201 protein-coding genes (2 of these 201 only partly in view) are annotated in these 230,686 nt (G+C 31.9%); 111 read left to right on the top strand and 90 right to left on the bottom strand.

The features are described from left to right. From OIU83_RS04975 to OIU83_RS04945, 7 genes are all read left to right on the top strand, one after another. A protein-coding gene (locus OIU83_RS04975) for a SusC/RagA family TonB-linked outer membrane protein (RefSeq protein WP_264205164.1) crosses the window boundary here: on the top strand, nucleotides 1-130 show its 3' portion. 2,906 nt of this gene lie to the left of the window's left edge; only the last 130 of its 3,036 coding nucleotides appear in the window; the start codon falls outside the window, past its left edge; the stop codon is at nucleotides 128-130. A gap of 11 nt (nucleotides 131-141) precedes the next feature. Beyond that, nucleotides 142-1,641, top strand: coding sequence for a RagB/SusD family nutrient uptake outer membrane protein (locus OIU83_RS04970; protein WP_264205163.1), 1,500 nt, complete (start codon nucleotides 142-144; stop codon nucleotides 1,639-1,641). Between the two features lie 12 nt (nucleotides 1,642-1,653). Continuing rightward, nucleotides 1,654-3,204: a PKD domain-containing protein gene (locus tag OIU83_RS04965; protein ID WP_264205162.1), complete on the top strand. Its 1,551-nt coding sequence runs from the start codon at nucleotides 1,654-1,656 to the stop codon at nucleotides 3,202-3,204. A gap of 14 nt (nucleotides 3,205-3,218) precedes the next feature. Further along, nucleotides 3,219-4,880, top strand: coding sequence for a family 16 glycosylhydrolase (locus OIU83_RS04960; RefSeq protein ID WP_319005346.1), 1,662 nt, complete (start codon nucleotides 3,219-3,221; stop codon nucleotides 4,878-4,880). 81 nt (nucleotides 4,881-4,961) lie between these two features. Next, on the top strand, nucleotides 4,962-5,720 hold the full coding sequence (locus OIU83_RS04955; RefSeq protein WP_264205161.1) for a glycoside hydrolase family 16 protein: 759 nt from the start codon (nucleotides 4,962-4,964) through the stop codon (nucleotides 5,718-5,720). A 304-nt stretch (nucleotides 5,721-6,024) separates the two neighbouring features. Continuing rightward, nucleotides 6,025-6,609, top strand: a complete 585-nt coding sequence (locus OIU83_RS04950) for an RNA polymerase sigma factor (RefSeq protein ID WP_264205160.1) — start codon at nucleotides 6,025-6,027, stop codon at nucleotides 6,607-6,609. A gap of 50 nt (nucleotides 6,610-6,659) precedes the next feature. Next, on the top strand, nucleotides 6,660-6,803 hold the full coding sequence (locus tag OIU83_RS04945) for a hypothetical protein (RefSeq protein WP_264205159.1): 144 nt from the start codon (nucleotides 6,660-6,662) through the stop codon (nucleotides 6,801-6,803). A gap of 91 nt (nucleotides 6,804-6,894) precedes the next feature. Here OIU83_RS04945 and OIU83_RS04940 read toward each other — a convergent pair whose 3' ends face one another. Beyond that, complete coding sequence (locus OIU83_RS04940; protein ID WP_264205158.1) at nucleotides 6,895-7,572, bottom strand: endonuclease III domain-containing protein; 678 nt, start codon at nucleotides 7,570-7,572, stop codon at nucleotides 6,895-6,897. A 299-nt stretch (nucleotides 7,573-7,871) separates the two neighbouring features. Here OIU83_RS04940 and bcp point away from each other — a divergent pair, with 299 nt between their 5' ends. Continuing rightward, the gene (bcp, locus tag OIU83_RS04935; RefSeq protein ID WP_264205157.1) at nucleotides 7,872-8,324 is read left to right on the top strand and encodes a thioredoxin-dependent thiol peroxidase; all 453 of its coding nucleotides are present in this window, start codon (nucleotides 7,872-7,874) and stop codon (nucleotides 8,322-8,324) included. A gap of 311 nt (nucleotides 8,325-8,635) precedes the next feature. On the opposite strand, the gene OIU83_RS04930 is transcribed toward bcp, so the two are convergent. After that, nucleotides 8,636-10,096, bottom strand: a complete 1,461-nt coding sequence (locus OIU83_RS04930; protein WP_264205156.1) for a TonB-dependent receptor — start codon at nucleotides 10,094-10,096, stop codon at nucleotides 8,636-8,638. Nucleotides 10,097-10,191: 95 nt separating this feature from the next. On the opposite strand from OIU83_RS04930, the gene OIU83_RS04925 reads away from it, so the two are divergent. The 3 genes from OIU83_RS04925 to OIU83_RS04915 are packed head-to-tail and all read left to right on the top strand — an operon-like array spanning nucleotide 10,192 to nucleotide 11,950. Next, the gene (locus tag OIU83_RS04925; protein ID WP_264205155.1) at nucleotides 10,192-10,956 is read left to right on the top strand and encodes an MBL fold metallo-hydrolase; all 765 of its coding nucleotides are present in this window, start codon (nucleotides 10,192-10,194) and stop codon (nucleotides 10,954-10,956) included. A 13-nt stretch (nucleotides 10,957-10,969) separates the two neighbouring features. Next, nucleotides 10,970-11,470, top strand: a complete 501-nt coding sequence (locus tag OIU83_RS04920; RefSeq protein ID WP_264205154.1) for a hypothetical protein — start codon at nucleotides 10,970-10,972, stop codon at nucleotides 11,468-11,470. A gap of 42 nt (nucleotides 11,471-11,512) precedes the next feature. Next, entirely contained in the window at nucleotides 11,513-11,950 is a 438-nt protein-coding gene (locus OIU83_RS04915) for a hypothetical protein (RefSeq protein WP_264205153.1), read from the top strand. Between the two features lie 206 nt (nucleotides 11,951-12,156). Here OIU83_RS04915 and OIU83_RS04910 read toward each other — a convergent pair whose 3' ends face one another. The 8 genes from OIU83_RS04910 to OIU83_RS04875 form a co-directional block, all read right to left on the bottom strand. Next, nucleotides 12,157-12,726 carry a cysteine hydrolase family protein gene (locus OIU83_RS04910; RefSeq protein ID WP_264205152.1) on the bottom strand — a complete coding sequence of 190 codons (570 nt, stop codon included), beginning with the start codon at nucleotides 12,724-12,726 and terminating at the stop codon, nucleotides 12,157-12,159. 24 nt (nucleotides 12,727-12,750) lie between these two features. After that, nucleotides 12,751-13,992, bottom strand: coding sequence for an alpha/beta hydrolase-fold protein (locus OIU83_RS04905; RefSeq protein WP_264205151.1), 1,242 nt, complete (start codon nucleotides 13,990-13,992; stop codon nucleotides 12,751-12,753). A gap of 351 nt (nucleotides 13,993-14,343) precedes the next feature. Then, entirely contained in the window at nucleotides 14,344-14,520 is a 177-nt protein-coding gene (locus OIU83_RS04900) for a hypothetical protein (protein WP_264205150.1), read from the bottom strand. Nucleotides 14,521-14,563: 43 nt separating this feature from the next. Next, nucleotides 14,564-15,208: an alpha/beta hydrolase gene (locus OIU83_RS04895; protein ID WP_264205149.1), complete on the bottom strand. Its 645-nt coding sequence runs from the start codon at nucleotides 15,206-15,208 to the stop codon at nucleotides 14,564-14,566. Between the two features lie 77 nt (nucleotides 15,209-15,285). Then, complete coding sequence (locus OIU83_RS04890) at nucleotides 15,286-15,612, bottom strand: hypothetical protein (protein ID WP_264205148.1); 327 nt, start codon at nucleotides 15,610-15,612, stop codon at nucleotides 15,286-15,288. A 109-nt stretch (nucleotides 15,613-15,721) separates the two neighbouring features. Beyond that, complete coding sequence (locus OIU83_RS04885) at nucleotides 15,722-16,978, bottom strand: dihydroorotase (RefSeq protein ID WP_264205147.1); 1,257 nt, start codon at nucleotides 16,976-16,978, stop codon at nucleotides 15,722-15,724. A gap of 43 nt (nucleotides 16,979-17,021) precedes the next feature. Continuing rightward, nucleotides 17,022-17,927, bottom strand: coding sequence for a tail fiber protein (locus OIU83_RS04880; protein ID WP_264205146.1), 906 nt, complete (start codon nucleotides 17,925-17,927; stop codon nucleotides 17,022-17,024). Nucleotides 17,928-17,967: 40 nt separating this feature from the next. Beyond that, complete coding sequence (locus OIU83_RS04875; RefSeq protein ID WP_264205145.1) at nucleotides 17,968-19,896, bottom strand: vWA domain-containing protein; 1,929 nt, start codon at nucleotides 19,894-19,896, stop codon at nucleotides 17,968-17,970. A 183-nt stretch (nucleotides 19,897-20,079) separates the two neighbouring features. On the opposite strand from OIU83_RS04875, the gene OIU83_RS04870 reads away from it, so the two are divergent. Further along, nucleotides 20,080-21,189: a lactonase family protein gene (locus tag OIU83_RS04870; RefSeq protein ID WP_264205144.1), complete on the top strand. Its 1,110-nt coding sequence runs from the start codon at nucleotides 20,080-20,082 to the stop codon at nucleotides 21,187-21,189. 184 nt (nucleotides 21,190-21,373) lie between these two features. Here OIU83_RS04870 and OIU83_RS04865 read toward each other — a convergent pair whose 3' ends face one another. From OIU83_RS04865 to OIU83_RS04850, 4 genes are all read right to left on the bottom strand, one after another. Then, nucleotides 21,374-22,726 carry a DEAD/DEAH box helicase gene (locus OIU83_RS04865; protein ID WP_264205143.1) on the bottom strand — a complete coding sequence of 451 codons (1,353 nt, stop codon included), beginning with the start codon at nucleotides 22,724-22,726 and terminating at the stop codon, nucleotides 21,374-21,376. A gap of 102 nt (nucleotides 22,727-22,828) precedes the next feature. After that, nucleotides 22,829-23,593, bottom strand: a complete 765-nt coding sequence (locus OIU83_RS04860; RefSeq protein WP_035625023.1) for a TIGR02757 family protein — start codon at nucleotides 23,591-23,593, stop codon at nucleotides 22,829-22,831. Then, nucleotides 23,580-25,280, bottom strand: a complete 1,701-nt coding sequence (locus OIU83_RS04855) for an LIC_10190 family membrane protein (RefSeq protein ID WP_264205142.1) — start codon at nucleotides 25,278-25,280, stop codon at nucleotides 23,580-23,582. The genes OIU83_RS04860 and OIU83_RS04855 overlap by 14 nt, the downstream gene beginning before the upstream one ends. A 1-nt stretch (nucleotide 25,281) precedes the next feature. Next, nucleotides 25,282-25,944, bottom strand: coding sequence for an ABC transporter ATP-binding protein (locus tag OIU83_RS04850; RefSeq protein WP_264205141.1), 663 nt, complete (start codon nucleotides 25,942-25,944; stop codon nucleotides 25,282-25,284). Between the two features lie 280 nt (nucleotides 25,945-26,224). Here OIU83_RS04850 and OIU83_RS04845 point away from each other — a divergent pair, with 280 nt between their 5' ends. Then, on the top strand, nucleotides 26,225-26,539 hold the full coding sequence (locus tag OIU83_RS04845) for a hypothetical protein (protein WP_264205140.1): 315 nt from the start codon (nucleotides 26,225-26,227) through the stop codon (nucleotides 26,537-26,539). Here OIU83_RS04845 and OIU83_RS04840 read toward each other — a convergent pair. From OIU83_RS04840 to OIU83_RS04815, 6 genes are all read right to left on the bottom strand, one after another. Next, nucleotides 26,529-26,831: a DUF6787 family protein gene (locus tag OIU83_RS04840; protein WP_264205139.1), complete on the bottom strand. Its 303-nt coding sequence runs from the start codon at nucleotides 26,829-26,831 to the stop codon at nucleotides 26,529-26,531. The genes OIU83_RS04845 and OIU83_RS04840 overlap by 11 nt on opposite strands. A gap of 32 nt (nucleotides 26,832-26,863) precedes the next feature. Then, nucleotides 26,864-27,295 (bottom strand): DUF6146 family protein, encoded by a 432-nt coding sequence (locus tag OIU83_RS04835; protein ID WP_264205138.1) that lies wholly within the window; start codon nucleotides 27,293-27,295, stop codon nucleotides 26,864-26,866. Nucleotides 27,296-27,652: 357 nt separating this feature from the next. Next, nucleotides 27,653-28,213, bottom strand: coding sequence for a hypothetical protein (locus OIU83_RS04830; RefSeq protein WP_264205137.1), 561 nt, complete (start codon nucleotides 28,211-28,213; stop codon nucleotides 27,653-27,655). 102 nt (nucleotides 28,214-28,315) lie between these two features. Beyond that, complete coding sequence (locus OIU83_RS04825) at nucleotides 28,316-29,266, bottom strand: D-2-hydroxyacid dehydrogenase (protein WP_264205136.1); 951 nt, start codon at nucleotides 29,264-29,266, stop codon at nucleotides 28,316-28,318. 204 nt (nucleotides 29,267-29,470) lie between these two features. Continuing rightward, entirely contained in the window at nucleotides 29,471-30,541 is a 1,071-nt protein-coding gene (serC, locus tag OIU83_RS04820; protein WP_264205135.1) for a 3-phosphoserine/phosphohydroxythreonine transaminase, read from the bottom strand. A 96-nt stretch (nucleotides 30,542-30,637) separates the two neighbouring features. Then, nucleotides 30,638-31,699 (bottom strand): acyl-CoA reductase, encoded by a 1,062-nt coding sequence (locus tag OIU83_RS04815; RefSeq protein WP_264205134.1) that lies wholly within the window; start codon nucleotides 31,697-31,699, stop codon nucleotides 30,638-30,640. A 138-nt stretch (nucleotides 31,700-31,837) separates the two neighbouring features. Here OIU83_RS04815 and OIU83_RS04810 point away from each other — a divergent pair, with 138 nt between their 5' ends. Both OIU83_RS04810 and OIU83_RS04805 read left to right on the top strand, forming a co-directional pair. After that, entirely contained in the window at nucleotides 31,838-32,188 is a 351-nt protein-coding gene (locus OIU83_RS04810) for a 4Fe-4S dicluster domain-containing protein (protein WP_264205133.1), read from the top strand. A 147-nt stretch (nucleotides 32,189-32,335) separates the two neighbouring features. Further along, nucleotides 32,336-33,496: a hypothetical protein gene (locus tag OIU83_RS04805; RefSeq protein ID WP_264205132.1), complete on the top strand. Its 1,161-nt coding sequence runs from the start codon at nucleotides 32,336-32,338 to the stop codon at nucleotides 33,494-33,496. Between the two features lie 69 nt (nucleotides 33,497-33,565). Here the strand turns inward: OIU83_RS04805 and OIU83_RS04800 are convergent, their stop codons facing one another. Next, a complete protein-coding gene (locus tag OIU83_RS04800) occupies nucleotides 33,566-36,241 on the bottom strand; it encodes a TonB-dependent receptor (protein WP_264205131.1) in 2,676 nt (891 codons plus the stop codon). Nucleotides 36,242-36,475: 234 nt separating this feature from the next. On the opposite strand from OIU83_RS04800, the gene ychF reads away from it, so the two are divergent. The 8 genes from ychF to OIU83_RS04760 all read left to right on the top strand — a co-directional run bounded on the left by ychF (nucleotide 36,476) and on the right by OIU83_RS04760 (nucleotide 47,852). Then, nucleotides 36,476-37,570, top strand: a complete 1,095-nt coding sequence (ychF, locus tag OIU83_RS04795) for a redox-regulated ATPase YchF (RefSeq protein ID WP_264205130.1) — start codon at nucleotides 36,476-36,478, stop codon at nucleotides 37,568-37,570. A gap of 697 nt (nucleotides 37,571-38,267) precedes the next feature. Beyond that, a complete protein-coding gene (locus OIU83_RS04790; protein WP_264205129.1) occupies nucleotides 38,268-39,188 on the top strand; it encodes a YihY/virulence factor BrkB family protein in 921 nt (306 codons plus the stop codon). Nucleotides 39,189-39,198: 10 nt separating this feature from the next. Further along, nucleotides 39,199-39,723, top strand: coding sequence for an NADPH-dependent FMN reductase (locus OIU83_RS04785; RefSeq protein ID WP_264205128.1), 525 nt, complete (start codon nucleotides 39,199-39,201; stop codon nucleotides 39,721-39,723). A 54-nt stretch (nucleotides 39,724-39,777) separates the two neighbouring features. Further along, nucleotides 39,778-40,704 carry a transglutaminase domain-containing protein gene (locus OIU83_RS04780; RefSeq protein WP_264205127.1) on the top strand — a complete coding sequence of 309 codons (927 nt, stop codon included), beginning with the start codon at nucleotides 39,778-39,780 and terminating at the stop codon, nucleotides 40,702-40,704. 96 nt (nucleotides 40,705-40,800) lie between these two features. Next, nucleotides 40,801-41,979, top strand: coding sequence for a nicotinate phosphoribosyltransferase (gene pncB / locus OIU83_RS04775; RefSeq protein ID WP_264205126.1), 1,179 nt, complete (start codon nucleotides 40,801-40,803; stop codon nucleotides 41,977-41,979). A 159-nt stretch (nucleotides 41,980-42,138) separates the two neighbouring features. Continuing rightward, nucleotides 42,139-44,010, top strand: a complete 1,872-nt coding sequence (locus tag OIU83_RS04770) for a DNA topoisomerase IV subunit B (RefSeq protein WP_264205125.1) — start codon at nucleotides 42,139-42,141, stop codon at nucleotides 44,008-44,010. A 20-nt stretch (nucleotides 44,011-44,030) separates the two neighbouring features. Further along, nucleotides 44,031-45,098 carry a PDDEXK nuclease domain-containing protein gene (locus tag OIU83_RS04765; RefSeq protein ID WP_264205124.1) on the top strand — a complete coding sequence of 356 codons (1,068 nt, stop codon included), beginning with the start codon at nucleotides 44,031-44,033 and terminating at the stop codon, nucleotides 45,096-45,098. Between the two features lie 30 nt (nucleotides 45,099-45,128). Beyond that, a complete protein-coding gene (locus OIU83_RS04760) occupies nucleotides 45,129-47,852 on the top strand; it encodes a DNA gyrase/topoisomerase IV subunit A (RefSeq protein ID WP_264205123.1) in 2,724 nt (907 codons plus the stop codon). Between the two features lie 246 nt (nucleotides 47,853-48,098). Here OIU83_RS04760 and OIU83_RS04755 read toward each other — a convergent pair whose 3' ends face one another. Together OIU83_RS04755 and OIU83_RS04750 are read right to left on the bottom strand one after the other, a co-directional pair. Next, nucleotides 48,099-50,564: an AAA family ATPase gene (locus tag OIU83_RS04755; protein WP_264205122.1), complete on the bottom strand. Its 2,466-nt coding sequence runs from the start codon at nucleotides 50,562-50,564 to the stop codon at nucleotides 48,099-48,101. Nucleotides 50,565-50,570: 6 nt separating this feature from the next. Next, nucleotides 50,571-51,626 carry a PKD domain-containing protein gene (locus tag OIU83_RS04750; protein WP_264205121.1) on the bottom strand — a complete coding sequence of 352 codons (1,056 nt, stop codon included), beginning with the start codon at nucleotides 51,624-51,626 and terminating at the stop codon, nucleotides 50,571-50,573. A gap of 702 nt (nucleotides 51,627-52,328) precedes the next feature. Here OIU83_RS04750 and OIU83_RS04745 point away from each other — a divergent pair. The 36 genes from OIU83_RS04745 to OIU83_RS04570 all read left to right on the top strand — a co-directional run bounded on the left by OIU83_RS04745 (nucleotide 52,329) and on the right by OIU83_RS04570 (nucleotide 87,690). After that, nucleotides 52,329-52,970 (top strand): C40 family peptidase, encoded by a 642-nt coding sequence (locus tag OIU83_RS04745; protein ID WP_264205120.1) that lies wholly within the window; start codon nucleotides 52,329-52,331, stop codon nucleotides 52,968-52,970. Next, nucleotides 52,954-53,898, top strand: a complete 945-nt coding sequence (locus tag OIU83_RS04740; protein ID WP_264205119.1) for a type VI secretion system baseplate subunit TssG — start codon at nucleotides 52,954-52,956, stop codon at nucleotides 53,896-53,898. Before OIU83_RS04745 ends, OIU83_RS04740 begins: the two co-directional genes overlap by 17 nt. Before the next feature lie 2 nt (nucleotides 53,899-53,900). After that, nucleotides 53,901-54,914 carry a TssN family type VI secretion system protein gene (locus OIU83_RS04735; RefSeq protein ID WP_264205118.1) on the top strand — a complete coding sequence of 338 codons (1,014 nt, stop codon included), beginning with the start codon at nucleotides 53,901-53,903 and terminating at the stop codon, nucleotides 54,912-54,914. A 22-nt stretch (nucleotides 54,915-54,936) separates the two neighbouring features. Beyond that, complete coding sequence (locus OIU83_RS04730; protein ID WP_264205117.1) at nucleotides 54,937-56,100, top strand: LysM peptidoglycan-binding domain-containing protein; 1,164 nt, start codon at nucleotides 54,937-54,939, stop codon at nucleotides 56,098-56,100. A gap of 15 nt (nucleotides 56,101-56,115) precedes the next feature. After that, a complete protein-coding gene (locus OIU83_RS04725; protein WP_264205116.1) occupies nucleotides 56,116-56,601 on the top strand; it encodes a DUF4280 domain-containing protein in 486 nt (161 codons plus the stop codon). Nucleotides 56,602-56,616: 15 nt separating this feature from the next. Next, entirely contained in the window at nucleotides 56,617-59,361 is a 2,745-nt protein-coding gene (locus OIU83_RS04720; RefSeq protein ID WP_264205115.1) for a hypothetical protein, read from the top strand. An 11-nt stretch (nucleotides 59,362-59,372) separates the two neighbouring features. Beyond that, a complete protein-coding gene (locus OIU83_RS04715) occupies nucleotides 59,373-60,071 on the top strand; it encodes a tetratricopeptide repeat protein (RefSeq protein ID WP_264205114.1) in 699 nt (232 codons plus the stop codon). A gap of 12 nt (nucleotides 60,072-60,083) precedes the next feature. Beyond that, nucleotides 60,084-60,695 carry a hypothetical protein gene (locus OIU83_RS04710; RefSeq protein ID WP_264205113.1) on the top strand — a complete coding sequence of 204 codons (612 nt, stop codon included), beginning with the start codon at nucleotides 60,084-60,086 and terminating at the stop codon, nucleotides 60,693-60,695. Nucleotides 60,696-60,834: 139 nt separating this feature from the next. Then, entirely contained in the window at nucleotides 60,835-61,848 is a 1,014-nt protein-coding gene (locus tag OIU83_RS04705; protein WP_264205112.1) for a hypothetical protein, read from the top strand. A gap of 167 nt (nucleotides 61,849-62,015) precedes the next feature. Beyond that, nucleotides 62,016-63,350, top strand: a complete 1,335-nt coding sequence (locus OIU83_RS04700) for an SH3 domain-containing protein (protein ID WP_264205111.1) — start codon at nucleotides 62,016-62,018, stop codon at nucleotides 63,348-63,350. Between the two features lie 214 nt (nucleotides 63,351-63,564). After that, nucleotides 63,565-64,554: a hypothetical protein gene (locus OIU83_RS04695; RefSeq protein WP_264205110.1), complete on the top strand. Its 990-nt coding sequence runs from the start codon at nucleotides 63,565-63,567 to the stop codon at nucleotides 64,552-64,554. A 131-nt stretch (nucleotides 64,555-64,685) separates the two neighbouring features. Next, the gene (locus OIU83_RS04690; protein ID WP_264205109.1) at nucleotides 64,686-65,753 is read left to right on the top strand and encodes an SH3 domain-containing protein; all 1,068 of its coding nucleotides are present in this window, start codon (nucleotides 64,686-64,688) and stop codon (nucleotides 65,751-65,753) included. 193 nt (nucleotides 65,754-65,946) lie between these two features. Further along, nucleotides 65,947-66,900 carry a hypothetical protein gene (locus OIU83_RS04685; RefSeq protein ID WP_264205108.1) on the top strand — a complete coding sequence of 318 codons (954 nt, stop codon included), beginning with the start codon at nucleotides 65,947-65,949 and terminating at the stop codon, nucleotides 66,898-66,900. Nucleotides 66,901-67,153: 253 nt separating this feature from the next. Further along, nucleotides 67,154-68,125 carry a hypothetical protein gene (locus tag OIU83_RS04680; RefSeq protein ID WP_264205107.1) on the top strand — a complete coding sequence of 324 codons (972 nt, stop codon included), beginning with the start codon at nucleotides 67,154-67,156 and terminating at the stop codon, nucleotides 68,123-68,125. A 106-nt stretch (nucleotides 68,126-68,231) separates the two neighbouring features. Then, nucleotides 68,232-68,444, top strand: a complete 213-nt coding sequence (locus OIU83_RS04675; RefSeq protein WP_264205106.1) for a hypothetical protein — start codon at nucleotides 68,232-68,234, stop codon at nucleotides 68,442-68,444. A gap of 223 nt (nucleotides 68,445-68,667) precedes the next feature. Next, entirely contained in the window at nucleotides 68,668-69,633 is a 966-nt protein-coding gene (locus OIU83_RS04670) for a hypothetical protein (RefSeq protein ID WP_264205105.1), read from the top strand. A gap of 45 nt (nucleotides 69,634-69,678) precedes the next feature. Continuing rightward, nucleotides 69,679-70,848, top strand: a complete 1,170-nt coding sequence (locus OIU83_RS04665; protein WP_264205104.1) for a hypothetical protein — start codon at nucleotides 69,679-69,681, stop codon at nucleotides 70,846-70,848. Nucleotides 70,849-70,869: 21 nt separating this feature from the next. After that, complete coding sequence (gene tssO, locus OIU83_RS04660; RefSeq protein WP_264205103.1) at nucleotides 70,870-71,382, top strand: type VI secretion system transmembrane protein TssO; 513 nt, start codon at nucleotides 70,870-70,872, stop codon at nucleotides 71,380-71,382. A gap of 54 nt (nucleotides 71,383-71,436) precedes the next feature. Then, nucleotides 71,437-71,886, top strand: a complete 450-nt coding sequence (locus tag OIU83_RS04655) for a hypothetical protein (protein WP_264205102.1) — start codon at nucleotides 71,437-71,439, stop codon at nucleotides 71,884-71,886. Between the two features lie 23 nt (nucleotides 71,887-71,909). Continuing rightward, nucleotides 71,910-73,286 (top strand): DUF5458 family protein, encoded by a 1,377-nt coding sequence (locus tag OIU83_RS04650; RefSeq protein ID WP_264205101.1) that lies wholly within the window; start codon nucleotides 71,910-71,912, stop codon nucleotides 73,284-73,286. A 100-nt stretch (nucleotides 73,287-73,386) separates the two neighbouring features. Continuing rightward, complete coding sequence (locus tag OIU83_RS04645; RefSeq protein WP_264205100.1) at nucleotides 73,387-73,911, top strand: hypothetical protein; 525 nt, start codon at nucleotides 73,387-73,389, stop codon at nucleotides 73,909-73,911. An 82-nt stretch (nucleotides 73,912-73,993) separates the two neighbouring features. Continuing rightward, on the top strand, nucleotides 73,994-74,707 hold the full coding sequence (locus OIU83_RS04640) for a hypothetical protein (RefSeq protein WP_264205099.1): 714 nt from the start codon (nucleotides 73,994-73,996) through the stop codon (nucleotides 74,705-74,707). An 11-nt stretch (nucleotides 74,708-74,718) separates the two neighbouring features. Next, nucleotides 74,719-75,150, top strand: coding sequence for a GPW/gp25 family protein (locus tag OIU83_RS04635; RefSeq protein WP_264205098.1), 432 nt, complete (start codon nucleotides 74,719-74,721; stop codon nucleotides 75,148-75,150). A gap of 170 nt (nucleotides 75,151-75,320) precedes the next feature. Further along, a complete protein-coding gene (gene tssD / locus OIU83_RS04630; RefSeq protein WP_213298162.1) occupies nucleotides 75,321-75,707 on the top strand; it encodes a type VI secretion system tube protein TssD in 387 nt (128 codons plus the stop codon). Between the two features lie 134 nt (nucleotides 75,708-75,841). Then, nucleotides 75,842-76,237 carry a type VI secretion system tube protein TssD gene (gene tssD, locus OIU83_RS04625; RefSeq protein WP_264205097.1) on the top strand — a complete coding sequence of 132 codons (396 nt, stop codon included), beginning with the start codon at nucleotides 75,842-75,844 and terminating at the stop codon, nucleotides 76,235-76,237. A 35-nt stretch (nucleotides 76,238-76,272) separates the two neighbouring features. Beyond that, nucleotides 76,273-78,081, top strand: a complete 1,809-nt coding sequence (locus tag OIU83_RS04620; RefSeq protein ID WP_264205096.1) for a type VI secretion system Vgr family protein — start codon at nucleotides 76,273-76,275, stop codon at nucleotides 78,079-78,081. 2 nt (nucleotides 78,082-78,083) lie between these two features. Then, a complete protein-coding gene (locus OIU83_RS04615) occupies nucleotides 78,084-79,559 on the top strand; it encodes a hypothetical protein (RefSeq protein ID WP_264205095.1) in 1,476 nt (491 codons plus the stop codon). A gap of 11 nt (nucleotides 79,560-79,570) precedes the next feature. Next, nucleotides 79,571-80,248 carry a hypothetical protein gene (locus OIU83_RS04610; protein WP_264205094.1) on the top strand — a complete coding sequence of 226 codons (678 nt, stop codon included), beginning with the start codon at nucleotides 79,571-79,573 and terminating at the stop codon, nucleotides 80,246-80,248. A 96-nt stretch (nucleotides 80,249-80,344) separates the two neighbouring features. Then, complete coding sequence (locus OIU83_RS04605; RefSeq protein WP_264205093.1) at nucleotides 80,345-81,031, top strand: hypothetical protein; 687 nt, start codon at nucleotides 80,345-80,347, stop codon at nucleotides 81,029-81,031. 192 nt (nucleotides 81,032-81,223) lie between these two features. Continuing rightward, a complete protein-coding gene (locus OIU83_RS04600; RefSeq protein WP_264205092.1) occupies nucleotides 81,224-81,973 on the top strand; it encodes a hypothetical protein in 750 nt (249 codons plus the stop codon). A gap of 74 nt (nucleotides 81,974-82,047) precedes the next feature. Continuing rightward, a complete protein-coding gene (locus OIU83_RS04595) occupies nucleotides 82,048-82,698 on the top strand; it encodes a hypothetical protein (protein WP_264205091.1) in 651 nt (216 codons plus the stop codon). A 180-nt stretch (nucleotides 82,699-82,878) separates the two neighbouring features. Beyond that, nucleotides 82,879-83,205, top strand: a complete 327-nt coding sequence (locus OIU83_RS04590) for a hypothetical protein (RefSeq protein ID WP_264205090.1) — start codon at nucleotides 82,879-82,881, stop codon at nucleotides 83,203-83,205. 60 nt (nucleotides 83,206-83,265) lie between these two features. Next, on the top strand, nucleotides 83,266-83,691 hold the full coding sequence (locus OIU83_RS04585; protein ID WP_264205089.1) for a hypothetical protein: 426 nt from the start codon (nucleotides 83,266-83,268) through the stop codon (nucleotides 83,689-83,691). 367 nt (nucleotides 83,692-84,058) lie between these two features. After that, nucleotides 84,059-84,751 carry a hypothetical protein gene (locus OIU83_RS04580; protein ID WP_264205088.1) on the top strand — a complete coding sequence of 231 codons (693 nt, stop codon included), beginning with the start codon at nucleotides 84,059-84,061 and terminating at the stop codon, nucleotides 84,749-84,751. A 250-nt stretch (nucleotides 84,752-85,001) separates the two neighbouring features. Next, on the top strand, nucleotides 85,002-85,688 hold the full coding sequence (locus OIU83_RS04575; protein WP_264205087.1) for a hypothetical protein: 687 nt from the start codon (nucleotides 85,002-85,004) through the stop codon (nucleotides 85,686-85,688). Between the two features lie 163 nt (nucleotides 85,689-85,851). After that, a complete protein-coding gene (locus OIU83_RS04570; protein ID WP_264205086.1) occupies nucleotides 85,852-87,690 on the top strand; it encodes a type VI secretion system baseplate subunit TssF in 1,839 nt (612 codons plus the stop codon). A gap of 39 nt (nucleotides 87,691-87,729) precedes the next feature. On the opposite strand, the gene OIU83_RS04565 is transcribed toward OIU83_RS04570, so the two are convergent. The 8 genes from OIU83_RS04565 to murQ form a co-directional block, all read right to left on the bottom strand. Next, on the bottom strand, nucleotides 87,730-88,356 hold the full coding sequence (locus OIU83_RS04565) for a 3'-5' exonuclease (protein ID WP_264205201.1): 627 nt from the start codon (nucleotides 88,354-88,356) through the stop codon (nucleotides 87,730-87,732). Between the two features lie 2 nt (nucleotides 88,357-88,358). After that, complete coding sequence (locus OIU83_RS04560; RefSeq protein ID WP_264205085.1) at nucleotides 88,359-90,278, bottom strand: DUF294 nucleotidyltransferase-like domain-containing protein; 1,920 nt, start codon at nucleotides 90,276-90,278, stop codon at nucleotides 88,359-88,361. 134 nt (nucleotides 90,279-90,412) lie between these two features. Beyond that, the gene (locus OIU83_RS04555) at nucleotides 90,413-91,189 is read right to left on the bottom strand and encodes a TerC family protein (protein WP_264205084.1); all 777 of its coding nucleotides are present in this window, start codon (nucleotides 91,187-91,189) and stop codon (nucleotides 90,413-90,415) included. 43 nt (nucleotides 91,190-91,232) lie between these two features. Continuing rightward, complete coding sequence (locus OIU83_RS04550) at nucleotides 91,233-91,604, bottom strand: DNA topoisomerase IV (protein ID WP_264205083.1); 372 nt, start codon at nucleotides 91,602-91,604, stop codon at nucleotides 91,233-91,235. A gap of 130 nt (nucleotides 91,605-91,734) precedes the next feature. Then, the gene (locus OIU83_RS04545) at nucleotides 91,735-92,310 is read right to left on the bottom strand and encodes a DUF1572 domain-containing protein (protein WP_264205082.1); all 576 of its coding nucleotides are present in this window, start codon (nucleotides 92,308-92,310) and stop codon (nucleotides 91,735-91,737) included. A 2-nt stretch (nucleotides 92,311-92,312) separates the two neighbouring features. Continuing rightward, a complete protein-coding gene (locus tag OIU83_RS04540; protein WP_264205081.1) occupies nucleotides 92,313-92,885 on the bottom strand; it encodes a pentapeptide repeat-containing protein in 573 nt (190 codons plus the stop codon). Nucleotides 92,886-92,919: 34 nt separating this feature from the next. Beyond that, the gene (locus OIU83_RS04535; RefSeq protein ID WP_264205080.1) at nucleotides 92,920-93,141 is read right to left on the bottom strand and encodes a DUF6095 family protein; all 222 of its coding nucleotides are present in this window, start codon (nucleotides 93,139-93,141) and stop codon (nucleotides 92,920-92,922) included. Between the two features lie 122 nt (nucleotides 93,142-93,263). Continuing rightward, complete coding sequence (gene murQ, locus OIU83_RS04530; RefSeq protein ID WP_264205079.1) at nucleotides 93,264-94,079, bottom strand: N-acetylmuramic acid 6-phosphate etherase; 816 nt, start codon at nucleotides 94,077-94,079, stop codon at nucleotides 93,264-93,266. Between the two features lie 175 nt (nucleotides 94,080-94,254). Here murQ and OIU83_RS04525 point away from each other — a divergent pair, with 175 nt between their 5' ends. From OIU83_RS04525 to OIU83_RS04515, 3 genes are all read left to right on the top strand, one after another. Next, complete coding sequence (locus OIU83_RS04525; RefSeq protein WP_264205078.1) at nucleotides 94,255-95,400, top strand: helix-turn-helix domain-containing protein; 1,146 nt, start codon at nucleotides 94,255-94,257, stop codon at nucleotides 95,398-95,400. Nucleotides 95,401-95,529: 129 nt separating this feature from the next. Next, nucleotides 95,530-96,678: a helix-turn-helix domain-containing protein gene (locus OIU83_RS04520; protein WP_264205077.1), complete on the top strand. Its 1,149-nt coding sequence runs from the start codon at nucleotides 95,530-95,532 to the stop codon at nucleotides 96,676-96,678. A gap of 153 nt (nucleotides 96,679-96,831) precedes the next feature. Next, a complete protein-coding gene (locus OIU83_RS04515) occupies nucleotides 96,832-99,216 on the top strand; it encodes a TonB-dependent receptor domain-containing protein (RefSeq protein ID WP_264205076.1) in 2,385 nt (794 codons plus the stop codon). Between the two features lie 246 nt (nucleotides 99,217-99,462). On the opposite strand, the gene OIU83_RS04510 is transcribed toward OIU83_RS04515, so the two are convergent. Then, on the bottom strand, nucleotides 99,463-100,131 hold the full coding sequence (locus OIU83_RS04510) for a ZIP family metal transporter (RefSeq protein ID WP_264205075.1): 669 nt from the start codon (nucleotides 100,129-100,131) through the stop codon (nucleotides 99,463-99,465). An 80-nt stretch (nucleotides 100,132-100,211) separates the two neighbouring features. After that, nucleotides 100,212-100,976 (bottom strand): class I SAM-dependent methyltransferase, encoded by a 765-nt coding sequence (locus OIU83_RS04505; protein WP_264205074.1) that lies wholly within the window; start codon nucleotides 100,974-100,976, stop codon nucleotides 100,212-100,214. Between the two features lie 164 nt (nucleotides 100,977-101,140). On the opposite strand from OIU83_RS04505, the gene OIU83_RS04500 reads away from it, so the two are divergent. Then, complete coding sequence (locus tag OIU83_RS04500) at nucleotides 101,141-102,304, top strand: THUMP domain-containing class I SAM-dependent RNA methyltransferase (RefSeq protein WP_264205073.1); 1,164 nt, start codon at nucleotides 101,141-101,143, stop codon at nucleotides 102,302-102,304. 111 nt (nucleotides 102,305-102,415) lie between these two features. Continuing rightward, a complete protein-coding gene (locus tag OIU83_RS04495; RefSeq protein ID WP_264205072.1) occupies nucleotides 102,416-102,652 on the top strand; it encodes a hypothetical protein in 237 nt (78 codons plus the stop codon). A 65-nt stretch (nucleotides 102,653-102,717) separates the two neighbouring features. Here the strand turns inward: OIU83_RS04495 and OIU83_RS04490 are convergent, their stop codons facing one another. Genes OIU83_RS04490 through rlmD form a run of 3 tightly spaced genes read right to left on the bottom strand, consistent with a single transcriptional unit; the run spans nucleotide 102,718 to nucleotide 105,500 of the window. After that, the gene (locus OIU83_RS04490; protein WP_264205071.1) at nucleotides 102,718-103,530 is read right to left on the bottom strand and encodes a DUF6048 family protein; all 813 of its coding nucleotides are present in this window, start codon (nucleotides 103,528-103,530) and stop codon (nucleotides 102,718-102,720) included. Beyond that, on the bottom strand, nucleotides 103,502-104,041 hold the full coding sequence (locus tag OIU83_RS04485) for a DUF6452 family protein (RefSeq protein ID WP_264205070.1): 540 nt from the start codon (nucleotides 104,039-104,041) through the stop codon (nucleotides 103,502-103,504). Before OIU83_RS04485 ends, OIU83_RS04490 begins: the two co-directional genes overlap by 29 nt. A 46-nt stretch (nucleotides 104,042-104,087) precedes the next feature. Beyond that, nucleotides 104,088-105,500, bottom strand: a complete 1,413-nt coding sequence (gene rlmD, locus OIU83_RS04480; RefSeq protein WP_264205069.1) for a 23S rRNA (uracil(1939)-C(5))-methyltransferase RlmD — start codon at nucleotides 105,498-105,500, stop codon at nucleotides 104,088-104,090. A gap of 157 nt (nucleotides 105,501-105,657) precedes the next feature. On the opposite strand from rlmD, the gene OIU83_RS04475 reads away from it, so the two are divergent. Then, a complete protein-coding gene (locus OIU83_RS04475) occupies nucleotides 105,658-106,716 on the top strand; it encodes a sensor histidine kinase (protein WP_264205068.1) in 1,059 nt (352 codons plus the stop codon). A gap of 43 nt (nucleotides 106,717-106,759) precedes the next feature. Here OIU83_RS04475 and OIU83_RS04470 read toward each other — a convergent pair whose 3' ends face one another. The 3 genes from OIU83_RS04470 to epsC all read right to left on the bottom strand — a co-directional run bounded on the left by OIU83_RS04470 (nucleotide 106,760) and on the right by epsC (nucleotide 109,516). Next, nucleotides 106,760-107,746 (bottom strand): aldo/keto reductase, encoded by a 987-nt coding sequence (locus OIU83_RS04470; RefSeq protein ID WP_264205067.1) that lies wholly within the window; start codon nucleotides 107,744-107,746, stop codon nucleotides 106,760-106,762. Between the two features lie 89 nt (nucleotides 107,747-107,835). Continuing rightward, a complete protein-coding gene (gene cysM, locus OIU83_RS04465) occupies nucleotides 107,836-108,723 on the bottom strand; it encodes a cysteine synthase CysM (protein WP_264205066.1) in 888 nt (295 codons plus the stop codon). Nucleotide 108,724: 1 nt separating this feature from the next. Further along, complete coding sequence (gene epsC, locus OIU83_RS04460; RefSeq protein ID WP_264205065.1) at nucleotides 108,725-109,516, bottom strand: serine O-acetyltransferase EpsC; 792 nt, start codon at nucleotides 109,514-109,516, stop codon at nucleotides 108,725-108,727. A gap of 203 nt (nucleotides 109,517-109,719) precedes the next feature. Between epsC and OIU83_RS04455 the strand changes: the two genes are divergently transcribed. Further along, the gene (locus OIU83_RS04455) at nucleotides 109,720-110,421 is read left to right on the top strand and encodes a DUF1003 domain-containing protein (protein WP_264205064.1); all 702 of its coding nucleotides are present in this window, start codon (nucleotides 109,720-109,722) and stop codon (nucleotides 110,419-110,421) included. A gap of 20 nt (nucleotides 110,422-110,441) precedes the next feature. Here OIU83_RS04455 and OIU83_RS04450 read toward each other — a convergent pair whose 3' ends face one another. Further along, on the bottom strand, nucleotides 110,442-110,723 hold the full coding sequence (locus tag OIU83_RS04450) for a DUF2752 domain-containing protein (RefSeq protein ID WP_264205063.1): 282 nt from the start codon (nucleotides 110,721-110,723) through the stop codon (nucleotides 110,442-110,444). 105 nt (nucleotides 110,724-110,828) lie between these two features. Here OIU83_RS04450 and OIU83_RS04445 point away from each other — a divergent pair, with 105 nt between their 5' ends. Continuing rightward, nucleotides 110,829-111,014 carry a hypothetical protein gene (locus tag OIU83_RS04445; protein WP_264205062.1) on the top strand — a complete coding sequence of 62 codons (186 nt, stop codon included), beginning with the start codon at nucleotides 110,829-110,831 and terminating at the stop codon, nucleotides 111,012-111,014. Continuing rightward, nucleotides 111,004-111,555 (top strand): Smr/MutS family protein, encoded by a 552-nt coding sequence (locus OIU83_RS04440; RefSeq protein WP_264205061.1) that lies wholly within the window; start codon nucleotides 111,004-111,006, stop codon nucleotides 111,553-111,555. The genes OIU83_RS04445 and OIU83_RS04440 overlap by 11 nt, the downstream gene beginning before the upstream one ends. A 186-nt stretch (nucleotides 111,556-111,741) precedes the next feature. Here OIU83_RS04440 and OIU83_RS04435 read toward each other — a convergent pair whose 3' ends face one another. After that, a complete protein-coding gene (locus tag OIU83_RS04435; protein ID WP_264205060.1) occupies nucleotides 111,742-112,710 on the bottom strand; it encodes a hypothetical protein in 969 nt (322 codons plus the stop codon). Between the two features lie 86 nt (nucleotides 112,711-112,796). Here OIU83_RS04435 and OIU83_RS04430 point away from each other — a divergent pair, with 86 nt between their 5' ends. Further along, nucleotides 112,797-113,927, top strand: a complete 1,131-nt coding sequence (locus tag OIU83_RS04430) for a cysteine desulfurase family protein (RefSeq protein ID WP_264205059.1) — start codon at nucleotides 112,797-112,799, stop codon at nucleotides 113,925-113,927. Nucleotides 113,928-113,955: 28 nt separating this feature from the next. On the opposite strand, the gene OIU83_RS04425 is transcribed toward OIU83_RS04430, so the two are convergent. Both OIU83_RS04425 and OIU83_RS04420 read right to left on the bottom strand, forming a co-directional pair. Next, the gene (locus tag OIU83_RS04425; protein WP_264205058.1) at nucleotides 113,956-114,528 is read right to left on the bottom strand and encodes an L-threonylcarbamoyladenylate synthase; all 573 of its coding nucleotides are present in this window, start codon (nucleotides 114,526-114,528) and stop codon (nucleotides 113,956-113,958) included. Between the two features lie 55 nt (nucleotides 114,529-114,583). Continuing rightward, the gene (locus tag OIU83_RS04420) at nucleotides 114,584-115,660 is read right to left on the bottom strand and encodes a DegT/DnrJ/EryC1/StrS family aminotransferase (protein WP_264205057.1); all 1,077 of its coding nucleotides are present in this window, start codon (nucleotides 115,658-115,660) and stop codon (nucleotides 114,584-114,586) included. 256 nt (nucleotides 115,661-115,916) lie between these two features. On the opposite strand from OIU83_RS04420, the gene OIU83_RS04415 reads away from it, so the two are divergent. From OIU83_RS04415 to OIU83_RS04385, 7 genes are read left to right on the top strand one after another with little or no spacing between them, the layout of a single operon-like run. Further along, the gene (locus tag OIU83_RS04415) at nucleotides 115,917-116,147 is read left to right on the top strand and encodes a phosphopantetheine-binding protein (RefSeq protein WP_264205056.1); all 231 of its coding nucleotides are present in this window, start codon (nucleotides 115,917-115,919) and stop codon (nucleotides 116,145-116,147) included. A gap of 5 nt (nucleotides 116,148-116,152) precedes the next feature. After that, complete coding sequence (locus OIU83_RS04410) at nucleotides 116,153-117,208, top strand: 3-oxoacyl-ACP synthase III family protein (RefSeq protein ID WP_264205055.1); 1,056 nt, start codon at nucleotides 116,153-116,155, stop codon at nucleotides 117,206-117,208. Between the two features lie 2 nt (nucleotides 117,209-117,210). After that, nucleotides 117,211-117,948 (top strand): SDR family NAD(P)-dependent oxidoreductase, encoded by a 738-nt coding sequence (locus OIU83_RS04405; protein WP_264205054.1) that lies wholly within the window; start codon nucleotides 117,211-117,213, stop codon nucleotides 117,946-117,948. A gap of 7 nt (nucleotides 117,949-117,955) precedes the next feature. Beyond that, nucleotides 117,956-119,044, top strand: coding sequence for an aromatic ring-hydroxylating oxygenase subunit alpha (locus OIU83_RS04400; protein WP_264205053.1), 1,089 nt, complete (start codon nucleotides 117,956-117,958; stop codon nucleotides 119,042-119,044). Then, nucleotides 119,034-120,044 carry a ketoacyl-ACP synthase III gene (locus tag OIU83_RS04395; RefSeq protein ID WP_264205052.1) on the top strand — a complete coding sequence of 337 codons (1,011 nt, stop codon included), beginning with the start codon at nucleotides 119,034-119,036 and terminating at the stop codon, nucleotides 120,042-120,044. Before OIU83_RS04400 ends, OIU83_RS04395 begins: the two co-directional genes overlap by 11 nt. Then, nucleotides 120,044-120,679, top strand: coding sequence for a PglD-related sugar-binding protein (locus tag OIU83_RS04390; RefSeq protein WP_264205051.1), 636 nt, complete (start codon nucleotides 120,044-120,046; stop codon nucleotides 120,677-120,679). Before OIU83_RS04395 ends, OIU83_RS04390 begins: the two co-directional genes overlap by 1 nt. Nucleotides 120,680-120,698: 19 nt before the next feature. Beyond that, on the top strand, nucleotides 120,699-121,877 hold the full coding sequence (locus OIU83_RS04385; protein ID WP_264205050.1) for a glycosyltransferase family 4 protein: 1,179 nt from the start codon (nucleotides 120,699-120,701) through the stop codon (nucleotides 121,875-121,877). A 110-nt stretch (nucleotides 121,878-121,987) separates the two neighbouring features. Here the strand turns inward: OIU83_RS04385 and OIU83_RS04380 are convergent, their stop codons facing one another. Genes OIU83_RS04380 through OIU83_RS04370 form a run of 3 tightly spaced genes read right to left on the bottom strand, consistent with a single transcriptional unit; the run spans nucleotide 121,988 to nucleotide 124,751 of the window. Next, entirely contained in the window at nucleotides 121,988-122,800 is an 813-nt protein-coding gene (locus OIU83_RS04380; protein WP_264205049.1) for a glycosyltransferase, read from the bottom strand. A gap of 1 nt (nucleotide 122,801) precedes the next feature. Continuing rightward, entirely contained in the window at nucleotides 122,802-123,782 is a 981-nt protein-coding gene (locus tag OIU83_RS04375; protein WP_264205048.1) for a hypothetical protein, read from the bottom strand. 9 nt (nucleotides 123,783-123,791) lie between these two features. After that, the gene (locus OIU83_RS04370; protein WP_264205047.1) at nucleotides 123,792-124,751 is read right to left on the bottom strand and encodes a hypothetical protein; all 960 of its coding nucleotides are present in this window, start codon (nucleotides 124,749-124,751) and stop codon (nucleotides 123,792-123,794) included. A 599-nt stretch (nucleotides 124,752-125,350) separates the two neighbouring features. Between OIU83_RS04370 and OIU83_RS04365 the strand changes: the two genes are divergently transcribed. Next, a complete protein-coding gene (locus OIU83_RS04365) occupies nucleotides 125,351-126,133 on the top strand; it encodes a DUF5672 family protein (RefSeq protein ID WP_264205046.1) in 783 nt (260 codons plus the stop codon). 14 nt (nucleotides 126,134-126,147) lie between these two features. Then, nucleotides 126,148-126,924 (top strand): lipopolysaccharide kinase InaA family protein, encoded by a 777-nt coding sequence (locus OIU83_RS04360; RefSeq protein ID WP_264205045.1) that lies wholly within the window; start codon nucleotides 126,148-126,150, stop codon nucleotides 126,922-126,924. A 71-nt stretch (nucleotides 126,925-126,995) separates the two neighbouring features. Here OIU83_RS04360 and OIU83_RS04355 read toward each other — a convergent pair whose 3' ends face one another. Next, the gene (locus OIU83_RS04355; RefSeq protein ID WP_264205044.1) at nucleotides 126,996-128,063 is read right to left on the bottom strand and encodes a glycosyltransferase family 9 protein; all 1,068 of its coding nucleotides are present in this window, start codon (nucleotides 128,061-128,063) and stop codon (nucleotides 126,996-126,998) included. Between the two features lie 72 nt (nucleotides 128,064-128,135). Then, nucleotides 128,136-128,909, bottom strand: a complete 774-nt coding sequence (locus tag OIU83_RS04350; protein WP_264205043.1) for a glycosyltransferase family 2 protein — start codon at nucleotides 128,907-128,909, stop codon at nucleotides 128,136-128,138. Between the two features lie 61 nt (nucleotides 128,910-128,970). Here OIU83_RS04350 and OIU83_RS04345 point away from each other — a divergent pair, with 61 nt between their 5' ends. Next, nucleotides 128,971-129,696 carry a polysaccharide deacetylase family protein gene (locus tag OIU83_RS04345; RefSeq protein ID WP_264205042.1) on the top strand — a complete coding sequence of 242 codons (726 nt, stop codon included), beginning with the start codon at nucleotides 128,971-128,973 and terminating at the stop codon, nucleotides 129,694-129,696. Here OIU83_RS04345 and OIU83_RS04340 read toward each other — a convergent pair. Next, on the bottom strand, nucleotides 129,688-130,425 hold the full coding sequence (locus OIU83_RS04340) for a glycosyltransferase family 2 protein (RefSeq protein ID WP_264205041.1): 738 nt from the start codon (nucleotides 130,423-130,425) through the stop codon (nucleotides 129,688-129,690). The genes OIU83_RS04345 and OIU83_RS04340 overlap by 9 nt on opposite strands. Nucleotides 130,426-130,472: 47 nt before the next feature. Continuing rightward, nucleotides 130,473-131,288, bottom strand: a complete 816-nt coding sequence (locus OIU83_RS04335; RefSeq protein ID WP_264205040.1) for a 2,3,4,5-tetrahydropyridine-2,6-dicarboxylate N-succinyltransferase — start codon at nucleotides 131,286-131,288, stop codon at nucleotides 130,473-130,475. 276 nt (nucleotides 131,289-131,564) lie between these two features. Here OIU83_RS04335 and OIU83_RS04330 point away from each other — a divergent pair, with 276 nt between their 5' ends. The 3 genes from OIU83_RS04330 to OIU83_RS04320 all read left to right on the top strand — a co-directional run bounded on the left by OIU83_RS04330 (nucleotide 131,565) and on the right by OIU83_RS04320 (nucleotide 134,536). Continuing rightward, on the top strand, nucleotides 131,565-132,185 hold the full coding sequence (locus OIU83_RS04330) for a PAS domain-containing protein (protein WP_264205039.1): 621 nt from the start codon (nucleotides 131,565-131,567) through the stop codon (nucleotides 132,183-132,185). Nucleotides 132,186-132,507: 322 nt separating this feature from the next. Further along, the gene (ruvX, locus tag OIU83_RS04325; protein ID WP_039115109.1) at nucleotides 132,508-132,924 is read left to right on the top strand and encodes a Holliday junction resolvase RuvX; all 417 of its coding nucleotides are present in this window, start codon (nucleotides 132,508-132,510) and stop codon (nucleotides 132,922-132,924) included. Between the two features lie 115 nt (nucleotides 132,925-133,039). After that, a complete protein-coding gene (locus OIU83_RS04320) occupies nucleotides 133,040-134,536 on the top strand; it encodes a malate:quinone oxidoreductase (protein WP_264205038.1) in 1,497 nt (498 codons plus the stop codon). 32 nt (nucleotides 134,537-134,568) lie between these two features. Here the strand turns inward: OIU83_RS04320 and OIU83_RS04315 are convergent, their stop codons facing one another. After that, nucleotides 134,569-136,794, bottom strand: a complete 2,226-nt coding sequence (locus OIU83_RS04315) for an FUSC family protein (protein ID WP_264205037.1) — start codon at nucleotides 136,792-136,794, stop codon at nucleotides 134,569-134,571. A 197-nt stretch (nucleotides 136,795-136,991) separates the two neighbouring features. On the opposite strand from OIU83_RS04315, the gene def reads away from it, so the two are divergent. From def to mazG, 3 genes are all read left to right on the top strand, one after another. Continuing rightward, on the top strand, nucleotides 136,992-137,582 hold the full coding sequence (gene def / locus OIU83_RS04310) for a peptide deformylase (protein WP_264205036.1): 591 nt from the start codon (nucleotides 136,992-136,994) through the stop codon (nucleotides 137,580-137,582). 63 nt (nucleotides 137,583-137,645) lie between these two features. Next, nucleotides 137,646-138,128 (top strand): DUF5606 family protein, encoded by a 483-nt coding sequence (locus OIU83_RS04305; protein ID WP_264205035.1) that lies wholly within the window; start codon nucleotides 137,646-137,648, stop codon nucleotides 138,126-138,128. 100 nt (nucleotides 138,129-138,228) lie between these two features. Continuing rightward, entirely contained in the window at nucleotides 138,229-138,999 is a 771-nt protein-coding gene (mazG, locus tag OIU83_RS04300) for a nucleoside triphosphate pyrophosphohydrolase (protein ID WP_264205034.1), read from the top strand. Here the strand turns inward: mazG and OIU83_RS04295 are convergent, their stop codons facing one another. Then, the gene (locus tag OIU83_RS04295) at nucleotides 139,000-139,680 is read right to left on the bottom strand and encodes a Crp/Fnr family transcriptional regulator (protein ID WP_264205033.1); all 681 of its coding nucleotides are present in this window, start codon (nucleotides 139,678-139,680) and stop codon (nucleotides 139,000-139,002) included. It lies immediately after the preceding gene. A 204-nt stretch (nucleotides 139,681-139,884) separates the two neighbouring features. On the opposite strand from OIU83_RS04295, the gene OIU83_RS04290 reads away from it, so the two are divergent. The 8 genes from OIU83_RS04290 (at nucleotide 139,885) to OIU83_RS04255 (ending at nucleotide 148,536) form a co-directional block, all read left to right on the top strand. Continuing rightward, complete coding sequence (locus OIU83_RS04290) at nucleotides 139,885-142,260, top strand: heavy metal translocating P-type ATPase (RefSeq protein WP_264205032.1); 2,376 nt, start codon at nucleotides 139,885-139,887, stop codon at nucleotides 142,258-142,260. A gap of 125 nt (nucleotides 142,261-142,385) precedes the next feature. Continuing rightward, entirely contained in the window at nucleotides 142,386-142,577 is a 192-nt protein-coding gene (ccoS, locus tag OIU83_RS04285) for a cbb3-type cytochrome oxidase assembly protein CcoS (RefSeq protein WP_264205031.1), read from the top strand. 3 nt (nucleotides 142,578-142,580) lie between these two features. Next, a complete protein-coding gene (gene ccoN / locus OIU83_RS04280) occupies nucleotides 142,581-144,767 on the top strand; it encodes a cytochrome-c oxidase, cbb3-type subunit I (RefSeq protein ID WP_264205030.1) in 2,187 nt (728 codons plus the stop codon). Between the two features lie 7 nt (nucleotides 144,768-144,774). Beyond that, nucleotides 144,775-144,945: a cbb3-type cytochrome oxidase subunit 3 gene (locus OIU83_RS04275; RefSeq protein WP_264205029.1), complete on the top strand. Its 171-nt coding sequence runs from the start codon at nucleotides 144,775-144,777 to the stop codon at nucleotides 144,943-144,945. Between the two features lie 26 nt (nucleotides 144,946-144,971). Beyond that, on the top strand, nucleotides 144,972-145,913 hold the full coding sequence (locus OIU83_RS04270; RefSeq protein ID WP_264205028.1) for a cbb3-type cytochrome c oxidase N-terminal domain-containing protein: 942 nt from the start codon (nucleotides 144,972-144,974) through the stop codon (nucleotides 145,911-145,913). A 4-nt stretch (nucleotides 145,914-145,917) separates the two neighbouring features. Then, nucleotides 145,918-147,336 (top strand): cytochrome c oxidase accessory protein CcoG, encoded by a 1,419-nt coding sequence (gene ccoG, locus OIU83_RS04265; RefSeq protein WP_264205027.1) that lies wholly within the window; start codon nucleotides 145,918-145,920, stop codon nucleotides 147,334-147,336. A gap of 15 nt (nucleotides 147,337-147,351) precedes the next feature. Then, nucleotides 147,352-147,801 (top strand): FixH family protein, encoded by a 450-nt coding sequence (locus tag OIU83_RS04260; RefSeq protein ID WP_264205026.1) that lies wholly within the window; start codon nucleotides 147,352-147,354, stop codon nucleotides 147,799-147,801. A 33-nt stretch (nucleotides 147,802-147,834) separates the two neighbouring features. Next, nucleotides 147,835-148,536, top strand: coding sequence for a sulfite exporter TauE/SafE family protein (locus OIU83_RS04255; RefSeq protein ID WP_264205025.1), 702 nt, complete (start codon nucleotides 147,835-147,837; stop codon nucleotides 148,534-148,536). 4 nt (nucleotides 148,537-148,540) lie between these two features. On the opposite strand, the gene hemN is transcribed toward OIU83_RS04255, so the two are convergent. From hemN to lpxD, 6 genes are all read right to left on the bottom strand, one after another. Then, on the bottom strand, nucleotides 148,541-149,905 hold the full coding sequence (hemN, locus tag OIU83_RS04250) for an oxygen-independent coproporphyrinogen III oxidase (RefSeq protein ID WP_264205024.1): 1,365 nt from the start codon (nucleotides 149,903-149,905) through the stop codon (nucleotides 148,541-148,543). A gap of 120 nt (nucleotides 149,906-150,025) precedes the next feature. Continuing rightward, nucleotides 150,026-150,502, bottom strand: coding sequence for a hypothetical protein (locus tag OIU83_RS04245; protein ID WP_264205023.1), 477 nt, complete (start codon nucleotides 150,500-150,502; stop codon nucleotides 150,026-150,028). 113 nt (nucleotides 150,503-150,615) lie between these two features. Continuing rightward, entirely contained in the window at nucleotides 150,616-150,969 is a 354-nt protein-coding gene (locus OIU83_RS04240) for a hypothetical protein (protein ID WP_264205022.1), read from the bottom strand. A gap of 103 nt (nucleotides 150,970-151,072) precedes the next feature. Further along, complete coding sequence (locus OIU83_RS04235; RefSeq protein WP_264205021.1) at nucleotides 151,073-151,495, bottom strand: DoxX family protein; 423 nt, start codon at nucleotides 151,493-151,495, stop codon at nucleotides 151,073-151,075. 114 nt (nucleotides 151,496-151,609) lie between these two features. Continuing rightward, nucleotides 151,610-153,238 carry an acyl-CoA carboxylase subunit beta gene (locus OIU83_RS04230; protein ID WP_264205020.1) on the bottom strand — a complete coding sequence of 543 codons (1,629 nt, stop codon included), beginning with the start codon at nucleotides 153,236-153,238 and terminating at the stop codon, nucleotides 151,610-151,612. A 169-nt stretch (nucleotides 153,239-153,407) separates the two neighbouring features. Beyond that, nucleotides 153,408-154,406 carry a UDP-3-O-(3-hydroxymyristoyl)glucosamine N-acyltransferase gene (gene lpxD, locus OIU83_RS04225; RefSeq protein ID WP_264205019.1) on the bottom strand — a complete coding sequence of 333 codons (999 nt, stop codon included), beginning with the start codon at nucleotides 154,404-154,406 and terminating at the stop codon, nucleotides 153,408-153,410. 341 nt (nucleotides 154,407-154,747) lie between these two features. Between lpxD and OIU83_RS04220 the strand changes: the two genes are divergently transcribed. Continuing rightward, nucleotides 154,748-155,656, top strand: coding sequence for a phospholipase A (locus tag OIU83_RS04220; RefSeq protein ID WP_264205018.1), 909 nt, complete (start codon nucleotides 154,748-154,750; stop codon nucleotides 155,654-155,656). Nucleotides 155,657-155,702: 46 nt separating this feature from the next. Here the strand turns inward: OIU83_RS04220 and prfB are convergent. Next, nucleotides 155,703-156,804, bottom strand: a protein-coding gene (gene prfB, locus OIU83_RS04215; protein ID WP_264205017.1) for a peptide chain release factor 2 whose coding sequence is annotated in 2 segments (ribosomal slippage) — nucleotides 155,703-156,740 and nucleotides 156,742-156,804 — 1,101 coding nt in all. Because the reading frame shifts where the segments join, the coding sequence is not laid out codon by codon here. Nucleotides 156,805-157,377: 573 nt separating this feature from the next. On the opposite strand from prfB, the gene OIU83_RS04210 reads away from it, so the two are divergent. Further along, the gene (locus OIU83_RS04210; protein ID WP_264205016.1) at nucleotides 157,378-158,397 is read left to right on the top strand and encodes a threonine aldolase family protein; all 1,020 of its coding nucleotides are present in this window, start codon (nucleotides 157,378-157,380) and stop codon (nucleotides 158,395-158,397) included. A gap of 140 nt (nucleotides 158,398-158,537) precedes the next feature. Here the strand turns inward: OIU83_RS04210 and OIU83_RS04205 are convergent, their stop codons facing one another. After that, entirely contained in the window at nucleotides 158,538-158,858 is a 321-nt protein-coding gene (locus tag OIU83_RS04205; protein ID WP_039115062.1) for a YbaB/EbfC family nucleoid-associated protein, read from the bottom strand. Nucleotides 158,859-158,995: 137 nt separating this feature from the next. On the opposite strand from OIU83_RS04205, the gene OIU83_RS04200 reads away from it, so the two are divergent. Both OIU83_RS04200 and OIU83_RS04195 read left to right on the top strand, forming a co-directional pair. Continuing rightward, nucleotides 158,996-161,056, top strand: coding sequence for a S9 family peptidase (locus OIU83_RS04200; protein WP_264205015.1), 2,061 nt, complete (start codon nucleotides 158,996-158,998; stop codon nucleotides 161,054-161,056). Nucleotides 161,057-161,127: 71 nt separating this feature from the next. Continuing rightward, nucleotides 161,128-162,168, top strand: a complete 1,041-nt coding sequence (locus OIU83_RS04195) for a PLP-dependent cysteine synthase family protein (protein WP_264205014.1) — start codon at nucleotides 161,128-161,130, stop codon at nucleotides 162,166-162,168. A 269-nt stretch (nucleotides 162,169-162,437) separates the two neighbouring features. On the opposite strand, the gene OIU83_RS04190 is transcribed toward OIU83_RS04195, so the two are convergent. From OIU83_RS04190 to gcvT, 14 genes are all read right to left on the bottom strand, one after another. After that, nucleotides 162,438-162,866, bottom strand: coding sequence for an SMI1/KNR4 family protein (locus OIU83_RS04190; protein ID WP_264205013.1), 429 nt, complete (start codon nucleotides 162,864-162,866; stop codon nucleotides 162,438-162,440). Between the two features lie 3 nt (nucleotides 162,867-162,869). After that, nucleotides 162,870-163,862, bottom strand: a complete 993-nt coding sequence (locus OIU83_RS04185) for an HNH endonuclease (protein ID WP_264205012.1) — start codon at nucleotides 163,860-163,862, stop codon at nucleotides 162,870-162,872. Continuing rightward, the gene (locus tag OIU83_RS04180; protein ID WP_264205011.1) at nucleotides 163,849-164,253 is read right to left on the bottom strand and encodes a hypothetical protein; all 405 of its coding nucleotides are present in this window, start codon (nucleotides 164,251-164,253) and stop codon (nucleotides 163,849-163,851) included. Before OIU83_RS04180 ends, OIU83_RS04185 begins: the two co-directional genes overlap by 14 nt. 6 nt (nucleotides 164,254-164,259) lie before the next feature. Beyond that, entirely contained in the window at nucleotides 164,260-170,613 is a 6,354-nt protein-coding gene (locus OIU83_RS04175) for a fibronectin type III domain-containing protein (RefSeq protein WP_264205010.1), read from the bottom strand. Between the two features lie 47 nt (nucleotides 170,614-170,660). Next, complete coding sequence (locus OIU83_RS04170) at nucleotides 170,661-173,108, bottom strand: hypothetical protein (protein WP_264205009.1); 2,448 nt, start codon at nucleotides 173,106-173,108, stop codon at nucleotides 170,661-170,663. 98 nt (nucleotides 173,109-173,206) lie between these two features. Then, nucleotides 173,207-178,024, bottom strand: a complete 4,818-nt coding sequence (locus OIU83_RS04165) for a T9SS type A sorting domain-containing protein (protein ID WP_264205008.1) — start codon at nucleotides 178,022-178,024, stop codon at nucleotides 173,207-173,209. Between the two features lie 22 nt (nucleotides 178,025-178,046). After that, complete coding sequence (locus OIU83_RS04160; protein WP_264205007.1) at nucleotides 178,047-179,216, bottom strand: SprB repeat-containing protein; 1,170 nt, start codon at nucleotides 179,214-179,216, stop codon at nucleotides 178,047-178,049. An 11-nt stretch (nucleotides 179,217-179,227) separates the two neighbouring features. Then, nucleotides 179,228-180,526: a SprB repeat-containing protein gene (locus OIU83_RS04155; RefSeq protein ID WP_264205006.1), complete on the bottom strand. Its 1,299-nt coding sequence runs from the start codon at nucleotides 180,524-180,526 to the stop codon at nucleotides 179,228-179,230. Next, the gene (locus OIU83_RS04150) at nucleotides 180,498-181,790 is read right to left on the bottom strand and encodes a SprB repeat-containing protein (protein WP_264205005.1); all 1,293 of its coding nucleotides are present in this window, start codon (nucleotides 181,788-181,790) and stop codon (nucleotides 180,498-180,500) included. Before OIU83_RS04150 ends, OIU83_RS04155 begins: the two co-directional genes overlap by 29 nt. A 79-nt stretch (nucleotides 181,791-181,869) precedes the next feature. Further along, complete coding sequence (locus tag OIU83_RS04145; RefSeq protein ID WP_264205004.1) at nucleotides 181,870-183,945, bottom strand: fibronectin type III domain-containing protein; 2,076 nt, start codon at nucleotides 183,943-183,945, stop codon at nucleotides 181,870-181,872. A 1-nt stretch (nucleotide 183,946) separates the two neighbouring features. After that, on the bottom strand, nucleotides 183,947-188,605 hold the full coding sequence (locus OIU83_RS04140) for a hypothetical protein (RefSeq protein ID WP_264205003.1): 4,659 nt from the start codon (nucleotides 188,603-188,605) through the stop codon (nucleotides 183,947-183,949). 439 nt (nucleotides 188,606-189,044) lie between these two features. Then, the gene (locus tag OIU83_RS04135) at nucleotides 189,045-189,758 is read right to left on the bottom strand and encodes a YebC/PmpR family DNA-binding transcriptional regulator (protein ID WP_264205002.1); all 714 of its coding nucleotides are present in this window, start codon (nucleotides 189,756-189,758) and stop codon (nucleotides 189,045-189,047) included. 334 nt (nucleotides 189,759-190,092) lie between these two features. After that, nucleotides 190,093-192,123: a S41 family peptidase gene (locus tag OIU83_RS04130; protein ID WP_264205001.1), complete on the bottom strand. Its 2,031-nt coding sequence runs from the start codon at nucleotides 192,121-192,123 to the stop codon at nucleotides 190,093-190,095. 187 nt (nucleotides 192,124-192,310) lie between these two features. Beyond that, nucleotides 192,311-193,393, bottom strand: coding sequence for a glycine cleavage system aminomethyltransferase GcvT (gcvT, locus tag OIU83_RS04125; RefSeq protein ID WP_264205000.1), 1,083 nt, complete (start codon nucleotides 193,391-193,393; stop codon nucleotides 192,311-192,313). Nucleotides 193,394-193,628: 235 nt separating this feature from the next. Between gcvT and OIU83_RS04120 the strand changes: the two genes are divergently transcribed. The 3 genes from OIU83_RS04120 (at nucleotide 193,629) to OIU83_RS04110 (ending at nucleotide 196,061) form a co-directional block, all read left to right on the top strand. Beyond that, nucleotides 193,629-194,474, top strand: a complete 846-nt coding sequence (locus OIU83_RS04120) for an NAD(P)H-hydrate dehydratase (protein WP_264204999.1) — start codon at nucleotides 193,629-193,631, stop codon at nucleotides 194,472-194,474. Between the two features lie 431 nt (nucleotides 194,475-194,905). Then, nucleotides 194,906-195,688 carry a HipA family kinase gene (locus tag OIU83_RS04115; protein ID WP_264204998.1) on the top strand — a complete coding sequence of 261 codons (783 nt, stop codon included), beginning with the start codon at nucleotides 194,906-194,908 and terminating at the stop codon, nucleotides 195,686-195,688. Beyond that, nucleotides 195,678-196,061, top strand: coding sequence for a DUF3037 domain-containing protein (locus OIU83_RS04110; RefSeq protein ID WP_264204997.1), 384 nt, complete (start codon nucleotides 195,678-195,680; stop codon nucleotides 196,059-196,061). The genes OIU83_RS04115 and OIU83_RS04110 overlap by 11 nt, the downstream gene beginning before the upstream one ends. 233 nt (nucleotides 196,062-196,294) lie before the next feature. On the opposite strand, the gene OIU83_RS04105 is transcribed toward OIU83_RS04110, so the two are convergent. Then, on the bottom strand, nucleotides 196,295-197,401 hold the full coding sequence (locus OIU83_RS04105) for a pectate lyase family protein (protein WP_264204996.1): 1,107 nt from the start codon (nucleotides 197,399-197,401) through the stop codon (nucleotides 196,295-196,297). A 179-nt stretch (nucleotides 197,402-197,580) separates the two neighbouring features. Between OIU83_RS04105 and OIU83_RS04100 the strand changes: the two genes are divergently transcribed. Continuing rightward, nucleotides 197,581-198,150: a Crp/Fnr family transcriptional regulator gene (locus OIU83_RS04100; protein WP_264204995.1), complete on the top strand. Its 570-nt coding sequence runs from the start codon at nucleotides 197,581-197,583 to the stop codon at nucleotides 198,148-198,150. Nucleotides 198,151-198,274: 124 nt separating this feature from the next. Here OIU83_RS04100 and OIU83_RS04095 read toward each other — a convergent pair whose 3' ends face one another. The 9 genes from OIU83_RS04095 to thrA all read right to left on the bottom strand — a co-directional run bounded on the left by OIU83_RS04095 (nucleotide 198,275) and on the right by thrA (nucleotide 208,755). Then, a complete protein-coding gene (locus OIU83_RS04095; protein ID WP_264204994.1) occupies nucleotides 198,275-198,823 on the bottom strand; it encodes a HutD family protein in 549 nt (182 codons plus the stop codon). A gap of 234 nt (nucleotides 198,824-199,057) precedes the next feature. Then, complete coding sequence (locus OIU83_RS04090) at nucleotides 199,058-199,564, bottom strand: GNAT family N-acetyltransferase (protein ID WP_264204993.1); 507 nt, start codon at nucleotides 199,562-199,564, stop codon at nucleotides 199,058-199,060. Between the two features lie 211 nt (nucleotides 199,565-199,775). Next, nucleotides 199,776-200,825, bottom strand: a complete 1,050-nt coding sequence (locus OIU83_RS04085; RefSeq protein WP_264204992.1) for a serine hydrolase domain-containing protein — start codon at nucleotides 200,823-200,825, stop codon at nucleotides 199,776-199,778. Between the two features lie 707 nt (nucleotides 200,826-201,532). After that, nucleotides 201,533-202,534 (bottom strand): transposase, encoded by a 1,002-nt coding sequence (locus OIU83_RS04080; protein WP_264204991.1) that lies wholly within the window; start codon nucleotides 202,532-202,534, stop codon nucleotides 201,533-201,535. A 579-nt stretch (nucleotides 202,535-203,113) separates the two neighbouring features. Further along, on the bottom strand, nucleotides 203,114-203,527 hold the full coding sequence (locus tag OIU83_RS04075; RefSeq protein WP_264204990.1) for a hypothetical protein: 414 nt from the start codon (nucleotides 203,525-203,527) through the stop codon (nucleotides 203,114-203,116). 22 nt (nucleotides 203,528-203,549) lie between these two features. Then, the gene (locus tag OIU83_RS04070) at nucleotides 203,550-203,744 is read right to left on the bottom strand and encodes a hypothetical protein (RefSeq protein WP_264204989.1); all 195 of its coding nucleotides are present in this window, start codon (nucleotides 203,742-203,744) and stop codon (nucleotides 203,550-203,552) included. A 59-nt stretch (nucleotides 203,745-203,803) separates the two neighbouring features. Then, nucleotides 203,804-205,093, bottom strand: a complete 1,290-nt coding sequence (gene thrC / locus OIU83_RS04065; protein WP_264204988.1) for a threonine synthase — start codon at nucleotides 205,091-205,093, stop codon at nucleotides 203,804-203,806. Nucleotides 205,094-205,230: 137 nt separating this feature from the next. Further along, complete coding sequence (locus tag OIU83_RS04060) at nucleotides 205,231-206,151, bottom strand: homoserine kinase (protein WP_264204987.1); 921 nt, start codon at nucleotides 206,149-206,151, stop codon at nucleotides 205,231-205,233. A 156-nt stretch (nucleotides 206,152-206,307) separates the two neighbouring features. Beyond that, complete coding sequence (gene thrA, locus OIU83_RS04055; protein WP_264204986.1) at nucleotides 206,308-208,755, bottom strand: bifunctional aspartate kinase/homoserine dehydrogenase I; 2,448 nt, start codon at nucleotides 208,753-208,755, stop codon at nucleotides 206,308-206,310. Nucleotides 208,756-209,404: 649 nt separating this feature from the next. On the opposite strand from thrA, the gene OIU83_RS04050 reads away from it, so the two are divergent. From OIU83_RS04050 to OIU83_RS04030, 5 genes are all read left to right on the top strand, one after another. Further along, the gene (locus OIU83_RS04050; RefSeq protein WP_264204985.1) at nucleotides 209,405-210,508 is read left to right on the top strand and encodes a hypothetical protein; all 1,104 of its coding nucleotides are present in this window, start codon (nucleotides 209,405-209,407) and stop codon (nucleotides 210,506-210,508) included. Between the two features lie 175 nt (nucleotides 210,509-210,683). Continuing rightward, nucleotides 210,684-212,198, top strand: a complete 1,515-nt coding sequence (gene hutH, locus OIU83_RS04045; RefSeq protein ID WP_264204984.1) for a histidine ammonia-lyase — start codon at nucleotides 210,684-210,686, stop codon at nucleotides 212,196-212,198. A 48-nt stretch (nucleotides 212,199-212,246) separates the two neighbouring features. Beyond that, entirely contained in the window at nucleotides 212,247-212,891 is a 645-nt protein-coding gene (locus OIU83_RS04040; RefSeq protein ID WP_264204983.1) for a DUF47 domain-containing protein, read from the top strand. Between the two features lie 33 nt (nucleotides 212,892-212,924). Next, entirely contained in the window at nucleotides 212,925-214,259 is a 1,335-nt protein-coding gene (locus OIU83_RS04035) for an inorganic phosphate transporter (protein ID WP_264204982.1), read from the top strand. A 141-nt stretch (nucleotides 214,260-214,400) separates the two neighbouring features. After that, on the top strand, nucleotides 214,401-215,816 hold the full coding sequence (locus OIU83_RS04030; RefSeq protein ID WP_264204981.1) for an SMI1/KNR4 family protein: 1,416 nt from the start codon (nucleotides 214,401-214,403) through the stop codon (nucleotides 215,814-215,816). A gap of 91 nt (nucleotides 215,817-215,907) precedes the next feature. Here the strand turns inward: OIU83_RS04030 and OIU83_RS04025 are convergent, their stop codons facing one another. The 3 genes from OIU83_RS04025 to OIU83_RS04015 all read right to left on the bottom strand — a co-directional run bounded on the left by OIU83_RS04025 (nucleotide 215,908) and on the right by OIU83_RS04015 (nucleotide 220,576). Further along, nucleotides 215,908-216,420: a DUF421 domain-containing protein gene (locus tag OIU83_RS04025; RefSeq protein ID WP_264204980.1), complete on the bottom strand. Its 513-nt coding sequence runs from the start codon at nucleotides 216,418-216,420 to the stop codon at nucleotides 215,908-215,910. A gap of 106 nt (nucleotides 216,421-216,526) precedes the next feature. After that, the gene (gene rimK / locus OIU83_RS04020) at nucleotides 216,527-217,897 is read right to left on the bottom strand and encodes a 30S ribosomal protein S6--L-glutamate ligase (RefSeq protein ID WP_264204979.1); all 1,371 of its coding nucleotides are present in this window, start codon (nucleotides 217,895-217,897) and stop codon (nucleotides 216,527-216,529) included. Nucleotides 217,898-218,029: 132 nt separating this feature from the next. Further along, nucleotides 218,030-220,576 carry an ATP-dependent Clp protease ATP-binding subunit gene (locus OIU83_RS04015; RefSeq protein ID WP_264204978.1) on the bottom strand — a complete coding sequence of 849 codons (2,547 nt, stop codon included), beginning with the start codon at nucleotides 220,574-220,576 and terminating at the stop codon, nucleotides 218,030-218,032. Nucleotides 220,577-220,833: 257 nt separating this feature from the next. Here OIU83_RS04015 and gyrA point away from each other — a divergent pair, with 257 nt between their 5' ends. Continuing rightward, complete coding sequence (gene gyrA, locus OIU83_RS04010; RefSeq protein WP_264204977.1) at nucleotides 220,834-223,476, top strand: DNA gyrase subunit A; 2,643 nt, start codon at nucleotides 220,834-220,836, stop codon at nucleotides 223,474-223,476. Nucleotides 223,477-223,523: 47 nt separating this feature from the next. Next, entirely contained in the window at nucleotides 223,524-224,792 is a 1,269-nt protein-coding gene (locus tag OIU83_RS04005; RefSeq protein ID WP_264204976.1) for a tetratricopeptide repeat protein, read from the top strand. Nucleotides 224,793-224,871: 79 nt separating this feature from the next. On the opposite strand, the gene OIU83_RS04000 is transcribed toward OIU83_RS04005, so the two are convergent. Genes OIU83_RS04000 through OIU83_RS03990 form a run of 3 tightly spaced genes read right to left on the bottom strand, consistent with a single transcriptional unit; the run spans nucleotide 224,872 to nucleotide 226,826 of the window. Further along, the gene (locus OIU83_RS04000) at nucleotides 224,872-225,510 is read right to left on the bottom strand and encodes an endonuclease III domain-containing protein (protein ID WP_264204975.1); all 639 of its coding nucleotides are present in this window, start codon (nucleotides 225,508-225,510) and stop codon (nucleotides 224,872-224,874) included. Nucleotides 225,511-225,512: 2 nt separating this feature from the next. Beyond that, entirely contained in the window at nucleotides 225,513-225,905 is a 393-nt protein-coding gene (gene msrB, locus OIU83_RS03995) for a peptide-methionine (R)-S-oxide reductase MsrB (protein ID WP_264204974.1), read from the bottom strand. Nucleotides 225,906-225,959: 54 nt separating this feature from the next. Next, on the bottom strand, nucleotides 225,960-226,826 hold the full coding sequence (locus tag OIU83_RS03990; protein ID WP_264204973.1) for an alpha/beta hydrolase: 867 nt from the start codon (nucleotides 226,824-226,826) through the stop codon (nucleotides 225,960-225,962). 145 nt (nucleotides 226,827-226,971) lie between these two features. Between OIU83_RS03990 and OIU83_RS03985 the strand changes: the two genes are divergently transcribed. The 3 genes from OIU83_RS03985 to glgB all read left to right on the top strand — a co-directional run. Continuing rightward, on the top strand, nucleotides 226,972-228,393 hold the full coding sequence (locus tag OIU83_RS03985; protein WP_264204972.1) for a glycogen synthase: 1,422 nt from the start codon (nucleotides 226,972-226,974) through the stop codon (nucleotides 228,391-228,393). Next, a complete protein-coding gene (locus OIU83_RS03980) occupies nucleotides 228,390-229,670 on the top strand; it encodes a glucose-1-phosphate adenylyltransferase (RefSeq protein ID WP_264204971.1) in 1,281 nt (426 codons plus the stop codon). The genes OIU83_RS03985 and OIU83_RS03980 overlap by 4 nt, the downstream gene beginning before the upstream one ends. A gap of 93 nt (nucleotides 229,671-229,763) precedes the next feature. Next, nucleotides 229,764-230,686: the beginning of a 1,4-alpha-glucan branching protein GlgB gene (glgB, locus tag OIU83_RS03975; RefSeq protein ID WP_264204970.1), read on the top strand. It continues 985 nt past the right edge of the window; the window shows 923 of its 1,908 coding nt (coding positions 1-923); the start codon lies at nucleotides 229,764-229,766; the stop codon falls past the right edge of the window.

Here is a 230,686-nt window from a genome sequence, read left to right as displayed (position 1 = left end):
GTACACATTTACCAAGTACAAAGGTTTTGATCCAGGTGCTTCGAATGGTGCACCAATTGGAGGTGGAATTGATTTTGGATTCTATCCTATCCCAAGAACTTATTTATTGGGCTTAAACATTAATTTTTAATTTCAATTAAAATGAAAAAATATTTTTTTACTACTATAATAGCTATAGCATTGCTTTCGGGCGTGGCAATTTCTTGTTCTGATGATTTTGTAGATCCTACTCCGGCATATTCTATTGACTCCGAGAATTATTTTAATTCCAAAACAGATTATGATAATGCTTTGGTTGCAGCCTATGATTTACTTCAATCCTCTTATGTAAATGTTATATTGGGAGAAATAGCTTCGGATAATACATATGCGGGAGGAGAAAGTCCTACAGATGTGATAGGTTTTCAGCAAATAGACCAAATGATTCACACAGAGGTAAATAGCAATTTAAGAGATATCTGGAATTGGATGTTTGCAGGAGTGCAAAGAGCCAATTATATACTTGAATTTCAAAATAAAACAGATTTTCAAGGAAAAGCACAAGTTATAGCCGAAACACGTTTTCTTAGAGCCTACTACCAATTTGAATTAGTAAAATGGTTTGGAGGCATCCCAATGAAAGGCGATGCGAGGTTTAGAATTGGAGATGAAAAAATAATTCCGCGTTCATCAGTCGAAGAAGTGTATGCTTCTATTGAAGCTGATTTAGTTTATGCGGTTGCTAATTTATCTCCAATTGCTTCTCAAAAAGGAAGAGTTACCAAGGGTGCGGCTCAGGCATTATTAGGAAAAGCTTATCTATATCAAAATAAGTTTACACAAGCAGCAACCACTTTGGAAGGATTAATAAGTACGTCACCATATTCATTAGTAGCAGATTATAATAAAATATTTGAAGCAGATGGAGAAAATGGACCGGAATCTGTTTTTGAAGTACAATATACAGATGTTGAAGGGGCAGGTTTCCCATGTTTGCAATGTAGTGAAGGAAATGTTGCTGTAGGTTTTAGCGGAGTTAGAAATTATACAGGACCGCTTTTTTCTTCAGGATTTAGTTTTAATATTCCTACTAAGGAATCTGCAGCTGCTTTTGAGGTTGGAGACAAGCGTAAAGATGTTACAATATTGGATATCGTGGCTTGGGCAGCAGCAAACACCGCTTTTGATGGTGGAAAAGGAGTTACTTACGGGAAAGGAAATCAGGATACAGGTTTCTTTAATAGAAAATACCTTCCGAGAACAAGAAGTAAAACCGCAGCAGGAGATTTAAACTTAACAAATCCTAATAATTATAGAGCAATACGCTATTCAGATGTTTTATTAATGGCTGCAGAGGCCTACAATAGAGGGGGAATTGATGATGGAAAAGCAAGAGGTTATCTTAACGAAGTAAGACGACGTGCTTTTGGAGATAATAATCATGACATTTCGGCTTCAGGCGCTGCTCTTACCGATTTTATTTTAGCCGAAAGAAGAGTCGAACTTTTTGGAGAGGGACATCGTTTTTTTGATTTGGTAAGAACCGGAAAAGCATTAGGAACAATACCGGGTTTTAAAGCTAATAAAAACGAATTATTTCCGCTTCCAATTGAAGAAATTCAATTTGCCAACGGAAACTGGAAACAAAATCCTGGATATTAAAAAATAGCAATTATGAAAAAAATACATTTTATTATAAGTCTTTTCGTTTTGGCAACATTTATAGGTTGCTCAAATGATAGCAGCGATATTAATTTGGATGGCATAAGTGCACCAAAAAACATATCGGCTCTTACAACAGTAACGCAAGACAATTCGGGTAAGGTAACTTTTTTGCCTAAAGGCGAAGGCGTAACGCAATATCAAATCAATTTTGGTGATGGAACTACTGTATCAGATTATATTTCGGCAGGAGGGACTGTAGCACATACTTACAAAGAAGGTGTTTATCAGGCTAAGATTATTGCAATGGGAATAAGCGGGAAAATCACCGAAGTAACACAAACAGTTACAGTTTCGTTTTTGGCACCAACCAATTTACAGGTAGCATTGGCTCGTGTAGCTGGCGATAATTTATCGGTATCTGTAAGTGCAAAAGCCAATTTCGAAACATTCTTTCAAGTTTATTTTGGAGAAGTCCCAAATGAAGTTCCAGTAGACTTTATGGAGGGCGAAACAATTAAACATACTTATGCAAACATAGGAGCTTATGAAGTGAAAGTTGTCGCTTTAAGCGGAGGAACAGCAACAACTACATATACAGAAACAATCACAATCTCGAATCCGATTCTATTGCCGATTGATTTTGAATCAACTACATTAAATTATGCATTTTCTAATTTTGGCGGGGCATTTACAGCTGTAGCTGATAATCCTAGCGTGGATGCCGGTAATGTAAGTGCAAAAGTGGCTAAATTAACCAAATCGGCAGGTGCAGAAGTTTGGGCAGGTTCTTTATTAGAATTAGGTGCACCGATTGATTTCTCAACATTGAAAAAAATTAGAATCAAAACTTGGTCTCCAAAAGCTGGAATTGTGGTTAAAATGAAATTAGAGAATTTAACCAATCCAGATATTAATATCGAAGTCGATGTTACAAATACAGTTGCAAATAATTGGGAAGAACTTACATTCGACTTTTCGGCTGTTGATAATGTAAATAAATATCAAAAAGTGGTTCTTTTCTTCGACTTTGGTAATACAGGAACTGGTGACGATTATTACTTCGATGACATTCAATTGACTTCGGGAGCAGAATCCTTGGTGCTACCGTTAACATTCGAATCGACGACATTAGATTATTCTTATGGAAATTTTGGTGGTGCAACTTCAGTAGTCATTGCAAATCCGGATAAAACGGGAATAAATACATCATCAAAAGTAAGTGCTTTGACCAAAGGGAATGGAGCCGAAGTTTGGGCAGGTTCATCACTTGCATTAGATACTCCGATAAATTTTTCAACATTTAAAAAAATAAAAATGAAAGTCTGGTCACCACAGGCTGGAATTATTGTGAAGTTTAAATTAGAAAATCTAACGGATCCTAATATAAATAAAGAGATTGATGCTACCACAACAGTTGCAAATGGTTGGGAAGAACTCACATTTGATTTTGCCGGGATTGTAAATACCAATAATTATCAGAGAGTTGTAGTTTTCTTTGATTTTGGAAACAGTGGCACAGGCAAAACATACTATTTTGATGATATTAAACAATCCAATTAAAAATATAAGTAATCATGAGTAAAAAAATAATTATAAATATCGTGTTACTTTTTGCATTGCTGCTAGCGGTAAATTGTCAAAAAGATGATTATGCTTTTGGGGATATAAATTCCCCAACCAATCTTAAGATTACCGCTGAGATTGTTGGTAAAACTACCGATGCTCCAAATGGAGATGGTTCCGGAATGGTAAAATTGGTGGCTACAGCAGATAATACTATTTCATACAAATATGTATTTAGCGACGGAACTTCAGAGAGTTCGGCAACAGGTAAATTTACAAAGCGCTTTACTAAACCTGGTGTAAATACATATACCGTTACAGTAATTGCCACAGGAAAAGGTGGTGTTGCTACAAATGCTAGTATCGATGTTGAGGTCTTAAGTAATTTTAGTGATGCCGAGGCAGTTCAGTTCTTAACAGCGGGCAGTTCTAAAAAATGGTATTGGTCAGCTTCAGAGATTGGACATTTGGGTGTAGGACAAAATGATGCTGATGCGAGTAAAAACTATTATTCAAACCATTATTCGGCAGCAGCTTTTGAGAAAGCAGGTTCGCCAACAAGTAGCTGTTTGTACGATAACGTATTGACATTCTCTCTAGATGGAGATCAGTTAAAATTTCAATTGGATAATGGAGGATCAACCTTCTTTAATGCTGCTTTTGTTAGTGTAGGAGGAGGTAGCTCGACAACCGATGCTTGTTTGGCTTATAATGCAGGTGGAGTAAAAACAGTATCGTTGAGTCCATCAGAATCTGTTGTGACCAAAAATCCAGACCATGCGAAACAAACCAGAGGAACCATGTTGAACATCTCCGATGGTGGTTTTATGGGGTATTATATTGGTCAGAGTTCATACGAAATTCTGTCAATTACAGACAATAGGATGGTTGTAAGAGCAGTCATGGGAGGTAATCCTACATTGGCTTGGTATCATATATTTACCACCAAAAAACCTACTCAGACACCTCCTTCAGATTATACAACTTTAATTTGGTCGGATGATTTTAATACCGATGGAGCACCAGATCCTACAAAATGGGTTAATGAGTTAGGAACAGGAGATAGTGGCTGGGGTAATAATGAAAAACAAAATTATACCAGTAACCCAACGAATATAATTGTTCAGGGTGGAAGTTTAAAAATAACTGCCAAAAAAGAAGCTTCTGGTGGAATGGCTTATTCCTCTGCACGAATAAAGACCGATGGTAAATTTAAATTTACTTATGGAAAAGTTGAGGTTCGGGCCAAATTGCCAGTAGGAGGAGGAACATGGCCGGCAATCTGGATGCTGGGGCAAAATTATGCAACAAATTCATGGCCAGCTTGTGGAGAAATAGATATTATGGAACAAGTAGGTAACAGTCCAAATGTTATTCATAGTACATTACATTACCCAGGACATTCTGGAGGAGACGGAGTTACAGGTTCTACAACTATCCCAACTGCATCTTCGGCATTTCATATTTATAAAACAGTATGGAGCCCGGATTCTATTAAATTTTATGTAGATGATGCTCTGTTTCATTCCTTTGCCAATGATGCCTCAACACCATTTAATAAAGACTTTTTCTTGATTTTAAATTTTGCTATGGGCGGTAACTTTGGAGGAATCATCGATCCGAGCTTCACAGAGTCCACTTTGGAAGTTGATTATGTAAAAGTGTATCAATAAATATAAGTTAAGTTAGTCGAAATAAGGAGGACGGCCCCCTAACCGGCCTTCTTATTTTTTAATAAAAATAAATTCAGAATAATGAAGAAACTTTTAATAATAGTATTAATAGGTAATTTAAGTTTTGCGCAACAAGCAAAAAGGAAGTTGGTTTGGGAAGAAAATTTTAATGGTAAAGCATTAAATGAATCCGTTTGGAATTATGAACTTGGAGATGGTTGTCCCGATTTATGTGGTTGGGGAAACAACGAAAGACAGATTTATACAAAAACAAATCATCAATTAAAGGATGGGAATCTAATTATTCAGGCTAGGAAAGACGGAAACGTCTATTCATCAACAAGAATAACTACCAAAGGAAAAAAAGAGTTTAAATATGGTCGAATTGAGGCTAGAGCCAAATTACCGATTGGACACGGTTTATGGCCGGCATTCTGGATGCTCGGAGCCAATAAAGACCAGGTAAACTGGCCAAAATGTGGAGAAATAGATATCTTGGAATATATAGGTAGAGATCCACACATGGTTTATACAACTTTGCATACACAGGATAGTCATGGGAATACAATTAATACCAAAAAGACAGCGTTTCCCGATATCGAAAAAGGATTTCATGTGTATGCAATCGAATGGACAAAAGATAAAATCGACTTTTTTGTAGACAAAGATTTAGTTTATACGTTTGCACCAAAGGATAAGAATGAAGATGTTTGGCCATTTGATAAGCCTTTTTATATTTTGGTAAATTTAGCCATTGGAGGAAATTTTGGAGGACCAGAAGTTGATGACTCAGTTTTTCCTCAGGATTATATAGTCGATTATATTCGAGTATATCAATAATTAGGGTTGTAAAAAAGAAAGTTAAATTGTAAAAGGTTTATTTTGTGAGATTTAGCTTTCTTTTTTAACAATTGAGCATATTAACTTAATTTATTGTTTTTAATTCTTTTTCTTGAAATTGCTGACTTTATTTTATTGTTTTTAAGATTTTGATGTTAATTATTCTTAATTTTATTTGCTTTTTAAAATATTTATTTGTTAAATTTGAACAGATTATTAACACATTAAAAACCAGTAGCCTATACAATAAAATTACTTTTTAGAGAATTCCTCAAATTTCAAATAAAAACTAAAAGGTAGTATTATGGCTAATCTGCAAATTCCTGACGCTTTATTGGTGAAGAACTATGTTGAGGGTAACGAAAGTGCCTTATCAACATTAATTAAAAGACATGAATCTAAGATTTATGGATTTATATATTCAAAAATAGCTGACAGAGATATATCAAATGACATTTTTCAAGATACATTTATTAAAGTAATAAAAACTTTAAAAAGTAATTCTTATAACGAGGAAGGGAAATTCCTGCCTTGGGTAATGCGTATTTCGCATAATTTAATAGTCGATCATTATCGAAAGACAAAAAAGATGCCTATGTATAGAGAAACCGAAGAGTTTTCGATTTTTTCTATCATGTCTGATGATTCACTGACAATCGAAAATAAAATGATTGTGGATCAGGTTGAGGTTGACTTGAAAAAGTTAATCGAAGAACTTCCTGATGATCAAAAAGAAGTATTGGTAATGCGTATGTATCAGGATATGAGCTTTAAAGAGATATCCGAAATTACAGGAGTAAGTATTAATACAGCATTAGGCAGAATGAGATATGCGCTAATGAATATTAGAAAAATTATAGAAAAACATCAAATTATTTTAACCAATTGATACTAAATCGAGTAATAGAGCGTTGTTATATAAAATAAACATTTATTAGCATGGCAAAAATTTACTCAAAAAAAGTAATAGTTATTAAAGACTTAAAACCCAAAAGAGAAGTTGTTTCTTTTTTATTGAGCTATTCAAAAGCACTTACAGTGGTAAAGATAGACGACAAGAGTTTTGAGATTATAGCTAATTAAACAGCCCACAAAGATTGTCGGATGTTTTGGAAAGTAAATGAATTAATCAAATTGGTCGTTTGATTAAAAAATCACTAAGGGCAATATGCAATTAGTGATTTTTTTGTTTTTTGGAAGCCTGACTTTCATAATAATCATCTATAACCGATTTTCTTCCAATAGTTTTTGTGATGATATCTTTGTCCAGATCCCATCCACGGGCAGGAGAATATTCTCGACCATACCAAATGATTTCAAGATGTAAATCATTCCATACTTCCTCAGGAAAAAGGCGTTTGGCATCTTTCTCAGTTTGAGTTACATTTTTCCCATTAGACAAATTCCATCGATACATTAATCTATGAATATGAGTATCTACCGGAAATGCAGGAACACCAAAAGCTTGAGACATAACAACACTTGCCGTTTTATGACCCACCGCAGGTAACTCCTCCAGATATTCATAACTCTGAGGAACTTCACCACCATGTTTATCAATCAGGATATGCGATAACCCATAAATACCTTTGGCCTTCATAGGGGATAAACCACAAGGACGAATTATATTCTGAATTTCTTCAACAGACATTTTTATCATATCATACGGATTATCTGCTTTTGCAAATAATATCGGAGTAATTTGATTCACACGAACATCTGTACATTGTGCCGACAATAAAACAGCAATTAATAACGTATAAGGATCTTTATGATCGAGCGGGACAGGGATAGTAGGATATAATTCTTTTAACGTATTTATAACAAATGTTACCCGTTCTTGTTTATTCATTTCCGTAAATTTAATCCCGTAAAAATAGCACAAATTTTATCATGAGCCTAATCCAGCTTTCCGTTACAACGCCTCATCGTGGGAGTAACATTTTTAAGTATTCGCAAGAGCTTCCGCTGGTCGCTTTGCCAATACATAAAATGTAAACCACCACAATTCCGGGGTTTTCACTACAATCTGGGCTAACAAATCAGGAATTATAGCAGATGAGTTAGGAATTATAAGTCATGAATTATTTAAATTTACAATCTAAAAATCAAAACGAGTCTAAAACTTTAAGTAGTCAAAAAAAAGAAAAAATGATAACATTACAAATAGGAGATAAAGCCCCAAATTTTTCAGGAGTAGATCAAGATGGAAATACACATAAATTGGTCGATTATGCTGGAAAAAAATTAGTGGTTTTCTTTTATCCAAAAGCAAATACTCCGGGATGCACTGCCGAAGCTTGTGATTTAAGAGATAATTTTGAGCGTTTTCAGGCAAATAACTATGCTCTTTTGGGAGTTAGTGCCGATGCACAAAAAACGCAAGCCAAATTCAAAGAAAAGTATGATTTTCCCTTCCCGTTATTGGCCGATGAAGATAAATCGGTAATTGAAGCTTTTGGAGTATGGGGACCTAAAAAATTCATGGGACGAGAATATGACGGAATCCACAGAACAACATTTGTAATCAATGAAAAAGGAATTATAGAAGATATAATTTCAAAAGTAAAAACCAAAGAACACGCAGGACAGATTCTTAAATAGAGGTTACAGTCTCGGTATTCAGTTTTTAGTTATTGAGGATTGCTAGACTTTATATTTTACTATAATAGCAAGATTGAGAGTATTGAGTAGATACTCTCAATTTTTTTTTTTGAAGTTATTCTTTGCAAACGTGTTTTCCTGACGAAGAAAGACAAGTTTGACGTTGGTTTGTGCATAAACAGGATCTTTGCACCTTAGAGCCTTTCTTAAATAGAAAAAGCATCAGCTATAAACCGATGCTTTTTCTATATTTATGATTTACTTAGAATTTTAGGATTCTAAAAACCTTAGTTCCTAAGAAAATCAGCAACTTAGTTACTTTCTTTCAAAACCTTATTAGGCTCGTAACCAAATAAATGGTGTTCTTTAATGATTTCGGCAATACCTTGTGGAAGCATTGGTTCCCAACCTGGCTTACCTTGACTGATCATTTTTAATACCTCTCTTGAGAATACTTCCAGCGTATGAGGATCGAAATCGTCAACGTCGACTACTTTTCCATTGAATTTAAAGAATTTGTATAATTCTTTCATTCTAGGATGTACTTTCAAATTGGTCGAATTCATGATAGTGCCATCTTCGTCGATCATAGGATACAAGAATACTTTCATGTCGCGGTAGAATAATTTTCCAAATGCTTCAAGGATTCCTCCGCTTAAGTGGCGGTAGTATTTCTCATCGAAGATATCGACTAAATTGTTAACTCCCATTGCCAATCCCATTCGGGCTTTGGTATAATTAGCAAAATATTCGACTACCTTATAATATTCCTGGAAGTTAGAAATCATTACAGTTTGTCCTAACGAACAAAGTAATTCGGCTCTATCCATAAAATCACGCTCATCGATTTCTCCATCAGAACGAAGATTAGATAAGGTAATTTCAAAAACTACAAGCGTATTGTCTTTTTCAACTTTATTTTCTTCGAGAAACATTTTTAATGATTTCTCATACATATCCATATTTACCTTTGTAACAGGACGAAAACTTCCGCGTAAGGCAAGAATATTCTTTTTGTATAAAATGGCAGCAGGAAGGATATTTTTGCCTTCAGGATTGAACATTACAGCATCGGTCATTCCATTTTTTACCAATTGTAAACTAATCAAGCGATTATCTACATCGGCAAAACGCGGACCGGAGAAATTAATAGTATCAATTTCAAGCTGATCTTTGTCTAGATGATCGTATAAATAACGTAATAACCTTTTAGGGTCGTTGTATTTGTAAAATGCTCCGTAAATTAAGTTTACTCCAAGAATACCTAATGTTTCTTGTTGTAATCGGGCATCATTTTCTTTAAAACGAATATGAAGAATAATTTCATTATAAGCTTCGTCAGGCTCAATTTGGTATCGAATTCCAACCCAACCATGCCCTTTAAATTGCTTAGCAAAATCAATGGTTGCAACAGTATTGGCATAGCTAAAGAAAAGTTTTGTAGGATGTTTTTCTCTACTTAACCTTTCTTCAATTATTTTCCCTTCAAGAGTTAACATTTTTTTTAATCTCTCTTCAGTTACGTAGCGACCATCTCTTTCAATTCCATAAATGGCATCACTAAAATCTTTATCGTAAGCAGACATTGCCTTTGCAATTGTTCCAGACGAACCACCAGATCTAAAAAAATGTCTTACGGTTTCTTGTCCTGCACCGATTTCGGCAAAGGTTCCGTAAATATTTTCATTTAGATTTATTCGTAGTGCTTTGTCTTTTATGGATGGAATCTGAGCGATGACTTTGTCGCCTTTAAGTTTTATTTCTATACCCATTTTATTTTAAATATGGCTGATTTGTTACAAAGTTAGTAAATTAGGCTTCTAATGAAAGATAATTAATCCTATTTTTGTAAAAAAATAAAGTACAATTGAAGGTATATTTTTTAGGCACTGGCACATCACAAGGCATTCCAATAATAGGGGTTGATCATCCTGTGTGCAAAAGCACTGATACTAAGGATAAAAGGCTTCGGGTATCAATTTGGATTAGTTGGAGCGATCACTCTTATGTTATCGATTGCGGTCCCGATTTTAGACAACAAATGTTGGCTTGTAATTGTCGGAAATTAGACGCAATATTATTTACACATGAACATGCCGATCATACTGCAGGTCTGGATGACATACGTCCGTTTAATTTTAGACAAGGAGAAATTCCTATTTATGCACATGAACGGGTTATTGGTAACTTAAGAAAACGTTTTGACTACGTTTTTGAGACAGTCAATAAATATCCGGGCGCACCATCTGTAAAAACTATTGAGGTTATTAACGATGAGCCATTTGCTGTAGGCGATAAAATAGCAATCCCGATAAATGCCATGCATGGCGATTTGCAGGTTTTTGGATATCGAATAGATGATTTTGCCTATTTAACCGATGTAAAAACGATTGAGCAAGTCGAAATAGATAAATTAAAAAACTTAAAAGTATTAGTGATAAATGCGTTACGCGTTGAGCCTCACGATACCCATTTTAATTTGCAGGAAGCCTTAGATTTTATAACTTTGGTACAGCCAGAAAAGGCTTATTTAACCCATATTAGTCATGTATTAGGATTCCATGAAGAGGTTCAAAAAAAGCTTCCTGAAAATGTTTTCCTTGCATATGATAATTTAGAAATCACAATTTAATTATATTTTAAAAATGAAAAAATCCCTATTGCTTTACCTTTTTATTCTTGCGATACTTATGAACGTTTTTACCTATATGTTTTATAGTAAAGAAGTAAAGTTTGAACAGGATCGTTATGTTAAAACGACTAAAAAACTTAGAGATAGTTTAAATTTGGTAGAGACTAAACTTAATGAAGCAAATTATTTTTCATTAGAAAATAATCAAAATGCCCAAAATTACTTTGATTCCGAAGATACTTCCAAAACAATTCGATATGAAAAATTAATTCCGATTGTAACCGAAAAATTAATGGATCTTAATGCTAATCCAAAAGGAAATCCATACACAGGACAAGATCAAATAGGAGCAAACAAATTTATTATCAATAAAGTTAAGATTTTAAATCACCGATGGATTATTGCAGATTTTAGCGATGGAGAAATATGGGGAGAAGTCCTGTTAAAATATTTTGTTAATAATGATGAAAGTATTACTTTTGAAGTAAATCAATCATTGTTATGCCAAAAGTAGTGTGAAGCGACAGTATAATAATGTAACTTAAAAATCAAGCATATGAAAAAAGTATTTTTATTTTCGATTATTATTGGTCTCTCATTTTCTTGTGGTAAAAAAGTTTCTCAGGAAAATCAAACTACAACAAAGGAAGAAGTAAAACCCGAGCATATTGTAGGAGGCGACTCGGATGCTCACGGATGCAAAGGTTCGGCAGGTTATACATGGTCATCTCTTAAAAAAGAATGTGTACGAATTTTTGAAGTTGGTACAAAGTTGGAACATGCCGAAGATGGCAAAACCTATTCTACAGTTGCTTATGTGATTTTTGAAAAGGACGGAAATAAAGCCGAACTTTTTCTGGATACACAAAAAGAACCAATCATTCTGGAGCGTAAAACCGAAGGAGAACCTTGGATTAAAGGCGATTTAGAATTAATTCCCTGGAAAGGTTACGTACTTAAAAAAGCAGGAAAGATTATTTATACTGGCGAGTAAAGTTTACAGTATTTAGTCGCAGTTTACAGATTAAAAAATGCGATAAAAGTATTTGCACAAGAATAAATATAAAATATATAACAAAGGCGAGAATCACTTCTCGCCTTTGTTATTATAAGTAAATCTGTTATTTTTTTCTACCAAAGATTAAAATGATTTTATCCCGACGCTTCGGGATTGCGCGCTTTGCGGTTAAATCTACAATTTTAAATATTCTGTTTTATAAATTCGGTTGTAACCACTTGTGCAAATTCTTCATTTAAGCTGGCAAGAGCAGTTTCATGAATTGTCTCGGCACTAAATTCCTGCCCATTCAATCCTTTTTTATTGAAAGTTGCCGTAGCATCTGAAACTAAAAAAGTATTATAACCAAAATTCCCAGCCATTCTTGTAGTTGTCGATACACAATGATCTGTAGTTAGTCCTACAATAACAAGCGTATCGATTTTATCAGTATCAAGTTGTTCTTTTAGGTTTGTGCCAATAAAAGAGCTATTTACGTTCTTTTGGATAATCGTTTCACCTTTAATAGGCTTAACAATATCTTTAATTGCATTCCCAGGATTGGTTTCGTGAAGTATCGAATTAGGATTAGAAGAACAATGCTGAATATGAAAAATAGGTAATTTATTGGCTCTCCAGATTTCCAAAAGTTCACCAGCGTTTTTCTCTGCATCTGGATTATTACGTTCGCTACCCCAATATTCTATATTGTCGAAACCTTTCTGGATATCGATTAGTATTAAAGCGGGATTGTCAAGTTTTGAGATTTTCATTTTTATAGTTTAGTTAGCTGTTGTTTATTTTCCTTTTTCGAGTTCTTCTAATTTTTGTTTCGTTTCGGCACTTTCCTTGTTGATTGATAACGTTTTTTTGTAATTGCTTATTGCATTCGTTTTATCACCTATTTCTTTATAATAATCTCCTAGAGAATCATATACATTAAAGCTTTCTGGATAATTTTTTACGTTTAGTTTGAATAAAAATTCGGCTTGAGCAAAGTTCTTTCTGCCTAATGCCATATATCCAAATTGATTGATAGAATCTTCGGGAGGGACTATTTTATATCCCATTTTTTCGGATACATTTTGGTAATGCTTTACAATCTTTGTTGATAACGCCATCCCAGAATCGAAAAAATCGCTAGAAGTTAAGGTTACTTTATAAAAGCCAAAAATAAAGCGAAGCGCATCATACTCGGCAATTAAAGGGATAGAGCCGTGATCGTCCTTATCGTAATATTTAGATTGAAAATTTAACTGGTTTTGCTTATTCTTTTTTAGAGTATTGGCCAATTCCAAAATAGCACGGATGTGTCTTGTGTTTTGAGTTGTATCTTTTTTTACACTAATGGTATCCATTCCAATTTCCATTGTATTGGCAATACCTAAAAACAAACTCGTATTCTTGAATTTTTTCTGGACAAATGCTTTTTTACTTTCTTCAAGGAATTTTTGTTTATCCCACCACATACTTGGGTCAATGGCTACATAAGAATTAAATAAATTGGTGTGGTTTGCAACTGTATTTATGGCCATTAAACCACCAAAAGAATGCCCGACAAGCATCTTGTATGGTGTAGTTGGGTAGTTGGTTTCAATGTATGGTATTAATTCTTTTTCAATAAAAGCAATGAAATTTTCGTTTCCACCACTGGTTTTACTGCCTTCAGGGCTCATCATTGGTAAATCAGATTCTATATGCGTAGGAGTCAAATCGCGGTTTCTATCGGTATTCAGTATTCCTACTACAATCATTTTTGGGCAAACCGTATTTCCGTTTATAGTACTTAATTGCTCAGTCATACCAACAACCGAAGTAAAATGCGAGTTACCGTCCAATAGATAAAGAACAGGATAATGCTCCTTCTTTTGTTGGCCTTTGATATAGCCATCCGGAACATGTATCCAAACTTGTCTATCTTCATTTAATATCTTGGACTTAATGGTTTCAATCGTGCCAATAGTGATCTTATTATCCGATTGTGCTTTTGCAAGAAATGAAGAGCCAACAAAAAGTAGCGAAAATAATAATTGTTTCATAGTTATATAGTTTACTGAGTTTGTCTCATTCTTGATTATTTGTTACAAGATAATATAACTTAAAGATAATGCGATTTATTATTTAATGCGAAAAGTGAAATTCGAAAAGCGAGATATGAGATGTAAACTGAACACTGAGATTGGTTTGGTTAATATAGATTAAAATTTTTTTAAGAGTTTTTTGAATACAAAAAGGTTTTAAATAAAATATCCAAAACCTTTTATGCTCAAATCTATATTTACATAGTTAAAGTTCTTACTATTTATAGCCTAAAAATATTATGATTTACTCTCATTAATAGAAATTGAGGTATAATAATTGAATTTTAATTGGATATTAAAAATCAATTATTAAAGATAAAATAAAAGAAATATCTTCATTAATAAATTTAGCATTCCTAAAATAAATAATATCTTCCAATATTTTCTTGAAGATTGAAAGTTTGGATTTTTAGTGTTTTTTATAAAAAGACCAAAAGCTATTAGTACAATTGGCAGAATGAAATCCTTTAAATCTTCTATTCCCATTATTATGTTTTTTAAGCTAAAAACTGTGACTGAATTCTGAAAACTATTGCGCTAGCCAATTTTTAAAATCAAAGAAATTTTGCGGAGAAACTCCGTGACCAACCGGGTATTCCTTATAAGTAATCGGAATGTTTAGTTTTTCCAGAAATGCAGGGGTTTTTCTTGCCCACTCTATAGGGATTACCTGATCAACACTTCCGTGCGAAGCAAAGAATTTAAGATTATCTAATTTACTGTCTTCATATCCATCAGCAATGATTTCGTCATTTACGTAGCCACTTATTGCAACCACTCTCTGAACTTTTTCGGGATAAGAAAGTGCAATTGCGTAACTTAAAATAGAACCTTGACTAAAGCCGATTAGTGTTACATTATTTGCGTCAATAGGATAATTGGCAGCTAACTCATCGATAAATTTAGCAATTAAATCACGTGATGTTTTTGCTTGCTCGTTATCAGAAAATTTGTTTTGATTTGCATCAAAATTAATAGCATACCACGCATAACTGCCATATTGTAAATCATAAGGGGCTCTTGCCGAAATGATATAATAATGATCAGGAAGCTCGCTGGCAAAAGAAAATAAGTCTTCTTCGTTACTGCCATATCCATGAAGCAATAGTAATAGTGGGTTTTTGTCTAAGATAACTTTTGGTTCTCTTATTTTATATTCTAAAGATAAATTCATTCTTTTAATGGTAAATTGTGAGTTGTAAATTGAGAAATGCAGTTGCTGATTCTTAATCTATTATCTGAAATTAAAAATTAACTGATGCTTTTAAACCATTTTTGAAAAAGTGCACCTACTAATGGTATCGGTTTTGTTTGTCCTTGTATCGCACTAAAAATTCCGTATGTCCATAAAATTGAGATGCAAATCCACATTGGAAAAGTAATCATGAAACTGTCAAAGTTGCTTATGATTGCACCAAAGGAAATAAAAGTTAGCGACAATCCTAAAGCCTGGCGAATGTGAAACGAGGCAAAACTATTTTTGTTTTCCGAGTTCATCGACATCGCAATTAAAACGCCAATAATTAATATATAACTTGTTATAGCAGGAGTTTTTCCTTCTTCGATTGAGTTGTTCATTCTTGTGTTTTATATTTGTTTTTTGCCATAGATTATTAAGATTAAAATGATTTTTCAATCATCTATAAAATTAGTCTTAATCTCTTAATGGTAAATTTTTAATTCTTTTTTACTTTTCTAATACCAATTGATTCTGATTCACGATTCCGTAAACCGAACCTTTTAATTGAGTTCCTAAAAAGGCTGAATTCTTAGATTTGGATATGATATTTCCTTTTGTGAAAACACTTTCTCCATTAGGATTAAACAAGGTAATATTTGCTTTTGAACCTTCGGTAATTGTGTCGTTTTCGATACCAAAAACAGATCTTCCTAATGTTAGTTTTTCAATTATAATTTCTAGAGGTAATACGGTTAGCAAAGCACCAAAAGCACTTTCTAAACCAATTGTTCCGTTTTTCGCCATATCAAATTCCATTTTTTTGAATTCGATATCAATCGGGTTATGATCAGATGTAATCATATCAATAGTTCCGTCAAGAACGCCCTTAAGCAAAGCTTGTCTGTCGGTTTCTGTTCGTAATGGTGGCGTAACTTTAAATCGGGTATCAAAACCTTCTAGTTTTTCATCGGTTAAAACCAAATGATGTACAGCAACGCTACTAGTTACATTTAGCCCTTTTGCTTTAGCATCTTTAATTAATTGAACCGATTTGGCAGTCGAAATAGTCGGAATGTGAAGTTTTCCTCCTGTATATTCTAATAAAAATAAGTTGCGGACGATTTGCAATTCTTCGGCAAGATCTGGAATTCCTTTTAAACCTAATTTTGTTGAAACGATTCCTTCATTTGCAACACCATTTCCTTTTATATTTTGATCTTGAGAGTAAGCAATTACCAAACCATCAAAATCTTGTACATATTGTAATGCAATCTTTAGTAAGTTGGCATTGTCAAGGCTTTTGTTATAATCACCAAAAGCTACAGCTCCGGTTTTTTTCATGTCAAATAATTCAGCCATGTCTTTTCCTTCGCTTGCTTTGGTTAAAGCTCCGATAGGAAAAAGTTGTGTAGCAAAACCATTGGCTTTATTTTTTACAAAATTTACTTGCGATTGGTTATCAATAATCGGGTAGGAGTTAGGCTGTAGTGCAATGGCAGTAAATCCGCTTTTTGCAGCTACATTTAGTCCATTTGAGATTGTTTCTCGGTCTTCATAACCTGGCTCTCCAAGAGAAACACTACTGTCAAACCATCCTTGCGAAATATGTAAATTGTCGAATTTTATCTCTTCGGCATTTTCAATATTAGGAAGTGAAGTTCCTATTTTTTTGATTAAACCATCTTTAATTAAAATATCTGCAGTCTTATTATGAAACGGACTTTTAGAATCTATAATTTTTGCTTCACGGATGATTATTTTCATTGTCATGCTTTATTAATAATTAATTGTAAGGCTTTGGGCTTTTTTAGCTTTTATCTTTTTTAAGAAATTGGATTTCTTTATTTTGTAATTGAATCTGTTCATTTTGGGCTTTTAATTGTTTGTTCTGTTCAATCATATAAAGCGTTAATTCTTCAATTTTTTGCAATAATTTCATTTCCAGATCAACAACATTTACCCCATTGTTTTTCATTTCTATAGCAGATGGAATTTCAGGAAGATGTTTATTTGTAGCTATGAATTTTTCGAGTATTTCAAGCTTTTCTAAATTATAATTATTTTCAAAGACATAATCGGGACCAGGAACGTTTAAATCGACTACTATTTCCGAACTATGAATTTTATTTGCTGTGATTAATCCCTGTGTTATAATATTCCCAGTTCTACCGTCAAAAACAATCGTTGCTTTTTTTGTATATCCACCACTTCCATTAACATATGGGGATCCAATTCCTAAACCACTATGTAGGCTGAGGAATGTATTATAAGTTGTTAGGCTTGCGCCGTCACCAGTACCTTGTACAAAACAATTTGTTTTATAATTATTAAAAGTTGGAAAAAATAATTTAGACGTGGAAGTGATTGAAGTTGAAGAAATAGAGTCTGATGAAATTAGATTCGATGAAACTGATTTTGATGAAATTAAATTTGCAGTGATACTTCCTAATGAATTTATATCACCAGTTCTACCATCAAAAACTATTGTTGCTTTATTGATATATTCACCATTAGCATTGTACACAAATGGAGATCCAATCCCTAAACCACTGTGTAAACTAAGAAATGCATTATAGGTTGTTAGACTTGCACCATCACCTGTCCCAATTTTAAATTTTGAACTTGCCCAGAAAGAAGGTATTTCCATATCTTGAGCATTACTATTTTGAAATAAAAAAGTAAAAAGAATACATAGGAAAGTAATTTTATTCATGGTGATTTGCTTAATCTGTTTTTTAAATATTTATTTTTGTTTACTTCACGAATCGGATAATTGCCATTTCTAATGCTAAAAATAACAGTGCAAAGATAATAAACCATTTCCAAATTTGATTATCGGTTCGTTCCGTTTGCAAGGTGTTAAAAATAGTCGAAATTGTATCGGCAGTTTTATAATCAGAAACTACATTATCGTTAACCTGACTCAAATCGCTTTCGCTTCGTTTGTAATTAAAACTTACGTTTTCCAGTGCTTCTTTTTTATTGTAAATAGTATAATTACCAGCTTGTTCTGGGTAATCATTAAAAACGATTTTTACTTTGTTACTCAGGATTTGCTGAATTGGTATAAATTGTTCTTCTGTGCCTCTTACTTCTAATATGGCATCTTTGGATAATAATGCATCAACAAAATAAGGCTGATTATTACCAATTGTTATCGCATTTATTCCAGATTTCTGGTTACTTTGTGCCATTTTATAAAAAACAGGAACAATTAAAGGCGATTGCTGAAAGTTAGAGTTTATACTATTTATAGGAGCAGAAAATACTGAAACTGCCGAAACTTGATTTTGTATTGAAGTTAAAAATGCACTTTGGTCTTCATAGGATAAAGCCGAAGAATAGGCACTTGTTATAGGGAAAGAATTCTTCGTCTTTGGATATTGAAAATTTTTGATTTTATTTTCGAAAACACCAGAGAATATTGGATGATCAAAATTGATTTTGGTGATCTGTTTTTCTTTATTTTCAAGAGAACCCATTTGGACTTTACCAAAATTTGATAAAAATGAATTCATATTACTAACAGTCATTTTTTCTGATGGAATGATAATTATATTTCCACCTTTGGATACAAATGATTTTAACGTAGTTTGTAATGCTTGCGGAATTTCATCCAGCTCATTCAATACAATTGCATCTTGTTTGTCTAAACTATTATAATCAAGCGAACGAATATCAAAATTATGATAGTTGAATTCTTCCGGAGTATAAATGCGGGATAAGAAATTGCTCTTTGCAGGTTCTCCAATACTAATAACGTTGGTTTTTTTAGTATCTGAGATGCTAAAATATAATTTATTGTCATATTCTAAACCATTGTCTTCTATAGCAACATAACCATGAAAAGCTTGTTTAGGAATGGTAAAGTTTACTTTCTTCTTTTTGGTATCAAAGTTTACAATGGTTTTAGCGATTAGCTTATCATTGTTGTACAAAGACATCGAAATAGGCTTAAAATCATCGCCATATCCAGATAGATTAATTCCAATATCGTAAAAGTTATCTAAGGTTTGATTGATAAAAACACTATCAATCGCCACATTATTTTTTTGCTCTGCTTTCGGAATTATAAAATACGGAGCATCTTCTGTTTTTATGTTTTTTAGCTGTTTTTCATCCAGTCCAACAGCATCAGTAATGATGATGATGTCTTTTTTAAAGGCCGATTTGCGAGCTTTTACCTTTGCTATTATATTATCCAATTGGAAAGGAGTGGCGCTGTATTTTAGGTTTTGCAATGAGCTACGAACAGATTTTATATCGGTATTCCAATAATTTTCGGTGTTTGTGAATAAAGAAAATTGTGTATTCTCTGGCGTGTTTTCTAATAATTCCTGAACGGCACGTTTTAGTAATTCCCCTTTTTTACCTTTTGCCTGCATACTAAAGGAATTGTCCAGAATGATATACATTTCGTTATTAACATTTTTACTGTCCTTGGCGGTAAAAAACGGTTGAGCAAAAGCAAGAATAAGACAAGTAAGTAATAATAGTCGAGTAGCAAGTAATAGCCATTTCTTGATCTTAGAACTTTTTCGAGTTTGAATAGAGAGTTTTGCCAAAAGTCTAACATTGGTAAAGTAAGACTTTTTGAAACGGCGTAACTGAAATAAATGAACCAAAATAGGAACAATCAATAAGAACAGAAAGTATAAAATTTCGGGATGTTTAAAATGCATTCTAAAGTTTAGTTTACTTCACTGATTTTATTTTCAATGGAGCTCATTGAATTTTTCGTTTGTCAAAAATACAAATTTACAGGCAGTTTTTACTGATGTTGTTATATTTTTTCGAACAGGTAAATAAATCTTAACCATTATAAGGATATTACGTATTTTAGCATTTCAATAAAATTTTTACAAATGAAAAAATCGTATGCTGTTTTGCTTTTTATTTTATTCTTTACAGGAATTCAGGCGCAAAACAAAGTTAATTTATTAGTAGGTACGTATACTACTAGTTGTGATAGCAAAGGAATTTATGTATATGAATTCGATACTAATTCAGGTGACTTTAAATTAAAAAATAGTTCAGAAAGTGTTGTAAGTCCAAGTTATTTATCGGTTTCGGCAGATAATAAATTTATATATGCAGTTAACGAAAGTGGTGCAGAAAGTACCGTAAGTGCTTTTGGATATGTGCCAGAATCTGGAAAGATTACATTTTTGAATAAACAAAAAGCAATGGGAGCCGATCCTTGTTATATTATTAATGATGGCGAAAACGTAATTTCGGCAAACTATTCCGGAGGAAATATTTCGGTATTCAAAAAAACTGCCGATGGAATTTCGGAAGCAAAACAAGTAATTCAGCATACAGGAAAAGGAATAAATAAACAAAGACAAGAAAGTGCTCATGTGCACATGGTTTATTTTTCGCCAGACAAGAAATATGTTTTATCGAATGATTTAGGTCTTGATAAGGTTTTTATTTACAAATACAATCCTAATTCCCAAAAGGAAGTGTTAACATTAAAAGGAAGTGTTGATGTAAAAGCAGGAAGCGGACCAAGGCATTTAACGTTTAGCAAAGACGGGAAATTTGTGTATTTAATCCAGGAATTGGATGCTACTTTAACTACGTTTAGTTATGATAAAAACGGAAGTTTAAAATTGATTGCCGAGACAAGTATTCTTCCTAAAGATTTTAAGGGAGGAACAGGAGCAGCGGCTATAAAGATTTCGCCAGATGGTAAATTTTTATATGTATCCGATCGTGTTGATGCTAATAATATTTCAGTTTATAAAATTCTTAAAAATGGAAATATTGAATTAGTAGAACAATTAAGTACATTAGGAAAAGGGCCAAGGGATTTTTCTATCGATCCTACAGGAAATTTCCTTTTAGTAGGGCATCAATACACAAATAATATTGTTGTTTTTAAAAGAGATAAAGCAACAGGAAAACTTACGGATACTGGAAAGAGAATTGAGTTGTGCTCACCAGTATGCTTGGTTTTTGCAAAAAATTAATTTAAAGGTTCAAAGGTTTCTCTATCTTGTGCGTAAAATATAAAAAAGGCTCAAAGATGTAAAGTTTCAAGTTATTAACTTAATTCTACATCTTTGAGCCTTTTTTGTTTTTTTAACTTAGAATCTCAGCAGCTTAGTAGCTAACCTTTGATCCTTTGTAACTCTGATCCTTTGTGCCTAAATGCTATTTGTTCTTATCTTTTCTCTTCTTATCCCTTGTTTTCAACATGTTTCTGTTAACAGATCCGTGCGTTTTTTTCTTGGTTTTAGAAGGACCTCCCAAGTTGACTTTTTTATTCTTTTTGGCTTTATCATGAAAAGCTCCATCACCGTCTAGTTTTTGTTTTTTCATCAAAAACTTAACTGGTTGTCTGTCTTTCTCAGGCTCAATTAATTTTATAGAAACTTCTACTTCTTCAGGGAAATCAGCTATTTCAAGTTCTCTGTTCATTAAAACTTCTACTTCTACTTTAAATTCTTCTTCACGTGGAGTGATAAAACTTATCGCAGTTCCAGTTGCATCGGCACGACCAGTTCTACCAATTCTGTGCATATACAATTCTGGGAATTCTGGAAGTTCAAAGTTTATAACGTGAGTAATATTGGAAATATCCAAACCTCTCGCCATAATATCGGTAGTTATAAGTCCGCGTAGGTTTCCTTCCTGGAAAGAAGCCATCGTACTCAAACGGTAATTTTGTGATTTATTAGAGTGAATTACACCAAACTGACCTTCAAAATCTTCTTCGATACGGTCATGAAGCATATCCGAAATCTTCTTGTTGTTTACAAAAACCAAAACGCGACTCATGTCTTCGTTGTTTTGTAATAAGTGTTTCAGTAAGTTTACTTTAGTATTAAAATTGGGAACATTATAGGTAATTTGCTCAATGTTCTCTAGCGGTGTTCCAGATGCTGCAAGGGTAACTTCTTCTGGGAAATCAAAAAAGTCATTTAAAACGGCATCAACTTCATCGGTCATCGTTGCAGAAAACAAGATGTTTTGACGTTTGGTTTTCATCATCGCCAAAAGCGCTGTTAATTGTGTACGGAAACCAAGATTAAGCATTTCGTCGAACTCATCGATAACTAATTTTTGAGTTTCATCAAAACGAACGACTGCATCTAGAGCCAAATCCATAGTTCTTCCTGGCGTTCCCACCAAGATATCGATTCCTTCGTAAACAGCTTTCTTTTGTGTATTAATATTTACACCACCAAAAATACCCAACGTTTTAACCGACATGTATTTGGTTAATTTCTCTACTTCTTCTACAACCTGAACTACTAATTCACGTGTTGGAACAAGGATTACAATTTTTGGCGTATTGGTTGGAGTAAACTTATATAGTTTTAATAAAGGCAATAAATAGGCAAATGTTTTACCAGTACCGGTTTGTGCAATTCCCATCATATCACGACCGGACATAATTACAGAAAAAGATTTTTCCTGGATAGGAGTAGGCGTAACGAAGCCTAATTCATCGATTGCTTTTTGTACGGATTTAGGAAGATTGAATGTCTCGAAAGTGCTCATTTGCATTAAATTTTGTGCAAAGGTACATTAAAATCATGGTTAGTTCACTAGATTCTTGGAATCATCTGATGATTTAGTAATATAACAATCTAATTATCAATCTTAAAAGCCTTCAAAAACGCCTAGTCCAAATAATGCAAAATCGTATTTTACCGGGTCAAGTGGATCCATTTTTCGAAGATTTAAATCGAGTTCTGCCAGTGCTTTACCATCGTTTTGCTTTCGCGAAAGCAATTCTAGTTTGCGGGCCACGTTTCCGGAATGTACATCAAGCGGACAAGAAAGTTTTGCAGGTGAAATATTTTTCCAGATTCCTAAATCTACGCCTTTGGTATCTTGGCGAACCATCCATCTTAGGTACATATTAATACGTTTGGCTGCCGAATTGTTTAAGGGATCTGAAATGTGTTTTTGAGTTCTTTGTAAATGATCGATTTCAAAGAATGCTTTTTTAAATTCGTGAATACTTTTTTGCAAACTATCTTTTTCCTGATTTTTAGAGAAGATAGCTTCCAATCCACCATGATTTTTATAAATGTGTTGCAATCCTTTTATAAAGCTGCCAAAGTCTTTTCCATTAAAGGTACGATGTACAAAATTCTCTAATCTTGCTATATCTTCATCGTTGTGGCTCATAATAAAATCGTAGGGCGTGTTTCCCATTAATTCCATCATTTGGTGTGAGTTTTTAATAATCATTTTGCGATTTCCCCAAGCTATTGTAGCGCTCAGGAAACCAGCAATCTCAATGTCTTCTTTTTGAGAAAATAAATGCGGAATTTGTACCGGATCACTTTCTATAAAATCCTGATTGTTATATTGAATGACTTTTTCGTCAAGGAAATCTTTAAGCTCAGTTTGATTCATTTGATATGTTTTTGGCATAAAAGCCATCTTTTAAATTAGTTGTTCGCATTTGAGGTTTTACTTTGTAATAAGTCTCAAAATAGTTAATTTGTTCTCGATTAACACAAGGTATTGCGCCATCTCCGGTTCCCCAGAAAAAAGAATTATCTACAGGAGAATTGTATTGTAAATTACCATTTATGATAGGTGTATAATTTGTATCAAATTTGGAGTTTTTATACGGGAAAACGATGTTGTTTATAGAGAAAGTGCTATTGCTCGTTAAAAAAGTATTTGTTGTAAAAGCTTTTAAATTAATTGGGATGATTACAATAAATGCGAGAATTAATAATGTGATATAAAGGGAAAGAATAATTCTTTTTTGATTATTAAGAATCAGACTAGCTATTAAAAATAAAAATAGCAATATAAAATTCATGAAGAATCTATATTGTGGTGAAGATGATAATAGTACTATTATTTGAAAAATAAATATTCCGTATAAAACCCAAAATGCTTTTTTATTGAAAAATTTATAAATAAAAAAAGGTGTTATAATAACTAGCAATACAATAAGTTTATTGAAAAATCCGTGTAAAGCAGGTCTTGAAATCCATGTTTTAAAGATTTCGAATAGGCTCATATTATCAAATTCATTCTGTGTAATCGAAAATGCTGCCCGCTTAGTTTCGTCATAATAAAAATGAGCCATTGAGGCCGGAATTTGAAAATCAAAATGAAATATATTCGATGTTATGGGGAATATTGGATAACCGCTAATGATGGTGTTTTTTATCAAAAAAAGGAATAAAACCAGTAATCCGATACTTATAGGCTTTATTGTTTTTGGCATTAAGAATTTATGATGTTTTACAAATAATAGCAGCACAATCAAAATAAGTGCAATCGCAGTTGTTTTAATATATATTGCAAAAAGAATAAGAATTGAGATTGTGTTAAACGTTTCAATATTCAGATTCTTATAGCTGTTCAAGAAGTTGAAAAAGATAATTAATGATAAGATATAAATAGGTAAATCGGGCGATGGAGAACTAATAAAAGAAAAGAAAAAAAGATTTGCCAAGGGTAATAATCCGATAATGAGGTAATTTTTTTCTTTGTTTTTAAAATAGGAATTGAGGTGTAAAATGGCATAAATATTCCCTAAAAGAAGGCAAAAACCACTTAAATCATTGAACTTATCATACAAGAATGAAAAATTAAAAGCACTTTGGGTAATATGCCAGCCACTTGTTTGGGCGAGAAAAAGATGTAAATTGGCAATACCTTTTACAAAGCCATATTCATTAATCCATTTTATGGTCTGGATATAATATGACTCATTATCTATTATATAAGGAGTTGATGCACATTGCGCTAGAATTAAAAGTGCAATAATGGCTAATGTTGTTTTTAAGAATTTTTCTAAAGATTGTAATTCCTTGAAAAAAGAGATATAAATAACTTTAATTTCATTTTTTAATCTCAGGAATATTCCAATGTTTAGTATTAAAAGAAAAATATGGAATTCAATATTTATTCTTCCAAAAATGGCCCAAATACTCGCAAGAATAGTTGTTGTAAAAAGACCTAGAATAGAGAGAATTACAAAGTTTGAATTCTTTAATCGCAGAATTTTATCAGTTCCTAAACCAAGATTTATGGTTATGAAAAGAATATAAATCCAGCTTAAAAGAATTAAAATCATTTTAGGATATTATTTGCCCATCAACCATTACTATTTTTCTGTCGGCCATATTGGCAAGTTCTTCGTTGTGGGTTACGATAACAAAAGTTTGCCCGAATTCGTCGCGTAACTGGAAAAATAATTGATGTAAATTCTCTGCAGAATGGGTATCTAAATTTCCAGATGGTTCATCGGCAAAAATTACGTCTGGTTTGTTTATTAATGCTCTTGCAACTGCAACGCGCTGTTGTTCTCCTCCCGAAAGTTCATTGGGTTTGTGATTTATACGATGCGATAACCCTAAATATTCTAATAATTTTTTGGCTTCTGCTTCTGTTTCTGAAGGTTTTTTGCCAGCAATATATGCAGGAATACAAACATTCTCTAAAGCTGTAAATTCAGGTAATAGTTGGTGAAACTGAAAAATAAATCCTAAGTTTAGATTTCTAAATTTAGATAATGTTTTATCACTTAATTTTAGAATATTTTCATTGTTTATGGTCAAAGATGTAGTACTATCAATAGCAGGCTTATCCAGTGTACCTAAGATTTGTAGCAAAGTGGTTTTTCCAGCACCAGAAGCGCCAACTATAGAAACAATTTCTCCTTTTTTAATATGCAGATCGACTCCTTTTAAAACCTCAAGTTGATCGTAGAATTTATGTATATTTTTTGCCTGTATCATTTAGAAACTGTTTTTACAAAGAAACAAAGATTCTACCGATATAAAAATGTGTTGTAACAGAATTTTAGGAACAATTTTTTGCAAAAAATAAATTGAGAAAAGAGAAAATAAAATTCTGAAAATTGAAATGTATAAAATTATCTCTTTTTGATGAAGGAGATTTTAGGAATGGAATTTGATAAAAGGATACGGAATGAATGAGTTAACTTAGAGGAAATAAATTGACTAAGACTTTAAAATGAATTATATTTGAGTAACTCAAATTTTAATAGATATTAAAATGGAAGAAAAAATGCTTGTAAAAGACGAGAAAACGAAGAAACTTTTATTGGGATTGCTTTTTGATGGTATCGGAATGTTATCCTTTACGATTCCCTTTTTAGGGGAGTTTAGTGATGTTGTTTGGGCACCGCTTGCAGGTTTCTTAATGACTTATATGTATAAAGGACGAGTTGGAAAAGTGGCAGGGATTCTAACTTTTGTCGAAGAGATACTTCCGTTTACGGATATTATTCCATCGTTTACCTTAACATGGTTTTATACTTATTTTATCCAAAAGAAGGATAGGAGTATTGATAAAGATATTATTCTTTAAATAAAAAACCTAGCCCCATACTTTTAAGCATTTTTTTCTCGAAGTTCCAGAAAAAACGATATTGACCAAAGATGGTTCCAATTGCGACAAGTAATACTTGATAGATAGGAAAAATGATTATTAAGCGGATAAGTGTAAACCAAAATCCGAAATCTTCTTTTGTAATTCCTAACCAAACACAAAACGGTTTCGATAACCAAGCCGAAGCAGAACCGGTTATAGCAAATACAATAAATATGATTGTGAGTTGAAAATTAGAAGTAATCCCCCAACGTTGTTTTAATTTATTCATTTTTATTTATAATGATTACAAATATAGTAACATTATCTTGAAGGGACATATCCTGCTAGCTTTTGTTTATAAGTATTTTGAAAATAAATCATGTAGTTGTAAATTAGGTAATTTACTTCATATCCGTAATTAATAGTTGGGTTGTAATCAATTCTCATTTCGTATAAATTTGGATTATATCGTTGTGGTTGTGAAACACGATTATTCCATTCGCTTACATATAAGTTATTTTTAGTTTCAAGGTATGATTGAGAATAATAATTTCTAGGTAATGCCATCGAAGCTAGCCATGTACTAAAACCATTGTCTATAATAATTACTTCATATTCAAGTTCTTCATTTGCAATACGAACAGTGTCATTTACTGTAGTTACTGGTTTTTTGTCGACTGCAACACTGGTTTTTGGAGTAGAACACGCAACGATAAGGAGTAGAATAAGAAATATGTAGATACTATTTTTCATGATCTAAAAATTGAAATATAAATTTACGAAAAAATCAGCGAAGCTTTTTTTATTTAACAGTTTTTGAAGAGAGGTACAAAGGTTTCTAGCTGCAAAGGTTTGAAGGGATAAAGGTTTCTTGCAGGAATGATAACATTTTAGGTTCAAAGGTTTTCTGTAGAGACGCACCGCAGTGCGTCTAAAAGCTTCACAAACACATAGGTTTTTGTAATAGGCACACAGCAGTGCATCTTTGTTAGGGATAAAGATTTCGAGAAACATCACAAAAAAAAGCCATTTACATAATGTAAACAGCTTTTGATTATTTTTTAAACTTAGAATCTCTGAACCTTTGCGACTTTGTGCCTTAAAAGAAACCTATTTCCCGAATAGTTTGCCTAATAAACCTCCAATGCCACCACTTTTATTTCCTAATGTCATTGCATCGCTAATATCAACTTTTCCGTCACCATTTTGGTCTAGTCCAAATTGAGTTCCGTATTTAGAAATCGCATCCATAATCCCCGAGGCTTGTCCGCCATTACCAGAAATAGCACTGATAATATCCGAAATTTGAAAGCTGCTATCGTTCGAGTCTTTCGCTTTTCCTACAAGAGATCCTAAGATTTGTGGAATCATACTGCTAGCAACACCGCTAGATGCTTCACTACTTAATCCAAATTTTTCTCCAAGATTTCCAGTCAACTGTTGTGTTATTTGTTGTACAACAGGATTGGAACTGTCAATAGGTGATTTTCCACTAAATAAACTGGCTAGTTGTTCTCCACCACCTTCTGAAGCAATTTTTTGCAATCCTGAAAATATAGAATTACTTGTTTCGCTTATTACAGCTTCATTTTGTTCATTAGGAACAGCGGGATTGTTTACGACAGCACTGCCGCTGTATTGTTGCACTAATTGGGTTAATTGTTCAAACATGACTAAAAGAGTTTAGATTAGAACTCAAAATTACTAAAAAAAAGAAAGGGATTTATTAAACGATGTTAATAAATCCCTTTCAAGTTATTTAATTATAATTAGTTAGCTCAATAATGTAATGATTTGTTGTGCTAATTCTGTACCAATTCTATCTTGAGCTTCTCCAGTTGCAGCACCAATATGTGGAGTTAATGAAATTTTAGTGTGCATTAAAATAGCCATTTCTGGTTTTGGTTCGCTTTCAAAAACGTCTAAACCTGCAAATGATACTTTTCCGCTATCCAATGCTTTTACAAGAGCAACTTCATCGATAACACCACCACGAGCGCAGTTTACGATACCTACACCATCTTTCATTATTTCCAATTCTTTCTCCCCGATGATGTAACCATCTTGAGCAGGAACGTGTAAAGTAATGAAATCTGCTTCTTTAAATAAAGATTCTAATGATTGAGAAACGATAGTTGTAGTTATCGATTGTCCGTCAAAGAATTCTACTTTAATGTCTACTTTAGGGATAAAACTATCTGCAGCGATAACTTTCATACCTAAACCTAAAGCCATTTTTGCAGTAGCTTGACCAATACGACCAATACCAACAATACCAAGAGTTTTTCCTCTTAACTCAGTACCATTTGCGTAAGCTTTTTTCAAACCGTCAAAGTTTGTATCACCTTCAAGAGGCATATTTCTGTTAGAATCGTGTAAAAAACGAACTCCATTAAATAAGTGTCCAAAAACTAATTCAGCCACAGATTCAGATGACGAAGCTGGTGTATTAATTACATGAATTCCTTTGCTTTTTGCATATTCAACATCGATATTGTCCATACCAACACCACCACGACCAATAATTTTTAATCCTGGGCAAGCATCGATAATATCTTTGCGTATTTTGGTTGCACTACGCACCAAAACTACATCTACATTATTTTCGTTTACAAAATTAGCAACTTGTTCCTGTGCTACTTTTGTAGTTATAACTTCAAATCCCCCTTTTTCTAAAGCTAGAATTCCACTTTTAGAAATTCCGTCATTGGCTAATACTTTCATTTTGTGTTTATGTCTTTGCGAGGAACGAAGCAATCTCATCCTCAATATTAATTTTTTCTTTTTTTGTTTAGGAGCTAATCCCGCTATCCGTTTTAATCTTTTTTGTTTTTAAAGAAAAAACAAAAAAGGATTTCCACTTCTATCGGGGCTAGGATCTTGATATTCAATTCCTGTTTTTGGCAAACTGAAAACTGCTACTAAAAACTAAACTTTGCTCTCCAAAGCTTTCATTACATCTACCAATACCTGAACGCTTTCTATAGGCATTGCATTGTATATAGAGGCTCTGTAACCACCCACAGAACGGTGACCTGGTAAACCAGAGATGTTAGCTTCTTTCCACATAGCATCAAATGTTGCTGCGTGATCCGGATTGTTTAATAAGAAAGTTACATTCATGTTCGAACGATCTTCAAGAACTGCTGCACCTTTAAATAAAGGGTTTCTATCAATTTCTGTATAAAGCAAAGCTGCCTTAGCGTCATTTAATTTCTCAACAGCTGCAACGCCACCTTTGCTTTTAATCCATTGTAATGTTAATAATGAAACATAAACAGCAAAAACAGGTGGAGTATTATACATACTTTCCGCTTTAATATGTTTAGCATAATCTAACATACTAGGAATTGTTCTTCCGTTTTTCTCTAAGATATCTTCTTTGATTACTACCAAAGTAGTTCCTGCAGGACCCATATTTTTTTGGGCTCCAGCATAAATTAAATCAAATTTAGAGAAATCTAAATCGCGAGAAAAAATATCAGAACTCATATCGCAAACCACTGGAATATTGGTTGCTGGGAATTCTTTCATTTGAGTTCCAAAAATAGTATTGTTACTAGTACAGTGAAAATAATCAGCATCACTTGGTATTTCGTATCCTTTTGGAATATGGTTATAATTTTGTTCTTTTGAAGAAGCTACAGTAACAGTTTCTCCAAAAAGCTTTGCTTCTTTTATAGCTGCAGTTGCCCAAGTTCCTGAATCTAAATAAGCTGCTTTTCCGTTTTCTTTCATCAAGTTATAAGGAGCCATTAAGAATGCAGTACTTGCACCACCTTGTAAAAATAAGGCTTGATATCCTTTTCCTTGAAGTCCCAATAACTCTAAAGCAAGTGAACGAGCTTCTTCCATAACAGCAACGAAATCTTTACTTCGGTGCGAAATTTCCAGAATAGATAGTCCTGAATCATTAAAATTTAAAATAGCTTTTGATGCTTTCTCAAAAACTTCTTGAGGTAAGATACTTGGTCCTGCGCTGTAGTTGTGTTTTTTCATGGTGTAGTTAAATTCCAATATTTTTTAAAAACGCAAATTTCGGGAATAGGACCCGAAAAATCGTTAAATTATTCGCAATAATTATAAGATTTTAACTTATGTTATTAACAAAAACGATATAGTATCCACATTGTCTGCATAATCCCACAACTCTGGAGACTGTGTTTTTCCAAAAGGGATACTGTTTTCTAGGAGGTTATCGCTCACAATACATTGTATTTGCTCACTTTCTGCTTGTAATCGTTGTTTTAAATCTTCTATGTTTTCATAAGTTTCATAAAAAACACTCGAAATAGGAGAGGCGTGGCTTATATCTTCCTTTAGAGTAAGGAAACCATTGTCCAATAATTTAAAATTACTCATCAGGAAAACTGCTTTATTGTAATCATAATTGTTGGCATATTTCTCATAATGAATAACATCCTGATATTCGAAAATAGCTTCAAAAAACGCATCAAATTTATATCCTTCAGGAACAAAAAGTTTAGATACATTTCGGCACCCTAAACCAAAATATCTAAATATATCTTCGCCCAAAGCTACAAGTTGTTCTTTGGTTTCTTTTCCGTTTAAAACAGCAACAGAGTTTCTGCTTTTTCGAATAATAGAAGGTTTGTCTTTAAAATAATATTCAAAGTAACGTGCTGTATTGTTGCTTCCTGTAGCGATTACAGCATCAAAATTTTCGAGTTTACCTTCTACGAAAGTAATATTATTAGCAAAATCAGGATTGATAGCAATAAGATATTTGGCTAAAAAAGGAAGTAAATGTTGATCGTTGGATGATGTTTTTACCAAAACATTGTGACCTGTAATTAAAACACATAAAAAGTCATGAAACCCAACAAGCGGAATATTTCCGGCTAATATTAGGGCTACATTTTTATTTTTATGAGCAGAGTCAAATGAATAAGCCAAAAGCCATTTGTTTATGTTTTCCTCAGTTAAGGCTTTGGCCCAAGACTGGATAGCAAAAAAAACTTGTTCTGGAGTGTACCAACCATTATGTGATTGAGACAAGTGAATTAGTTTTATGAAATCGTCAAAAAACAAGTCATTACTTAAAACATTATTGTTTTTTTTACAATCATTTTCCGAAAATTGACTCAAAAACTTGCCGAGTTCTATGAAAGATTGTTTTTTTTCGTTTTGTAACATAAGTAATTTGTATATGAATAGTTTTGATTGTAATTTTGCACAAAAATAAGCTATATTAAGTTATAAGACAAAGCAGAATAAAATCTTCGATACTATTATTTCTGAACTTGTAACTTTTAACTCGTAACCAAAAATAAAATGGCAATAATTATAACCGACGAATGTATCAATTGTGGGGCTTGTGAACCAGAATGCCCAAACACAGCAATCTATGAAGGTGCTGATGATTGGAGATACAAAGATGGAACGAAATTAACAGGAAAAGTAATTTTACCAGACGGAACAGAAGTTGATGCTGAAGATGCTCAAACTCCTATTTCTGACGAGGTTTACTACATTGTTCCAGGGAAATGTACTGAGTGTAAAGGTTTTCATGATGAGCCACAATGTGCTGCTGTATGTCCTGTGGATTGTTGTGTGCCAGATGATAATCATGTAGAAGATGAAGAAACATTGTTAAATAGACAAGCGTTTTTACATAACGAATAAATATAAAAATCTTTTTAGATTAAACAAAAAAATCCTGAGTTTAACGCTCAGGATTTTTTTTTACAACTAAAGTTTTTTCGTACTGTATTGGTTTGTAATGTTTTATTTGTAGTTTTATAGGTGTTAATTTGATTTTATTGAATGCCTATGAAGAGAATTATGCTTTTATTTATTGTATTTTTTAATGGAAATGTTTTTGCTCAAAGCACCGAATATTCTATAATCGTAAAAGATATAGAAACACAGTTACCAATAGAAGGAGCAATGGTAGTTGTAATGAAAACCAAGCAAGTTTTATTGAGTAATGAAGAGGGTAAGGTAACTTTTATGTTAACTGGAGCATCTAATATTCAGGTTTCAGAGGAGAATCATGAGAACTTAACGCTTCGCTGGGCAGCTTTAAAAGAGGATCAATTTGTAGTTTATTTAAAAGATAAGGATAATAAATTGGCGGAGATTGTTGTCTCTAATGAGTCTCCGCAGAAAGTACTTAAAAAAATTGTTTCTAATTCGGTAGAAAAACTAACAACGCCTTATCGATTGAAAGTGTATGTAAGAGAGTATTTTATGCTTGATGATAAATATTCTTATTATAATGATGGACTTGTGCATTTTCAGTTTTCAGGAAATAATAAAAAAGCAACAACAACATTGTTAGTAGAACAAAATAGATCTTATGGTTTATTAGAAACAGATGTAAGTACTTATTTAAGAGGATATAATCTGAATGATATCATGGAGAATTATTCTAATTTAAATTATTTTAAGCCTGTTTTAGATTCAAAATCGAAAAAAGAATATGATTTTATTATAAAAGGATATCCTAATAATAAAAACTATTATGTAATGAATATAACTCCGCTGAATAAATCCAAGAAAGAGGTAGAACGTTTTGAAGTTATTTATGATCATGAAAAAAAGGTAATTATCGAATTTACCTGTGTTTTTACTCCTGGAAATTCTAATAAAATAGATGAAAAGCCGACTGCAGGTTCTAAGAATATTACAAGGTCATTTGTAACGGTACAGTACAGGATGGATGGGTCGGATTATTATTTATTGAGTTCGAATGAAGAAATAGCTTTTGATCTTGTGTTGAAAGATAAGGTCAAAAAGATTCAAGTCCGAAATAGTTTTATAACGACCAATTTCAATAAACAAAAATTTACTTATAATGAAAGCGATGTTTTTAAAGAAAAGACACTCTTTAATAAAAAGAATAAAATTCTAACCAATTACTGGAATGTTTCCGGGTTTGCTGCAACCGACAAAGAAAAAGCAATAATAAACTCTTTGGAATTTAAGTAATAGTTTAGGTATTTCATAAAAAAAAATCCTGAGTGTAAGCTCAGGATTTTTGTTGTAATATGTTTTAGGTTAAAATGTAAATCCAAGTCTGGCGTAGTAATATGCTCCGCTGAAACCCATTTGTACAGCATCCCAATATCCACCAGCTTCGGTGTTTCCTTGCTCATCTTGTTTAGTTGGATATCTGTTGAATAAGTTATTACTACCAACGCTTAATTTTAGTTGTTTTGTAAGTTGGTATCCAAGAGTTAAGTCGGTTACGACTCTTGCATAATATACGTCATCTTCATCTCCGTAATCTACTAAAACGACTTTACTGAAATGTGTAAATGCTAAACCAGCATCAAATTTATGTCTGGCATAATTTAAGTTTAAACCAAATTTATTTTTAGGTGCCGAAGCTAATAAAAATGCTCTTTCGCGTCTTCCAAAAAAAGTTTCTTCGGGTAAATTACCGTTTTTTATGTTGTCAATTTTCATATCATTGATATTACCTACCAGAGTTGCACTAAATTGTGATTCTCCAAATTTTTTCTTCCATGCAAGAACTATATCCAATCCTGTGGTTTTGGTATCAACACCGTTTACGAAAAATTGAGCTTCGGCAACGCCAATATTTAAAGCCGTGGCATCAAAATAACCTGTAAGTACAATACGGTTTTTTACTTTTATAAAATACCCGTCAACAGTAGCTGTAAAATCTCCAAAATTTGCGGTGAATCCTAAAGAGGCATTTATCGCTTTTTCTTCATTTAGTTTCTGGATGCCAAAAGCACGAGTAATAGGACTGTTGTTTGGGGCAAGCAATACTTCGGTTGCGCCACCTGCATTAAAGTTTGTAAAATGTAAATTATAATAGATTTGTGCCAATGAAGGTGCGCGGAATCCGGTACTTATAGATCCTCTAAAATTAATATTTTTAGTAGCTTTTAGTCGCATGGCCAATTTTCCGTTAAGAGTACTGCCAAAGTCACTGTAGTTTTCAAAACGAACGGCTCCACTTACTAAGAAGGCATCGGTAACATCCAGTTCCGCATCTGTATATAAAGATACGTTAGTACGACCTCTATCAACCGTATTAAGAGGGCTGTATCCAGGAAAACCCTGAGAACCTCCTGGTCTGGTAAGGGTAACCGGATTGTCTTTAGAAATTGGTAAGGTTGGGTCGTAATCTGGATTTGGAATAGTTGGAGCATTTTGATTTGCTGGATCTCTTATCGGAATTCCGTTTGTATCGTAAGTTGCATAAGAACCTTCATCTCCAGCAAAAATGGTAAAATTTTCAGTGCGATATTCAGCTCCAAAAGCTAAATTTAATCCGCTAAGAACTGAATCATAATTTTTAGAAAAATCAAAATTAGTAGTGTTTTGAGTTAAGGTATGTCCGCCTGCATCAAACTCTGTTGGAGAAGCAGCTTCAAGAGATGCGTTTATGGTTCCTTTTATGTAGTAGTGAAAAAGGTTTTTTCCATATGTATTACTAATATCAATTTTCCAGCCGCTTGCAGTCTCAGTTCTAAATCCTGCTGATAATGAATTGTCAATGATGGTTGAAGTAATTCTTGGAGTATATCCGCCTGGATAAATAGATTCTACAACTCTTGGACCATCATTACGTGTAAATGCATAAGCATCGGTATCTCTGTAATTTCTTCCTCCAAAGGCGTAGAACTCCGTTTTATCAGAGATAGGAACCGCCATGTTTGCAAAAAAATTAAAACTTTGAATTTCAGCATCTCCAAATCCTTTTCGGAAATCGTATGCAGGACGTAGGGTTTTATTCTTGCTGATGTATTCTGTAGTGAAATTGGCAAAACCACCTTTCTCACCAACAGCAACACCATAATTAGCGCCTACTTTTACCGAACCACCATCAAATGCTTGGTTTTTTCCGTATGAATTTCCATTTCCGTTTTGGTCTAGTCGATAATCCTTAGTGTTTGGAGTTCCGGGAAGGAAATCGCCTTGCGCTTTAGTATTGTAAACACCATAAGTAATGGCTCCGTTTAATTCATTTATATTATCGTTTAGTACAATATTAATTACTCCGGCAATGGCATCAGATCCATATTGAGCCGCTGCACCATCTCTTAATATCTCAATTCTTTTTATCGCCGAAGCTGGAATTGCATTCAAATCCGTACCTGTATTTCCACGTCCGCGAGTTCCAAATAAGTTAACAAGAGAAGATTGATGCCTTCTTTTTCCGTTTATTAAAACCAGTGTTTGATCCGGACCTAAACCTCTTAAAGAAGCAGGGTCAACGTGATCGGCTCCGTCAGATCCAGATTGTTTATTGGCATTAAAGGAAGGAGCAATATATTGTAGTAATTGATTGATTTCCAGTTTTCCACTTTGTGTAGTAACATCTTTAATGTTAATAATATCAATTGGTACTGCCGAATTTACAACCGTTCTTTTGCTATTTCTGGAGCCAACAATTACAACATCTTTAAGTATCTGTCCTCCATCTTCGTCCATTGTAACATTCATGGTGCCATTTATAGCATTTTTTTCGGTATTTGAGTACCCTACATAACTAAAAACTAAGACGGCGCCATCTTTAACTTTAATAATATAACCTCCTTGAATATCGGTAGATACCCCATTTGTAGTTCCTTTTTCTATAATATTTACCCCGGGAAGCGCTGCTCCATTGTGATCTTTCACGACACCGCTGATTTGTTTTTGGGCAAAAAGAAACGTGACATTTAGTATAAATACTAATACTGTGATTTTTTTCATAATTAATTGTGTTTGGTTTTGTGTTTGGTTAGATGTTCAGATAAAAGTAATGTTTTTTAACAAAAAATTAATAAAATGTTTATTTTTTTTTAAGACGTTACTTAAAAGTGTATTAATACACAGTTTTTGTTCGGCAACGAAGTATTAAATCTTATATTTGCAAACTTTTAAAAGCGAGAACATAAATTTCAGCAGAATTGAATAGCTGAAAATAAAAATAAATAGAAACTACATATGAAAGCAGGAATTGTAGGATTGCCAAATGTTGGAAAATCAACATTATTTAATTGTTTATCAAATGCAAAAGCGCAAAGTGCTAACTTTCCTTTTTGTACAATTGAGCCAAATATTGGTGTTGTAAACGTACCAGATCCAAGAATTGAAAAATTAGAAGAATTGGTAAAACCAGAACGCGTTCAAATGGCTACTGTGGATATCGTAGATATTGCAGGTTTGGTAAAAGGAGCAAGTAAAGGTGAGGGACTAGGGAATCAATTTTTAGGAAACATCAGAGAGTGTAATGCGATTATTCACGTTTTACGTTGTTTTGATAATGATAATATTGTTCACGTAGATGGGAATGTAAACCCAATTCGTGACAAAGAAACAATTGACATTGAGCTGCAATTGAAAGATTTAGAAACTGTTGAAAAACGTTTGGAAAAAGTAAATCGTGCAGCTAAAACTGGAAATAAAGAAGCGCAGACTGAAAAAGCACTTTTAGACAGAATCAGAGAGTCATTGTTACAAGCTAAATCGGCTCGTACGATCACGCCTCAAGGTAATGATGAAGAAATTTTAATGGAATCTTTTCAGCTAATTACTGCAAAACCAGTATTATATGTTTGTAATGTTGATGAGGATTCAGCAGTAAATGGAAATAAATACGTAGATCAGGTTCGTGAGTTAGTAAAAGACGAAGATGCCGAAGTTATTATCCTTTCTGTAGGGGCAGAGGCAGATATTACCGAATTAGAAAGCTACGAAGAGCGTCAGGTTTTTCTAGAAGATATGGGCTTGCAAGAGCCAGGAGCATCAGTTTTAATTCGTGCTGCTTATAAATTATTGAAACAACAAACCTATTTCACGGCAGGAGTAAAAGAAGTTCGTGCCTGGACAATTAATATCGGAGCTACTGCACCACAAGCTGCAGGAGTTATCCATACCGATTTCGAAAAAGGATTCATCCGTGCCGAAGTAATTTCATACGAAGATTTTGTGCATTACGGTTCAGAGGCTAAAGCCAAAGAAGCTGGAAAATTCAAAGTAGAAGGAAAAGAATATATAGTAAAAGATGGAGATGTAATGCACTTCCGTTTTAACGTATAGTTTTTTTTAGAAAATAGAGTAAAGAATAAAGAGAATAGACTAAAACTGCTGAAGAAATTCAGCAGTTTTTTTATGTTTAAAATTAAATGGAATTATTTTACCATTAAGAAATTAAGTTTCATTAAGATTAAGTGTGAAAAGCTGGGAAGTAGTAAAAATTAAGAATAAATTGTAGTTGGTTTTAAAAAGAAAAATTCAATGCTATTTCTTTTCATTAGGTCAATCGCAAACTTGTCTTTCTGAGGAACGAAGAATCTCCACGAGTAGCTCAACAATTTAAGAATGCTTTATGTTAGTTTCTTATGGAGATTGCTTCGCTAGTTCGCTATTGCTTGTGTCTTCGTTCTTCAGAAAGACAATATTGTTGTTTTTTATTATCTGTGTTATTACTGTTTAGTAATTTGTAGGAGCTGAAACTTAATAAAACTTAATGTCTTAATGGTTTTAAATTTTATTTTCCTAGTACCTGTTTCCAGCTTTTCGTTTCAAGATTTTTCGGTAAAACCTTTTTTGTAATACTATAAAAAGAGCTTCCGCTGGTCGCTTTTTTACAGTAACAAAAAAATGGTTTTCCTCTCAAAATGCTTTCCACTGCAATCTGGGGTAAGTATGGTTAAAGTATAATATTTACTGGAAATATAGGAATATTCTTTTTTTATAATTGCTTATATTTGAGAGAACTATTAATCAGTATATTTTGGAAAAGCACAATATAGTATCTAAATCGTGGTATTTGTTAAAAACGACAGTCTTAGAGTTTAACGATGATAATGCGATAAAGTTAAGTGCTGCATTGGCTTATTATACCATTTTTGCACTACCACCTTTGTTAATTATAATTATTACGATTTGTGGGTTTTTCTTTGGTGAAGATGCTGTAGCGGGAGAGCTTTACGGGCAAATAAATGGATTGGTGGGAGATAGTGCCGCGATACAAATTCAGGAGACAATAAAAAACGTACAGCTTTCGGGAAGTAATGTTTTTGCAACTGTTTTTGGAGGCGGAATGTTATTAATTGGAGCATCAGGAGTTTTTGCTGAAATCCAGAGTTCTATTAATTTTATTTGGGGATTGCGGGCTAAGCCAAATAAAGGGTTTAAGAAATTCATTCAGAATAGATTAATGTCGTTTTCTATGATTGTTTCGGTAGGGTTTTTAATGCTTGTGAGTCTTTTTGTGAGTACTATACTGGATTTAATGAGTACACGCTTAAAATTATATTTCCCAGAGAGTACCGTTTATTTATTTAATATAATAAATCTGCTCATTGTTTTGGTTAGTATCACCTTGCTTTTTGCAATTATATTTAAAGCATTACCCGATGGAATAATAAAATGGAAAGACGCTTTTATTGGAGCATCTTGTACAGCGGTACTTTTTATGATAGGGAAATTTGCAATAGGATTTTATTTGGGAAGTTCTGCAACAGCATCGGTTTATGGTGCTGCAGGTTCGGTGATAATAATTCTGGTTTGGGTATATTATTCGGCAATTATTCTGTATTTTGGAGCTGAATTTACAAAGGTATATGCGAAGTCATACGGAGGTAAAATTTATCCAAATGAATATTCGGTAGAAATAAAAAAAAGAAATCTTAGAAATAGAGTAAATCTTTAAAACTAAAATTATGAAAATTATAGCTTTTGCAGGAAGTAATAGTCAGCATTCTATCAATAAAAAATTAGCAACGTATGCTGCAAATCAATTTAATAATGCCGAGGTTGAAGTGTTGGATCTAAATGATTTTGCAATGCCATTATTTAGTGTTGATGTCGAAAAAGAAATAGGGCAGCATCCAAAAGCAAAAGCGTTTTTGGAAAAAATTTCAAGTGCCGATATTTTAGTAATTTCGTTAGCCGAAAATAATGGAAATTACTCATCGGCTTTCAAGAATGTTTTTGATTGGTGTTCCCGAATCCAGAAAGAAATTTTTCAGCATAAACCTATGCTGCTTATGGCAACTTCACCGGGAGCCAGAGGAGGAGGTTTTGTTTTGGAAATTGCCAAAAATGCTTTTCCACGTTATGGAGGAGAAATTAAAGCAAGTTTTTCATTGCCGAGTTTTAATGTTAATTTTGATGTAGAGGAAAATAAAATATCAAATACGGAGTTAGATAAAGAATTAAAAGACATTATTAAGTCTAGTTTTTAATCGATGACAATAAAAAAGATTGCCTTTATATTTTTTTTCCTGAATTATATTTTTTTGTATTCAACGTATTCACAAAAATACAATGCGATTGATAATATTGTACAGAAATACCCAAAACATTTTAGTTCTACAGAAGATTTAGCGACGAGAATTCAAAGAGATTTTACTTCAGAATATGATAGAGCAAGAGCTATTTATAGTTGGATTGCTTTAAATATAAAATATGATTATAAAGCTTATTTAAATCCGCAGAAACCAGTACAATTTAGCTATAGAAATGAAGCCGAAAAGCAAAAACAAATAGAGTTAATAAAGGAAAAAACATGGCAAAAGGCATTTGATTCTCAAAAAGCAGTTTGTGAAGGTTTTACGCTTTTATACCAACGTTTAGCTTCTTTGGTAGATTTGAAATCTGAAGTAATTCGAGGCGATTCTAAGCAATTATTGACAGATATCGGTCGGGAAAAATTATTGTCTAATCATGCATGGAATACTGTTCAGGTTGACGGAAAATGGATTTTGGTTGACGTAACCTGGGGGCAAGGATATTATGATAGTAATAAAAAAGTGATGGTGAATTATTTTAATTCAGTTTACTTCGATACAGATCCAAAATACTTTTTTGACAAGCATTTTCCTGATTCAGGAATGTATTTGGAACGTAAATTAAATCAAGAAGACTTTTTAAATGGACCTTTAATTTCTGATAAAGCAATTGAAGAAGATCTCGAAATTTTAAGACCTGATTCAGGAATAATTAAAGCTAATGATGGTGATAAAATAACTTTCAAAATAAAAAATATTTCAAAATCTGATACATTTTTTTATTTAAAAATGGGTCAGCCAGCAAAAGTGGAAAATCCAAAAGAAGTTAGAGGAACTTTGGAATTCCAGATTACTTATGATAAAAAAATAGGATCGTTTATTACTTTTTTTCTCTATCAGAATAGCATTGCTTCTTTTAAAATAATTTCAAAATAGAGATAATTAAAGATGTTTGTTTAAACAGCTTTCTTTTTTTGTTGAATTGCCGTATATTAGCAATCAAGGTTTTTAAAAACAATAAAATAACTTAGTATGGTGACAATTTCTTTGAAATCTATTTTAGATAATGATTTCTATAAATTTACGATGCAACATGCCGTAATTAAGTTATTTCCTAAGGCAAAAGTTCGGTATAAATTTATAAACAGAGGAAAGCACATTTTTCCTCCTGGCTTTGCTATTTTATTACGTCATTCGGTAGAGGCAATGACAAAGCTGCAATTAACTCCAGAAGAAAAAATATACTTAAAAAAACATTGTCCTTACTTGGATCCAACTTATTTGGATTTTTTGCAAGGATATACTTTTGATCCTTCTGAGGTCGAGATAGAACAAGTTGGTTCGGATTTGGATATTACCATCGAAGGGTTTTGGTATCGCACTATTTTATGGGAAGTTCCTTTAATGGCCTTAATTTCGGAGCTTTTTTATGCATCTCAGGATTTAGAAAGAATAGATGATAAAGCAATTCAGGATATTACCCAAAACAAGATAGAAAGTTATAACGCATTGGGAGCTTCGGTTTTAGAATTTGGTACAAGGCGACGTCATTCATACAAAGTACACACTTTGGTCAATGAAACATTAGCGCTTTTTGGTCAGGAAAGTTTTCTTGGTACAAGTAATGTTCATTTGGCAATGCTTAACGGTAAACGACCTTTGGGAACCCATGCACATGAGTGGTTTATGTTTCATGCAGCCCAATACGGGTTTAAAGTAGCTAATACAGTAGGTCTTGAGAACTGGACTCTGGTTTATGGAGGTGATCTGGGTATTGCTTTAACAGATACTTACACTACAGACGTGTTTTTTGAGCAATTTGATAAAAAATATTCCAAACTTTTTGATGGAGTTCGTCATGATAGCGGAGATCCTATTGAATTTGCTAAAAAAACAATCGCACATTATACAAAATTAGGAATTGATCCTAAATCGAAAATTATAGTTTTCTCCGATTCTTTAAATTTAGAAAAGGTAAAAGTTATTGTAGATTTTTGTAAAGATAAGATTAAAATGTCGTTTGGGATTGGTACAAACTTTACCAATGATGTAGGCTTGCCAGCTATGAATATGGTTATAAAATTAACCGAAACAAAGCCCGATTTCACTCATTGGGAAGGTGTAGTAAAACTTTCGGACGAGAAAAATAAAAATACGGGAACTCCCGAAATGATTGCTTTGGCTAAGCAAGTTTTAGGAATCAAGTCTTAATTTTTTGTCTAAAAAGCAGTTTTTTTATAATTTTAATGAGTTTCTGTTTTTAATTTAAATAATTGCATTTAAAAGATGCTTTTATTGATAACTTTCAAAAGATTGACTTTCATTTTTTACGTAGATATAGTACATTAGCAAAAAATCCAAAATTCATTTATGCTAGAGCAAAATCAATATAACGAAGATAATATTCGATCACTCGACTGGAAAGAACATATTCGTATGCGTCCCGGAATGTATATCGGAAAATTAGGAGATGGATCTTCACCAGATGATGGTATTTATATTCTTTTAAAAGAGGTTTTAGATAACTGTATCGATGAGTTTGTTATGGGTGCAGGGAAAACTATTGAAGTGACTATCAGGGATAAAACCGTTTCGGTTCGTGATTACGGTCGTGGAATTCCTCTTGGAAAAGTTGTCGATGTAGTTTCCAAAATGAATACCGGAGGAAAATATGACTCCAAAGCTTTCCAGAAATCAGTAGGTTTAAATGGAGTAGGAACCAAGGCTGTAAATGCACTTTCTAATTATTTTCGTGTAGAATCTGTTCGTGATGAAAAGCAAAAAGCTGCTGAATTTTCAGCAGGAAATTTGGTTCTTGAAGAAGATATCGTTGATACTACAAAACGAAAAGGAACAAAAGTTACTTTTATTCCAGATGAAGCTATTTTTAAAAATTATAAATTCCGATTGGAATATGTAATTAAAATGGTTAAAAACTATTGTTACCTAAACAATGGTTTAACGATTATATTCAACGGTGAAAAATATATTTCGGAAAATGGTCTTAGAGATTTATTAGAAGAAACAATTAGTGCTGAGGATTTAGAATATCCAATTATCCATTTAAAAGATACCGATATTGAGATTGCCTTAACCCACAGTAAAACACAATATAGCGAAGAGTATCACTCTTTTGTAAACGGACAAAATACGACACAAGGAGGAACGCACTTGGCGGCTTATAGAGAAGCAATTGTAAAAACTATTCGTGAGTTTTACAACAAAAGTTTTGAAGCATCAGATGTTCGTAAATCGATTGTAAGTGCGATTAGTATCAAGGTAATGGAACCTGTATTTGAATCTCAGACCAAAACCAAATTAGGTTCTATGGATATGGGGTCTGATGATGGAACACCACCAGTATCTGTTCGTACTTTTGTAAATGATTTTGTAAAGAATAAATTAGATAATTATTTACATAAAAATCCAACAACTGCAGAAGCCTTATTGCGTAAAATTTTGCAAGCAGAACGCGAACGTAAAGAATTATCGGGAATCCGAAAACTGGCAACAGATCGTGCTAAAAAAGCCAATCTGCATAATAAAAAATTAAGAGATTGCCGTGCGCATCTTCCAGATACAAAGAATCCTAGAAACTTAGAAAGTACACTTTTTATTACCGAGGGAGATTCGGCTTCGGGATCTATTACCAAATCACGTGACGTAAATACACAAGCAGTTTTTAGTTTGCGTGGTAAGCCTTTGAATTCATACGGAATGACCAAAAAAATTGTGTATGAAAACGAAGAGTTCAATTTACTACAAGCAGCTTTAGATATTGAAGACGGATTAGAAAAATTACGATATAATAATATTGTAATCGCAACCGATGCCGATGTCGATGGTATGCACATTCGCTTGTTGTTGATTACTTTTTTCTTGCAATTTTTCCCAGAATTAATAAAAGAAGGGCATTTATATATCTTGCAAACACCACTTTTTAGGGTTCGAAACAAGAAAGAAACGATTTATTGTTATTCTGAAGATGAACGAAAAGCTGCTATCGAAAAATTAAAACCAAAGCCTGAAATTACGCGATTTAAAGGTTTGGGAGAGATTTCGCCAGATGAGTTCAAGAATTTCATTGGAGAAACGATTCGACTTGATCCTATTATGATGGATAAAAACACATCGATAGAACAATTGCTATCTTTCTATATGGGGAAAAACACACCAGACAGACAAGAGTTTATTATCAAGAACTTAAAGGTTGAACTAGATGCGATAGAGGAGGAAGTTTAGAGATTTTAAATAAAAATATATTGTCAACCGATCTTCAAAATAAAATAATATTCCAACAAGTAGTCGAGTTATTGCAAAATGCCCGACAACAAGTTTTACGTACCGTAAATTCAACGATGACATTTACGTATTTTGAAATAGGAAGAATGATTGTTGAAGAAGAACAAAACGGAAAAGAAAGAGCACAATACGGAAAACAATTATTAAAAGGGCTTTCTCAACAATTGACAAAGGAGTTTGGAAAAGGTTTTTCTGTTGAAAGCCTTGACAGGATGAGAAAGTTTTATCAGATATATTCAATTTCGTCATCACTGATGACGAAATTGGAAAATCAAAAAAAACAATCACTGACTGGAGAATCTAAAGACTTAATTTTGAAATCAGTGATTTCGTTTTCCAAATTAACATGGACTCATTATGTTTTCTTAATGCGTATTGATGATGAAAATGAAAGACGATTTTATGAGATAGAATCAGAAGAACATAATTGGAGTGTTCGAGAATTAAAACGACAGTATGATTCGGCTCTTTATACAAGATTATCTTTAAGTTGCGATAAAGAAGGTGTTTTAAAACTGTCTGAAAAAGGGCAGATTATTGAGAAACCTAAAGACATTATTAAAGATCCATATATCCTCGAATTTTTAGGATTGCCTGAGTTACATCAATACTCAGAAAGTGAACTTGAAGATGAAATTATTAATAAACTAGAACATTTTTTACTAGAGTTAGGTCATGGTTTTACTTTCGTCGCAAGACAAAAAAGAATTACATTTGATGATAAACACTTTGGAATTGATTTAGTTTTTTATAACAGAATTTTAAAATGTTTTGTACTCATTGATCTTAAAATAGGAGAATTAAAACATCAGGATTTAGGTCAGATGCAAATGTATGTTAACTATTATGATAGAGAAATGCGTTTGGAAGATGAAAATAAAACGATTGGTATTATACTTTGCCAAAACAAAAGTGAGGCAGTAGTAAGATATACTTTACCAGAGAATAATGAGCAAATTTTTGCCAGTAAATGTAAAACAGTGTTACCAAGTGTTGAAGTTTTAAAAGAACTCATCGAAAACAAATAGCATTAAATTTATAATTTCGAATATAATTAAATGAAAGACGAAGAAGACGATAACATAATTCCAGATAACGAAGAAAATAATTCGGAGGATACTAATTCTTTTGATGAAAATCAAGAAGAAGATGAATCTGAAGAAATTATCGATGTAGATGCTAAATCTTTTGAAGGAGGACATTTTTACGATAATAACGATGAAAGTGGTGATACCATTACCAAAGTTACCGGAATGTACAAAGACTGGTTCTTGGATTATGCTTCGTACGTAATTCTGGAACGTGCTGTTCCTGCTATCGAAGACGGATTTAAGCCTGTACAACGTCGTATCATGCACTCACTTAAAGAGCTGGATGATGGGCGTTATAATAAAGTTGCCAATGTTGTAGGGCACACCATGCAGTATCACCCTCACGGAGATGCGAGTATTGGTGATGCGATGGTACAAATTGGGCAAAAAGATTTATTGATAGATTGTCAGGGAAACTGGGGTAACATCTTAACTGGAGATGGTGCTGCAGCTTCGCGTTATATTGAGGCACGTTTATCCAAATTTGCTTTGGAGGTTTTATACTCACCAAAAATCACCGATTGGGGTGTTTCATACGATGGTCGTCGTGCAGAACCGAATAACCTTCCGGTAAAATTCCCATTGCTTTTGGCACAAGGAGCCGAAGGTATTGCGGTAGGACTTTCTACGAAAGTATTACCACATAACTTTAATGAATTAATCGATGCTTCGATAAAAATTCTTAAAGGAAAACCGTTTACATTATATCCTGATTTTATGACTCAGGGTATTGCCGATATTTCTAATTACAATGATGGATTGCGTGGTGGACGTGTTCGTGTTCGTGCCAAAATTGCACAATTAGACAAGAATACTCTGGTAATTACACAAATTCCGTTTTCGACCAATACGACTACTTTAATTGATAGTATTTTGAAAGCCAATGATAAGGGCAAAATCAAAATCAAGAAAATTGAAGATAATACTGCGGCCGATGTTGAGATTTTGATTCACCTTTTTCCAGGAGTTTCGCCAGATAAAACAATTGATGCATTGTTTGCATTTACAGCTTGCGAAACCTCTGTAGCTCCTTTAGGTTGCGTTATTGAGGATAACAAACCATTGTTTATTGGAGTTTCTGCAATGTTGAAAATTTCAACAAACAGAACAGTCGATTTGCTTCGACAAGAATTAGAAATTCAATTAGAAGAATTAAAAAATAAATGGCATTTCTCTACTTTAGAGAAAATCTTCATTCGTGAGGAAATGTACATTGACTTCAAATTATATTCTGATAGAGAAACGTTATATAAATATTTATACGATCGATTTGAGCCTTTCAAGAAATCATTTGTCAGAGAAATTCATGATGATGATTTACAGCGATTGACTCAAATTCCGATGATACGTATTACTCGTTTTGATTCTGATAAAGCCGATGATTTTATCGCTAAGTTAGAAGATGAAATGAAGGAAGTACAGTTTAATTTAGAAAATCTGACCGATTTTGCAATTGCTTATTTTACCAAATTAAAGGAAAAGTATGGTAAAGGTCGTGAACGCCAGACTGAGTTGCGTATTTTTGATGATATCGAGGCTACTAAGGTAGTTTTAAGGAATACTAAATTGTATGTAAACAGAGAAGAAGGTTTTATCGGAACCAGCTTGAAAAAAGATGAGTATTTAACCGATTGCTCGGATATTGATGATGTAATTGTGTTTTTGCGAGATGGTAAAATGATGATTACAAAAGTCGATGCCAAGACATTTGTTGGTAAAGATATTATTCATGTTGCTATTTTTGATAAAAGCGACAAGCGTACGATTTACAATATGATGTATCGTGATGGAAAATCAGGACCTTCTTATATAAAACGTTTTAATGTTTCGGGAGTAACGCGTGATAAAGCTTATGATTTAACGAATGAAACTACAGGTTCACAAGTAGTTTATTTTTCGCATAATCCAAACGGAGAAGCCGAAGTAATCACTATTTTATTACGTCAGGTAGGAAGTATTAAGAAGCTGAAATTCGATATAGATTTTGCTGCTTTGGCTATAAAAGGACGTGGGTCTAAAGGGAATTTGGTAACCAAATATCCGATTAAGAAAATCGAACTTAAAGAGAAAGGTATTTCTACATTATTGCCAAGAAAAGTTTGGTATGATGATACGGTAAAACGTCTGAATGTAGATGCTCGTGGTGAATTATTAGGTGAGTTTAAGCCAAGTGACAAAATATTAATTATTAGTCAAACAGGGAAATTAAAGGTTATTATCCCAGAATTATCTACGCATTTTGACGAGGATATGATAGTTTTGGAGAAATGGAATCCCAAAAAACCTATTTCTGTGATTTATTTTGAAGGAGAAAAAGAACGTTATTATATTAAACGTTTCTTGGTTGAGACAGAAAATAAAGAAGAATGCTTTATTACCGAACATCCTAATTCTCAATTAGAAATTGTAGCTACCGATTATCGCCCAGTTGCCGAATTAGTCTTTACGAAAGTAAAAGGAGTTCAAAAAGATAATTTATACGTAGATATCGAAGATTTTATTGCCGTGAAGGGCTTTAAAGCATTAGGAAACCAATTAACAAGTGATAAACTGAAGCAAGTTAACCTATTAGATCCATTACCATACGAAGAACCAAAGGAAGAAATTCCGGTGAGAACTATCGATAATGAGGATGATTCAGTAGAAACGGAACTAGATGATGATGGGCAAATTGGTTTAGTTTTAGATTAATTTACCCGTTAGTATAATTTATTTTAACGCATAGAAACATAGATTTTATTTTCTTAAAAAAGGCGTTTCACTTATTTGAAATACACAAATTGGAGCTATATGAAAGAAATGTATTTCTTTTTTGAGTTCTCTTTTCTACATGAAAGCTATGTTTCTATGTGTTTAGAAAAAATAGGGCATGGTTATAAAAACAAAAAGAGGTTGTCTGAAAAGACGACCTCTTTCATTTATATACATTGGATTAGATTAATTGTGAGAGCTAATTAATACTTCTTCCTTAATCCATTTGACTTCTTCATTTTCGATAACGACAATCATTTTGTCACCATCTTTTACTTCACCAGAAATTATTTTTTTAGCCAATGGTCTTCTCAAGTGGCTTCGGATAATGCTTTTTATAGGTCTTGCACCATACTTGGCATTATATCCGTTTTCTGCCAGATAGATTTTGGCTTCCATAGGAATCTCAACAGTTATATTGATGTTTTTTAGTAAATCCATGAACTCTTTTTTAAGATGGATTTCAAATATTTTTAATGCGTTTTCTTTACTTATAGGAGCAAAAGGAACGATCTCGGTTAATCGTCCTAAAAATTCTGGTCTAAAATAATTCCCCATAATTTCCATTAAGGAAGTTGAAGTTGGAATTTTACCACTATTAAAAGTCTCTACAATATGATCTGCACCAATATTCGAAGTAAAAAGGATAATTGCATTCGAGAAATCTCCTTCTTTACCTAAACGGTCATGAAGCTTTCCTTCGTCCATAATTTGCAAGAATACATCATATACAGAGGTATGTGCTTTCTCGATTTCATCGAATAATACGATTGAATAGGGTTTTTGCCTTATTTTGTTTACCAATAATCCACCTTCTTCATAACCTACATATCCCGGAGGTGCCCCATAAAGCAATGCTGCCGAATGTTCCTCTTTAAATTCGGACATATCAAAGCGGATAATAGCATTTTCATCCTGAAAAAGGAATTCTGCCAAACTCTTTGCTAGTTCTGTTTTTCCAGTTCCTGTTGGTCCTAAAAAGAAGAAAGATGCAATAGGTTGTCCAGCTTTGCTTAAGCCTGATCTTGATTCTAAAATAGATCCTGCAACAGTAGCAATACAATGGTCTTGACCAATAACTCTTCGGCCTAATACTTCTTCGATATTGTTTAATTTTTGTTTTTCTTCCTCTTTTAGTTTTCCAGCAGGAATACCTGTTTTTTGAGCAATAATAAGCGATAAATCAAAGGCTTCAATATGCACACGTTTGTCTAAAGCTCTTTTTTCAAGAGAATTTATTAAGTTCTCAATATGATTGATAATTGATTCAGAAGTTTCGAATATTTTGTTGTCATTTTGTTCATCGACAACCATCAAGAATGTTGTTTTATTGACTAAATCAGTTAGGAACCAGTTAGCTTCTTTTATTAATTGTTCTTCGGGTAAACCAGCATCATTTTGCTTTAAAAGCTGCAATTTATCTAGAATAGATTGTTTCTCTTTAAGGAAAGTTTCGCCAGATGTTTTTAAAACCGACATCGTATGATCGATAAGATTAATAGCCGATTCTGGAAGGCTTTTTTCCTTTAAATACCTTTTGGATAATCGAATAGATTCCGTTATTGTTTCGTCGTCAATTTGTATTTTATGATGTTCCTGATATGTTTTTATTGACTCGCGAATCATTCGAAACAAAGTATCATCATCGGATTCTTCTAGTTTTACAATCTCAAACATACCCGATAAACCTTGTTCTTTCTCAATTCGTTTGGTATATTCATCGATTGTCGATGTAGCAATAATGTTTAAACCTTTGGCTAATTCGCCTTTTAAAACATTAGATACGCCAGAATCTCCACCGTTTTTATCCAGTAATGTATGGATTTCTTCGATGATAAGAATTGCTTTAGGATACTGTCTTAGTTCCTGAATACAATTCTTTAATCTGTCTTCGATTTCGCCTTTATAAGAAGCTCCAGCGATTAAGGATGATAAATCCAGTTCGAAAAGTTGTACTTTATTTAAAACATCTGGAACCTGATTTGCAATTACATTTTGAACGAGAGTATCAATTAAAATTGATTTACCAATACCTCGATCACCAATTAATAATACATTGGGTTTAGAGAATCGACAAAGAATTTCTTTAATCGTATTTAGTTCAGTTTCGCGACCAATTGCGAGTATTCTTTTGCTCTTTTTTTCCAGGTTCTTATGGATGCAATATTTGCTCAGAAAACCTTTTTTAACCTCTTGTTTAGCAACGTTTAGGTTTTGAGGTATACTAGTTTGCTCTTCTAGTAATTCGTTTCGGGAAATAGGATAGGTTTTCATTTGGTCAAAATTAAAACCTACTCCAGGTGAGCTTAAGGCGACTATAATGGCATAAAGACTAATTTCATCTTCATTTAAGATAGTTCTTACCGATTCTGCTTCTTTGATAATTTCATCAATTACATCGCTGGGTTCTGCGTTAAGGACTTGACTTGTTTTAGGCTCGTCTTCCATTCGAACTTCTGCCCATTCGTCAAGATAATAAACATCTTTCCCCATTGTTTCAAGCTGTTTTAAAAGAGATAAATCTCTATTTAAAATTGCTTTTAATAAATGTGCTGCCGAGTAGTATTTATTTGAATTAGCTTTAGCAATTTTTCTTGCGATTTCAAATGCACTTAGTAATTCTACGCTGAAAATGTTTTTTTCTTCTTCCATACTATTTTAATCTTTTGTCCAGATCAAGTATTTTTTTACTTTATAGCTAATATTCAATCCTTTAATGCAATTATTTTGTTTGTCCTTATTTAATCGGATTGATTCTATTTTTATTTTTTTTCCTTTAATGGCTGCGCATAATTGAGAAAAAGTCAATAAATCTTTATCATTTTTTACAATTGGAATGTCAAGATCATCACATAAATAGTCCGAGAAATCATCTTTGACTTTGCTGCCTTCGGCGACTTTATTTAATAAAATTTCAAACTGATCTTCAGATATTTTAGGGGCTTTTTTAATGGCAACAATACTATCTTTTGAGGTTTTAGTTTTTGGAGCAACGGGTACATATTGTAGCATATCTTCCAAAGGATCTTTTTTAACAGAACCTCTTGGTAAAGAGAAAGCTTCTGCCTTTTTTTCATATACATAAGACGTTATATCTAGCGGATTTGTCTTTTTAATTACTCTGGTATGTACATAAATGGTCTTTTTTGCTACCATACTAAAGTCTCCATTTATAACAAGTGTAATTGTTTTTTCACCAGGAGTAGAGAATGTATATACTGGGTCGGCCGAAGTTTCGTCAATACCTCTTTTATTTTCTCCAAATGACCATTCCCATGTTCTTGCATCATCGGATACAGATCTAAAATAAGTGGGTTGTCCTGCGGTAATTATTTTTGGTACAATAATCTGCGGAGTTCCTAATTTATCTGCGGCATATTTATCTTTAAGAACAAGCTCTCGTGTATGGGTACAGTTGCCATTTATGGTTAGTTTTACGGTGTATTTTCCGGGTTTTTTATATACATGGAAAGTATGTTTTCTTACATCTAATAGAGATCCATCACCAAAATCCCATTCCCATGTTTTTGCATTTTGTGTTTTGTCATAAAACTCAATGGATTCCTCGCTTTGGGAGTGATCGGAGAAGATATAAAACTTCACATCTTCGCAATCTACATGATTGAAAAACTGAACAATAAATGCTATGATTCCAATTAACAATAAGATGGCAAAGAAGAATATAACCCTAATATCGATATTTTTTTTATTCATCTTTTAATTTTTAAAAATTCACTAAGTCAGATATTTTTTATAAAAGTCGTTCGCAAAAATAGTTTTTATTATTTTAAAATGGTTGCAATTATTACTATAAAATTTACAAAAAAAATTTGTATTCTTACAAAATAATTTATTAGGTTTGCAACCCTTGCATTTATGAAAGTAAATAATTTCATAATAAAAGATCTAAGCTAGCAAATACCACAATAGTTAGTTTTTAGAAAACAAAAAAACGAGATATCAATTCGTTTTTTTGCAGCTATGCAAATATTATCAAAAACAAAAAAAGGCTTATTGTAGTATTATTATGGCTTATTAAGGTAAGTTTTAATTAGATTGTATTTTAAATTGCAATACTATTTTAAGAATAATATTGTATGGAGGAATTTTAAATAAAAAGCATCGATTAGGGAATAAATTAAAATCATTCAGGTCAAGAGAGATGCAATGAATATGGATTGGATTTTTTTGATATTCTAATAGTAACGTTGCCATAATATGAAATTGATTTGGAATCATAAAATTTGAAGATATTTTGATGTTTAAACTTAATGTCTTTAAAAAGTTTATAATAAAATAATCTAAGCTAACAAATACCACAGCAGTTAGCTTTTAAAATTAAAAGATTTCAATATTTGATAAATCTTAAATTACCTCTCTGTTTTTTTATGGAGAGAAAACAATAAATATTTTTATATGAAGCAGATCGTTTTATTAATGCTACTGATGTATTCATGTGTTGAATGTAGGGGTCAGAAATATATTTCACAGATTCCGTTTAAATATGACTATTCTTTGGATTTGTTAAAAAAGCAATCTAAAATGGAGGAAACAGGATTAAAGAATAAAACGGTTGTAAATGATAATTCAGAGAATTTAAGTGATGCTATTTTGGCTTTAAAAGAAAAGTATTCGATAGTACTAGCTGTAGTGCCTAATAAAATCACGAATTACAAATTGTATGGTTATATCGATAATTGGATTAATACGCCGTATAAAGAAAAAAGTTTTTCGAAAAAAGGAATTGATTGCTCTTATTTTTTGCAGTCTTTATATAGTGATGTTTACAAAGTAACGCTTCCTAAAGATCCTGCTGGAATGTGGAAATCCAAATCTATTCAGATTTTTACAGGAAGAACTTTTTTAGCAGAAGGAGATTTAGTTTTTTTTAGATACGATAAAGATCATCCTATTTCCGATGTTGGTTTATACCTGCATAACGATAGAATTTTGGCATGTACAGATAAAGGACTGGCTATTTATAATTTTAATGACGAATATTTTCAATTGCGCTACATCGGGGCAGGAAGAATTAATGAAGATGCAAAGAAAAAATAAACAGTCACTAGAATCTTTGGTAAAAGAAATAGAAAATATTTCTTATGATATCAGAGCCGAGATTATCGCCAATGAACTTATTGAGAGTAGTACTGTTGTCTCCGAAGAAATTATAATTTCTAATCAGGGACAATTCTCAAGAGCTTATAGGAGTGATATTCTAGGCGCAACGATTCAGGATGATAGCTATGATAAGCAGGAATATCTTAATATACTCTTGTCCAGAGATAGTATTTATGATGCGCTTCCGGAGGGTTTTGTACATAGCTTGAGTGAGAATAATACTGATAAGTCTGTACGACAGATGATCAAAGAACATAAGCATCAGAAAAAGCAGGAGGCTGAGGCGCGTAATTTTTTTGTTCCTTTTGAAAATGAGATTTTTCATTATAGAACAAAAATAGAAAGTGTTGAGAGAGATTTTCTATATAAACTAAACGGGAGTAAGCCATTAGAATTTTTTTATGATTTTTGGGGATTGCCGCATATTTATCCGGCAGTTTTGGTATCAAAATTTATTCAACTTTTGCCTTATGCTTATAAAATTGTTGGAGATATAGATTTGGCATGTAGTTGTTTGTCAAGTATTATAGAAGAAAAAGTTCAATATAAAATTACAAGTTCTAAAGAATATAGCGAAGAAAGTGAGCAAATTAATTTAGGAGAGAATAGATTGGGAGTCGATTTTATTTGTGGAAACAATTATATGGATTATTCCATGAACGTAACCATCGAGATAGGACCTATAACCAATAAACCTTTTGAGGATTATATCCATAATGGAGGGATTAAAAAATTTATAGATTGTTTTTATGAGCATTTTTTCCCAATGGAAGTGGAGCTCAAGACTATCTTATTGATGAACCAGGAAACAGAAGCGTTTAATTTTAGTAAACAACCTGTGTTGGGGTATACAACACGAATTTAGAAATGATAAAGAAACATTTACTAGCACTTATAGATATAAGGCTTATTATATTTTTGGTTGTAATTATCGCGGTTAGTGTTATACTTACAATGGTTTTTAGTGATAAAATAAAAGATTTTGCTGTAAACTACAAGAAGAAATTCTACAGCTATGTATTTTCATTTGTACTTATTTATGCATTAGTAGCCTTTTTGGGGTATAATAAGTTATTTACAGAACTGTCTGATGAATTTCTTTTTTATCAAATAGCTTCTTTATTGTTCGGAACAATTCATGTTTATTTATACCGATGGTATTTTGAGGAATTTAAGGTCAAAACTGTTGGAATTGAATTGCTATTTTCTTTATTGATTATTCTTTATTCGAGTGTATTGTTTATTATTATTTACACAGCATTAAATGGCATAGCGCTTACTTTGCTGATGTGTTCTCATTTTCTGGTATTTGTCATACCTACAGGGATTTATGTCACATTTAACTATATGATGCAAATACCGCCCAAAGAATATGTTACCTGGAAAATTAAGACAGGAGATAATCCATATCCAGAGGTTGAAGACGTAGACATGAAGGATCTCTTACTTATCACTTTGTTGGTTCAAAAAAAATCCGACAGCATTAGTTATACTTCCCTTAGGTCCAAAGGGCCAGTAAGGATTGATTTCGGTAATTTATTCTATCATACTGTTACAGGATATAATGCCCATAATAGTCAAAGTCCAATCGATTTGCTGGATAGCAATGGAGGGAATTGTAATTGGGTATTTTTCTTGCAGCCCAAATGGTATCAAAGTGCCAAGTATGTAGATGCAGTATATACCTTAGGGATGAATGGTATTACCGAAAATTCGGTTATTATTTGTAGAAGACAAAAAGCAAAAGAAGAACTGCCGGATAAAAAAAGTAAGTTAGAAGATCCAGGATTTATGTATGAACCAAAACCTAAAAAAGAAAAAGAAAATGAAAAAGGAAAAAAGCCGGAGCCAGCACAAGAAGAATTAGCTCCTGTAGAATAAATTTAAAAAAACTAGAGAACCAATGTATTATATAGATGATGAATCGGAGGTGTTATCATACGATAGCCACCGCACTTATAAGATAAGAAAAGGGGATACACTACAAAGTGTAGCTCAGGACTTTGCTGTAGATGCCAGAGAACTCAGATATTATCATAATAGGTATTGTAATATTCCAGATTTAATAGAAGCAGACTTTAAGAGTCATTTAAAATTATTGATTTTGGCACCAGATAAAAGTGATGCCAAAACTGAAGAAAAAGTAGCTATTCCCAAAAAAGTAATTTTTGGCAGTGTACCTTTTACGATTCCTTTTTATCCGGTTAATATAAATAATAATTATAAGGTAAAATACACTTTTGAAAGTGATAATAAAATAAAGAAACTAGAATACGACGTAAGTGTAAAGTGGTTGCAGGCAGATAAAAATGGGATTTGCTTTTTTGAAATTGACCGATTGAGTGTGCTACATATTGATGGAGCAGTAGCCGATACCAAAGTAAATGGACTAGCCGAAGATGCTGCAAGTATATTATATCCACTGCAAGTTGTAGTAGATCAAAAAGGAAATTGGATTGATATTCTTAATCATGCAGCAATTGCAGCGCGTTGGGAAGATAAAAAACCGGAGATTCTGGAGTATTACGAAGGAAAAGCAGTTTTAGAATATATCGATGCTATAGATTATACATTAAGAGATGAAGATAGCTTGCTGGAATCACTCTCGGATGATTGGTTTTTAAAAGTCTTTTTTAATGGAGTTCATACCTGTTATGGTTCTGAATTGGTCTTGGAGAAAGATACTTATTTTTCGATTATGCCAAAAAAAGCAACTGTAAAGGCAGATATAGAGCAAAAAGTTGAAGAATATCTGGATGATGCCAATTTGATAATGATTAAACAAAAAGGAGAATTGTCTGAGGAAGATATAAAAGATGATCTTTTTATAAACTCGGAAGTTGTGGGTAATTATAGTGCAAAATACCTCTTGAATCCCAATCATTATTCGATTGAGAGCATAACACTGGAATGTGATATTGTGCTTGGTATTCCTAAAAAAGTTAAGATTGAAATTAATAACCTCAATGAGAAAAAAGAGGTGGCTATAGCAACTCGTAAGTCTATTTTTATTGCTGAAGAGAAAAAGAAAGATAATTTTTTTAAAGGGCTATTTAGTCGTTTTTAAATAAAATATAAGGATATGAGCGAAAAGCACATTGTTGTACAAGGAGCAACGGTAAAATGCAAATTTAGCGTAGAGCCAAAAACAGATCTATTAAAGGTAAAATCGCAAGATAAGCATTATGCCAATGATAAAGATGCGGCCAAGAAACTCATTGGTAGTACTAAGGATATTGGGCAAACATTGGAGAAAAATACTTTTGGCAAATGCAAGAAACAACCTGCCGGAAATGATTATTTACCATGTCAGGCTCAAATAACCAAATGGAGTGGTTTTTATGATAAAATAACCCTGAGTAATCAAGGTAAAATATTGTTGGAAGATAGTAAAGGAACATGCCCAATGGGAGCACCAGATTGTATAGAAGTTACAAAACACGGTCAAAAAGCCGAGGCAGGAGAACAAAATTTTAAAGAGGCAGATCCCGAAGTACACAGCCAGATAAACCCAATGGTTAATATGGCTGCTTTTCAGGCAGGTTTGGATGATAATGAAGCTATTTGAAAATAAATATATAGTATGTCAAATTTTAAAATAATCGGTAGCATAAATCCTGAGGTAGGGAAAGAAGTAACTTACACAGTAACTAACTCCAATCTTCCTGGGAGCTTATTCCCAGGACAAGTTATTCCATTGGGAAGTAACCCATTTGTACCACAGGTACAGTGGTCTGTATATGTATTAAAATATGGAAAATGGCAGCTAAAAGAAAAAAATAATAAAACAGGACCCAAAGCCGCCTATACATTCACCGAAATAAGCCTTACAAGACAAGCAATACGTATAGTGGCACGTATGGGCGAAGAAAAAGTTACGCTAGATATTAAACCTCAAAAAACAGTTGAGCGCAAGATAATAAGTGTAGAGTTATGCGATGCATTAGGAAAAAAACAAACAAAGCCATTTGCTTATAACCAAACGGTATTGGCAAGGGTACATTGCCTTAACCTTGATAATTGCACCGTAAATGTAACCTTATGGGAAGATGATGCTCCGGGTGAAGGACATAGCGAAATAAATAAAAATAATAAAGCAGTAACAAAATCCGAACTGATATCGAATGGTATTGCAGATATTAAATTTAGACTAGCAACGGATTTTGCAAAAATGGCAAATGCACAATTGGCGAAAGGTGATAAAAGCGAAGGGAAATTTCATGAATATTATGTAACTGCTGAAATTTTTAGACAAAAAACAATTAGCAGCAATAATATAAATGTAATTAATCCCGATAATAAAACGCCAGACGCAAAACCCAAACCAACTCCTTCTAAGCCAACTCCCCAAAAACCGAAACCTCCCGTACCAGCAGCTACAAAAGGGAAGTCTCAAATGGAGGAAAAAGGAATAGTAGAAACAGTAGGAAGCGCAATATACGATTGGGGAGAGTCGAAGCTTAAAGTATTGTCTACAATCCTGCCCGATCCTATGGAAATCGTAAATAGTGTTTCGAAACTTGCGACGCCTGATAAAAAGGAGGAGAAGGATGTAAGTTGTGGAGAGAAATATTGTATTAAGAAAGGCGATAGTAGTGAATTAATAAGAGAAATTAATATTCGTCTTGCTGGTTTTGGAGGCAATGTACCAACAGACAAATTTACAGACCGCACAGAAAAAATGATAAAACAATTCCAGAGGGATTATATGAAAGTTCCTGAAACAGGTAAAATCTGTGGGAATGTATTGTTTGCAATTGATGATTTTTCTAGTAAATTCGATATATCTAATACATTTTGGAATCAAATTAAGTGTAGTTGTAGTACAAAAGGTAAGAAAGTTATAAGTAAGTTAAAAGGGATTAGTGAATTAAATAGTTGTGATGGCTTTGGAGATCATACTGGAAAAGGAACTTATGGAGGTAATACTGAATCTGAAAAATTTTATAGGTATGAATATCCAGGCATTCATCGTTCTTTATTATTTGGTATCAAAGCATTGCAATTTTATTTTAGTAAACAAACTACATATAAAATAGATCATATTACTTCGGGATATAGATGTCGTTTTAAAAATTATACAACAACTAACCATCAAGGTAAAGCAATAGATATACAATTTAGTAAAGGAACATTAGAAATTAGAGGGGAAAAAAAGGAATATTTGAAAGACTTAAGAGATATTAGAGATAATATATATATAAAATATCTTGGGGCTCAGAAAGAATGGCCAGCTAAAAATTTATACTCTATAGAACCCATAGATTTATTATATGATAAAAAAGGTAATGTCAGATTTGATCATACTTTTAGTTGGATACATGTAGATGTAAGAGAATTTGATTCAATTTATCTTGATGATAAATATTTTTGTAAAAATTCAACTAAATTGAACGGAAATACGATACTACAATTAGCAAAAGATAGTGGTTTTGAAAAGACCTGTATGTGTTTGAAGCCAAAAGCATTAGTAGAACCCCCTAAAAAAGAAATTAAAGAAGGCTGTTATTGTAATAAGGATTTAACAAGTCAAATTTTAAAAGATATAGGTATTTCAAATGAAAAAGCAACTGAGTTTCTTGAAGCCATTAATAAAACATTTACTGATTATCAAATAAATACATGTTTAAGAAAAGCTCATTTTTTAGCTCAAGTAATTCATGAGTCTGGGGGCTTCAGATATACTGCAGAATTAAATGTGGCTGATACTGCATATGATGGATTTAAAGGAAGAGGTTTAATACAGTTGACAGGGGAAGCTAATTACAAAAAATATGGAACATATGAAAAACAAGATTTTACTTCTAGTTTAGAAAATAAAATAAAATTAGAAAAACTGCCTTATTCAGCCAGATCTTCAGGATGGTTTTGGAAACAGGAAGCGAGTCTGAATGACGAAGCAGATATAAATGATCATATATATATAACCAGAATTGTTAATGGAGGTTATAATGGTTATAATGATAGACTTAAATATTTAAAAAATGGTTTCAAGAATCTTTACAATAATTGTAAAAATGATTCGGGTAAAAGTACTGACTTTGCCTTTGATAAAAGTAAATCTTATAACGACAAAAGGGGGGCATTTGCATGGGGATTGTGGCATGATCCAGGCTTAAATAAAGAAGGTTGTACGAAAGATAAGGAAAAGGCAATACAAGGTTACTCTAGATTTATAGATTTAGCTGGAGATAATTATGCAGAAACAAATTGGTACAATATAAAGAAGATTTCAAGTTTTAGTAATCTAAAATATACAGTCAAGAAGAAAGAATATGTTAAAGTACTTGATGCAGCAAAACAGAGATTAAAAGCTTTAAAAACTTAATAGATAAAAAGATGAAAAATATTTTAACAACGCTTTTGTTTTTAATGACTATTTTATGTCATTCAAAAAGCAATGAATTATACGATAGAACGAATTTTCAGAATTTCAGAATTAAAGATTCTACATACTTCTCTTTTTCTAGTTCTTGTAATATACAATTAGAAATTTCAGATGCGAAAAATGCTATTTTAAATATAAATGGGAAAACTAAAAAGGGGACTATTATTAAGAATAAATATTCTAAAGGTTTTTTTGATTTTAAAGAAAATAATATTGTAATAATAACTTTTTCGTTTGAAGATTCAAATATAGTAGTTGAAAACCAGAAATATCAATTTGAATGTGAAGGGGCAAAATTTATTATACTCGATAAAATTAAAAATGACAATGAATCTCTTGTCAAGGTAAAAAACTATTTGAACGAAAATCAAACAATTTTTGATGAGAATATAGAATCAATTAATGATAAAGCTTATTTTTTAGAAAAGATTAATCAATATAAATCATCAGCTTATATCTTAGAAAAAATTATCGAAAGAAAACCTGATAGAGTTGTCGCATGGTTAAATTTAGGTGATGTTTATTGGGAACTCAATAAAAAAGAGGAGGCTCAAACAAAGTATTTGAAATATATTTCACTAATGAAAACTCAAAAAAAAGATTTAAAAAAAATACCTCAGAGGGTAAATGAGAGAATACTAAATAATTAAAATGAATACTAAATGATTAAAAAAAACATTTTTGTTTTTTTTGTAATGTTTCTTTTCTTCAATTGTAAGGATACATCAATTAACAAAGAAAAAGAAATTTTAGCAAAAAAAAATGCTATAGAAAATCCGAAATTAGTAAATGATACTATAAAGGATGATAAATTAATAACAGATAATCAAATAGGAAATAGTGAAGTAAACTTACCATTTGATTTTGAAGAGAGAGATAAACTTGCAAATTCCAATAGAAAAAAATATTTAAAGGCTTACCCTCAATTAAGAGGAGATAAATTAGCTCAGATAAAGAAAATTATTTTAGAAAGTTCTGAAGACAATCCAGATGAAATATTTCAGATTAATAATGGAGGGTTAGGATTTGATTCATTTGTCTATTGTATATATGGAGATTCTGATTCGCAGAGTTTGATTAATATTAAAAATAATAAAATAATAGCGAATGAATCAATAGGATATGCAATGCCAGAAAACGAAACATATCAATCCTTTGTCATAAATAAAGATTTAACTATAAATATTTATGACATAAATTATAATTCAAGGTCAAAAAAGATTTTAGAGAAACATCAAATAAAGCAAGATGGTTCTATTACTAAGATTAAATAAATTGATAATTCTTCTGTATTGAATAAAATAACAAAGGTCATTGACGTATTGAAAAGAATAGCCACAGTTAGCAAGAGTATGATGCTTTTGCTAACTGTTGGAATTCATAGATAAGTGAAGAGATTAATATAATAAAAAAATGGAAATGATTCTAGATGTAAATAAAATACAAAATACTCAAATTAATGAAATTGGTTTTGTTTCATATGGGGACATAAATTTTGTGAGATCTATTAAATTACTGATTGCAATTTTCTTTTTGAGTTTTATAAGTTGTAAGCATGATAATAATCAAATTGTCAATCATAGTACTTCTACTATAGTCAATAAGACGAATAATGATACCCTTGTTATAAAAGGTGAGCCGATTGTTATTTTTTTATCTCCTTCAAATGAAGAAATAGAAATAATTAAAAGAGAGAAAGGAGATGATAATTTTTTTACAATTGCAGATGATGAAAATAGTTATCGTGCGAATATTGATGAAATTTTAAAAAAGGAAAAGTATAAAACTGAAATTACAGAAAAAAGATTTATTAAGTTTATTGGTAGTGATAAAGTTCTGGATAAAAGTGATATAGATAATAAGTGGGCTGTGCTTATATGTGTAAAAGGAAAACCAACAATTATTTCTTCGGTTGATTTATTTGTTACTTTAAATAAATTAAAAGAGAACCATATTAAAATTGATTATAATTCGATTTTAGAAAGGGCTAATGATAATCTGTTAAAAAGCGAGGAGAAAAAAATATCATTAGTTCAAAATAATGATTTAAGTGGGCTTTGGAGAATTGATTGTGGAAATGCTCTTACAACTTTTGATATTACAGATTCGAAAGCATACATCTCTATATATTCAAATACTGTATATATAAATGCTCAAATAAATGATATTCCTAATGAACCTAATAATTATCTTATAAGATTTCTTAATCAAGAGGATAATAATGAAGGTAGTGTAAATAAAATAGATGAAAAAAATATATCTAAAGAAAAGAGTATTGGGAAATTAGAATTTAAAAACAATAAATTAAAGTTATATTGGTATGGACTATATAACGAAAAAACTAAAAAATTGGAATATGATAAAAATACCCCTTTTGATATTGAAGGAGAAAATATAAAACCAGTAACTCTTATAAAGTGTGATTAATAAGGATTTAATTCCTAAAGATAATATAGAGTTTTAAGAGAATAATAAGATCATTGACGTATTGAAAAGAATAGCCACAGTTAGCAAGAGTATGATGCTTTTGCTAACTGCTGGAATTCATAGATAAGTAAAAAAAGAATGATGATGATTTACATATTCAATGTAGTATGTTTTATTTTAAAAATAAAAAGATGAAAGAAAGGATATTTAGTTTTTTGTTGGTTTTATTATTGGTTTCATTTAATAAAGTACAAGAGAATGTTAATTTACAACAACTTAAAAAAGCTTATGTAGAGAAGAATGAAAAAAAATTCATTGAAAGTTTTCCTGGGAATTTTGAGGATTTTAAATCAACTTTTGGATGGAATGATAAGCTGGACAAGCCTAATCCTTTTTATGAGGATGCGAATGAATATACGGATTACTTTTTTAAATTAGTTTCTCAACCTAAATATGATATATATAAAGAGAAAATTATAAACATTTCTATAAATGGCAAATGGGAAGCTGATGGAGTTAACTATTTTCATAAAAAAATGCAGGCTATAACAGAAACAGACAAAGGATTTGTTTCATTATTGAATGGATTAAATGAAAGTAAGGTAAACTCATTTTGGAATTTTTATTTTGATAAAGAAGATTTGAAATACTCACAACAATTAAATCTTATTCTCGATAAGTCGATGAGAGATAAGTCGATGTTAGTTTTTGAAAAAATCAAGAAAGAAAGAAATCAAAGTCCTGAAAATATATCAAAAAATAAGCAAAGTAAGTTTGAAGTTTTTGATAAAGATGGATATACCAATTTACGAGCTGATAAAAACTCTTCTTCAAAAGTTTTAGATAAAGTAATTTCAGGTGAAGAGATTGAAATATTGGAAAGCATAGGTGATTGGTGGCATATAAAAACTAAAACAGGTAAAATTGGTTATGTTCATAAAAGTAGGATCAGAATTAAAACAGATGATAATTCTACTTTTTTTAGTGCTACAGAATTTAAAAAAGATCTTCAGAGTAAAGGTTATGTTATAACTGTAGAAAAAAAATGTGACTTAAATCAAGATGGGAAAGAAGATCAATTATTAGTTTTTGAACCGAAAGTGATAGGTTCTAATTCAAGCAATGATATTATTATGAATTCACCAGTATGTATATTGATAAATAAAGGGAATGATAAATACTTAGTATATAAAAATTTAAATATAATTTATACAGTAGTATCAAATTGTCCGTCTGATGGATTTCAAAGTTTGGTAGTTAAAGATAATTATTTCACTATTGAACAAAATACATGTGGAGGTTGGTATCTTATCGATGAATATACAACATTTAAGTTTGATAAAAATAGCGATGAAATAGTACTTCATAAATTTGGGCAATCTTTCTCAGACAGAAAGAATCCAGATAAAGTAATACCAGATTTGTTATTATCGACTAAAAATTTCGGTAAAATTTTGTTTCAAAACTTTAATTCTAAAACAATTTTAGAAAAGAAAAAATAATGATAATAAGAAGAATCAAATTTCTTTTCTTACGTGAGTTTTTCGCTACTATTTATATATAGAATTAATATAATAAGGTCATTGACGTATTGAAAAGAATAGCCACAGTTAGCAAGAGTGGGATGCTTTTGCTAACTGTTGGAATTCCTAGATAAAAGAAAAAGAGAAATGAAGAAGGTTATTAAATTCCATATTGCATGTATAAAATTAAACTATGAAAAAAATATTAAGTATCGCATTTTTAGCTTTACTATTTGCAAGTTGTAAGGGAAATACAAAGACAGATAGTGATAAAAATCTAGGAGATCAATTAAATATAAAATTAGTAAAAGATTCTTCTGTTGTATCGGTTAAAGAAAACAAAGAACATGAATTAAATAATGACAATGCAGTTGCAAATTATTGGGCTTTTTATAAAATTTCTGAATCTTCTATAACTGGGATTCCAAAAAAAACAGAATCAGAAATAATAAATAAATTTAAAAACATAAAAATTGAAATTGATGAAAAAAATGTAAAAGTTGGAAATTTATGTTCATTTGAATATTATAAAAGTAATAAGACGCCAGTAAAATATTATGAAAGCACCAAAACTGCTAAATTATACGAATCTATATTCTTAAAAAATGGTTTAAAGCTTGGTAATTCATTGAGTGTATATCAATCATTATATCCTGAAAAATCATGTGAAATCCCATGGGATGAGTTATTAGTTGTTGATAATACACTAGTAATTGTTTTTGATGATTATTTGGTTTTCTTTAAGAAAGGAAATAATATTGACCAAAATGATTGTTACTCAAAAACAAAAATCACGAGTTTACCAATTACAAAAAATGTTATTAATGGTAATAACATATGGAATCAATTAGATTGTACTATTGCAAATTTAGACACTAAAGATTATCTAAGACTACCAGACATAAAGGATATTAAAGTTTTTATCATTGGGAATTTTAATTTTGATGATTTTACTTATACGCTAGTAACCTTAAAGAATAATATTGTTATTTCTAAAAGAGATATTGGTTTTGTCAAAGAAGGGGATAATGGAAATACTATTTCTGAATTTACAGAATTCGAAATCAATAAAAATTATGTTTTTAATTTAGATACTAAGATTAAAAAAGGTGAAGATTTTAAAGTTTTGAAAGAAGAAAAATTTAAAATAGATGAAAACGGTTTAATCGTAGTTGTGAAATAATGTAAAAAAATAATAGCAAAGAATTAAGATCATTGACGTATTGAAAAGAATAGCCACAGTTAGCAAGAGTATGATGCTTTTGCTAACTGCTGGAATTCCTAGATAAGTGAAGAGATTAATATAATAAAAAAATGGAAATGATTCTAGATGTAAATAGAATGAGGATGCTACTATTAGTTGTTTTTCTAATCTTGATTGGTTGTAAAAAAGCGGATGATAAGAATGAATTGAGAAACCAAATTGCTGAGCAGAATATTAATATTAACAATACAAATAATAATGCAAAACTTTCAGATGGTATAGATTTATCTAAATCCTTTATAAAGGATATTGAATTTCATAAATTTAAATATGAAAATGAGTTTATTGAAAATATAAAAATTAGTTCATTACAAGATAATTTGTTTAGAATGAAGTTTTTTAATTTTTTGAATAAAAGAAATTTTGATAAAGGAGAGTATGAGCAAGTATATTTTATTAAACTTTTATTAGTAAGAATACAACAAACAAATGATGAAGAATTGTATTATGTTTTAAATGAGTTGTTTAATGATAATTCGTTAAGTTATCATTTAGAAGATTATGAGTTATCGCTTTTTGAATTATTTCTATATAAACCAAGCTTTTTTATAAGAGGAGCATGTTTGTTTAAGAAAAATAATTTAGTGGATTATATTAATAAATCATTACCAAGTGCACTTTTAACTAATGAAAAATATTTCGTAGATAATTTAGCAGATTGTGATGTTGAAAAGAGTAGTCTTTTAATTGATGAAGAGACAGTCGATAAATTCTCTATAAAAGAGCTAAAAGAAAAAATAAAAACTCAATCTTTTGTTAATGCTTATTTTTCGCCATCAATTACTACAGCTTGGAAAAGTAAAACAATTGTTGAGTATAATATTTTGCCATTATTAGAACAAAATATTAAATCTAATCTGAACGAAGTTGAACAAAAGTGTTATCGTGATGAATTTAAGTCGCTATTTGAAAGTTATATTATTCATGTTTATAAAATTCAGGATTCTGATGGTTTCACAAATTTAAGAAAAGAGAAAAGTAGTACTTCGGCAATAATTGAAAAAATAAAATCTGGAGAAAAAATTCAAGTATTAAATAATTCGGGAGATTGGTGGTTAGTACGGACAAATTCAGATAATAAAGGATATGTGTATAAAAGTAAAATAAAATCAGAATAATTTGTTTTTTTTAGCTAGTGTAATACCCTCCAGTATTAGTAAATAAAATTAGCTCAAGAATAAAATTATAAAGATAACAGGATCATTGACGTATTGAAAAGAATAGCCACAGTTAGCAAGAGTGAAATGCTTTTGCTAACTGCAGGAATTCCTAGATAAGTGAAAAAGATAAGTAAAGATTAATATTAAAAAAATGGAAATGATTTTAAATGCAAATAAAATGAGGATGCTACTATTAGTCGTTTTTCTAGTCTTGATTGGTTGTAAAAAAGAAAATGATAAATCCATATCAAATAAAATACAAAGTACCCAAACTAATGAAAATGAATTTGTTTCATATGGAGACCTATTAATATCACAGTCTGATTTTGTAAGTCGAATACAAAGGAATAATGATGTTAAATCACAACGTGCTAATTTATCTCAAATCAAATTTGATTATGATAAGTTTACAAAATGGGATGCTAATACTATTGAAGAAAAGACTATAGGAGATCTTACTTTAAAATTTGAAAAAGATAAAAAGCTAAACCCAGATGCAGCTATTTATACTCATATTAACCTCTCTATTTATAAAAATAATAAGAACGTTGATAAATTGATTATTTATAAACAGGAAAATTATGCAGAGGCTTTAGTCGCAATAAATCAATATTTTTATATAGATACTAATCTGAATATTTGGACTTTAGGAATAAATGAAGATGAAGAAGGAATAAAAGTAATGTTTTGGAATCAATATAAAGTTGATAAAGAGATCGGGAAAATAAATTTGGTTAAGAGTAGTAATGTTTTTAATAATTCTCAAACAGTAGATATTGATAAAAATAATAATCCTTGGATAGGAAAATATTTTTTTGGAAAGACAAATAGAGATGACTTAAAAACCAGTTTTGAAATTACGATTAATAGTTTAAATGATATTATGGTAGTTTATGTAAGTGATGGAGAAAAACCTGAGATATATAAAAATATAGTAGGGGAAAACGTTGCTGATGATAAAATAAAAATTGTTTTTAATAAAAAATACGATGATATGGGGATTGTATATATTCAAAATTCTGGAAAAGAATATATTATTTCTGGTGAACCGATTTCAACGATAAATCCAGGTAGTGATGAATTTCCTTTAAAAAAAATGAAATAACACTATCATAGATAATTAAGGAGAATTTTAAGAACAAAGATACAAGAAGGTCATTGACGTATTGAAAAGAATAGCCACAGTTAGCAAGAGAGGGATGCTATGGCAAAATTTGGATTTACGAGTTTTTATTATAAACTAGGAATGAATCTAAAAAACCATCTAAGGCTAAGGTTTTTACTGAAGATAGTCATCATAAAGTTCATTTACACTGTGATGTAACACAAATAAGTATAATAGAAATAAAAGAATAATTATGTCAATTTTTAAAGTAATATTTTTATCATCTGTTTTATGCATCTCTTGCAATCAAAAAAGCAATGATACAATCAAAGAATCATTTGAAAAGAATGATTCTCAAACGAAATCAAGTCAATTCAGTAAACTGGATAATATAGTAATTTCTAAAATCCCATTTGGTAATAAAATGCTGGTAGACAATTTTACTAAGATTGGTTCTGATTTTGAAGTTAGTGAAGATGAAAATAGTTTGTTAGAAAATAGTGATTCAAAATTTCTTTTATCTTATCGAACTTTTTTTGATAATGCTAAGATTCCATTAGATGGATTTTATAAGTTTCCTCAAAAAAATATCTTAGATTTTGGTTTTAATTATGTACAACCAATAGATTCAATAAGTACATACCAAGGTTTTTATGCAATTACAAAGCATCTTCCTGATGTGAATAAGAATAAAATTTTTATTGTAAATTCTATCCAAAAGAATGGGGAGAAAAATAACATTATTGATTGTATCGATTTAGTAGTAGTAAATTCAAATAATCAAATCATTGATAATTTAAACCTATCTCATAGTCTTAATATAATTAATGAAAAATATAATAATAAGTATGATGACTATAATAAATACTTTTATATAGATAGCGATTACATAATTCATATTAAATATTTTACAGGATGGGGTGATGCGATGCGAAGAGTTTTTGCTTATGTTAAATATAAAATTCAAAAGGATGGCTCTATTATAAGATATTTTACCGAAGAACAAGATCATTATAAAAGTGAAGTAGAAGAAGGTGAAATAAAAAATCATAGTAAAGACGGAATTTGGAAAGAAGCCTTAAGCAATTTAGAAACTAATTACATTTTGAAAAATTATCAAAATGGAAAAGTTATAGATAAAATTGAGATCATTAATATTAATGGTGAAGGTGAAAAAAAATCATTCTTTATAAATAAAGATACTTATTTACCCTTAAAAAAATAAAAATGTACCTGATCGAATTTATTGTATTGAGAATTCAGGTTTAGATTTTGAAACATATGTTTTTCAAATAAAAGATGTAAGTAAAGAATACCTTTTAAATTTTATTTTGATTACAGTAAAAGATAATAAAATTATTTCCAACCAACTAATTGGTCAAGATATAGATGGGGAAGCTCCTGAGGATGTAGATATTGTTAATAAAACATTTGTTATTAATAAGGATTTAACAGTCTCTGTTTTTGATAAAGTTTATAAAAAGAAAAATAAGCTTTCAATAAAGTATATAATCAATTCCGATGGAACTATAGAGACTAAGTAAACTGATTGAGCGGTTTTGTGTAATTGATAAACTGCATCAATACTACCAATAAGAATCACAATAATTTGATAATAAACTATTTGCTATTTAGATAGACCATTAGGTTAACTAGTACTAGTATTTATATAGAAATAATATAATTAATTTATAGAATATCAATAAAACATTAAAAAAATAAGACTGTATGAACAAGCAGTTGGTTAAACTAAACAGAATGAAGACTATGAAAAATATAATTATATTTTCCTTTTTACTAATATCAAATTTGGCTGAATGCCAACTTATAAATTACAAATGCAATAAACAATTATCATATTTAGTAGGTAGCGATACCGAAATACATTCAATATTTTATAATGATAAGATAGAGTCTCCGGTTTTTAATATGCAGTATGATAAAAATTCTAATTTTTCTGAATGTGATTATATCGATTTCTATTATGAACTTAAAGGGAAAAGGTATGATTTACAAGGCAAAATTTTTAATCAAAAGTATGTAATGGTTACTGGATATACTTCCTCTGCTCAGGTGCTTCAAATTACAAACTTAGCTAAGACAGATGATTTATTCACCATTGGAAAATTTAGCTGTAAGGAATATAAAGCAGAGATTGAAAAAACAGGAAGTTATATGGTTTTATATACAACTAATCTGGAAGATGGATTAGATTATAACAGACCAATGCAGGAGATTCAGAAAACTATGAATATCCTAATTCCTAATCTGAAAAAGGGTGAAATAGTAGTACAAATTGTTATGCAAATGCCTGGTAATAAATATTGGAAAATGATTGATTATTTAGGAAGTGAAACCATTAATCAGGAAATAATATTAAATGAGAAAAATTTATCACAAATATATAAAACAGTAATTCAGGGAGAAGAAGGAGTAATTCCAGAGGAAATTTCACCAACACCTATTTATTGCTCTATTATAGGGCATAATGGAGATACTGATAGAGATGTAAAAGAAAAAATAAATGATTTTTTTAGGAACATGTGTATTTATTTTGATCAATTTGGAAATCTTGATAATAAAGATTTTTGCATTTATTTCGATAAAGAAATTGATAGAAAAGCAAAGTTTTATAAAAAGCATGAAATCTTAAATGCTAAGCAGGTAACAGAATTTGAAAAAGAATTAAAGGGATATTCAGAAGTAAATTTAAAAGAAAATTTAGTGAACTAATCAAGATGATATTAGCTTATATATTATTAAAAAAATAAAAGAATTATGATAGAGAAATTAAGTCATTTTCCCGTAAACTGGATCGATGGGATGAAGATAAACAAAAGTCATTTTTTATCGATGCAGGATAATGTTTCCGAATTGGTCAATGATGCGATAGGTATTCATACCACACCTATGAGTTATGGATTACTTGATTTGGGAAATCAAAACAAGGAATCTACAAAAATCACATTAGGAATCGATAATCACAAACTACTTCGTGTACGTGTAGAGGAATGTCATGCTATTACCCCAAATGGGTCAAGAATAGAAATAAGCAAGAGTAATACAGATACATTGGATCTTCAGGTTCCATATCCGGAGGATACCTACCAGATAAAAGAAGGAGAACAATTGGTGTTATTAGCGTGTATATCGGTTAATTCTAAGAAAAGAATTCCGTTTGGAGAGCCAGACCCAGAGGAAGTTCCGCCAAGATATCCTTACACACAACCAGAATATAAACTTCACTTGATTAAAGCCGATGAATTTCGCTCAGGAATTGGGTACGGAGGATTTTATTTGGCAATAGGTAAAGTACAGGTTGGTGATACAACTGTTCTTGATGAGGATTATATCCCGTCATCGGTTACGGTGGCTTGCCATCCAAAACTAGTGGATATGCAAGCACAAATTGCACGCACATTTGGACAAATAGAGATTTATTCGGTACAGATTTCTCAAAAGATCAACCGAATCCAGCAAACGGGTCTTTTGGCACATACAATGATGCAATTGGCAGATAATACAGGATATTATTTAGGGAACTGTTTAACACAGTTTCGTTGGTTCTCATTGCACCAACATCCGGCAGCAATGTTAAGTACTGTGGTATCATTTGCAAGAGTGATGAAAAATTTCATTGATTCAAAGTCTGGAGCAGGAAAAGAAGAGCTGCTAAATTACTTTGCCGAGTGGTGTGATCTCTCACAAGGGGATTTGGAAATATTGTTTACATCGCTTATCAATGCAGGTTACGATCATGTGCATATAGATAAAACAGCAACATTAACAATGAAGTTTCTGGTAAAAATAGAGAAGTTGTTCGAGACCTTGAGTAAGCTGGATTATATAGGGAAGAAAAAAGAGAATATCGAATTATTTGTTGCCGAGACAGACAAAAAAGATATTGTTCATAACCCGAAACGACATAGTTTCTTTATAAAAGATTAAAAAATAATAGTAACAAAATTTATGGAAGTATTAAACAAATCAGAACGCCAGAAAGCATTTTTAGCTTTCCTAGTAGCCTTTATCCTAATTTTTTCAGTAACATTAATTGCTTCATCCTTTAATTTTTATATGCCTATGGCAGAGAATAAAATGCTAAAGGCAGAGAATGAAATGATGAAAAGAGAATATGATTATCAAACTAATTTCTCGGTAAAAGTTGATAGTATCAGAATGACTATTGATTCTATTAATGCACCAAAAGTAGATAATGATTTTCAGCAACGTTTGGCAAATGTAATGATAGCCAATGTTTATCAAAAAATACCAAAAGATACTACTGAGAATAAAAAACTATATAACAATGTAATCTTGGCTTACAAGAATATCATCGACTATAAAAAACAAATTAGAAGTCTTACGCATAACTCTCATTTAATAGATAGTTTAAACCAATCGGCTAAAACGTATAAAGAAGAGTTGGAAAAAGTAAGCAGGGATCTGGATGTTTGTCGCCAGATTTATCAAAATCAATAATAAGAAATTAGAGTAAAACGAATCAATAAACTAATCATTTAAAATTAAAAAATTATGTTATCAAATTATGGAATTGGAGGTAATGAAGTAAAATTAGATGCAGATGAAGCAATCATTGCAATCCCTCAAAACAGAACACTTGTTGCTCAAAAATTAACTGTAGACGCACCTGTTAAACCAGAATTGGTAGAAGGAATTACGAGTGTTGAGAAAGCATTTGAACATTTTAAACCAGAGGTAAAAGTAAATTTTGAAACAATAGACGGAGCTACTAAAGTTGAGGCTTTGAAATTTAAAAATTTAGGTGATTTTGGTATAAACGGAATCACGGCGCAAAGTAATTTTTTATCTGATTTGGAAACAGAAAAAGATCAATATCAAAAAATTATTCGTCAGTTAAAATCTAATAAAATTTTAAAATCAGCATTAGAAGATCCTGAAGCTAAGAAAGCATTATTAGAAAGTCTTGGAACTCTAATTAATGAATTGAAAGAGAATAAATAAGAAATTTTAAAAAAATAGAAAGTATGTCAAATAAAGAAGCATATAAGAGTAATGACGTTGATACAGCAGTATTAGAACGTAAAGTAGCAGGAGGAGGTTCTTCTATTGAAAAAAACATTGAAAAACTGGACAAATACGGAGGGTTTGATTTGTTGGAAATGTCGATTGAAGGCATCCAAAATCTTAATCCGGAGAGAAAAGCAAGAAGAAAAATTTTCCTTGGAGAAGTAAATAAAACCAAAGAAAGAGAAACACTTAAAAAGACATTAGAACTTTGGGCTTCGGTTTTAAGTAACAATGAGGCTTTGACTGATATGGTTGCTCAAAGTGAAGATAAATGCAAAGAATCGGAAGCTTTATTAAAAAAGAATCTGGTAAAAGCTGTTGAAGATACAAGAGAAATCGAAGCAGCATACAGAACGATTGCTTTGTTTTTCAAAAATACAGAAACAGATAAAGTAAAAAATGTTACAATCGTAAATGCCGATTTAGAGCAATTAAAAGACCTTGATAATACACGTTTTATTGATGCAATTCACTCTGAATTGGTAGATAATTACGATCGTTTGGATCTTAAAAATAACTACGGTATTCTTGTTATTCCAGGTTATTTAGGATCAAATAAAGTAATCGAAAAATGGGCAAAAATTGCACATGAAAATAAAGTAATGTTGGTTACCGATTTCGAACATCTTGATGAACCGGATGATGTAATGGAAATGTTCGATGCTGCTTCTTTAACAGGAGGTGATGTATATCGTTCCAATGTGATCATGACATGTAACTGGTTAGTAGGACGTGGAAGATTTGACCAAATTGGAGAAAATGAAGATTTACATATTGCTCCATCGGCAGCACTTGCTGGAAAAATTTACAAAACATTAATGTCTCAGGTTACTGCTGGTAAAAAATTCGGTGGTATCAATGAAGTTGATGGTGTGAAATTTGACCTTAAGAAAAGCGAAATTGCAAATCTTGAAAACTTAGGATTGGTTCCTATGGTAAATGAGTATGGTAAAGTAATGGCTTTCTCTGCCAAAACATTGTTTAGTGGAGATAACTTAGGATTGCAAACTTATTCGGTAGTTCGTGTATTTGATTATGTGACCAAAGTATTAATGGATTTCCTTAATCGTCGTGCTTTCGAAAACTTTACTGCTAAGACTCGTAAAGAAATAATGAATCAAATCGTTAGTTTCCTTGATGGGATTACTGGTCCGGATAAATTAATCGAGAACTTCGAGATTCGTAGATTCGAACAAGATCCAATCCAAAAGGATAGAATATATATGGATATTCACATGAAACCATATTTCCCAGCTAAAAACTTCCTTATAAAAATGGACGGTCATAAAGGTGATGACGGAACAGAATGGGATACTGATTACGAACAAAAATAATAGTTGTAGTAAAATAAAAAAAGGAAACACAGTTTTAATGTGTTTCCTTTTTTAAACCAATATTGACCCTTTGAATGGTCAAACTAAATAATTCAAATTCATGAACGTATTTAAAATTTTATTTTTAATCCTATTGTTTTCGATTTCAAGTTCGGTTAAAGCACAAAAAATAAGAGCGATTGATACTTTAAATTGCCCTATTTCGCAAAACGAATTATTGCTTTCGGGTAAACTTTTTGCAAGCGCGCCACCAATTTTGCTGCGTGTTTTTAATGAAGATTATGAATATGCTGTATTTCAACTTGGGAAAAGGAAAAGTAGTATATACTTATATTTTAAAATCTTTACAGACAATGTGTGTGTAAAACAAAAACAACCGTTGGAGCTTTATTTTAAAAATGGAGATATGTATATCTTAAAAAATGAGTTTGCGGTAAATTGTGATGGGACAGCAGCTGTGCAACTCACAAGAAGAGATAGAAAAAAGTTAATGAATAATGATATTAAAACAATAAAATTTTTCACACTTAAAAGAGATTATGAATTCAGTCCAACTGCTGTCGATAATCAAAATTTAAAAGAATATTTACACTGTCTGAAATTGTATAGAATCAAGCGAAAATAGAAGAGTTTGCAATTTTAAATAGCAACATTATAAGCTCTGTTTTAAAGAAAAATTAAAGTTTAATTTATTATAAAATCTAAATATGCCAATCCCGGAATTAAATCTTTCATTAGGACTTACAGATAATAAGGGTTCTGTTTTTTATGCAGGAAGTGGCGAAGGCAAAGTTGTTGTTCGCACAGATTCTGCCATGAAACAGCATACTATCAGTATAACGATCTCCGAACAACAAGTAGGATCAGTAAATTTAAAGACACATTTTAAAGGGGCCGAAATTCCTGCAGAGATAGAGATTCCAACATATCAGATGATAGTTACAGATGATAAAACGAATGAAAAAGAAATATATAAAGTTACCCGAGACACTTATTTTTTTAAAGAACAAACGACCAAAAAAGGGTTATGGAGTTTCTTGGGATTAAAATTTTTGGCTACTAAAAATTTCCTTTTCGAGAATATTCCTTTTGAGCCTTTAAAAGAAGAAATAGAGACATTCGATATTTCTAAACACAGGAAATTAACTCACGAAGAGCTCACTTATACTTTTAGAAAAGAAGAGCAAAACATACAAATTTTTGCAGGTGATATAAATACACTTAAAGTCGAAAAAGGAACTAGTTATTTCATCATTGTCGATGAAAAAAAAGGACAACGTTTTATAGGTGATATTTTATATCGGGAGAAATTTTTAAAGCTTACGCCAAAAGTTAAACTTCATGTAATTAAGAGAAAGCAAGTTTCGAAGGCAATGGAAACAAATAAACAAGGACAAACGGATAGGTTGATTTATATTTAAAAATAAAATAGATGAAAGGAGCTTTTTATAAATTGCCTATAGATTTTAATGCGATCATTCAGAAAAAGGAACTGGAAAAAACTTCAATAGAACATTCTATTGCGCAACAAGTAATATTGCTGGCAACAACCACATTTGGAGAATGCAAATTTGATGAGACTTTTGGGTCTAAAATCTGGGAAATTGATTTTGATTTGTTAATGAATGAGAATACATTAAAAGAGATAATCTCCAAAACGATGAAACAATCTTTACTGCTTCATGAGGGAAGGATTAAAATTAATGAACTTAATGTCGAATTAACTGAAGCTAAATATGTACTTGATGATGTAAGCAGAGCCAAAAAAAGAGTTGATATTATTATTGAAGCAACAATAAAAAGTACCAACAGGGATTTTGATTTCAGAGGATATTTTTTTGTAGGACCATTATCCTATAAATAAAAGATACTCGTCTCAGTACTAAATACAAGGGGTTAGCTATGTTTTTGATTTCTAAAATCATAAACTGTTAATAGTGTAAATAAAATTTTATTAAAAAATATATTATAACAAGATTTTTTGTATATATTTACAGTATAAATAAATAAATTAATAATTAAAAAATTTTTATTATGTCGTTTTTAACATCGTTAACAGTAGCCGGTAAGGACTACAAAGTATTAAATGTAAGTTATGATTTAGCTCAAGAAACAGATGCTTCTGGGCGTCCATCTACGGTAACACGTGGTGGTAGAATCATGCTTGAGGTAGAGTCAACTGGTAGCACTGAATTGTTCGAATGGATGACCAATAATTTCGAAAGAAAAGACGGGTCAGTAAAATTCATCAAACGTGATTCGAATGCTACTTTAAAAGAGTTGAAGTTTACAGAAGCTTACATGGTTAAGTACAAAGAGAACTTTGATCATAACAGTGCAACTCCTTTAACGGAAACTTTTATGATCTCTGCTCGTAAGATTTCGATGGGCGGAGGAGAATTTGATAATGCTTGGGTATAATCCTTTGGACTTTATCAAACTTAATTAAGCTTGAAACTATTAAAGGAAGTCCATCTATTGGACTTCCTTTTTTGTTTTAATTTGAAAATCTAAATCTTTTAACGCTACTTTTTAACAATCTAATAAATCTACAAATGAGTTTTTTATCCAAATTACATATAGACGGGGAAGAATATAATGTCCTTGAATTTAATATCAGTTTTAAACAAGAAATTGATGCAACAAGCAAGCCTACAGGGAATGCCAAAGGTGGAGTTGTAAAAATGATTATCGAAGCAACCAATAATAGCCATTTTTTATCTTGGATGTTAAATAGTGATTTAACCAAAGATGGGAAAATTACTTTTTACAGAAGAGATGCCTTGAGTAAAATGAAAGAATTAACGTTTGTTAAAGCATTTTGCATCGGTTATGACGAACAATTTACCAGTACAACCGAAGTTCCAATGAAAATTACAATGGAATTGGTTGCCAAGGAATTGACATTTGGAGATGCTAAATTCTTGAATAACTGGATTGCTTTAGATTAAATTTTAATGGCTAATTAAAAACAAGCACTTACATTATGGCACATTTTTCAGAACAAGTACATATATCTATAGGGAGTTTTACCCAGAACGTTGTTTATTATGATTTAAAGCTATCGCAAAAAATGGCTGATCATCACCATTTTTCATTTATTTGGCAATATACAGGCAAAGCAATAATAAAACCTGCAGATCAGGCAAAAGCATTAAGAAGCTACCTTGGAGATGAGGTTATCTTTACTTTTAAGAGTCTTACCGGAATTAAATTGATGAGTAAGGGGATCATTACTGAACTTTCATCTGTTGATCTTCATGGTAGTCCAGTTGGTTTACATGTTACAGGGATAAGTCATACAATCGTTTTGGATGATATGAAAAAATCCAGAACATACCTAGAGAGAGGAATGGATGATATTGTTCTTGGGGTTTTTGCCGAAGGACCTGGCGAGTTTTACCAGAGAGAGTCAATAAGATCTACCTATCTCAAAGAATTTAAATACATGGCTCAGTATAATGAAACCAGTTTTAATTTTTTAAAACGACTGGCGGCTCGTTATGGGCAATGGTATTATTTTGATGGTATGCGTATGCAGTTTGGACAAACAAAAACCAGCAAAATAAAACTTATTAATGGAGCATCATTGCATGGTTTTAAGATACAGACTAATATGTCGGCACATAAGATTTCTTTGGCCGGATATGATTATGATAATGCAAATAATATTCGGAGCTCTGCAGCGAGAACCTCAGTAGGAAGTAAAGATAGTTTTTCGTCTATTGTAGGTCATAATCAGGGAACTGTTGCGCAAGCCGATTTAAGTTTTGGTGCTTATACTAACAACGCCCAAAATAAAGATGAATTAGAAGAAATGGTTAAATTACAAACTGCGGGTAGCGATGCCAATAGTGTGTATTATAGTGGAATATCTTATATTCCTTTAGGAATCGGGCAAGTATTTACAATCGTAAATCAAACTGTAGAACATGAATTAATTGTTATAGAAGTCATACACCACTCCAAAGTATATGGAAATTATTCTTGTGAGTTCAAAGCAATTCCTGCCGATGTTGCTGCACCACATTATACCAATGTTGCTGTTTTTGCTCATGCCGAAACTCAACCCGCAAAAATAACAGATAATAACGATCCCGATGGATTAGGACGTGTAAAAGTTGAGTTTTATTGGGCAAGCGGTAGTACATCGAGCGAATGGATGCGAATGATACAACCTCATTCTGGCCCTGGGAAAGGATTTTATTTTATTCCTGAAATAGGCGAAGAAGTATTAGTAGGTTTTGAAGGTGGCAATGCGCAAAATCCTTATGTTTTGGGAACTCAGTATAACGGACAGGATAAAAGTGGTTATGCCGATGGAGATAATAATATAAAAGCAATTCATACCCGTAGTGGACATATTATAAAATTTACCGAAGACGAGAGTATTATAATTACAGATAAAATAGGTAATGAAATACAGCTTGATACAGTAGGCGGAAACATAACTATTACAGCACCTCAAGTAATAACAATGAACGCGACAAACATTGTTATGAACGCTTCACAAAATATTACTACAACTGCCGGAATGAACATTACCGAAAGTGCTGGAGTGGACAAAACCATGATGGTAGGAATGATGCTAAATACTAGTGTTGGAGGTAATAGTATGACGAATGTAGTAGGAAGTGTAATTGAAAATATTACTGGAGATAAGGAATTGAACACTGAAAAAGAAATAACATTCAATAGTCAAAAAGGAATGGAATATTCTTCTCAAGGAGAAATACAAAAACATTCTCAAAAAGAAGTAAAGCTAAATAGTGCCGAAAAATCTAAATTATTTTAATTATGTCTTATACATTAATCATAGGAGGGAAATTAATTATTAGAGCAAAAGGGGATATTAAATCATATGCAAAAGAGAATATTGAAATTAATTCAGTAAAAAAGATTAATATAACAGGAGCAAATAATGGGGTAAGTTTTAATAAGCCTAAGAAAGGTCTTCCTGTTGAAAAGATGGCTCTGGCAAAAGTTGAATTTAGGACCCTCGCAGCATATAAAGGAGAATTTGGCTTTGATTGGTTGCGATTAAAAGATAACGGATTAAATCTTGAGCCTGATTATAAGTCTATAATTGAAGGAGGGTATAAAGATGGTATTAGTGATTTGACAAAAATAGAAGCCTATAAAAAATTAAAATCAGAATACAAGCAAATTCCTGTAATTGTAAAAGCCAAAACTGCTGGAGGAAAGCCATCAGTTGGAGAATATTTTGTACCTTATCTTAATTTATTTTCAAAAAAATTTAGCGATACTATTACAGCAACCACCCCGCCTCCTTTTGAAGCTACTTTGAGAGTTTTGGTTGATATAGGAGAAGATTTGGATAAGTTGGAATTTGAGTATGATAAAACAATTTTTACAATTGACAAACCTGTTTTGTCTGATAAAAATAAAACTGGTGGATTAGTAGCATCAGCTGGTGCTACTATAAAAATTACTTGTAACGAAGATATTACAAGTGATGCTTTAGGGATAATAAAAGTATTTGCTTATCCAAAAGATAGTGGTGTAAAAAGTAAACCAGAACAATTAGCACTAAGAAAGCTCGCAGGGAAAATTATTGTTGGAAAAAATGATGCAAGCCAAAGAAAGGAACAAAAATTTGTTTTGGTAGGAATTAAAACAAATGTGACAAAATCATTAACAGGTACATTAATAGGTGGTTTTACTCCAGATGAAAAAACTAATTTATGCAATGCTTTATATCAGGCATTAATTGTTCCGATACTTGAAAACAGTCCCAATGAACTTGATGTGTCTTCAAATCCTCATTTTCAAACAGGAGGAAAATATATAGAAAGTAGTAATAAAATTAATGAAGACACAAATGGATTTTTTGCGGATGTAAAAAATATATTTTTGAATGATAAAGATGCTGCAGGAGTTTTAAAGAATAATAAGTATAAAACAGGTTATTTTACAGTATTCTCTTTAGCTGCTCAGGTTTATGATGAAGCAAAAGGACAAATTCATGGAGAACAATATTTGGCTGGGGGCAAATGGAAAATGCGATTCCTGAAAAATTTATTATTATTTCCAAATAAAGATTTTTGTACCATGAATCATGAGGGGTTACACGGGATGGGACTACTCCATACACATGCCGATAGTAATCCGATAGAGGATTCAGATGTGAAATATGTATACCCAAATGCTTTAACTAATCCTCTTAATTCAACAGATAATATAATGTGTTATCGTGATGTAGCTTATACCACATGGAAATGGCAATGGTCGATAATGAGGAGAAATGTTTAATTTTAACAATTATGAAAATACATATAATTATTTTAGCATTATTATTAAATGTGAGTAATTGTGTAGGCCAAATAAAGGAAAAACACAACTCAACAATTAAAAAAGATACAATTATGGAAACTTTTGATATAAGTAAATACAAAAACTTAGCTATAAATCCTAAAACGGGACTGTATATTTTACCCAATGGAGATGAAGTACAGTATTTTACAGGCAGCGGAGGTATTGGTTTTGTTGAAAGAACAAAAATAAAAAATTCAGCATATTGTATTGTCAAAGTATTTTTTCAAAATAACATTTTGCAAGCAAAGGGAGATGAATTTTATGGATTTCCTATTGGTATACATAATGAATATGATGAAAAAGGTAATTTAATTAAAGAAATTAATTATGATAAAGAATATAAATTTTCTGTAGATGATTTGGTAAAAAAAATGAAAGAAAAATACAATTATGATTTAATGAATGTGGAGAAAACATATAATTTAAATCGTTATGTTGATTTAGAGAAAACAAAGTTACCACTTTATGAAGTTTATTATAGAGATGATAAAAACGCTCTAATACTACACAGTTATGTTATAAATGGGAATACAGGTGAAATTTTATTTAACACTTTGCGAAGTACACAAGGTAAACAAGGTAGTTTGTATGATGTTTTTATAAAATCATTCAAAGAAAAGAAATAATATAAAATATTTTAAATAGCAAGTTTAACTTAACTAGTTGTTTATTTTAGCGTTGGTCTAATCTACAATGAGAGAGCTGTTTAATTTAAGTAATTAATGAAGGTACAATTAATAATTTTAGTAACGCTACTTTATTTGAGTAACTGTAAGGGTCAAGTAAAAAGTGACTCAATAATTAAAAGAGAAACTGCTATTGAAACTTTTGACATAAATAAATATAGAGATTGGGATATTGATACTAAATATTCACCATCAAAAGATGATAAATATTTAAAATATAGTAATGAGGGGGTTAAGATATTGTATTTTAACGATACTTTTCAAGAAGAAAAAAACCTTTATGGGAACCCCATTTTAGATGTGAAATCTTATTATGTTAAAACGAATAGTCTAAAATTAAAAGGACAAACTTTCTATAATTTGGAGTTTGGAATTTGGAAAGAGTATGATGAAAAAGGTAATTTAATTAAAGAAACCAATTACGATAAAGAATACAAATTTTCTATTGATGACTTGGTAAAAAAGATGAAAGAAAAATACAATTATGATTTAATGAATATGGAAAAAACATATAATTTAAATCGTTATATTGATTTAGAAAAAACAAAGTTACCTCTTTATGAAGTTTATTATAGAGATGATAAAAACACTCAAGTATTACATAGTTATGTTATAAATGGTAATACTGGTGAAATTTTATTTAGCACTTTGCGAAGTACGCAAGGTAAACAAGGTAGTTTGTATGATGCTTTTATAAAAGTAGAAAGAAGTAAAATTAAATAGTGTTGAAAAAAACTAAATTATTTTAATCATGTCTTATACATCAATCATTAGGAGGGAAATTAATAGTTAAAGCAAAAGGAGATATTAAATCGTATGCAAAAGAGAATATTGAAATTAATTCAGTAAAAAATATTAACATAACAGGAGCCACTAAAGGAGTAAGTTTTAATAAATCCAAAATGGTTGCTATATATGTTAATGATAAATGTTTGGTTAGTTTTAGACCTAAAGATAATTGGAATGGTGATAATGATGAGAGAATTATTGATAATAGGCTTAATCTTTATAGTTTTTAGTTGTAAACCACAAAATAAAAAGCAAGCAGAAGTTGAAAAAGTAAAGCATTACCAAGTGGAAAAGAATCAAGAATATAACAATTTAGTAACCAATGATTTTGAAACGTTTGATGTAAAAAGATTTTATAAGGATAATGAAGTTGGTATAGGAAAGATTCATCAATTAACAAACAATATTAAAATAGAAGAAAGTGCTGGAGAAAAAGACTCATGGTTCGTGAAAAATGAATCAGCAAATAATTCTTTATACAGTATCTATAAAGAGTTTTATCAGTCAGGTAGAATAAAATCAAAAGGGTCAAAATTTAAAGAAGAATGCCCAATAAGTATCTGGTATTACTTTGACGAAAAGGGAAAATTAATTAAAGAAACCGACCTTGACAAGCCATTCAAAATTACAATTAAAGATATAATTGAGTTTTTAAAGCAAAATGAAGCCGATTTATTTTCAAATTATACTTCTATAAATAGATCTTATGATGAGGTAACGAAAAAAAGAACTTGGAATTTAATTTATCGAGGAAAATATAAAGATAAACAGGGAATGTTCAGTATCGAGATAGATGATTCAACTGCTGAAATTATAGAAGTTGTAAAAATATTGGGTAAAGAAGGTGAAAAAGAGATGCTTTTTAGAAAAGAATAAATAGAATTTATCTGTTATATTTTTATATTATCTTAATTTCTTTTTAAGAGATTTGATTACACAAAAAACATAAAATGAAAAAAATAATTTTATTGTGTGTCCTTTTTACTATGTGTAGCTGTAAACCACAAAATAAGCAGCAAGAGATACTAGAAAAAACTAAACATAACAAGATAAAAAATGAATATAATAAATTAGTCAATAAAGAATTTGAAAAATTTGATATAGATAGATTTAATAAAAATAGAGATGAAGCTGAAGATTATGTTTTAAATAATGGAACAAGAGTAATTGAATATGGGAATGCAGAGAGCGGCTATTTTATTGAAGAAACACCTAAAAAATCATTGTATGTTATATCTAAAGGATTTTATCTCAATTTAGGAATTCGTGCTAAAGGAATAAAATTTGGGAATGTAGGATGTGTTTTGGGTATCTGGTATGAATTTGATGAAAAAGGGGAATTAATTAAAGAAACTAATTATGATAAACCTTTTAAAATAGCAATTGATGATGTTGTGCAATTTTTAGAAAATAATAAAGCAGATTTATATGCAATTACTACTACGGTAAACAGATTTTATAATGAAAAAACGAAAACAGGAACATGGACTTTGCGTTATTTTGGAGAATATAAAGGTAATAGTGGCAAATTAATTGTCAAAATTGATGATGAATCCAGAGCAATACAAGAAGTAATTAAAATTATAGGAAAAGGAATATAAAAAGAAATTATTTTTGAGAATAAATAATGTATAAAATAATAATATTATTTTAATGATGACGACAAGAATGATAATGTTAGGCTTGATAATCCAACTTTTAAGAATTCTCTAGGACAACCTTGATAGGGAACAAATATTGGAATAATAAAAGCTATCAAACCAGAGGAAGTAACTTTAGATATGGTTCTTGATCATATTAAATTACATTGGGAAAAAGACGGAACTTACATTTATGGTAAAGTTTATACAATTGAATTTTATGTGAAAGAAAGTGAGGTAAAGAAAATGATAAATTGGTGGGAAGAGAGGTATAGGCACCTTAAAGTATATAGTGTTTTTCCATGGACTGGCGAGCAGTGTACAACTACTGTAAAAACTGCTATACAGGAAGCTTTTTCTAAGTCATTTGGTACTAGTTATATATCAGATGTAACACAAACCCCAAAAGGATATTACAAGATTTACAAGCATTTGTCAGTACTTCTAAAGAACACTCTGGGCAATTAGCTAAAATAACTGTAATCAAAGAAGGAGCATCTGATTTTCAGAAATAAAAGTACTTAGTTTATGAATAAAATAATAAATATTATGGTATTATCCTCAACTTTAACTTTTTTTGGTTGTAAAAGTAAAGAAGAAAATTTTTTACAAGAACACAAAGTGATATTATGTTGTATTTCAAGATGTTTTCCTGAAAATAAGTTAACTAAAGAAGCTATTGAATTTGAAAAAAAACAAAATATTTCTTTTGATAAAGCTAGTAGTATCTACTTGAATTTTACAGATAAAAAAAGAGTAAAAGATAATTCAATTAAATCCAAAACAATTTTACCAAGTTTAATAATAGACCAGTATTATGTGTATTCATTTAAAAATATAAAAATGTTAAAAGTAGCAGTGTTTGGGATTTGGGTTAACGCAGATACAGGTGAGGTAATTAATGGTAAAGATAAAATATGGTTGTATGAAGATGATATTCTAAAATATTATTAATAAACTTGTTTTGGGAGCGCTAAGCGTGGATTTGTAATTTATGCCTGTAACTTTATAAAAAAAGATAATTTTTGTTTTGTTTCTTTTGAATCACTCTAAAGTTTTCATTTTTGGATTCATCAATTAACAGTAACATTAGATCCTATACATTTATATTTTTTACGATAAAAATAATTTTATTGATATACTTATTAGGAGCTGGTTTATACCCCTTAATTGTATATCCCAATACTATATCTAGTTCAATTCAGTCAGTCGGTGATCCCTTAATTCAACAGATAATATAATGTGTTATCGTGATGTTGCTTATACCACCTAGAAATGGCAATGGTCGATAATGAGGAGAAATGTTTAATTTTAAACAATTATGAAAATAGATATAATTATTTTAGCATTATTATTAAATGTGAGTAATTGTGTAGGTCAAATAAAGGAGAAACACAGCTCGACAATTAAAAAAGATACAATTATTGAAACTTTTGACATAAATAAATATAAAGATTGGAATATTGATACTAAGTATACTTATAAGGATAATGATAGATTTTATAAAAATGGAGATGATAGGGTACGAATAACCATGAATGGCAAAACAATTCAAGTTGAGGAATCAAATATTAAGAATCCAAACAAAATAACGAAAGTTTTTTATGTGAAAGAAAAAACATTGCAATCTATTTTACAAGAATTTTATACAATCCAGATCGGTAATTATAAATTATATAATGAGATAGGAGTATTAGCTAAAGATGAAAATTTAGATAAAGAATATAAATTTTCTATTGATGATTTGGTTAAAAAAATGAAAGAAAAATACAATTATGATTTAATGAATGTGGATAAAACATATAATTTAAATCGTTATGTTGATTTAGAAAAAATAAAGTTACCTCTTTATGAAGTTTATTATAGAGATGATAAAAACACTCAAGTATTACACAGTTATGTCATAAATGGGAATACAGGTGAAATTTTGTTTAGCACTTTGCGAAGTACACAAGGTAAACAAGGTAGTTTGTATGATGCTTTTATAAAAGTAGAAAGAAGTAAAATTAAATAGTGTTGAAAAAACTAAATTATTTTAATCATGTCTTATGCATCAACTGTGGGAGGGAAGTTAATAGTTAAAGCAAAAGGAGATATTAAATCGTATGCAAAAGAGAATATTGAAATTAATTCAGTAAAAGATTAATATAACAGAGTAACTAAAGGAGTAACCTTTAATGAATCCAAAATGGTTGTTATGTATTGTTAGTGACAAATGTTTAGTTTTTTTGGCCTAAAGACAATTAAATGGTGATAATGAAATTATGAAAGAATTATTGATAATAGGCTTAATCTTTATAGTTTTTAGTTGTAAACCACAAAATAAAAAACAGGCAGAAGTTGAAAAAGTAAAGCATTACCAAGTGGAAAACAAACAAGAATATAACAATTTAGTAACTAACGATTTTGAAACGTTTGATATCAAACGATTCGATGAAAATAAGGATGAAGCCGAAGACTATATTTACACTTTGCCAGATGGATCAATAATTAGAGAATTTGGATATAAAGAAAGAGGTTATTTTAGTCAAATAGTCCCAGAAAAATCATTGTTTACTATAAGTAAGGGATTTTATCCAAATTCTAATATAAAAGATAAGGGGCCCTCATTTAAGGATAATTGCGAAATAGGCATTTGGTATGAGTTTGACGAAAAGGGAAAATTAATTAAAGAAACTGACCTTGACAAGCCATTCAAAATTACAATTAAAGATATAATTGAGTTTTTAAAGCAAAATGAAGCCGATTTATTTTCAAATTTTACTTCTATAAATAGATCTTATGATGAGGTAACGAAAAAAGGAACTTGGAACTTAATTTATCGTGGAAAATATAAAGATAAACAGGGAATGTTCAGTATTGAAATAGATGATTTAACTGCTGAAATTATAGAAGTTGTAAAAATATTGGGTAAAGAAGGTGAAAAAGAAGTACTTTTTAGAAAAGAATAAAAAACTCTAATGTTACACAGTTATATTATAAATGGGAATATAAGTAGAATTTTATTTAGCGATTTGCGAGATACACAAGGTAAATAAGAAGGTTTATACAATGCTTTATAAAAGATTTAAAGAAAAGAAATAACTAAGGTTTCTATATAAAAAAAATAAGTCAATGAGACAAGAACGAATAAAAGACAGAGTATTAAAGAGAGCCGCAAGATCATGGGGCTTTTCGGATATTGAAATGGAAACCTCTTTTGATCCGGTAGTATCAATGATGTTAAATGCATTGTCGTATGAATTGGAAAAAGTTGCGCATGAGCTTGAAGACTCCAAAACTCGTGTGGTAGAGAGGGTTCTCGAAATTATGTTTCCTGAAGTTACAGCTGGTGCGAAACCTGCCAGAGCAATCTTGCACGCCATGCCAATAGATAATAATTTAAAAGTTTCCCTGTACAATCAAATGACAGTAAACAGGAGAATTCATAATATCTATAATCCATTGGCACCAATTACTAAAGAAATCACTCTTTCGCCAACCTTAGAAGTGAAATTATCCTCTTGTGAGGTTAAATATATTGCTTACGAAAGAAATCTATATGAAGTCTCGAACCTTTTTTATAAAGACACTGTTCGGGATTATAGGCAGACTTTACCTTCGGGAGAAGTTTTCTTAGGTATAGAATTGAATAACGCTAGTACATTGGAACTGGAGGATTTAATGTTGTATATCGATATTAAAAACACGCACCAGAAAGAAATGTTTCATTACTACTTAAAACAGATGAAATGCTTTCATGATGATACAGAGATTAAAATAGAGGAAGGGTACAATGTCCCGGTTAATAATCTTGAGATAGAAAGTATAATCAATCGCAATTATACACATCTTACCGAAATTATGCATGAAGTAAACGAGTTTTATTTTGATAATTTTTACACATTAAAAGGGAAGTTAAAACATAAACCTATAAGTGAGTATAGTGCAGAATATAAGTGTTTTGAAGAAGTAACGAATAATAATGGTAATCCTATCATTTGGATAAAAATGGTTTTTTTAGAATCTTTGATTCCTCAAATAATAGATAATGTATCTTTTACAGCCAATTGTTTCCCAGCAATTAATAAAAGAAGGCATACTATAAGTAAGACGCTTGGTGGGTTTTTGTCGTATGTTGCGTTAGATACAGGTAATAACATATACCTTGATGTAGATTCTGTTATTGATGCATACAATAATCATTATGAAATAAAAGAGTTTAAAGATGGTGTTATCGAAGAAGGAAATGCTGTATTACGTACAGGAGGTGTTTCCAGATTTGATTCTAGAAGCGCCTCGGAATTACTTCAAAATGTATTGGATTTATTAAAAGACGAAAGTTCTTCTTTTGCTGGTTTAGGTAAAGATTTTATGAATAGTTCATTAGTCGAAATTAATCAGTTGTTAGCCTCTGTAGAGCAACAAGCCAAAGAAAAGAGTTTTTCTAAAAACAATGACCCTTACCTAATGATTAAACCCAAAGCTGATGAGTCTACAGGTAAATCATTTGCAATAAATTATTGGTCTACTTGTGCCGAAGAAGGGAATGATATTAAGGCGGGTACTGTTTTGGAATCCAAAGATGATTTGTTTTTTATAAGTAAGACAGTTACATTAATGACAAATACTGTAGGAGGTATAAATAAACAAAATAATAAAGACCGTATTTTGGCTTATCGTAATGCTTTATTGACACGTGGTCGAATTGTGACTTTTGCCGATATAAAAGCATTTGGTTTCAACCATTTTAAAAGTTGTATAACCGATGTTAAAATAGAAAAAGGAACACGAAAAGAGATTTCTGTAAAAGCAGGATTTAGTAGAACTGTTGATATTCATATAAAAATAAATGCAGCCGAAAAAGAGCATTTGTCGGTAACAGAATGGGATTATTTATGTGAGAGTTTCATGAAATATTTAAAAAACAGATCATCCAATGTATTCCCGTATCGCTTGTTTATAGAGAATTAAATAAAAACGGAAAACTCGATTTGTAAAAGTCGAGTTTTTTTATTTAAATAATTGAGCTAAAGTAATTTGTTTTTTGCCACTTAGTTTTTTTACAATTTTAAGAAAAGCAATTGCTGTGATATAGGCATCTCCCAAAGCAGTGTGTCGGTCTTTCTTTGAAATATCAAATTTATCTGCAAGTTCATCCAGGCTATAGTGGTCTTTGCGTTGCAATAAGTGTGATTTTATTAAGATTCTTTTATACAATGTTGCAGTATCCAAAGTTTTGTTTGTTAATTCGGGTAAGCCATTTCTTTCGAGAGCCCGATTAATCATCGTAATGTCAAAAATGGTATGATGTGCAATAATAATCGAGTCACCTAAGTAGGTCAGGAATAGTTGTAGCGCTTCTAACTCGGTAGGACGATCTATTACGAAATCTTTTAGAATCCCATGTATTTGAGCGCTTGTTTTATCATAATGCTCCTGTCGGATAAAAACTTCAAAGGTTTCATCTATCGGAATAATTCCGTTTTGTAACACCAGAGCACCAATACATAAAATTCGATCGTTGGTATAATCAAAACCGGTAGTTTCGGTATCTAATACAACAAAACGAATGCTATCAATAGGAATATCTTCCTCTGTTGTTTTTTCTGATTTGTTCCAGAATTTAAATAGATCCATCATTATAAAATATTTGAAGCATTAAATCGCACAGAAATCAATTCCTGAAGTTCTTTTATAGTTTTAAAAGTTCTTTTTAGCTTTATTTTTTCCATTTTGGACAATGATTCCAATGCAATAAATTGACCAGAGTCATTATGTAAAAGCCCTTGTTTAGTTCTAAATTTTAATAAGGCCTTAAAAGAATAGGAGCATGATAAATACAACTCTTTATTAGTAGGCTCTAATTCGGCTAATTTCTCAAAACGCTCAGCAGTATTACTAATCGATTTTACCGAATGCGAAAGAATCAAAACTCTGGCAGCATCGGTTAATGGCATTAAAGCACGTCTTTTTATATCAAAAAAGTCTTTGTGTTCACCATCCTGTTCCAGTAAAAACTGCCTAAAAAAGCCAGTAGGCGATGGACTTTGTAGCGTGCCGCTTACCAAATGAATATAAAATACGGGGTTGGCTTTTATGTTTTCGAAAATATAATCGGATAGCTCATTTGTAATTTCCGAACTGCCATAGGAAAGGCTGTAGTCAAAAAAGATGAATGACAGCAATACTTCGGTTTTTCCAGGATTGGTAATCCAATGATACACTTGTTTCTTCCATTCCTCGAGGCTCAAACACCATTTAGGATTGGAAGCCATCATTTCGGCAGGGCAATAATCATATCCTATATCAAATAATCCTTTGTTGACATAAGTGGCTAGTTTTAAGAAATATTCATTGGTTGAGATTTTCAATTCTTCGGGGACATCTTCATAAACAATAGCGTTATCCTGATCGGTATGTAATAATTGTTCACTTCTACCTTGACTGCCCAAAGCAAGCCATCCAAATTTTACGGGAGGAGGAGTCACCATTTTTGCCAAAGACATTTCGATCACCTGTTTAATACATGCATCGTTTAATTCTGTGATTATTTTAGAGATAAGCGTCATGGGGATATTCTGATCTAGATATCCCTGTAATAATTGCATTGTTTGTGTACGAATGGGTTTTATCTCCTTAATCTTTTTGACTCTTTTTAAGGCTTTTATCAATACGGCAGGGTTATTACCAAGTGCAACCATAACATCGTGTTTGGATAAAATCCCGACGGCTTTAGTATTTATAGTTCCATCTTTTGTAAGGCATAAATAACTGATATTGCTTTTCATCATGGCCATTTGAGCCTGAGTAATAGTCATTTTTTTAGGATAGGTAATAACAGGAGAGGTCATTATAACATTTGCAGCAGTAGTTATAGGATAATCTCCTGTTACGATTTTATTTCTTAAATCCTTATCAGTAATAATCCCGATGGGAAGTTTTTCTTCTACAACAAGTATTGCGCCTACATTTTTTCTGGTCATAATGCCGGCAATTTCTTTTGCAGTTGTCAGAGGACCACAGGTAATAATTTTCTTTGAATACTTTACGGGCTGTAAATCCAATAGTTTTACTTCGGTGTTTAGTACTTCATTCTCGACTGTATCTCCATATAATTTTCCTCTGTGAATGTCGGAGTAAGGATTAAGGGTATTAGAAGCATAACTTTCTATTAAAAAATTACCTACTGCTCGATTCTCAAGGGCATAAGGTTTAAAAACGGCTATAGGAATTGCATATAGTATTGTCTCTTCATGGGCTCTGGCTTCCATTATATAATTCTCATTTGCCAAAAGAGGTCTCAATCCAAAAATATCTCCCTCATCACAAATATCGAGTATACTATTTTTAGGACTTCTCTTAAGTGCAACGGCTCCTTTATGAACTACATAAAATGAATTATGAACTTCATCATTCTCGGCAAAGATAATAGCGTCTTTTTCTTTGTAAATAATGGAGATTTGCTCCGAAAGGATTTCGATGTCTTTTTGCTTCAAAAAGCTAAAAGGAGGGAAGTTTTTTAAAAAGTCGGCAACTCTATGAGAGATAGTATTTTTCATAACACATATTTACGCCCAATTTACTATTTATCGAGACACTATTAAATAAAAAGAGAACAAAATTATTTGAAAATTGTGCATAAAAAAAGCGCTAAGATTACCTTAACGCTTATTTATTATAAGATTTATTGCTATTATGATTTTGATCTCTTTCTCATTTTCATATTAATGAATTCTACAGCCAAAGAAAACGAAATGGCAAAATATAAGTATCCTTTAGGCACAGCGCCGATATGTTCGCCAACCAAAGCTGCATTAGATAAGTGCATACTCTCCGTGATTAGCATAAATCCGATTAGGATTAAAAACGCAAGCCCTAAAATTTGTATCGAAGGATTTGCATTTACAAAATTCCCAACAGGAACCGCAAATAACATCATTACACAAACCGAAATAACAACTGCAGTAATCATAATAGTTAAAGCGCCCGTAACACCATTTGTCATTCCTACGGCGGTTAATATAGAGTCTACAGAAAAGATTAAATCTATCAGTAAAATTTGTACAATTACATTAGAGAAAGACTGTTTTGCAGCAGTTTTCAACGTTAATTCTTCCTCCCCTTTATGATCTACTTTTTCGCTAATTTCTTTGGTGCTTTTATAAATCAAGAATAATCCACCACCTAATAAAATAAGAGCTTGTCCGGTAAAATCGGCACTTAACCAGCCCCAGTTAATACTAAAAATAGTTGCTTTCATAGCAATTAAGTACGAAATCCCCATTAATAATGCGATACGCATGAACATGGCCAAAAACAAACCAATTCGGGTTGCTTTCTTACGGTTTTCCGGAGGTAATTTTCCAGTTACGATCGATATAAAGATGATATTGTCAATTCCCAAAATAATTTCAAGAAAAGTCAGTGTCAATAAGGCAATCCAAGCGTCAGGATTTAAAAATATTTCCATTTTAAATAGTGTTAATTCAAGGGGTAATTAAGATAAAAATAATTTAATCTACTCGTACCACAGTTCCGCGTTGTTTCTGGTTCGAACCAATCATTCCGAACTCAAAAGTGTACGAATCTTTGGTTGTGTTCAAAATTTTCATTCCGATTGCTTTCTCTTCCGATTTGTTTTTTGGATGCTTTTTTTCCAGAACATATTCGCAATCACTTACCCAACGTATTGTTGCTGTATCGGTTTTTCCTTCAAAAGTTTCGATTTCGATATCATCTTTTCGTTCAAAAAGAGTTGTTTTTTTTATTCCGTCGACTACAAATTCAAACTTAAATTTTCCGGTTTTAAAATCTTTGCAGTTGTGTTCGGCGTTATAACAAGATGCTATGATGAGCAATAAAGGAAGTAATAGTAATTTTTTCATAATAAATGATTCATTTAATTTTTTGGAGCTATTTCCTGCTTTCCACTACAATCTTTTTATTTTTTAAAGGAAAAAATAAAAAGGATTTCCGTTTCAATCAGGGCTAGGGATTGCGATTTAAAAATAAAATCTATTTTAACCCTTTCAGCTCTTCATCTGTAAAGTTCTTAATTTCTTTTTCCTTGGCAAATTTTCCGGCATTATAATTCTGAGATCCTTTTCTTGGAATTGATAAACTTTGCCAGCTACTATTTTTTAATTGTTTGGCATAAAACACAATTTGACCTACATGATAAGGATAATGTGCCAATTGTCTGTTAATGGCTTCAATTACAGTATGCCCTTCATTACGAATATATATAATGTCCGAAAGTTGGTTAGGTTGTAAATTGTTTAAGGCATCAAAAAGGCATTTCCAGCCCTTCTCCCAAACAGTTATTACATCTTCTTTCGATTGTAAGTCATTTTCAAATTCTTCATCACGATTGCGCCATTCTTTTTCGCCATCGCTGGTAAGAAAGTCTGTCCATCGCGAAAGCATATTTCCCGAAATGTGCTTTACAATTATAGCAATACTATTCGTGTCTTCATTTACAGAAATAAAAAGTTGTTCGGGTTCAAGTTGCGCAATTGCTTTTTCGCCCAGCGTTTTATAGTATAAAAACTGTTTTTTTACACTTTCCAAATACGATTCAGTTGCATTCATGATTATACAATTTTAATGTCATACTTATCCAAAAGCCCTAAAACTCCCTCAGTAGAAAATTGTGCTTTCTTCATGGGATTAAATTCAGGATCAATTTTAAAATTATAAGCGGTTTTAAAATTAGCTCCAGCCAGTTGTGTTTCATTAAAAATGGCTCCCTCGAGATTACAATTATCAAAAACCGAACTAGTTAAATTGGTTCCTATAAAGGTAACTTCTTTCATCGAACAATTTACGAATTTGGTTTTTGGCATTTTTTTATTAGAGAAAGAAGTGTAGTCTAAAGCTGATTCCTCAAAAAATACCTGAAATAAAAAATCTTCACATTCATTAAATGCAATTCCGAGAAGTTTACAATTCTTAAAAGTAATGTTTCTTAAACTTGTGCCTTTTAGGCTGGTCATGGATAAATTGCAGTCGATAAACTCGCAATCAAGAAAGGTGTTGTAAGCAAAATTGCTGTTTGAGAAATCACAATTTTTAAAAACACAATCTTCAAATTCGCGATTGTTTATTTTCTTATCAATGTAGATAACCTTATCGAATGTTTTTTGAATATGAATTAAGCTATCCATTGGAATTTTTGGGTTTTATTTTTGAATTAGAAAATTAGTCATTAAACAAGCCTTTCATAATTGTCTTTAAACCATAAAAGATTAAAAACATAGCGGCTAAACAAGCAATGATCCCGATGGCGAGAACCAAGTAATGCCATACGTTTTGTTTGTTCATAAATGCATTGTAAATCACTGCAGGTCCAATAAATAATAGGGGTAAAGAACCCGATAAATATTTAATTCCTTTTCCTATTAACTCTTTATTTGTTCCCATTTTTTTTTGTTCTTAAAATTTAAGGTTTGAAGTTTAAAGTTGCTGTGAGAACTAAAAAACTTCTATTTATTATTGCAGTTAAAATTTTACCTGTACTACTGCAACTGATAACTGAGACTGCATTACTGAGACAGAAAATTATCAATAGCATTTCGTACGCTACCGTATTTATGTAATAACTCGGATGCTTTTTCGTATGAAACCGGAATTTCACCCATAATCATTTTTACACCACGATCTACGAGTTTACTATTGCTCAATTGCATATCGACCATTTTATTGCCTTTTACTTTTCCTAGTTGTATCATGGCTGCTGTCGTAATCATATTAAGAACCAATTTTTGTGCAGTTCCAGCTTTCATTCGGGAACTTCCGGTAATAAATTCGGGTCCTACAACTACTTCGATAGGAAATTGTGCAGTTTGTGATAATGGACTTTCTACATTACAGGTTATGCAACCTGTAATAATATCATTTTCATTACAATGCTCTAAACCACTAATTACATATGGTGTTGTCCCCGAAGCTGCAATGCCTATTACAACATCGTCTTTGGTAATGTTATATGCTTGCAAGTCGATCCATGCTTGTTCAGTATTGTCTTCGGCATTTTCTACAGCTCGACGAATTGCTTTGTCTCCACCTGCAATGATTCCGTTTACTAAATCGTATGGAACGCCAAAAGTAGGAGGGCATTCGGATGCATCCAAAATTCCTAAACGACCAGATGTTCCTGCTCCTATATAAAATAAGCGTCCGCCAAGTTTTAGTTTGGTTACTATTTGAGCGACTAAAGCTTCTATTTGAGGAATTGCTTTCTCTACTGCAAATGGAACTGTTTTGTCTTCCTGATTAATATTGGTCAGTAAGTCATGTACAGACATTTTTTCCAGATGTTCGTATTTTGAGGACTGCTCTGTAATTTTTGTGAAGGTCATTTTTCGTATAATATCTTGCCCAAAATTAATCTTTTTTCTTGCAATTTCGAAATTTAGAACGTAAAGTCGTAAAGAATAAAAAAACTTTTTTCTTTTAATTCTTATGTAACGATTGCCTTCTGGAATCTCATTAAAAGAACTAAAATATTATATTTGTTAAATATTTTAAAGATAAATGGATAAATTAAGCTTTTTGGATGGTATTGCTCATATTGCTGTTTTTGTTTCATTACTATTGGCATTATTTTTACTAACAGTAAAAACCGAAAATAAGTTGGCTAACCGGCTATTCGCTACCTTTATTATTTTTTCTGCGATTGATTTTTCTGGACTCTTTGCATACTCATTTCCTCAGAAATATGCAGATTTAGAACTCTTGAGAAGCACAATGTGTTTATTAGAAATGCCTTTAATTTATCTTTATGTTCTAGCAGTTTGTTACAATGATTTTCAGCTAAAATGGAGATATTTATTATATACACTTCCTTTTGTTGTTATGAATTTAGTTCTTATGCCGAGATTTTATTTGAAATCGGGTATTGAAAAAGAACAATTCATAGCCAATTTCAATCAAATGCCCGAAATTTACTTTTTTCAGATTTTAATCGAATTTCAATATTGGTTTTATATCATTAGTATTTTTTTAATTTTGAAAAAATATAGAAAAATTTACCTTGAAAATTATACGAATCCCAGTACTTCTACCTACAAATGGCTTTTTCAAATGAATTGTGTTTTTCTGGTGATGCATTCTATTACAGCTTCAAAAAATTTATTGCGTTATACAGCTTCCAGAGAGATTTTTCTATGGGGAAATGTTCTTATGGTATGCGGAGCTTTATTTGTAATATGCTGGTTTGTAATGAAAGCACTAAATCATCCGGAACTTTTTAGAGGAATTAATTCTAGAATACAACTTACAAAAGATTTTCTTCCTCAACAAAGTGATGTTACGGCCGAAATAGTAAACAATCAGGATGAAGTTATTTCTTCTAAAATTTTAGCATTGAAAAAATATATGACAGAGAAGAAGCCTTATCTTGATCCATCTCTTACAATACAGGAGCTTTCTAGCCAAATTGATATTCCTGTTCGGGATTTATCAGTTTTGATTAATCATCATATGAATCAGCACTTTTTTGATTTTGTAAACGAATATCGTATTGAAAAAGCCATGGGTATTTTAAAAAATCCTTTAAAGAGTGATTTAACAGTTTTAGAAATTTTATACGAAGTAGGTTTTAACTCAAAATCATCTTTTAATACTTCTTTTAAAAAATATACTAATCTTACGCCTACAGCTTATAGAAAAGCTTCATAATAATGGTTTGATTTTATCTCAAACGTATAAGTTTTTAAAATGAAAAGTTGTTTTTTGTAGTGATGCTTTCTCTCATGAATAGTGTTAAAAGAACTAAAATATTATATTTGTTGAATAATCTAAAAATGAATGGATATAGATAGCTTTTTAAGTGTTATGAGCTGGATTTCAGTTTTTGTCTCATTATTGCTGGCAATTTTTTTACTCACTGTAAAAACCCAAAATAAATTAGCAAACAGACTATTTGCTTCCTATTTAATATTTTTTGCAATTGATAATATCGGTGTTTTTATTAATGAAGATTTCGTTAAAGACCATCTTAACTTAGAATTTTTCAGATGGACTACTTGTGCTTTAACACTTCCTATTTTCTACCTTTATATAGTATCAGTTTGCTTTACTGATTTTAGATTAAAAACCAAGCATTTGATTCACGCGATTCCGTTTATAATAACAAATGTAGTTTTTGCTTTCAGACTTTACTTTTTGAATAGTGTAGAAAAAATGCAGTTTTATGACCATCGTAGTCAATTGCCTGAGTTGTATGGTTTCCAAGTAATGTTAGGTGTGCAAATTATATTGTATAGTATTGGCGTATTTTTAGTTTTAAAAAGGTATAAAGAAATATATCAGGAAAATTATGCGAATGCTAAAACTTCTATTTTTAAATGGTTGTTTCAAATATCGACCGTGGTCTTTATGTTGTATTATTTAGCAATAGCTAAGAATATTCTAAGATATACTGATTTTGATTCACTATGGATTTGGGCAAATGTAATTATGCAATTTCTGGCTTTGGTTGTAACCTGCTGGTTTGTATTAAAGGCCTTGAATCATCCCGAACTTTTTAGAGGGATTGATTCTAGATTACAATTAGCAAGAGATATTCTTCATAAGGAAAATGAAAATGTTGCTAAAATAAAAGACAATCAAAACAAGTTAATTACAGATCAAATTTCAACATTGAAACAGTACATGACCGAAAAAGAACCTTTTCTTCATCCGTCGCTCACGATTCAGGAACTTTCCAATCAAATTGATATTCCGGTTCGGGATTTATCAGTTTTGATTAATCATCATATGGATCAACATTTTTTTGATTTTGTAAATGAATATCGCATTCAAAAAGCCATGAGTATTTTAAAGAATCCTTTAAAAAGTGATTTTACAGTTTTGGAAATTCTATACGAAGTAGGTTTTAATTCAAAATCTTCGTTTAATACTTCTTTTAAAAAATACACTAATCTTACGCCTACTGCTTATAGAAACGCTTTGTAATCAGTGGTTTGTAAAAAGTCGTACTTTATGCTTAATAAAGTCGAACTGATTTCCTGAACAGAAATTGGTTCGACTTTTTTTTGTCGGTCGTATATCCAAAATTTCTAAGGCAACTTTGCTTCAAATTAATCGAACAAGTTAAAACTAGAAATTATGAAAAATGTTTATTACCTTATTTTTTTACTATTGCCTTTATATTGTGTAGCGCAAACATCCTTTAAATTAAATGGAAAAATTGCCAACGAAAAAACACCAGTAGTCTGGACAGATGTCGTAATCTTAAATCAAGAAGGAAAAATTATAAATGGAGCAACAACAAAAGAAGACGGTAGTTTCGAATTGAATTTGAATAAAGGATTCTATAAAGTAAAAATTAGTTCGCAGGGATATTCTGAATTTGATAAAGAAATTACGATAGAAAAAGATACCAATTTGGGTTTGATTATTTTAAAGGAAAATGTAACAAATTTGGGAGAAGTTGTCATTCAAGCCAGAAAAAACACGATTGAACAAAAAACAGATCGGTTGGTTTATAATCTTGAAAATAATGTAACAAACGTTGCTGGTGATGCTTTGAGTGCCATAAATACTGCACCGGGAGTTGCGGTGCAAAATGATGTTATTAATATACTAGGAAAAGGAGCTTCTCGTGTGATGATTGATGGAAGAATGATTGAATTAACTGGCGAAGAATTAAACGAGTTCTTGAAAACTATCTCGGCAAGTGATATTAAGAATATCGAAATTATAAGCAATCCTTCGTCAAAATATGAGGCTGAAGGAACTGGTGGGTTAATTAATATTGTTATGAAAAAAGGGGCTCGTGATTCCTGGAAAAATACAACAACAGCTTCTTATGAACAAAATAAATACGGAATTTATGCTTTAAGGAATAATTTCTTTTATAATAAAAATAAGTTTAGGTTTTCGGCAAGTATTAATGGAAAAACAGGTGCTAGAAACATTAAGGAAGCTCTTGATATGTATTTTGTTGAAGGACCTACGAAAATGGATGTGACAACAAAGTTAAATGAGGAAAATGTATCTGGAAAAGTAGCTTTAGATTATGATTTTTCAGAAAAAACAACCATTGGTTTTCAATTTTTAAAAGATAAAAGTAACCCGGATTTTGACTCGGATATTAGAATTAATAAATACAATACACAAAATGAATTGGATAGTTATATACTCAATGAGAGTTTTTTAGACAGGAAAACGGCTAATCAGACCTATAATTTACATTTGATTACAAAACTCGATTCTCTAAATCGAAAATTATCATTTGATGTAGATTATTTTAATTATGATTCAAAATTCGACAGAGATTTTATAGCAAACAATTATGCATCAGATGGAACTTTTATTGATGTAAATCAATCGGGACGAAATCTTTCGAATCAGGGAATTGATAATTTGAGTTTCAAGGCTGATATGGAACATCCACTTCAAGCTGTAAACTTATCTTATGGAGCGAAAGTAAGTTTTACCAAAAGCAATAGTGATGTCGTTTTTTTTAACACCATTACCGGAACTCCAGAATTAGATCTAAACCAAACAAATCAGTTTAAATACACCGAAAATAATCAGGCGGTTTATATTAGTGCAGATAAAAAGATTAATGAAAAATGGAATTTTCAGGCAGGATTACGATTGGAGAATACGCAAACGAATGGTTTTTCGGAAAACTTGAATCAGGAAACGATAAACAATTATTTAAAATTATTTCCAACTTTTTATGCTTCTTATAATAAAAATGAGGACAATAGTTTTAGTTTAAACTACGGAAGGAGAATCCGCAGACCAAGTTTTAGTTTGTTAAATCCGTTTCGAGTTTACATTAGCAGTAATAGTTATTCTGAAGGAAATCCGTTTTTAAAGCCTTCTTTTAGTGATAATTTTGAATTTGCACATTCGTATAAGAAAATATTGAGAACTAATGTTTTCTTAAATGCGATTACAGATGGTTACGGTGTAATATTTACTGCAAATCCAGAGACATTGACACAAGTTGTCTCGAGAGAAAATTATTTTAAAGGGATTAATTATGGAGTTGGAGAAACGTATTCGGCCAATTTCGCAGATTGGTGGCAGAGTGAGAACTCATTGTATTTTTTAGGATCAGATATTAAATTCACAAAAGATATCAATGCTACACCTGTAAATAGTCTTCAAGTCGATTTTTCGACAAATAATACTTTTTCGTTGGGTAAAGCGACTAAATTACAAATAGATTTTAACTATACTTCGCCTTATAAAAGCGGCTTATATGATACTGGATATACATCAAGCTTGAATATTGGTTTTAAACAAGATTTGTTAAACAAAACATTGCAGATTGCTTTTTTGGTAAATGATATTTTTAATACCTCTTATCTAAAAGATGATGTCTCGATTGTAAATGGTGTAAAACAAGTTTATAGTCAAAATGAAAGCAACCGATTTGCTCGTTTATCTGTGGTTTATAATTTTGGAAACAAAAAGATTAATGTTAACCAGCGCGATTCTGGAAATGAAGAAGAGAAAAATAGAGCGAGATAATTAAAGAATGAGATAATTAAAGAATGAGATAATTAGGCAATTAGAAAATTAGATAATTGCAATAGTGTATTCTAATAGGTTCTTAAAATCTAATTAGGTGTTTTTTGAAAACGATAAGTTCTTGTTTATTGTGTGAGGGATAGGAACTAACTACCTAAGTAGTGCGGATAGCCCGACCACATTTACGAAAGGTGCATATAAGCGGTTTGCCAAATAGTGCCTTTTGTAAATGTGGGCACGCCCAAATTATAGTAAAAATGCCAATAAAATTCCCAGAACGATCATAGAAACTTTGGCTATATTGAATTTATGTCCTTCGCTGCTTTCGAAAATAATAGTAGAGGAAATATGAAATAATATCCCGATTACTACGGCTGTGATTTCAGTATAATATTCGTTTAAAAAAGGCAGATATTCAGATGCAATTGTTCCAAGAGGCGTCATAATGGCAAAAGTAAGCATAAAAGCAAAAATGGCTTTTTTGTTCAGGCTTGCATTGATAAAAAATGTTGTTAGAATAACTGCAATTGGCAAGTGGTGGATGGCTATCCCGAGTGCTAAATCATGGTGGTGACTTACTGGAAAACCTTCTAAAAAGGCGTGAATACACAAACTTATAAAAAGTAACCACGGAATCTGACTCATTTGTGCATGTCCATGAACGTGTCCGTGTTCGGCTCCTTTGGAAAAAAACTCTAAGATGATCTGGAATAGGATTCCGACCATTATAAAAACGCCAATATTATGGTTGTGTGTTTCGTAAACTTCCGGAAGCAAATGCATTACGGTTAACGATAATAAAAATGAACCGCTAAAAGCAAGCAATAATTTTAGATTGGTTTTGCTTTTTGGTTTTAAAAACAAAGCCACAATATAACCTAAAAGTACGGAAAATAAGGGTAATAGATAATTCATCTTTTTGTTTAATCGGTTTTTTGTTTAATCATTGATTTGTTTAATCGATTAAACGGTTAAACAATTTAACAATTAGCCAGTTATTTAAAAATCATGATTAATCGTTCACTATCGGTTTTGTGAAATTTCTTAAGTTTATAATCCCCAAATATATCCAAAAGGAAAATATCTGCCTGTTCCATTAATTCTTCGAAATCTTTTAATGTTAGGGCTTTTACTTTTTCGGTAAAATGGTATTTTTTCCCTTGGTCTTCAAAATCTATTTCTTTAAAAATATGTCCGTCTTCAATGTATCGCTTGATATGAAAATCAATGTTATCGACTGTTTTTATTTCTTCGGGAACTAATGTTTCGATTACTTGCGCAACGTTCATAAAATCGATTACGGCAAAGCCATACTCGCTTAAACTTGCTTTTATAGCCTTTAGCGTAGTAAGATTATCGTCGTCGCTTTCGAAATAACCAAAACTGGTAAACAAATTGAAAATAGCATCAAACTTTTCTTCAAAAGGTTCGCGCATATCATGCACTTTAAAATGCAGGGTTTCATTGCTGTTCTTACTAGCTTCGGCAATACTATTTTCGGATAAATCTGCACCAAGAACATTAAAACCTAATTGATTTAAGTAAATAGAATGGCGTCCTTTACCGCATGCTAAGTCTAGTACTTTGGCTTTTTCGGGAAGGTTTAGATAATGTGTAAGATTATCCATGAAAATTTGTGCTTCTCTATAATTTCTGTCTTTATATAGTATGTGATAATATGGGGTATCGAACCAAGAAGTGAACCAGTTTTCGCATGGTTGGTTTAGATTTGGCTTAGATGGGTTATGTGCTTCAGACATTTATTCTTTTTCAATTAATTCAAGTCCCGCAAATTTAGTGTATTTTTGCTGAAAAATAACTATTTCGTAAGTGATAGACGAATAATCTCGCTACGTGAATTTGAAAATTTTTTATTACAGATTGATTTTTGTTTAGATAAATCTGTTTTAATTTAAATATAAAAATGGAAGATAATTTTAAAATGGTGGCCAAAACCTTTTTTGGCTTTGAGGAGATTTTAGCAAAAGAACTACAATTGCTAGGAGCACAAGATATTGAACAAGGTGTGAGAATGGTAAGTTTTAAGGGGGATAAAGGGTTTATGTACAAAGCTAACTTGTCGTTACGTACGGCATTGAAAGTACTAAAGCCTATTTACTTTTTTAGAGCCAATAATGAACAAGCTTTATATAAAGGTATCTCGGGAGTAAACTGGTCTAAGCTTATAAATGCCAATCAGACTTTTGTAATTGATGCAACTGTGCATTCGGAATATTTTAATCACTCTGAATTTGTTTCTCAAAAGTGTAAAGATGCTATTGTAGATCAATTTAGAGAGCGTACCGGGCAAAGACCAAGTATCGATAAAGCACATCCGGATTTAAGAATAAATGTACATATAGATAAAGACCAGGTTTCGGTTGCTTTGGATACTTCGGGTAATTCATTGCACCAACGTGGGTATAGAACGGCTACAAATATTGCTCCTATAAACGAAGTTTTGGCAGCAGGAATTTTATTATTATCTGGTTGGGAAGGACAAGGTCATTTTCTAGACCCGATGTGTGGTTCTGGAACTTTTCTTGCTGAAGCTGCTATGATTGCATGTAATATTCCAGCGAATATAAATAGAAAAGAGTTTGCTTTTGAAAAGTGGAACGACTGGGATAATGATTTATTTGATCAGATTGTAAGTAGTTTGATGAAAAAGACTAAGGAATTCCATTATACTATAAAAGGATTTGATAAAGCACCAAGTGCTGTAAGCAAAGCCAAAGATAATATTAAGAATGCTAACTTGGAGGATTATATCACTATCGAAGAGAATAACTTTTTTGATACTGAAAAAACAACTCAAGGAACTTTACACATGGTGTTTAATCCGCCTTATGATGAGCGTTTGGATATACATATGGAAGAGTTTTACAAGAATATCGGTGATACATTAAAGAAAAATTATCCTGCAACTAATGCTTGGTTTATAACTGCCAATCTTGAAGCTTTAAAATATGTTGGGTTAAAACCATCTCGTAAAATCAAGCTTTTTAATGCAAGTCTAGAAGCTAGATTAGTAAAATACGAAATGTACGAAGGAAGTAAGAGAACTAAGTTTCAGGTTAGCGAATAGAAGTTACAAAGAAGCAAAGGGACAGAGGTGATTTAGTTAAATAAAGAACCGTTAAATAGCTAGCTTTGCCCCTTTGAAACTTTGTGCCTTTGAGCCTTAAAAAATAAACAAATGACAAAATTACAAGTAAGAGCATTTTTATACCAGTTAGGCTGTTTTGCTATACTATTTATATTAGCTCGATTTTTGGTGGCAGAATATACAGGTTTAACGGGATTTTGGATTCCTATGACTGCATTTGTTGTGGGGACTCTTTTATCACCAAAATTCCAAGCTGTGAAAACTAAAGATGGTGAGAAACTTTTTATGAAATGGATTTTTGTAAAAGGAGTTAAAGAAATAGGATAGTTTTATTTCTTTATAGATTTGATAATTTGGTTGTTTATTAAAATCAACCAAATTATCAAATAAAATTATTTTTTGATTTCTACTGGTATTATTACTTTCTTCTTATAAATAGGGATGAAGTAAGAAACAGTATAATTAAAACCTATTCCAAAATTACCATTATAGGTACGGTTGAATCCAGGAATATAAAGATTGTCGAAGTTATCAGGTTTTTTATTAGAGATTAGTGTCTTTAATTGTACCCCGAAACCTATGAATATGTTATTAAATACTTTGGCTTTTACTGCTGCGTTTACTTCTAGCCAACTTGCAGACAGTCCGCTAAATTTTTCTCCAGAAACAACAGGAGGAACTTCTCCCCAATATGGATTTGCATTGTAAATTTTGTAAGTATTTAATTGCTGGCTGAATGTACTAAAACCATAACGCATACCAACTGATATTATGTTTTCCATATCAAGCCAGTTCTGATAAAGATTGTAATCAAAACCTGCTTTTATATAAGATCCTTTTGCTGTACTATTAAGTCTGTCGTCATCGGTTGTTTTGTCTTCTGTACCTATTTCTGCAGCAAGATAATATTTCTTTGATAAGCGATAATCCCCAACAATTTCAATTCCTTTATAGTCTTTATCATAAAACCCTCGGGTTAATTTATATAAATCAACACCAAAACGTACACCATAACGATCTGTTTTTACAGGAATGCTATCTTTTTTAACTTCAGCAGTCGTAGCTTTTTTAGGAGCCTTTGCAGGTTCTGTTTCTGTTTTATTTGTTATTGTAGCTTTTTTGGTTGCTTGTGTTTCTTGGGCTTGAACCAAAAACAGAGACAACATAAAGCAAAAACTAAAAATATATTTTGACATGTGTTTCATTTTCTAATTCAATGTTAGTGTCTTCTACTTCTATAAACTGCATCCAAAATCCTTCTTGGTTATCCGAATCGGTAAGAACAAATGGTGCAAGTGGAGTTAAGTTAAATGTGGTTTTAAAACCACATGCTCTTGAAACAAATATATTTTGATGGGTATAGTTAAATCTTAGTCGGTCTTCATTAATTAAAGCGGTGTTTGGATCGTTGTAATTAAGTATAAACTTATAAGTTGTACTTGTAGCATCAGTTTTAAGTGGTATAGAAATCGTATTACCATTGGTTATGTACTTAAGTTCATCGATAGCATTTTCGTTAAAAACAATACCTTCGGTCATTCCTTCACCTATAACTTTTAGATTTCTTACGTTTTTGGGAACTGATGGATTACTGATGTCAAAAAAAGAAATCACCAACCTGGGTGTGGTTGGTGTGTTTGCATCGCAGATGTCATCTTTTTCACATCCGGAAAAAGTAAAAGCAACTGCGATTATTATAAAAAGTATTTTTTTCATTTACTATTAGAGATTAATGCTTCACATGTTTTTAATTCAATAAAAATTAGCGAAGTTCCAAAAGTACAACATTTTCTACGTGATGCGTTTGAGGAAACATATCTACTGGTCGTACACGGGTTACTTTATATTTTTCATCCATTAATGCTAAATCACGTGCTTGGGTAGCCGAGTTACAACTTACATAAACTACTTTCTCTGGAGCAATTTTCATAATTTGTTCTATTACGTCTTTATGCATTCCATCTCTTGGTGGATCGGTAATAATAACGTCTGGTTTACCATGTTTCGTAATGAAATTTTCATTAAATACAACTTTCATGTCACCAACAAAAAACTCACAATTGGTAATATTATTGCGTTCTGCATTTGCTTTTGCATCAAGAATTGCTTCAGGAACACTTTCTACACCAATTACTTTTTTAGCTTTTTTGGAAACGAATTGAGCTATGGTTCCAGTTCCTGTATAAAGATCATAAACTGTTTCATGACCGGAAAGCCCTGCAAAATCACGTGTTATTTTATATAATTCATAAGCTTGATCTGAGTTGGTCTGGTAAAATGATTTCGCATTAATGCTAAATTTTAAACCTTCCATTTCTTCCAAAATGTAATTTCTACCTTTATATAGTTTTACATCCTGATCATAAATTGTATCATTTGCCTTTCCATTTATTACATATTGTAATGATGTGATTTGTGGAAATTTTTCATAAAGATGATCCAGGATCAATTCTCTATTTGCTTTGTCTTCTTCAAAAAACTGGATTAAAACCATGATTTCACCTGTAGAAGCAGTACGAATCATAAATGTTCTTAGTAAACCAGAATGTTCTCTTGGATTAAAAAAAGCTAGGTTATGCTCGTTGGCAAAAGCTCTAATCTCATTTCTAATTGCATTTGAAGGATCTTCTTGTAAATGACATTTATTGATGTCAAGAATTTTATCCCACATTTTCGGGATATGAAAACCTAGTGCATTACGATTTCCTAAATCTTCGGTGCTATCAATTTCTTTTTCGGTTAACCAACGGCTGTTTGAAAAGGAAAATTCCATTTTATTTCGGTAAAAAAACTGTTTTTCAGAACCTAAAATAGGTTCAAATTCAGGAAGTTCAATTTTTCCGATGCGTTGCAGGTGATTTTTAACTTCATTTTGTTTGTAATACAGTTGTTGGCTGTATTTCATGTTTTGCCATTTACATCCGCCACAAACACCAAAATGCTCACAGATTGGTTCTATACGATGTGTTGAGTATTCGTGAAAACGAACTGCTTTTCCTTCATAATAAGCTTTACGCTTTTTGAAAGTTTGCACATCTACTACATCTCCCGGAACTACATTCGGGATGAAAATTACTTTTCCGTCGGGAGCTTTTGCTACCGATACGCCTTTTGCTCCAGCATCAAGGACTTCTATTTGATGAAAGACAACTTTGTCTGTATTTTTTCTTGCCATAGCGCAAAAATAAGTGTTTGTAAACTTTTATAAATTTAATTTAGGAAATATTTTAGCAATTTCTTTTATTTAACATTTATTTTGTGTTTAAAAGTTAACTTTGTTTTTATCTGGAAGCCCAAATTCTACAGCCTAATCAAGAACTTATACTATTTTTATGAAGTTGTATCATATGTTGTCACAAGTTAGTTTTTTGAAGAAAAGCTATGCATTTAAATTTCTATTCGTTGCTTTTATTGGTATTCATATTCCGTTAATCGGAATTTTATTTTTTGTACTCTACGGTAATAATACTATTTCTGCAAATTCTATTTTGATTTTCTCATTAATCATGACTTTATTGGCTACTGCACTTACGTTATTGGTTTTGAACCAATTGATTAAACCTATCGCGATAGCTTCAAAAGCCTTGAATGATTATAGAACAAGTCGAAAATTATCTATTTTGCCAGATCAGTATGAAGATGAAGCAGGGTTGTTAATGTGTAATATTCAGGAATCTATAGATGAGGCGGAAAGTTTTATCAATGAAAAACAAGATTTAATTTATATGATTTCTCACGATTTAAAGAATTTTGCTGGAAATCCGCAGGGATTAGCAAGATTAATCATAGAGGAGAATCCATCTGAATCGGTTAAAAATCTGGCCGAATTAATTTGTGAATCTACAGATTTACAATTTCGTTATATCGAAAATTTTATTAAGCTATTAAAACAGCAAGATGAAATAGCTAAATCCAGTTCGATAATCAAAACAATTCAAATGTCGCCAATTTTACCTGCTATAAAAGAGCAGTTATCGCAACTTTTGGCTCAAAAGAATATTAAATTGATTTCGGATATCGAAGTAGAAGAAGCGGTGCTTAAAATTGATGAGGGATTACTAATTCAGGTTTTGGTGAATTTAATTAGTAATGCAATAAAGTTTTCTTATTCTGGAAGCGAGATTTTAATGCGTATTTTTAAGGATGACGAAAAAATAGTTTTTACTGTTTCGGATAAAGGAATGGGGTTTGACCAAAACCAGATTGAAGAACTGTTTAAAAAATTTACTAAAATGAGTAAATTAGGAACTGCCAATGAAACTTCTACTGGTATTGGTTTGTATTTGTGTAAAAAAATAATTGATAAAAATGGCGGAAAATTAAGTGCAATGAGCCTTGGTAAAAATAAAGGAGCCACTTTTACTATTGTTTTTGACGAGGAATCACTATAATTCTACTTCTCTTGAAAAATTGCCTAGGTAATTTATTTGATTATTACCAAAGATGGTGCACACTAGGTTTTATATATTTCTCATAGATTGCATTCATAGCAACAATTTTATCCGGTGTTAATTTGGGCAAATCATAAACAGAAAGATTCGATAAAACATGATTTGTTTTTGAAGCTCCTGGAATAATACAACTAATTTCATTGAAACTTAAAATCCATTGAAGTGCATACGGGGCTAAATTTGGTGCGTCGGGAAATAGGGATTTCAATTCATGAACGGCTTTTAATCCTAATTCATAATCAATCCCCGAGAAAGTCTCGCCTTTATCAAAAGCTTCTCCGTTTCGATTGAAGTTGCGGTGGTCTTGAGTCTCAAATGTAGTTTTTGAATCAAATAAACCTGTAAGAAGTCCGCTTGCCAAAGGTACTCTTGCAATGATTCCAATATCACGTTTTTTAGCTTCTGCAAAGAAAAGCTCTGATGGTCGCTGACGAAAAAGATTAAAAATAATTTGTACGGTTGTTACATTCGGATATTCGATTGCTTTTAGTCCTTCTTCTACTTTTTCGACGCTAACTCCTAAGTTTAAGATTTTACCTTGTTCTTTTAAACGATCAAATAGCTCAAAAATCTCAGGTCGATAAAATACTTGATTAGGAGGACAGTGTAATTGTATTAAATCAAGTGCTTCTAAGCCAGTTCTCTTCAAGCTGTCTTCTACATATTTTTGAAGTACTTTAGGCTGATATCCTTCGTTAACATGTGGATTTATATGTCGACCACATTTTGTAGCCACGTAAATACGTTCAGAACGAGAACGTACAACTCTGCCTACAGCAGTCTCACTTAATCCGTTTTCGTAAACATCGGCAGTATCTATAAAATTTACTCCGTTGTCAATAGCGGTATTAATAAGTTCATCGGCTGTTTTGTCATTAAATGGAGAACCCCATTTCCCTCCAACTTGCCAAGTCCCAAGTGAAATTTCAGATATATTAAAGTCGGTTTTGCCTAGTTTACGATAGTTCATTTTTTTTGTTTTAAGGTTTAGAGATAGAGAGGTTCAAAGGAGCAAAGGTTTAAGGACAAAGTGTAATCTTTGTACCTCTGTGCCTTTTTTTAATCAAATAAATCCGAAGATAAATAACGATCTCCGCGGTCACAAATTATGGCTACAATCACACCAGATTCTAATTGATTAGCAATTTTTAAGGCTACAGCAACCGATCCTCCGCTGCTCATTCCTGCAAAAACCCCTTCTTCCAGAGCTAGTCTTTTGGTCATGTCGCGTGCTTCTTGTTCGCTTATGTCGACTACGATGTCTACTTTTTTGGCATCGAATATTTTTGGCATATATTCTACAGGCCATTTTCTGATTCCTGGTATTTGAGAGCCATCGCTAGGTTGTGCTCCAATAATCTGAATGTTAGGATTTTTTTCTTTAAGATAAGTCGATGTACCAATAATGGTTCCTGTAGTTCCCATTGCCGATACAAAATGAGTTACTTTCCCATCGGTGTCATTCCAGATTTCTGGACCTGTGGTTTTATAATGTGCTTTCCAGTTGTCTTCATTTGCAAATTGATTAAGCATGATATATCCACCTTCTGCAACTTTTCTTTCGGCATAATCTCTTGAACCGATTATTCCTTCGCTGGCAGGCGTTAAAATAACTGTAGCGCCATAGGCACGCATTGTTTGTACGCGTTCTTTGGTTGAATCTTCAGGAAGTATCAATTCTATATCAATACCCATTAATTGCGCAATCATTGCAAGCGCAATTCCAGTATTACCACTTGTAGGCTCAATAAGTTTATCACCTCTTTTTATATCTCCTCGTTCCAGAGCCGAAGAAATCATGTTGTATGCAGCTCTGTCTTTTACACTACCGCCAGGATTGTTTCCTTCGAGTTTTAATAAAAGTTTTACATTTTTATTTTTAACTAAGTTGACTGTTTCCATCAAAGGAGTATTTCCTATCAGGCTTACTAATGTATGAGTGTTCATCTTATTTTTTTTCTTTTACTTTAACTTCTGTTGTAGTGGTATTGGTTACTATGGATTTTGCCGGAATTGATTTGGTTATCCATGCATTTCCGCCAATAATGCTTTCTTTACCAATAATAGTTTCTCCGCCAAGAATTGTAGCATTGGCATAAATGCAAACATCTTCTTCGACAGTAGGATGTCGTTTTGCATTTTTCATTTCTTTGGTTATGCTTAATGCGCCCAAAGTTACACCTTGATATATTTTTACGTGTTTTTTTATAATGGTTGTTTCTCCAATTACAATTCCGGTTGCGTGATCTATAAAAAATGGCGAAGCAATGTCTGCACCGGCATGAATATCAGTTCCGGTAATTCGATGGGCATATTCGCTCATTAATCTGGAAAAGAGTAATAAGTCTAATTTATATAATTCATGGCTTAAACGGTATATTGCAATGGCATAAAAGCCAGGGTAGGCAAGATATACTTCTTCAATATTATTTGAAGCAGGATCATTTTCTAAAATATAAGTGGCATCCTGGATTAATTTTTCCAGAACTATAGGAAGTTTTTCCAAAAAGCGTTCCCAAATAGATTCGCATAAAACTTCTGGTTTTTTACAGGCTAGTACAGCAATTTCCTTAAAACATTTTTCAAGTTCATCTATACTTTTATCTAAGGGCGCATTGGAGTCAAATAAGGTGTAAAAAAGCTTCTCTGTAAAATCTTCCGTTTTGGTTTTGATTCCGTAATTGATAGAAGAATGCTTTTTTAAAGTAGTTATATTTTGGATAATTAGATTTTTAGTCACAATTATAAAATTGAATTGTTAGTTTGTGTTTTGTTTATTTTAGATGCTAAAAGTAAGTTGTTTTTTGTAAATAGAAGTAGTAATTAGTTAAAGAAATTAGCCATTAACATTCTGTTTACAATAATCTCAACTATTTATCCAGCTTGAAACCAGATGGAATATAATCGATTAAAAGAGTAAATTAGCCTAAATAAATTTATTAAATGAAAACAAAGGGAATGTTTAAAAGTAATATATCACATATTTCTTATCCGGAGAATGAGAGGGTTTCGGGAAAATCTATACAAAGTCCAATTCTTATGTTAATTATTGCCGATTATCCAGAATTTACAAGTGAAGGATATATCTCGATACATGAATTAAATATGTATCGTGAAAAGTATATAGCCAATTATTTATCTGCAGAAATTGGTATTCTTTCTAATTTAGAGAAAAATGTGATAGGATCTTTAACAGATGATAAATCATTAGTGAGTTCTGTTGAAGATGAAATTGGACCAAGAACTTTTGGACAAAAAATAGCCGATAAGGTTGCCGATTTTGGTGGAAGCTGGACTTTTATAATTCTATTTGTGATTTTTATAATTCTATGGATTTCGATTAATATCTACATTTTAGTCAATAAAGGTTTTGACCCATATCCATTTATTTTGCTCAATTTGATTTTATCATGTGTTGCTGCTTTGCAAGCTCCGGTAATTATGATGAGCCAAAATCGTCAAGAAGAAAAAGATCGTGATCGAGCCAAAAAAGATTATATGATTAATCTAAAATCAGAATTAGAAATAAGAATGATGCATGAAAAATTAGACCATTTAATTTTGCATCAACAACAAGAATTAATCGAAATTCAGAAAGTACAAATCGAAATGATAAATGATATTTTGGATCGGATAAAAAAATAATTTTTCCAATTTAAGATGAATTAATAGTAGTGCTTGTATGCATAACCCAACACCATAATTGCGCTATTTAGGATGCCAAAAAACCAAAGTGGTTTTTTGGCATTTCGGCTTTTATCTAAAAAATATAAGCTAACAATTCCTAAAAATATCAGGCTGGTATAAAGTGCAGGATAGATCTCAAATGCGCCTTTAAAGTCTCCTTTAAAAAGTAAGAATAAAGCGCGTTGAAAACCACATCCCAAACACTCTATGCCGAAGAGAGTTTTGCTTAAACAAGGGAGCATGTATTTCTCTAAATTCAAGGGGTTTGTTTTTTACAATTTTACAAAAAATATTTCAATACGTTTGAATAATAATAAGATACTATTTTTAAGTTGCTTATTTTTGAAATCTGATAATTTATTAAAATGAAAAAGTTAAGAATTCCGATAATGATAATTGCAATTTTAATTGCATTATATGAACAATCATCAGCTGAGAAAAACATTTATATTACAGTTATTGCAATTGCGATTTTTATGATAGGGATGATGCAGCTGAGTGCAAAAACACCAAGTAAAAATCAAGATAAAGAAGAACAAGATGTTGACTAAAGGAGATAAAGTTTCGGTTCTCGATGAAGCTATGAATGGAGTAGTGTTATCGGTAAAAAATAATGAGGTAACCATTGAAACAGATGACGGATTTGTGATGACATTTTTTGTCAATGAATTAATTAAGATTCAGGATTCCAGTAATTTAATGAATTCTATTAAAAGAATTAATGTAAGTGAGGTTTCTAAGGAGAAGGAAGAGCCAAAAGCGAGGAGTTTTGTTAAAGAACGCAAGGATAAACGTGAAATTCCAGCCCCTGAATTTGATTTACATATAGAGAAATTAGTGCCAAATAAACGTGGAATGTCAAATTATGACATTCTGACTTTACAAACTGAAACGGCACAACGTCATATTGAATTTGCAATTAAAAACCGCATTCCTAAGATTGTTTTTATTCACGGCGTTGGTGAAGGAATTTTAAAAGCTGAGCTTGATTTTTTATTGGGTCGTTATGATGGAGTTGATTTTCAAGATGCCAATTATCAGAAATATGGTTCAGGTGCAACTGAAGTTTATTTTAGACAAAATACTAAATAAGGATATTATAAAGTATGAAATAGCTTAAAATGAAGCATAAAAAAAGTCTGCTTTTAAATCCCGATTTCTTAATGAAATTTGATTTAAAAGCAGACTTTTTTTTGTAAGAAATTAATCTTTTATTTTGATGCGAAATATAAAATTAAAATGAGTTTTTAAATGCTCTTTTTAGTGCGCTAAACATTCTTAATTCCCAATAGTTATTAGTTGACCTAATACGTAACTATTACCTAATCTGAAAGAGCTATTTCCTTTTTGCAAAGTAACATTTTTAAGTGTAATAGTATGCTGGAAATTATTTCCTAAAGTTGTAGTTGTAATTTCAATTATGCCGCTAACTCCAGAAACACCATTTGCACCAGCCCATGTTTGGTTAACAGTTGGAGTTGCAGGAAGCGTCGCTTTACAGAAATAATCGGCACTTAAAGAACCGTTATAAGTACGATAAAATACTTTGTTTGTTGTGTCGTTAATTAACCCGGTTCGTGGAGCGTTTACAGGGGTAACTTCATTTACAATTAAAGCTGGGTCTATATTGTCGATAGTTATTGATGAACCAATATCGTAATTATATATTTGTTTTGAATCTGTACATTGCTCTGCTAATGCTTTATATTTTAAAGTAGGGGGAGTTAATGTAGTTTGATAATCTCCAAACGCAAAAGTTTCATAAGTTTGAGGTCCAGTAGGCTTTTGAAATGTAATGTTTTTAAAGACGATATTGTAGTTGTATCCTGTTATTCTGGAGCTATTATCTGTGTCATCTACTTTTAAAATAGATGTAATATACATTTGGATTACTCCAGAGCTGGCAGTCCATTGTTCGCTTACAGCAGGTGTAGCTGGAGGGATTATATCGCAAATGTTAGATGCAGCGACTTTACCATTATAGGCACGATAAATAACCCGATTTTGGCTATCATCAATATTGATAAGCGTAGGAGTACTTATACTTGCTGAAGGCTCATTAGTGAAAGCGGTTGTAGGGATACTAAGTAATAATGATTCCTGTTCTTTGAGCTTATAGATAATGTTGTTCGTAGTACAGCTTAAAGTAGCAGTATCTTCAAAGTTAATAATGTCAACAGATAGATTGCCATCATCACAACCGTTTAATAAGAAGGCAAATAATACTAGACTTGCAATTTTTTTCATTATGTTTTTATTTGGGTCAAAAATAGTGAAAAAAATGATAATTGATATTTAAGAATAGACAATTGATATTTCATAACTTTGCAGTAATGAAAAAAGTATACCTCGATAACGCCTCTACAACTGCCATGCGACCAGAAGTCATTCAGGAAATGACCAAAGTAATGACAGAAGATTATGGTAATGCATCTTCGCCCCATAGTTTTGGGCGTAATGCTAAGACAATTTTAGAACTTTCAAGAAAGAGTATTGCAAAACAGCTTAATTGTAGTGCACAGGAGATTATTTTTACCTCTGGAGGTACAGAAGCTAATAATTGGATACTACGTTCGGCTGTAAAAGATTTAAAAATCGAGCGAATTATAACTACTAAAATTGAACATCATGCAGTTTTACATACTGTTTTGGTATTACAACAAGAATACAATATTCAGGTAGATTATGTAAAAATCAATGCCGATGGAGTTATAGATTTAACTCATTTATCAAGTTTATTATCAGAAGATAAAAAGACATTGGTGAGTTTGATGCATGTTAATAACGAAACAGGAACTATTTTGGACTTGAATAGAGTAAGTGTTATATGCCAGCAATATGGGGTTTTATTTCATTCGGATACGGTACAATCTGTAGGGAAAACTAAAATAGATTTACAAAGTAGTCCGTTGGATTTTATAGTTGCAAGTGCTCATAAATTTCATGGTCCAAAAGGAATTGGTTTTGCTTTTGTTCGAAAAAATGCTGGTTTACAGCCATTATTTTTTGGAGGAGAACAGGAAAAAGGATTGCGTGCCGGAACCGAAGCAGTACATCAAATTGCGGGAATGGCAAAAGCCTTGATGCTTTCTTACGAAAACTTAGATATTGAAAAAGAATATATTACCGAGTTAAAATCTTATTTAATTAATCAATTAGAAATCGAATTTCCAGACTTTAGAATTAACGGAAAGCAAGATGATTTTTATACAATTCTGAATGTAATATTACCTTTCTCGGCAGATAAAACATCGATGTTGCTATTTAATTTGGATATGAAAGGAATTGCAGTTTCTCGAGGAAGTGCTTGTCAATCCGGAAGTATAAGACCATCTCATGTTTTAAAAGAAATGCTTTCGGAAGCTGATTTAAAACTTCCGAATTTGCGAATTTCTTTAAGTCACTATAATACCAAAGAAGATATTGACTGGTTGATTGAAAGTTTGAAACTAATTGATAATTAACAATTGATAATTATCAATTAGTTCTAAATTATTTCCTGATCACTTTTACCTGAGAATCACTTGTTAATTTTATAATTGTAGATGGTTTTCCTGCAATTCTGTCTAGGTTTAATCGAACTACATAATCTACACCTTTAATAATTTCAGGGCTAATATCCTTGAAAGCTATAGGTGTAGGTTGTCCCGAAATATTAGCCGAAGTTGATACTAATGGCTTTTTCATTCGCTCTAATAATTTAAAACAAAACGGTTCTTTTACTATTCTGATGCCCAAAGAATTATCTGGTGCAATGATATTTGGTGCTACATTTCGAGGTTTGTCCAAAATAATGGTTGTTGGTTTTTCGGATAAATCCATAATTTGCCAAGCTACCTCAGGAATGTCTTTAAATACATTGTACATCATTTTTTCGCCATTCATCAGGCAAATCATGCTTTGAGTTTCGGCTCTTTGTTTTAGCTTGTATATTTTGGCAACTGCTTCTGGATTTGTTGCATCACAGCCTATTCCCCAAACAGTATCGGTTGGGTAAAGTATGATTCCGCCATTTTTAATGACTTCGTAAGCGTTGATTATTTCGGTGTTTATGTCTTGACTCATAAGTTTGGTATTAAGAGATAAATATATTTTTAAAATAACAGAATCTAAACTGATATTATGATATTAGTTTGTTTATAATCTGAACGATTTTTTCTAAATCGGCACTGGCAATCCCTACATAAAGCGGTAAGCAAACTACTCTTGATGCAATAGATTCGGATATAGGCATTACATCTCCATTTGTGTAGTTGATTGTGTTTAGAGATGGATAAAAATAACGTCTCGGAATTATATTTTTCTTTTGTAATTCTTCTTGAACTTTTAATAAGGTAGTTTCAGAATCAAATAATAAAGGATAGTAACTATGATTCCATTCTGTATTTTCTCGAATTTTTATACTTTTTAAATTGTCGAAATTTAAATTCTCATTATAAAAATCAGTTACTTTTTTTCTTTCGGTAATAATATGTTCCATATATGGAAAAATCGCTAATCCCATAGCCGATTGTAATTCAGAAATTTTAGCATTAATTCCGAGTCCATGAAATTCTAAAGGGCCATTATGTCCAAAATTGTGACTATAGAATAGTTGATGATATGTTTCTTTATCGTTACAGAACATTGCGCCACCTTCTCCGGTGTGGAATAATTTTGTAGCATGAAAACTGCAAGTGCTTACATCCCCGAAGTTAAATATAGATTCATTGTTGTACTTAACTCCAAAACAATGTGCTGCATCATAAATAACTTTTAGATTATGCTTTTTTGCAATAGTTTCTATCGCAATGACATGACAGGGATTGCCAAAAACATGAGTTGCTAATATAGCTGTGGTTTTAGGTGTTATTGCAGCTTCAATTTTAGTTTCATCAATAGTTAGATATTCTGGATGAATGTCTACAAAAACAGGTTTGCAATTTTCCCATACAATTGCTGCTGAAGTCGCAACATATGAAAAAGGAGTTGTTATTATTTCGCCTCCTTTACCAAATAATTTTAATGCAATTTGAATAGGAATTGTACCGTTATTAGTAATTATTAAGTTAGAAACGTAAAGATAATCTTTAAGTTTCTGTTCTAATTCTAGTGTAAGTTCGCCACGGTTTGTTAGCCAAGCTTTATCCCACGCACGCTTTACATAAGAATTGTATTCTTCTTGTGGAGGTAAAAAAGTTTTGGTTACAGGGATCATTTAATTATGGATTTAGTGAGTTTAATTTACTGTTAAGGGTAAACTATTGTTATATTTGTGGGGTAAAAATAGGAAAAGAAACCTAATTTATTTGTATAAGTCAGTATTATAAAAGAAGAAGAAAAAATCTTAATATCAGACTGGTTTGAAGAACAAGATTTTAAGAATCGTTTTTCTTCTAGAATAGGAATATTTTTCATTGACTTATTACAGAATTTATATACATAAATAAACCCAAAATAAAATTAAGAATACTATGGAAATTAACATTTTTTTGCAAAATTTTGCAGATATTTTAGATGATACAGATGCAATATTAATTAAACAAGAAACTGTTTTTAGAGATTTGGAAGAATGGGATTCATTAACTGCTTTATCATTAATAGCTATGGCAGATGAAGAATATTCAGTAAAACTGACAGGAGATGATATTAAATCATCAACTTCATTAAATGATATTTTCGAGATAATAAAAAATAAAGCATAATTGTAATGGCTACTTTTTCAGTAAATGATATTGCAATAAAAGGTATCTCTTGTTGCGTTCCAAAAAATATGGAGCGCAATATTGATTTAGATATATTGACATCAGAAGAAATTCAAAAATTCATTGACGTAACCGGAGTTGAAGAACGACGTATAGCAACTAAGGAAATTTGTACTTCTGATTTATGCTGTGAAGCTGCTGAAAAATTAATCAAAGATTTAAATTGGCAAAAAGAAGAAATCGAAATTTTAGTTTTTGTTTCTCAAACTGCCGATTATATTTTGCCTGTTTCTGCGGCGATACTTCAGGATAGATTAGGATTATCGACAAACTGTATTGCTTTTGATGTGCCATTAGGATGCTCAGGGTATGTGTATGGTATGTCGATTGTTGCCAGTATGATGAAAACAACCGGCATAAAAAAAGGATTATTACTTGCAGGAGATACAATAAGTAAAATTGTTTCAAAAAATGATAAAAGTACTTTGCCTCTTTTTGGAGATGCAGGAAGTGCAACTGCTTTAGAATTGACGATAGATTCTTCAGAACTTGTTTTCGAGTTGGGTTCAGACGGATCAGGATATAAAACCATAATTATTCCTGATGGAGGATCTAGAAATAGAATAAATCAGGATTCGTTAAAAATTAAAAAAATCGATGAGGGTATAAGTAGGAGTTCCTGTGATTTGGTTTTAGATGGTATGGATGTTTTTAGTTTTGGAATATCACAAGGGCCAAAAACAGTGAACAGACTTATCGAAAAATTTGAAATAGATAAAGATAAAATTGATTATTTTGTTTTTCATCAAGCGAATATGATGATGAATAAAATGATAATAAAAAAATTAAAGCTTCCAGTTGAGAAAGTGCCATTCTCATTAAGAGATTTTGGAAATACATCTTCGGCTACAATCCCCTTAACTATAGTATCAGAATTGAAAGAAAAAATTTTGAATAAACCTACAAGTATATTAATGTGTGGGTTTGGAGTTGGATTATCTTGGGGCACGATGTTGGCCAAAGATTGTAAAATAGATTGTTTAGACTTAATAGAATTATAGGAATGATTACGTTAAAAGATAAAAATATACTAGTTACAGGGGCTTCATCTGGAATTGGGAGACAAATTGCTATAATGGCTTCTGAGTTAGGAGCTACTGTTACTATCGTTGGTAGGAATATGGAAAGACTAGGGGAGACGATTTCATTATTAACAGGAACAGGGCATAAGATGTATTCTATAGATCTTTCGGTTTCTAGTGATATTGATCAATTAATCACAGAAAGTTTACCTTATGATGGTGTCGTTTTTAATGCTGGTATAGTGGAGTATTTACCAGTTAAGTTTTTAAATGATAATAAGATTAGTTCTGTTTTTGTTACAAATTTTGATAGTAATGTTATACTTAGTCAGAAATTAATCAAAAAAAAATTATTGAATAAAAAGGGATCTCTTGTTTTTGTTTCTTCAATCTCTTCAAAACTTGGCGTCCCTGGTACAGCCATGTATGCGGCATCGAAAGCAGCACTTAGTTCTTTTTCAAAAGTATTAGCTTCAGAATTGGCTTCACAAGGAATAAGATCCAATAGTGTTTGTCCTGGAATTATCAGGACAGCAATGACAGAGCAAGCAAGCGATGTAGTTTCTCAAGAAGAATTAAAGAAGGCGGAGTCGGAATATCCATTAGGATATGGGGAGCCTTCGGATGTAGGAGGATTAATTATGTACTTATTGAGTGATATGAGTAAATGGATGACAGGTTCGGATTTAATTATTGATGGAGGATTTACACTGAAATAAAAATATTATGAATTCAAATATACCAGCTGTCCATTATTATGACAATGAGATTTTTGCGAGGGAAAGCAATATGTTGTTTAATAAAATATGGCATTTTGTTGGGTTTAAATCTGACTTTGAAAATGACAATGATTTTGTTACTTTGAAAATTTCAGGAACACCAATTGTAATTCAAAATGTGAGGGGAACGATCAAAGCTTTTTTAAATGTTTGTTCTCATCGATTCTCAATAATCCAACAAGACAAATCAGGAAATAGACCTTTAATGTGTCCATATCATGGCTGGGCTTATGATAAAGATGGAATTCCGAGTGGAATTCCTAAAAAACCATTATTTAAAAAATTTTCAAAAGAGGAGCTTTGCGAAATGAAACTGAAAGAATTTAAAGTTTCATTTTGTGGTAGTTTATGTTTTGTCTCTTTAAATGAAACTGTTGAATCTCTTGAGGATTTTATAGGTGTTTTTTATGATGAATTAAAAGAAATGTCTCTGGCGTTAGGGGATCGAATTGATGTTAATGCAATGGAAATTACTGCAAATTGGAAGGTAATTGTCGAGAACACCCTTGAAAGTTATCATGTAGGTTTAATTCATGCAGAAACACTTGCTAAGTTAGAACCTTCCGGATTGGATTTTGAGTTTGATGGAAATAATTCAAGTTGGACAAGTGATTTAAATATTGTAAAGGATAAAGGAGGCTATAAAAAAATAAATGCTTATTTTTCACCTAGAAGCTATGATATTGATGGGTATAAACATATATTAATTTTTCCGAATTTATTAATATCAAGTACACATGGGATATCATTTAATTATTCTGTAATAGAGCCAATTACTCCGGATGTGTCTAAATTTACAAGTTATGTTTTTACAACAATAACAGATAAACCTGATGCGAAATCAATTTTAATTAAAGCTTTTGAAGAATCATTGATCAATTTTAACAGGCAAGTTTTTGATGAAGATAAGGCAGTTTGTCAATTAGTTCAGCAAGGTGTGAGGCATACCAATTTGATAGGAAAACTTTCTGATGAAGAAGAACGAGTACATCATTTTCAAAAAAAATATTTAAAATTATTAGAAAATGAAAGCTAATATAAAAGCCATTTCATATTATTTGCCAGAAGCAATTTTGTCTAATGATTTGATTAATCAAGAATTTCCGGAATGGGATATTGAAAAAATTAGTTCAAAAACTGGAATTAATTCCCGTCATATAAGCGCAGATGATGAATTTTCATCGGACATGGCCGTTAAAGTTGCCGAGAAATTATTTGTGGAGCATAATATAGATAAATCTACTATCGATTTTTTATTGTTTTGTACCCAAAGTCCTGATTATTTTTTGCCTACTACTGCATGTATTATTCAGGAACGATTGGGTTTAAACACATCCATAGGAGCATTGGATTTTAATTTAGGTTGTTCTGGCTTTGTGTATGGCTTGAGTTTAGCAAAAGGCCTTATTGCAGGTGGAATGGCCAAAAATGTATTATTGATTACTTCTGAAACATATTCGAAATTTATTCATCCAAAAGATAAAAGCAACAAAACTATTTTTGGAGATGCTGCAGCTGCAACATTAATAAGTAGTGAAGCAGGGTTTTGTTCAATTGGTAATTTTGTTTTTGGGACAGATGGGAAAGGAGCCGAGAACCTTATTGTAAAACAAGGAGGAATGCGTTTCCCTGTTTTAAGCGATAATGAAGATATTTCTGACGAGTTTGGAAATGTTCGAAATGATAAGAATTTATTCATGAACGGAACCGAAATCTTTAATTTTACTGGAGAATTTGTACCAAGGCTTACTGAAGCTATTTTAGAAAAATCCAATCTGACTAAAGATAATATAGATTTATTTATCTTTCATCAAGCTAATAAATATATGCTTAATCATTTGAGGAAAAAAATAAAAATCCCAGAGGAGAAATTTTTCCTTGCTATGCAACATTGTGGTAATACGGTTTCATCCACAATTCCTATCGCTTTGTATGAGGCTCAAAAACAAGGAAGGTTAGAGAATTGTTATAATTTGATTTTGGCAGGTTTTGGAGTAGGATATTCTTGGGCTGCTTGTAACATAATAATCGAATAATGAAAAACTTAATAATAATAGGAGCAAGAGGGTATGGGCGTGAAGTCTATAATCTAGCCATACAGTGTGATGGTTATCAAAAAGATTATGTCATAAAAGGTTTTCTGGATGATAAATTGGATGCTCTTGTTGGTTTTGATAATTATCCAGAAATTATTTCATCTGTTGAGAATTATGAAATTCAAGAAAATGATGTATTCATTTGTGCTTTAGGAAGTGTAAAATGGAAAAAGCATTACGTTGAATTAATTCAAGGTAAAGGAGGGCAATTTATTAATTTAATACACCCGACAGTAATAATTAATTCAAATGTAAAAATAGGTAATGGGTTAATTGTTTTTATGTATTCTAATATTAGCAATGACTGTGAAATAGGTGATTATGTAACAATTCAAGGATTTGTAGCAATTGGTCATGATTCTAAAATAGGTAAATGGGCACATATTAACGCTTATAGTTTTATGGGAGGGTATGCTATATTAGAAGATGAAGTTTGTTTAAATACAAGAGCTACAGTATTGCCAAATGTTATTATCCGGAAAGGGGCTACGGTAGGAGCAGCTAGTTTAGTTATTAAAAATGTAAAAGAGAATACAACAGTTTTTGGAGTTCCTGCAAAGAGACTTGAATTTTAATATTAAATAGATTATTGAAGTGCGTAATAAAAAAAATGTTTTAATGATTTGCTCTTGGCTTGATTATAAATTAAGATTAGGAAGCTTTTTTATGGATCAGGCATCATTGTTGAGTGAAAATTTTAATTTCGTTCTGGTGAATTTTAGACCAGTTAAATTTAAATTCAAAAATCTTAAAAAGATTTATAAGACTGAAAAAATTGTTACGGAAGATAAAATTACAATTTTGTATATATATTACCCCGCTTTTAAGTTGATTAAAGGAGGCTTTTTTTTGAAGCTAATTGAGAAAAAGGCTTTCAGTATCTTAAATAAAATTCTAAAAAAAGAAAATATTGAAATTGATTTGATACATGCTCAGGGTGTATTCGATGCTGCATTTTGGGCATTAAGTTATCATGAAAAATACGGAACTCCATATATATTTACGGAACATAATCAATTTAAATTAAGAAATGTAAATAGGAAAAAGATAAGGAGGCTAGATTTGATTCTAAAGAAATCAAGATTTAATCTAGTTGTTAGTAATGATTTAATTAGGCAATTTGCAACTAATGGTTTTTTCTATGATTTTGTGAATATTGGAAATTTAGTTGATGAGAGATTGTTTAATTATAAAAGAAATAAACAAGGGGAATATTTTGAAATTATGACAGTAGGAGCTTATGATCCTCTTAAAGATCAAATTACTGCATTAAAAGCTTTGAAAATCATTGACAATTTAAATATTGAAAAAATTAAATTTACTTGGATCGGTATTAATGCTTGGGGTATAGGAGTTGATTTTGAACAAGAGGTTAATAGATTAATATCAAGTTTAGAATTTAAAAATATAAAAATTGAAATAATTAAAATAGCTTCAAAAGCTGAAATTGTTTCAGCCTTACAAAAATCGGATGTTTTTATTTTTACAAGTATTTGTGAAACGTTTGGGATCTCTCCATTAGAAGCTTTATTTGTAGGAGTTCCAGTTATTACTACACAATCAGGAGGTGTAAATGAGTTTATGAATAGTAAAAATGGTATTGTTGTACCAGTTAAGGATTTTGAAGCTTTGTCTGGTGGTGTTTTAAGTGTTATGAATAAAGAATTACAATTTGATAGGGAATTGATATCTAAAGAAAGTATTGCTAAATTTGGGTCGGAAGTTTTTATAGAAAAAATGACTTCAATTTATAATGATGCATTTGTGGAATAATGTATAATCCATTAAAAAGAACAGTAACTATTTGCAGAACATAATCTTTATTATACAAGTAGTTACTGTTTTTTTTTTAAGTGAAATTAAATCTAAGATAAAAGAATCTACTAAAAAACGGTTTTTATCTTTGATGCCAGTTTTTGAAAAAAAGACATGTCTTTACGTTTTATTTTTAAAATCTGACGATTTAATATTTTTTGAACGTCTGTATCAAAATATGTTTTCAGAGTATTGAGGAAATTGATCATAATTATTCGTTGTTCAGCATCTTTCTTAGATGACCAATATGATGTATTATGAACCCTATATACAGACATGATCTTGTCCATATATTTAATCTTCCCAAATTGTGCATTTAACATATGCAAAAAATAATCTCCAACTGGTGTCTCACTAAAATATTTAGGAAGTTCTTTAAAAAGATTATTTCGATATACTACGCTGGGTGTGTGAATGTAATTATTTTTGGCAAGATCCTTAATAGTTGTAACTTCGGGAATTTTCTTCTTTCTGTTGTCTTCTTTAAGTTCTGTGTCGCTTAATAAATAGACATTATGAAAGCAAATACTAAAATCAGGATTGGATTCTAGAAATTCAACTTGTAAACTTAATTTTTGATCATCACACCAATAATCGTCCCCTTCACATAGAGCTATGTATTTCCCTGTAGCTTTATTTAACGCAGAAATGGAGTTAGGCATCATTCCTAGATTTGTTTCATTATTGAAATATTTAGCCTTATGACCATTTGGATTATTCGCTAATGTTTCCTTAATAATTGCATCGGTATTATCAGTGGAGTTGTCATTTGAGATTATAAGTTCAAAATCAAAATCTGTAACCTGTGATAAGATGCTTTCTATAGCTTGTTTAATATACGGAGAGTGATTATAGGTAATCATTACAACACTTACAAACATATTAGGAAATTTGGGTTTTATTAAAAAGCTTTTTTGTATTCTCAATCATGCTATTTTTTTCATTCATTACAAATGTTCTGAAATCCGAAAATTCATCAAAAACAGCATCGTAATTATTCATTAAATGATTAATGAGTTCAGTTACTTTTTCAGACTGCATTTCATCAGTATGTAATTTGTATCTTTCGGGTATTCCTAAATCTTCTTTAAATGCCGAAGTACCATCGCGACCCGTTAATAAGCAAACCCCAGAAATAAGTGCTTCTCTTGGAATTTTGTCTCTTCCTGGGAAATAACCAAAATCAACATGGAGTTTAGTTTTTCGTAAAGTATCTCTCATCTCTTCTCTGGACATGCCCGATAATGGTATCCATGTGTATTGAGGGAGAAGGTTCATGTATTTTTCAATTTTATCTAAACCCTTTTTAGGATTATAAGTAATAATGTTCTCTTTGAGAAACTGATGTGGTTCCGGTAAATTATCAAAGAAAAGTTCAGTTACATAGTCACACAAATATGCAATGTCATTTTCATGATCCTTAGTCAATAAAAAATCTTTTGTTCTTTGGGATTGATACCAATGTGTAATGGTTTTGTTAGGCTCAAATCGGTATTCAGTATGCTTATAAGGTACAAACAGTTTTCTTATCCAGTTTTTTTTCTTCTCTCGACTATTCATTAATACCTCATAAAAGTCAAGACTTAGCCACCATATTTTTTTTTCGGCTAGTGGATATTTAGCAATTAAATTAGTCATTGATTCTGGGATTATCATCACATTTTCAATACTATCTTTTACTTTCATTACATAGGGGACATTATAATTTTTATAAAAAGGATGAACAGGATCTTTTTTATATTTTGAATATAACATTTTAGCATTAAATCCCAATGAATTTAAAATATATCCTAATTGATGTAATGCTTCCGGACCTCCAGTTGCTTTTTTTGGAGGACAGACTATGTATATGTTTTGTACCATTGTTTTTTGTTAAATTATTGGAGTAGAATTATGAACTACATTTTCAATCCAACCTTCTAAAGTGTATTTTCTGAAAATAGCATCTGGAATTTTTTCGTATTCTGTTTCAAAAAAAGAAGGTGGGATATTTGGTTTTTTTTCATCAATAACGAGGATATTATTTGGGTTGTAAAAGTCGTAATTTATTATATCAGAATTAGTGGTAATTAGTTTTTTTTGTAAACCGATACTTTCGAATACTCTAAATGTCAAGCCTTTTTGCCCTTTTCGGTTAACATCTAGTAAAACTTGTGATCGATTTATATATTCCGTTACTTCAGATAATGGGATGTGTTTGTTTATATACTCAATTGTTGATGTCTTTTTTTTACAATTTTTATCATATACAAATATGTTATAACTTATATTGTTTAATTCAAGATTATTTGCAATTCTGGAAAGTATAGATACTCTTTTATCTTTAGAAATGATATTGAAAACTTTATATTCGAATTTATTACTACTAATCGAATGATTATATATCCAATTGGTAGCAAATTTTAAATTGTATTTTTTGCAATCTTCCCTTTCAAATGAAAAGACTTCATCAAAATGTGGAATAACATGTGTTATTTTGGGGCAACGTTTAGTATTATCATTAAAATATGCAATTGTTTTTTTACCATATTTTTTTAAATTCTGAACACTTTTTGGATCAATGAAGTCTCCTTTTATTACCAATATAACATCTTGAATCGTTCCGATTTCCTCAAGGTTTTCGGTGATTTTTTTTCCAAAATACATTGTTTTTAGATTTTTTCTAAAAAAAGATTTTAAAATGAAGTTGTAGCCTTTGTGAAGGTAAGTAGGATATTTATATTCAAATTTACTAAAATCAATATGATGTACATTATGTCCATTTTGTTTTAAAGTGATTGCAATATGGTCATTAAATCCCCAATCATTGAGGCTTATTAAAGTAATGTGCATAATATGTTTTTGTTTTCTATTGGCAAATTTAATTAAAATTCAGGTGACTAATTTATATAATTGGTATGTTTAGTTAATAGAATTACAATGTTTTTTTAGATTTTTATATAATTAATGTATAAAAGGTAAATTTTATATACTAATTAAGAGATATGTGTATGTTTTTTTTGAAATAAAGCTTTTAATTCATGGATATTAATATGTAGTGTTAAATTAATCTATTTTGTTTGTAACGTTTTTGATTATTAGTGTGTTATCTTTTAGATTTTGAATTGTTGTTTTTTAAAGGCATAAAGTTTTTTGGAGAACAATTTTCTATTTTTATAAAATAGTGCAAAATATAGCTCCTGAGATAAGATTTGTTTAGTATTATAATTTTAGTAAAAAAACTTTTTACTTTTTAGTAAGGTTTTTAATTAGAGTTTTATATTTAGCATATAATAATTTACAAATTAAGTTCGCAATAATTAAGTTTTTATTAATTATAAGATTATTTTTGTGTCTTGATCAATGTAGTGGTATATGGATTCAATTTTCTGATACTTTAGTAAAACTGCCTTATTTTATAATTAAAACACACTTAAGATTAAGTTAATAAAATGAAAAATACTGTAAAAATAATTATTCCGATTTATAAAGAATATTTCGGAGAGCTTGAAGAGAAGTCTTTTTTACAGTGTGTTAAAGTTTTGAATAACTACGATATTGTTTTGGTTCAGCCAGAAGGTTTAGATAATTCCTATATTACAAAGGAGTTTGATAAAATTTCGACAGTAAGTTTTCCTAAGCGGTATTTTAAAGATATTGAAGGTTATAATGAATTATTACTATCATCATTATTTTATGAGTCTTTTCTGGATAGTGAGTATATATTAATTTATCAGTTGGATGCTTTTGTTTATAAAGATGATTTGACAATATGGTGCCAAAAAGGATATGATTATATTGGTGCGCCATGGATAGCAACTCCGGAAAGTACTGTTTTTCTAAAATACTATAATAAATTGGCTAGAAAATTTAGGTCAAAAAGAAAAAATGAACGGGAGAAAATTTTCTTTAAAGTAGGTAACGGTGGATTTTCATTGCGAAAAACAATGTCCCATTATTCTATAACCAAAACAAAACAAGAGTTTATTTCTAACTTTTTAAATTCGGAGAGTAAAGAAATATATGCAATCGAAGACGTTTTTTGGTCAATAAAAGCTCCAGAATTTGATGAAAATTTTAAAATACCCAATTATAAAGAGGCCTTATATTTTGCAATTGACCGTAAACCTAAAATAGCTTTTAAGTTAATTGATAATCAGTTACCCTTTGGTTGCCATGGAATTAATAAACCTAAAGTTGTTGATTTTTGGAGACCAATATTAAATAAATACTAAGCAATTATAATTAAATGACTATAAAATGTAAGTTTTCTGAAACATTGAAGAATACAAAGGAGATTCTTGTTTTAATGTATAACTTTAATTCTTCTGATGATGGAGTTCTTTTTGGAAACGGGGAGCGCAATAAGATAAAACTGTTTGAATTAAATGAAAAGACAATTAATATCAAATCATTTAAGATTCCAAATTTAATAAATAAGGTTGTCTATAAATATTTTAGGAAATCAAAAGCAAAACGTTCATTTGAATTTGCCACAACTTTACTTGAAAAAGGAATTGGGACTCCGCAGCCTATTGCTTTTTTAGAAAACTATAATTGGTTGGGTTTAAGAGATAGTTATTATGCCAGTGAGCACTTAGTGACAGAGTTAACATATAGAGAGCTTATCGAAGTTCCTAATTATCCTGATAGTGAGAATATATTAAGACAGTTTACTCGCTTTACTTTCAAACTACATGAAAAAGGTATTGAATTTCTAGATCATTCTCCTGGAAATACGTTAATTAAAAAAGGACCTAATAATCAATATGAATTTTTTCTGGTAGATTTAAACCGAATGAATTTTCATACTACAATGAGTTTTGAACAACGTATGAATAATTTTAGAAGACTTACTCCTCAAAAAGAGATGATTGAAGTGATGAGTAATGAGTATGCGAAGTTATATACTGTGAAAACTGAGAGCCAAATCTTTGAAAAAATGTGGGAAGATACCATTAATTTTCAAGAGCAATTTGCCAAAAAACAAAGACTGAAAAAGAGATTGAAATTTTGGAAATCCTAAGTTTAAATCAAAAAAAAAAGCATCTTTTAAATAATTTAAAAGATGCTTTTTTTTTGCCTTGTACTCTTGCTTTAAAGATTTTGAGCCATAAAAAACTTAATTTGATCCTTAAATAATTCCGGATGAAATTGTTGGTATAGAGAAGCCGAATTGCTTTTTATTTCCTTGTGAGGTATATTGTTGATTAATTCGGGTTTAAAGTCGTTTAAATGTACCGAGATGTTTTGTAATCCATCTTCAAAAGTGGCCCAGTCATTTTTCTCTACATAAGGGGAGAAAATTATAAAGGAAGGTTTATTTAGTGCTTTGCCCATATTAATTGCTCCGCCATCATTTCCTATAATTACATCACATTGATTCATTATAGCTATAAATGACCTTAAATTGCTGCCTAATAAATCAAAATGTATTTTTTCTTGTGTACTTTTTGAGCATAAATCAAATACTTTTTGAGCATCCTCAATCTGATTAGGGAAGTAATTAAAAAGAATAGTTACATCTTTATTCTCAGCAACATATTCTACTACCTTAGCCATATGTTCAAGAGGATAAGTTTTTGATTTTTCGCTTCCTAATAGGCTTATCATTACTATTTTTCTATTTTCTCTTACTTTGTGTTTTACAAAAAGGGCGATGGCATCCTGATTTTCTTTTTCGCTTACATATAATTTAGGGAAAGCATCCAATGTATTGCTATCTAGATTTAATGGTTTTAATAATAAAAGTCTATTGTCTACAGCCAATCCGTATTTTGTTTCAGCATTATTATCAAATCGAGTCATATTATGATTGTAAAACAAAGAAGAATACCATTTGTAGTATGATATTTTATAATCGGCACCAGAAAAAATGGTTATTAGATTTGTTTCTAATTTACCATAAACATCGATTAAAATATTATATTTATGAGATCTAATTTTGAAAATAAACTTAAATAGGGATAAGTATGACTTTCTCACTTTATCGGTTAATGTAATAACATTATCAATATTAGGATTGCCTATTAAAACATCTGTGCAGTTTGGGTAGCACATAAAATCTATAGTCGACTCAGGGTATTTTTTTTTAAGATTATTACAAAGGATTGAACTTAATAGTACATCGCCAATTCTTTTTTGTTGTATAATTAATATTTTCATTATTTGGGGTTAAGTTTTATCGAAAAAACTGAATTATATTTTTTGTTGAATCTTTAAAAATTAGGAATAGTATTATTCCATTTTGTTATATGATAGCCAAAGAATCAAATAACGTTTTAAAACTGCAAATGAGTTTATATAAGCAAGAATATAACCTTCTTTACCATCAAGAAAACCAAATTTTATAAAATATTGATTTATAAAATTAAAAAAAGGTTTCATTAAAAAATGATAGAAGTTTGGTTTTACATTTTTATTATGCAAATTTAAGGCTTCTTCTTTGCTTAATAAGCTTAACTGATGATTATATTCATCAAAATTTTTATAAGCAAAAGAATCTATTCTGTTTTTTAATATATTGGATTTTCCAAAGAATGCAAGTAAAGATTTGTTCTCTGGATTACCAGTATAGGAATGTCTTTTTCTGTCAAAAAGGAATATCTTCTTTTTGTGATGGAATTCTCCATGTTTTACTCTTTTTTTAAAGAAAAATAAAGTCTGTTTAATTAAATAGAATTCATGGCTTTTAGGTTCTGAAATCTTAATTAAAATTTCATCTTTAAGTTCAGGGGTAAGATATTCATTTATGTCTAATAATAGTATCCAATCACTTTGAGCTTGATCGATTGCTATATTTTGTTGCTGTATTTTATCGGTAATAGTTTGTTGAATGACAGTTACACCAAGTTCTTTTGCAATAGCCACAGTTTGATCTGTGCTGTTGTCATCTATGAGGATAATTTCATGAGCAAACGACACATTTTCAATAAGTTTTTTGATGTTGTTTTCTTCATTAAAACAAAATGCCAAAATACTAATTTTTGGAACTGTTACATTTCGAGTCATAAATTCATTTTTGTGCAATATTAATAATTTAGATTTATAACTTTGTATAAAATTAAACAAAATGTCTCGACTCCCAATTTTAATGTATCACAATGTTTGTCAGTCTGAAAATGAATGTAATAAGCTTACGGTTTCAGTACAAAAACTGGAAAGACAATTTCAGTATTTAAAAGAGAATAACTATAAAACATTTCATTTTGAAGAATTGGAAAAAATGAAATCCATTCCGCAAAAAAGTATTGTTCTTACTTTTGATGATGTTACTGAAAATCAACTTGTTTATGCGGTTCCATTATTAGAAAAATATGGACTAAAGGCTAGTTTCTTTATTCCCTTTTCTTATATAGGTAAAACCGATTTGTGGAATGAAAACTCCGAATTTCCGGCAGAAAAAATAATGACGATCGAACAGTTAAAGAAGCTAAATAGCGATAGAATTGAATTGGGTTATCATTCTTACCAGCATAAAAAATATAGCTCGTTATCTACTTCAGAAATTCAGAATGATTTCATAAAGTCTGAAGAGATAATCAAGCAGAATGATTTAAAAATATCCGCAGCTTTGGCTTATCCTTATGGAAATTATCCTAAGGGAAGTAATGAAAAAGTACATTTTAAAAAGTTACTTGCAGAGAATAAAATAAAATTTGGCTTAAAAATAGGCAATCGCCCAAATCGTTTTCCTTTTAAGGATAACTATGAGATTAAACGAATAGATATTAAAGGTCATGATAGTTTAATGACCTTTAGGTTAAAATTGAAATTTGGTAAATTAAAATTATTTTAGATCTTTTTCAATTAACATCATTTTTGCATATCTAGAGAAAACACCATAAGCATCTATTGCAGCAGCAGCAAGACCTGGAACACCATCAAGATATACTCTTTTTACAATGTAGGTATGGAAAAACCGATAAAATGGTTTGAAAAACAGTAAAAACAGTGTTACTTTTTTTCCTTTGTCTGCAGACATTTTTGCTTGAAACCAAGCATATTTATCTTTTTTACTTATAAAATGGAATAATCCTTTATAAGTATAATGAACCATATAGTTTTTTAATACACCAGGTTTTGATTTTAGAACTAATTTTTCATGTACTTCATTTTCGAAAATTACATTATTGTTTTTTATTAAACGAATAACTTTATCGGTGTAATGAAATAAAAAGCGATCCATGAAAAAATGAGGAAACCATATTTTATAAGCATCGAATTCATTTGACTCGATGCTATTTAATATTTCTGTTTGAAGTTTATCCGTAACTCTTTCGTCGGCATCTAAAAATAAGATCCAATTTCCAGTTACAAATTCAATTGCATAGTTTCTTTGATTACAATAGTTATCAAATTTTCTAAAAACAAGCTTAGCACCTAATTCAGAAACAATTTCTGGAGTCTTATCATTGCTATAGGAGTCTAGAACAATAATTTCATCAGCAAATGAAACAGATTTTATTGCCTCGGCAATATAAAACTCTTCATTATAAGTAAGTATGATAACGGATAATTTTTTCATGTCTTTACTTAGCATACTTACTTATAATAGAGTTTAGTAATGTAATATTATACAGCAACATCGTATTCCCGGAGTGCGTTATTTAGTGAAGTTTTTAAATCTGTAGATGGCTTACGTGTACCAATAATTAATGCGCAAGGAACTTGAAATTCTCCAGCAGTAAATTTTTTGGTATAACTTCCAGGTATAACTACAGAACGAGCAGGAACATATCCTTTCATTTCTACTGGAGTATCACCAGTAACATCAATAATTTTTGTTGATGCAGTAAGACATACATTAGCTCCAAGAACAGCTTCTTTTCCTACATGAACACCTTCTACAACGATACAACGAGATCCTACAAATGCTCCATCTTCAATGATTACTGGCGCTGCTTGTAATGGCTCTAATACACCACCAATACCAACTCCACCACTTAAGTGTACATTTTTTCCAATTTGGGCACAGCTTCCTACAGTTGCCCAAGTATCCACCATAGTTCCTTCATCTACATATGCGCCGATGTTTACATAGCTAGGCATTAGGATTACTCCACTAGAAATATAAGCACCATAACGAGCTACAGCATTAGGAACTACTCGAATTCCTTTTTCTGCGTATCCTCTTTTTAGTAACATTTTATCGTGATATTCAAAAATACCAGATTCTAAAGTTTCCATTTTTTGAATAGGGAAGTACATAACAACTGCTTTTTTTACCCATTCGTTTACTTGCCAAGCATCGCCAACTGGTTCAGCAACACGTAATTTTCCTGTATCCAGAAGTTCAATAACTTCTCTGATAGCATCAGTTGTCGTGGTTTCTTGTAATAAAGCTCTATTTTCCCAAGCTTGTTCTATGATAGTTTGTAGTGGATTCATAATAGTAAGATTTTTGGCAAATATAATTCGATTTTTTATTAAAACAACTTTCATTGCTCTATACTAACATTTTTATAATACAATGTGTTTTTAATGTGATTTTTACACTTTTGGATATTGTGTGAAATCGCATGAATAAAAGAATTTTTGTCATAAAACCTGATAAAAGTCAAGTTTTATTTTTTCTTATAAAATTACCTTTGTAGGACAATTTAAGAGTAATATAAGGTTGTTTTTAATTGTTTAACCCCCTAAATTTTAATTCGAATTTTAACAATGAATCAAGAAAGCGAGTCGTTCAACAGACCAACACCAATTGATAAAGAGGTTTCTTGGGATAAAACCCAAGTAATAATGAGTAAAACAAATCCTTTTGGGATAATCGAATATGCAAATGAGACTTTCGTAGATGTTTGCGGATACGAAGATTATGAATTAATGGGACAACCACATAATATTATCAGACATCCAGATATGCCAAGGGTGATATTTAAAGTGTTATGGGAAAATCTTAAGAAAGGAAATAACTTTCATGCAATTGTAAAGAATTTGGCGAAATCCGGAAGATACTACTGGGTTATTACCGATTTTGAAATAGCAAAAGATCAAAATGATGTTATTGTAAATTATTTTGGACGAAGACGTGCCGTGCCGCAAGAAGTAATAGCTATGCATATTGAGCCTCTATATAAAAAACTATTGCAGATAGAATCGGCTAGTGGAATGGAATTTAGTGAAAAATATCTGATTGGATTTTTGGAAGAAAAGAAAAGAACTTATGTAGAGTATCTTAAAGAGTTAATTTACGAACATGAAAAAACACAATTTACAAGTCAGGTCGAGAATGTAGAAGAAGAAGAGGAAAGAGGCTTTTTTGGTCGTTTTTTTGGTAGATAGCTTTAAATTTTTTCTAAATAAGATTATTCTTTCTTTTTTTTAATGATAAATGTCATTAGTTATAATTGTAGTATGAATTAGTTTTGGTATGAAATTAATAGGGAAGGTATTTTAAGAGTAAGTTCTATTTAAGGATGTTTAAATCTGTGAATTAGTATAAATAGATTAGTTGCTGGGCTCTTAATCTTAATTTTTAATATTGTTTTAATTTTTTTTGGAAAAAAAGTTTAATTGATCCGTTTTAAATTCTAGAACGGATTAATTTTTTTTGGTTCGAGATTTTTTACTTTATGTATCTTTGTCAATAATTACTTTTAATAAGATGCCAAGAATTCTTGCTATAGATTACGGACAAAAACGTACAGGTATTGCTGTTACAGATGAGTTGCAAATTATTGCTTCGGGGTTAACTACAATTCCTTCAAATACAACAATAGATTTTTTAAAGGATTATTTTGCCAAAGAAAAAGTCGAAGCAGTTTTAATCGGTGAGCCAAAGCAAATGAATGGTGAGCCATCACAGAGTGCTTCGATCATAAAAGGTTTTGTAACTCATTTTTCAAATATTTTTCCAGATATGAAAGTGGTCCGAGTGGATGAAAGATTTACTTCAAAGATGGCATTTCAAACTATGATTGATAGTGGGCTTAGTAAAAAGCAACGTCAGAATAAAGGGTTAATAGACGAAATCTCAGCAACAATAATGCTTCAGGACTATTTATCCCGCAAAATGTTTTAAAATTTCAGGGGTCTTACTTCGAAATCGTTTTAGAAAACTATAACTTTTCAGTAGAAATTTATAGTTTTTTTTTGCAATTATATGAAGTACCTTTGCACTTTAAAATTTTCTTGTTATGTCCGACAAAACCATACGTTCAAATACCGAAGTAGTACTTATTGGTGCTGGAATCATGAGTGCAACTCTTGGGTTAATCTTAAAAGAATTACAGCCAGATTTAAAAATTGAAATTTACGAAAGATTAGATGTTGCCGCTGCCGAGAGCTCTGATGCTTGGAATAATGCAGGAACGGGGCACTCTGCTTTTTGTGAATTAAATTATACTCCAGAAAAAGAAAACGGAACCATTGATCCGAAAAAAGCGATTAGTATTGCAGAATCTTTTGAAGTTTCTCGTCAGTTTTGGTCGTATTTGGTGCAGCAAAACAAAATTACGTCTCCCGATAATTTTATAAAAAGTGTTCCTCATATGAGTTTTGTATGGGGAGAAAAAAATGTGGATTATCTTAAAAAAAGATTTGAAGCATTACAAAAAAATCCAATCTTTAAAGAGATGGTATTTAGTACCGATTTTGCTCAGCTAAAAGAATGGATGCCATTAGTAATGGAAGGTAGAGATGCTTCGGATAAATTTGCAGCAACTTCTATGTCTATAGGAACCGATGTGAATTTTGGAGAATTAACCCGTAGTATGTTTAACTATTTAGGAAAACTGGACGGGGTTACGATACATTTTAATCATGAGGTTAAGAAATTAAAGCAGCGTGAAGATAAATCATGGAGAATTAAAATCACAGATTTAGCAACTGGACTAACTAAAAAAGTATATACCAAATTCGTTTTTATTGGTGCCGGTGGAGGTTCTTTACCTTTATTAGAAAAAGCAAATGTAATCGAAGGGAAAGGGTTTGGAGGTTTTCCTGTAAGCGGGCAATGGTTAAAATGTACTAATCCAGAAGTTATTTTGCAACATCAGGCCAAAGTATACGGAAAAGCAAGTGTTGGTGCGCCACCAATGTCTGTTCCTCATATTGATACACGAATGATAGATGGAGAAAGAGCTCTGCTTTTTGGTCCATTTGCAGGTTTTTCGACTCGTTTTTTAAAGAACGGATCTTACATGGATTTACCTTTATCTATAAAATCAGATAATTTAATCCCAATGTTGGCAGCAGGATATCATAATATACCACTTACGAAATATTTGATCGAACAAGTACGACAATCTCCAAAAGATAGAATGAATGCTTTGCGTGAGTATTTGCCAAAGGCACGATCTAAAGATTGGAAATTGGAACGTGCAGGACAACGTGTTCAGGTTATTAAAAAAGACGAAAAAGAAGGTGGGATTCTTGAGTTTGGCACAGAGGTAATTAATACAGATGATGGAACATTAGCTGTGTTATTAGGTGCTTCACCTGGAGCTTCAACAGCAGTTTCTATAATGATTGATTTAATAAAAAAGTGTTTTAAAGATAGAATCGAAACTCCGGAATGGAATGAAAAACTAAAAACAATGATTCCTTCTTATGGACAAACATTAAATGATAAACCAGAATTGTTAGCCGAAATTAGAAAAAATACTTCTGATACATTAAAGCTAAGTAATTAGATTCCTTTTTTAGATATAAAACAAAATCCAGACTAATTGTCTGGATTTTGTTTTATAAATTCTTTTGTAATTAGTACAATCTTATCAGATAGATTTGTCATCCATATTAATTGTTCAATTACTAATTGTGCTTCTTGCATCTTAACTTCTCTTTCATTCTCGTCGAGCTCATCATCATTTTTTAATCGGCTAAAATTTTTTCTTTTTAATTCTTCAAAATGAAAAGCCAGATTGTCCTTATTTACTTCTTCGTATATAGAAGTATTCTCATGTCTTAAAATAGCAATCGAGTGATTTAAATTATAAATGACGATTCCAATTACAAAATTGAATGATTCAGAAGCTGAAGTAGTTTTATGCGATTGAATATAAGTACCCAATGATGCAGCTGATGAAAGTAAGGAATGATTTAATACCGCAAGTTTATTTATTTGCGGAAGCTGTTTTTGTTTTGATTTTGGTTCTTGTACCATTCTCTGGAAAGAAGTCATAAGATTTCCGATCTCTATAAAAGCATTTTTTCTTGCCAGACGATAAGATGTCGGTAATGTACCTTTTTTGTTATAATATTCGGCTATTTCTCTTAAGTAATTTTTGTTTGCCTCAATAGATTTTTCTAAGAATGAGGAAGCATTCAGGAATTCCCAAGCTGGCCATAAATAATAATTTGCCAAAAAGGCTAACGTTGCGCCTACAAGAGAATCCAAGATTCTAAACTGTATTACTTCAAGAATATTAGGTGTCAGAATTCCGTAAACAAACACTACATACATAGTAACAAGTGTCGTGCTTATCTTGTAGTTGGTTTGAGTAAAAGATATACCAGTAAGCATACAGAAAATCGCAAAAATACTAATAGCTACATGATTATGTACAAGTGAAACAATTCCAAATGCAATTAATCCTCCTAAAATGGTTCCAAAAACACGGTTATAAGAACGTTCTTTGGTCAAGCCATAGCCAGGACGCATAATTACAACTATTGTCAATAAAATCCAATATACATTTTGAAATGGCAATAGCTTTCCAATTATAAAGCCTACCATAATGGTTATAGTAAGGCGTAATGAGTGCCTGAAAAAGGTTGATGAGTAACTAAAGTTTTCGATTAATGTTCGTAACGGATAATATTGAGGAGTCAGGAATTTTTCGAGCTCTTTGTCTTTATCTTTAAAATCATAAGAATTGATTGCCAATGAAAATGCCATTTCTACAATCTTGATTTTTTCTACTTGATTTTTAGCATATTTTAGCATGTTTGTAAGCATCCAAACACCTTCAGAAGCTTCAATTCGACCTAAGTTATTTTGATATGCATCAATAGCATGTTGTAGTGCATCTAGTTCTTTCTTTAGATCATTTATAGAAATATATTTGACGGCTTTGTGGACGCTTTTGGATAATTTTTTTAGTGTCGATGCGAGTTTATAAGCCAGGTTTTGATAAGAAAGCAAGACTTCTGGATGGTCGCTAAACTTTTTGTGTAATTTATCGTGATCGAAAGAAGTTGATAAAGCCAGTTCCTGAATCTCGACTAAAGTTATAAAAACAATAAGCATTTTACGGTTTTGACTAGAATTACCAGAGGTAGCTCTATTACCGATAAGTACTTGTCGTAGGTTTTCATGAATTTGGTTTAGCTCGACCTGAAGGTGTAATTGCTTCTCTATAATTTTTTTTCGATCGGCATCAGGGTTCCATAAATCACCTCTAAACTTTAGGTATTTGGCGGTTAATCGGATTCCTTCTGCAATTTGTAATTCGACATAGCGATGTGGTTTTATATAATGAAAAGCAAGTGAGACTACTAGATAAAATAGACCACCGGCAAAAATATAACCAGAATAAAGAACGGCTTCCCAACCTTCATGTAAATGGGCAAATGAAAGCGAAATAGATAGTAATGCCGAGAAAGAAACCATTGTTGCTCGTTGTCCATAAACAGAAAGCATCGATGATAAGAAAAGCATAATAACCAAAAAAGGATAAAACAACCAAGGAAATGGATAAACAAGATTAACTAATAAATTTACTGCCGAAACAATAAAGGCAGTTACAATAATTCCTTTTATTTTGTGCTTGAGATTACTGGGGATATCACTTGGATAAGTATAAAACGCTCCAAGTGCAATGGTAAACCCAATTTCGAAATATCCTAAAAAGTTGAAAAATAAAACAGGAACAACGGATGCAAATGTTACTTTTGAAGCATTGATAAAAGAAGTACTATCTGTAAATTTAACTATACGGTCAAACATATAAAAGGGTTTACTAGCAAAGATAAGAATTGTATGAATTATTTAGCAATAATAGTAGCTTTGATTTAAATAGAAATCAAAAAGCATATAATCTAGTTTATAGAATTATTCATTGACTATTTTTTACTATTTTTGCCAACCTGATTCAGGATAATGAAATTTTGAATTTATAGTCGTTAATACATAATACAACAAGAATGATTTTACCAATTATAGGATATGGTGATCCTGTTTTAAGAAAAGTTGGAGAGGCAGTTTCGCCAGAACATCCAAATTTGAAAGAAACAATAGCAAACATGTACGAGACAATGTACAATGCTTATGGAGTAGGTCTTGCTGCGCCACAAGTTGGTTTGGCCTTGCGTTTATTTGTAATCGACACAACTCCTTTTAGTGATGATGAGGATTTACCTGCAGATGAGCAAAAAGAATTGAAAGGATTTAAGAGAACTTTTATCAATGCCAAAATATTAAAAGAAGATGGCGAAGAGTGGAGTTTTAACGAAGGTTGCTTGAGTATTCCAGATGTTCGTGAGGATGTATACAGACATGAAAGAATTACAATTGAATATTGTGAAGAAGACTTTGTTGTAAAAACAGAAGTATTCGATGGTTTAATTGCCAGAGTAATTCAGCATGAATATGATCATATCGAAGGAATCTTGTTTACAGATAAAATTTCGTCATTAAAAAAACGTTTGATTCAAAAAAAATTAAAGAATATTACAGAAGGTAAAACTTTTCAGGATTATCGAATGAAATTTGCTTCAGCAAAAAAAGGAAGATAGTTTCTTGTTTCTTTGATATAAAAAAATAAAATAACCGAATTCTTAATACTAATTATAATAAACATGAATTTAGAAAAAATATTAGCTATTTCTGGGAAACCAGGTTTATACGCTTTAAAAGTACAAACGCGTACAGGATTTGTAGCTGAATCATTAATTGATGGAAAAAAAATCACTGTTAGCTTAAAAAGTAATGTAAGTTTGTTATCTGAAATTTCAATTTATACATACGAAGGAGAAAAACCTTTATCGGAAGTAATGCAATTAATTGCTATAAAAGAAAATAAAGGACAAGCTATTTCTCATAAAGAAGATAATGCTACTTTGGCAGCTTATTTTAAAGAAATCTTACCACAATACGATGAAGAAAGAGTTTATCCTTCAGATATTAAAAAAGTATTGAACTGGTACAATATGCTTCAAGCAAAAGGATTAGTTACAGATTTAGCTCCTGCACCAGCAGAATCTAAAGAAGAAACTCCAGTTCTTGAAGAAACAAAAAAAGCACCGGCAAAAAAAGCAAAAGCAGCTGCTGAAAAAAAATAGTTTCATTTTAATGAACGATATTTAATCCTGTTGAGATGATTTCTTGACAGGATTTTTTACTTTTACATGGAATTGTTTCCCAACTTAAATTACTTTAAAAATGAGCAAAGAATTGCAACTTCAGGCCTTCGAAAGATTACTAAATATTATGGATGATTTGCGTGAAAAATGTCCTTGGGATATGAAGCAAACGATACAAAGTTTACGCCACCTTACAATCGAAGAAACATATGAATTGGGAGATGCAATTTTGGATAATGATCTTAATGAAGTAAAAAAGGAACTTGGTGATTTATTGTTGCACATTGTGTTTTATGCAAAAATAGGTAGTGAAACAAATGACTTTGATATAGCTGATGTGTGTAATGAAATCTGCGAAAAATTGATTCATCGCCATCCTCATATTTATAGTGATACAATTGTAAAAGACGAAGAAGAGGTAAAGCAAAACTGGGAAAAGCTAAAACTAAAAGAAGGGAAGAAATCTGTTTTGGAAGGTGTTCCGAGAAGTTTACCAGCATTAGTTAAAGCAAGTAGAATACAGGATAAAGTAAAAGGAGTTGGTTTTGATTGGGAAGAGCCACATCAAGTTTGGGATAAAGTTCAGGAAGAACTACAAGAGTTACAAGCTGAGGTAGAAGTGGGGGATCAGGATAAAATAGAAGCTGAATTTGGGGATGTTTTATTCTCAATGATTAATTACGCCAGATTCCTTAATGTAAATCCAGAAGATGCATTAGAACGCACTAATAAAAAATTTATAAAGCGTTTTCAATACCTCGAGAGTAAAGCAGGTGAGATGGGAAAACCATTAATGGATATGACTTTGGCAGAAATGGATGTTTTTTGGAATGAGGCTAAAAAATTATAGCTATTCGGCCATTTTCTTTAGAGCACTTATATTTTTAAGGACAATTTTTTTACCAATCAATTCAATAACTTTTAATTTATTAAAATCTGATAATAATCGAATGCAACTTTCGGTTGCAGTACCGATCATACTTGCTAATTCATCTCTGGAAAGTTGAATTTGGAGGGTGTCGTCGCTATTTTTGCCAAATGTATCATGTAAGTATAATAAGGTCTCGGCCAAACGTGATTTAACTGTTTTTTGTGCTAATGAAACAGTATGATTATCAGATTCTTTTAAGTCATCACAAATTGTTTTCATGACATTCATAGAAAACTGATTGTTTTTATTAAAGAAGTCTATAATTTCGGATTTGGGAATAAAACATACTTCCATATCATCTAATGCTTTTGCACTTAAATTGGCAGGTTCATTACTGATCATGGAGCGCTGACCTAAAAGTTCACCTGATTTTACAAGTTTTACAATTTGATCTTTACCATTAGCACTCAGTTTTGAAAGTTTACCCACGCCATCTTTTACACAAAAAACACCATTTGTAATTTCACCTTCTTCAAAGATCGAATCGCCTTTTTTAATAGAATAAGTAGTTTTACTATTAGCCAGTCTTATAACTTCATCTTTGTTTAAAGCTTTTAACGAGGTAAGTTGTCTTACGATACATTGGTCACATTTATTCATAGTAAAGTTATTTGGGTACAAAATTAGGCATTATTATGATTTTACAGGCTAAATTTCGGTAATAATGACAGAAATACAGTTTCTATAAGTTTATTCCCAATTTATTTTATTAAATTTAAAAATGTATTTTGAGAGCTATGATAAATGTCATATTTTTTGATTACTCGGTTTGTGACCTTTGCAAAAGCTTAAAATGGTTAAATTATGAGTACCCAAAATTGTTTTCATTGTGGCTTAATTATTCCAAAAAATGAAGTAATTGTTTTTGATGAAAAGCAATTTTGTTGTAGCGGGTGTAAAACGGTTTATGAAATTTTTAGTTTAAATGACTTAACTTGTTATTATGATTTCGAAAAATCACCTGGAGCTACACCTCAAGATATCCAGGGTAAATATGATTTCTTAGATAATGAAAATATTCAGCTAAAATTGCTGGAGTTTCAAGAAGATACAACGGCGATAGTTTCTTTAAATATTCCGCATATTCATTGCAGTTCTTGTATTTGGATTTTAGAAAATTTAAATCGTCTGAAATCAGGAATTAGCGCTTCTCAAGTTAATTTCCCCGAAAAGAAAGTTAGAATTACCTATAATCCCGAAAAAATCACACTTAAAGATATTGCTTATACATTAAGTTCAATAGGATATGAACCTTATATAAGTTTGGAAAACTACGAAGCAGGTAAGTATGATGTAGACAGAAGCTTGACTTATAAACTTGGTGTCGCTTTCTTTTGCTTTGGGAACATTATGCTGCTCTCTTTTCCCGAATATTTTGAGGTAAAAGAGTTTTGGCTGGATAATTACAAACCATTTTTTCGCTGGTTGATATTTATTTTGGCAATGCCAAGTTTTTTATATTCAGCAAGTGGTTATTATGTTTCAGCCTATAAAAGTATAAAAAGTAAAATGCTAAATATTGATATTCCTATCGCATTAGGAATCATCGTTATGTTTATACGGAGCACATTTGATATTGTAATGGATTATGGTTCTGGTTTTTTTGATAGCTTGACGGGATTAATTTTCTTTATGCTTCTCGGGAAAATGTTTCAGATTAAAACCTATAGTTTCTTAAGTTTCGAAAGAGACTTTAAATCTTATTTTCCTATTGCAGTAACCCGAATCAATCCGAATACTCGAGAAGAAAGTATTCCTATTTATGATATAGATAAAGGAGATCGATTATTAATAAGAAATCAGGAATTGATCCCTGTTGATGGAATTTTAATAAGCGATAAAGCCGAAATTGATTATAGTTTTGTAACAGGTGAGGCTGTTCCTATTACTAAGAAATCCGGAGATAAAGTTTTTGCCGGCGGAAAGCAAATCGGAAAAGTAATAGAAATGGAAGTACTGCATACCGTTTCTCAGAGTTACTTAACACAATTGTGGGGAAATGATATTTTTCAAAAAGATGTTCAGCAAAAACATAAGACGATAACAGATACTATAAGCCGCTATTTTACACCAATTTTATTGTTAATTGCTTTTGCTGGTTTTGGGTATTGGGTATTTATTGATGCCAATACTGCATTTAATGTTTTTACAGCTGTACTCATTGTAGCCTGTCCGTGTGCTTTGGCATTAACAGCACCATTTACATTTGGTAATATTTTGAGGATTTTAGGGAAACAAAAGTTTTATTTAAAAAATGCTTTGGTTATTGAGCAGCTTGCCAAAGTTGATACTTTGGTTTTTGATAAAACAGGAACAATAACGACTAATAAGAAATCGAATATTTCCTATGAGGGAGAATCGCTTTCATCTGAAAATCTTGAAATGCTCAAGAATGTACTACGGGCTTCAAATCATCCTTTGAGCCGAATGTTGTATGACTTCTTGCCAGAAACCAAACGTATAAAACTAGATGATTTTAAGGAAATAACAGGAAAAGGAATTTTGGCAGTAATCGAAAATCATCAATTTCAAATCGGATCATTTTCTTTTGTTGCTAATCAAGAAGAAAATTCAATTCAGCAAACGTCTCTTCATATAAAAATAGATGGAATTTATTACGGAAAATACATTTTCAATAATCAATATCGAGAAGGGTTAGGGGAATTATTTAAAGAATTAAGTCTGCATTATAAAATCAAGGTATTATCAGGTGATAATGATGGGGAACGTGAAACTCTGGAAAATCTTTTGCCAAAGGGTACAGAGCTTGTTTTTAATCAAAAGCCAGAACAAAAACTAACATTTATAAAGGATTTACAAGATCAAGGTCATAATGTAATGATGATTGGCGATGGATTAAATGATGCTGGGGCTCTGGCTCAAAGTAATGTAGGGATTTCAATATCTGAGAATGTAAATGTTTTCTCTCCTGCATGCGATGCTATCCTGGATGCGACTGAGTTTAGACATCTCAATTATTTCTTAAAACTTTCAAAAAACTCAATTAAGATTATAAAAATGAGTTTTGTCCTTTCTTTATTATATAATGTAGTAGGATTAACATTTGCTATTACAGGAAACTTACTGCCTCTGGTAGCAGCGATTATTATGCCTTTAAGTACAATTACTATCGTGAGTTTTGTTACTCTTATGAGTAATTATTATGCTAAGAAGAAATAAGTATTTAATAATCAGACAAATCTGATTATTTTTTCATAAATTTAACAGAACCGACTAGGTATGATAAATATCATATTTTAAAAGAATGCTTAAAAGTAATTTTGTTTAACTTAATTTTTTAAGATATGAGTGTTATTTACTTGTTAATCTCCGTTAGTATCATTATTGCGATTGGTTTCTTTATTGCTTTTGTAATAGCAGTAAAAACTGGGCAATATGATGATGATTATACTCCTTCCGTCCGAATGCTTTTTGATGATGAAATCAAAAAAACTCCCAATAATAAAATAAAAACAACCAAAGAAAAACAAATCTAGATTATGGAAATGCAACAATTTTATTACGACAACAAAATTGTAAAGAAATTCATTTATGCTACCATTCTTTTTGGTGTAGTAGGAATGCTGGTCGGCCTTACTTTGGCCGTTATGTACCTCTTTCCTAATATTACCGACGGGATCTCATGGTTAAGTTATGGAAGATTAAGACCTTTACATACCAATGCAGTCATCTTTGCCTTTGTAGGAAACGCATTCTTTGCAGGGATGTATTATTCTTTACAGCGACTTCTAAAAGCAAGAATGTTCAGTGACTTTTTAAGTAATGTACATTTTTGGGGATGGCAATTAATAATTGTTGCAGCGGCTATCTCACTACCTTTAGGGTATACCTCATCCAAAGAATATGCCGAATTAGAATGGCCAATTGATATTGCTATTGCTTTAATTTGGGTTGTAATGGGGATTAACATGATTGGTACAATTTTGCGTCGTAGAGAGCGTCATTTATATGTTGCCATTTGGTTTTATTTGGCCACATTTGTTACTGTTGCAGTTTTACATATTTTTAATAATATAGAGATACCGGTTTCTGCAATGAAAAGTTATTCTGTTTATGCAGGAGTTCAGGATGCTTTAGTGCAATGGTGGTATGGTCATAATGCAGTTGCTTTTTTCTTAACAACACCATTTTTAGGTTTGATGTACTATTTTGTACCTAAAGTTGCTAATCGTCCGGTGTATTCTTATCGTTTGTCGATTATACATTTCTGGTCATTAATTTTTATATATATCTGGGCAGGTCCTCACCACTTATTATACTCAGCTTTACCAAACTGGGCACAAAATCTAGGAGTTGCTTTTTCAATAATGCTGATTGCTCCATCTTGGGGAGGTATGATAAATGGACTTTTAACGCTTAGAGGAGCTTGGGACAAAGTTCGTGAAGAACCTGTTTTAAAATTCTTTGTTGTAGCTATTACCGGTTACGGAATGGCAACTTTTGAAGGACCAATGCTTTCTCTAAAAAATGTAAATGCTATCGCGCATTATACCGATTGGATTATTGCTCACGTACACGTTGGTGCATTAGCATGGAATGGATTTATGACTTTTGGTATGATTTATTGGTTGATACCAAGAATGACAAAAAGTACTTTATTCTCTAAAAAATTAGCCAATTTCCATTTCTGGATTGGTACTTTAGGAATTATTTTATATACGTTACCAATGTACGTTGCTGGTTTTCAACAAGCTTCAATGTGGAAACAATTTAATCCAGATGGGACTTTAACTTATGGGAATTTCCTTGAGACAGTAACAGCAATTATGCCATTGTATTGGATGAGAGCAATTGGAGGTACTCTGTACCTTATAGGAATGCTAGTATTGGTTTATAACATAATTCAAACAATACGTGTTGGTAACCCAATTGAAGATGAATTGGCAGAAGCACCGGCATTAGAAAGAATTAGTAGTAGCAGAATTCGTGGAGAAAAATTCCATTCATGGTTAGAGAGAAAACCTATTCAGTTAACAATTCTAGCTACAATTGCTATTTTAATTGGAGGGGTTATTCAAATTGTACCTACGATTATGGTAAAATCAAATATTCCAACAATTGCAAGTGTTAAACCATATTCACCTCTGGAACTTGAAGGGCGTGACATATATATTCGTGAAGGTTGTGTAGGATGTCACTCCCAATCAGTACGACCATTTAGAAGCGAAGTAGAGCGTTATGGTCCACAATCTAAAGCAGGAGAGTTTGTATATGATCATCCGTTTTTATGGGGATCTAAGCGTACAGGACCAGATTTGCTAAGAGTAGGAGGCAAATACAATGATAACTGGCATTTTAACCATTTCTGGAGTCCACAAAGTATATCGGCAGGCTCAATTATGCCAGGATACAAATGGTTATTTGATAATAAACCTATGGATATTTCATTAACTCAAAAGAAAATGGAAGTAATGGTACAACTAGGAGTCCCATATTCTGCAGAAGAAGTTGCAAATGCTCAAAATTTATTGAGAGCACAAGCTTTGAAAATAGAAAAGAACTTAGAAAATGATCCTGATTATGTTGCTAGTTATGCTGCTAGTAAGAAAAAAGCTGAAGCAAAAGGAGAGAAATTTATTCCTATGAATGAAAGAGAAATCGTAGCGCTTATTGCTTACATGCAAAGATTAGGAACTGATATTAAAGTAAAAGAGACTTCAAAATAGAGAAATTATGTTTGAACAAGTAAAACACAACATGGAGACTATCGCGGGTGTACAAATATACCCGATACTTTCCCTTTTAATATTTTTTATCTTTTTTGTATGCCTTGGGATTTGGGTGTTTTCATATAAAAAGGAAAAAATCGATGAGATGAGTCATATTCCATTAGACGAAAATTAAATTGTAGAATTAAAATAATATATAAAATGAAAAAATTAATTCCAGTATATATACGATTACCACTAATTTTCTTCATCGTTTTTGGTGCAATGGAATATTTTATAGACTCAGGTGATAGACCGGCATTTATAAAATACCCAATGGTTTCTGTCTTTTTATTTGTATTTCTTTTTCTGTTAATTGCGATAGAAGTTACTATAAGTGCAATTGATAGAATTACTTATAGTTTACTAACGGAAGAGCAGAAAGCTCAACTTGAAATTGATAGTAATCTGAGTTTGAAAGAAAGAGCTTGGTACAAGAATTTAATGCAAAAACTAACGAAAACAGAACCGTTAGAAAACGAAGAAAGTTTGTTATTACATCATGATTATGATGGTATTAAAGAGCTAGATAATAACTTGCCGCCATGGTGGATTTATTTATTCTATATCACTATCATTTTTGCTGTTGTTTACGTTGCTCGTTATGATTTATTTGGTGCAGATGATCAAGAGATGGAGCTGAAAAAAGAAATGGCCCAAGCCAAGATAGATGTAGATGAATATCTAAAAACTGCCCCGGATTTAATGGACGAGAAATCGGTTACCCGATTAACAGATGCTGCTGATCTTGCTGCAGGAAAAGAAATATTTACTACCAATTGTGCAGCTTGTCACAGAGTAGATGGAGGAGGGCAAATTGGTCCAAACCTGACGGACAATCATTGGATTTTGGGCGGTGGAATAAAAGAAATTTTCCATACAATAACCAATGGTGGACGAGATGGAAAAGGGATGATTGCCTGGAAGGGAACATTGAAGCCAAAAGAAATCCAAAAAGTAGCTAGTTATATATTGTCTTTGCAAGGAAGTAATCCTAAAGATCCAAAAGAACCAGAAGGGGAGATTTGGGTTGATAAAGATGCACCAAAAACAGATGCTGCAGTAGTTGCAACACAAACTGATACCACTCAAGTTAAAAAATAATACAATGTCAAATTTACCAGACGAAGCTTTTAGAGATACCATCGGAACAATTGATGAAGGGGGTAACAGAAAATTTATTTTCCCTAAAAAACCGTCTGGTAAATTTTATGAATATAGGAAATGGGTTAGCTATGTTTTGTTGACCATTTTAGTTGCAAATCCGTTTATAAAAGTAAATGGAAATCAATTTATGTTATTCAATGTATTAGAACGCCGTTTTAACGTTTTTGGATTCCCTTTTTGGCCCCAGGATTTTTACCTATTTGTTATCTCAATGCTTGTTGGGATTGTGTTTATAATACTATTTACAGTTGTATATGGGCGTATTTTTTGTGGATGGATTTGTCCACAGACGATTTTCTTAGAACTCGTTTTTCGTAGAATTGAATATTGGATTGACGGAGACAGAGGAGCGCAATCCCGATTGGCAAAGCAAGAATGGAATACCGAAAAAATTAAAAAGCGTTTAACAAAATGGTTTATCTTTTTTGTAATTTCTTTTTTAATAGCCAATGTTTTTCTGGCTTATTTGGTAGGAAGTGATCAATTGTTTTTAATGATCGAAGAAGGACCTATAAAACAAGCAAGTAATTTTATAGCATTATTATCATTTACTGCGGTTTTCTATTTTGTATTTGTTTGGTTTCGTGAGCAAGTTTGTATTATAGCATGTCCGTATGGAAGATTACAAGGTGTACTTTTAGATAATAAATCTATTAATGTAGCTTATGATTTTGTTAGAGGTGAAAAAGAGATAGGCAGAGCCAAATATAATAAACAAGAAGATAGAGCTGCAACAGGAAAAGGGGATTGCATTGACTGTAAGCAATGTGTACATGTTTGTCCGATGGGGATTGATATAAGAAACGGAACACAATTAGAATGCACCAATTGTACTGCTTGTATCGATGAATGTGATACTATCATGGAAAATGTTGGATTGCCAAAAGGACTTATTCGATATGCTTCTGAAGATGAAATCGAGAAAAAAGAGCCTTTCCGATTTACAGCAAGAATGAAAGGATATACGGCAGTCTTGATTATTTTGATGGGAATATTTATCGGAATGTTATTTTTAAGAAATGATGTACAGGCTATTGTTTTACGTTTGCCAGGACAACTTTTTCAACATAAAGGAGATAAAATAAGTAATATCTATACTTATAAGATAGTCAATAAGACACTGAATGATTATACAGATATTCATTTTGAGTTAATTGGCCAAAAGGGTACTATAAAGAATGTAGGAAATCAAAAATTTAAAGTTCCGAAACAAGGAATTTCACAAGGGACATTATTTATAGAAATAGATAAAGCACTTTTAGAAAGTGATAAAACCAAAGTGGAAATAGGTGTTTTTAATGGAGATAAATTGATTGAAACTACCTCAACAAACTTTTTAGGACCGCGAAGTTTTAATTAATTAAAAAGGAATATTATGAAAATTAACTGGGGAACAGCAATTATAATTGCATTTGGATTGTTTATGACATTCATTTTGTATTTTGTTTTTAAAGTACAGTCAGATAGTAAATATGACAATGATTTGGTTGTAGAAGAATACTATAAACATGATTCCCATTTTGGAGAAGAAATGGATCGTATTCAAAATGCGCATGATTTAAAGCAAAAGCCAAAAATAGTTACTTTACAAGATGGAGTTAAAATTGTTTTCCCAAATGTTTTTGAGGGAAAAAATATAAAAGGACAGGTGTTAATGTATCGCCCATCAAACAAAAAACTAGATTTTAATACGCCAATTATCTTGACGAATTCTGAATTATTGATTCCTCAAAAGAAATTAATAAAAGGACGTTGGGATGTTAATATGGAATGGCAATATGATGGAAAACAATATTTAACCAAAGAAGTTGTCTACATTAATTAATAACTTTATTGCCAAAATTATCTAAATAGAAATATGCTTTATTCTGCTTTTATATTCGGTTTAATCAGTAGTTTTCACTGCATAGGTATGTGCGGACCGATTGCTATGATGTTGCCGGTTGATAATCATAATAAAGTTAAAAAAGCAATACAAGTTATAGTATATCATTTAGGAAGATTATCAGCATATGGAACCATAGGATTGATTTTTGGATTGTTGGGAAAAGGTTTTTTCCTGGCAGGAATTCAACAACGATTATCTATTCTTATTGGTGTGATTATGATAGTTGTTGTTTTAACTCCCGAAAACATCTTTGCCAAATACAATTTCTCTAAACCTGTTTACAAGCTTATTTCAAAAATAAAAACCAATCTGGGAAAGCATTTTAGAAACAAAAGTTATAAATCTCTTTTTATAATTGGGATTCTTAATGGTTTTTTGCCTTGTGGGATGGTATATGTTGCCTTATTTGGTGCAATTGCTATGCAAAGCGCTGAATTTGGTGTTTTATATATGATTTTATTTGGATTAGGAACAGTTCCTTTAATGACTAGCGTCGTATATTTTAATTCATTCCTAACGCAATCTACTCGAAATAAATTTCAAAAAGCAATTCCTTATGTTGCTATTTTTATTGGAGTCTTGTTTATTTTACGAGGTTTAGGTTTGGGGATTCCCTACTTGTCTCCGTCAAATATGAGTTTATTTGTTCAGGAAACTCCCAATTGTCATTAGGAGTTTAAATTGTCATTGAAAACAAACTTGTTTCTGGAGCTTTTCTTTTTAAGTGTAGATCAAAAGCCATACAAATGTTTCGAACAAAGGGTTTTCCTGCTTCTGTAACGCTTATTTTTTCATTTCCAAGAATAACTAATCCATCATTCTCCATTTCTTTTAACTGAATTAGAATTTCTGGGATTTCTTCAAAATAATTACTTGCTTCGAACCAAGTTGTTTCAAATTTGCACATTAAACTTAAGATGTGTTTTCTAATAATTAGATCTTCTGGAGTTAATATGTGTCCTTTAATAACTGGAAGTTTATCCCATTCTAATAATTGATAATAATCTTCTATAGTTTTTACATTTTGAGCAAAACTATACCAGCTGTCACTAATTGATGAAACACCCAATCCAATCATTAATTGTGTTTTGGAAGCGCTATATCCCATAAAATTACGATGTAATTTTCCGGTTTCGAATGCCGTATACAAATCATCTGATTTTAAAGCAAAATGATCCATCCCAATTTCATGGTATTCATTTTTATATAATAACTGCTTTCCAACTTCATACAATTTTCTTTTCTCGGCATCTTTAGGGACGTTTTCATCACTAAATCCGCGTTGTCCATTACCTTTTATCCAAGGAACATGAGCATAGCTGTAAAAGGCTAATCTATCTGGTTGCAGTGCATTTGTTTTTTCGATAGTATCGACAATATCTTCGATTTCCTGAAAAGGTAGACCAAAAATAAGATCATGACTTATTGAAGTATAGCCAATTTCTTTTGCCCAAAATGTAACCTTGGCCACATTATGAAATGATTGTTCGCGATGAATTGCTTTTTGTACTTTTTCGGAATAATCCTGAACGCCGTAACTAACTCTTCGAAAACCTAAATTGTATAGCTTTTGTAAATGTTGGTATGTCGTATTGTTAGGATGTCCCTCAAAACTAAATTCGTGCTCTTTGGCTTTATCTGCATATGAAAAAATACCATTTATTAAATCTTCAAGATTCTTAGGGGAGAAGAAAGTAGGTGTTCCGCCCCCCAGATGAATCTCTTTTATTATTGGTTTCTCATTAAGAAGTTTACAGTATAAGCTCCACTCTTTTATTATTGCTTCGATGTAAGGATGCTCTACATCATGGTTTTTTGTAATTCGCTTGTTGCAGCCACAAAATGTACACATGCTTTCGCAAAAAGGTAAATGGATATATAAACTTATTCCATCTTGCTGGTTGCTTTGAGCAAAAGATTTTTGCAGGGATTTAATCCAAAGTTGATAGGTAAAATCGTTTTCATTCCAATAAGGAACAGTAGGATAACTGGTGTATCTTGGTCCTGGAACATTGTATTTTTGTATCAACGAATTTTTCATAGCACATAAATTTAAGGGAAATCAAAATTAGCTAGAATACAAAAAGATTAAAATGATAATTATCATAATATGCTACAAAAAAAAAGAGACTCAAGGGAGTCTCTTTAAATGAATTAAGAATTAACGTGAAATACAATCTTGGATGATTTGTTGCCATTTTTTTGCCAATTGATGATCTTCATATAGACAAACTTGTCTTATTTGATCTTCTTCTATATTGTAAAATGGAATTACAATTTTGTTGGCATTAGTTTTATCTTGAAACTCAAAATCAATTTTTATAATAGTGTCAGAGTTTGCTTCGGTAGTAGGAACCAATCGGCAGGATTTAACCTCATTTAAATTTACGAATAAACTTTCCTCTTTTCCTTTATTAAAGTTGATTAAAAGAAAACCTTTATTTTTTTTATCAATACTAAGTATTCTTTTGTTTTGAGATTCTGTTTCATCGAAATCAAAATGACCATTTTGGCTGTGTTGTGCTTTTATAGCTTTTATTTTTGCTTTATTCAATGAGTTTGCACGAAATGAAAAGTAAAGAGGGAATATAGTTATTAAGGCTAATACAATGCCGATTATAGTTACAGATGTATCCATTATTTATTTTTTAGATTTAATTATATAACATGAAAGAATAAACCGAAAGCTGTTTGCAATCTGTTCATTTAGGAAGAAATTAATCTTCACATTGGTAAAATCATGTGTTTAAATCACCAGAAATAATGGAAAGGGTAGAGCAATAATGAAATTTTTTTGCTCTGATTTAAAATTTGGTTTGCAAAATTGGATACACTTATTCGAATTTTGCAATCTGCAATTACAATTAAAAAACTATCAAACCACTTAGATAAAGTAGGACTTGGGTGGTTTGTTTTTGCATCAGCAATAACATGAAATGCTGTCTGGGGTAGTATAAAAGCAGAAGCTTGGATACTATCATAAGCAAAATTTGAATCCGATTTTTGAGGTTGAATTGCATCAATAGCAATTCTATCTGCACTATAAGCAGATAAAAAGAGCGCTAAAAGCCCCACAAAAATGATTGTTTTACGAATCCAATTCATGTTGCAAATCTAACTCATAAAACACAATTATTTGCCCTTTTAAGAAATAAATAGGATATAAAAAGGCAAATGTTGTTATTTTTTAGCGCTTTTTGAACCTAAACTATTGTTGCATTTTAAAATAATAATCGGCTGAATGTTTTCCGCTACCATAAAAGAAGAAAAAGAGGCAGATGATAAAAATACAAATTGCCAATAGTAAGTTTTGTGAGTGCATTTCGCCCATAAAATTCACTAAGATTGCTCCTAATAGAATTGGTAATTGTGCACCGATTGCCCATCGGGTAAGCAACCCAAAAACAATCATAATACCTCCAATCATGTGAGCAGGGGCGATGTAATGCAAAAGAAACATTCCGCCACCAAATTTGTCGATTGGAGATATTAAATCGTGTAAATATTGGATATTAGTCACGAAGAATATTCCTTTCATAAATAAAAATACACCCAAAGCAATACGTAATAAATCTAATGGTAAATAACTGTGCGCATTCGCCCATTTATTTAAATTTTTTACATTTTCCATGATATCAAATTATTTAATAATATGCTAAGTTACTAATTTTTAGTTGTATACTAATTTTTTGATATGTGAAAAATGTTATAAATATTTCCAGTTTGCTATTGGGTTTAAAGTTGTTTATACCTGAATAACGCCTAGATTAAAAGGTTTTAAGATAGGTGAGTGGTTTGCGGCTTCTATTCCCATAGAAATCCAGGTACGGGTATCTAACGGATCAATAATAGCATCTGTCCATAATCGGGAAGCAGCGTAATATGGAGAAACTTGTTCATCATAACGTGCTTTTATTTTTGCAAATAACTCTGCTTCTTTGGCTTCATCTACAACTTCTCCTTTTGATTTTAAAGAAGATGCTTCGATTTGTGCCAATACTTTTGCTGCTTGGGTTCCTCCCATAACTGCTAATTCGGCACTTGGCCACGCAAAAATAAGTCTTGGGTCATAAGCTTTACCACACATTGCATAATTTCCTGCTCCATATGAGTTTCCTACAATTACGGTAAACTTAGGAACAACCGAATTACTTACGGCATTTACCATTTTGGCACCATCTTTTATTATTCCGCCATGTTCAGATTTGGAACCTACCATAAAACCGGTAACATCTTGTATGAAAACTAATGGAATTTTTTTCTGGTTGCAATTCGCAATAAAACGAGTTGCCTTATCTGCACTATCTGAATAAATGACTCCTCCAAATTGCATTTCGCCTTTGGCAGTTTTTACAACTTTTCGTTGATTAGCCACAATTCCTACAGCCCAGCCATCGATTCTGGCATAACCTGTAATTAGAGATTGACCGTAACCTTCTTTGTATGCTTCAAATTCTGAATTATCAACCATACGCTTGATGATTTCCATCATATCGTATTGCTCATTTCGGGCTTTTGGTAAAATACCGTATATTTCTTTAGGATCCAGCGCTGGTTTTTCGGCTTTAATACGATTATAACCTGCTTTGTCATAATCACCGATCTTATCAACAATATTCTTTATCTTATCTAATGCGTCTTTATCGTCTTTGGCTTTATAATCGGTAACACCAGATATCTCGCAGTGAGTTGTTGCCCCACCCAAAGTTTCGTTATCTATTGTTTCTCCAATAGCTGCTTTTACTAAATAACTTCCTGCTAGGAAAATGCTCCCTGTTTTATCTACAATTAAAGCTTCATCGCTCATGATTGGTAAATAGGCGCCACCAGCAACACAACTGCCCATTACGGCTGAAATTTGGGTAATTCCCATGCTACTCATTATAGCGTTGTTCCTAAAAATGCGCCCAAAATGTTCTTTATCCGGGAAAATTTCATCTTGTAATGGCAAATAAACTCCGGCACTATCTACAAGGTAAATAATAGGTAATTTGTTTTCCATTGCGATTTCTTGTGCACGAAGATTTTTCTTTGCTGTAATTGGAAACCAGGCACCAGCTTTTACTGTGGCATCATTGGCCACTACTACGCATTGTTTTCCTCGTATATATCCTATTTTTACAACAACACCTCCAGATGGACATCCGCCGTGTTCTGCATACATTCCTTCTCCAACAAAACCACCAATCTCTATATTTTTCGAATTTTCATCCAGTAAATAATCAATTCGTTCTCTTGCAGTCATTTTACCTTCAGAATGTAGCTTTTGGATGCGTTTTTCGCCTCCGCCCAATTTTACTTTGGCAAATTTTTGTTTTAGTTCAGAAAGTAAGAGTTTATTGTGATCTTCGTTTTTATTGAAGTTTAAATCCATAATAAAATAGTGTTTTTACAAAATAGTGTGTGCTAATTTACAAAATCAATCGAAATAACAGCTATTATTAATTAGTTTAAAAATAGAAATTTTAAAGTATTTGGGTATAATTAGAAACAAAAAAAACAGAAGCTAGCTTCTGTTTTATATATATAATGATATTGTTGTTTTACTTTTTGGAATCGCAAACTAATCGTTTTAAGATTGCCCATTGTTTTAATGCATCACGAGCTTCTACAGCAGGATATCCTAACATTGTTTTACCGGCAGGTACATCTCCGGTTACTCCAGATCCAGCGCCTACAATAGCACCATCTCCAATCGTAGTATGGTCTTTTATAGAAGCACTACCGCCAATTATAACTCCATTTCCTAAAGTTACTGAACCAGCTAGGCCACTATTTCCTGCCATTATACAAAATTTACCTAGTTTGCTATTATGTCCTATCTGAACTAAATTATCAATTTTACAGCCATCTCCTAGAATGGTAGAACTAAATTTTCCGCGATCAACACATGAATTTGCTCCAATCTCTACTCCATTACCTATAATTACATTTCCGATTTGAGGAATTTTAACCAATCCATTTTCGCTACAAGGACGAAATCCGAAACCATCGGCTCCAATTGTTGCATTAGGATGTATGATACAATCTTTACCAATATGACAACGCTCACGGATTACAGTTCCTGACCAGATAATAGTATTTTTTCCTATGGTACATTCATCAAGAATAGTTACATTTGGATAAATAGTTACATTTTCTCCTAATTTTACTTTAGGGCCAATATAACATCCCGCACCAATTCGTGTGCCTTCGCCAATAATTGCCGATTCATCTACAACAGCTCTAACATGAATGTTATTGTGAAATAAAGGGGTTGGAGGAGCAAAAAGGGCTAATATTTGGGACATTGCCAAATCGGCATTTTTTACTTTTATAAATGCACGGTTTTCTCCTGGTTCTATTGAAATATCTTCATTAACAACAGCTATACTCGCTTTGGAATCTTGCCAATGTTTTTCGTATTTTTTATTTCCAATAAACGAAATTTCGGTATTGGTGGCTTTGTCTAATTGTTCAGTTGCAGTAATATTCTGGGAAGTATTACCATATATGACACCATTAATTACTTCATTTAGTTCGTGGATAGAATAGGATTTCATTTATTGTTAATTGGTTTTAGGGATTGCGGTATTTTATGCCAAATAAAACCAATTAGAATTGAATTACCTAATATTATTTTTGTCTATTGTAATAAAAATATATGAAACCAATTCTATTATTATAAAATTGTTACTAAAAGTATTAATTCGTTAACAGTTTGTAATTTTGTAAAAATGGCATATATAAAAAAATGGTTACTGACTTTTATGCAGTTAAATTTAGCTTTATTAGCTAATGAAGCTATTAATGATACAATATTTTAGTACAATGATGTAATTATATGCCATCTTTTAATCCTACTTTTATCATAAAATTTATCATAAAATTTAACAAAAAAATTATGAAATTATTTTGTGTCAAAAAAATACATTTTTTCTTATTATTTTTTTCTTTATCTACTCAATCTCAGGTTAAAGACTTGTTTAGCAAGCCGGCTGAACTTCATACGATATCCGAAAGATGGGAGTTGACTCCTGAATCATCAAATGGTACATTTTTAATAACGCCATATAAATCTATTTATATTTTACCTGTTGATTGGTATAGTTCACCAAATGAACAACCTTATTCGGGGAATGGTCAGCCAGAGTATATTGCTCCTCCTGGAACGAATTATAATAATATTGAGACTAAGTTTCAGTTGAGTTTTAAAACTAAAATCCTCCACAATTTTATTTTTGGGAAAGGTGATCTATGGGTTGGTTATACTCAAGTGTCTAATTGGCAAATTTATAATGAGAGTTTGTCAAGACCATTTAGAGAGATTAATTATGAGCCAGAAGTTATTTTTAATTATCCGCTTAATTTTAATGTTTTAGGTTTTAAAATGAGAATGGCTGGTGTAGCATTTAATCATGAGTCAAATGGAAAAGGGTTGCCTTTTTCAAGAAGCTGGAACAGGATTATTTTTCATCTTGGGTTTGATCGTAATAATTGGAGTGTATATGTGAGGCCATGGCTTAGGCTTCGATCGCAAAAAGATGATAATCCGGATATTACCCAATATATTGGACGGGGGGATATAAATATAATTTATACAAATAATAAAAGCATATTCACATTAACAGGTAGTAATAATTTGAATTTCAATAAAAACAGAGGGAATACAGCTGTTTCATGGTCTTATCCAATAGTTGGTAATTTAAAAGGATTTCTTTTGGTTTCGCACGGTTTTGGAGAAACCTTAATCGATTATAATAACCTTCAGACTACAATAGGGGTTGGTATTTCTTTAATTGGTCCGCTTTAGTAAATAAAAACCCGACATTTTAATTTGTCGGGTTTGATATTTTTGACTAAGATTCTTCTTCTTTTTGTCCCATCATCATAAGGAAAGCCTTTAAGAATGGGTCAATTTCACCATTCATCACACCATCTACATCACTGGTTTCATAACCTGTGCGAACGTCTTTAACTAGTTTATAAGGTTGCATTACATAATTACGTATCTGCGAACCCCATTCGATTTTCATTTTCCCAGCTTCTATATCTGCACGTTGGGCTTGTTGTTTCTTTAATTCAATTTCGTATAATTGAGATCGCAACATTTGCATAGCACGTTGTCTATTATCTTGTTGGGACCTTGTTTCGGAACACTGAATTTGAATGCCTGTTGGTTTATGTACCAATTGTACTTTGGTTTCTACCTTATTTACATTTTGTCCTCCGGCTCCACTAGAACGAGATGTTGTAATTTCGATGTCGGCAGGATTAATGTCAATTTCGATACTATCATCTACGAGAGGGTAAACATAAACAGATGCAAATGAAGTATGGCGTTTGGCGTTACTATCAAAAGGGGAGATTCGAACTAAACGATGTACACCATTTTCTCCTTTTAAATAACCAAAAGAATAATCGCCTTCAAACTCTAGAGTAACGGTTTTTATACCTGCAACCTCACCAGCCTGAAAGTTAAGCTCTTTTATTTTGTAACCATAGCTTTCGCCCCACATCATATACATACGCATAAGCATTCCAGCCCAATCACAGCTTTCGGTTCCACCGGCACCAGCAGTAATCTGAACTACAGCGCTTAGGCTATCTCCTTCATCTGAAAGCATGTTTTTGAATTCGATGTTTTCAATATGTAATTGTGTAGCTTTAAAATGCTCATCTAATTCTTCTGCAGAAAGTCCTCCTTCTTTATAAAAATCATAGGCGAGCTGTAACTCATCGGTAAGTTCGATTGCTTTATTATAATCTTCGATCCATTTTTTCTTGTTTCTTAGATTTTTTACAATGAGCTCAGCCTCTTTTGCATTGTTCCAAAAATCGGGTGCAAACGTTTTTTCTTCTTCGTTGGCAATTTCAATTAATTTGGCATCAACGTCAAAGATACCTCCTCAACGCACCAAGGCGCTCTACAATACCTTTTATTTGTTCGGTAGTTGTCATAAATTAATAGTAGTTTTTATGTTTTTATAAATATTACGCTAATTCAATTCTGATGTTATTCAGAAGTTCGATTTTAATAAAAGTTGTCTAAAAGAGCTATTAGTAAAAACGTAATTTTGTTGGACAAAAATAACATATAGTTTTTATAATTTAGAAATTAATTTAATTGGATTGAAAGAATGTTAAAGATTTGTTTTTTAGGTTTATATCATGGAGTGTATGCGTATATAGAACTTATGTAAGAATGATTTTTCAAAATTGCATTCTGAAATAAATAGAGATTAAGACTTGTTTTACTTATATGTATTACTTTTTGGTTCTAAAACCTCAAGTAATTATCCTCGTTAAGTGGATAGTGTTGTTTTTTTAGTAAATATGATATTTTGAAAATAGTTGATCAATTTTAAATTTAATTCAAAACTATAATGTTAGTTTTATATGTTTTTTATAAATATTACGTTAATTTGGTTCTGATGTTATTCACAAGTTAAATTTTATTAAAACTTGCCCAAAATAACTATTAGTAATACGTAATTTTGTTTTATAAAAAATAAGGATATAGTTTTTTAGAATATGGAAATAAATTTAATTAGCGATACCATCACTAAGCCCAGTATTGAAATGTTACAATACATGTTCAATGCTCAGGTAGGAGATGATGTTTACAAGCAGGACCCAACTGTTATCGAACTAGAAGCTGGAGTAGCAGCGATGTTTGGTATGGAGGCAGGGTTGTTCTTTCCATCTGGAACCATGGCAAATCAAACCGCAATAAAATTACATACACAACCAGGCGAACAATTAATTGCCGATAAATATGCTCACGTATATCATTATGAAGGAGGAGGAGTTTCATTTAATAGCGGCGTTTCATGCTGTTTATTGGATGGGAATCGTGGAATGATTACTGCCGAGCAGGTTGCTGCAGCAATTAATGATCCTGAGTTTTATCATAGTCCTTTAACTAGTCTGGTATGCATTGAAAACACAACTAATAAAGGTGGAGGTGCATGTTATGAAATTGAAGATTTAAAGAAAATAAAGCAAGTTTGCGATGCTAATAATTTAAAATTCCACATGGATGGTGCTCGAATTTGGAATGCTTTAGTAGCCAGAAGGCAAGATCCTAAAGAATTCGGACAAATATTCGATACTATTTCGGTTTGTTTTTCTAAAGGATTAGGTGCTCCAATTGGTTCAATGTTATTAGGGACTAAAGCAGATATTAAAAGAGCTTTGAGAATCCGAAAAATATTGGGTGGAGGAATGCGTCAGGTTGGTTATTTGGCAGCAGCTGCAATTTTTGCCTTAGAAAATAATTTAGAAAGATTGGCAGATGATCATCGTCGAGCCAAAGAGATTGCAGCAGTTTTAAGTACTAAACATTGGGTTGCATCAATAGAACCTGTGGAAACAAATATTTTAATTTTTTCTTTACAACCTAATTTTAGTGAGCAAGTTCTTATAGAAAAATTAAAACAAAAGAATATCTCAATAAGCTCAATGGGGCAGGGGAAACTCCGAATTGTAACACATCTTGATTATAGACAAGTAATGCATACTTATGTTTTGGAAACGCTTCAGAAGTTTTAAAAGAAGGTTCAAAGGTTTAAAAAAAGGTACAGAGGAACAAAGGTTTAAAAAAAAGAGGTACAATTGCACCTCTTTTTTTGGTTATAAAGTTCAAGTTTACAAAATCAGAAACCTTTGAATCTTTGCGGCTTTGAATCTTTTTATTTAAAAAGGTCATCCATTCCTGGAATCATCGGCATGTCCATTTTTGCAACAGCGTCAAGTTCCGTTTGGTTAACATCTGTAGCTTTTTCGATTGCTTTGTTTAATGTCACAATTAGATAATCTTCTAGTTGTTCTTTATCTTCCAGTAAAGAATCAGCAATTGTAATTGATTTTATTTTTCGGTTAGCTGTCAAAGTGACTTTTAATAATCCATCAGCACTTTGTTCATCTATTAAAACCGTATCCAAACGTTTTTTTGTATCTTCAATTTTTTGTTGGGTTTCTTTAAGTTTTCCCATCATTCCCATTAAATCCATTTTCGGTTGTTTTTAAATTATGCAACGAAATTACTAATTCAATTTCTAAAATCAGTGTTAATTAGATAAAAAAGCAATTAGTTACCCGTTCGTTTATGTTATTTTTGTAAATTCATTTTAAAATTAAAATTCAAAAAATGCCAAATAAGATTGCTGCCCCCATAGCTAAAGAAATTCCTAAGTCATTAAAAAAACATAAAGAAGTTAGAATTGATAATTATTTTTGGTTGAATGACAGGGAAAACCCTGAAGTTATTGACTATCTGAATCAGGAAAATGCTTATTACGAAAGTATGACCGAACATACTAAAGATTTCCAGAAGGCATTGTATGAGGAAATGAAAGCCAGAATTAAGGAAGATGATGAGTCGGTTCCTTATTTTTATAATGGGTATTATTACATTACCCGTTTTGAAACTGGTAAGGATTACCCAATTTATTCCCGAAAAAAAGGAAGTTTAACTGCCGATGAAGAAATTTTATTCAATTGTAATGAATTAGCGGTAGGGTATACTTATTTTAAATTAGGCGGATTGAGTATAAGTCCGGATAATAAATTCATAAGTTTTGGATTGGATATTGTAGGAAGAAGAATTTATACGATTCAGATAAAAAATCTGGAGACAGGAGAAATTCTTTCGGATAAAATCGAAAATGCTACAGGAAGTTCTGTTTGGGCAAATGATAATAAGACTATCTTTTATACCAAGCAAGATGAGGTTACCTTGCGTTCTGATAAAGTTTTTAAACATAAATTAAATACAGACTCTGCTACTGATATTTTAGTTTTTGAAGAAACCGATGATACTTTTAATGTGTCTGTAGGTAAAGAAAAATCACGTAAATATATTGTAATTGGTTCAGGAAGTACATTAACTACTGAATATAGAATTTTAAATTCTGATAATCCTGATGGAGAGTTCACTGTGTTTCAACCTCGAGTTCGTGGTTTAGAATATAGTATTTCGCATTATGAGGATCATTTTTACATCCTGACCAATAAAGATAAGGCTACGAACTTTAAGTTGATGAAAACGCCTGAAAATGCAACTGGGAAGAAGAATTGGAAAGATCTTATTCCGCATAGAGAAGATGTTTTATTAGAAGACATTGAAATTTTCAAAAACTATTTGGTTGTAGAAGAGCGTTCGAATGGTTTAAACCACATCCGAATTATGCCTTGGAATGATGAACCTGATTATTATTTGCCTTTTGGAAGTGAAACTTACAGTGCTTTTACTACTACAAATATTGATTTTGATACCGATATTTTACGTTATAGCTATCAATCATTAGCAACTCCATCTTCGATTATTGATTTTAATATGAAGACGAAAACCAAAGAAGTTCTAAAAGAGCAACAGGTTTTGGGAGGAAAATTTGATAAAAATAATTATATCGAAGAACGCATTTGGGCTCCTGCCGCCGATGGTGTAAAAGTGCCAATTTCTATGGTTTACCGTAAAGGATTGGAAAAAAATGGTAAAAACCCATTATTGCTTTATGCCTACGGTTCATACGGAATCACAATGGATACTTATTTTTCGTCAACACGATTATCATTACTTGACAGAGGTTTTGTTTTTGCAATAGCGCATATCCGTGGAGGAGAGGACTTAGGGAGACAATGGTATGAAGATGGAAAACTCTTAAAAAAGAAGAATACATTTACAGATTTTATCGATTGCTCTAAATATGTGATTGACCAAAAATATACTTCACCAGAGCATTTATATGCCGAGGGAGGTTCTGCAGGTGGGCTTTTGATGGGCGTTATCGTGAATTGGGCTCCGGAATTATACAATGGTGTAATTGCTCAGGTACCGTTTGTTGATGTCATGACCACAATGTTAGATGATACTATTCCGTTAACTACTGGAGAGTATGATGAGTGGGGAAATCCCAATACGAAGAAATATTATGATTATATGTTGTCTTATTCCCCATATGACAACATAACTGCTCAAAAATACCCTAATATGTACATTTCTACTGGGTTACATGATTCTCAGGTGCAATATTGGGAACCAGCTAAATGGGTCGCGAAATTAAGAAATAAAAAAACTAATGATAATTTATTATTCTTAAATACGAACATGGATGCGGGTCATGGCGGTGCTTCCGGGCGTTTTGAAGCCCTTAAGGAACTTGCCAAAGAGTTTAGTTTTTTATTAGATTTAGAGAAAATTAAAATCTAATTAGATTTTTTTTGTTAAATTTGCAACCTGTCAAGGTTAATTTAAAAATACCCTTGATTAACTATTTTTTTATGAAAGAAGAAATAAATGCTTACAACAACGTTTTAGAATTAATAGGCAATACCCCGCTTATTAAACTAAATAAAATCACCGAAGAGTTAGAAGGTAATTTCTACGCAAAGGTAGAAGCTTTTAATCCGGGACATTCCTCAAAAGATAGAATCGCATTATATATTATTGAAGAGGCCGAAAAGAGAGGGATTTTATCTCCGGGAGATACAATTATCGAAACTACTTCGGGCAACACAGGTTTTAGCTTAGCAATGGTAAGCATTATAAAAGGATATAATTGCATTCTTGCTGTTAGCTCAAAATCATCCAAAGATAAAATCGACATGTTACGTAGTTTAGGAGCCAAAGTATATGTTTGCCCTGCTCACGTTTCTGCAGATGATGAGCGTTCTTATTATAATGTTGCCAAAAGATTGCATGAGGAAACTAAAGGTTCGGTTTATATTAATCAATATTTTAATCAATTAAATGTTGATGCGCATTATAACAGCACAGGACCAGAAATTTGGGAACAAACAAAAGGACAGATTACACATCTTGTTGCTTGTAGCGGAACTGGAGGAACAATCTCGGGAACTGCAAAATTCTTAAAAGAGCAAAATCCAAATATTCGTATTCTAGGTGTTGATGCTTTTGGATCGGTATTAAAAAAATACCACGAAACAAGAGAATTCGACAATAAAGAAATTTATCCTTACCGAATAGAAGGTTTAGGTAAAAATCTTATCCCTTCGGCTACAGATTTTGATATTATCGATAAGTTTATAAAAGTTACCGATGAAGAAAGTGCTCACTCGGCAAGAGAAATTACCAGAAAAGAAGGTTTATTTGTAGGATATACATCTGGAGCGGTAATGCAAGCGATTAAACAATATGCAGAAGAAGGTGAGTTTACAAAAGATAGTAATATAATAGCAATATTTCCTGATCACGGTTCGCGTTACATGAGTAAAGTATTTAGCGATGATTGGATGAATGAACAAGGCTTCTTTGATAGTGTAAACGAAGAAGAAGTTCAGAAAATAGAATTTGTAAAGTAGATAAAATATTGTTTTATATATAGAAAAACTCCAGAGATATCTGGAGTTTTTTATGTTTTAAGGGGTAGGAGAGTTGGCTTGTTTTTTTAAATTTTATTGGTATGGTGAAGCTATACTAAGTGAAGGTTTCCCTACTTTGTACCTATTTTAATATGCTTTTAAACTATTTAGTAGCCTATCGTTGTCGTTATGAAGTCGGGAGACTTCGTCAGCGAGGGAATTTAATAATTTGAATTTTAAGTAAAGTATCATGAGAATTGTATAAATTATTATAAATTTATTTCTTCTTCAATCTTTAGGCTATTCACAAAATCTTCAAAATTATCTGCAATTTTTAAAAATTGTTCTTCAGGAAGATAATCTGTCCAGCGGTTAACTAAGATGGTTTCATAATCTGGACCTTCATCTAGACATAAGCAAAAATGCCATCCTCCCATATCTAAAGCAAAAGGAACAAGTTTACGATGATAATTTTTAAGAAACTCCTCAGTAAGTTTAAATAAATCAGAATAGTTTAAATAATTTTTAACTTCCCAGACAGTTTTGTCATGATCTATAAAATATCTTTCATAATGACTCAATCCTCCGTTTAGTTTTAGAAAATCCTTAAAATATTCAGGTAGTTTTTCACTAATGATACTTTCGATGTGTCTCATATTTGAGTCACCCATTCTTGGATATAGATTTAATTTTCTCATTTTTTATGGATATATAGTAATTCCGAAATATGCTTTCCATTGTGCAACAGAGCCAGAGTGTGCCATACCAGTAATGCCACTACCACCGTGTCCTTCACTTAATACTAATTGCATTGTACAATATGGTTTTCCATCGATAATTTGAAAATCATCCATATGGTGCCAAGTATAATCAGTTGCTTCACTAGCCTTAATTCCGAGTTTTTTGAATGACTCACTAAAATCTTTAGCTCTTGTTCCCTGCATTTCTATTAGTATTCCTTTTCCATTATTTTTAGCCAGGTAAGCTGTATTGTCGGGATGCATGTATCGGGTTCCTTTATAATCTGGAACGAGCTTGTTAGTACTTGGAAGAACAGATATGTTAGGATTTAAATTTGGATTATATGCAGGTTGAAACATAGTCATTTTAAATTCTCCAGAATTTGTAGGATGCAATGTTAGAACTTGATGAGTTTGTCCTGGTCTTTCTAGTACAAATAATAATCTACCTTGTTCATCCTCTAAGGTTTCCAGAACTTTTTTATTGTCAATAATGCTTTCTAAATCATCAAATATTTTAGCTTCGACAGATGCCCCTGATATACTTTCGCCTACACGCGGTTTGTACGTTATGTTCTTACTCTCTGTCCAAGCTTTTAATTTTTGCGCTCCGTTTTCTGTTATTTTTGTAATGAGGGAGGATGGAACTAAACTTTTTTTAATAGTTGCCTTCCATTTTAAATAGCCGCCAGCCTTATTGATTTCATCTAAGTTTTTTGAAACTAATTTAAGCTCTTCAATATTAGTTCGAATAGCAGGAGATTCAGTATTTAATAGATTCCATGCTTTGAAAATCTCTGGACTTTGAATTAAAGCTTTGAATTCAGTACCAGAAATGGATATATCATTTGCTAATGAAACTATAGGACACTCTGTAGCGTTTGAATTTGGATATAATTGTACTACAGAGAAAACAAAAAGTAACGCTAATATAAATTTATTAATTCTTTTCATAGTCATTAATTAAAATTGTTGATTCGATTTGTAAAACTCCATACACAGTACAACTGTAATATCCTCTGTATTCATAAATATCAAAGATGAGGAGATAAGTATTATGACATTCTTCGGGATTAAATATTTGATACCTATATGGGAAATCTCTTTTTTTATCCTCCAAGTTTTGCAATTTATCTATTTCATTTTGAGCTAAAACAGTATTATCAATCTGACCACTATCTATCAACGAATTTAATAAAAATGATGTTTCTATTGATAGAATAGTTTGGTGCTTTATTCCTCCTTTTGCACAATAGAAGCTAAAACTTAGTTGAGAATAAGGATTTTCAATTGGAAAAGTATTTTCTCCCAATTGTATTTTTTTTATAATTGAAATTTTATTCATAATAATTTATTTGCATAAAATTGTTGTTGGCAAATTTTCTCTATAGATTTTCCAAGCTTCCAAGCCATTTTCAGGATTAGTTTTTAATAAGTTTTGCAAAGATGTAGTTTCTTTAATATCAGAACTTAATGTTTTCAATTCAGATATGCTCAAAGTTTCTAGTTTATTTAAAAGTTTTTCTGGAATCCCCGTTTGGTTTATCCAGGAGTTTAGTTCATTAACATCATTTCCAATAGTATTTAGTTTATTAAAAATAGGATGATCACCACTTAATTTTCCATTAATAATAGTTTTATTAACTAATTCTGGATATTTATTATTTGGAGAACTCTTAATAGTAATTTTTATAAATCCTTCTTCAGATAGTTTAGTCATTGATTTACTATAGCCATCGACATCTTTATCTGTTCTCCACATAATTTGTTGACCACCGCCAACTCCACCTAATTCTTTAAACCATGGTATTATGGTTGTTTTTTCACCTTGAAAAGGCAAGGGTTTTAATATTTCTATCTCATAATAAACGTCATATTTATTTTCAGTTAAATTTAGTGCCCTTTGTGAAAATGAATATGAATTACCATTTTCCATTGGGCTGGTAAAGGTACCAGTTAATATTGGTACACCATTCTCTATTTTATAAACAGCACCATAACGATCATGTTTTCCTTTTGACAATGATACGATTGATTTATTAAATCCTCCATTTGCTGGTGGCCATATTATCTCTATCTTAGTTTTTGGATCTATTTGTACAACTTGAAGATTGATTTTGTATTCTTTAAAAAGTGATTCTAGTTTATCCCATTTCTGTTGTTTGTAGTAATTCCACACTTCTCCTCTTACCGAACTTGGAATTTTTTCAATGTTAGTAAATCTATTATTAAGTGTGCCTTCAAAAGCTTTTTGATTTGTAAATAGTTCATCTACGACTTTTATTTTTTGTGGATACCACCAAGCTTTAAATTTATCTAAGTCTTTTATAACATTTGCTAATTCGGTACTGCTTGCAGATTTCCATAATGTTACAAAAGAATTATAATCATCTTCAAAATGAGCAATATCTTCAATTTCAGTTAAAACTGAAGTATTTGTATTTTTGAAATCTGTTTCAAACTTATTTTTTAATGAAGTATCATTTTTAATTTTATTGAAAATTGTTGGATAATTTTTCTCTACAGAAGCTAAAAAGTTAACGTTCTCTGTACTAGTTATAAGTTGCCTTGCATAAAATTGACCAACATCGGTAGTAATAACTTCAATTGTTTGAGCTCCTTTACCTGCAATAGTTATATTTTTAATGGTTTCTACAACTTTTGTTGTACCTGCATAAGTAGCTGGTAAAGTTCGTAAGTCTGATAAAATTAAAGCTCCATTTGTTTCAGTAATACTTGCTATACTAACCCCTTGAGCATAATTTGCTCCATTTGTCATTTTTGCATTAACGCCAACAATTATTTTATCATTCTGGAATAATAGTTTAAATTCATCTAGTATAGTACATTTTTCAGCTAAAGTTATTTCTATATAACTACCATAAATAGTGTTTTCTAAGATTTGTTTTTTTGTTGTAACAACTGTTATATTTTCACTATTCTTAATTGCTTTATATAATTTATAAAAAGACTGACTTATATTACCCAATTCACCAGGAATAGCTTTAGCTCTTGCAATAGTTTTATTTAGGTTTTCTTTGTTAAATATTATTTTTGCGGCACCATTTCCTCCACTCAAAACGCTCGATGATAATCGCCCTAAAGAGTAAGTTACATAAACTTGATCCCATAAATCAACAAAAGCATTTAACTTTTTATTGTCAGATGTTTTAATAGCATCTGAAGAAAGTTGAAAAGCAATATCTGTACTTGCAACTGCAGCATCAACTAATACAACTAATTCAGGATTTGCACTAACTACTGCTGGAATAATTGCCAAAATATCTAAAGCAATTCTAAGCTGTATAGCTGTCGTTTTATCTTGTTGCTGTTTCATTATCCAGTAAAGATAAATTGCAGGTACTATTGCTTCTTGTCCCTCTTTTATTTCTTTACCATTAGTGTTTTTAATGTCGAAATCATTTTCAAATTTTATTCGAATTAAATCAAAAGGATTCACTTCTACTGTTTTAAAAACAGGTTTGTTATTGAATGTATTTGAGAAGTCCTGGAATTTAATAATAACTTTTCCATTAGCTTCATTAAGTTCTGTTATTTCTACACCACAGGTTAAAATATGCATAGCATCTTTACATACATAAACATATTTTTCTGCTCCTGCTTTCCAGGTTCCTTGCAAACCAATTGCTTCAGCAGAATTCTTTTTTTGTTCTGTAACATAAGCAGATATAACTGATAGTAATGTATAATAATCATCTTTACTATTCATATCATTGTATAATCCTCTTAGTAATTCATAATTGTCTTCTGATAATTTAGTCAGTAATTTAGAAATATCATCTGGTCTTATATTTATTAATAATTCAAGAAGCATATCTTCTTTTGAACCAGAAATTTTCCAGGTTTTATATTGTTTTAGAAACTCTATTCTTTTTTCAATTGGAATATTACTTAGTAAACATTCTCTACCTAAACCATCAATTACTTCTGATAAATCACTTAGTGACAAATCAGTTGAAACATTTCCTTTGTTTTTAAGTTCGTTATAATAAGTGTGAAGAATAGCATCTAGACTAGCTAAATATTTTGTTGATGTAAAAATATCTTTTTTAACATCATTTGATATGTCTGCATAAAAAGCAGTAATAGATACTCTTGTTGTCCCTTGATTTTTAGAGAGTGATGCACGTAAACCGTCTCTCATCTCTTTATTAAATCTTAAGGTTACATCTTTTCCGACCTGATCTTGCGCATAACCCAAACAATTAATTAAATCCGGGTTATTACGTAAAAAGTAAGCGATGCGAATAGCATGAAGTGCATTCATTCCGTATAAATCACTGCTGAATTCGCTTATGAAATAAAGTTCATTTATATCCAGAGGACTTATTGAACTTGAAATATTTATTCCTTGTTTAAATTCTTTTATATAAGTATCCAAAAAATATACACTTTTTTGTGGACCACTACCATAATTGTCTTTTGGTACATCTAAATTTGCATAATTATTTATTTTTTGAACTTTGAAAAGAAGTTGACCTTTTTCAATTGCAGGAATACCAACAATAATATTTTTATCTTTTAGACCAAAACTTATTTTATCAATATACAATGTATTCTGGATTGCCTGTCCATTTTTGTCGAGTTCAGCATATCCTACAATATCTATTTGATTATCATCTTTGACAGGATGAGCAATTGAATAAGTTTTACCATTTGTTAGGGTGAATTTTTTTAAAGTACCAATAGGGAAAACAGTATTTTCAAAATTCGATTTATCTGTTGACCAATTATCATCAAAGTAGGAGAAACCAACACTACTTATAGGTTCTTTAATAGTGAATGGTTTTCCTGCTGGTGTTAAAAAAGTAAGTGAACCATCATTATTTTTAAAGTTAGTATATAATTGTTCCATATTGCCTACTTCAACATGTTCGCCAGCTTCATCACCTTGGAATAAATACAATTGCAATCCAGAAGCATGAAGAACTTGCCAGTCGTTGTGACTAAACTCTGCACCTGTACCATAATCCATTAATAAATCGGTAGGAGTGGTAGTTTTGTATTCTGTGAATGGATGTTGCAATCCAAAAACTCCATGTCCTAATTCGTGTGCAATGACTTTTACAGTACTGCCTTTGTCTTCATCCTTATCTGTTGCTTTACTAAATATGAATCCAAATTGGCGTTTTAGCGGCATAAAACCTGCTAAACCTTTGGATGAAGGAATATTTGTAACCAAGACATAATAGGAATCTTTCTCGTAAGTTATTTGTGTTTTAATGTAAGCAATTATGGCTTGTTGTTCGGCAGTATATTGTGCTAACCAACCACTATCTCCACACTCAATTGTGTTTTTAGGATAATAACTAGCGGGTAGGTTTACATTTTGGGTTGCTACATTAAACTTAACTCCAGCTTTGTTGTATATGGCATTAAGATCACTTTCAACATTAGTAATAGAAGCATTATTTATGCTTATCACTTTTAGATTTATGCTTTTTTGTGTTAAATGCCACATATTCATTGTTCCTGCAATATCATAGTTGCCTGCAACTGCTTTCGGGTCTTTTGGATCTTTTGGCGCAGTAGGTTTTACAGTTGCTATAATGGTTTCTTTAGCAAAATCTAAAGTACGTTTTAACTCAATAGTAGCTGTATTACCAGACCAGGTAGATTTTATTTCGGTACCGTTCTGGGTTTTAAAGACGATATCACTCGCTGTTTTTCCGTTTTTGAATGTAGCAGTTGCTGTTACAATGTCTGTGCTATTTGGACTATCGGAAATTGCTTTGTAATTTACTTTATACGGATTTCCATTTTTCTTCGGAATAGTCTCATAAGTTTTACTTAGAGTTCCATTATCTGCTGCAGGGGCAACATCAAAACCATAAAACCCATTGCCTTTAGAAAATTCAATTGTAACATCTTCTGAAGAGATTTGTGCTACATCTCCGCCAGAACCCATTCCGTTTGTATTTTTGGATGTAGGTATTCCACCCGGAGCTAATTGTCCGGTTTGAGGAATATCTCCTGTAGTTGCATTTGGAGGAACGGCGTATTGTTTTCCGTCTTTGTCTGTAAATATTATATCGTTGGCGGTTTTGGGTTGTATAAATGACTCTCCATTTGTTCCAGTTACTGTAATAGTACCATCAGGATTTTTTACTACTTTATCGATAACAAATTGTACGTCATGTTGTACAATATTACCTGTATCACCAAAGACATCATTTATTAATGGGTCTAAATCGCCCACACCACTCCAAGTTGCATCATAACTGGCTATAATTTCTCCAGAGATTAACTTGAAATCGGTGTTAACACCAATGTTATTAAAAGTAATTCGGATGCGGGAGAATTTACCAATATCAGTTTTTTCTCCACCTAAAGCATCAACGGCATCTATGAGTTTTCTGAATTTTTCTAAAAATGGTAGCGTTACATAACCATCACCCGTGAATTTACCATTACTACCAGTGGAATGAAGTACTACAATAGGAAAATCACCTGCTGTAACAACATCATTAGGGAAAAGATCTGGTAAAGGTTTTTTGTTTGCCAAATCTTTTGGATCTGGTTTTATTCCGCAGCCTACAAAAGCAATTTCATCACTAGCCATAGTGGTAAATTCCTTAATCGTGCTATGGGTATATTTACCCAAATCGCAAGAAGCTCCTACAGTATATTCGTAAGTTGTATTAGGTTTTAAATTACTTATTGTAGCATATTCACGCGGAGTCACTAATTTATACCACTCAGAGTTGGCATTCTTTTCGCGATAGTTTACTTGATAATCATAATTGGCTATATCACCACTCCAGGAAATTTTTGCCTGATCTTGGCTTATGCCTGTAGTTTGTATTGCAAGAGGAGCTGTACAAAATACTTCGTAGGTAAAAGAATAAATCTCGCTATATCCATTGTTTTTAAAAACACCAACTTCTTCGGCATTGGCCAAGGCTTTTGCTTTTATTCTCCATGCATATCTTCTACCAGGGATTAGTTGAGGTTCGGATAGGCTGTATTGTAAAGTTGTGGCTCTTGTAGTGGTTGTATAAAGAGGAGGTGAGTAGGCAAAGGCATTTTGTACGGGAGTGTATTTATCCCAAATTTCTACCAATGCAAATTCATATTCTACATTGCTTACATTGATCTGTCTTGGTGTCCAGCTAAAAATGATATTCTGAATGTTCTGTTGCATGATTGAAGCATTGTTCAACGGCAAGTTTAAGAACGGGGGATCATTCTGGAAGATAATGGTTGTAACACTTGTTTTACGAGATAATTTTTTGCCTGTAGCAAAGTCATATACTTCGACCGAAAAGGTGTAAATACCTTCTGGAAGTGCTTGTGCGTATTGGTTTGGATTGATTCCTTGTATATTCTGAAATTGGAAATAAGGAGCTAAATCGACATTGGTAAGTTGTAAAGGAAAACCACCTTCTAAGTAAAGTGCTCTGGCTCCAACTACAAAATCATTGGTAAGGAAAGAAACTCCATTGCCTTGAAAATAGCATTTAAGTCTTACCTGACGATTAGAAATACTCAAATCATTAAGTACCAATTGCACTTTTATCGGACTATTTATAGTCGTTGCATCGGCATAATTACTTAAGTATATAGGTGATGGTTGCGTAAGTTGTGTACTTATTGTAACAGGATATGTTTGTGCTACACCAGTAAACGCCAAAAGCAAGAAGCCAAGGGTTAAGAATAGTTGTAATTTTAGTTTTTTTAGCATTTTGGGTAATTTATTTATAACTATTATACTTTTAGATTTTAGTCTTTTTAATATTTTAATTCAATTTCGTCATTGACAGCTTTTTTGACTGCTAATTGATGATAAAATGGAATTATTTTTTCTTCTAATCCTTCGATAATTTCGATGTCTGGCTTCTTATTAGCAATCATATCAAAAATTGTATCTACTTCTTGTTTACTAAAACCTGCGATTGTTTCGTTTGCTAGTAATTGGGTTGCTGGTATTTTTGCAAGGTTTGAGAATTCACGAAGCATCCATCGGTGATTAACAAGTTGTTGTTGGTTTTTGTTACTTCTTTCTACAAGTTTTAAATAGGTATTGTAGCTTATTTTATCTGTGACCTCACTACTATTTACTCCGTGCATTTTATGGTTGTTTACTTTACCTATAGCATCTTTATATGATCTTTCGATACTTTCATCTTTTCGAATCATTTCTTGATGGAGTTTTTTGCAAACATCTGATAGTAAGGAATTATACTTACTTATGGTTTCTTTGTCGAATGTATATTGATCTAAATAATCTAGTACTTTCTCTTTGAATTCGGCATCATCCAATGTCATTCTGGCAACAGTTAATAAATGATCCAGATTGGTTGTTTCAGCAGTTGGTACAGGATTAAGCTGAAGTTGTAATTCTTCTAATTGTTTTATTATTTCACTTTTGGTTCCATCCAAAGTAACGTTCTTGAAATTGATTTTGAGAACGTTGTCATGAGTTAGGTTGTCCCTGTTTTCGAGTTTATCTTCTTTCTTTATAACTCGAAGTTTTATTTTATCAAAAGAATAAGAATAGCTAAAAGTTGCTGTTATATCATTGTTTTTTGTAGTCTTGGAATTGCTGAAAAGTGTAATTGCATTTAAACCGAAATTATGTTTTTCCATGTAAATGTAAGTACCATTAAGACGTACATTAAAAACATCATTTTGTTTATCTCCATTATTATAACTGGTGTTGTAACTGGTAGAAAATGATGTATTTACTTTTCTTTCAAAAAAGAGTTTCGTTGCACCAATGGTAGGACCAATGATTAGGTTTTTTCCTGTATCCATTTTTCCAACAGTACTATTTAATGAAGCTGTTAAGTTAAGTGATCTTTCGGGAAAGCCTAATATATATGAAAGTCCCGAATTGTAAAATGTAGTAGCACCACCTGCAATAGTTTTACCTTCTTGTTGGTTCACGGCATCTTGAAGGCTGAAATTGGCATTTATTGCTTGTTTTACCTTTTTATCATTTTTAAGTAGATAGTTAATGGTAATTGCAGCATTTTGATTGACTTGTCTAAAATTTAAAGTATCCAGATATTGATATTCTGAGGTTTGATTGATGTAATCAAATTGGTTGCGACTGTTGGTATAAGATTGAAAATTTGAATAATTAAAATTAAGATTCAATTTATCATTGGCTCTATAATCTGCAGTTATCGCAGAAACTAAACGTTTCATTTGGCTTTGTTTCTGTTTATCGAGATTGTCTTTTTGAAGTCCTAAATTCAAATTTAAGCTCAGTTTATCTTTGTATAAAGTTTGCGAAGCATTTACAGTAATGTTTTCTAAATCATTATTAAAATAGTAACCACCAAATGTTCTGTAATTAGGATCTATACATTCATATCCTAATCCTAAAGTTCCTTTTCCTGCAGGATAAACAAGCTGTCCTTTAAAAGCATTATAGCTTGTAGTTGTAGTGTTTGAGTTTAAAAAAAGAGATGAAACACTTCGTGCTTTGGTACTTGATGTTACTCGGGAATCTTCGGTAATGCTACTATTGGCAAATTCGGTAACAACTTGTAATTTCTGGAAAAGTTTAAAAGAGGTTTCAAAACTTATGGCAGCATTTTCTTGTGGAGTTACACCAAGTTCAAACGGAATCGGAATTGATAATGAACTCATTTGATCTTTGGCTTTAAAGAATGTAAGTCCAAGATTTACTTTTTCCAGCTGGTATTGTGTTTTAAAACCATAACCATATCTTTTGTAGGTAGGTACCAATTCGGTATTAATAATGTCATATTCGCTACTTCTTACCAAACGTCCGTACATGGCACTAACTTTAAATTTGCCTTGAGGAGTTAAGTCAATTCCGAAACCAGTAAACTGATGTCCGCTTAAAGTGTAAGGAGAGAAATTCATGCTTACATCGCCAATATGAGCTGTAATCCATTTATAAGATGGGTGAATACTCAAACGGTTCATCAATACGGGTTTGTTATAACCGAATTTTTGACTTGTATAAGAAAATGAAAATGGCAAATTATATAGGTTCGCGATATTTATATTTATGTTTCCGTTAAGGAAATAAGTAAAGGGATCTCGCGCAGCATTACCAGAATACATGACTGCATTTGCAGATGCTCCTCCGGTAACATTTACTAATTTGGATTTGGCTACTTCTTCGACATTGAAATTTTGGGAATATCCAAATGTGCCTGTAAGTAGTATGGTGAAAAATAATATTCTTTTTAAACTCATTATTATGTTTGCTAGGAAAATAAATAGGGAAGGGTTATTTCCCTATTTGTTTCTGACTGTATGATTCAATTTTATTTTTTTGATTTGAAAACTATCTCTTATTGTATAATTATCTTTCTTAATTTATTTCCTTGTTGAGATTCAAATAAGACGAAATATATTCCAGAAGGTAGTCCGCTTAGGCTAAAATTGAAAGAATAGGCATCTTTACCATTTTCAGATTTAGAGTCAATTACCATGTTATTACTTAGATTATATACTTTGACATGTCCAGCCATTATTTTGTCCAAAGTGACATCTACAGTAAATATTCCGTTTGAAGGGTTTGGATAAATCTTCATATCAAATTTCTTTTGCAGATCGGTTGTGTCAGGATCTTTATATTCTCCTTCGATAACCAGTACTTTCTTGGTTTGAAATGCAGTACAATCTCCTTTTTGGGTAACCATTGTAATTTCGTATTCACCAGCCTTGGAGAAACTCATTTCGGCATAGTCTTTATCTTTTGATTTAACTGTTGCGTCGGCAGGTAATATCCATTCGATACTATCGGCCTCTGGGTTGCTGATATCTACAATAATGAATTTCTCGTTTACAAAAACTTGTGATGAAATCGCAAATTCGGCACTAATAGCTGTTTGTTGAGCAGATATTTTGATGGTATCAGTAGCTTCACAACCTAGTTTATTGGTTACAACAACTGTATAATTTGCAGGTTGAGATACTGTAATCATCGGTTTGTTACTAGTAAAACCTTTATCGGACGTCCATAAATAGATTGCTTTATCATCATCGATAGTTGCATTAATAGTCAAGCTTTGGTCAAAACATAATGTTACATCTTCACCTAGATTTATAACATCTTTTGGCGGATTTACGATTGCGTATGTATGATTAATGATACAACCTTTACTATCGGTTACGGTAACTGTATAATCTCCAGCAGAAGCATTACTTAATACATTCGATTTTTCGCCTGTGTTCCATAAGTAAACATAAGGGGCTTTTCCTCCCGAAGCTGTTACTGTAATTGTAGCATCTCCACCAGCATAACATGTTGGTATTTTTATTACTTCGGCTGCAGCCAAATGAATAGGAGCAATAATATTTATATTTCTAGTGATTGTACAACCATTATTATCTGTAACTAATAATGAATAATTTCCAGGAACAGTATCGACTAAATCGGCAGTTCGGGCACCAGTATTCCATAAGTAAGAGTAAGGCGCTGTACCTCCAGATGCTGCCGAAGTAATTGTCCAATCAGTTCCATCACCACAACGAGTATATTCGGATGAAAGAGAATTGTCTAAAGCTGTAGGTTGTGTAATTGTAAGGTTTTCACTTTGAATAGATTTACCAAAATAGTCTGTTGCAATCACATAATAAGTCCCTGCTTTGGCATTTATTAAAGTTTCGGCTTCGCTAATAACTAAGTTTGGATTGGTTACATCATACCATTTGTAGTAATAATCCGGAAGTCCACCAGAAGTAATTGCTTTTATACTTGCTGTAGCATCACCATTACATTTTACAATGTTAATTTGAGCCAATTTAATAAACAAAGGATCAACTTTATCTAAATCTCTTTTATCAATCAAACAACCATTTGCATCGGTTATAGTGATAAAATATTGACCTACATAAATATTGTAAATACTATTAGATTCTTTATTGTCATCGGTATAGATTAAAGTATCATTTTTATCATACCATTTGAAATTATAATTTGGAGTTCCACCAACAACTGTAACTTTAATACTCGCATCATCTACTCCTAAAGCCGATGGGGGAGTTTTAACTACTATTATTCCCATTGGATTTGGTTCGGTAATGATGATTTCTTGTTTTGTTTCACAAAGATTGGCATCGGTTACAGTAACATTATATGTTGAAGCCATAAGATTGTCTAATGTATTTTGATTTGCATTATTTCCTGTGCTCCATACAATTTTATATGGTCCTGTACCTCCAGTAATAGCAATTGTAATTTCGGCATCACTATCTCCATTACAAGAAACATTCTTTTGGGTATAATTAATTTTTAAAAGATCCGGTTCAATCACAGTGACTGGGGCGGAAGTATAACTATTCCCAAATCCATCTGAAACTTCTAAAATATAATCTCCAGCAAGCAATGTTTCGGAAGGATTTGTTGTTGAGGCAACAAGAGTTGGTGTTAATTTATTATACCATTTATAGACATAATTTTTATCTGCATCTAGAACACCAATTGGTGCACCTCCTGTTATAGTCGCTTTTAAAATAGCTTGTTTGTTCTCAAAACATTTTATAGCTTGAGTTTGAGAAATATTTGTAATTAATAATTCATCCGGCTGATAAATAGTATAGGTTGTTTCTGTTGTACATAGATTTTTATCTGTAACAACAACAGTATATGTTCCTTGACCAATTCCATTTAATAAAGTATTCTTTTTGCCTGCCATTATTGTTTTACCAGCACCTTGATACCATTGATAAGTATATGGGGATGTTCCATCGGCTGCTACGATATCAATACTACCATTTTTTAAGCTATAACCACTTGCTTCAATTTTATTATAAGAAGCTATAATTAGAGGTTTTAAAGGCTGTGTAATTTTAACCGGAATAGGTGTTGTCGAATACGAGCATCCATTATCATCTGTAATAGTAAAAGAATAGTCGCCAAGTGGAATTCCTGTTCTATCCTTTGTAGTGATACCATCGTTCCAAGTGACATGGTAATCTCCCGTCCCTCCTTGAATAGTCAATGTAATAGTTGCATCGCTACCATTAAAACAGCTTACATTTGTTTGAACAAAAGTACATGTTATAGCAGGTCTCTCTATTAGTTCTGCAATTATTAGCTCTCTCGAAATATTCACATTGTCTGTTACTACAACTTTATAGAAACCAGCGTATAAATTTTGGGTTCTATTTGTTACTTCACCAGCAAGTTCTGTATAATTAACGTCGGTTGTATTTTGTTTGTAATACCATTTGTAACTGTATAGAGGTTTTCCTCCGCTTACACGTACTTCTATACTACCAGTATTTGCTCCATTACAGGTTACATCAATTTTATTTACAAAGGCTACAGCCAATGCTTTTAAAGTCACTGTTTCGCTGCTAGTGGTACAATTGTTACCATCTCTAACTGTAACTTCATAAACTCCATCTCCTAAACCAGTAATTACATTAGTTGAATATTCGGTACTAATACCATTTTTTTTCAGGATATAAGTGTACGTATTTGTACCTCCATCTGCATTAATAGTTATTACTCCATCATTTGCAGTAACTATGGTTGGTTGTGTTTGTGTAATACTTGTTATAGTTACTTGAGCATTCTGGCTAATTGTGATATTAGCAGGGCTGTTGTAAGTACAATTATTAGCATCTGTTACGATATAAGAATATGTTCCGGCAATTAATTTGGTTGCATCTATTATTTTTACAGGACTCTTAATGTCTGTGTAAATAACTGTGTAACCTGCTGTTCCTCCTTTAATATCCAGTGTAATAGTTCCATTATTACCACCATAACAACTTACATTAGTATAAGAGTGAGTTGCTGTAAGTGGATCTAGAGGTTGTGTAATATCATAATCTGTATAAATTTCTTTGGAAGCATCCTTAACTTTAATTCGGTATTTACCTAGAGTAAGCCCAGTAATAGTAGGATTAGTTTGTAAGGGAATTTCGGTTTCTATACCCTTTACAACTTCAAACCAACTATAGGTATATGGTGTTGTTCCACCAACTGCCTCAATGGTTAAGGTACCTGTGTTTTCCCCGTGACATTTAATATTAACTTGATTAACAAGATTTATAGCCAATGCTTTTAGTGTAAATCGTTCTGAAGTTGTTGTACAACCATTACCATCTCTTACATAAACATCGTAGATCCCATCACTTAATCCAGTAATTATATTTGTAGGGTATGTGGTAGGGGTACCGTTAACTTTAGTTACAATATAAGTATAGCCATTTTCTCCACCAATTGCATTTATAGTGATTTCACCATCGTTACTTGTTGGTGTTGAAGGTTGTTTTTGAGAAGGCGTGTTGGTTGCTAGTTTTATAGTTGGTTCTGTAATAATTGCAGAGCCTGTAATGGAACACCCGGTAACATTTACATCGGTAATAGTATATTGATATGTTCCTTTGCTTAATCCTGTCCTGTTCTGAGTTGCAGGACCATCAGTCCAGGAAACGTTATATGTCCCTGTTCCTCCACTAATTGTTAGTGTGATTGCTCCTGTTGATTCTCCTTTACAGAGTACATTTGTAGCCGTTGGAGAGGCAACTATTTTTGGGTTTTGATCTAATAGAATATCGGCAGAAGTAGTACTATTTGGAGGAGTTGCATTATCTGTTACAATAACTCTATATGTACCTTTTATTAATCCAGTCGGATTATTACTTGTTTTGCCGAAAATCTCGTCATAATTTACTCCATTTAGTATGTACCATTTGTAAGAATAGCCGATTGTTTTTGTTCCCCCACTCACGTCTGCGTTAAGACTTCCAGTTCCTCCAAAGCAAGCAATAGGAGTATTACCGGATAGAGTTACTATTAATTCCTGAGGATGATCAATTGTAAATGTCTTTGTGGTAAAACAATTTTTAGCATCGGTTACATTAATTTTATATACTCCCCATAGAAGTTGGTTTAAATTGGTAGGGGTAAAAGTTAGATTGTCTTTTGTCCATGTTTGGGTATAACCGGGTGTACCTCCTATGATTTCAAAACCACTGATTTGACCATTTGGTTTCCCAAAACCAGTTGCATTTATTGCAGTTCCGGATATTGTTATTGCAGATGGTTGGGTTATAGTTACTGTTCTTGATCCATCTGGTTGGAGTGCACCAACTTGAGAATAACCCAATAAACTCATAAAGAATAATAATAGTAAGTAATGTTTTTTCATAATTATTTTATATTTGGGTTATCTATTTTTCAATGCAACCATTACTATCGGTTATTTTTATACTGTAAAGTCCATTTGGAGCCGGAATTATTGGACTCCCATTTGCAAATTGTATTTTAGTTCCATTATTTATTGAATAGAAATAGGGAGGTGTCCCACCCGATGTATTTATAAGTATTTCTCCATTACCTCCATTACATGAAGGGTTAGTAGGTGTTATTATAAATTTTAATGGAGTAGGTTGATCTATAAAAAATGGATTATCTGTATTGTCACTTGTAGGATTTGAACCATTATTTAGAAAGGTTTGATAATGCAAAAAGTATGTTCCAGAAGCTAAGCCTGTAAATGTTATTTGCCTATTAGGGAAATCTGCTATAGACACATTTTTTGTAATCGGAGGTAAGTTATTTCCATTTACTATTTGAGTAAGATTTAGTAAAAAACTTTCATTTTGGATTAAATCTCTATCAAAAGTAAAAGTGACCTGGCCATTATTACCATTATTACAAGATAGGTTAGTTTTATTTGGAGTACCAACTAAACCAGGTGAACACGGTATAATATCATAAACGATTTGATCGGTAAATTTTGAGCCATTAATACTAACATAACCAGTTCTAAAATAAATTTTTAATTTTCCTTCTGATCCACTTAGATCTTTTATTTTAAACGAGATATTTCTTTGTGCCTGAAATTCACTTGTAAAATTTACCCAATTGCTACCATCATAGCTATATTGCCAGTTCCAACCGCGATTAAAAGTAATCACATCTTCTTTACAAGCATTTGAGTTAACCGGTTGAGGTAAATAAATACCCATTATTTTGGAATAGGCAATACACCCACTAAAAGAGGATCGGTCGAAAGTATTTGGATCATAGGGTATTGTTGAACTTTGTCTACAGTCTGGAACATCTATATTACCAGTAGTCCCACCTGTACATGTTATTACAGAAGGGTAAGGAGCAGTTACATAGAAAAAATCATATTCGGTTACAACCACATCTTGGCTATTACTACTTTTATAAATAGCGTTATTTCCAACTCGAATACTATGACTACCGCCGTGACTACCACCCCATCCCAAAAAAGGATCCAGAGCTGTTTCTACTAATATCCCATATTTTGTTTGTCCTTGAAGGACTATACTAATAAAAAAGAATAAAAGAATGAGTAATTTTTTTTCCATATTTTTAAGTATTATTTTTCAATGCAATCATTTTTATCTGTTACTTTAACTTTATAACCCTCCGATTTTGCCAATAATCCATTTATTACATAATGTTGGTTGTCTATTTTTATCGGAACTTTTAATACATCATCGATATAAAATTGATATGGAGCTATACCGCTAAGTACTTCTATATCAATTGTACCATCATTTCCTCCATAACAAGATGGCTGTGTTTGATTAGTTATCTTGAATTGCATTTTTGCAGGATCATTATATGTGAAGTTTTGTGTTGAAATCATTGATCCACGTAAAATTGTTCCTTTTTTAGCCTGATAAACGATTTCGTATGTATTTGTATTTTCTAATGAACTAATATTTTGGAAAGTATAATTTTTCGGATTAGCGCTATCAAAAACAACATCGGTATACTGGTTACTTATTGAGTTATTATTTTTGTTTTTTATATAGATATAGGTTAAAATTTCATTTGTTTCTAAAGGCCTGTCAAATGAGACTACAATTTTTGGAATTGACTCTCCATTACATCTTGGTGCAGTATAATCAATATTTATTACTGTAGGAGAACATGAGGAGTAGGTTATGGCCAAAGGGGCAGTAAAATCTCGCGTTTGGTCATATCCTAATCTAAAATAAATTTGTTTGTTAATATAATTAATATGATTTGCTCCTAATATATCTTGAATTGAGAAAGTTGTGGTTGTTATATCGTTAGTTTTATTTCCTCCAATATAATTTGGTACATCTATCCAGTTTGCAGTATTATCAAGAGAATATTGCCAGTGGTATGCCTCCGCTGGAAATCCAGCTGGAAATGCTGCCAAACTTAATTGAAACCCGGAGCAAACTTCTGATGGACTAGTTGTGTCTAAATTTTGAATGCTGACATTAGGTTTGAATTCGGAAATTCCAACCATGAAGTCACATCCGCCTAATTGCAAATAAGGATATTTAATTAAATCTACTGCAGAATTTGTAATAGTAGTATTTCTTATACATTCTTCTTGTGCAGATAGACAAGGTTCTACCGAAGTGTTGGCGTTTAGATAAAAACTAAAAGAGTTGAAATTTGGGACATTCGGGTATGTTTTTTCATTAATATCGTTGATTCCACTATTTGAACCTATTGAATTTGCACCACTGCTCAGATTCCAGTAAAAACTATTATACTCACAATAGAACCTCCCTGAAAAATTCACTTTTACAGAATATGTGTTTTGTTGTCCGAACATCTGTAAAGAAAAGACAGATAGAGATATTATAAAAAATAGCTTTATTTTATATTGTTTCGATACAATCATTGTCATCTGTTATTTTAATATTGTATACTCCTTCTTGTTTTGTAATTATTAGACTCCCTTTATGTCCATTAGCATCTGTTGTGGTAGGATTCGTAAATTGTGTTTTAGTACCATTATTTATAGAATAAAAATATGGAGGAGTACCTCCAAAAGTATTTATAAGGATTTCCCCAGTGCCACTATTGCATAATGGATCTGTGGGAGTAATTTCATACCTTAATGCGATTGGAGGCTGTATTATAAAAGGATCACTTTTGGTATCACTTGTTGGTAACGCACCATTATCTTGAAAGGTTTGATAATGTAAAAAATAAGTCCCTGATTTTAAATCTGTAAATGTAATCTGGCGATTAGGGAAATTGGCAGAAGTAATATCCTTAGGAATAGGAGGGAGATTATTTCCATTTACCACTTGGGTAAGATTTAGCAAAAAATGCTCATTATTAATTAAATCCCTATTGAATGTAAATGTGACTTCACCATCTTGGTTATAAATGCAGGATGTCTTAGTAGTAATAGGAGCCCCAAGAAGAAGAGGGGGACAAGGGATGAACTTATACGTTAAAATATCTGAATAATCATTTGTACCACCACTTCCAGTTTTGGTGTATCGCGCACGTAACTGAAAATTTTGATTTAGTTGTAGACTAGGAATCATAGCGAAAGTTATAGGTATAGTTTGTGCAGATCGTAATTCATAGGGCAATAAATCTTTCCAGCCTACGCTATTACTATGAAAATACTCCACTGCAAAAGTCATTTGACCACCTTCACCAACAATTGCAACCGAAAAATTGAAAGGTTCGCATTGTTTCAAATCTGTGTTTGAAGCACTGTAATTATTTAACTCAGCAATTGGTTGTAAATAATAAAATTCAAAGCGGCTATTATGGCTAACCATTATTCCTCCTAAACCAGAGCCAAAGTAGGATTGCCAATAGCCAGAATATGGGGCTGTTAAAAGAGGTCCGTGTGTCTGAAGGAATCCAGAGGATCCACTTTCTACTGCTTCAGATAGACGCAGCGGCGTGTTAGAAACGACTACACCATCGAGTGCGTTTACATTTGAATTCTTTAAAATATATGAAAAAGAGGAATTAGTATTAATTGAATTCGCAGTTGCTCTGGCATACGTTCCATTAAATGGGTAGGTATCCCCAGTATTAAGATAAAAGTTAAGACTACTGCCAGAACCTCCACTAACAGACGAAATTCTAAGATCCCATTTAACTTTGTATTTATAAGTTGTTTGACTATTAGTTATTTGCATGTTAAAAACAATCAAAAATAGACATGCTATTTTTAATGCTTTTAATAAACTTTTATATTTAATAAATGATTTCACGCTCTTAGAACTTTACAGTATAAAAATCCATTTTAGATATTCTTCCATCTTTGAACAATGCTCTAATACCATATTTGTATGTAGTATTTATTGTAAGTGTAGGATCAGATAATCTTCGGGAATCTGCTTTTACAATTTGAATTAATTGTAGCGGTTCCTGATTTGTTGCTTTATAAATTTCGAATCCCTCAATGTCATTTTCTTTATAATCCCAAGATAAGTCAATGCTTTTTGTGTTAGGATTTGCTTGAGCATAGAACCCTTTTACAGCAGGTTTTACGGTATATTTTGGTACGAATAAAGCTATTTCTGGAGATGGATTAGATGTAAGGCCACTTTCATCTTTAGCAAAAATTGCATATCTATACGTTGATCCTTCTACAGTTTTCTTATCTTGATAAGATTCTAGTTTTGTAGCATCATTTAAGATTAATTCCCATTTTTCTTGTTCGTTTTCTTTACGATATAATTGGTGCGAGGCTACATCTTCACTTTGGCTATTAACCCATTCAAGAAAAACAGCTCCATCTTTTATTTCATATTTAGTAAATACAGGAGAAGTAGGAGGGATTACGTCTGGTTTTTTAATAATTAATGTTTCAGAAAACGGAGACATATTGTAATGGTAATCAACGGCAATAACTCTATAATATACTTTACTGTTCAAACTCTTGATAACTACTTTATCTTCATAGGTATTAGGCTCGCTTGGACTAACAGTTAATTGACTAAATTCTTCCTCGGCTGTATTTCCTCTATAAATGCGATACCCCATTAAGTCTTTTTCTTTGTTTGGGGTCCATGTAATTTTAACAACACCCAAGCTATCAATTACACCTTTTAATCCAATAGGTTTGGATGGAGGGATCGAATCTACAGGCTGTACGAGCATAGGAAATGAAGTTCTACTACTTCCTTGTTTTCCTACGGCAGTGATCGTAAAGTAATTGGTCGATGAGAGTTTATTGTACGTTACAGAGCGGTTTTTTGGAGCTATGTTTTTTATTACTGTTGTATATTTATTATCATCAGTGTCTGAACGATTCAGTTCAAAACCTGAGATTTCTTCATTTCCTTCTTCTGGGAATTCCCAAGATAAAGTAACTGTAGTATCATCCTTAAAGTCTTTAACAGTAAGATGAGGTACATATTTTAATAGTGATTTTCCTTTTCCAGTAATAATTTCTGAATACGGACCTAATTCCCCAAAAGAGGAGATACCTTGAATTCTATAGCTATATGACTTGTTATTGGTAATAGAATCTACATAAAAGATTCTGTTATTATTTGTGTTTTCCTGACTTAAACTCGTATATGGTTTTTCTGTTATTCTTTCAAAAGTTTTTTTATCTGTAGAGCGCTCAATGTAATAACTACCATAGGCATGAGATAATATTTTAAAATTCCAGCTTAACATAGTACTTTTATCAGTAAAATGAGCTGTAAAGTCCATTGGTTTTGGGAGTGATTCATATTCCTTTAGGCTCACAAATACACCGCCATAAACAATGTTCATTTCTTTCTCTGGCACATTTGAAGATACTCTATAAGCATATTTTTCATTTTGTTTGGCAGTTTTATCTTCAAAGCCTAAACCAGCTTTCTTAGCAATTTCAAAATCTTTGTCTGCAGTGAATAAAGCAAACGTAAATCTTTGCTCGGTTTCTTCCGAAAGGTTAACAATTGTTTCTAAATTATCGTTTCCTGTTACTGCAAAATCTTCTCCATAAATGGCTTGAGCAATAATTGCTGCATTGTCATTATCCTGAATTAATTTTTCCCAAGTTTCGAGAGGTTCAGGTTTAGAAACTTTAGACAAAACTATCTTTTCTGGTGTTGGTAAAGTTTTATTGTCTCTTGTTACGGTATATCTTTCTACTAAATAACCATGAGTATTCAATTTTTTCCATGCCACAGGATCCGTAACAGCCCATCGTAATAAAATTCTGTCTTTTTTAACTCTTGCTATAACTTGTATTTCTGGATTTTTTTCGGTTGTATTAACCTCTCCAATTTTATTTTGGGAAAAAACATTACCCATTATTGTAAAAACAAGTATAATTAAAATTTTAAACTTCATGCTAATTTGATTTATTGAATGTAAAAATTGAACTAGAACCTAATTGCCCTCCAGGGAGTGTATAATTCAATTTAATATTGTAAGTACCTTGTTTTATATATGGAAAGTGACCGTTGATGATGTAATCATATTTTGCAATCATAGATTGGTTTAATGTATTCAAATATTTATTGACAACTTTATATCTTATGTTTACAAAATCTGATTTGTAATAATAAGGCAGATTATATCGGTAAGGCAAATATTCTTTTAGCATATAACTATTAGGGTTATTAATGATATAATCCTGATACCATGCCATCGTTTCAACTCCTTTAGTAGGAGGAATGCCAAGGATAGTTGTATTTCGGTCTAATCTTAAATCTTGTTCCAATGGATATCCACTATAAATTAATGGATAAATTTCATTTTTATAATAGTTATCATCTAATATAGCTTCAGCATTTACTAAAGGTATATTCAGCGTTTTTGCATTACCAATTATTTCTATTTCATCAAATGGTTCAGTTGAATTGTTTAAAGATTGTAGTGCATGTACATCCGAATAGATAATTTCAACCAGTGTTTGTTTAGGCTTTTTAGCAGCCATTTTTTCCTGAAAAGTATTGTATTGGCTTGTGCCAAAATTATATTGTAATATCTCAATATTTTGGCCCCCAGTGATAGTTTCTGTCAATTTATTACTTTTTACTTCAACAGTTACATCCTTATCTAAATCTTGTTTTTCGTAATTTTCAGACATATTAGCGTTAGCATCACTTTTTGGCTCAAGCGTCATTAAAGTGATGTTGTATTGTTTTGATGTTTGTAAAACAGGGAAATCAATATTAACTTTTTTAAGAGCAGAGTTGTAACTAATTAAACCAGTATCAGTTTGATTGGCAGTTTTATAAAATGCTTTTTGCGATTGACCAGCTTTTAAATCAAATAGATAGGCTTGCCCTTGTTTTAATACTACATAAGCTTGTTTGGATTCATTTTGATATACATATTTCTGATCAAAAACAGGATAACAGTAAGCAATATTAGTCACTGGAATATTATTAGGCGCAAGACCAGTTGTAAAGTTTCTAACCTCGGTTTCGGTGGCTATTTGTCCATTGTCATAAATGGTTTTCCATGTACCGTTTACATTTTCCTGAAAGCTTACTTTTGCTGTTAATGTTAGATTAGAATTTTGAGGTAATACTTCAGATGCAGTAAAACTCATTAAATCCTTAGTTTGGTTCCAGCTAATATCACCTACAATTGGAACACCGTCTTTTTTTATAGAATATTCTTCCAACTTTAGTTTATAGGTTTTTACTCCACCATCATCTTCCAGAGTAAAGTTCTTTTCAATAGGCATATTAAATCCAACCTGAGGAATTGCAAAAACGCTTACGTCCTTTGTACCTTCGGCAGGAGTAATGTCTGCAATTGTTTTTAGCCCCCCTAAAGGTGCATTATTAACAAACTCACATTGTTTACCAAACTCTAATTTAAATCGGAAACTACCTTTAACGACTCCGCCTAGTAAACTAAAGTATCCTCCTAAATAACCTCTAATCCATACAGGGTTAGGTAGCTTGGCTTGTAAAACAACAGCGCCACCACCTTTTATAATTGATATCTTCTTCCTGATAAAAAAGAGCTTGATTTTAATCCCCATATCTCCTTGTAAATATGCATAAGACTGACCATTTGCATACCAACCATTAATACCAATTTGCCCAGATCCTTTACATTGTGCCTCTCCGTAATCTTTCACCATAATATCAAATCCAAATCCAGCTTGGAAGTTTGCATAAAATACCAAGAAGGTAATGTCACCAGTAGCTATACTAAAGTCTGATCCAAAGGCGAAACCTTTTCCTGACGAAATACTATTTTCGTCTCGCATATAATCTAATTTAGCAACATCCACTCCTAAAATTTGTGCTACAATAGCAGGTGGTGGTGGACTTGCAGGAATATCATCTCCCAGCATGAAGTAACCTCCAGCTTCAACTTCTATAGGTCCAATTGCTAGTTTTATCCCTAATCGATCGGTAGGAGTACCCATGCGTATATACCATTTATCAGGACCAAAATGTAGTACAGCCCAACCAGCTCTATTTTGTGATGCACGCCCTTTTATAAAACCTCCGGGAGTATCAATATATAAATCGAATGTACCATGTAATGTCTTTGCTCTAAAGTCATATTCTATGGCTGCAAATGCATTAATACCCATAGATTGTTTTACAGTATTAGGGTACAATTGTTCTGCAGCTTTTGATAAATTGGATGTTTTTAAGGCTTCCAGGGCTATTTGGGACATTAAGGATTCATTTTCGGCAACAGCTTTTAAAGCACCTTTTAGAGCATCTGCTCCAGGTATCTCAAATGGTTGCATTACATGTCCTTCTCCATAAATACTTATTCTATTTATACCAGAATTATTATTAAAAGCGATTTCGAAACCTGCACCTCCCCAAAAAGCATCTGCTGTCGCAGTTCCTGCAAATTTTAGCATTGCCTTTACACCAAGTCCGGAATCGATATCCGGAACATAATTAGAACCAGATGCTACAAATGAAGAACTAAAACCATCCTTTCTCATTTTATAGTAAGCACCACCACCAAAGCCTTTGAAAGTAATTGCTCCGGCAGGAATATTAAGATTATCTACCATTGCATCTACATACCAATATCTAAAAGTTGTAGAACCAAAAATAGCATTAGCTTCGACTGATATACCTCCCGTAAAATCGGCACCTACCATACCTTTAAAGCCATTACCATAAACAGGATCATTATCCATTATGGTGATGCTTCCTTTAAATTTCACTCCACCTAAATCGGCAGAAACCTTAATTTCTTCAAATTTCAGGTGATCAAATTTCCATTTTTGAATACCTGCATTTTTAGCAAATTTTCCAACAACATAAAATTTAGTCTGTCCTTTAAATTGATCTTTCATCAAGTTAATGGCCAAATCTATTTTTAAACTTGCCGACTCATCATCTGCAATTAAGGCTATTTCGTTTATTGTTATTGGGAAATTACTAACTTTAGCATCATCTTCGGCAGCATTCTTATACCCAAAATAATCTGCTTTTATGTAAGGAACAACAGTTTGTAATTGTAAATTTTGGAATGTAACTCCTTTAAAGTTTACTGTTTCTTTTGTGTCGGTTTCAGACTCGGGAGTGTTACTTCCTTTTATGGCTAAGCTTCCATAAAGAACAGCTTTGGGCAAGAAAACACCTTCTTTTACTTTTAGTTCTACATACGAGTTTTTCTCAATTTTTGCATTTGCTTTAAATAATTGAAAGCAAATATCATTTTTAACTTCAGCCTTTAAAAGATATTCATTATCTATAGGGTTAATGATAGCTTTATAGCCAAGTTCACTTCTTACACCAGGTTTACATTGTTTGGATGGGTCTGTAACCGGTAAAACTATGTCTCCATCAAATCCTGCATAGGTTAATGAATTTGCTCTAAATCCTAATTCAATATGATTAACCGAAAATTGCCAGCCCGAAGCACTTCCTTTTCCTAAGTCCAGAACATTCTCGGCAGAGAAATTACCCGAAACCCCCATTCGGTCAATTAATAAATTGGTAGCCTTAAAAACAATACGCTCGTTTGTCTCTTTATTCTTGAATTGCGCTGGTAGAACTACTTTTAAGGATTTTACATATAAACCTCTCCATAAATTTTCATTTCCCGGAACCAAATAATCTTTTTGATAATCTTTTGGCCAAACAATATCACTGGAATTACGGATATCACTAAAATCGATTACCGCTTTGTTTAATTCAAAACAAGTACCTTTATAGCTAGTCAATTGAAAACTCGGTAAAGAGATTTCTACCAAAATATCATTCCAATTAGATACGATTGTTTTAAAATTAGCCTCTACTCTTTGAGTGGTTCCGATAACATTATAATTGGTATCAACGGGTTCTAATAAATTTCTGGAAAAAACTACATCGGCAGTTATTCCTAATTCTTTAAAACCATTACAATCTATAGTTACGTATGTTTTATTTTCAACTTGTCCGGTTGCCATAGTCATGCCACCTTTCAAAATCAATAATAAATTATCACCATTAATTTTTATTGGGACATCACCCAGTAAAACCAAATTGGTATCACCTACTAATCCTCCTTTATGAGAGAGTTTAATGTTATTGGCACCAAAGAAAAGTTCTTTAGGATTACCAGATGCATCATGCTGAGGGATTATTATTTTTACAAAAGCAGTTAGCTCTGTATATTCGGGAGTGAATTTAGCATTACTAACGCCTAAAATATATTGTATACCACCGATTGTTTTTTTGATACCCAAAGGCAGCATTGACAAACTTTTAGGTTCTAACAGATCGGTTAAATTACTGTTTTTATCAATTTCTTTAAAAACTGCAATAGCTTTGTTTAAGTCCTCATTAGTTGGATCGGCAATTGGGTAGTTTTCCTTTATAAAAGAATTGGTAAACTCACTTTGTGAAGACTGAGGAAAATGAGTTAAAGTGTTCGTTCCTTTTTGAGGAAGTACATTTATAATCGGATTATTCTTTTTTAAACTACTAATAGTATCCCCATTAGTATATGAAAAGCAATTAATACTTATGAAAAATAAAACGAAATTTAATATAAAAGAGAGTAACTTCGGGGTAGTTTTTTTCAATTTTTGGCTGGTTTGGTTTGGTATTAAGCAAGATATTAACGTATTAGCTTGGCTTAATGGAATATTTTAAGAGGGTCTAAATATATATAATTTTTAATAGGAAAAAAATGGTTTATAAAAAGTTATAACAACTTTTTATAAAATATCAAATTATTAAGTAAAGATTATTTTTTGTTGCTTTTATCTTATATTTTGCTTTGGCTTTTGTGTTTTGTTAGATAATTCTTAATAAAATGAATTATTTATTATTAACTTAAAAGTAATAATCCGGCGAAAATAAGCGACTTTTTATATATCCACAATACCCAGTTTTAGTGATATTTCAATAATCGTAAACAAGAAATATTTAATACAGGATTATATTTATAAATTTACTTTTAAGGCATAAAAAAACTCCAGATTTCTCTGGAGTTTAGTATATAGTATAAAAGTAAAAAAATTACTCTTCTTTCATAGTATGATATACGTTCATAACGTCATCATCCTCTTCAATTTTTTCGATAAGTTTTTCTACATCTGCAATCTGCCCTTCAGTAAGTTCTTTTGTTATTTGTGGGATACGTTCAAAACCAGAAGATAAGATTTCAAGGCCTCTATTTTCTAATTCTTTTTGGATAGTTCCAAAACTTCCAAAAGGAGCATAGATTAAGATGCCATCTTCGTCCTCAAAAACCTCTTCGGCACCAAAGTCGATTAATTCCAATTCCAATTCCTCAGGATCAAGATTACCCTTTGGGATTCGGAAATTACAAGTGTGATCAAACATAAATTCAACTGAGCCCTGAGTTCCCATAGTTCCGTTACATTTATTAAAATAGCTACGAATATTGGCAACTGTACGGTTATTATTATCCGATGCAGTTTCTATTAATATAGCAATACCATGAGGAGCATAGCCTTCAAATAAAATTTCTTTATAGTTGGCAGTATCTTTATTGCTGGCATTTTTTATAGCGCGCTCAACATTGTCTTTCGGCATGTTGGCAGCTTTTGCATTTTGTATAACCGCTCTTAATCTAGAATTAGCATCCGGATTAGGACCACCTTCTTTAACAGCCATTACAATATCTTTACCAATTCGGGTAAATGTTTTGGCCATTGCTGACCAACGTTTCATTTTTCTACCTTTTCTAAATTCAAACGCTCTTCCCATTGCTAATTTTTTATTTTGTGTTGCAAAAATACAGTTATTAGTTATTTTACCAAAAACAAACCCTATTCTTTTTTAAATTAAGTTTTTTATGTATGCAGTTTACTAGGAATAAGTATTCAGTCGCAGTATACAGTAAAAGTAAATTGAGAGTATATACTATATATTAAATAGTTAACAGTTTTGGTATTCGGTAAAAAAAGACAGCATATTTCCAGAGTTTAACCTCAAGGTTTGCAATCCCGTCTCGAAGCTTCGGGATGGGGATATGCAAAGCACGCAAACTTTGAACCCAAACAGAATACTGATACTGGCACTAAAAACTAGAAGCTAAACACTACTTAGCTGCATTAAACTCATTAATAATATTCACAGCCTCATTTAAGTAAGGATTAGTCTTTAAGTTATCAATCTGATATTGATTCATGACCTTTTCGGTAGGATACATACCTAAAAGAAATTGATTTACAGTAGAGTTATAAATATCAAGAGGACTATTCTTGGCATTAAAAGAGTTTATTTCATCCCATAAACCCATTCGGATCTTTTTTTGGTTGAATACCGCATCCAAAGTCATAGGAATTTCAGTTTGCGGAATATTAATTAACTGATCAATAGTTTGATTTATTTTTATAATATTATTAAAATAATCACTTGCCGCCACCCTTATAGTACTATTGTCAGCAAGCATATTTATTAAACTTCTCTTTACGAAAGGTCTAAATTTAAAAGCCGGAATAATGCTATCATTTTTTATAGCAGTTGGAAAATTTTTCTCCTTCTGAAAAATATTCTCATAAAATTCCGGAAGAACCACATCAGGAGTTATCCCAATATATTGATGACTTTTACCAGTTATTCGATAAAATTTATTAATAGTTATTTTCAAGAAATCAGTGTTCTTCTTCTCATCCAATGATTGAATGGTTTGCATCGTTGCTTTGCCCAGCGTATTACTACCCAATAATAAAGCCCTATTGTAATCTTGCATAATAGCTGCAAAAAATTCACTCGCCGAAGCAGTATTGCCATTAACCAAAACAACCACAATACCTTTATATAACATCCCTTTATAAGGATCATTAATAACCGATTGTTGGTGTTTATTATCGACAACTATTGAGATAGGTCCACTATCGATAAACATTCCTGCTAGTTTTATGGCCTCTTCCATAGATCCACCGCCATTATCAATTAAATCAATAACCAAACCTTTTATATTGTCTTTTTGTAATTTCAAAATTTCTTTGGCAACATCATCAGCGCAACCTTTACCACTATTACCTTCCAAATCGGCATAAAAACTAGGAATTTTTATATACCCAATCTTACTATCTTTACCTATTATAAAGCTGAAAACAGAGTTTTCCTCATCCTTCATAATTTGTTTTTCAATACGAACCTCAAAGTTTTTTCCAGAATTTCTTTTCAGAGTAAGAGTGATAGTTTTATTAGACTCAGACAAAATCATAGTCGAAATTGCTTCCAAGGCAGCACACGAAACCTTCAAAGTTTCCTTCTGATTAGAGATAGAAACAATCTGATCCCCTTTTTTAATTTGACCCGTTTGAAAAGCAGGACCATTAGGATCCAATTCGGTAATAATAATCTCATTTTTTTCATTAAGATTTACACTTAAACCCAATGATAAATGTTCTTTGGATAAAGAAGCCACAAAACTTGATTTTGAATCATCACTAAAATAGGCAGTATGCGGATCAAAATAAGTACAGAAATAATTATATAATTTTTCTTGCTGATCCTTCTTAGATTGTAAGAGAGTATTAATTCGACAAATCTGATTATCAAGAATTATCTTTTTCTGAGTAGCTTCAATAGATTGGAAATTTGTTTTAAGCGAGTCTAAATTGGTACTTACTTCCGAAATTGCGTCTAGAATTTCATAACGCATTTTTTTTCGCCATACCTTCTCAATCTCCGTTTCCTTCATATAAACGGGAAAAGATTTTTTATAGAACCTAATAGTATCCTTTACACTGTAGTCAATAGGTTCAGACTGAATTTTTTCCAGAATAGTCTTATTTCTCAAAAGTCCATTGCGATATTTTGAGGTAATATCTTTAAGAAAAGAACAATCTTTATTCAAAATCAGATTGTCAATATTCAAACGATATTTTTTGACAAGAATATCATACTCAGACTTCAGGAAGATATTTCGAGAAGGATCCATTTCATCAATAAGATTATCAAAAACAAAAACCGATAGACTATCATCTACCGGTTTAGGCTGAATATGTTCGCTTTGAATAAGCGCATTTATTTTAGTTAATATTTCACATGTTGAGTCACTATTTTGACCAAACAGAGAGAAACCAACAAGCAGAAATACCAGGGAAATTTTTTTCATAAATCAAGTATCAACATTTAAACTAAAATTACACTAATTTTTTTGATAAAACGAGTAAAATCTCACTAAAATATTAATCTCAAAATAGATTTTTAACCACACATTTAATTAATTTTATACATTAATCATTTAATATGTAGCGATATAAAGCTTGAACTTTTAAAGGTTTAAGGCCATATATTTTTTGTTATTTCTTGTAAAAAGGTAGTTTTACTACTTTGGCAGGAACATCATTTTTTCTAATTCTAATAAAGATATTACTGTCTACGGCACTGTTTGCAACAGTTACATATCCTAAACCAATACCAACATTCATAGATGGAGACATAGTTCCCGATGTTACAACCCCAATTACACTTCCGGTCGCATCCACAATTTCATAATCGTGTCTTGGCACAGCACGTTCCTGCATTTCAAAAGCAACTAGTTTTTTGGTCACACCAGCTTCTTTTTGTTTTTTAAGGTTTTCAGAGTTAGTGAAATCTTTAGTAAATTTCGTAATCCAACCCAATCCAGCCTCAAGAGGAGAAGTAGAATCGTTAATGTCATTTCCGTATAAGCAGAAACCCATTTCCAAACGCAAAGTATCACGAGCAGCCAAACCTATTGGTTTAATGCCAAAAGATGCACCAGCTTCAAACACCTTATTCCAGATAAGTTCAACCTCATCATTTTTGCAATAAATCTCAAAACCACCAGACCCAGTATAACCAGTAGCTGAAATTATCACATTATCAATTCCTGCAAAAGTACCAACTTCAAAATGATAATAAGGAATAGCCGATAAATCTACCGAAGTCAAACTTTGCATTGCCTCAACAGCTTTAGGCCCCTGGATTGCCAACAAAGAATAATCATCCGAAAGGTTTTTCATTTCTGCACCCACATCATTGTGCGAAGAAATCCAATTCCAGTCCTTCTCAATATTCGAAGCATTTACAACAAGTAAATACTCTTCCTCCTTCATTTTATAAATAATCAAATCATCTACAATTCCACCATCATTATTAGGTAAGCAAGAATATTGAGCTCTACCAATAGTTAGTGTCGATGCATCGTTCGAAGTTACTTTCTGAATCAAAGCCAAAGCATTTGGACCAGTTAATAAAAATTCTCCCATGTGCGAAACATCAAAAACGCCCACACCAGTACGAACTGTTTCGTGTTCAGCATTTACACCTTCATATAAAATAGGCATATTATAACCAGCAAAAGGTAGCATTTTCGCTCCCAAACCCTCATGTATGTGCGTTAGCGCAGTATTTTTCATTGTGTGTGTTTATAAAATTGAATCGCAAATTTATTCAAAAAATATTGTAAACAAGTACTCAAAATTATAAAAATCGCAAAGATTAGGAGCTATTTCCTGCTATTCGCTATATCTTTATGTTTTTAAAGAAAAAACATAAAGGATACCGCTACTATCAGGGCTACGGCATATTAGGAAATAATATTCATTTCTTAATCATGGTTTTTTTTGTAATTTTAATCAAAATAGCGATTCAATGAAAATACCCATTTCTATAACTCAAGCGGAGATTCAAAAGATCTACAAACCTATAAATCCACATACACACAAAGGGATACAAGGACATGCAGCAATTATAGCCGGAAGTTATGGAAAGATAGGAGCAGCCGTTTTGGCATCTAGAGCATGTATAAAATCAGGCTGCGGACTTGTAACCACACTTATTCCAAAATGCGGTTATGAAATCCTCCAATCTACAATCCCCGAAGTAATGGTTGTAACCACAACCCACGAAAAATACATATCCGAAATCATCTTCGATATCGAGCCAAAAGCCGTAGGAATCGGTCCGGGAATAGGGCAGGAGCCCAACACACAAAAGGCATTTTATGAGTTTTTAAAAACAAATAAAAAGCCTCTAGTCATCGATGCCGATGCACTCAATATCTTATCCAATAACAACTCTTGGCTTAACTTGTTACAATCAGAAACCATACTCACACCACATCCCAAAGAACTAGAACGCCTAATAGGAAGTTGGAAATCAGACCAAGAAAAGTTTGAAAAAACGATAGAATTCTCCAAACAATACCAAGTAATTATAGTCATGAAAGGCGCTCCCACACACATTGTAAATAGCAAAAATGTCGATGAAAACACCACAGGAAATGCCGCACTAGCAACTGCTGGAAGTGGCGATGTCCTAACGGGAATAATCACAAGTTTACTGGCACAAGGATATTCCCCAATTCAAGCAGCCCAATTAGGAGTTTATATACATGGTTTAACTGCCGATATTGCTTTGCCCGAAACAGGATATCAGTCATTCATAGCATCCGATATTATTGCAAATCTTGGTAAAGCATTTTTATCATTAGATTAGTTAGATATAAGACTTAGAGAGACAAGAGTATAGAAGCAAGAGTATAGAAGCAAGAGAATAGAAGTAAGAGAATAGAAGTAAGATTTAGTGGGACAAGATTTAAAGATTCAAAAAAGAAGATTTGATGATGTTTTTCTATTTTGATCACACAGTTTGTCCTCCTGAGCGGAGTCGAAGGACCGCAATACATTCCACAAACAGAATCCTAAAACCAAACGAGAGAAAAAAATCTGCCGAATCTGCAAAATCTGCGTGAGAGAAAATTAACGCAGTGCTGCTGTATCTTTACGTAATCATATTGTGGGAGACGCACTGGGGTACGCCTCTACAGACATGGCGTGATTAACTTCAGGTTCAATCTAAAAATCTAAGTAATCTAGGAAGACTAACAAATCTAAATTAGTAAGTTTGTATTCCAGTAAAAGCTGACTATGAAAAACAAACTCGATCTAAGAACGGTAAACGTAACGCGATATATAAGTCCGTTGCGCGAAGGCGGTTCGTTGCCCGCTTTAGCCGAAGCAGATGACGATTTTAAATACGTCCTAAAATTTAAAGGAGCAGGACATGGCGTAAAAGCCTTAATTGCCGAATTAATAGGAGGCGAAATTGCCAATGTACTAAAACTTCAAATTCCCGAATTAGTATTTGCCAATCTTGATGAAGCTTTTGGTAGATCCGAAGGCGATGAGGAGATTCAGGATTTACTGCAAGGAAGCCAAGGACTTAATTTAGCACTACATTTTTTATCAGGCGCAATTACATTTGACCCAGTTGTAACAGTGGTTAACCCAAAACTAGCCTCACAAATTGTATGGTTAGATGCTTTTATTACAAATGTAGATCGTACGTTCAGAAACACCAATATGCTTATATGGCATAAAGAACTGTGGTTAATAGATCACGGAGCTTGTTTATATTTTCATCATTCCTGGAACAATTGGGAACAACATGCCAAAAGTCCATTTGCATTGATAAAAGACCATGTGTTATTACCGCAAGCAACCCTTTTAAAAGAAGTTGATTCAGAGTATAAAGTAGTCTTAACTCCTGAATTATTACAAGATATTGTAGCGCTTATTCCAGACGAGTGGCTTAATTGGGAAGATACCGATGAAACACCCGAAGGATTGCGAAATGTATATTTACAATTCTTGCAAACACGATTAAATCATTCTGAATTTTTTGTAAAAGAAGCCGAAAATGCAAGATAGTCACTTATATGAATATGCCGTAATTCGTGTTGTACCAAGAGTAGAGCGCGAAGAATTCCTAAATATAGGTATCATATTATTTTGCAAAAGAGCCAAATTTATAAAAGTATTGTACCATATAAACGATGCCAAAATCCAAGCCCTTTCAGTCGATTTTGATGTCGAACAATTGCATTGTAATTTAACCTCATTAGAAAAAATAGCCATTGGAGCCAAAGATGGTGGACCAATTGGACAAATGGAAATTCCGGAGCGTTTTCGTTGGTTAACAGCAATTCGTAGTTCGGCAATTCAAACTTCAAGACCACATCCGGGTTTATGTCAGGATTTAGATAAAACAGTCCAGAGATTATTTGAAGAAATGGTTCTGTGAATTTAAGGGAGAAAGGTTCAAAGGAACAAAGGTTGAAAAGGTAAAAAAACTTTAGTTTTTTTCTTTGCGACTTAGCGTCTTTGCGAGATAATTTCTTAGCGTTCTTAGCGTTTAAAACCTTAAATTTTATTCTAAAAAAAAGAAACCATATAAGTCATATAAGAAAATCTAAGATTTAAAACTTAAATAAACTTACATAACTTATATGGTTTAAAAATAATTCTGTTTTTTAATTAGAAAGAACCACAAATATTACCAGTAAATGTAGCACCAGCACCAGCAGTGATATCTGCTTTAACAGCCGATGCGGCAAGAGTTACAATAGAATATGGAGGGGTAAAAGCAGTATTGCTTCCTGCTGTATTTCCTGTTGTATTTGTAAATACATTTCCTACTGCTGTTACGGCTGTGTAACCAGTCATTAAATCAATTGGCGCTTTTACACCTTCGAAAACGTTATTTTCTACACGAATATCAGCCTCAAAACCAGCTGCAATGCATTTATTGCTAACAGTGCTATTGAAATAACTGTTTATAATATGTATTTTACCAAAGCGAACTCTAGGCATTCTTTCCTTACATCCAGGAGCCCACCAGCAACGGGCAAATGTAATTCTCAATTTTCCACGATCGGCAGTAGCACCATCGCTAGAACCAATTAAATTAGAAAATCTGTGATCGTCAGTACCGCCAGAACCACCAGCTTTTGGAGTTTTTAAGTAACCAAATTTAGTATAAGAAACAGTTACATAGTCTGATTGGTTTTTTATATCAAAATTCCCATCCACACCATCTCTAAATTCGCAATGATCTACCCATACATTTTGGCAATTATCTAGAACAGCATTGTCCCAACCGTCTGTGTCGTATGCACCTGGACCTTCGAATATTAAATTTCTAATGATGATATTGGTACATCTTTTAATGTTTATAATACCAGAGTTTGCTTGAGTTTGATCGGTAGAAACCAATTTTGCTCCACTAGCGCCATAAATAGTTTTACCAGACTGATCCTGAAATGATAATCGGGTAGTAATGGTAATAGTACCCGAAACTTTTACAACTTTTACAGCACTGTTTTCAATAGCAGCTTTTAATTGTGCGTAGGTAGTTACAACCGTTTCGGCAGCGCTTCCACCTCCTGTAGTTCCTCCGTTTTGAGAAGCCCATCCGGGAACCTCAGCACAATTACCGACTTTTGCAGTAAGATTTTGACTTGTTGGTACTGTAATTGCGCTACTTTCACCATTTTGTGTAGCGGTAACTTCTTCGTTGTTGCAACTTGCAAAGCCGAAAACCAGTGTAAGTAAAAACACTGATAATGTAGATTTAATTTTCATAATAGATATTTTGGGATTAATTAATAATCCAAAAGTCTCTATAAAATATTTTAAAAAAATTGAACTAGTTCTATCTTTTTTATTAATTTAGTAATCGATTACATTTATTTTGTGGTATCGTGAAATATATTGTGGGTTAAATAGTTATAGTGTTTTTTCTAAAAACGTAAAATAAGTATATGTATAAAATATTAAGGGATAATATAGAGCGCAAAATTGCCCTTACAGATGCGGAATGGAATACTATTATTGAAAAAACGGAATTCATTAAATTGAAGAAAAATGAATTTCTACAAACTCAGGATTCCAATAGTGTATATGAAGGTTTTGTCTTAAAAGGAGCTTTCAAAATTTATATTTTAAATGAAAACGGAAGCGAAAGCATTCTTTTTTTTGCTTTTGAAAATGACTGGATGTGTGATATCGAAAGTTTCTACCATCAAAAACCAACCAAATACAATATAAAAGCTATAGAAGACAGCGAAATAGTGGTTATTAATAAATCAAATAAAACATTATTGTTTAAAGAAGTACCTAAACTTATTCAGTTTCATATCTCGATGGTAGAAAGAGCCAATATTCTTATACAAGAAAGGCTTTTGGATGTGTTAAACAAAACCTCCAAACAAAGGTATCTTGAATTTATAAAAAAACATCCCGACAAAACTCAAAAAATAAACAACAAGAACTTATCCTCATATCTTGGGGTTTCACATGAATTCTTATCGAAGATTAAAAAGAATGTATAGACTTTTTTTGAGGGTCAAAGGTTTTTCTTTGCGCCTTTGCGAGACAATATCTTCGCGGACTTAGCGTAAATCTTCGCGGACTTCGCGGTTAAATTTTATGTCATAGATTAAAGGATTAACTTGATTAAAAATTCAATATTCCAAAGAGGCATTCGTTAGAAAAATGAATCATTATATTTTCCTTTTTGGGATTTTCAATAACTAATAAATCATAAGGATTTAGATGATATGGCTTTTCATTAATTTTAATAACTGTAGTATGTAAAGAATATAAAATTATTATTTGAGCATTACAGTTCTGATTACTATTGGTTATTTTCAGTTTGTGATGGGATATTTTTTCAGAAACCATCCAATTAAAATCATTGCCTTTTGTATAAGAAGTTACATCATCATCCGAATTAAATTCCATGATTTCATATTTCTCATATGCTTTTTTTTCTTTATTTACCTCAATATCTAAGCTGTTATCAAGCATAACCAAGTATCGATAATACCCTTTAAATTTGGTAAACTCCGAAGGCTCTTTCTCTATTGTAGCACTGCTTATTCTGAATGCGAAATCTCTATCGGTATAGCTTGCTGTTTTCGGATATATCATGTATTCATAAGTCAATCCACCACTCCAAATAGAGGCTGTACAATCTTTTTTAGACAAAAGGCTTATGTTCATTTTTTATTATTTTCAGAGGATTAATTTAAGTTCTTGACAGAAGAAAAACAGATTGTTCTCTAAAGACTTTTTTATAAGGTTCAAAGAGGCAAAGGTTCAAAGGAACTAAGGTTTGAAAGGCGCAAGGTTACTGATAACCAAAGTTTAGTTTCTTAGCGTCTTAATGAGGTAACACTGATTTCTTAGCGAACTTAGCGTATCCCTTTGCGCTCTTTGCGGTTATTTTTTTAAAGCTTAAACCTTTTTTTCTAAGACAATAAACTCCAAAGGGTCTTTTGCAACAGTAACATGAACATCACTTTCTGGAAAAGGTTCTCTTACACCAGTATCTACATAACCGTTACGTTTGTACCAAGCAACGAGTTCTTCACGAACAGATATTACCGTCATTACAATTCTAGGTAATCCCAATTCTTTTGCGTGAATTTCGGCTTGATGTAATAGTTTTTTACCGATACCGCTATTTTGTAACTCAGGTGAAACCGTAAGCATTCCTAAATAGAGTTTGTCCTCTTTTTCTATCAATAAAACACAACCAATTATATGATTGTTTTCTGTGAATTTTAAGATAGTATTCTTGGAGTCTTGTATCGTTTCAGTTAATTCTTCTTCGGTAGTTCTTTTCCCTTCTAATAAATCAGCCTCGGTTGTCCACCCTTTTTTAGAAGATTCACCACGGTAAGCCGAATTTATTAATGTATTTAATGCTGGAATATCTTGTAATGTTGCTTTTGTAATCATGGATTTTTGTATTCTTGAGATTGGTTTTTTCAAAGATAAAAAAAAGCTACAAAAAAAATAATTGTAGCTTTTGGTTTAATAGTTTATTGTTAGGAGAGCTTATTATAAATCCGCATAATTATTGGAATTTACTTCTCTTAAGATTTGTGAACAAAACGTTTATGTCAATAATCGGTGTGGAATCTTTAAATTTTTTAATTCTTAAATTATATTAATCCAACAACCCGCTACTCAATATAATCTTTCTAATTTCAGTTTCAAAATAATAAGAAACATTGAAGTTCTCAAACGCTTGGTTTTCTAAAATAATAATGCTTGTATCAGTTTCAGGATAATATAAGTTAACAGAAGTAAATCCTTGATCGGGTATAATTCCTGTATGACCAAATTCTTTTATTTTTGCCTCATCATTTACTCGAATTCCGTATCCATATCCAATTTCTTTTTCGCCAAAAACAGGATGTTTATCTGTAATATTATAAGTTGTCATTCGAGTATAAGTAGCTTCATTTAAAAGTCTTCCTTTATGTAAAGCATTATTCCAATTACTCAAATCGTTAACAGTGCTCACGAGTCCAGCAGCAGGTACTTGTTCTCTAGGAATTACAATACCTTGGATCTCCATGTTTGTATTATCTTTAAAATACTCACGGCCTTTGATTATATTTTTTTCATTTTTAGCATTTGGGAAAAAACTATTATACATATTAGCTTGCTTAAGCAATTCAGTTACATTTTGCTCATATGTTTTATTAGTAGTTCTTTCTATAATTTGTCCTAGCAAAATATAATTAAGATCAGAATATTTAAATTGGGCTCCGGCAGCAAAAGCAGTAGGTTTCTCTAAATCCACAATACCCGAAGTATGATTCAATAAGTTTTCTACTGTTATGGTGTTTGTCCAAGGTTGTGCGAGGTTAGGTAAATATTTTTTTATAGGAGTGCTTAGAACGACTCTTCCTTTTTGAACTTCCTGTAGAATCAAAACAGCGGTTATTTGTTTACTATTCGATAAAATAAAAAAATGATCGGTTAATTTAAGCGGTATTTTTTTTGTGTAATCAGAATATCCATACGCCTTAGAATATTTGGTTGTTCCTTTTTGGGTTATTAATATAGCTCCATTAAATGGTCGAACCGAAGTCGTTTTAATCAGACTATCTATTTTGGCGCTGTAATTGTCTTTTTGAGCAAAAATAGTTTGGTTTGATACAAAAAATAAAAGTAGGGCAAGAGGAAGAAAAGGCAACTTTTTTTTCATTTTTTTAGAAGATTACTTTTGTGGTTTATGATAAGGTTTATAACACAAAAGTAATAGAATTTTTGTTAATCTGTTTTCTGCAAATAATAAATATTTAGCCTAAAAATGATTTTAATTCTTCTTTGTTGGTTCTTTTTTCTTCTAATAAATTAGCTTCGGTAGTTCATCCTTTTAGAGGCTTAGGTTCTGTAAGCCGAATTGATTAATATGTTTAATGTGGGAATGTCTTCGAGTAATGCTTTTGTATTCATGTTATTTAGTAAAATATGGATTGCTTACAGCTTTAGCTCAATGTTATTAAGTTAAGGGAAAATCTATAATAGTGTATCGAATAAATTTATCGCAAAGACCAAAATTTGTGAAGTTTTTTTGAATTGGCTCCAGCTTTAGCTGGAGTTTATATAAAATCAACATGAAAGGCTTTAGCCAAAAATGCTTGATTTGGCTAAAGCCTTATCGTTGTGCGTATTAATCACCTCCTGCTTCAGCTGGAGGCTATTCAATAAATTTAATACTCAAAAAAGTAGTGTTTTTACCCAAAATTTTTTGAGTCGTAATTATCTTATAAAAAAGCTTAACTTAATGGGATTGAGCTTTAGCAGGAGAAATAAGATTACATTAGAAATGGCTTTAGCCTAATCTTTTGTGTTTTTGGCTAAATTATGCTGAGCATTCTATGATAAAAAACAAGTAAAAAGAGTTAAAATTCAAGATGCAAATTTATAAGTATTTATATAGGGAGTTTCTCTAGTTATAACTGCAAAAACTCTGCTTATAAGTTTACATCTAATATTATTTAAAACCAACATTGAATTTTTACCTTCAAGTTTTTTCTTATTGTAGTATTCTTTTAATTGAGGGTCATATTTTATTGATGTCATAGCACACATTTGTAATAATGACTTCATTTTTTTATCTGCCATATGATTTACTCTTGTCCTTCCTTTTACACTCGAACCTGAACTATGTTCAAAAGGAGCAACACCTGAATAACAGGCGAATTGTCTCCAGCTTTTAAAAGCTGTAAATCCTTTTGTAGCAATAATCAAATACACGCTAGTTTGCTCGCCTAGTCCAGGAATTGATCTAATAAGTTGGACTTGTTTAGTTAATTGATTACTTACTTTAATGATTTTTTTAATTTTTGATTCAATTTTATGGATAGAGTTTTTAATCGATTTTACTAGAGCTAGATTAATTTGAGATACTTCTTTAAAGATTATTTTATCTGTAAAAGCTTTATTTTCCTTGGTAGTTTGTATGAGTAATAACGCTTTTAGCATTTTTTCTCTTTCAGTATAAAGAATTTTTAATTTTTGAATATCTATGCTTGTAAGAGTGAATAGTTTTAATTTATCTATGTTTCTATAACTATAGTAAGAAATATCTTTAGCATCAGTTTTATCATTTTTCCCTCTTGAAATACCTTTAGATTTTTTTATTTCAATAGCGGGAACAATCCATAAATCTAGATTAAGTTTAACTAAAACACTTGATAAATGATTGGTATAAACGCCTGTATTTTCACAACAAAAAAGAGTGCATTCTTTATCAACTTTTCTATCAATCTTTTTAATAAAAGCAGTAACACTTTTAATATTGTTTTCTATGATAAAATGCTCTGATTTAAGAGTTAAAACATCAAGAATATTAATATCTAATTTAGCTTTTGATACATCAATGCCAACATAAAATAAATACTTTTTCATAACTTTGAATTTAAGATGAATAAAAATGTTGAACTTCTTTAGAGCCTTTATTAGACCGTCATGTCTATCATTCTATTTGAAGCAATTCAACGAGATTCAAGGAGAAGGCAGAGGACTAATGCTCAGCATGGTTCTTAACTAGCGAAGTCTAAAGTTCACCTCTGCTTTCCTTTGAATAAAATTAAAGTTTTTTATCTAATCCAAAGTAAAGGCGAAGTCTCCCGACTTCGTACCCGTAGCTATATTCCGTTCCGATATCATGTAATTTACTTTGTGGTTAATTGGAACGGGTACGAAGTCGGGAGACTTCGCACAGCGATTGTAACACTTCGCAGAGCGGGAAAAAATCTAAATAATACGACATATAGTGATAAATAAAAAAACGACTGAGATTTATTCCAGTCGTTTAGTATATTAAAATATAGATAGATTATCCCAAGAAACGCTGTGGAAAGTCTCCTGACTTCGTACACATTGTTATACTCCGTTTACATTGTTCATTAGAACAGGTACGAAGTCAGGACTTCACACAGCGATTACGATTGTTGAGAAGGAAGACTTTGTTGAACAGAGTTTTATTTATCTTTTAAAATTTATTACAATATTATTATTGTCTATAATTCTTAATTCGTCTAGCCAATGAAAATTCATCTCTTGTAGATTTTGTTGAAGAAAATTAATAATATTTCTAAACTCAGGAATTATCGATATAATATCAAATTTTGGAATAACAAAATGTTCGTCAATTTTCAAGTACTCAGAATATTTAATTTCGTACGGAATTTCGTAAATCTCATTGTCTGTTGATATTCTTAGAATTAATGTGTCAAAAGACATATGATCATTTTTATAAACTGCAATCTCAATTATTTTACTTAGAATTAGCTTGTGGTTATTTTCATTTATAGAAAACAAAATACCTCCTTCCTCTATTTTTATTTTTAGCGAAGATTTATTTATTCTCAGCTCATTCCATAAATCTATTTTGATCATACGATTTACTAAGTTACAATGATTATATGTTTGTTATGAAAGTCTTTGTACCGTTTTCAAAATTGAATTTATGGTCATATGGTATATTAGCTTCTGTTTCATACTGAATTATTAAATCTGCACCTTCCAAAATAAAAGTTCCGTGTCCTGTTATAACCTTATGCTGAGCGAAGTCTCCCGACTTCGTACCCGTAGCTATATTCCGTTCCGATATCATGTAATTTACTTTGTGGTTAATTGGAACGGGTACGAAGTCGGGAGACTTCGCACAGCGATTTATCCCAAGAAACTCTTCAACTCCTCATAACTAGAAATCTTCACGCTAACTTTCTTTTCATTAATAACACTTTTAATTTGTTCTGGAATCGGAAGTGTAATTCCTAAAGCAGGTTCAACAACGTCAAGGAATTTAATAGGATGTGCTGTCTCTAAGAAAATACCAATTGCATTGTCATGCTTTTGTAATTCTTTTTTCAAACCTAAATAACCTACCGCTCCGTGTGGTTCAGCAATATAACCGTTAGTTTTATAAATCTGTTTCATAGCTTCCAGTGTTTCTTCATCAGTATAACTATAAGAAGAGAAGTCTTTTTTGAAAGCTTTTAAATCATTTTGGTACATTTCCTGAATACGAATAAAATTACTCGGATTCCCAACGTCCATTGCGTTAGAGATTGTAGCTTTAGATGGTTTTGGATCATATTTTCCGTTTTCTAAGAATCTCGGCACGGTATCGTTTACGTTTGTAGACGCTACAAAATGTTCAATTGGTAAACCTAATTTTTTAGCTATAATACCAGCACAAATATTTCCGAAATTCCCACTAGGGCAAGAAAACACCAATGGTTTGTTTTGTTTTTTCAAAGCTTTATAAGCAAAAAAGAAATAGAACATTTGCGGCAACCAGCGTGCAATATTGATAGAATTTGCTGAGGTAAGGTTTTTATGCGCTAGTGTTTCGTCTAGAAAGGCTTTTTTTACCATATCCTGACAATCATCAAAAACACCATTAACCTCCAAGGCTTTGATATTTTGACCTAATGTTGTCAGTTGCTTTTCCTGAATGTCACTTACTTTTCCTGAGGGATACAAAATAACAACTTCTACACCTGCAACACCAAGAAAACCGCTTGCAACCGCTCCACCAGTATCACCCGATGTTGCAACTAGAACAGTGTTTTTACTGTCTTTTTTGTCTTTATTAAAATATGCCAGACAACGTGACATAAATCGTGCGCCAACATCTTTAAAAGCCATTGTAGGTCCGTGGAATAATTCAAGTGAATAAATTCCTTTTTCGACTTCGACAACAGGGAAATCAAAACATAACGTTTCGGCAATAATTTCTTTTAAAACATGCTCAGGAATTTCATCTCCAACAAATTGTTTGATGGCTTCAAAAGCAATTTCTTCGTTGCTCAGATTTTCGATTGTCTCAAAAAAAGAAGCGTTTAATGGTGTGATAGTTTCTGGAAAATACAATCCTTTATCACTTGCTAATCCTTGTATTACAGCTTCCTGAAAAGAAACCTTTGGTGCATTATGGTTTAAACTATAGTATTTCATTTTTTTTTATGGTTTGGAATCCCCACCCCAACCCTCCCCAAAGGGGAGGGAGTTGTAACCGGATTCAGGATATGTTTATTCGATTTCTATAATTGTAAATTTCGATTTTTTTATTCCCCCTTCGGGGGTTAGGGGGATTAAATTACACGTACTCCCTCAGGATTAATTTTCGAAACGTGAATTTCGTATGGTAAATCTATATTGTCATATACTTCACTCATGGCTTTACCAATTTTTTCAGCGGTTTCTTTTCCTCTGCTTAAAGCAAAAATAGAAGGGCCAGAACCTGAAATTCCAGAGCCTAATGCGCCATTTTCTAGAGCCGCTTGTTTGATTAAATCAAAACCAGGAATCAAGACACTTCGTAAAGGTTCTACGATTTCATCATGAAGAGATCTTCCGATTAAATCGTAATCTTTAGTATACAATCCAGCAATTAAGCCACCTACATTTCCCCATTGCATGATGGCACTTTTTAGGGAAACATTTTGTTTTAATACGGAACGTGCATCAGATGTCTTTAACTCAATTTGAGGATGTACAACTGTAGCATATAATTCTTCTGGACTATCTATTTTTATAATATCCAGCGGATTGTAGCTTCTTACCAAAGTAAAACCGCCTAAAAGGGCAGGAGCAACATTGTCGGCATGAGCATTTCCGCTAGCTAATTTTTCGCCTTGCATTGCAAATTGTACCAATTCTTTTCTAGAAAATGGACGTCCTAATAATTCGTTTATGCCAAATACAGCACCAGCAGAACTTGCGGCACTACTACCAATTCCGCTTCCGGCTTTGATATTCTTATAAATTTCGATCTCAAATCCAAAATCGGTTTCTATGGTTTCAAGCATTGCCAATGCTGCAACTCCAGCCACATTTTTTTCTGTTTCTAAAGGCAAATCGGCGCCAACAATTTTTGTGATACGAACGCCTTTTTGATCCGATTTGCGAACGATCATTTCATCGCCCGCAGTTTCTAAACAAAGTCCGAGAACATCAAATCCACACGAGAGATTGGCAATTGTTGCCGGACAAAATAGTTTTATTTCTTTCATTTTTTTTTTAAGTTTCTGAGACTCTAAGTTGCTAAGCTCCTAAGCTTTTTCTTTAATAACCTCTTTATATCTTTATAATAGTATTTAGAATTCCTAAGATACTAAGTTTCGTGTTTTTCTCAGAACCTTAGTAACTTAGCATCTTAGTACCTTCCTCTAATTATTCCCTATTCGAATTACATCTGCAAAAATTCCTGAAGCGGTAACTGCTGCTCCAGCTCCTGCACCTTTTATAAGCAAAGGCTGATCAACATAACGATCGGTGTAAAACAATACGATATTATCTTTTCCTTCCAGGTTATAGAATGGATGATCTTTTGGGATGAATTGTAATCCTACGCTTGCTTTTCCGTTTTCGAATTGAGCTACATATTTTAACCTTGAATCTTTGCTTAAAGCTTCATCATATATAGCTTCAAAATGTGCTGAATGTTTCTTTAATGATTCAAAGAAAGCTTCGTTTGTAGTTGTTGCAAGAGATTCTGCTGGCATGAAAGATTCGTTTGCAATAGCATCGATATCCATTTCATAACCACTTTCTCTAATCAGGATTAAAATTTTTCTGGCAACATCTATTCCACTTAAGTCAATTTTAGGATCCGGTTCTGTAAAACCTTGTACTCCAGCTTCTTTTACGACATCGTGGAATGAGTTGTCTTTATTAAAATTATTAAAAATGAAATTTAAACTTCCTGATAAAACAGCTTGAATTTTATGTACTTTGTCACCAGATGCGATTAAGTTTTTTACAGTATCTATAATTGGTAATCCAGCGCCAACATTGGTTTCGAATAAAAAAGGAGCATTATATTGACGGGATAAACTTTTTAGTTTTTTGTAATTATCATATTCAGATGAACAGGCAATTTTATTACAAGTTACAACGGCAATACTTTGTTTTAAGAAGTTTTCATAAGTTTCCGAAACACTTGCATTTGCAGTAATGTCTACAAAAATACTGTTACGTAAATTCAGTTCTTTTGCACGTTCTATAAATAAGTCCTTACTAGCAGTTTCTCCGTTTTCAAGATTAGATTGCCATTCTTTAAGAGAAATTCCATCCTCGTCGAAAATCATTTTTCTTGAATTGGATAAAGCTATAACGCGAACATTTATCTTTAGGTTTTCTTTCAGAAACTTTCTTTGATTGTGAATTTGTTCGATGAATTTTTCTCCTACATTTCCAACTCCCATTACAAACAGGTTGAGTTGTTTGGTGTTTTCTTCAAAGAAGTTTTCGTGTAACGTATTTAGTGCTTTTTTTACATCACGCTCATTAATTACAACCGAGATATTTCGCTCGGATGCACCTTGTGCAATGGCACGAATATTTACGTTATTTTTCCCCAAAGTACTAAACATTCTTCCGCTCAAACCTTGGTGATTTTTCATGTTTTCACCAACCAAAGCAATAATGCAAAGATTTTTCTCGACGATACAAGGATCAACTTTATTTTGAGTGATTTCTACTTCAAAAGCTTGATTAATTGCTTGTTCAGCATTTTCGGCATCGGCATTTAAAATACCAATACAAATAGAATGTTCCGATGAGGCCTGAGTAATAAAAATAACATTGATATTCTCATTGGATAAAACTTCAAAAAGGCGTTTTGATGAACCTGCAACTCCAATCATTCCCGGGCCTTCAAGAGTAAGTAAGGAGATATTATCAATATGGCTAATTCCTTTTACAGGACTTGTATGAGTAATTACTTTGTTCGAAATATAAGTTCCTTCCGATTCTGGTTCAAAAGTGTTTTTGATTACAATTGGAATATTTTTTCTTAATACAGGCTGAATTGTCGGTGGATATAAAACTTTGGCACCAAAATGAGATAACTCCATCGCCTCCTGATAAGAAATTGATGCAATTGGTTGTGCTTGTTTTACAATTTTCGGATTGGCAGTGTACATTCCGTTTACATCTGTCCAGATTTCTAATTCTTTTGCATCAAGTGCACCAGCCAGAATTGCAGCAGTATAATCAGATCCACCACGGCCTAATGTAGTAATGATTCCATCTAGAGAAGAAGCAATAAAACCAGGCATGATAACTACTTGAGATTCATTTGTAGCAAAATAATCACGAATTAATTGATTCGTAACTTCAAAGTTTACGGCAGCTTTCCCAAATTGATTATTGGTTTTTATAAGTTCACGGCTGTCTTTATAACCGCTGTTTTTATTAGTTTGTTTTAAAGCCTCGGCAATAATATATGACGAAAGTAATTCTCCAAAACTCAAGATAGTATCTGATGTTCTATTGGATAATTCGCCCAATAAGAAACAACCATCAAGTAAAGTTTCAAGGTGGTTTATGATTCTTTTTACGTGGCTTAATAAGCTACTTTGTTCACTAACAGGAATTAAAGCTTTTAAGGTGTCTAAATGTTTTTTCTCTATTTCGGCAACTATATCTTTAAAACTTTCGTCATTAGAAGCAGCTTTTGCGGCAGCAGCCTGAAGTAAATCGGTTACTTTGCTTAAAGCGGAAACTACAACTACTAATTGATCTTGTTTTGATTTTTGGTTTACAATTTCTAAAACTCTTTTTATATTTTCGGCATTGGCGACCGAAGTACCACCAAATTTTAATATTCTCATTGTGATTATTTTATTTTATAAATACAAGCGTTTATACGTATTCAATGCCTTTCTTCTTTTTAGGAAAAAAAGTATGGATAACTGGATTATATGTAAAAATGTATACCCCTAAGGGGTAGTAGTAATTGTAGAAGTTGTTGTAGCAGTAATTGCAACCCAGTTTTGAGTTGTTATCGAAGAGTGATATTTTATACTGTTATCTTTCATTTTTGATTTTTCAAATGTACAAGTTTTTATAAAGAGCAAAAAATCAAATTGGGTTTTTACGAATATTTTAATAATCAGGTGAGTAATATTGTTATACTGATTATTTGTTAAAATTAAATGCTTCAAAATAGGTTATTCATATATTTACGTTGAAATTAGGGTGTTGTTTTTCTTTTGCTTAAGCTAAAAGAGGAATCTAGTTTGCTTATAAATGATGTTTCATGGGCTAAATAAATAGATGTATGCAATGTAGGACTTCTCTTTTTAATATTTACCATCTTATTTTTGCTTTCAAGTTATAAAGGTTTATATTACTGAGAATTGATGTAATTAATTTTAAAAGAATCATTATTAATGAATTGTGTATTTAACATGTAAAATCTTTAGTTATTTGTGTTTGTTTTAGCTGTTTTCGCTGAAATAATTAAAAAAAACATAAAAAATGAAGAAAAAAATTACCCTGTTATTTATGTCTTTTTTCATACTTGTATCTTGTCGTAGTGAAGAAGATAATTCCGTACCACCTGTCGTACCAGTTGTTCCCGTCGTTCCAATAGCTCCATCAGCCCCTACGGCAACTCAAGCAGTTTTGAATGGAAATGTTGTAGATGTAAGTTGGCCAGTTGTGGTAGGTACTGGTATTACATATAATGTTTACAGAAATGGTAATCCTGTAAAAATTAATACAGTTCCACTTTCTGAACCAAAATTTACAGATGTACTTGCGTCTACGGGCACTTTTTCTTATTCTGTTACGGCTAATTCAGGAAGTTTGGAAAGTATAAAAGGGGTGGTTTCTGACAAAGTAATACTTGAGCTTCCTAAAACAAAAACGGTAGAATCAATTACTAGCAAGTATAACACGAAAACAGAATACATATATACTTATGAAACAACCAATATCACCAAATTAGTAAGCGAAACTCTTAAAACGACTACTACTAGATTAAGTGATCAAACAGCAATGGTAACGGATCGAATCGGTAAGTATACCTATAATGGAGATTTAATTGAAAAAATAGCCTACTATAATGTTGATAATAATGCTTTTGTATCTTCTATTGATTATGTATATAATGAAAAAAAGAAATTGGTGTCTGTGATAAGAAAAAAATCAGATGGAAGCAATAATATAATTAATTATGTATACAATGATGATGGAACAACTACTATGACGAATGCTAGTTCGCCTAATTTTGAGACTTGGGTGCTTACTTTGGAAAAAGGTAATTTGGTAAAATACGTTTATTCAGTTTTACTAGGTGGTACTATTAATTATAAAGAAGTAGCAAATTGTGTTTTTGATACAAATGAATATGTATACAAGAACGTTTTTGCACATAATAATTTTTTTGGAACTAGTACTAGCTATAATAACGAAATTAGCTCTTCGGTAGTTGTAAGTGAGAATGGAAGTGTATTTGAGACGCTATCATCAAAAAGTGAATATACTTACAATGAAAATGGTTACTTTTTGACAAAAAAAAGATATGATACAACATCTTCTATACCGGTGCTAACTGAAAAAACTACTTATACTTATTAATTTAAGAGTTTTTTTATATTTCTAAAATTAAAGCAAAAGCAACTCTAAACGGGTTGCTTTTGTTGTTTTTGGCTTGTCTCTTTATTTTTATTTACTATGAAGATTAAATAATCCTCAATAAACATTGCTTTTTAATATTGATTTGCTGAATTTTGACGTTCAAATACAATACAAAATGAACAACATCCATTATATCAGTACTGAGCTACTGAATTTAGAGCAACTACAAGAAATAATTGTAGAGCAAAAAACATTAGAATTATCTGATGAAGCAAAAATTAACGTTCAGAAGTGCAGAGATTATTTAGATAAAAAAATGGCCTCACATTCTGAGCCTATTTATGGTATCAATACAGGATTTGGATCACTTTGTAATGTGAAAATTTCTAATGAAAACTTATCTAAACTTCAAGAAAACCTTGTAAAATCTCATGCTTGCGGAACAGGTGAGGAGGTACCACAAGAAATTGTGAAATTGATGTTGTTGCTTAAAATACAATCTTTAAGCTATGGGCATTCGGCTATACAATTACAAACATTGGAACGTCTTGTAGCATTCTATAACAATGATGTTTTACCAGTTGTATATACGCAGGGATCACTTGGAGCATCTGGAGATTTAGCGCCATTGGCACATTTGTCTTTACCGTTATTGGGTGAAGGTGAAGTATATTTTGAAGGTAAGAAAGTGCACTCAAGCGAAGTTTTAAAGCATTTTAATTGGGAGCCAATAGTATTACAATCCAAAGAAGGATTAGCATTATTAAACGGAACACAATTTATGAGTGCTTATGGAGCACATATATTAATGAAAGCATATAAGTTTTCTTATCTAGCCGATTTAATTGGGACAATTTCATTAGAAGGTTTCGACGGAAGAATTGAACCTTTCCATGAATTGATTCATTTTATACGCCCTCACAAAGGACAAATTGTTACTTCACAGCGTGTCAAAGAATTCCTAGAAGGAAGCGAAATTATAGAGCAGGTAAAAACGCATGTTCAGGATCCTTATTCGTTCCGTTGTATGCCACAAGTTCATGGAGCATCAAAAGATGCGATTGATTATGTGAGAAAAGTTTTTAAAACCGAAATAAATTCAGTTACCGATAATCCTAATATATTTATCGAAAGCGATCAAATTATTTCTGGCGGAAATTTCCACGGACAACCTTTGGCATTAGCCTTAGATTTTATGGCAATTGCTTTGGCAGAATTAGGAAGTATTTCTGAAAGAAGAACGTATCAGTTAATTTCGGGATTGAGAGATCTTCCGGCATTTTTGGTTGATAATCCAGGTTTAAATTCCGGGTTGATGATACCACAATATACCGCAGCAAGTATTGCAAGCCAAAACAAACAATTGGCAACCCCAGCTAGTGTTGATAGTATAGTTTCAAGTAACGGACAAGAAGATCACGTGAGTATGGGCGCTAATGGTGCTACAAAAGCTTTGCGTGTTATGGATAATTTAGAGCGTATTCTTGCTATCGAATTACTTAATGCTTCTCAGGCAATTGCCTATAGAAATCCTTTAAAATCAAGTGAATTTATAGAGATGTTTCTAAGTAGCTATCGTGAAGTGGTACCGCTGGTTACTGAGGATAGAATCTTACATTATGACATAGAAAAGACTATTTCATTTTTGAATAGTTTCCAAATTGAAAATGATTTGTTAACAATGGCTTAACATAGCGAAAGAATATTGAAGTAATTTTGCAGTATTAAAAAGATAAAAATGTCAATAAACAGTATTTTCCAATTTTTAGTGCCGAAAGACAAAAAATTCTTTCCACTTTTTGAAGAAGCATCAAGCAATTTAATTGAATTAGCTTCAAACTTGCACGAAGCAGTAAATCTTCCTTTGAAAGAAAGAGAAGTGCTTTTTCAAAAGATTGATGAATTGGAACAAAAAGGCGAAGATATCACGCGTCAGACTAACCTTGAATTGAGTAGAAACTTCATTACACCATTTGATAGAGAAGATATTCACTCGTTGATTACCTCTATTGATAACGTTGCCGATCATTTGCATGGAGCTGCAAGCAGAATGAGGTTATATCAAGTTGATAAGATTACAAAATCTATCAGAAAAATGACAGAAATCAATCTTGAAGCATGTCAGAATATTGATAGCGCTGTGAAAGAATTGAGAAATTTAAAGAATTTTAAAGTCATTAAAGATGCTTGTGCCAGGATTAATAAACTGGAAAATAAATCGGACAATGTATATAACAAAGCAGTTTTTGAAATTTTTGAAAACGAAACAGACGCTAAAAATATTATTAAATATAAAGAAGTGTTATCTGTTTTAGAATCAGCAACAGATAAATGTAAGAGTGTTGCAAACATACTAGAATCTATTTCTGTAAAACATTCTTAAATTCAATTCATTTCATTCTGAAGTTATAATTTTATGACGCTACTTATAATTATTATAGTATTAGCTTTAATTTTTGATTACATCAACGGTTTTCATGATGCGGCAAATGCTATAGCTACAGTTGTTGCTACAAAGGTTTTAACGCCTTTTCAGGCCGTTCTTTGGGCAGCATTTTTTAACTTTTTGGCATATTGGGTTTTCGGATTTGGTGTTGCAGATACTGTTGCTAAAACAGCTCACACTATGGAAATCAATCTGGTTGTGATTCTTGCAGGGGTAATTGCAGCTATTTGTTGGAATTTATTGACTTGGTGGTTAGGAATTCCTTCTAGTTCATCGCATACTTTAATCGGAGGTTTTGCCGGAGCAGCAGTTGCACATGCAATCGCTGTACATGGATTCTCAGGTTATGTAGGAGAAGATGGAACAACGCAATATTGGTACGAAATCGTAAGTTGGTATAAGGCAGGGAAAGATGGAGGGATGCCTTCGGGAGTTCTTATCATTATTGCTTTTATTGTTCTGGCACCTTTATTAGGAGCATTGGCTTCGTATTTAATATCGATCTGGCTGTTAAATGCTTCTCGTAAAATAATTGGTCCTAAAATATTTACAGTAGCCTTAATGATTGCTACGGTTTGGTTGGTTAGTAGTCTAATGGTACCATATGCTAATATTGATAAACCTAGATTCGAGTCACATTTTTGGAGTGTAGCTTTTGATCCGCACAATATTAAATGGTTTTTAGTTGCCTTTATTATCTTAACAGTAAGTGCTTTTTGTTTGATATTCAGTAGTCTGAATTTACATCAGGCAGATGCAGCTTTAAAGAAAATGCAATTATTATCTTCTGCGGCCTTTAGTTTAGGTCATGGTGGTAATGATTCTCAAAAAGTAATGGGTATTATTGCTGCGGCTGTGGCGGTATATATTCATACAAATCCAGGTGTTCATATGGATTCTTGGTTAGATGTTGTATTGCCAAATGATGATTTAGGTGTAAAAGGAATAATGCCGGGATGGATTCCTTTGGCGTGTTATTCTGCTATTGCAGCTGGAACATTAAGTGGTGGTTGGAAAATTGTAAAAACAATGGGTTCTAAAATTACAAAAGTGACTTCATTTGAAGGTGTTGCTGCCGAAACCGCAGGAGCATTAACATTATATTTTACAGAACATTTAAAAATACCAGTAAGTACAACACATACTATTACAGGATCTATCATCGGAGTTGGATTAACAAAACGTGTTTCTGCTGTTCGTTGGGGAGTTACTGTAAGTTTGATTTGGGCTTGGATATTGACAATTCCTATTTCGGCTATTTTGGCTGCGATAGTATATTATATACTTAGTATTTTTATATCATAAAAGACTAAATGAGAATAAAAAAAAGGATAGTTTCAATCAGGAAACTATCCTTTTTTTGTTTGTAGAAATGAATTTGCTTTAAAACTAAAATAGAGTACATTTATTCTACTCTAATACAAGAATGAAGGAATAAAGATCGAAATGGAAGAATCACATGATAGGTTCATGACTGAACAAATAGAAAGAATTAAAAGTAAGTTAGTTGAAGCTAAAGAGACAGATGAAAACCTGAAAGTATTTGGAGCTTCGAGTCATAAATATACTTTAGGAGAAGTTGTAAGTAAGGAAGATATTGTAAAATTTGAGACTAAATACAATGTAGGACTTCCTGATTGTTATAAAGCTTTTTTAATGAATGTTGGAAATGCTGGTGAGTCATTCTCGTCTTCGGCTGCAGGACCTTTTTATGGAATTTATCCACTTGGAGAAAATGTAGATGAATTTATCTATGAAAATACAGAGGAATATCTGAAAGAAGATTGTAAACTTTATCCAAAAATGGCAGATGACTTCTGGATGGAGTTGACGAAAAATATTGATAGCAATGACGATATTTCCGACAAGGATTTTGATCTTGAATTAGGAAAAATATTTTCTGGTATATTGCCTATTGGTAGCCAAGGTTGTACTTATTATCACGCACTTGTTTTAAATGGTGAATTTAAAGGAAGGGTCATAAATGTTGATAGTGAAAGATGTAAGCCCAGGTTTTCTTACGAGTTGAATTTTTTAGATTGGTATGAAAGGTGGCTTGACGAAGTGATTTCTGGAGACTTAATAAAGGATACGCCAAGTTGGTTTGGGTATACGATGGGCGGTTCAGCATCGGATATTTTAAAAATATACTTTTCGACTACAGAATATGAGGTTAAGATTGATTGTTTGGCTGGGATTTTAAATAAGCAAAAGTTAGATCCAGAAGTGCTAGATTTAATCGAAGAGGAATATAAAGGGAGTAATGGTGAGATTCAGAAAACATTACTTCAGATACTCACAAAAGTTGATTACGAAAGAGCATATCCGTATTTATTGGATTTTACAAAAGAGAGTTTATTAGATGTTTTTCAATTTGTATTTTGGTATGCAAAAGATAAAAGTTCAGATTGGTTGAAAGTTATAGAGTCAAATATTGGAAAAATAAATAACGAAGAAACTTTTAGATTTTGTACTTATTTATTGAAAGAGATGAATATTGATTATGCACGCTTTATCGTTCCTTTTACAGTAAATGAAAGTGAAAATATTAGGATTAGCGCTTATTATTCCCTTGGGCAATTAAGTAATAAAAGTCAATATATAGATGTATTTATTGCTGGACTAAGTGATAGTTCGAATATAGTTATTCATTCGGTATTGCAGGCTTTGGATGGGGTGGAAGATAAGAGACTTTTACAATGTTATAAGTTTATCGCAGAAAAGTTTCCGAAAGAGCAGGATTGCATTTTGGTAAACCTAAATCATAGGCTTAAGCCATTCGGTTTATCTAATACCACAATTAAAAATATAGATATCGATGTGTATTGCAAAGGGAAAAAATGGTTTCAGTTTTGGAAATAAATAGACTGTGGCTTCTTAGATTTAGTAATAAAAAGAAAGATAGTCTCAGTAGGGAAACTATCTTTCTTTTGTGATTTATGTTTTTGTAAAACTATTTTTGAAAGTTTTTATGATTGCGTTTTCGTTTGTATATTGTTTGCTTTAGTTGTTCTGTATTCTGAGAAATAATACTAATTGTGCCATCTATTTCCAGCATTGCTAATTTTACATCTTTGTAGTGTTCTACACCATGTTCACGCATTGCTTCTTCGAGTTCGTCGGATGATATGTTTAATTTGCTTAATGATTTAAAATCGATATGTCCATTATGGACTAGGATTTCGGGTTTTTCGAGCAGAAGATTATATAGACCTTTATATCGGTACGTAAGTTTTTTTAGAATGTAATTAATGACAAATAGTACGGCAGCGGCTGCAATTCCGCCAGAAAGGCTGGTGTCACTTCCTACCATTGCATTTTGTACCGCATTACTAATTAATAAAATCAGGATTACATCGGCAGTATTAAGTTGGGATAATTCTTTTTTTCCAAAAACACGTAATGCAATTACCATAAAAAAGTAAACACACGTACTACGGATGATAATATCGAGATATGGATTCATTTTTTTTAGTATTCGTTTTTAAGTCACGATATTCAGTGGTAGTATTCAGTTACAGTTTACAGTATTCGGTAACTGATACTGTGAACTGTAACTGCGTACTGTAAACTTATTTCAGTCTAAAATTCTTTTCAATGGCTTTTATCATTTCTCCTGCAACATCTTTATTTGTAGCTCCTTCAATTCCTTCCAGTCCAGGAGAAGAGTTTACTTCAAGTAATAAAGGTCCTTTGGATGAACGGATAATATCAACTCCGGCAACTTTTAAATCCATTGCTTTGGCTGCTTTGATTGCAATTCTTTTTTCTTCGCTGGTTATTTTTAATATCGAAGCCGTTCCTCCTAGGTGAATGTTTGCTCTAAATTCTCCTGGCATAGCTTCACGTTGAATTGCTGCAACCACTTTTCCGTCGATTACAAAACAACGTATATCCTTACCGTTTGCTTCCTTGATGAACTCTTGTACCAGAATGTTGGCATTTAGGCTTTTAAAGGCGTTTATAACGCTTTCTGCAGCCTTTTTTGTTTCTGCCAATACAACACCTTTACCTTGAGTACCTTCTAGTAATTTTACGATTAAAGGAGAACCTCCAACCATTTTAATTAAATCATCGGTATCCAAAGGCGAATTGGCAAAACCAGTTGTTGGGATATCAATTCCGCTATTCAATAATAATTGTAAAGAGTATAATTTATCTCGTGATTGAGTTATTGCTGAAGCTGAATTTAAACAAAAAACCTTCAATGCTTCAAACTGACGTGTTAATGCACAACCGTAAAAAGTAATACTTGGTCGAATACGCGGAATAATAGCATCAAATTGATTTAATATTTTTCCGCCACGATAATGGATTTCAGGCGTTTTTGCATCGAGTTTCATGTAACATTCCTTGATGTTTAAGAACTGCATCTCATGACCTCGCATTTCGCCGGCTTCCATGATTCTTTTATTGCTATATAATTCGGGATTACTAGCTAAGAGTCCAATTCGTAATCCAGAACTTGCTTTTTCGGAGTTTTGATATAATTCTTTTAGCGTGTCAGATGTTGGTTGTCCCAAAAGGTATTTTTCTTCTGGATCTACAAGTACTCTGCCGCTCATGGCTTCACGACCTAAAAGCATTCTAAAACCCATCGAATCTCGATTTGTAAGAGTCATTTCTATAGGCCATTTGGCATCCCCAATCTTTAGACTGGTTTGAATAACATAGCGCTGTTCTCTAAAGCCGCTAGAGCTTTTTACAACTCTTTTGTCTACCAAAGGAGCTTCGCAATGTATTATTGTTTTGGTATTATTTTGTATCGGATTAATATCAAATTTAACCCAATTGGCATCATTTTTTATAAAAGGAGCAATATTAATGGCATGCATCGCCGATGTTTTTGCACCCGAATCTACACGTGCTTTAATCGTTGGGATTCCCAATTCAGGAAAAGAGCACCATTCTTCGCTACCTAAGATGACTTTATTTTGAAGCATAATTTGATTTGTTTTACTTAATCAAAAGTAAATATTTGTTTTTAATAATTGATCGATTTCCTATAAAGAATAAACCCGTTATGTTATAAAAAACGTAACGGGTTTATATTTTGTTATAAAAAATAAATTAGATTATTGATTTGTTGGTTCTTCGGCTTTATGTACATCAACTGTAAGTTCTTGCGAAGTTTCGTTTAAGTCAATTAAAATTTCATCGCCTGAAGTAATTTTAGAAGTAATTATCTCTTCTGCCAATATATCTTCTACGTATTTCTGAATTGCTCTTTTTAGAGGTCTTGCTCCAAATTGCTTATCAAAACCTTTGTCTGCAATGAATGCTTTAGCTTTATCAGTAAGATTTAATTTATAACCTAACTCTTCTACACGTAAGTATAGTTTTTTAAGTTCAATTTCGATAATCAAATCAATATCGCTTTTCTCTAAACTGTTGAATACAATAACATCATCAATTCTGTTTAAGAATTCTGGTGCAAATGTTTTCTTCAAGGCGTTTTCAATAATGCTTTTAGAATTATCATCAGCTTGGGCTATTTTTGCAGCAGTTCCAAATCCAACTCCTTGACCAAAATCTTTTAATTGTCTTGCTCCAACATTTGAAGTCATGATAATTATAGTGTTTTTAAAATCAATTTTTCGACCTAAACTATCAGTTAAATATCCATCATCAAGTACTTGAAGCATCATGTTGAATACATCTGGATGTGCTTTTTCAATCTCATCTAAAAGTACTACACAGTAAGGTTTTCTACGAACTTTTTCGGTTAATTGTCCACCTTCTTCGTAACCAACGTATCCCGGAGGTGCTCCAACTAAACGTGAAATAGCAAATTTCTCCATGTATTCGCTCATGTCAATACGAACTAAAGCATCTTCAGAATCGAATAATTCTTTTGCCAGAACTTTTGCCAGTTGGGTTTTACCAACACCGGTTTGTCCTAAGAAAATGAATGATCCAATAGGTCTGTTTGGGTCTTTAAGACCAGCTCTGTTACGTTGGATAGAACGAGCAATTTTTAAAACTGCTTCATTTTGACCAATTACTTTATCTTGAATTAATTCAGGTAATTTGGCTAATTTGTTACTTTCTGTTTGTGCAATTCTGTTTACAGGAATTCCTGTCATCATAGACACTACGTCAGCAACATTATCTTCGGTTACTAGGATTCGGTTGTTTTTAGAATCTTCTTCCCATTGTTCCTGAGCTACGGCTAACTCTTTTTCGATGCGTTTTTCGTCATCACGAAGTTTAGCTGCTTCCTCATATTTTTGTTTTTTAACAACTACGTTTTTCAGTTCGCGCACTTCTTCCAGTTGACGTTCTAAATCTAAAATTTGTTTAGGAACATCAATATTGGTAATATGTACACGAGATCCAGCTTCATCAAGAGCATCAATCGCTTTGTCTGGTAAGAAACGCTCCGACATATATCGGTTTGTTAATTTTACACAAGCTTCGATTGCTTCAGGTGTATAGGTTACGTTGTGGTGATCTTCGTATTTGTCTTTAATATTATTTAAAATCTCAATTGTTTCTGCAACAGAAGTTGGTTCTACAATTACTTTTTGGAAACGTCTTTCTAACGCGCCGTCTTTTTCTATGTATTGTCTGTACTCGTCAAGTGTAGTTGCTCCAATACATTGGATTTCTCCTCTTGATAATGCAGGTTTAAACATATTCGATGCATCTAGAGATCCAGTTGCACCTCCAGCACCAACGATAGTGTGAATTTCATCGATAAAAAGGATGATATCATCATTTTTTTCTAGCTCATTCATTACCGCTTTCATACGTTCTTCAAACTGGCCACGATATTTGGTACCTGCTACAAGGCTTGCTAAGTCTAAGGTTACTACGCGTTTGTGAAATAAGATACGGGATACTTTTTTCTGAACAATACGCAAGGCTAGGCCTTCTGCAATAGCAGATTTTCCCACTCCAGGTTCACCAATTAATAAAGGGTTGTTCTTTTTTCTACGGCTTAAAATTTGCGAAACGCGTTCAATTTCTTTTTCACGTCCTACAACAGGGTCTAGTTTTCCTTCTTCGGCCATTTCTGTTAAATCTCTCCCAAAATTATCTAAAACAGGAGTTTTGGATTTTTTATTAGACTTATTGGCTGGATTATTAAAACTTCCTTCTTTAAGACTGTCATCTTGTCCTGAATCGTCATTATATGATTCGTTTCTAGGCAAGTTTTCTAAAAATTCTTCTTCGCTTGGAGTCATATTTAAATATTGTTCTTTAGCTATATCATAATCTATTTTTAGCTTATTCAATAACTTGGTTGTTGGATCGTTTTCGTTTCGTAAGATGCATAAAAGTAAGTGTGCTGTACTAATAGATGAGCTTTGGAATACTTTGGCTTCCAGGAATGTAGTTTTTAATGCTCTTTCGGCTTGACGCGTAAGGTGCAGGTTTTTCTTCTCTACATTAACTTCGGCACTAAGATTGGCAGGGCTCAGTATTTCGACCTTCCTACGTAAATGCTCTAAATCGACTGCTAGGTTATTTAATATATGAATGGCTTTTCCGTTTCCATCCCTTAAAATGCCCAGCATCAAATGTTCAGTACCAATAAAGTCGTGACCCAATCTTAAGGCTTCTTCTTTACTGTAGGTAATAACATCTTTTACTCTTGGTGAAAAATTATCATCCATAATATATAATTAGTATTGTAAATTTAGTGAATTAGTGTATGAAAAACAAAAACCATACCTATTAGAAACTCATGTCAGCTAAGAGACGAAAAAAATAATAATAAAACAGTTAAATATGGTTTAAATTATTAACCAAAGTGCTAAATAAAGTTGTTAATAAATCATTGAAATAAGTAGCGTAAAATACCTTCAAAAATTTCAAAAAGACGTATATTGGCACGTTTTGAAACTAATATAATTTTTTAATATAACAACTTATGTCTGAAGGAGAAAAGTTAATTCCTATTAACATAGAGGATGAAATGAAATCAGCTTACATCGATTATTCGATGTCAGTAATTGTATCGAGAGCGCTTCCTGATGTTAGAGATGGCTTGAAACCAGTGCATCGAAGAGTTCTTTACGGAATGTATGATTTAGGTGTAACTTCAAAATCTGCCCACAAAAAATCTGCAAGAATCGTAGGGGAGGTTCTGGGTAAGTATCACCCACACGGAGATACTTCAGTTTACGATGCCATGGTACGTATGGCTCAAGAATGGAGTTTACGTTATTTATTAGTTGATGGCCAAGGTAACTTTGGTTCTGTAGATGGAGATAGCCCGGCAGCAATGCGTTATACAGAGGCTAGAATGCGTAAGATTTCGGAAGAAATAATGGCAGATATCGAAAAAGAAACAGTTGATTTTCAATTGAACTTTGATGATACTTTGTATGAACCTAAAGTAATGCCAACAAGAGTTCCTACCTTATTAATAAACGGTGCAACAGGAATTGCTGTAGGTATGGCGACCAATATGCCTCCTCATAACCTTACTGAGGTTATTAACGGTACACTAGCTTATCTTGATAATAATGATATTGAAATAGACGAATTAATAACACATATTAAAGCTCCTGATTTTCCAACAGGAGGTATTATATATGGTTACGAAGGCGTTCGTGAAGCATTTAAAACAGGTAGAGGTCGTATTGTTATGCGTGCCAAAGTTGGTTTTGAAGAAGTAGATGGTAGAGAATGTATCATCGTAACCGAAATCCCATACCAGGTCAATAAGGCAGAAATGATCAAGCGTACTGCTGATTTGGTAAATGATAAAAAAATTGATGGAATTGCAAATATCCGTGATGAGTCGGATAGAAATGGTATGCGTATCGTTTATATCTTAAAACGTGATGCTACTCCAAACGTAGTTTTAAATACCTTATATAAATATACGTCATTACAATCCTCTTTTAGTGTAAATAATATTGCACTGGTAAAAGGTCGCCCACAAATGTTGAATCTAAAAGATATGATTCACTATTTTATTGAGCACCGTCATGATGTAGTTGTTCGTAGAACGAGATTTGAATTACGTAAAGCTGAGGAAAGAGCCCATATCTTAGAAGGTTTAATTATTGCATCTGATAATATAGATGAAGTAATTGCTTTAATAAGAGGTTCGAAAAACACTGAAGAAGCTCGTGAGAAATTAATCGAAAGATTCAAATTATCAGATATTCAAGCACGTGCTATCGTAGAAATGCGTTTACGTCAATTAACAGGTCTGGAACAAGATAAGTTAAGAGATGAGTATGAGGAATTGATGAAATTAATCGAGCATTTGAAAGCATTATTAGCAGATGTAGAGTTAAGAACTAATTTGATCAAAGAAGAACTTATCGAGATCCGTGAGAAATATGGAGATGCCCGTCGTTCTGTAATCGAATATTCTGGTGGAGATGTAAGTATCGAAGATTTAATTGCCGATGAAAATGTAGTAATTACAATTTCTCATGCAGGTTATATTAAACGTACAAATCTTACTGAATATAAGACGCAAAATAGAGGAGGAGTTGGACAAAAAAGTGCAGGAACAAGAGATCAGGATTTCCTTGAGCATATGTTCGTAGCCACCAACCACCAATATATGATGTTCTTTACCCAAAAAGGTAAATGTTTCTGGATGCGTGTATACGAAATTCCGGAAGGAAGCAAAACTGCAAAAGGTAGAGCTATCCAAAACTTGGTAAATATAGAAAGCGACGATAAAGTAAAAGCGTTCATCTGTACTCAAGACTTAAAAGATAAAGATTATATCAATAGTCATAATCTGGTTATGGTGACCAAAAAAGGTCAGGTTAAGAAAACTTCTTTAGAGAAATATTCTAAACCTAGAGTAAATGGTGTTGCTGCAATTACTATTAAAGAAGGAGACGAATTATTAGAAGCTAAATTAACCAATGGTGAAAGCCAAATTATTCTAGCTGTAAAATCTGGTAAATTAGTTCGTTTTGAAGAAACTAAAACCCGTCCAATGGGAAGAACAGCTTCAGGAGTTCGTGGAATTACACTAAAAGACGATACTGATGAAGTAATTGGTATGGTTACGGTTGATAAAGAGAATGTAAACGATTCGCAAATTTTGGTTGTAACTGAAAATGGATACGGTAAACGTACCAAATTAGTTGATGATGATGGAGAGGATGTTTACAGAATTACTAATCGTGGTGGAAAAGGAGTGAAAACTCTTAATATTACGGAGAAAACGGGTAAACTTATCTCTATTAACGCAGTAACAGATGCAGATGATTTAATGATTATCAATAAATCTGGATTAACAATAAGAATGGCTATTGAGGATTTACGTGTAATGGGTCGTGCCACTCAGGGAGTTAGATTGATTAACTTAAAAGGTAAAGATTCTATCGCAGCTGTTACTAAAGTTATGAAAGATGATGTTGCAGAAGTTATTGTTGATGAAGATGGTAATGTTATCGAATCTGTAATCGAAAGAGTTAAGCCAGATTTAGAAGTACTTGAAGACGAAGGTCCTGTAGAAGATGATGAAGACGAAGATGATGTAGAGGAAGAAGACGCTGAGGATGATTCGGAAGAAGAAGAATCTGAAGAATAATTAATAGAAATCCAACAAACAATTATAATAAATTAAAATAGAATATTATGAAAAGTAAATATGTAATACTAGCGTCAGCATTATTGATATCGGTAGCTACTTTTGCTCAAAAAGATCAAATTAAAGACGCTGAAAAAGCATTAAAAAATGGTGACTCTAAGTCGGCTATTTCTATCTTGGATTCAGCAGATTACCTGATTGCTAATGCAAAAGATACTGAACAAGCTCAATTTTATTTTGTAAAAGGAAATGCTTATTTAGATTTGGCAAAAAAAGGAGTTGAAGAAGGTAAAAATCTTTCGCTTGCAGCAGATGCTTACAAGACATTAATTAGTACAGAAAAAGCTTCTGGAAAAACCAAATATTCAACGCAGGCAGCTGCTTCTATCACGGATATTAAAGGAAGATTGATTAATGGAGCTATAGCAGATTCAAAAGTTAATAAAAATGCAGAAGGAGCAAAGAAAATTTACGATGCTTATTTGCTTGACAAAAAAGATACAATCAATTTGTATTATGCAGCTTCAACTTACGTAAATGCAGGTGATTTTAATACAGCATTACCTCTTTATGAAGAATTAAAAAGAATTAATTATTCAGGAAAAGGGACAATTTTCTTGGCAATGAATAAGACAACGAAAGAAGAAGATTCATTTGCAACTGCAAATGAAAGAGATCTTTCTGTTAAGATTGGAACACATGAAAAACCAAGAACTGAAGTTGTACCTTCTAAAAGAGGTGAAATTTATAAAAACATTTCACTTATTTTAGTTCAAAATGGTAAAATAGAAGAAGCAAAGAAAGCGATTGCTGATGCAAGAGTTGCAAATCCAGATGATAACTCTTTACTTTTAACAGAGGCAAACTTGTATTTAGAAACTAAGGATTTCGAAACTTACAAAAAGTTAATTAATGAGGTATTGAAAAAGAATCCAAACGATCCTGATTTACTTTTTAATTTAGGAGTAATTAGCGGAAATGCTAAAAATCCTGTGGATGCTGAAAAGTATTACTTGAAAGTAATTGAGATTAAACCTGATTATACTAATGCTTATATTAATCTTGCGGCTTTAAAATTAGAAGATGAAAAACCTCTAATTGATGAGATGAACAAGCTAGGAACTTCAGCAAAAGATATGAAACGTTATGATGAGTTAAAAGCTAAAAGAAATGTTCTTTTCAAAAGCACAATACCTTATCTTAAAAAAGCAGTGGAGTTAGATCCTAAAAATCAAGATATATCTAAAACGCTTTTAAACGTTTATAGTGCGCTTGAAATGACTGCAGAATATAAAGCATTGAAAGCAAGTATGTAAAAATTATTTTGCTAAGCATAAAAAAACCGAGATAGAATATTCTATCTCGGTTTTTTTATGCTTATATGTAAGGTATATTTCAATTAGAATTATAATAATTGCAATAAGGATTAATCAAGCATTCATTGCACTTTGGTTTTGGACGACATACTTCTCTGCCTAAAAAAGAAAGTGCCATTCCGATTTCTCCCCAAATAGGTGTTGGTAAAACTTGCATTAGTTCTTTCTCTACTTTATTACCGTCTTTGTGTTCTTTTGTTAATCCTATTCTTGGAGCAACACGTATAACATGTAGATCTGCAATAATTCCTTCGGCGGGTTTATTTGATTCTCGCAAGATTACATTTGCCGACTTTCGACCGATGCCTTTTAACGCAACCAAATCTTTCATGGTCATCGGAATATTTTCGTCTTTTTTTAATGTCGTTGCAATCTCAATTAACCATTCGCCCTTAGTTCTATAATTTCTAACTTTACTGATGTAAGGAAAGAGTTCTTCGAGAGTTGTTGTAGCAAGACTCTCTATGTTTGGATATTTAGCAAACAATATTGGAGCAATCGAATTAATATTCGCATCAGAATCTTGTGCAGACAATATTACCATCACAAGTAACTGATATGTATTTTGATAATCCAAAGGATGTCTTCTTCCTTTATATTTTGTTAGAATTGGTTCTAATTTTGCTTCCCAATTTGATGTTTCTCCAAACAAGTCCATGGTTATTTATCTTTAAAATCTACCGATAGGGAATTTACACAATAACGTTGTCCAGTTTGGGTTGGACCATCATCAAATACGTGTCCTAAATGGCTGCCACAATTTGCACAAAGAATCTCTGTTCTTTTCATACCATGACTTACATCCGAGATATATTCTACTTTTCCAGGAATAGATTCATCAAATGAAGGCCATCCGCAGTGTGCGTCAAATTTCGAATTACTTTCAAATAGAGGTTCATTGCAGGCACCACAACAATAAATACCTTTTTCAAAATGGAGATTGTATTTTCCTGTATGAGGATATTCAGTTCCTTTTTGGCGAAGTACACGATAGCGTTCTTCCCCCAATTGGGCTTTCCATTCTTGTTCTGTTTTTTCGATTGGATATTTCATGTATTTTAATTTTAGAATAATTTATTTTAGAAAAAGTGAGACTAACAAAATTAGTTACTTATGTTCAATAAATTGTATTGTTTTATTAATTACATTTTGATTACCCAATATTTTTCGGTGTCCTAATCCTTCGGTTAATATTAGAGTTCCTTTTTTTAAATGGTCATTGATGTGAATTCCTGCTTTTACAGAGACTTCGGGGTCATCTTTATCATGGATAACCAAAACTGGAATTTCTACATTAGCAGCAGCGATATATGCCGAAAAGTCATTCATTTTTACCTGATGTTTATTCTCAAAATAATCACGCAAGCGAATGGCTATTTTTTGCTTTAGCTCTAGCTTGGCAACAAAATCATCTATAATATCCTGTACAATATCGCCACTTCCAATAATAACAGCACGATTAACATTTAAACCTTTTTTTATAGCATTTAATACCGACATACCTCCTAATGAATGTCCAACAGCAGCTTCAAATGGGCCGTAATGTTTTTCTATTTCTAATATTGAAGCAATAAAATCGACCATGTGAGTCGTTTTTCCCGGAGATTTTCCATGCGCCGGAGCATCAAAACTTACAGTTTCATAGCCATGTTTTATTAATTCATCGGCAATCTTGAATAATTGTGTCCCCCGACCAGACCAGCCATGAACCAGTAAAATTTTCTTATCACTTTTACCATATTTATACACCACAATTTCTTTATTGATTGATGGGACTTGTATAGTGTGCTGAATGGTTTTATGGTCCATTTCTAGTTCTCTTTTGGGAACTTTATGTTTTATAGGTGTTGTAAAAAGTTTTGTCGCATATAAAGTAACTAGTTTAGGAGAAATAAAAGCGAGAAGTTTACCAGTTAGTATTATAAATCGAGGAACTTTTAAAGATTGTGTTGGATTAGAAGTCTTTTTTGTCATTTCAATAAAATTTTATTAGGCCCTTATTCTTTCTTTATTTTTTGCTAAATTTAAAAAAACATAAAAGTAATACAATTAATATAACGTATCGTCTTAATTTGAATGTCTATAAACATTTATAATGATGATTTTCAAAATTTCATAAATGGAAATATTTCATATTAGTGCAGAATGTTATCCTATGGCAAAAGTTGGCGGTTTGGCAGATGTTGTAGGTGCTTTACCCAAATATCAAAATAAAGCCGGACACCAGGTAAGAGTTGTTGTTCCAGGTTATGATACTAAATTTAAAGAAGAAAATGTTTTTGAAAGTGTTTATGAAGGCGATGTAAAGCTGGGGAATTTTAGTTTCCCATTTCGTGTACTCAAAGAGACTAGTGATAAGTTGGGTTTTGAGCTCTATTTAATAGAGATTAAAGAATTATTCGATAGAAAGGATGTTTATGGATATGAAGATGATATCGAACGATTTGTAGCTTTTCAATCGGCCACTCTGGATTGGCTTATTGTAAGAGGTGAAGTGCCAGATGTAATTAATTGCCACGATCATCATACGGGTTTAATTCCTTTTATGATGGAATTTGGATATAAGTATTCAAAATTAAAAAATGTTGCTTCGGTAATTACAATCCATAATGGGTTATATCAAGGACAGTTTGGGTTTGATAAACTTAATTATTTACCTGAATTTGATCTTACTCATGTAAAAATTCTAGAATGGGATAATTGTATTAATTCATTGGCTGTTGGTGTAAAATGTGCGGGTGCAGTAACAACAGTTTCGCCAAGCTATTTAAATGAAATTAATAATTGGGCAAATGGATTGGAATCATTATTTAATATGTCCCGACATAAATCGAAGGGTATTTTAAATGGTATTGATATCGAAGTTTGGGATCCATCCAAAGATAAAATGATCGAGGAGCAATATACAATTGAAAGCCTTGAGAATGGAAAACAAAAAAATAAAGAGAAACTATGCTCTCAATTTGACTTAGATCCAACAAAACCACTATTTAGTTTTATAGGACGTTTATTTGATGAAAAGGGAGGTGATTTATTGCCACAAGCTTCGGCATTGGCATTATCAGAGAATTTTGAAGAGATTAATATATTGATTTTAGGCTCAGGAAATGTTATTATAGAAGATCAGTTAAAATCTTTGCTAAATGATTATCAAGGAAATTATAATGTCTTTATTGGATATAATGAAGAATTGGCACATTTAATTTATGCAGGTTCCGATTTTTTATTGATGCCTTCCAGAGTAGAACCTTGTGGGTTAAACCAAATGTATTCTTTGCGTTATGGAACTGTTCCTATTGTTCGAAGAACGGGAGGCTTAAGAGATACGGTTATTGATTTTGGAGATAAAGGAAATGGGATTTGCCATGATCAGGCATCTGTAGGGGATATTTATTACTCGATTGGGCGTGCAATCGGACTGTTTAATGATAAAAAAAGCTTTTATGAAATAAGAAAATTAGGAATGGGTATTGACCATTCCTGGGAGAGTGTTTGTCAGGAATATATTGAAGTCTACAACATAATAATTCAAGCAAAATGAAAATTAATAAAAATGGCATCGTTGCAATTATTTTAGGAGGAGGTCAGGGATCTCGTTTATATCCATTAACAGAAACAAGATCAAAACCCGCAGTACCTATTGGTGGAAAATACAGATTAGTAGATATTCCTATTTCAAATTGTATTAACTCGGATATTTATAAAATGTTCGTTTTAACTCAATTTAATTCGGCTTCTTTAAATGCACATATAAAAAACACGTATAATTTTAGTGTATTTAGTAATGCCTTTGTAGATATTCTTGCTGCAGAACAAACCCCCGATAATCCAACATGGTTTCAAGGAACAGCTGATGCTGTGAGACAATGTATGCCTTATTTTTTAAATCATAATTTTGAATACGCCTTAATTTTATCCGGAGATCAATTGTATCAGATGGATTTTAATGATATGATTAAAGCACATATAAAACGTGGAGCCGATATATCGATTGCTACCTTACCGGTAAATGCCAAAGATGCTCCTGAATTTGGGATTCTGAAAACAAATTCGGAAAATTGGATAGAATCTTTTATTGAAAAACCCGAAGCATCATTACTACCAGATTGGGAATCGGAGGTAAGTGATCATATGAAAGAGCAAGGAAAACACTATTTGGCATCGATGGGGATTTATATCTTCAACAGAAAACTATTGGTAGAATTGATGTCTAATACTGAAACGAAAGATTTTGGAAAAGAAATTATCCCACAAGCCGTAGGAAACAAAAAAATATTAAGTTATCAATACGAAGGATATTGGACAGATATCGGTAATATAGATTCATTTTTTGAAGCTAATATTGGATTGACAAAGGATTTGCCTGAATTTAATTTGTTTGATAATGATAATAAAATCTTTACACGTCCGAGATTGTTACCACCGTCTAAATTCTATAAAACATTAATCGAAAAGTCATTAATTTCCGAAGGTTGTATCATTAATGCCAAAGAAATTCTTTGTTCGGTAATAGGTATTCGTTCCCGAATAGGTGAAGGTACTATTATCCAGCATTGTTATGTTATGGGTAATGATTTATATCAAAGTATTGAAGATATGGAAGAAGATGATCAAAACAACCGAAAACATATTGGTATTGGCGAGAGATGTTATATTAAAAATGCTCTGGTAGATAAAAATTGCCGAATCGGGAACGATGTTCATATTAATGGAGGAAAGCATTTGGATAATTTTTCAAATGAATTGTATGCCATTAAAGAAGGAATAATTGTTATTAAAAAAGGAGCTGTTATACCGGATAATTTCAGAATAGATTAATAGTACAAAATAGATTTTTTACACCATTTTTTACCGAAGTTAAAAAGGTAAATACTTTATTAATATTCTATAAGTAGAATTTATAATTCCTATATGAGCAACGTTATTACGTATTCTTTATTTACTGATTTTGATATTGACTTATTCAAAGCAGGAAAACACTTTCGATTGTATGAAAAATTAGGAGCACATTTAACGGAAGTAAATGGAGTGAAAGGCGTTTATTTTGCCGTTTGGGCACCAACGGCAAAAACTGTTTCGGTAGTAGGAGATTTTAATTATTGGACTCAAGGAGAACATTTACTAGAGGTACGTTGGGATTCATCGGGAATTTGGGAAGGTTTTATTCCAAATCTTGAAAAAGGCGCTATATATAAATATAAAATAGAATCTAATAACGGAGGTATTGTAACCGAAAAAGCAGATCCATTTGCTTTTTATTGCGAGAAACCACCGCATACGGCTTCGGTAATTTGGGATCTGGATTATGAGTGGAAAGATATAAACTGGATGCAATCACGCCCGGAACACAATAATCTTGATAAACCGTACTCTGTTTATGAGGTTCATTTGGGTTCCTGGAAAAGACATTCGCATGAAAATAGATTTCTGACCTATCTTGAATTTGCCGAAGATTTGGTAAATTATGTAAAGGAAACAGGTTTTACGCATGTAGAATTTATGCCAATAATGGAATATCCCTATGATCCTTCTTGGGGATATCAATTGGTAGGTTATTTTGCTCCCACATCACGTTTTGGGAAACCACAGGATTTTATGGTTTTAGTCGATAAATTGCATCAGGCAGGAATAGGTGTAATTCTGGATTGGGTTCCTTCTCATTTCCCAGAAGATGCTCACGGACTAGGTTTTTTTGATGGCTCAAGTTTATATGAACACCCAGACAGAAGAAAAGGATATCATCCCGATTGGAAGAGTTTGGTGTTTAATTACGGACGTAATGAGGTGCGTTCTTTCCTAATTAGTAATGCGATATTCTGGTTGCAACATTATCA

This window comes from Flavobacterium shii, assembly GCF_025847235.1.
Lineage (GTDB): Bacteria > Bacteroidota > Bacteroidia > Flavobacteriales > Flavobacteriaceae > Flavobacterium > Flavobacterium shii.
The sequence above is the reverse complement of the archived record's forward strand: the minus strand, read 5'-3'. Positions and strand labels throughout refer to the sequence as shown.

Bases quoted from the DNA above. Each gene is read 5' to 3' on its own strand.
- OIU83_RS04050 (WP_264204985.1), top strand. From the start codon at position 209,405: ATGAAGAAAAAAATTACCCTGTTATTTATGTCTTTTTTCATACTTGTA.
- OIU83_RS04005 (WP_264204976.1), top strand. From the start codon at position 223,524: ATGAAAAGTAAATATGTAATACTAGCGTCAGCATTATTGATATCGGTA.
- OIU83_RS04680 (WP_264205107.1), top strand. From the start codon at position 67,154: ATGTCAATTTTTAAAGTAATATTTTTATCATCTGTTTTATGCATCTCT.
- OIU83_RS04785 (WP_264205128.1), top strand. From the start codon at position 39,199: ATGAAAATTATAGCTTTTGCAGGAAGTAATAGTCAGCATTCTATCAAT.
- mazG (WP_264205034.1), top strand. From the start codon at position 138,229: ATGAGCAAAGAATTGCAACTTCAGGCCTTCGAAAGATTACTAAATATT.
- OIU83_RS04855 (WP_264205142.1), bottom strand. From the start codon at position 25,280: ATGATTTTAATTCTTTTAAGCTGGATTTATATTCTTTTCATAACCATA.
- OIU83_RS04000 (WP_264204975.1), bottom strand. From the start codon at position 225,510: ATGGACTTGTTTGGAGAAACATCAAATTGGGAAGCAAAATTAGAACCA.
- pncB (WP_264205126.1), top strand. From the start codon at position 40,801: ATGGTGACAATTTCTTTGAAATCTATTTTAGATAATGATTTCTATAAA.
- OIU83_RS04395 (WP_264205052.1), top strand. From the start codon at position 119,034: ATGAAAGCTAATATAAAAGCCATTTCATATTATTTGCCAGAAGCAATT.
- OIU83_RS04870 (WP_264205144.1), top strand. From the start codon at position 20,080: ATGAAAAAATCGTATGCTGTTTTGCTTTTTATTTTATTCTTTACAGGA.
- OIU83_RS04605 (WP_264205093.1), top strand. From the start codon at position 80,345: ATGAAGGTACAATTAATAATTTTAGTAACGCTACTTTATTTGAGTAAC.
- OIU83_RS04060 (WP_264204987.1), bottom strand. From the start codon at position 206,151: ATGAAAGAAATAAAACTATTTTGTCCGGCAACAATTGCCAATCTCTCG.
- OIU83_RS04235 (WP_264205021.1), bottom strand. From the start codon at position 151,495: ATGGAAAATGTAAAAAATTTAAATAAATGGGCGAATGCGCACAGTTAT.
- OIU83_RS04270 (WP_264205028.1), top strand. From the start codon at position 144,972: ATGAAAAAATTAATTCCAGTATATATACGATTACCACTAATTTTCTTC.
- rimK (WP_264204979.1), bottom strand. From the start codon at position 217,897: ATGCTTCAAAATAAAGTCATCTTAGGTAGCGAAGAATGGTGCTCTTTT.
- OIU83_RS04315 (WP_264205037.1), bottom strand. From the start codon at position 136,794: ATGTTTGACCGTATAGTTAAATTTACAGATAGTACTTCTTTTATCAAT.
- OIU83_RS04540 (WP_264205081.1), bottom strand. From the start codon at position 92,885: ATGGATAGCTTAATTCATATTCAAAAAACATTCGATAAGGTTATCTAC.
- OIU83_RS04755 (WP_264205122.1), bottom strand. From the start codon at position 50,564: ATGGAAGAAGAAAAAAACATTTTCAGCGTAGAATTACTAAGTGCATTT.
- OIU83_RS04860 (WP_035625023.1), bottom strand. From the start codon at position 23,593: ATGAATCAAACTGAGCTTAAAGATTTCCTTGACGAAAAAGTCATTCAA.
- ccoG (WP_264205027.1), top strand. From the start codon at position 145,918: ATGTCAAATTTACCAGACGAAGCTTTTAGAGATACCATCGGAACAATT.
- msrB (WP_264204974.1), bottom strand. From the start codon at position 225,905: ATGAAATATCCAATCGAAAAAACAGAACAAGAATGGAAAGCCCAATTG.
- OIU83_RS04800 (WP_264205131.1), bottom strand. From the start codon at position 36,241: ATGAAAAAAATCACAGTATTAGTATTTATACTAAATGTCACGTTTCTT.
- hemN (WP_264205024.1), bottom strand. From the start codon at position 149,905: ATGAAAAATTCGTTGATACAAAAATACAATGTTCCAGGACCAAGATAC.
- OIU83_RS04705 (WP_264205112.1), top strand. From the start codon at position 60,835: ATGGAAATGATTCTAGATGTAAATAAAATACAAAATACTCAAATTAAT.
- OIU83_RS04710 (WP_264205113.1), top strand. From the start codon at position 60,084: ATGATTAAAAAAAACATTTTTGTTTTTTTTGTAATGTTTCTTTTCTTC.
- def (WP_264205036.1), top strand. From the start codon at position 136,992: ATGATTTTACCAATTATAGGATATGGTGATCCTGTTTTAAGAAAAGTT.
- serC (WP_264205135.1), bottom strand. From the start codon at position 30,541: ATGAAAAAACACAACTACAGCGCAGGACCAAGTATCTTACCTCAAGAA.
- OIU83_RS04805 (WP_264205132.1), top strand. From the start codon at position 32,336: ATGAAGAGAATTATGCTTTTATTTATTGTATTTTTTAATGGAAATGTT.
- OIU83_RS04690 (WP_264205109.1), top strand. From the start codon at position 64,686: ATGGAAATGATTCTAGATGTAAATAGAATGAGGATGCTACTATTAGTT.
- OIU83_RS04305 (WP_264205035.1), top strand. From the start codon at position 137,646: ATGAATTTAGAAAAAATATTAGCTATTTCTGGGAAACCAGGTTTATAC.
- OIU83_RS04400 (WP_264205053.1), top strand. From the start codon at position 117,956: ATGAATTCAAATATACCAGCTGTCCATTATTATGACAATGAGATTTTT.
- OIU83_RS04850 (WP_264205141.1), bottom strand. From the start codon at position 25,944: ATGATACAGGCAAAAAATATACATAAATTCTACGATCAACTTGAGGTT.
- OIU83_RS04965 (WP_264205162.1), top strand. From the start codon at position 1,654: ATGAAAAAAATACATTTTATTATAAGTCTTTTCGTTTTGGCAACATTT.
- OIU83_RS04255 (WP_264205025.1), top strand. From the start codon at position 147,835: ATGCTTTATTCTGCTTTTATATTCGGTTTAATCAGTAGTTTTCACTGC.
- rlmD (WP_264205069.1), bottom strand. From the start codon at position 105,500: ATGGCAAGAAAAAATACAGACAAAGTTGTCTTTCATCAAATAGAAGTC.
- OIU83_RS04220 (WP_264205018.1), top strand. From the start codon at position 154,748: ATGAAATTATTTTGTGTCAAAAAAATACATTTTTTCTTATTATTTTTT.
- OIU83_RS04565 (WP_264205201.1), bottom strand. From the start codon at position 88,356: ATGGATCTATTTAAATTCTGGAACAAATCAGAAAAAACAACAGAGGAA.
- OIU83_RS04440 (WP_264205061.1), top strand. From the start codon at position 111,004: ATGTTGACTAAAGGAGATAAAGTTTCGGTTCTCGATGAAGCTATGAAT.
- bcp (WP_264205157.1), top strand. From the start codon at position 7,872: ATGATAACATTACAAATAGGAGATAAAGCCCCAAATTTTTCAGGAGTA.
- OIU83_RS04885 (WP_264205147.1), bottom strand. From the start codon at position 16,978: ATGAAAATAATCATCCGTGAAGCAAAAATTATAGATTCTAAAAGTCCG.
- OIU83_RS04415 (WP_264205056.1), top strand. From the start codon at position 115,917: ATGGAAATTAACATTTTTTTGCAAAATTTTGCAGATATTTTAGATGAT.
- gyrA (WP_264204977.1), top strand. From the start codon at position 220,834: ATGTCTGAAGGAGAAAAGTTAATTCCTATTAACATAGAGGATGAAATG.
- OIU83_RS04670 (WP_264205105.1), top strand. From the start codon at position 68,668: ATGAAAAATATAATTATATTTTCCTTTTTACTAATATCAAATTTGGCT.
- OIU83_RS04815 (WP_264205134.1), bottom strand. From the start codon at position 31,699: ATGTTACAAAACGAAAAAAAACAATCTTTCATAGAACTCGGCAAGTTT.
- OIU83_RS04745 (WP_264205120.1), top strand. From the start codon at position 52,329: ATGAAGCAGATCGTTTTATTAATGCTACTGATGTATTCATGTGTTGAA.
- OIU83_RS04495 (WP_264205072.1), top strand. From the start codon at position 102,416: ATGACAAAATTACAAGTAAGAGCATTTTTATACCAGTTAGGCTGTTTT.
- OIU83_RS04360 (WP_264205045.1), top strand. From the start codon at position 126,148: ATGACTATAAAATGTAAGTTTTCTGAAACATTGAAGAATACAAAGGAG.
- OIU83_RS04375 (WP_264205048.1), bottom strand. From the start codon at position 123,782: ATGGTACAAAACATATACATAGTCTGTCCTCCAAAAAAAGCAACTGGA.
- OIU83_RS04810 (WP_264205133.1), top strand. From the start codon at position 31,838: ATGGCAATAATTATAACCGACGAATGTATCAATTGTGGGGCTTGTGAA.
- OIU83_RS04145 (WP_264205004.1), bottom strand. From the start codon at position 183,945: ATGAAGTTTAAAATTTTAATTATACTTGTTTTTACAATAATGGGTAAT.
- OIU83_RS04260 (WP_264205026.1), top strand. From the start codon at position 147,352: ATGAAAATTAACTGGGGAACAGCAATTATAATTGCATTTGGATTGTTT.
- OIU83_RS04740 (WP_264205119.1), top strand. From the start codon at position 52,954: ATGCAAAGAAAAAATAAACAGTCACTAGAATCTTTGGTAAAAGAAATA.
- OIU83_RS04845 (WP_264205140.1), top strand. From the start codon at position 26,225: ATGGAAGAAAAAATGCTTGTAAAAGACGAGAAAACGAAGAAACTTTTA.
- OIU83_RS04035 (WP_264204982.1), top strand. From the start codon at position 212,925: ATGACGCTACTTATAATTATTATAGTATTAGCTTTAATTTTTGATTAC.
- OIU83_RS04910 (WP_264205152.1), bottom strand. From the start codon at position 12,726: ATGAAAATCTCAAAACTTGACAATCCCGCTTTAATACTAATCGATATC.
- OIU83_RS04040 (WP_264204983.1), top strand. From the start codon at position 212,247: ATGTCAATAAACAGTATTTTCCAATTTTTAGTGCCGAAAGACAAAAAA.
- OIU83_RS04650 (WP_264205101.1), top strand. From the start codon at position 71,910: ATGTCAAATAAAGAAGCATATAAGAGTAATGACGTTGATACAGCAGTA.
- OIU83_RS04700 (WP_264205111.1), top strand. From the start codon at position 62,016: ATGTTTTATTTTAAAAATAAAAAGATGAAAGAAAGGATATTTAGTTTT.
- OIU83_RS04410 (WP_264205055.1), top strand. From the start codon at position 116,153: ATGGCTACTTTTTCAGTAAATGATATTGCAATAAAAGGTATCTCTTGT.
- OIU83_RS04590 (WP_264205090.1), top strand. From the start codon at position 82,879: ATGGTTCTTGATCATATTAAATTACATTGGGAAAAAGACGGAACTTAC.
- OIU83_RS04290 (WP_264205032.1), top strand. From the start codon at position 139,885: ATGAGTACCCAAAATTGTTTTCATTGTGGCTTAATTATTCCAAAAAAT.
- OIU83_RS04445 (WP_264205062.1), top strand. From the start codon at position 110,829: ATGAAAAAGTTAAGAATTCCGATAATGATAATTGCAATTTTAATTGCA.
- OIU83_RS04470 (WP_264205067.1), bottom strand. From the start codon at position 107,746: ATGAACTATCGTAAACTAGGCAAAACCGACTTTAATATATCTGAAATT.
- OIU83_RS04175 (WP_264205010.1), bottom strand. From the start codon at position 170,613: ATGCTAAAAAAACTAAAATTACAACTATTCTTAACCCTTGGCTTCTTG.
- OIU83_RS04840 (WP_264205139.1), bottom strand. From the start codon at position 26,831: ATGAATAAATTAAAACAACGTTGGGGGATTACTTCTAATTTTCAACTC.
- OIU83_RS04155 (WP_264205006.1), bottom strand. From the start codon at position 180,526: ATGACAATGATTGTATCGAAACAATATAAAATAAAGCTATTTTTTATA.
- OIU83_RS04915 (WP_264205153.1), top strand. From the start codon at position 11,513: ATGAAAAAAGTATTTTTATTTTCGATTATTATTGGTCTCTCATTTTCT.
- OIU83_RS04970 (WP_264205163.1), top strand. From the start codon at position 142: ATGAAAAAATATTTTTTTACTACTATAATAGCTATAGCATTGCTTTCG.
- OIU83_RS04610 (WP_264205094.1), top strand. From the start codon at position 79,571: ATGAAAATACATATAATTATTTTAGCATTATTATTAAATGTGAGTAAT.
- OIU83_RS04865 (WP_264205143.1), bottom strand. From the start codon at position 22,726: ATGAGCACTTTCGAGACATTCAATCTTCCTAAATCCGTACAAAAAGCA.
- OIU83_RS04370 (WP_264205047.1), bottom strand. From the start codon at position 124,751: ATGCACATTACTTTAATAAGCCTCAATGATTGGGGATTTAATGACCAT.
- OIU83_RS04895 (WP_264205149.1), bottom strand. From the start codon at position 15,208: ATGAATTTATCTTTAGAATATAAAATAAGAGAACCAAAAGTTATCTTA.
- OIU83_RS04580 (WP_264205088.1), top strand. From the start codon at position 84,059: ATGAAAATAGATATAATTATTTTAGCATTATTATTAAATGTGAGTAAT.
- ccoS (WP_264205031.1), top strand. From the start codon at position 142,386: ATGAGTGTTATTTACTTGTTAATCTCCGTTAGTATCATTATTGCGATT.
- OIU83_RS04095 (WP_264204994.1), bottom strand. From the start codon at position 198,823: ATGAACATAAGCCTTTTGTCTAAAAAAGATTGTACAGCCTCTATTTGG.
- OIU83_RS04205 (WP_039115062.1), bottom strand. From the start codon at position 158,858: ATGGATTTAATGGGAATGATGGGAAAACTTAAAGAAACCCAACAAAAA.
- OIU83_RS04075 (WP_264204990.1), bottom strand. From the start codon at position 203,527: ATGATCAAAATAGATTTATGGAATGAGCTGAGAATAAATAAATCTTCG.
- OIU83_RS04165 (WP_264205008.1), bottom strand. From the start codon at position 178,024: ATGAAAAAACATTACTTACTATTATTATTCTTTATGAGTTTATTGGGT.
- OIU83_RS04030 (WP_264204981.1), top strand. From the start codon at position 214,401: ATGGAAGAATCACATGATAGGTTCATGACTGAACAAATAGAAAGAATT.
- OIU83_RS04905 (WP_264205151.1), bottom strand. From the start codon at position 13,992: ATGAAACAATTATTATTTTCGCTACTTTTTGTTGGCTCTTCATTTCTT.
- OIU83_RS04170 (WP_264205009.1), bottom strand. From the start codon at position 173,108: ATGAGTTTAAAAAGAATATTATTTTTCACCATACTACTTACAGGCACA.
- OIU83_RS04295 (WP_264205033.1), bottom strand. From the start codon at position 139,680: ATGAATAAATGTGACCAATGTATCGTAAGACAACTTACCTCGTTAAAA.
- OIU83_RS04635 (WP_264205098.1), top strand. From the start codon at position 74,719: ATGAAAGGAGCTTTTTATAAATTGCCTATAGATTTTAATGCGATCATT.
- OIU83_RS04890 (WP_264205148.1), bottom strand. From the start codon at position 15,612: ATGAACAACTCAATCGAAGAAGGAAAAACTCCTGCTATAACAAGTTAT.
- OIU83_RS04245 (WP_264205023.1), bottom strand. From the start codon at position 150,502: ATGGATACATCTGTAACTATAATCGGCATTGTATTAGCCTTAATAACT.
- OIU83_RS04720 (WP_264205115.1), top strand. From the start codon at position 56,617: ATGTCAAATTTTAAAATAATCGGTAGCATAAATCCTGAGGTAGGGAAA.
- OIU83_RS04350 (WP_264205043.1), bottom strand. From the start codon at position 128,909: ATGACTCGAAATGTAACAGTTCCAAAAATTAGTATTTTGGCATTTTGT.
- OIU83_RS04875 (WP_264205145.1), bottom strand. From the start codon at position 19,896: ATGCATTTTAAACATCCCGAAATTTTATACTTTCTGTTCTTATTGATT.
- OIU83_RS04955 (WP_264205161.1), top strand. From the start codon at position 4,962: ATGAAGAAACTTTTAATAATAGTATTAATAGGTAATTTAAGTTTTGCG.
- OIU83_RS04085 (WP_264204992.1), bottom strand. From the start codon at position 200,825: ATGAAAAAAAAGTTGCCTTTTCTTCCTCTTGCCCTACTTTTATTTTTT.
- OIU83_RS04435 (WP_264205060.1), bottom strand. From the start codon at position 112,710: ATGAAAAAAATTGCAAGTCTAGTATTATTTGCCTTCTTATTAAACGGT.
- OIU83_RS04320 (WP_264205038.1), top strand. From the start codon at position 133,040: ATGTCCGACAAAACCATACGTTCAAATACCGAAGTAGTACTTATTGGT.
- OIU83_RS04575 (WP_264205087.1), top strand. From the start codon at position 85,002: ATGAAAGAATTATTGATAATAGGCTTAATCTTTATAGTTTTTAGTTGT.
- murQ (WP_264205079.1), bottom strand. From the start codon at position 94,079: ATGACCTTCACAAAAATTACAGAGCAGTCCTCAAAATACGAACATCTG.
- OIU83_RS04950 (WP_264205160.1), top strand. From the start codon at position 6,025: ATGGCTAATCTGCAAATTCCTGACGCTTTATTGGTGAAGAACTATGTT.
- OIU83_RS04715 (WP_264205114.1), top strand. From the start codon at position 59,373: ATGAAAAATATTTTAACAACGCTTTTGTTTTTAATGACTATTTTATGT.
- OIU83_RS04275 (WP_264205029.1), top strand. From the start codon at position 144,775: ATGTTTGAACAAGTAAAACACAACATGGAGACTATCGCGGGTGTACAA.
- OIU83_RS04655 (WP_264205102.1), top strand. From the start codon at position 71,437: ATGTTATCAAATTATGGAATTGGAGGTAATGAAGTAAAATTAGATGCA.
- OIU83_RS04525 (WP_264205078.1), top strand. From the start codon at position 94,255: ATGGATAAATTAAGCTTTTTGGATGGTATTGCTCATATTGCTGTTTTT.
- hutH (WP_264204984.1), top strand. From the start codon at position 210,684: ATGAACAACATCCATTATATCAGTACTGAGCTACTGAATTTAGAGCAA.
- OIU83_RS04425 (WP_264205058.1), bottom strand. From the start codon at position 114,528: ATGAGTCAAGACATAAACACCGAAATAATCAACGCTTACGAAGTCATT.
- OIU83_RS04545 (WP_264205082.1), bottom strand. From the start codon at position 92,310: ATGAATGCAACTGAATCGTATTTGGAAAGTGTAAAAAAACAGTTTTTA.
- OIU83_RS04190 (WP_264205013.1), bottom strand. From the start codon at position 162,866: ATGAGAAAATTAAATCTATATCCAAGAATGGGTGACTCAAATATGAGA.
- cysM (WP_264205066.1), bottom strand. From the start codon at position 108,723: ATGAACACTCATACATTAGTAAGCCTGATAGGAAATACTCCTTTGATG.
- OIU83_RS04135 (WP_264205002.1), bottom strand. From the start codon at position 189,758: ATGGGAAGAGCGTTTGAATTTAGAAAAGGTAGAAAAATGAAACGTTGG.
- ccoN (WP_264205030.1), top strand. From the start codon at position 142,581: ATGGAAATGCAACAATTTTATTACGACAACAAAATTGTAAAGAAATTC.
- OIU83_RS04340 (WP_264205041.1), bottom strand. From the start codon at position 130,425: ATGAAAAAATTATCCGTTATCATACTTACTTATAATGAAGAGTTTTAT.
- OIU83_RS04600 (WP_264205092.1), top strand. From the start codon at position 81,224: ATGTTAATGATAAATGTTTGGTTAGTTTTAGACCTAAAGATAATTGGA.
- OIU83_RS04665 (WP_264205104.1), top strand. From the start codon at position 69,679: ATGATAGAGAAATTAAGTCATTTTCCCGTAAACTGGATCGATGGGATG.
- OIU83_RS04240 (WP_264205022.1), bottom strand. From the start codon at position 150,969: ATGAATTGGATTCGTAAAACAATCATTTTTGTGGGGCTTTTAGCGCTC.
- OIU83_RS04080 (WP_264204991.1), bottom strand. From the start codon at position 202,534: ATGAAAAAGTATTTATTTTATGTTGGCATTGATGTATCAAAAGCTAAA.
- OIU83_RS04900 (WP_264205150.1), bottom strand. From the start codon at position 14,520: ATGGGAATAGAAGATTTAAAGGATTTCATTCTGCCAATTGTACTAATA.
- OIU83_RS04560 (WP_264205085.1), bottom strand. From the start codon at position 90,278: ATGAAAAATACTATCTCTCATAGAGTTGCCGACTTTTTAAAAAACTTC.
- OIU83_RS04490 (WP_264205071.1), bottom strand. From the start codon at position 103,530: ATGAAACACATGTCAAAATATATTTTTAGTTTTTGCTTTATGTTGTCT.
- OIU83_RS04595 (WP_264205091.1), top strand. From the start codon at position 82,048: ATGAAAAAAATAATTTTATTGTGTGTCCTTTTTACTATGTGTAGCTGT.
- OIU83_RS04365 (WP_264205046.1), top strand. From the start codon at position 125,351: ATGAAAAATACTGTAAAAATAATTATTCCGATTTATAAAGAATATTTC.
- OIU83_RS04330 (WP_264205039.1), top strand. From the start codon at position 131,565: ATGAATCAAGAAAGCGAGTCGTTCAACAGACCAACACCAATTGATAAA.
- OIU83_RS04420 (WP_264205057.1), bottom strand. From the start codon at position 115,660: ATGATCCCTGTAACCAAAACTTTTTTACCTCCACAAGAAGAATACAAT.
- ruvX (WP_039115109.1), top strand. From the start codon at position 132,508: ATGCCAAGAATTCTTGCTATAGATTACGGACAAAAACGTACAGGTATT.
- OIU83_RS04390 (WP_264205051.1), top strand. From the start codon at position 120,044: ATGAAAAACTTAATAATAATAGGAGCAAGAGGGTATGGGCGTGAAGTC.
- OIU83_RS03985 (WP_264204972.1), top strand. From the start codon at position 226,972: ATGGAAATATTTCATATTAGTGCAGAATGTTATCCTATGGCAAAAGTT.
- tssD (WP_213298162.1), top strand. From the start codon at position 75,321: ATGTCGTTTTTAACATCGTTAACAGTAGCCGGTAAGGACTACAAAGTA.
- OIU83_RS04130 (WP_264205001.1), bottom strand. From the start codon at position 192,123: ATGAAAAAAATTTCCCTGGTATTTCTGCTTGTTGGTTTCTCTCTGTTT.
- OIU83_RS04640 (WP_264205099.1), top strand. From the start codon at position 73,994: ATGCCAATCCCGGAATTAAATCTTTCATTAGGACTTACAGATAATAAG.
- OIU83_RS04520 (WP_264205077.1), top strand. From the start codon at position 95,530: ATGGATATAGATAGCTTTTTAAGTGTTATGAGCTGGATTTCAGTTTTT.
- OIU83_RS04015 (WP_264204978.1), bottom strand. From the start codon at position 220,576: ATGGATGATAATTTTTCACCAAGAGTAAAAGATGTTATTACCTACAGT.
- OIU83_RS04920 (WP_264205154.1), top strand. From the start codon at position 10,970: ATGAAAAAATCCCTATTGCTTTACCTTTTTATTCTTGCGATACTTATG.
- OIU83_RS04090 (WP_264204993.1), bottom strand. From the start codon at position 199,564: ATGATTACAAAAGCAACATTACAAGATATTCCAGCATTAAATACATTA.
- tssO (WP_264205103.1), top strand. From the start codon at position 70,870: ATGGAAGTATTAAACAAATCAGAACGCCAGAAAGCATTTTTAGCTTTC.
- OIU83_RS04335 (WP_264205040.1), bottom strand. From the start codon at position 131,288: ATGAATCCACTACAAACTATCATAGAACAAGCTTGGGAAAATAGAGCT.
- OIU83_RS04770 (WP_264205125.1), top strand. From the start codon at position 42,139: ATGCTAGAGCAAAATCAATATAACGAAGATAATATTCGATCACTCGAC.
- OIU83_RS04110 (WP_264204997.1), top strand. From the start codon at position 195,678: ATGCAAGATAGTCACTTATATGAATATGCCGTAATTCGTGTTGTACCA.
- OIU83_RS03980 (WP_264204971.1), top strand. From the start codon at position 228,390: ATGAAAATTAATAAAAATGGCATCGTTGCAATTATTTTAGGAGGAGGT.
- OIU83_RS04830 (WP_264205137.1), bottom strand. From the start codon at position 28,213: ATGTTTGAACAATTAACCCAATTAGTGCAACAATACAGCGGCAGTGCT.
- OIU83_RS04555 (WP_264205084.1), bottom strand. From the start codon at position 91,189: ATGGAAATATTTTTAAATCCTGACGCTTGGATTGCCTTATTGACACTG.
- OIU83_RS04355 (WP_264205044.1), bottom strand. From the start codon at position 128,063: ATGAAAATATTAATTATACAACAAAAAAGAATTGGCGATGTACTATTA.
- OIU83_RS04485 (WP_264205070.1), bottom strand. From the start codon at position 104,041: ATGAAAAAAATACTTTTTATAATAATCGCAGTTGCTTTTACTTTTTCC.
- OIU83_RS04735 (WP_264205118.1), top strand. From the start codon at position 53,901: ATGATAAAGAAACATTTACTAGCACTTATAGATATAAGGCTTATTATA.
- OIU83_RS04025 (WP_264204980.1), bottom strand. From the start codon at position 216,420: ATGAATCCATATCTCGATATTATCATCCGTAGTACGTGTGTTTACTTT.
- OIU83_RS04960 (WP_319005346.1), top strand. From the start codon at position 3,219: ATGAGTAAAAAAATAATTATAAATATCGTGTTACTTTTTGCATTGCTG.
- tssD (WP_264205097.1), top strand. From the start codon at position 75,842: ATGAGTTTTTTATCCAAATTACATATAGACGGGGAAGAATATAATGTC.
- OIU83_RS04550 (WP_264205083.1), bottom strand. From the start codon at position 91,604: ATGAAAAAATTACTATTACTTCCTTTATTGCTCATCATAGCATCTTGT.
- OIU83_RS04510 (WP_264205075.1), bottom strand. From the start codon at position 100,131: ATGAATTATCTATTACCCTTATTTTCCGTACTTTTAGGTTATATTGTG.
- OIU83_RS04725 (WP_264205116.1), top strand. From the start codon at position 56,116: ATGAGCGAAAAGCACATTGTTGTACAAGGAGCAACGGTAAAATGCAAA.
- OIU83_RS04455 (WP_264205064.1), top strand. From the start codon at position 109,720: ATGAAAACAAAGGGAATGTTTAAAAGTAATATATCACATATTTCTTAT.
- OIU83_RS04430 (WP_264205059.1), top strand. From the start codon at position 112,797: ATGAAAAAAGTATACCTCGATAACGCCTCTACAACTGCCATGCGACCA.
- OIU83_RS04230 (WP_264205020.1), bottom strand. From the start codon at position 153,238: ATGGATTTAAACTTCAATAAAAACGAAGATCACAATAAACTCTTACTT.
- OIU83_RS04500 (WP_264205073.1), top strand. From the start codon at position 101,141: ATGGAAGATAATTTTAAAATGGTGGCCAAAACCTTTTTTGGCTTTGAG.
- OIU83_RS04115 (WP_264204998.1), top strand. From the start codon at position 194,906: ATGAAAAACAAACTCGATCTAAGAACGGTAAACGTAACGCGATATATA.
- OIU83_RS03990 (WP_264204973.1), bottom strand. From the start codon at position 226,826: ATGACAAAAAAGACTTCTAATCCAACACAATCTTTAAAAGTTCCTCGA.
- OIU83_RS04200 (WP_264205015.1), top strand. From the start codon at position 158,996: ATGCCAAATAAGATTGCTGCCCCCATAGCTAAAGAAATTCCTAAGTCA.
- OIU83_RS04070 (WP_264204989.1), bottom strand. From the start codon at position 203,744: ATGATATCGGAACGGAATATAGCTACGGGTACGAAGTCGGGAGACTTC.
- OIU83_RS04695 (WP_264205110.1), top strand. From the start codon at position 63,565: ATGAAAAAAATATTAAGTATCGCATTTTTAGCTTTACTATTTGCAAGT.
- OIU83_RS04195 (WP_264205014.1), top strand. From the start codon at position 161,128: ATGAAAGAAGAAATAAATGCTTACAACAACGTTTTAGAATTAATAGGC.
- OIU83_RS04760 (WP_264205123.1), top strand. From the start codon at position 45,129: ATGAAAGACGAAGAAGACGATAACATAATTCCAGATAACGAAGAAAAT.
- OIU83_RS04535 (WP_264205080.1), bottom strand. From the start codon at position 93,141: ATGGGAACAAATAAAGAGTTAATAGGAAAAGGAATTAAATATTTATCG.
- OIU83_RS04730 (WP_264205117.1), top strand. From the start codon at position 54,937: ATGTATTATATAGATGATGAATCGGAGGTGTTATCATACGATAGCCAC.
- OIU83_RS04405 (WP_264205054.1), top strand. From the start codon at position 117,211: ATGATTACGTTAAAAGATAAAAATATACTAGTTACAGGGGCTTCATCT.
- lpxD (WP_264205019.1), bottom strand. From the start codon at position 154,406: ATGAAATCCTATTCTATCCACGAACTAAATGAAGTAATTAATGGTGTC.
- thrC (WP_264204988.1), bottom strand. From the start codon at position 205,093: ATGAAATACTATAGTTTAAACCATAATGCACCAAAGGTTTCTTTTCAG.
- OIU83_RS04345 (WP_264205042.1), top strand. From the start codon at position 128,971: ATGTCTCGACTCCCAATTTTAATGTATCACAATGTTTGTCAGTCTGAA.
- ychF (WP_264205130.1), top strand. From the start codon at position 36,476: ATGAAAGCAGGAATTGTAGGATTGCCAAATGTTGGAAAATCAACATTA.
- OIU83_RS04515 (WP_264205076.1), top strand. From the start codon at position 96,832: ATGAAAAATGTTTATTACCTTATTTTTTTACTATTGCCTTTATATTGT.
- OIU83_RS04570 (WP_264205086.1), top strand. From the start codon at position 85,852: ATGAGACAAGAACGAATAAAAGACAGAGTATTAAAGAGAGCCGCAAGA.
- thrA (WP_264204986.1), bottom strand. From the start codon at position 208,755: ATGAGAATATTAAAATTTGGTGGTACTTCGGTCGCCAATGCCGAAAAT.
- OIU83_RS04185 (WP_264205012.1), bottom strand. From the start codon at position 163,862: ATGAAAAGAATTAATAAATTTATATTAGCGTTACTTTTTGTTTTCTCT.
- OIU83_RS04150 (WP_264205005.1), bottom strand. From the start codon at position 181,790: ATGCAAATAACTAATAGTCAAACAACTTATAAATACAAAGTTAAATGG.
- OIU83_RS04945 (WP_264205159.1), top strand. From the start codon at position 6,660: ATGGCAAAAATTTACTCAAAAAAAGTAATAGTTATTAAAGACTTAAAA.
- OIU83_RS04380 (WP_264205049.1), bottom strand. From the start codon at position 122,800: ATGTTTGTAAGTGTTGTAATGATTACCTATAATCACTCTCCGTATATT.
- OIU83_RS04120 (WP_264204999.1), top strand. From the start codon at position 193,629: ATGAAAATACCCATTTCTATAACTCAAGCGGAGATTCAAAAGATCTAC.
- OIU83_RS04105 (WP_264204996.1), bottom strand. From the start codon at position 197,401: ATGAAAATTAAATCTACATTATCAGTGTTTTTACTTACACTGGTTTTC.
- OIU83_RS04620 (WP_264205096.1), top strand. From the start codon at position 76,273: ATGGCACATTTTTCAGAACAAGTACATATATCTATAGGGAGTTTTACC.
- OIU83_RS04750 (WP_264205121.1), bottom strand. From the start codon at position 51,626: ATGAATAAAAAAAATATCGATATTAGGGTTATATTCTTCTTTGCCATC.
- OIU83_RS04160 (WP_264205007.1), bottom strand. From the start codon at position 179,216: ATGGAAAAAAAATTACTCATTCTTTTATTCTTTTTTATTAGTATAGTC.
- OIU83_RS04585 (WP_264205089.1), top strand. From the start codon at position 83,266: ATGAATAAAATAATAAATATTATGGTATTATCCTCAACTTTAACTTTT.
- OIU83_RS04505 (WP_264205074.1), bottom strand. From the start codon at position 100,976: ATGTCTGAAGCACATAACCCATCTAAGCCAAATCTAAACCAACCATGC.
- OIU83_RS04880 (WP_264205146.1), bottom strand. From the start codon at position 17,927: ATGAATAAAATTACTTTCCTATGTATTCTTTTTACTTTTTTATTTCAA.
- gcvT (WP_264205000.1), bottom strand. From the start codon at position 193,393: ATGAAAAATACTGCGCTAACGCACATACATGAGGGTTTGGGAGCGAAA.
- OIU83_RS04835 (WP_264205138.1), bottom strand. From the start codon at position 27,295: ATGAAAAATAGTATCTACATATTTCTTATTCTACTCCTTATCGTTGCG.
- OIU83_RS04180 (WP_264205011.1), bottom strand. From the start codon at position 164,253: ATGAATAAAATTTCAATTATAAAAAAAATACAATTGGGAGAAAATACT.
- OIU83_RS04685 (WP_264205108.1), top strand. From the start codon at position 65,947: ATGGAAATGATTTTAAATGCAAATAAAATGAGGATGCTACTATTAGTC.
- OIU83_RS04210 (WP_264205016.1), top strand. From the start codon at position 157,378: ATGGAAATAAATTTAATTAGCGATACCATCACTAAGCCCAGTATTGAA.
- OIU83_RS04475 (WP_264205068.1), top strand. From the start codon at position 105,658: ATGAAGTTGTATCATATGTTGTCACAAGTTAGTTTTTTGAAGAAAAGC.
- OIU83_RS04930 (WP_264205156.1), bottom strand. From the start codon at position 10,096: ATGGGTATAGAAATAAAACTTAAAGGCGACAAAGTCATCGCTCAGATT.
- OIU83_RS04100 (WP_264204995.1), top strand. From the start codon at position 197,581: ATGTATAAAATATTAAGGGATAATATAGAGCGCAAAATTGCCCTTACA.
- OIU83_RS04940 (WP_264205158.1), bottom strand. From the start codon at position 7,572: ATGAATAAACAAGAACGGGTAACATTTGTTATAAATACGTTAAAAGAA.
- OIU83_RS04615 (WP_264205095.1), top strand. From the start codon at position 78,084: ATGTCTTATACATTAATCATAGGAGGGAAATTAATTATTAGAGCAAAA.
- OIU83_RS04825 (WP_264205136.1), bottom strand. From the start codon at position 29,266: ATGAAAGTATTAGCCAATGACGGAATTTCTAAAAGTGGAATTCTAGCT.
- OIU83_RS04645 (WP_264205100.1), top strand. From the start codon at position 73,387: ATGAACGTATTTAAAATTTTATTTTTAATCCTATTGTTTTCGATTTCA.